General features: G+C 69.5%; 199 protein-coding genes, 6 tRNA genes, 1 other RNA gene and 1 pseudogene (2 of these 207 only partly in view). 85 read left to right on the top strand and 122 right to left on the bottom strand.

Annotated elements, in window-relative coordinates:
• The 5 genes and pseudogenes from ilvC (ACT3UF_RS17265) to ACT3UF_RS17245 all read right to left on the bottom strand — a co-directional run.
• Positions 1-131: pseudogene (ilvC, locus tag ACT3UF_RS17265) on the bottom strand (ketol-acid reductoisomerase) (its annotated part extends 574 nt beyond the left edge of the window); the annotation flags it as partial.
• Positions 132-406: 275 nt separating this feature from the next.
• Entirely contained in the window at positions 407-1,726 is a 1,320-nt protein-coding gene (locus tag ACT3UF_RS17260) for a hypothetical protein (RefSeq protein ID WP_441446346.1), read from the bottom strand.
• Between the two features lie 126 nt (positions 1,727-1,852).
• Entirely contained in the window at positions 1,853-2,884 is a 1,032-nt protein-coding gene (ilvC, locus tag ACT3UF_RS17255; RefSeq protein ID WP_444599814.1) for a ketol-acid reductoisomerase, read from the bottom strand.
• Positions 2,885-3,045: 161 nt separating this feature from the next.
• Positions 3,046-3,561, bottom strand: coding sequence for an acetolactate synthase small subunit (gene ilvN, locus ACT3UF_RS17250; protein ID WP_345080766.1), 516 nt, complete (start codon positions 3,559-3,561; stop codon positions 3,046-3,048).
• A gap of 77 nt (positions 3,562-3,638) precedes the next feature.
• On the bottom strand, positions 3,639-5,429 hold the full coding sequence (locus ACT3UF_RS17245; protein WP_444502628.1) for an acetolactate synthase large subunit: 1,791 nt from the start codon (positions 5,427-5,429) through the stop codon (positions 3,639-3,641).
• Between the two features lie 351 nt (positions 5,430-5,780).
• Between ACT3UF_RS17245 and nirB the strand changes: the two genes are divergently transcribed.
• Genes nirB through cobA form a run of 3 tightly spaced genes read left to right on the top strand, consistent with a single transcriptional unit; the run spans position 5,781 to position 10,488 of the window.
• Entirely contained in the window at positions 5,781-8,465 is a 2,685-nt protein-coding gene (nirB, locus tag ACT3UF_RS17240; RefSeq protein ID WP_441444810.1) for a nitrite reductase large subunit NirB, read from the top strand.
• Positions 8,465-8,881, top strand: coding sequence for a nitrite reductase small subunit NirD (gene nirD / locus ACT3UF_RS17235; RefSeq protein WP_441444809.1), 417 nt, complete (start codon positions 8,465-8,467; stop codon positions 8,879-8,881). The genes nirB and nirD overlap by 1 nt, the downstream gene beginning before the upstream one ends.
• Entirely contained in the window at positions 8,878-10,488 is a 1,611-nt protein-coding gene (gene cobA / locus ACT3UF_RS17230) for a uroporphyrinogen-III C-methyltransferase (RefSeq protein WP_441444808.1), read from the top strand. Before nirD ends, cobA begins: the two co-directional genes overlap by 4 nt.
• Positions 10,489-10,746: 258 nt before the next feature.
• Here cobA and ilvD read toward each other — a convergent pair whose 3' ends face one another.
• The 7 genes from ilvD to ACT3UF_RS17195 form a co-directional block, all read right to left on the bottom strand.
• Complete coding sequence (ilvD, locus tag ACT3UF_RS17225; RefSeq protein ID WP_441444807.1) at positions 10,747-12,579, bottom strand: dihydroxy-acid dehydratase; 1,833 nt, start codon at positions 12,577-12,579, stop codon at positions 10,747-10,749.
• Between the two features lie 73 nt (positions 12,580-12,652).
• Positions 12,653-13,516, bottom strand: coding sequence for a hypothetical protein (locus ACT3UF_RS17220; protein WP_444608448.1), 864 nt, complete (start codon positions 13,514-13,516; stop codon positions 12,653-12,655).
• A 139-nt stretch (positions 13,517-13,655) separates the two neighbouring features.
• Complete coding sequence (locus ACT3UF_RS17215; protein ID WP_444608447.1) at positions 13,656-15,377, bottom strand: alanine/glycine:cation symporter family protein; 1,722 nt, start codon at positions 15,375-15,377, stop codon at positions 13,656-13,658.
• Positions 15,378-15,807: 430 nt separating this feature from the next.
• Positions 15,808-17,322 (bottom strand): Asp-tRNA(Asn)/Glu-tRNA(Gln) amidotransferase subunit GatB, encoded by a 1,515-nt coding sequence (gatB, locus tag ACT3UF_RS17210; RefSeq protein WP_444608446.1) that lies wholly within the window; start codon positions 17,320-17,322, stop codon positions 15,808-15,810.
• Positions 17,322-18,842 (bottom strand): Asp-tRNA(Asn)/Glu-tRNA(Gln) amidotransferase subunit GatA, encoded by a 1,521-nt coding sequence (gene gatA, locus ACT3UF_RS17205; RefSeq protein ID WP_444608445.1) that lies wholly within the window; start codon positions 18,840-18,842, stop codon positions 17,322-17,324. Before gatA ends, gatB begins: the two co-directional genes overlap by 1 nt.
• 8 nt (positions 18,843-18,850) lie before the next feature.
• Positions 18,851-19,147 carry an Asp-tRNA(Asn)/Glu-tRNA(Gln) amidotransferase subunit GatC gene (gatC, locus tag ACT3UF_RS17200; protein WP_193116046.1) on the bottom strand — a complete coding sequence of 99 codons (297 nt, stop codon included), beginning with the start codon at positions 19,145-19,147 and terminating at the stop codon, positions 18,851-18,853.
• Positions 19,148-19,345: 198 nt separating this feature from the next.
• On the bottom strand, positions 19,346-20,185 hold the full coding sequence (locus ACT3UF_RS17195) for a GNAT family N-acetyltransferase (RefSeq protein ID WP_442332475.1): 840 nt from the start codon (positions 20,183-20,185) through the stop codon (positions 19,346-19,348).
• 110 nt (positions 20,186-20,295) lie between these two features.
• Between ACT3UF_RS17195 and ACT3UF_RS17190 the strand changes: the two genes are divergently transcribed.
• Positions 20,296-20,514, top strand: coding sequence for a hypothetical protein (locus ACT3UF_RS17190; protein WP_441444801.1), 219 nt, complete (start codon positions 20,296-20,298; stop codon positions 20,512-20,514).
• Between the two features lie 71 nt (positions 20,515-20,585).
• Entirely contained in the window at positions 20,586-22,823 is a 2,238-nt protein-coding gene (locus ACT3UF_RS17185) for a RecQ family ATP-dependent DNA helicase (protein WP_442332476.1), read from the top strand.
• 33 nt (positions 22,824-22,856) lie between these two features.
• Here the strand turns inward: ACT3UF_RS17185 and ACT3UF_RS17180 are convergent, their stop codons facing one another.
• The 10 genes from ACT3UF_RS17180 to ACT3UF_RS17135 form a co-directional block, all read right to left on the bottom strand.
• Positions 22,857-25,406: an NAD-dependent DNA ligase LigA gene (locus ACT3UF_RS17180; RefSeq protein WP_444502632.1), complete on the bottom strand. Its 2,550-nt coding sequence runs from the start codon at positions 25,404-25,406 to the stop codon at positions 22,857-22,859.
• Between the two features lie 35 nt (positions 25,407-25,441).
• A complete protein-coding gene (locus tag ACT3UF_RS17175) occupies positions 25,442-26,566 on the bottom strand; it encodes a hypothetical protein (protein ID WP_444502633.1) in 1,125 nt (374 codons plus the stop codon).
• Positions 26,563-27,648, bottom strand: a complete 1,086-nt coding sequence (mnmA, locus tag ACT3UF_RS17170; RefSeq protein WP_441444797.1) for a tRNA 2-thiouridine(34) synthase MnmA — start codon at positions 27,646-27,648, stop codon at positions 26,563-26,565. Before mnmA ends, ACT3UF_RS17175 begins: the two co-directional genes overlap by 4 nt.
• A 189-nt stretch (positions 27,649-27,837) precedes the next feature.
• Positions 27,838-29,028 carry a cysteine desulfurase family protein gene (locus tag ACT3UF_RS17165; protein ID WP_441444796.1) on the bottom strand — a complete coding sequence of 397 codons (1,191 nt, stop codon included), beginning with the start codon at positions 29,026-29,028 and terminating at the stop codon, positions 27,838-27,840.
• Complete coding sequence (locus ACT3UF_RS17160) at positions 29,022-29,963, bottom strand: hypothetical protein (protein ID WP_441444795.1); 942 nt, start codon at positions 29,961-29,963, stop codon at positions 29,022-29,024. Before ACT3UF_RS17160 ends, ACT3UF_RS17165 begins: the two co-directional genes overlap by 7 nt.
• Positions 29,960-30,955, bottom strand: coding sequence for a vWA domain-containing protein (locus ACT3UF_RS17155; protein ID WP_444502634.1), 996 nt, complete (start codon positions 30,953-30,955; stop codon positions 29,960-29,962). The genes ACT3UF_RS17160 and ACT3UF_RS17155 overlap by 4 nt, the downstream gene beginning before the upstream one ends.
• Positions 30,955-31,977, bottom strand: a complete 1,023-nt coding sequence (locus ACT3UF_RS17150; protein WP_444502635.1) for a vWA domain-containing protein — start codon at positions 31,975-31,977, stop codon at positions 30,955-30,957. The genes ACT3UF_RS17155 and ACT3UF_RS17150 overlap by 1 nt, the downstream gene beginning before the upstream one ends.
• Positions 31,968-32,474 (bottom strand): hypothetical protein, encoded by a 507-nt coding sequence (locus ACT3UF_RS17145; RefSeq protein ID WP_442332479.1) that lies wholly within the window; start codon positions 32,472-32,474, stop codon positions 31,968-31,970. The genes ACT3UF_RS17150 and ACT3UF_RS17145 overlap by 10 nt, the downstream gene beginning before the upstream one ends.
• Positions 32,461-33,357 carry a DUF58 domain-containing protein gene (locus tag ACT3UF_RS17140; RefSeq protein WP_444502636.1) on the bottom strand — a complete coding sequence of 299 codons (897 nt, stop codon included), beginning with the start codon at positions 33,355-33,357 and terminating at the stop codon, positions 32,461-32,463. Before ACT3UF_RS17140 ends, ACT3UF_RS17145 begins: the two co-directional genes overlap by 14 nt.
• A 35-nt stretch (positions 33,358-33,392) precedes the next feature.
• Positions 33,393-34,529, bottom strand: a complete 1,137-nt coding sequence (locus ACT3UF_RS17135) for an AAA family ATPase (RefSeq protein WP_444502637.1) — start codon at positions 34,527-34,529, stop codon at positions 33,393-33,395.
• Positions 34,530-34,771: 242 nt separating this feature from the next.
• Between ACT3UF_RS17135 and glgX the strand changes: the two genes are divergently transcribed.
• The 3 genes from glgX to glgB all read left to right on the top strand — a co-directional run bounded on the left by glgX (position 34,772) and on the right by glgB (position 41,399).
• Complete coding sequence (gene glgX, locus ACT3UF_RS17130) at positions 34,772-37,015, top strand: glycogen debranching protein GlgX (protein ID WP_444608444.1); 2,244 nt, start codon at positions 34,772-34,774, stop codon at positions 37,013-37,015.
• A gap of 63 nt (positions 37,016-37,078) precedes the next feature.
• The gene (locus tag ACT3UF_RS17125; RefSeq protein ID WP_444502106.1) at positions 37,079-39,106 is read left to right on the top strand and encodes a maltotransferase domain-containing protein; all 2,028 of its coding nucleotides are present in this window, start codon (positions 37,079-37,081) and stop codon (positions 39,104-39,106) included.
• A 1-nt stretch (position 39,107) separates the two neighbouring features.
• On the top strand, positions 39,108-41,399 hold the full coding sequence (gene glgB, locus ACT3UF_RS17120) for a 1,4-alpha-glucan branching protein GlgB (RefSeq protein ID WP_444502105.1): 2,292 nt from the start codon (positions 39,108-39,110) through the stop codon (positions 41,397-41,399).
• A gap of 166 nt (positions 41,400-41,565) precedes the next feature.
• Here glgB and ACT3UF_RS17115 read toward each other — a convergent pair whose 3' ends face one another.
• The 3 genes from ACT3UF_RS17115 to ACT3UF_RS17105 all read right to left on the bottom strand — a co-directional run bounded on the left by ACT3UF_RS17115 (position 41,566) and on the right by ACT3UF_RS17105 (position 44,645).
• On the bottom strand, positions 41,566-42,471 hold the full coding sequence (locus ACT3UF_RS17115; protein ID WP_441444788.1) for a tetratricopeptide repeat protein: 906 nt from the start codon (positions 42,469-42,471) through the stop codon (positions 41,566-41,568).
• A gap of 75 nt (positions 42,472-42,546) precedes the next feature.
• Positions 42,547-43,638 carry a hypothetical protein gene (locus ACT3UF_RS17110; protein WP_441444787.1) on the bottom strand — a complete coding sequence of 364 codons (1,092 nt, stop codon included), beginning with the start codon at positions 43,636-43,638 and terminating at the stop codon, positions 42,547-42,549.
• Positions 43,635-44,645 carry a hypothetical protein gene (locus ACT3UF_RS17105; protein ID WP_441444786.1) on the bottom strand — a complete coding sequence of 337 codons (1,011 nt, stop codon included), beginning with the start codon at positions 44,643-44,645 and terminating at the stop codon, positions 43,635-43,637. The genes ACT3UF_RS17110 and ACT3UF_RS17105 overlap by 4 nt, the downstream gene beginning before the upstream one ends.
• Before the next feature lie 196 nt (positions 44,646-44,841).
• Between ACT3UF_RS17105 and nucS the strand changes: the two genes are divergently transcribed.
• Both nucS and ACT3UF_RS17095 read left to right on the top strand, forming a co-directional pair.
• Complete coding sequence (gene nucS / locus ACT3UF_RS17100) at positions 44,842-45,549, top strand: endonuclease NucS (protein WP_441444785.1); 708 nt, start codon at positions 44,842-44,844, stop codon at positions 45,547-45,549.
• A gap of 146 nt (positions 45,550-45,695) precedes the next feature.
• Positions 45,696-46,925: an N-acetylglucosamine-6-phosphate deacetylase gene (locus ACT3UF_RS17095; protein ID WP_442332091.1), complete on the top strand. Its 1,230-nt coding sequence runs from the start codon at positions 45,696-45,698 to the stop codon at positions 46,923-46,925.
• Between the two features lie 126 nt (positions 46,926-47,051).
• Here ACT3UF_RS17095 and ACT3UF_RS17090 read toward each other — a convergent pair whose 3' ends face one another.
• The 22 genes from ACT3UF_RS17090 to lysA all read right to left on the bottom strand — a co-directional run bounded on the left by ACT3UF_RS17090 (position 47,052) and on the right by lysA (position 70,366).
• Complete coding sequence (locus ACT3UF_RS17090; RefSeq protein ID WP_441444783.1) at positions 47,052-47,492, bottom strand: DUF2550 family protein; 441 nt, start codon at positions 47,490-47,492, stop codon at positions 47,052-47,054.
• A gap of 16 nt (positions 47,493-47,508) precedes the next feature.
• A complete protein-coding gene (locus tag ACT3UF_RS17085) occupies positions 47,509-47,790 on the bottom strand; it encodes a F0F1 ATP synthase subunit epsilon (RefSeq protein ID WP_441444782.1) in 282 nt (93 codons plus the stop codon).
• Complete coding sequence (gene atpD, locus ACT3UF_RS17080) at positions 47,787-49,244, bottom strand: F0F1 ATP synthase subunit beta (RefSeq protein ID WP_441444781.1); 1,458 nt, start codon at positions 49,242-49,244, stop codon at positions 47,787-47,789. Before atpD ends, ACT3UF_RS17085 begins: the two co-directional genes overlap by 4 nt.
• Before the next feature lie 51 nt (positions 49,245-49,295).
• On the bottom strand, positions 49,296-50,210 hold the full coding sequence (locus ACT3UF_RS17075; RefSeq protein WP_442332092.1) for a F0F1 ATP synthase subunit gamma: 915 nt from the start codon (positions 50,208-50,210) through the stop codon (positions 49,296-49,298).
• Positions 50,211-50,280: 70 nt separating this feature from the next.
• A complete protein-coding gene (gene atpA, locus ACT3UF_RS17070; protein WP_442332093.1) occupies positions 50,281-51,906 on the bottom strand; it encodes a F0F1 ATP synthase subunit alpha in 1,626 nt (541 codons plus the stop codon).
• Positions 51,907-51,992: 86 nt separating this feature from the next.
• Complete coding sequence (locus tag ACT3UF_RS17065) at positions 51,993-52,808, bottom strand: F0F1 ATP synthase subunit delta (protein ID WP_444502104.1); 816 nt, start codon at positions 52,806-52,808, stop codon at positions 51,993-51,995.
• 9 nt (positions 52,809-52,817) lie between these two features.
• Complete coding sequence (locus ACT3UF_RS17060; protein WP_442332094.1) at positions 52,818-53,363, bottom strand: F0F1 ATP synthase subunit B; 546 nt, start codon at positions 53,361-53,363, stop codon at positions 52,818-52,820.
• Between the two features lie 10 nt (positions 53,364-53,373).
• Positions 53,374-53,601 (bottom strand): ATP synthase F0 subunit C, encoded by a 228-nt coding sequence (gene atpE / locus ACT3UF_RS17055; RefSeq protein ID WP_087485484.1) that lies wholly within the window; start codon positions 53,599-53,601, stop codon positions 53,374-53,376.
• Positions 53,602-53,709: 108 nt separating this feature from the next.
• Complete coding sequence (gene atpB, locus ACT3UF_RS17050; protein WP_441444813.1) at positions 53,710-54,453, bottom strand: F0F1 ATP synthase subunit A; 744 nt, start codon at positions 54,451-54,453, stop codon at positions 53,710-53,712.
• Positions 54,454-54,712: 259 nt separating this feature from the next.
• Entirely contained in the window at positions 54,713-55,222 is a 510-nt protein-coding gene (locus ACT3UF_RS17045) for a hypothetical protein (protein ID WP_441444776.1), read from the bottom strand.
• The gene (locus ACT3UF_RS17040) at positions 55,206-56,330 is read right to left on the bottom strand and encodes an MraY family glycosyltransferase (protein ID WP_441444775.1); all 1,125 of its coding nucleotides are present in this window, start codon (positions 56,328-56,330) and stop codon (positions 55,206-55,208) included. The genes ACT3UF_RS17045 and ACT3UF_RS17040 overlap by 17 nt, the downstream gene beginning before the upstream one ends.
• Positions 56,327-57,325, bottom strand: coding sequence for an L-threonylcarbamoyladenylate synthase (locus ACT3UF_RS17035; RefSeq protein ID WP_444502103.1), 999 nt, complete (start codon positions 57,323-57,325; stop codon positions 56,327-56,329). The genes ACT3UF_RS17040 and ACT3UF_RS17035 overlap by 4 nt, the downstream gene beginning before the upstream one ends.
• Positions 57,322-58,227, bottom strand: a complete 906-nt coding sequence (locus ACT3UF_RS17030; protein WP_442332096.1) for a N5-glutamine methyltransferase family protein — start codon at positions 58,225-58,227, stop codon at positions 57,322-57,324. Before ACT3UF_RS17030 ends, ACT3UF_RS17035 begins: the two co-directional genes overlap by 4 nt.
• Positions 58,227-59,363: a peptide chain release factor 1 gene (gene prfA / locus ACT3UF_RS17025; RefSeq protein WP_441444772.1), complete on the bottom strand. Its 1,137-nt coding sequence runs from the start codon at positions 59,361-59,363 to the stop codon at positions 58,227-58,229. The genes ACT3UF_RS17030 and prfA overlap by 1 nt, the downstream gene beginning before the upstream one ends.
• Before the next feature lie 94 nt (positions 59,364-59,457).
• Positions 59,458-59,667: a 50S ribosomal protein L31 gene (rpmE, locus tag ACT3UF_RS17020; RefSeq protein ID WP_345079107.1), complete on the bottom strand. Its 210-nt coding sequence runs from the start codon at positions 59,665-59,667 to the stop codon at positions 59,458-59,460.
• A 131-nt stretch (positions 59,668-59,798) separates the two neighbouring features.
• Complete coding sequence (locus tag ACT3UF_RS17015; protein WP_441444771.1) at positions 59,799-60,773, bottom strand: LacI family DNA-binding transcriptional regulator; 975 nt, start codon at positions 60,771-60,773, stop codon at positions 59,799-59,801.
• A gap of 5 nt (positions 60,774-60,778) precedes the next feature.
• Positions 60,779-62,794, bottom strand: coding sequence for an aldo/keto reductase (locus ACT3UF_RS17010; RefSeq protein ID WP_444502102.1), 2,016 nt, complete (start codon positions 62,792-62,794; stop codon positions 60,779-60,781).
• A 206-nt stretch (positions 62,795-63,000) separates the two neighbouring features.
• Complete coding sequence (rho, locus tag ACT3UF_RS17005) at positions 63,001-65,181, bottom strand: transcription termination factor Rho (protein WP_444502101.1); 2,181 nt, start codon at positions 65,179-65,181, stop codon at positions 63,001-63,003.
• A 330-nt stretch (positions 65,182-65,511) separates the two neighbouring features.
• Positions 65,512-66,426, bottom strand: a complete 915-nt coding sequence (gene thrB / locus ACT3UF_RS17000) for a homoserine kinase (protein WP_441446076.1) — start codon at positions 66,424-66,426, stop codon at positions 65,512-65,514.
• On the bottom strand, positions 66,423-67,481 hold the full coding sequence (thrC, locus tag ACT3UF_RS16995; protein WP_441446077.1) for a threonine synthase: 1,059 nt from the start codon (positions 67,479-67,481) through the stop codon (positions 66,423-66,425). The genes thrB and thrC overlap by 4 nt, the downstream gene beginning before the upstream one ends.
• Before the next feature lie 4 nt (positions 67,482-67,485).
• A complete protein-coding gene (locus ACT3UF_RS16990; protein ID WP_441446078.1) occupies positions 67,486-68,835 on the bottom strand; it encodes a homoserine dehydrogenase in 1,350 nt (449 codons plus the stop codon).
• Positions 68,836-68,953: 118 nt separating this feature from the next.
• Complete coding sequence (gene lysA / locus ACT3UF_RS16985) at positions 68,954-70,366, bottom strand: diaminopimelate decarboxylase (protein WP_441446079.1); 1,413 nt, start codon at positions 70,364-70,366, stop codon at positions 68,954-68,956.
• Between the two features lie 354 nt (positions 70,367-70,720).
• Here lysA and ACT3UF_RS16980 point away from each other — a divergent pair, with 354 nt between their 5' ends.
• The gene (locus ACT3UF_RS16980; protein WP_441446080.1) at positions 70,721-72,997 is read left to right on the top strand and encodes a bifunctional alpha,alpha-trehalose-phosphate synthase (UDP-forming)/trehalose-phosphatase; all 2,277 of its coding nucleotides are present in this window, start codon (positions 70,721-70,723) and stop codon (positions 72,995-72,997) included.
• A gap of 62 nt (positions 72,998-73,059) precedes the next feature.
• Here the strand turns inward: ACT3UF_RS16980 and ACT3UF_RS16975 are convergent.
• From ACT3UF_RS16975 to ACT3UF_RS16965, 3 genes are all read right to left on the bottom strand, one after another.
• A tRNA-Arg gene (locus tag ACT3UF_RS16975) sits at positions 73,060-73,135 on the bottom strand.
• 78 nt (positions 73,136-73,213) lie between these two features.
• Positions 73,214-74,272, bottom strand: coding sequence for a tRNA (adenosine(37)-N6)-threonylcarbamoyltransferase complex transferase subunit TsaD (gene tsaD / locus ACT3UF_RS16970; RefSeq protein ID WP_441446081.1), 1,059 nt, complete (start codon positions 74,270-74,272; stop codon positions 73,214-73,216).
• Positions 74,269-75,141, bottom strand: coding sequence for a M23 family metallopeptidase (locus ACT3UF_RS16965; protein ID WP_441446082.1), 873 nt, complete (start codon positions 75,139-75,141; stop codon positions 74,269-74,271). Before ACT3UF_RS16965 ends, tsaD begins: the two co-directional genes overlap by 4 nt.
• 396 nt (positions 75,142-75,537) lie before the next feature.
• Here ACT3UF_RS16965 and ACT3UF_RS16960 point away from each other — a divergent pair, with 396 nt between their 5' ends.
• The 5 genes from ACT3UF_RS16960 (at position 75,538) to ACT3UF_RS16940 (ending at position 82,454) form a co-directional block, all read left to right on the top strand.
• On the top strand, positions 75,538-76,362 hold the full coding sequence (locus tag ACT3UF_RS16960; protein WP_441446083.1) for a response regulator transcription factor: 825 nt from the start codon (positions 75,538-75,540) through the stop codon (positions 76,360-76,362).
• Entirely contained in the window at positions 76,359-77,456 is a 1,098-nt protein-coding gene (locus tag ACT3UF_RS16955) for an ATP-binding protein (RefSeq protein WP_441446084.1), read from the top strand. Before ACT3UF_RS16960 ends, ACT3UF_RS16955 begins: the two co-directional genes overlap by 4 nt.
• Before the next feature lie 150 nt (positions 77,457-77,606).
• The gene (locus ACT3UF_RS16950; RefSeq protein WP_444502100.1) at positions 77,607-81,503 is read left to right on the top strand and encodes a multifunctional oxoglutarate decarboxylase/oxoglutarate dehydrogenase thiamine pyrophosphate-binding subunit/dihydrolipoyllysine-residue succinyltransferase subunit; all 3,897 of its coding nucleotides are present in this window, start codon (positions 77,607-77,609) and stop codon (positions 81,501-81,503) included.
• 94 nt (positions 81,504-81,597) lie between these two features.
• Positions 81,598-82,242 carry a GDSL-type esterase/lipase family protein gene (locus ACT3UF_RS16945; protein ID WP_441446017.1) on the top strand — a complete coding sequence of 215 codons (645 nt, stop codon included), beginning with the start codon at positions 81,598-81,600 and terminating at the stop codon, positions 82,240-82,242.
• A gap of 137 nt (positions 82,243-82,379) precedes the next feature.
• A complete protein-coding gene (locus ACT3UF_RS16940) occupies positions 82,380-82,454 on the top strand; it encodes a 50S ribosomal protein bL37 (protein ID WP_395963762.1) in 75 nt (24 codons plus the stop codon).
• A 130-nt stretch (positions 82,455-82,584) separates the two neighbouring features.
• Here ACT3UF_RS16940 and ACT3UF_RS16935 read toward each other — a convergent pair whose 3' ends face one another.
• Together ACT3UF_RS16935 and ACT3UF_RS16930 are read right to left on the bottom strand one after the other, a co-directional pair.
• A complete protein-coding gene (locus tag ACT3UF_RS16935; RefSeq protein ID WP_441446016.1) occupies positions 82,585-82,956 on the bottom strand; it encodes an anti-sigma factor in 372 nt (123 codons plus the stop codon).
• Positions 82,953-83,750 (bottom strand): sigma-70 family RNA polymerase sigma factor, encoded by a 798-nt coding sequence (locus tag ACT3UF_RS16930; protein ID WP_441446015.1) that lies wholly within the window; start codon positions 83,748-83,750, stop codon positions 82,953-82,955. Before ACT3UF_RS16930 ends, ACT3UF_RS16935 begins: the two co-directional genes overlap by 4 nt.
• A 256-nt stretch (positions 83,751-84,006) precedes the next feature.
• Here ACT3UF_RS16930 and ACT3UF_RS16925 point away from each other — a divergent pair, with 256 nt between their 5' ends.
• From ACT3UF_RS16925 to ACT3UF_RS16900, 6 genes are all read left to right on the top strand, one after another.
• Complete coding sequence (locus ACT3UF_RS16925) at positions 84,007-84,573, top strand: hypothetical protein (RefSeq protein ID WP_441446014.1); 567 nt, start codon at positions 84,007-84,009, stop codon at positions 84,571-84,573.
• A gap of 5 nt (positions 84,574-84,578) precedes the next feature.
• A complete protein-coding gene (gene aroA, locus ACT3UF_RS16920; protein ID WP_442332462.1) occupies positions 84,579-85,904 on the top strand; it encodes a 3-phosphoshikimate 1-carboxyvinyltransferase in 1,326 nt (441 codons plus the stop codon).
• Positions 85,901-86,977 (top strand): ribosome small subunit-dependent GTPase A, encoded by a 1,077-nt coding sequence (gene rsgA, locus ACT3UF_RS16915; RefSeq protein ID WP_441446012.1) that lies wholly within the window; start codon positions 85,901-85,903, stop codon positions 86,975-86,977. The genes aroA and rsgA overlap by 4 nt, the downstream gene beginning before the upstream one ends.
• A gap of 98 nt (positions 86,978-87,075) precedes the next feature.
• On the top strand, positions 87,076-87,870 hold the full coding sequence (gene hisN, locus ACT3UF_RS16910) for a histidinol-phosphatase (protein ID WP_441446011.1): 795 nt from the start codon (positions 87,076-87,078) through the stop codon (positions 87,868-87,870).
• 179 nt (positions 87,871-88,049) lie between these two features.
• Positions 88,050-89,270 (top strand): pyrophosphate--fructose-6-phosphate 1-phosphotransferase, encoded by a 1,221-nt coding sequence (locus ACT3UF_RS16905; RefSeq protein ID WP_441446010.1) that lies wholly within the window; start codon positions 88,050-88,052, stop codon positions 89,268-89,270.
• Positions 89,271-89,301: 31 nt separating this feature from the next.
• Positions 89,302-90,132, top strand: a complete 831-nt coding sequence (locus tag ACT3UF_RS16900) for a C2 family cysteine protease (RefSeq protein WP_441446009.1) — start codon at positions 89,302-89,304, stop codon at positions 90,130-90,132.
• An 81-nt stretch (positions 90,133-90,213) separates the two neighbouring features.
• Here ACT3UF_RS16900 and ACT3UF_RS16895 read toward each other — a convergent pair whose 3' ends face one another.
• Positions 90,214-90,843: an SGNH/GDSL hydrolase family protein gene (locus ACT3UF_RS16895; protein ID WP_441446008.1), complete on the bottom strand. Its 630-nt coding sequence runs from the start codon at positions 90,841-90,843 to the stop codon at positions 90,214-90,216.
• On the opposite strand from ACT3UF_RS16895, the gene ACT3UF_RS16890 reads away from it, so the two are divergent.
• Together ACT3UF_RS16890 and ACT3UF_RS16885 are read left to right on the top strand one after the other, a co-directional pair.
• Entirely contained in the window at positions 90,842-91,144 is a 303-nt protein-coding gene (locus ACT3UF_RS16890; RefSeq protein WP_441446007.1) for a hypothetical protein, read from the top strand. The genes ACT3UF_RS16895 and ACT3UF_RS16890 overlap by 2 nt on opposite strands.
• 37 nt (positions 91,145-91,181) lie before the next feature.
• Positions 91,182-91,784, top strand: coding sequence for a DUF1349 domain-containing protein (locus ACT3UF_RS16885; RefSeq protein ID WP_444502099.1), 603 nt, complete (start codon positions 91,182-91,184; stop codon positions 91,782-91,784).
• A gap of 410 nt (positions 91,785-92,194) precedes the next feature.
• On the opposite strand, the gene ACT3UF_RS16880 is transcribed toward ACT3UF_RS16885, so the two are convergent.
• Positions 92,195-92,268 (bottom strand) — tRNA-Met (locus ACT3UF_RS16880).
• A 172-nt stretch (positions 92,269-92,440) separates the two neighbouring features.
• The gene (locus ACT3UF_RS16875; protein ID WP_441446005.1) at positions 92,441-95,545 is read right to left on the bottom strand and encodes a UPF0182 family membrane protein; all 3,105 of its coding nucleotides are present in this window, start codon (positions 95,543-95,545) and stop codon (positions 92,441-92,443) included.
• Positions 95,546-95,701: 156 nt separating this feature from the next.
• Here ACT3UF_RS16875 and ACT3UF_RS16870 point away from each other — a divergent pair, with 156 nt between their 5' ends.
• Positions 95,702-96,235: a PPA1309 family protein gene (locus tag ACT3UF_RS16870; protein ID WP_441446004.1), complete on the top strand. Its 534-nt coding sequence runs from the start codon at positions 95,702-95,704 to the stop codon at positions 96,233-96,235.
• A gap of 19 nt (positions 96,236-96,254) precedes the next feature.
• Here ACT3UF_RS16870 and ACT3UF_RS16865 read toward each other — a convergent pair whose 3' ends face one another.
• Positions 96,255-96,764, bottom strand: coding sequence for a single-stranded DNA-binding protein (locus ACT3UF_RS16865; protein ID WP_441446003.1), 510 nt, complete (start codon positions 96,762-96,764; stop codon positions 96,255-96,257).
• 326 nt (positions 96,765-97,090) lie between these two features.
• Positions 97,091-97,720 (bottom strand): superoxide dismutase, encoded by a 630-nt coding sequence (locus ACT3UF_RS16860; protein ID WP_444502098.1) that lies wholly within the window; start codon positions 97,718-97,720, stop codon positions 97,091-97,093.
• 176 nt (positions 97,721-97,896) lie between these two features.
• Between ACT3UF_RS16860 and ACT3UF_RS16855 the strand changes: the two genes are divergently transcribed.
• Both ACT3UF_RS16855 and ACT3UF_RS16850 read left to right on the top strand, forming a co-directional pair.
• Positions 97,897-102,585, top strand: a complete 4,689-nt coding sequence (locus ACT3UF_RS16855; protein ID WP_441446208.1) for an ATP-dependent helicase — start codon at positions 97,897-97,899, stop codon at positions 102,583-102,585.
• Between the two features lie 55 nt (positions 102,586-102,640).
• Complete coding sequence (locus ACT3UF_RS16850; RefSeq protein WP_441446209.1) at positions 102,641-103,597, top strand: DNA-formamidopyrimidine glycosylase family protein; 957 nt, start codon at positions 102,641-102,643, stop codon at positions 103,595-103,597.
• A gap of 31 nt (positions 103,598-103,628) precedes the next feature.
• Here ACT3UF_RS16850 and ACT3UF_RS16845 read toward each other — a convergent pair whose 3' ends face one another.
• Positions 103,629-104,069 carry a hypothetical protein gene (locus ACT3UF_RS16845; protein ID WP_441446210.1) on the bottom strand — a complete coding sequence of 147 codons (441 nt, stop codon included), beginning with the start codon at positions 104,067-104,069 and terminating at the stop codon, positions 103,629-103,631.
• A gap of 88 nt (positions 104,070-104,157) precedes the next feature.
• Between ACT3UF_RS16845 and ACT3UF_RS16840 the strand changes: the two genes are divergently transcribed.
• Together ACT3UF_RS16840 and ACT3UF_RS16835 are read left to right on the top strand one after the other, a co-directional pair.
• Positions 104,158-104,230: transfer RNA gene (locus ACT3UF_RS16840), tRNA-Arg, on the top strand.
• Positions 104,231-104,261: 31 nt separating this feature from the next.
• A complete protein-coding gene (locus tag ACT3UF_RS16835; RefSeq protein ID WP_442331741.1) occupies positions 104,262-104,555 on the top strand; it encodes a hypothetical protein in 294 nt (97 codons plus the stop codon).
• Between the two features lie 23 nt (positions 104,556-104,578).
• Here ACT3UF_RS16835 and ACT3UF_RS16830 read toward each other — a convergent pair whose 3' ends face one another.
• Positions 104,579-105,106 (bottom strand): acyl-CoA thioesterase, encoded by a 528-nt coding sequence (locus ACT3UF_RS16830; RefSeq protein ID WP_442331742.1) that lies wholly within the window; start codon positions 105,104-105,106, stop codon positions 104,579-104,581.
• A 148-nt stretch (positions 105,107-105,254) separates the two neighbouring features.
• Between ACT3UF_RS16830 and orn the strand changes: the two genes are divergently transcribed.
• Both orn and ACT3UF_RS16820 read left to right on the top strand, forming a co-directional pair.
• Positions 105,255-107,162 (top strand): oligoribonuclease, encoded by a 1,908-nt coding sequence (gene orn / locus ACT3UF_RS16825; RefSeq protein ID WP_441445988.1) that lies wholly within the window; start codon positions 105,255-105,257, stop codon positions 107,160-107,162.
• A 92-nt stretch (positions 107,163-107,254) separates the two neighbouring features.
• A complete protein-coding gene (locus ACT3UF_RS16820) occupies positions 107,255-108,550 on the top strand; it encodes an MFS transporter (RefSeq protein WP_441445989.1) in 1,296 nt (431 codons plus the stop codon).
• A 46-nt stretch (positions 108,551-108,596) separates the two neighbouring features.
• Here the strand turns inward: ACT3UF_RS16820 and ACT3UF_RS16815 are convergent, their stop codons facing one another.
• Positions 108,597-108,944, bottom strand: coding sequence for a thiamine-binding protein (locus tag ACT3UF_RS16815; RefSeq protein ID WP_441445990.1), 348 nt, complete (start codon positions 108,942-108,944; stop codon positions 108,597-108,599).
• A 234-nt stretch (positions 108,945-109,178) separates the two neighbouring features.
• Between ACT3UF_RS16815 and ACT3UF_RS16810 the strand changes: the two genes are divergently transcribed.
• Positions 109,179-110,162, top strand: a complete 984-nt coding sequence (locus ACT3UF_RS16810; RefSeq protein WP_441445991.1) for a diaminopimelate dehydrogenase — start codon at positions 109,179-109,181, stop codon at positions 110,160-110,162.
• A gap of 22 nt (positions 110,163-110,184) precedes the next feature.
• Here ACT3UF_RS16810 and ACT3UF_RS16805 read toward each other — a convergent pair whose 3' ends face one another.
• Entirely contained in the window at positions 110,185-111,849 is a 1,665-nt protein-coding gene (locus ACT3UF_RS16805; RefSeq protein WP_444608443.1) for a hypothetical protein, read from the bottom strand.
• Between the two features lie 309 nt (positions 111,850-112,158).
• On the opposite strand from ACT3UF_RS16805, the gene ACT3UF_RS16800 reads away from it, so the two are divergent.
• From ACT3UF_RS16800 to ACT3UF_RS16790, 3 genes are all read left to right on the top strand, one after another.
• Positions 112,159-112,234: transfer RNA gene (locus ACT3UF_RS16800), tRNA-His, on the top strand.
• A 213-nt stretch (positions 112,235-112,447) separates the two neighbouring features.
• Positions 112,448-113,671 carry an alpha/beta hydrolase gene (locus ACT3UF_RS16795; protein ID WP_441445993.1) on the top strand — a complete coding sequence of 408 codons (1,224 nt, stop codon included), beginning with the start codon at positions 112,448-112,450 and terminating at the stop codon, positions 113,669-113,671.
• Positions 113,672-113,839: 168 nt separating this feature from the next.
• Positions 113,840-116,362, top strand: coding sequence for a GcvT family protein (locus ACT3UF_RS16790; protein WP_441445994.1), 2,523 nt, complete (start codon positions 113,840-113,842; stop codon positions 116,360-116,362).
• A 26-nt stretch (positions 116,363-116,388) separates the two neighbouring features.
• Here the strand turns inward: ACT3UF_RS16790 and ACT3UF_RS16785 are convergent, their stop codons facing one another.
• Positions 116,389-117,219, bottom strand: coding sequence for an IclR family transcriptional regulator (locus ACT3UF_RS16785; protein WP_442331745.1), 831 nt, complete (start codon positions 117,217-117,219; stop codon positions 116,389-116,391).
• 95 nt (positions 117,220-117,314) lie between these two features.
• On the opposite strand from ACT3UF_RS16785, the gene ACT3UF_RS16780 reads away from it, so the two are divergent.
• The 6 genes from ACT3UF_RS16780 to ACT3UF_RS16755 all read left to right on the top strand — a co-directional run bounded on the left by ACT3UF_RS16780 (position 117,315) and on the right by ACT3UF_RS16755 (position 122,946).
• Entirely contained in the window at positions 117,315-118,562 is a 1,248-nt protein-coding gene (locus ACT3UF_RS16780) for a glycine cleavage T C-terminal barrel domain-containing protein (protein ID WP_444606611.1), read from the top strand.
• A gap of 1 nt (position 118,563) precedes the next feature.
• The gene (locus tag ACT3UF_RS16775) at positions 118,564-119,388 is read left to right on the top strand and encodes a methylenetetrahydrofolate reductase (protein WP_441445997.1); all 825 of its coding nucleotides are present in this window, start codon (positions 118,564-118,566) and stop codon (positions 119,386-119,388) included.
• 127 nt (positions 119,389-119,515) lie between these two features.
• Positions 119,516-120,277, top strand: a complete 762-nt coding sequence (locus ACT3UF_RS16770; RefSeq protein WP_444608442.1) for a GTP pyrophosphokinase — start codon at positions 119,516-119,518, stop codon at positions 120,275-120,277.
• 56 nt (positions 120,278-120,333) lie between these two features.
• The gene (locus ACT3UF_RS16765; protein WP_442331746.1) at positions 120,334-121,125 is read left to right on the top strand and encodes an NAD-dependent epimerase/dehydratase family protein; all 792 of its coding nucleotides are present in this window, start codon (positions 120,334-120,336) and stop codon (positions 121,123-121,125) included.
• Positions 121,122-121,757 carry a Pr6Pr family membrane protein gene (locus tag ACT3UF_RS16760; RefSeq protein ID WP_444591985.1) on the top strand — a complete coding sequence of 212 codons (636 nt, stop codon included), beginning with the start codon at positions 121,122-121,124 and terminating at the stop codon, positions 121,755-121,757. Before ACT3UF_RS16765 ends, ACT3UF_RS16760 begins: the two co-directional genes overlap by 4 nt.
• Before the next feature lie 4 nt (positions 121,758-121,761).
• Entirely contained in the window at positions 121,762-122,946 is a 1,185-nt protein-coding gene (locus ACT3UF_RS16755; RefSeq protein WP_442331747.1) for a cytochrome P450, read from the top strand.
• Between the two features lie 106 nt (positions 122,947-123,052).
• Here the strand turns inward: ACT3UF_RS16755 and ACT3UF_RS16750 are convergent, their stop codons facing one another.
• A complete protein-coding gene (locus tag ACT3UF_RS16750) occupies positions 123,053-123,895 on the bottom strand; it encodes a maleylpyruvate isomerase family mycothiol-dependent enzyme (protein WP_441443205.1) in 843 nt (280 codons plus the stop codon).
• Positions 123,896-124,031: 136 nt separating this feature from the next.
• On the opposite strand from ACT3UF_RS16750, the gene ACT3UF_RS16745 reads away from it, so the two are divergent.
• The 5 genes from ACT3UF_RS16745 (at position 124,032) to ACT3UF_RS16725 (ending at position 128,234) form a co-directional block, all read left to right on the top strand.
• Entirely contained in the window at positions 124,032-124,247 is a 216-nt protein-coding gene (locus tag ACT3UF_RS16745) for a heavy-metal-associated domain-containing protein (RefSeq protein ID WP_299304866.1), read from the top strand.
• The gene (locus ACT3UF_RS16740) at positions 124,247-124,384 is read left to right on the top strand and encodes a hypothetical protein (protein ID WP_345078976.1); all 138 of its coding nucleotides are present in this window, start codon (positions 124,247-124,249) and stop codon (positions 124,382-124,384) included. Before ACT3UF_RS16745 ends, ACT3UF_RS16740 begins: the two co-directional genes overlap by 1 nt.
• 85 nt (positions 124,385-124,469) lie before the next feature.
• A complete protein-coding gene (locus ACT3UF_RS16735) occupies positions 124,470-126,848 on the top strand; it encodes a heavy metal translocating P-type ATPase (protein ID WP_442331748.1) in 2,379 nt (792 codons plus the stop codon).
• Between the two features lie 71 nt (positions 126,849-126,919).
• Complete coding sequence (locus tag ACT3UF_RS16730) at positions 126,920-127,258, top strand: metal-sensitive transcriptional regulator (RefSeq protein WP_441443207.1); 339 nt, start codon at positions 126,920-126,922, stop codon at positions 127,256-127,258.
• Between the two features lie 202 nt (positions 127,259-127,460).
• Positions 127,461-128,234 carry a TetR/AcrR family transcriptional regulator gene (locus ACT3UF_RS16725; protein ID WP_444502096.1) on the top strand — a complete coding sequence of 258 codons (774 nt, stop codon included), beginning with the start codon at positions 127,461-127,463 and terminating at the stop codon, positions 128,232-128,234.
• Positions 128,235-128,296: 62 nt separating this feature from the next.
• On the opposite strand, the gene ACT3UF_RS16720 is transcribed toward ACT3UF_RS16725, so the two are convergent.
• From ACT3UF_RS16720 to ACT3UF_RS16700, 5 genes are all read right to left on the bottom strand, one after another.
• The gene (locus ACT3UF_RS16720; protein WP_442331750.1) at positions 128,297-128,860 is read right to left on the bottom strand and encodes a cysteine hydrolase family protein; all 564 of its coding nucleotides are present in this window, start codon (positions 128,858-128,860) and stop codon (positions 128,297-128,299) included.
• Positions 128,857-129,750: an SDR family oxidoreductase gene (locus ACT3UF_RS16715; RefSeq protein ID WP_444502095.1), complete on the bottom strand. Its 894-nt coding sequence runs from the start codon at positions 129,748-129,750 to the stop codon at positions 128,857-128,859. Before ACT3UF_RS16715 ends, ACT3UF_RS16720 begins: the two co-directional genes overlap by 4 nt.
• 120 nt (positions 129,751-129,870) lie before the next feature.
• A complete protein-coding gene (locus ACT3UF_RS16710; protein WP_441443211.1) occupies positions 129,871-131,076 on the bottom strand; it encodes a zinc-dependent alcohol dehydrogenase in 1,206 nt (401 codons plus the stop codon).
• Between the two features lie 57 nt (positions 131,077-131,133).
• Complete coding sequence (locus ACT3UF_RS16705; protein WP_441443212.1) at positions 131,134-132,147, bottom strand: cation diffusion facilitator family transporter; 1,014 nt, start codon at positions 132,145-132,147, stop codon at positions 131,134-131,136.
• The gene (locus tag ACT3UF_RS16700) at positions 132,144-132,638 is read right to left on the bottom strand and encodes a transporter substrate-binding domain-containing protein (protein ID WP_444608441.1); all 495 of its coding nucleotides are present in this window, start codon (positions 132,636-132,638) and stop codon (positions 132,144-132,146) included. The genes ACT3UF_RS16705 and ACT3UF_RS16700 overlap by 4 nt, the downstream gene beginning before the upstream one ends.
• Positions 132,639-132,878: 240 nt before the next feature.
• Between ACT3UF_RS16700 and ACT3UF_RS16695 the strand changes: the two genes are divergently transcribed.
• From ACT3UF_RS16695 to ACT3UF_RS16680, 4 genes are all read left to right on the top strand, one after another.
• The gene (locus tag ACT3UF_RS16695) at positions 132,879-133,115 is read left to right on the top strand and encodes a hypothetical protein (protein ID WP_444599405.1); all 237 of its coding nucleotides are present in this window, start codon (positions 132,879-132,881) and stop codon (positions 133,113-133,115) included.
• 120 nt (positions 133,116-133,235) lie between these two features.
• Complete coding sequence (locus tag ACT3UF_RS16690) at positions 133,236-133,997, top strand: ANTAR domain-containing protein (RefSeq protein ID WP_444608440.1); 762 nt, start codon at positions 133,236-133,238, stop codon at positions 133,995-133,997.
• A gap of 86 nt (positions 133,998-134,083) precedes the next feature.
• A complete protein-coding gene (locus ACT3UF_RS16685; protein ID WP_444599403.1) occupies positions 134,084-135,124 on the top strand; it encodes a TetR/AcrR family transcriptional regulator in 1,041 nt (346 codons plus the stop codon).
• Between the two features lie 101 nt (positions 135,125-135,225).
• Positions 135,226-135,999 carry an ABC transporter ATP-binding protein gene (locus ACT3UF_RS16680; RefSeq protein ID WP_444599402.1) on the top strand — a complete coding sequence of 258 codons (774 nt, stop codon included), beginning with the start codon at positions 135,226-135,228 and terminating at the stop codon, positions 135,997-135,999.
• A 315-nt stretch (positions 136,000-136,314) separates the two neighbouring features.
• On the opposite strand, the gene ACT3UF_RS16675 is transcribed toward ACT3UF_RS16680, so the two are convergent.
• Positions 136,315-136,391 (bottom strand) — tRNA-Lys (locus ACT3UF_RS16675).
• 221 nt (positions 136,392-136,612) lie between these two features.
• Between ACT3UF_RS16675 and ACT3UF_RS16670 the strand changes: the two genes are divergently transcribed.
• Positions 136,613-137,509, top strand: coding sequence for an NAD-dependent epimerase/dehydratase family protein (locus ACT3UF_RS16670; protein ID WP_444607168.1), 897 nt, complete (start codon positions 136,613-136,615; stop codon positions 137,507-137,509).
• Positions 137,510-137,588: 79 nt separating this feature from the next.
• On the opposite strand, the gene ACT3UF_RS16665 is transcribed toward ACT3UF_RS16670, so the two are convergent.
• Together ACT3UF_RS16665 and ACT3UF_RS16660 are read right to left on the bottom strand one after the other, a co-directional pair.
• Complete coding sequence (locus ACT3UF_RS16665; RefSeq protein WP_299304789.1) at positions 137,589-138,173, bottom strand: sugar O-acetyltransferase; 585 nt, start codon at positions 138,171-138,173, stop codon at positions 137,589-137,591.
• Between the two features lie 76 nt (positions 138,174-138,249).
• Positions 138,250-138,714: a GNAT family N-acetyltransferase gene (locus ACT3UF_RS16660; protein ID WP_444608439.1), complete on the bottom strand. Its 465-nt coding sequence runs from the start codon at positions 138,712-138,714 to the stop codon at positions 138,250-138,252.
• Positions 138,715-138,762: 48 nt separating this feature from the next.
• Here ACT3UF_RS16660 and ACT3UF_RS16655 point away from each other — a divergent pair, with 48 nt between their 5' ends.
• Complete coding sequence (locus ACT3UF_RS16655; protein WP_299304784.1) at positions 138,763-139,179, top strand: YchJ family protein; 417 nt, start codon at positions 138,763-138,765, stop codon at positions 139,177-139,179.
• A gap of 171 nt (positions 139,180-139,350) precedes the next feature.
• Here the strand turns inward: ACT3UF_RS16655 and ACT3UF_RS16650 are convergent, their stop codons facing one another.
• Both ACT3UF_RS16650 and ACT3UF_RS16645 read right to left on the bottom strand, forming a co-directional pair.
• Positions 139,351-139,746, bottom strand: coding sequence for a hypothetical protein (locus tag ACT3UF_RS16650; protein WP_299304780.1), 396 nt, complete (start codon positions 139,744-139,746; stop codon positions 139,351-139,353).
• A 67-nt stretch (positions 139,747-139,813) separates the two neighbouring features.
• A complete protein-coding gene (locus ACT3UF_RS16645) occupies positions 139,814-140,569 on the bottom strand; it encodes an SDR family oxidoreductase (RefSeq protein ID WP_299304777.1) in 756 nt (251 codons plus the stop codon).
• An 81-nt stretch (positions 140,570-140,650) separates the two neighbouring features.
• On the opposite strand from ACT3UF_RS16645, the gene ACT3UF_RS16640 reads away from it, so the two are divergent.
• From ACT3UF_RS16640 to ACT3UF_RS16630, 3 genes are all read left to right on the top strand, one after another.
• Positions 140,651-140,732 (top strand) — tRNA-Leu (locus ACT3UF_RS16640).
• Between the two features lie 31 nt (positions 140,733-140,763).
• Complete coding sequence (locus ACT3UF_RS16635; RefSeq protein WP_444599511.1) at positions 140,764-141,444, top strand: histidine phosphatase family protein; 681 nt, start codon at positions 140,764-140,766, stop codon at positions 141,442-141,444.
• Positions 141,441-141,983, top strand: a complete 543-nt coding sequence (locus ACT3UF_RS16630) for an NUDIX hydrolase family protein (RefSeq protein ID WP_444599510.1) — start codon at positions 141,441-141,443, stop codon at positions 141,981-141,983. The genes ACT3UF_RS16635 and ACT3UF_RS16630 overlap by 4 nt, the downstream gene beginning before the upstream one ends.
• 81 nt (positions 141,984-142,064) lie before the next feature.
• Here ACT3UF_RS16630 and rdgB read toward each other — a convergent pair whose 3' ends face one another.
• From rdgB to clpS, 6 genes are all read right to left on the bottom strand, one after another.
• On the bottom strand, positions 142,065-142,703 hold the full coding sequence (gene rdgB / locus ACT3UF_RS16625) for an RdgB/HAM1 family non-canonical purine NTP pyrophosphatase (RefSeq protein WP_441443226.1): 639 nt from the start codon (positions 142,701-142,703) through the stop codon (positions 142,065-142,067).
• The gene (gene rph, locus ACT3UF_RS16620; RefSeq protein ID WP_444608438.1) at positions 142,700-143,458 is read right to left on the bottom strand and encodes a ribonuclease PH; all 759 of its coding nucleotides are present in this window, start codon (positions 143,456-143,458) and stop codon (positions 142,700-142,702) included. Before rph ends, rdgB begins: the two co-directional genes overlap by 4 nt.
• Positions 143,459-143,540: 82 nt before the next feature.
• Entirely contained in the window at positions 143,541-144,323 is a 783-nt protein-coding gene (locus ACT3UF_RS16615) for an MBL fold metallo-hydrolase (RefSeq protein WP_441443228.1), read from the bottom strand.
• Positions 144,320-145,132 carry a glutamate racemase gene (gene murI, locus ACT3UF_RS16610; RefSeq protein ID WP_441443229.1) on the bottom strand — a complete coding sequence of 271 codons (813 nt, stop codon included), beginning with the start codon at positions 145,130-145,132 and terminating at the stop codon, positions 144,320-144,322. Before murI ends, ACT3UF_RS16615 begins: the two co-directional genes overlap by 4 nt.
• A gap of 102 nt (positions 145,133-145,234) precedes the next feature.
• Positions 145,235-145,870, bottom strand: coding sequence for a DUF2017 domain-containing protein (locus ACT3UF_RS16605; RefSeq protein WP_441443230.1), 636 nt, complete (start codon positions 145,868-145,870; stop codon positions 145,235-145,237).
• On the bottom strand, positions 145,870-146,193 hold the full coding sequence (gene clpS, locus ACT3UF_RS16600; RefSeq protein ID WP_441443231.1) for an ATP-dependent Clp protease adapter ClpS: 324 nt from the start codon (positions 146,191-146,193) through the stop codon (positions 145,870-145,872). The genes ACT3UF_RS16605 and clpS overlap by 1 nt, the downstream gene beginning before the upstream one ends.
• A 110-nt stretch (positions 146,194-146,303) precedes the next feature.
• Here clpS and ACT3UF_RS16595 point away from each other — a divergent pair, with 110 nt between their 5' ends.
• A complete protein-coding gene (locus ACT3UF_RS16595) occupies positions 146,304-147,683 on the top strand; it encodes a nicotinate phosphoribosyltransferase (protein WP_441443232.1) in 1,380 nt (459 codons plus the stop codon).
• 46 nt (positions 147,684-147,729) lie between these two features.
• Here the strand turns inward: ACT3UF_RS16595 and ACT3UF_RS16590 are convergent, their stop codons facing one another.
• Positions 147,730-149,547: a DEAD/DEAH box helicase gene (locus ACT3UF_RS16590; protein WP_441443233.1), complete on the bottom strand. Its 1,818-nt coding sequence runs from the start codon at positions 149,545-149,547 to the stop codon at positions 147,730-147,732.
• A 103-nt stretch (positions 149,548-149,650) separates the two neighbouring features.
• Positions 149,651-150,019: a DUF3039 domain-containing protein gene (locus tag ACT3UF_RS16585; protein WP_441443234.1), complete on the bottom strand. Its 369-nt coding sequence runs from the start codon at positions 150,017-150,019 to the stop codon at positions 149,651-149,653.
• A gap of 170 nt (positions 150,020-150,189) precedes the next feature.
• Between ACT3UF_RS16585 and ACT3UF_RS16580 the strand changes: the two genes are divergently transcribed.
• Positions 150,190-150,663 carry a VanZ family protein gene (locus ACT3UF_RS16580; protein WP_441443235.1) on the top strand — a complete coding sequence of 158 codons (474 nt, stop codon included), beginning with the start codon at positions 150,190-150,192 and terminating at the stop codon, positions 150,661-150,663.
• Between the two features lie 185 nt (positions 150,664-150,848).
• Here ACT3UF_RS16580 and ACT3UF_RS16575 read toward each other — a convergent pair whose 3' ends face one another.
• Positions 150,849-152,306 (bottom strand): NAD-dependent malic enzyme, encoded by a 1,458-nt coding sequence (locus ACT3UF_RS16575; protein ID WP_441443236.1) that lies wholly within the window; start codon positions 152,304-152,306, stop codon positions 150,849-150,851.
• 182 nt (positions 152,307-152,488) lie between these two features.
• On the opposite strand from ACT3UF_RS16575, the gene ACT3UF_RS16570 reads away from it, so the two are divergent.
• Genes ACT3UF_RS16570 through ACT3UF_RS16560 form a run of 3 tightly spaced genes read left to right on the top strand, consistent with a single transcriptional unit; the run spans position 152,489 to position 154,437 of the window.
• Positions 152,489-153,598, top strand: coding sequence for a C2 family cysteine protease (locus ACT3UF_RS16570; RefSeq protein ID WP_444608437.1), 1,110 nt, complete (start codon positions 152,489-152,491; stop codon positions 153,596-153,598).
• Positions 153,599-153,602: 4 nt separating this feature from the next.
• Positions 153,603-153,926, top strand: coding sequence for a hypothetical protein (locus tag ACT3UF_RS16565; protein ID WP_442331753.1), 324 nt, complete (start codon positions 153,603-153,605; stop codon positions 153,924-153,926).
• Positions 153,919-154,437: a hypothetical protein gene (locus ACT3UF_RS16560; protein ID WP_441443239.1), complete on the top strand. Its 519-nt coding sequence runs from the start codon at positions 153,919-153,921 to the stop codon at positions 154,435-154,437. Before ACT3UF_RS16565 ends, ACT3UF_RS16560 begins: the two co-directional genes overlap by 8 nt.
• Before the next feature lie 107 nt (positions 154,438-154,544).
• Here the strand turns inward: ACT3UF_RS16560 and ACT3UF_RS16555 are convergent, their stop codons facing one another.
• Together ACT3UF_RS16555 and hrpA are read right to left on the bottom strand one after the other, a co-directional pair.
• Positions 154,545-155,186 (bottom strand): hypothetical protein, encoded by a 642-nt coding sequence (locus tag ACT3UF_RS16555; protein ID WP_441443240.1) that lies wholly within the window; start codon positions 155,184-155,186, stop codon positions 154,545-154,547.
• Between the two features lie 460 nt (positions 155,187-155,646).
• On the bottom strand, positions 155,647-159,570 hold the full coding sequence (gene hrpA, locus ACT3UF_RS16550; RefSeq protein ID WP_444591991.1) for an ATP-dependent RNA helicase HrpA: 3,924 nt from the start codon (positions 159,568-159,570) through the stop codon (positions 155,647-155,649).
• A gap of 168 nt (positions 159,571-159,738) precedes the next feature.
• Here hrpA and ACT3UF_RS16545 point away from each other — a divergent pair, with 168 nt between their 5' ends.
• Together ACT3UF_RS16545 and ACT3UF_RS16540 are read left to right on the top strand one after the other, a co-directional pair.
• Positions 159,739-161,142 carry a hypothetical protein gene (locus tag ACT3UF_RS16545; RefSeq protein ID WP_441443242.1) on the top strand — a complete coding sequence of 468 codons (1,404 nt, stop codon included), beginning with the start codon at positions 159,739-159,741 and terminating at the stop codon, positions 161,140-161,142.
• A 467-nt stretch (positions 161,143-161,609) separates the two neighbouring features.
• On the top strand, positions 161,610-162,107 hold the full coding sequence (locus tag ACT3UF_RS16540) for a hypothetical protein (RefSeq protein ID WP_444608436.1): 498 nt from the start codon (positions 161,610-161,612) through the stop codon (positions 162,105-162,107).
• A 51-nt stretch (positions 162,108-162,158) separates the two neighbouring features.
• Here the strand turns inward: ACT3UF_RS16540 and ACT3UF_RS16535 are convergent, their stop codons facing one another.
• A complete protein-coding gene (locus tag ACT3UF_RS16535; protein WP_441443244.1) occupies positions 162,159-163,106 on the bottom strand; it encodes a phosphotransferase in 948 nt (315 codons plus the stop codon).
• Between the two features lie 190 nt (positions 163,107-163,296).
• On the opposite strand from ACT3UF_RS16535, the gene ACT3UF_RS16530 reads away from it, so the two are divergent.
• Positions 163,297-164,178 (top strand): sugar phosphate isomerase/epimerase family protein, encoded by an 882-nt coding sequence (locus ACT3UF_RS16530; RefSeq protein WP_441443245.1) that lies wholly within the window; start codon positions 163,297-163,299, stop codon positions 164,176-164,178.
• The gene (locus tag ACT3UF_RS16525; protein WP_441443246.1) at positions 164,175-166,202 is read left to right on the top strand and encodes a glycoside hydrolase family 3 N-terminal domain-containing protein; all 2,028 of its coding nucleotides are present in this window, start codon (positions 164,175-164,177) and stop codon (positions 166,200-166,202) included. The genes ACT3UF_RS16530 and ACT3UF_RS16525 overlap by 4 nt, the downstream gene beginning before the upstream one ends.
• Positions 166,203-166,449: 247 nt before the next feature.
• Here the strand turns inward: ACT3UF_RS16525 and ssrA are convergent.
• Positions 166,450-166,820: a transfer-messenger RNA gene (ssrA, locus tag ACT3UF_RS16520) on the bottom strand.
• Positions 166,821-167,033: 213 nt separating this feature from the next.
• Here ssrA and ACT3UF_RS16515 point away from each other — a divergent pair.
• Positions 167,034-167,606 carry a hypothetical protein gene (locus ACT3UF_RS16515; protein WP_441443247.1) on the top strand — a complete coding sequence of 191 codons (573 nt, stop codon included), beginning with the start codon at positions 167,034-167,036 and terminating at the stop codon, positions 167,604-167,606.
• A 90-nt stretch (positions 167,607-167,696) separates the two neighbouring features.
• Here ACT3UF_RS16515 and smpB read toward each other — a convergent pair whose 3' ends face one another.
• The 13 genes from smpB to ACT3UF_RS16450 all read right to left on the bottom strand — a co-directional run bounded on the left by smpB (position 167,697) and on the right by ACT3UF_RS16450 (position 179,122).
• On the bottom strand, positions 167,697-168,203 hold the full coding sequence (gene smpB / locus ACT3UF_RS16510) for an SsrA-binding protein SmpB (RefSeq protein ID WP_299306216.1): 507 nt from the start codon (positions 168,201-168,203) through the stop codon (positions 167,697-167,699).
• A gap of 190 nt (positions 168,204-168,393) precedes the next feature.
• Positions 168,394-169,728: a peptidoglycan DD-metalloendopeptidase family protein gene (locus tag ACT3UF_RS16505; RefSeq protein WP_441443248.1), complete on the bottom strand. Its 1,335-nt coding sequence runs from the start codon at positions 169,726-169,728 to the stop codon at positions 168,394-168,396.
• 2 nt (positions 169,729-169,730) lie between these two features.
• Entirely contained in the window at positions 169,731-170,648 is a 918-nt protein-coding gene (gene ftsX, locus ACT3UF_RS16500) for a permease-like cell division protein FtsX (RefSeq protein WP_441443249.1), read from the bottom strand.
• On the bottom strand, positions 170,645-171,595 hold the full coding sequence (ftsE, locus tag ACT3UF_RS16495) for a cell division ATP-binding protein FtsE (RefSeq protein ID WP_441443250.1): 951 nt from the start codon (positions 171,593-171,595) through the stop codon (positions 170,645-170,647). The genes ftsX and ftsE overlap by 4 nt, the downstream gene beginning before the upstream one ends.
• Before the next feature lie 282 nt (positions 171,596-171,877).
• Positions 171,878-172,993 (bottom strand): peptide chain release factor 2, encoded by a 1,116-nt coding sequence (prfB, locus tag ACT3UF_RS16490; RefSeq protein ID WP_441443251.1) that lies wholly within the window; start codon positions 172,991-172,993, stop codon positions 171,878-171,880.
• 93 nt (positions 172,994-173,086) lie between these two features.
• Positions 173,087-174,238: a glycerate kinase gene (locus ACT3UF_RS16485; protein ID WP_441443252.1), complete on the bottom strand. Its 1,152-nt coding sequence runs from the start codon at positions 174,236-174,238 to the stop codon at positions 173,087-173,089.
• A complete protein-coding gene (locus tag ACT3UF_RS16480; RefSeq protein WP_441443253.1) occupies positions 174,235-174,642 on the bottom strand; it encodes a pilus assembly protein TadG-related protein in 408 nt (135 codons plus the stop codon). Before ACT3UF_RS16480 ends, ACT3UF_RS16485 begins: the two co-directional genes overlap by 4 nt.
• A 53-nt stretch (positions 174,643-174,695) precedes the next feature.
• The gene (locus tag ACT3UF_RS16475) at positions 174,696-175,187 is read right to left on the bottom strand and encodes a hypothetical protein (RefSeq protein ID WP_444591992.1); all 492 of its coding nucleotides are present in this window, start codon (positions 175,185-175,187) and stop codon (positions 174,696-174,698) included.
• A complete protein-coding gene (locus ACT3UF_RS16470; protein ID WP_441443255.1) occupies positions 175,184-175,654 on the bottom strand; it encodes a TadE/TadG family type IV pilus assembly protein in 471 nt (156 codons plus the stop codon). The genes ACT3UF_RS16475 and ACT3UF_RS16470 overlap by 4 nt, the downstream gene beginning before the upstream one ends.
• Positions 175,655-175,682: 28 nt before the next feature.
• A complete protein-coding gene (locus tag ACT3UF_RS16465; RefSeq protein ID WP_441443256.1) occupies positions 175,683-175,943 on the bottom strand; it encodes a hypothetical protein in 261 nt (86 codons plus the stop codon).
• Between the two features lie 142 nt (positions 175,944-176,085).
• Complete coding sequence (locus ACT3UF_RS16460) at positions 176,086-177,030, bottom strand: type II secretion system F family protein (protein ID WP_441443257.1); 945 nt, start codon at positions 177,028-177,030, stop codon at positions 176,086-176,088.
• Complete coding sequence (locus tag ACT3UF_RS16455) at positions 177,027-177,899, bottom strand: type II secretion system F family protein (RefSeq protein ID WP_441443258.1); 873 nt, start codon at positions 177,897-177,899, stop codon at positions 177,027-177,029. Before ACT3UF_RS16455 ends, ACT3UF_RS16460 begins: the two co-directional genes overlap by 4 nt.
• Positions 177,896-179,122 (bottom strand): CpaF family protein, encoded by a 1,227-nt coding sequence (locus ACT3UF_RS16450; RefSeq protein WP_441443259.1) that lies wholly within the window; start codon positions 179,120-179,122, stop codon positions 177,896-177,898. Before ACT3UF_RS16450 ends, ACT3UF_RS16455 begins: the two co-directional genes overlap by 4 nt.
• 193 nt (positions 179,123-179,315) lie before the next feature.
• Here ACT3UF_RS16450 and ACT3UF_RS16445 point away from each other — a divergent pair, with 193 nt between their 5' ends.
• The 6 genes from ACT3UF_RS16445 to ACT3UF_RS16420 all read left to right on the top strand — a co-directional run bounded on the left by ACT3UF_RS16445 (position 179,316) and on the right by ACT3UF_RS16420 (position 186,940).
• Entirely contained in the window at positions 179,316-180,476 is a 1,161-nt protein-coding gene (locus tag ACT3UF_RS16445; protein ID WP_441443260.1) for a YihY/virulence factor BrkB family protein, read from the top strand.
• Between the two features lies 1 nt (position 180,477).
• Positions 180,478-181,224 (top strand): SOS response-associated peptidase, encoded by a 747-nt coding sequence (locus tag ACT3UF_RS16440; protein WP_444502082.1) that lies wholly within the window; start codon positions 180,478-180,480, stop codon positions 181,222-181,224.
• A gap of 228 nt (positions 181,225-181,452) precedes the next feature.
• The gene (locus tag ACT3UF_RS16435) at positions 181,453-182,715 is read left to right on the top strand and encodes a sensor histidine kinase (RefSeq protein WP_444502081.1); all 1,263 of its coding nucleotides are present in this window, start codon (positions 181,453-181,455) and stop codon (positions 182,713-182,715) included.
• Between the two features lie 78 nt (positions 182,716-182,793).
• Positions 182,794-183,483: a response regulator gene (locus ACT3UF_RS16430; protein ID WP_442332734.1), complete on the top strand. Its 690-nt coding sequence runs from the start codon at positions 182,794-182,796 to the stop codon at positions 183,481-183,483.
• 194 nt (positions 183,484-183,677) lie between these two features.
• Positions 183,678-184,427 carry an ABC transporter ATP-binding protein gene (locus ACT3UF_RS16425; protein WP_442332733.1) on the top strand — a complete coding sequence of 250 codons (750 nt, stop codon included), beginning with the start codon at positions 183,678-183,680 and terminating at the stop codon, positions 184,425-184,427.
• Positions 184,427-186,940: an ABC transporter permease gene (locus ACT3UF_RS16420; RefSeq protein ID WP_444502080.1), complete on the top strand. Its 2,514-nt coding sequence runs from the start codon at positions 184,427-184,429 to the stop codon at positions 186,938-186,940. Before ACT3UF_RS16425 ends, ACT3UF_RS16420 begins: the two co-directional genes overlap by 1 nt.
• A gap of 247 nt (positions 186,941-187,187) precedes the next feature.
• On the opposite strand, the gene ACT3UF_RS16415 is transcribed toward ACT3UF_RS16420, so the two are convergent.
• Positions 187,188-187,640, bottom strand: a complete 453-nt coding sequence (locus tag ACT3UF_RS16415; RefSeq protein ID WP_442332731.1) for a hypothetical protein — start codon at positions 187,638-187,640, stop codon at positions 187,188-187,190.
• Between the two features lie 386 nt (positions 187,641-188,026).
• Here ACT3UF_RS16415 and ACT3UF_RS16410 point away from each other — a divergent pair, with 386 nt between their 5' ends.
• Positions 188,027-188,275 (top strand): WhiB family transcriptional regulator, encoded by a 249-nt coding sequence (locus ACT3UF_RS16410; protein ID WP_299304496.1) that lies wholly within the window; start codon positions 188,027-188,029, stop codon positions 188,273-188,275.
• A gap of 116 nt (positions 188,276-188,391) precedes the next feature.
• Here ACT3UF_RS16410 and ACT3UF_RS16405 read toward each other — a convergent pair whose 3' ends face one another.
• Positions 188,392-189,885, bottom strand: coding sequence for a sensor histidine kinase (locus ACT3UF_RS16405; RefSeq protein ID WP_441443267.1), 1,494 nt, complete (start codon positions 189,883-189,885; stop codon positions 188,392-188,394).
• Positions 189,886-189,993: 108 nt separating this feature from the next.
• Between ACT3UF_RS16405 and ACT3UF_RS16400 the strand changes: the two genes are divergently transcribed.
• The gene (locus ACT3UF_RS16400; RefSeq protein ID WP_442332846.1) at positions 189,994-190,500 is read left to right on the top strand and encodes a DUF2505 domain-containing protein; all 507 of its coding nucleotides are present in this window, start codon (positions 189,994-189,996) and stop codon (positions 190,498-190,500) included.
• Between the two features lie 19 nt (positions 190,501-190,519).
• On the opposite strand, the gene ACT3UF_RS16395 is transcribed toward ACT3UF_RS16400, so the two are convergent.
• The 3 genes from ACT3UF_RS16395 to ACT3UF_RS16385 are packed head-to-tail and all read right to left on the bottom strand — an operon-like array spanning position 190,520 to position 192,862.
• The gene (locus ACT3UF_RS16395) at positions 190,520-191,005 is read right to left on the bottom strand and encodes a DUF6912 family protein (RefSeq protein WP_441443269.1); all 486 of its coding nucleotides are present in this window, start codon (positions 191,003-191,005) and stop codon (positions 190,520-190,522) included.
• 16 nt (positions 191,006-191,021) lie between these two features.
• Positions 191,022-192,224, bottom strand: a complete 1,203-nt coding sequence (locus ACT3UF_RS16390) for an AAA family ATPase (RefSeq protein WP_441443270.1) — start codon at positions 192,222-192,224, stop codon at positions 191,022-191,024.
• Positions 192,221-192,862 (bottom strand): SAF domain-containing protein, encoded by a 642-nt coding sequence (locus ACT3UF_RS16385; RefSeq protein WP_441443271.1) that lies wholly within the window; start codon positions 192,860-192,862, stop codon positions 192,221-192,223. Before ACT3UF_RS16385 ends, ACT3UF_RS16390 begins: the two co-directional genes overlap by 4 nt.
• 219 nt (positions 192,863-193,081) lie before the next feature.
• Here ACT3UF_RS16385 and ACT3UF_RS16380 point away from each other — a divergent pair, with 219 nt between their 5' ends.
• Positions 193,082-193,321 (top strand): helix-turn-helix domain-containing protein, encoded by a 240-nt coding sequence (locus tag ACT3UF_RS16380; protein ID WP_441443272.1) that lies wholly within the window; start codon positions 193,082-193,084, stop codon positions 193,319-193,321.
• Between the two features lie 41 nt (positions 193,322-193,362).
• Here the strand turns inward: ACT3UF_RS16380 and ACT3UF_RS16375 are convergent, their stop codons facing one another.
• Entirely contained in the window at positions 193,363-193,908 is a 546-nt protein-coding gene (locus ACT3UF_RS16375) for a hypothetical protein (RefSeq protein WP_441443273.1), read from the bottom strand.
• 259 nt (positions 193,909-194,167) lie between these two features.
• Here ACT3UF_RS16375 and ACT3UF_RS16370 point away from each other — a divergent pair, with 259 nt between their 5' ends.
• Positions 194,168-195,061: a LysM peptidoglycan-binding domain-containing protein gene (locus ACT3UF_RS16370; protein ID WP_444502079.1), complete on the top strand. Its 894-nt coding sequence runs from the start codon at positions 194,168-194,170 to the stop codon at positions 195,059-195,061.
• Complete coding sequence (locus tag ACT3UF_RS16365) at positions 195,058-195,459, top strand: Rv3235 family protein (RefSeq protein ID WP_441443275.1); 402 nt, start codon at positions 195,058-195,060, stop codon at positions 195,457-195,459. Before ACT3UF_RS16370 ends, ACT3UF_RS16365 begins: the two co-directional genes overlap by 4 nt.
• Before the next feature lies 1 nt (position 195,460).
• On the opposite strand, the gene secA is transcribed toward ACT3UF_RS16365, so the two are convergent.
• From secA to mtrA, 7 genes are all read right to left on the bottom strand, one after another.
• Positions 195,461-198,478, bottom strand: a complete 3,018-nt coding sequence (secA, locus tag ACT3UF_RS16360; RefSeq protein WP_444502078.1) for a preprotein translocase subunit SecA — start codon at positions 198,476-198,478, stop codon at positions 195,461-195,463.
• Positions 198,479-198,591: 113 nt separating this feature from the next.
• Positions 198,592-199,854 carry a winged helix-turn-helix domain-containing protein gene (locus ACT3UF_RS16355; RefSeq protein ID WP_441443277.1) on the bottom strand — a complete coding sequence of 421 codons (1,263 nt, stop codon included), beginning with the start codon at positions 199,852-199,854 and terminating at the stop codon, positions 198,592-198,594.
• A gap of 85 nt (positions 199,855-199,939) precedes the next feature.
• Complete coding sequence (gene hpf / locus ACT3UF_RS16350) at positions 199,940-200,599, bottom strand: ribosome hibernation-promoting factor, HPF/YfiA family (RefSeq protein ID WP_441443278.1); 660 nt, start codon at positions 200,597-200,599, stop codon at positions 199,940-199,942.
• 165 nt (positions 200,600-200,764) lie between these two features.
• Positions 200,765-201,559: a ComF family protein gene (locus tag ACT3UF_RS16345; protein WP_444502076.1), complete on the bottom strand. Its 795-nt coding sequence runs from the start codon at positions 201,557-201,559 to the stop codon at positions 200,765-200,767.
• A gap of 100 nt (positions 201,560-201,659) precedes the next feature.
• Complete coding sequence (locus ACT3UF_RS16340) at positions 201,660-203,363, bottom strand: LpqB family beta-propeller domain-containing protein (RefSeq protein WP_442332195.1); 1,704 nt, start codon at positions 203,361-203,363, stop codon at positions 201,660-201,662.
• Positions 203,360-205,081 (bottom strand): MtrAB system histidine kinase MtrB, encoded by a 1,722-nt coding sequence (gene mtrB, locus ACT3UF_RS16335; RefSeq protein WP_444608435.1) that lies wholly within the window; start codon positions 205,079-205,081, stop codon positions 203,360-203,362. The genes ACT3UF_RS16340 and mtrB overlap by 4 nt, the downstream gene beginning before the upstream one ends.
• 10 nt (positions 205,082-205,091) lie before the next feature.
• Positions 205,092-205,787 (bottom strand): MtrAB system response regulator MtrA, encoded by a 696-nt coding sequence (gene mtrA, locus ACT3UF_RS16330; RefSeq protein ID WP_441443282.1) that lies wholly within the window; start codon positions 205,785-205,787, stop codon positions 205,092-205,094.
• Positions 205,788-205,977: 190 nt separating this feature from the next.
• Here mtrA and ACT3UF_RS16325 point away from each other — a divergent pair, with 190 nt between their 5' ends.
• The 5 genes from ACT3UF_RS16325 (at position 205,978) to ACT3UF_RS16305 (ending at position 211,414) form a co-directional block, all read left to right on the top strand.
• Positions 205,978-207,126, top strand: a complete 1,149-nt coding sequence (locus tag ACT3UF_RS16325) for a glycerophosphoryl diester phosphodiesterase membrane domain-containing protein (protein WP_441443283.1) — start codon at positions 205,978-205,980, stop codon at positions 207,124-207,126.
• Entirely contained in the window at positions 207,123-207,797 is a 675-nt protein-coding gene (locus tag ACT3UF_RS16320; protein WP_441443284.1) for a DUF4129 domain-containing protein, read from the top strand. The genes ACT3UF_RS16325 and ACT3UF_RS16320 overlap by 4 nt, the downstream gene beginning before the upstream one ends.
• A gap of 188 nt (positions 207,798-207,985) precedes the next feature.
• Positions 207,986-209,080: a DUF4350 domain-containing protein gene (locus ACT3UF_RS16315; RefSeq protein ID WP_441443344.1), complete on the top strand. Its 1,095-nt coding sequence runs from the start codon at positions 207,986-207,988 to the stop codon at positions 209,078-209,080.
• Positions 209,077-210,105: an AAA family ATPase gene (locus tag ACT3UF_RS16310; RefSeq protein WP_441443285.1), complete on the top strand. Its 1,029-nt coding sequence runs from the start codon at positions 209,077-209,079 to the stop codon at positions 210,103-210,105. Before ACT3UF_RS16315 ends, ACT3UF_RS16310 begins: the two co-directional genes overlap by 4 nt.
• A gap of 10 nt (positions 210,106-210,115) precedes the next feature.
• Entirely contained in the window at positions 210,116-211,414 is a 1,299-nt protein-coding gene (locus tag ACT3UF_RS16305; protein ID WP_442332194.1) for a DUF58 domain-containing protein, read from the top strand.
• A gap of 47 nt (positions 211,415-211,461) precedes the next feature.
• Here the strand turns inward: ACT3UF_RS16305 and ACT3UF_RS16300 are convergent, their stop codons facing one another.
• Positions 211,462-212,115, bottom strand: coding sequence for a class I SAM-dependent methyltransferase (locus tag ACT3UF_RS16300; protein ID WP_441443287.1), 654 nt, complete (start codon positions 212,113-212,115; stop codon positions 211,462-211,464).
• Positions 212,116-212,156: 41 nt separating this feature from the next.
• A complete protein-coding gene (locus tag ACT3UF_RS16295; protein ID WP_441443288.1) occupies positions 212,157-213,152 on the bottom strand; it encodes a stage II sporulation protein M in 996 nt (331 codons plus the stop codon).
• Positions 213,153-213,268: 116 nt separating this feature from the next.
• Between ACT3UF_RS16295 and ACT3UF_RS16290 the strand changes: the two genes are divergently transcribed.
• Positions 213,269-214,117 (top strand): RDD family protein, encoded by an 849-nt coding sequence (locus tag ACT3UF_RS16290; RefSeq protein ID WP_441443289.1) that lies wholly within the window; start codon positions 213,269-213,271, stop codon positions 214,115-214,117.
• A gap of 80 nt (positions 214,118-214,197) precedes the next feature.
• Here the strand turns inward: ACT3UF_RS16290 and ACT3UF_RS16285 are convergent, their stop codons facing one another.
• Both ACT3UF_RS16285 and ACT3UF_RS16280 read right to left on the bottom strand, forming a co-directional pair.
• Positions 214,198-216,000, bottom strand: a complete 1,803-nt coding sequence (locus ACT3UF_RS16285; RefSeq protein WP_442332193.1) for a phosphomannomutase/phosphoglucomutase — start codon at positions 215,998-216,000, stop codon at positions 214,198-214,200.
• Positions 215,993-216,310: a DUF3499 family protein gene (locus tag ACT3UF_RS16280; protein ID WP_442332192.1), complete on the bottom strand. Its 318-nt coding sequence runs from the start codon at positions 216,308-216,310 to the stop codon at positions 215,993-215,995. The genes ACT3UF_RS16285 and ACT3UF_RS16280 overlap by 8 nt, the downstream gene beginning before the upstream one ends.
• Positions 216,311-216,469: 159 nt before the next feature.
• On the opposite strand from ACT3UF_RS16280, the gene ACT3UF_RS16275 reads away from it, so the two are divergent.
• The gene (locus ACT3UF_RS16275) at positions 216,470-216,925 is read left to right on the top strand and encodes a metallopeptidase family protein (RefSeq protein ID WP_442332191.1); all 456 of its coding nucleotides are present in this window, start codon (positions 216,470-216,472) and stop codon (positions 216,923-216,925) included.
• A gap of 106 nt (positions 216,926-217,031) precedes the next feature.
• Here ACT3UF_RS16275 and ACT3UF_RS16270 read toward each other — a convergent pair whose 3' ends face one another.
• From ACT3UF_RS16270 to ACT3UF_RS16260, 3 genes are read right to left on the bottom strand one after another with little or no spacing between them, the layout of a single operon-like run.
• Entirely contained in the window at positions 217,032-218,681 is a 1,650-nt protein-coding gene (locus ACT3UF_RS16270) for a DUF5719 family protein (RefSeq protein WP_444608434.1), read from the bottom strand.
• The gene (locus tag ACT3UF_RS16265) at positions 218,674-222,174 is read right to left on the bottom strand and encodes a hypothetical protein (protein ID WP_442332189.1); all 3,501 of its coding nucleotides are present in this window, start codon (positions 222,172-222,174) and stop codon (positions 218,674-218,676) included. Before ACT3UF_RS16265 ends, ACT3UF_RS16270 begins: the two co-directional genes overlap by 8 nt.
• Positions 222,175-222,186: 12 nt before the next feature.
• Positions 222,187-222,486, bottom strand: coding sequence for a WhiB family transcriptional regulator (locus ACT3UF_RS16260; protein WP_299304560.1), 300 nt, complete (start codon positions 222,484-222,486; stop codon positions 222,187-222,189).
• 141 nt (positions 222,487-222,627) lie between these two features.
• Here ACT3UF_RS16260 and cofE point away from each other — a divergent pair, with 141 nt between their 5' ends.
• Together cofE and ACT3UF_RS16250 are read left to right on the top strand one after the other, a co-directional pair.
• Positions 222,628-223,731 carry a coenzyme F420-0:L-glutamate ligase gene (gene cofE / locus ACT3UF_RS16255; protein ID WP_441443295.1) on the top strand — a complete coding sequence of 368 codons (1,104 nt, stop codon included), beginning with the start codon at positions 222,628-222,630 and terminating at the stop codon, positions 223,729-223,731.
• The gene (locus ACT3UF_RS16250) at positions 223,728-224,474 is read left to right on the top strand and encodes a TIGR03089 family protein (protein ID WP_441443296.1); all 747 of its coding nucleotides are present in this window, start codon (positions 223,728-223,730) and stop codon (positions 224,472-224,474) included. Before cofE ends, ACT3UF_RS16250 begins: the two co-directional genes overlap by 4 nt.
• 101 nt (positions 224,475-224,575) lie before the next feature.
• Here ACT3UF_RS16250 and ACT3UF_RS16245 read toward each other — a convergent pair whose 3' ends face one another.
• The 3 genes in view from ACT3UF_RS16245 to ACT3UF_RS16235 are tightly spaced (at most 13 nt apart) and all read right to left on the bottom strand, a layout consistent with a single transcriptional unit that may run on beyond the window.
• Positions 224,576-225,346 (bottom strand): ABC transporter ATP-binding protein, encoded by a 771-nt coding sequence (locus ACT3UF_RS16245; protein ID WP_441443297.1) that lies wholly within the window; start codon positions 225,344-225,346, stop codon positions 224,576-224,578.
• 13 nt (positions 225,347-225,359) lie between these two features.
• On the bottom strand, positions 225,360-226,286 hold the full coding sequence (locus ACT3UF_RS16240) for an ABC transporter permease (protein ID WP_441443298.1): 927 nt from the start codon (positions 226,284-226,286) through the stop codon (positions 225,360-225,362).
• A protein-coding gene (locus ACT3UF_RS16235; protein ID WP_444502303.1) for a glycosyltransferase crosses the window boundary here: on the bottom strand, positions 226,283-227,882 show its 3' portion. It continues 506 nt past the right edge of the window; 1,600 of the gene's 2,106 nt are visible here — the last part of the coding sequence; the start codon falls outside the window, past its right edge — the gene reads right to left on this strand; the stop codon is at positions 226,283-226,285. The genes ACT3UF_RS16240 and ACT3UF_RS16235 overlap by 4 nt, the downstream gene beginning before the upstream one ends.

The following is a 227,882-nucleotide window of genomic DNA, read 5'->3' as shown; positions in this document are numbered from 1 at the left end:
ACCGCGACGATGTCCGGGATGCCGCGACCGGCGACGTACTCGCGGCGCACGGTGTGGCCGGGGGCCTTCGGAGCGATCAGCAGCACGTCGACGCCCTCGGGGACCTCGATGTAGCCGAAGCGGATGTTGAAAGGGCATCCGCGTCCTTCACCGCTGCCAGCAGGGCGGGGCGGTCGGTGCCGTCCACATTCCTGACCTCGATCTCGGACCCCAGGACCTCGACGGTCGCAGGTGACAGCTCTTCGGCGATGAGCACGACGGGACGCGTCACGGGAACTCCTCCGTTAAGGATGGTTGTCGTCGCACGCATCCTCGGGGGCGACGGGTACGGAGACAGCTTGAACCGCTGTCCGCCATACGGTCACACCATTCAGGATGCGAGACGCCGTCCGGGGACGAGGCGCGCTCAGGATTCGAGGCGGAGTCCGGCCAGCAGCTGGTGGGCGACGGTCGGGGCCTCCTCCTCGGTGAGGTCGTGGATCTGCACGCTGAAGTACTCCTGCTCGCGGTGGATGAGCACCTGGACGGAGAGCGTGGAATCCAGCCCCGGGCCCACCGCGACCACGGCGAGGTCGGCGCCGGGCACTTCGACCTGCGCGACGTGGTCCCGGGCCGCCAGCGGGTACGGGGACGGGACGGGGAACCCGGCGCGCATGACCGAGCCGCGGCGCCGTCCTCCCTGGAAGACGATCCCCACCTCGGTGACAGCGGGCTCACCGAGGTCGGGCGGCAGCTGGAGGGTCAGGCTCCGCACGGTGTGCTCGCGCCAGTCCTCCCCCGCTGCCGTGCCCTGGACCACGGGCAGCGAGCTCGGATCCTCGATGTGCACGCTGGGCGCGGAGTTCACCGAGTACACCATCAGCACATGGCCGCCGTCCTCGGAGAACCCGAGGCCATAGCTCACGGCCCGCACGAGCGGCCGCTCCTCCCCCGACGCCCGCACCGGGAGGGCTCCGCGCACGGAGGCCAGGAAGAGGATGCCGGAGAACTCGGCGCTGTCGAGGCGCTCGACCTCGGTGACGGCCTCGAGGATGCGCATCCGAGGGCCGTCCTCCGGGTACTCCAGGGGCTCGAGGTCATACATCTCCGGCACCCCGGTGTCCGGTCCCGAGGCGCCGGAGACCGGCACCGCTGCGAAGAGCTCGTCGAAGGCGGACTCGTCATAGCCCTCGAGGCCGAAGGCTTTCACGAGGGCGGCCCCGACTTCGTCGGAGCGGGAGTTGTCGGCCTCGAGCAGCAGGGGCGTGTCGAAGATCTCGAGGATCGCCTGCACGAGCACTCCCGTGGCGGCGCCGACCACCTGCTCATGCCCGCCGAACGCCTCCTCGGCGCGTTCATCGATGCTCCGCGGCAAGGCGGTGAAGATCGGCGAGTCCTCGGGGAATCCGGGCGACCACCAGGTGCCGTAGCGGTCCTCGCGCTCGAGAGAGCCCTTCTCGGTGCCGAACTCGGCGTCGGCCGCGGCGGTGTCGAGCTCGACGAGGTCGAGGTCCTCCTCGCTCGCCCAGCCATCGAAGGTGGTGCCGGGCTCCGCAGGCGGCTCCTCGGCGGGCTCGCCGCCGCCGTCGCTCGCTCCCCCGTCGCCTTCGGCGCTCGGCGACGTCTCCGCCTCCTCGTCACCGCCGCCGAGGCCGGGCAGCAGCGAGCAGGCGCTCGCCGTGGTCACCAGACCCAGGGCCCCCAGGCCCGCCAGCGCCGTGCGTCGCGTGGTCCTGCGCTGTGACATGCCGTGCTCCCTCTGCCCCGTGCGGGCGTGTTCCTGTACATCTGTCTGTCGGCGTTCATGATGCATGAAGAGCAGCGGCGGGCGCACCTCGAGAGGTGCGCCCGCCGTCGCGGCAGAAGAGGTCGATCAGCGCGCGGCGCTGCCCTCGACGTAGTCGGTGTCGACTGCCTGTGCGCTCCAGGAGAACATCTTGCGCAGGTCCTTTCCGACGACCTCGATCTGGTGCTTCGCCTCGGTCTCGCGCAGCTCCTTGAACTCCGGCGCGCCGGCGTCCTGGTCCTCGATGAAGCGCTTGGCGAAGGCGCCGCTCTGGATGTCCGCGAGGACGTCCTTCATGGCCTTCTTGGTGTCGGCGGTGATGATGCGCGGGCCGGAGACGTAGTCGCCGTACTCGGCGGTGTCGGAGATCGACCAGCGCTGCTTGGCGATGCCGCCCTCGAACATGAGGTCGACGATCAGCTTGAGCTCGTGGAGCACCTCGAAGTAGGCGATCTCCGGCTGGTAGCCCGCCTCGGCGAGGGTCTCGAAGCCGGCCTGGACCAGGTGGCTCATGCCGCCGCAGAGCACAGCCTGCTCACCGAAGAGGTCGGTCTCGGTCTCTTCGGTGAAGGTGGTCTTGATGACGCCGGCGCGGGTGCCGCCGATGCCCTTGGCGTAGGAGAGCGCGAGGTCCCAGGCACCGCCGGTGGCGTCCTGCTCGACCGCGACGATGTCCGGGATGCCGCGACCGGCGACGTACTCGCGGCGCACGGTGTGGCCGGGGGCCTTCGGAGCGATCAGCAGCACGTCGACGCCCTCGGGGACCTCGATGTAGCCGAAGCGGATGTTGAAGCCGTGGGCGAAGGCGAGCGCCTTGCCCTCACCGAGGTGCGGCTGGATCGACTCGGCGTAGACCTTCCGCTGATCCTGGTCCGGGGTGAGGATCATGATCAGATCCGCCCACTCGGAGACCTCGGCGACGGTGCCCACGCCCAGGCCCTGCTCCTCAGCCTTCGCACGGGACTTCGAGCCCTCGCGCAGGCCCACCCGGACCTCGACGCCGCTGTCGCGCAGGTTCAGCGCGTGGGCATGGCCCTGGGAGCCGAAGCCGACGATCGCGACCTTCTTGCCCTGGATGATGGACAGGTCGGCGTTGTCGTCGTAGAAGATCTCAGCCACGTTGTGCTCCTTCGTGTTCGGGGTGCGGGCGACAGGTCGATCCTATCGCCGAGTGTCTTACGTTGTGAGAGGCCGTCTCAGTCCTGGAGACTCAGGTCCGGAGTTCCAGCCCTGGAGGTTCAGCCCTGGAGTTTCAGCCCTAGAGGTTCAGCCCGGGCGTTTCAGCCCAAGAGGCTGCGGTCGGTGATCGCGCGTCCACCGCGACCGATCGCGACCTCGCCGGACTTCACGATCTCGCGGATGCCGAAGGACTCGAGCATCCCCAGCAGCGCGCTGAGCTTGTCCTGGGTGCCGGTGGCCTCGACGGTCACCGAGTCGGCGGCCGCATCGACCACCTTGGCCCGGAACATCTGCACGATCTCCAGCACCGAGGTGCGGGTCGAGTTGTCCGCAGTCACCTTGATCAGGATGAGTTCGCGCTGGACCGTGGACCGGGCGTCGAGCTGGACGATCTTGAGCACGTTCACCAGCTTGTTCAGCTGCTTGGTGATCTGCTCGAGACGCCGCTGATCGACGTCGACCACCACGGTGATGCGGGAGATCTCCGGGTGCTCGGTTGGTCCGACCGCGAGCGAGGAGATGTTGTACCCGCGGCGCGAGAAGAGCGCGGTGACGCGGGTGAGCGCACCGGGCTTGTTCTCCACCAGGACCGAGAGGGTCTGGTTCTCGGGGGTCATGACGTAATCGGACGTGCTCGTCGGGTTTCCTGCGCCCGCAGAGCTTCCGGCGTTCATTGCACTCATGGCGTTCATGATCAGATGTCCCTCTCCCACTCGGGGCTCATGCCCTGCGCGATCTGGATCTCGTCGTTGGAGACGCCGGACGGCACCATCGGCCAGACCATCGCGTCGGCGCTGACGGTGAAGTCCACGATCACCGGGCGATCGTTGATCTCCATCGCCTGCTGGATGGTCGCGTCGATGTCCTCGTCCCGCTCGCAGCGCAGTCCGGCGCAGCCATAGGCGTCGGCGAGCTTGACGAAGTCGGGGATCCGGCGGGAGCCGTGCCCGGTGTTCAGGTCGGTGTTGGAGTAGCGCTTGTCGTAGAACAGGTTCTGCCACTGGCGCACCATGCCGAGGCTCGAGTTGTTGATGATCGCGACCTTGATCGGGATGTTGTTGATGACGCACGTCGCGAGCTCCTGGTTGGTCATCTGGAAGCAGCCGTCGCCGTCGATGGACCACACCACCTTGTCCGGCTGACCCACCTTGGCACCCATCGCCGCCGGCACCGAGTAGCCCATGGTGCCCAGGCCCCCCGAGTTCAGCCAGGTGTAGGGGTTCTCGTACTTGATGAACTGGCTGGACCACATCTGGTGCTGGCCCACCCCTGCGACATAGATGGAGTCCGGTCCGGAGATCGCTCCGATGCGCGAGATCACCTTCTGGGGTGCGGTGAAGCCGTCCTCGGTCTCGGTCCAGCCCAGCGGGTAGTTGTCCCGGAGCATGTCCAGGGTGTTCCACCAGGTCTCGTAGTCACGGGTGTCGTCGGCCGCGATGCGATCCCGCAGCTCGGCGGTCAGAGCGCGGGCGATCTCGGCGGCCTGGCCGACGATCGGCACATCTGCCTCACGGTTCTTCGAGATCTCCGCCGGGTCGATGTCGGCGTGGACGACCTTCGCGCCGGGGGCGAAGGACTCGAGGACACCGGTGACGCGGTCATCGAAGCGAGCACCGATGTTCACGATCAGATCGGAGCGCTGCAGGGCCGAGACCGCGGAGACGGTGCCGTGCATGCCCGGCATGCCCAGGTGGCTGGGGTGGGAGTCGGGCAGTGCGCCGCGGGCCATCAGCGTGGTGACGAAGGGGGCGCCGGAGACATCGATCAGCTCGCCGACCTCCTCGGTCGCACGGCCGCGCAGCACACCGCCGCCGAGCAGGAAGACGGGGCGCTTGGCTGCCATCAGCAACGAGACCGCCTCACGGATCTGCTTGCTGTGCGGGCGCGGGTCGGGGCGATAGCCGGGCAGATCGAGCGCTTCGGGCCACTCGAAGGTGGTCATCGCCTGCTGGGCGTCCTTGGTGACGTCCACCAGCACCACGCCGGGTCGACCGGTCGATGCGATGTGGAAGGCCTGCTTGATCACCTTGGGGATGTCCTCCGCCTTGGAGACCAGGAAGTTGTGCTTGGTGACCGGCATCGTCATACCGACGATGTCCGCCTCCTGGAAGGCATCGGTGCCGATGAACATGGAGCCGACCTGGCCCGTGATCGCCACCATCGGGATCGAGTCCATCTGGGCATCGGCGATCGCCGTGATGAGGTTGGTCGCGCCGGGACCGGAGGTCGCCAGGCACACACCGACCTTGCCCGTGGCGTGGGCATAGCCGCTGGCCGCATGCCCGGCACCCTGCTCATGGCGAACCAGCACATGACGGAGGCCTTCGGCGTCCATCAGCGGGTCGTAGGTCGGCAGGATCGCACCGCCGGGAAGGCCGAAGACGACCTCTGCCCCGGCAAGCTTGAGGGACTCGACCAGCGCCTTGGCACCGGTCATCTGCTGTCCGTTCATCGGAACTCCTTCGTCGTCTCGGACGGTGGGCATGGCGGTGAACTGCTGCGTGGACCTCCTCGTCCCTCCGCCGTGCTGTCGCCGACGCACGAAAAAGCCCCTCCGCCAGGGGCTCGGGAGGGGCGCGGATGACAGCTCGTAGTGACGAGGGGCGTCAGCCGCGCTCGGTAACTACGAGAAGGATCTTCTGCATGCCGACACATTAGGCCTTTTCACAGCGCAGAGGCCACCTGTCCGGATTGCGAGACCGGGCGGACAGCAGGGGTCGTGCCGCGCCACCTGCGGCGCCCTGCCGGACCGACGAAGGTCCTGCGGAGAGCGCATTTCGTCGTCTACCTTATGAGCGACGCCACCCGGCCCCCGAGAGGTTCGAGAACAGCAGCCATGAGCACCCCAGGACACTCCCCACTCATCGCCCCCGCGGAGCACGCGCCGCTGGCCGATCAGCGCATCGTCGTGATCGGTGGCGGCATGACCGGTCATCGCTTCGCCGCGCGCCTTCGCGCGCAGGACCCCGAGGGGCGGTGGACGCTCACCGTCATCGGCGAGGAGCCACAGCAGCCCTACGACCGGGTGCACCTGTCGAACTGGTTCGCCTCCCGCAACGCCGACCTGCTCTCCCTGGACGTCTCCGTCTGGGAGGACCCGCGCATCAGCCTGCTCACCGGGGACAAGGCCGAGACGATCGACCGGGTCGCCGCTCACGTGACCACGACGTCCGGCACCACCATTCCCTACGACCGGCTGATCCTCGCCACCGGCTCCTGGGCCTGGGCGCCGCGTGCCGACGGAAGCGAGCTGCCGGGGATCTTCTCCTATCGCACCGTGGGCGACGTCGAGCAGATCGCCGAATGGGTGGCGCTCCGCGAGAAGACGCTGGGACGCCAGGTCCGCGGCGTTGTGGTCGGCGGCGGCGTGCTGGGCCTCGAGGCCGCGGCCGCGCTGCAGGATCTCGGTGCCGCCTCGACCGTGGTCGAGTTCGCCGACCGGGTGATGGCGGTCCAGCTCGACCAGGGCGGCGGGGAGATGCTGCGCCTGCTGATCCAGGACAAGGGCATCGACGTGCGCACCGGGGTCGGCGCCTCCCGCTTCCAGCCCGCCGGGGACGGACAGGTCGGCACCGCAGTGCTCTCCGACGACTCCACCCTCGACGCGGACGTGGTCATCTTCTCCACCGGCATCCGCCCCCGGGACCGGCTCGCCCGCGAGGCGGGGCTCGCGATCGGCGAGCGCGGCGGCGTGGTCGTCGGCGATTCCTGCCAGACCTCCGACCCCGCGATCTGGGCGATCGGCGAATGCGCCTCCTTCCAGGAGGCCTGCGCCGGGCTCATCGCCCCGGGCAACGACATGGCCGATGTGGTCGTGGACCGCTTCCTGGGCGGCACCCGCACCCATCAGCGCAAGGACGACGGCACCAAGCTCAAGGGAGTGGGGGTGGACGCCGCCGCCTTCGGCGACGTCAACGCCGTCACCGCCGGAGCCCTCGAGGTCGCCTTCGTTGACCCCGTGAACCGCAAGTACCGCAAGCTGGTGATGTCCGATGATGCGAAGGTGCTGCTGGGCGGCGTGTTCGTGGGAGACATCGAGCTGTTCTCCCAGCTGCGCCCTCTGATAGGCCGCGCCCTGGGCGCGGACCCGTCGGCCGTGATCGCCCCCGAGGGCGGGGACGCGATGGCCGATGCCGAGCTGCCCGACGATGCGGTGGTCTGCTCCTGCAACAACGTCTCCGCAGGCACCATCCGCGCCTCGGTGACCGAGCATGGCTGCACCACGCTCGGCGAGGTCAAGGAGTGCACGACCGCGGGCACGGTGTGCGGCTCGTGCGTGCCCACCCTGACGAAGCTGCTGAACAAGGAGCTCGAGCGCTCTGGCATCGCGGTCTCCACCGCGATGTGCGAGCACTTCGCCCATTCCCGCGCCGAGCTGTACCAGCTGGTCAAGGAGGGCGGTCAGCAGACCTTCACCGAGATCGTCACCGCCTTCGGCCGGGGCCGCGGCTGCGCGGTGTGCAAGCCGGTCGTCGCCTCGCTGCTGTCGAGCCTCGGCACCACCTCCGGGCGCCTGCACTCGCCGGTCGGCGAGCAGCTGGGATCGCTCCAGGACACCAACGACCACGTGATGGCGAACATCCAGAAGAACGGCACCTATTCGGTGATCCCCCGGATGCCCGCCGGAGAGGTCACGCCCGAGCAGCTGCTGGTCCTCGCCCAGGTCGCCATCGACTACGGCCTGTACCTCAAGCTCAACGGCGCCCAGCGGATCGGCATGTTCGGGGCGCGGCTGGATCAGCTGCCCGAGATCTGGCGGCGCCTGGTCGATGCTGGCTTCGAATCCGGCCACGCCTACGGGAAGTCGCTGCGGATGGTGAAGTCCTGTGTGGGCTCCACCTGGTGCCGCTACGGCGTGCAGGACTCCACCTCGATGGCCGTCGCGCTCGAGCGGCGATACCGCGGCCTGCGCTCCCCGCACAAGCTCAAGGTCGGGGTCTCCGGCTGTGCACGCGAGTGTGCCGAGGCCCGCGCGAAGGACGTCGGCGTGATCGCGACGACCAAGGGCTGGAACCTGTACGTCGGCGGCAACGGCGGCGCCCAGCCTGCCCACGCCCAGCTGCTCATCGAGGACCTCGATGACGAGACCCTCGTCAAGTGCATAGACCGCTTCCTGATGCTGTACATCCAAGAGGCCGACAAGGTCCAGCGCACCGCGCGCTGGGTCGAGGACCGCGCGGGCGGGATCGAGGAGCTGCGCCGGGTGATCGTCGAGGACTCCCTCGGCATCGGCGAGGAGCTCGAGGCGCAGATGGCCAACCACGTCGCGACCTATGAGGATGAGTGGACCGCCACCCTCGACGACCCGCAGCGCATGGCCAAGTTCGTCTCCTTCATCAACGCCCCCGGAGTGGCCGATCCGGATCTCGCCTGGGTGCCCGAGCGCGGTCAGATGCGACCGGCGAACGAGATGGACCAGCACACCGCGCCCGACCCTGTCCGGGCACGGGCACTGGCCTCACTCAGCCTGGGGGCGACCAGCCCGCTGGGCGATTCCGTCGACGGCGAGGAGATCCGCTGATGACCACCCAGGACCAGACCATGATCGATGTCTGCGCACTCAGCGACCTCTCGGTCGAGCGCGGTGCCGCGGCGCTGCTCGGAGACGACCAGGTGGCGGTGTTCCGCCTGGTCGACGACTCTGTACGCGCCTGCCAGCAACGCGACCCGTACTCCGGGACCAACGTGCTCTCACGCGGGCTGATCGGCTCGCATGAGGTCAGCAGTGACGGTGAGGAGCCCGGGGAACTGGTGCCCACGATCGCCTCACCGATGTACAAGCAGGCCTGGAACCTCGACACCGGTGAGGTGCTCGACGCCGGCGGCGGCGAAAAGCTCCCGATCGCAGTGCACGAGGCGCAGGTGCGGGACGGCCGGGTGCTGGTCTCCGCCACGCCCCGACCTCTCGCAGCCGGCGCCACCGGGATCGCCCCATGACCGCCGCCCTCCCCTCATTCGACGGGGTGCTGGGCGACGCGACGCTCTCCCCCGGTGCCGTGGCGCTGGTGGGCGGCGGGCCCGGCGCCCTCGACCTGATCACCGTGCGCGGGCTGCACCTGCTGCAGCAGGCGGACGTGGTGGTCGTGGACCGGCTGGGACCGCGCGGCCTCACCGAGCGGCTGGGCACGGAGGTGACGCTGATCGACGTGGGCAAGACCCCCGGGCATCCCTCCCGCGCTCAGGAGCAGATCGGGGCGCTGCTGGTCGAGCACGCCCGGGCCGGCCGTCGCGTGGTGCGGCTCAAGGGCGGGGACCCGTTCCTGCTGGGCCGCGGCGGCGAGGAGGTCCTGGCCTGCCGCGCCGCCGGCATCGAGGTGCAGGTGGTGCCCGGCGTGACCTCCGCCATCGCCGGCCCCGCGGCCGGGGATGTCCCGGTCACCCATCGCGGTGCCGCGGTCGCTCTGCACGTGGTCAACGCCCACGGAGATCTCGGTCCCGCGGATCTCGCGGCGCTCCGGGATCCCGGCACCACCACCGTGCTGATGATGGGCGTGGGGTGGCTGCCCCGGCTGGTCTCCCAAGCGCTGCTGAACGGCGTCGCCCCCGAGACCCCGGTCGCGGTGATCCAGAGCGCGACCCTGCCCGAGCAGCGGAGCGTGCGCGGCACCCTGGCCACGATCGAGAAGACGGTGCGGGAGGCCGGCATCGGCTACCCCGCGGTGATCACGGTGGGCCGCACCTCGGCCGAGGGGTTCCTGGGGGCTCACTCCCCCGGCTCCCCCGGATCCCCCGACTTCCCTGCCGCTCCCGGCGCCACCGACTCCCCTGCCGCTCCGGTACGCGGGGCGGGGCGGGAGGCGCTGCCTGCGACCGAGCTGGCGGACCGCGCCGCGGTGCCCGTGCTCATCGGCTGCGCGCACGGCACCCGGCTGCGCGAGGGCCGTGACGTGATCCGGGCGATCCTGCGCCGGATCGCCGAGCAGCTCCCCTCCGTCGCCGTGCGGGAGGCGTACGTGGATGTGCAGAGCCCGGAGGTCGCCGAGGTCGTGACCCAACTGGCGCCGGCGAGCACCACCGTGCGCACCCGCGAGGAGGACACCCCGCCGGCCGCGGTGGTGGTGCCGCTGCTGCTATCCACCGGTTTCCACGTGGGCGAGGACATCGCCGGCGCTGTCGCCGGTCACGAAGCGCTGGCCGCAGCGCCTCTCGGCCCTGATCCCCGGCTCGCCGAGGTGATGGCCCAGCGACTTCAGGAGGCAGGGGCCCAGCCTGATGACGCAGTGGTGATGGCGGTCGCCGGCACCCGCGACCGGGCGGGGCAGGAGATGGCCGCGCAGATGGGCGCGCTGCTCTCCGCACGGCTCCAGCGCGAGGTGACCGTCGGCTTCATCGCCGCGGCGCAGCCCACGGTCGCCGATGCCGTGACCCAGGCTCGGAAGCGCACCGGAGCCCGGGTGGTGGTCGCCACCTATCTGCTGGCTCCCGGCTACTTCCATGCCCAGCTGCGGCAGGTCGGCGCGGATCTGGTGGCGGCGCCGCTGGGAGACCACCCGTTGATCGCCGAGATCGCGGTGGACCGCTACCGCTCCGTGCTGGGCGCCTGAGGGATGGGATAGCGGGCAGGAGCTGGCGTCCCGCAACGCCGTAGCCCACGCCGTCCACGCTGCCCGCGCCGCAGCACACGCAACTCACGCAACTCACGCAACTCACGCAACTCACGCAACTCACGCAACTCACGCAACTCACGCAACTCACGCAACTCACGAGCATCCCCTCTGAGCTGTCGCCACGGCATATGCCAAGCGACAGCTCAGAGGGGATGGAGACCTGCTCGGCTCAGTCCAGAGCCTCAGTCCAGAGCCTCAGTCCAGGTGCCGGCGGGTGGCGCCGTAGGTCGCCGAGCGCACCAGGTGGGCGTAGACCTTGAGCGCCTGGGAGACCTTGCGGTCGCGGTTCTCAGGGCGCCACGGCAGCGGGCCCTTCGCCGCGCGGCGGCGCTCGAGCTCGTCCTCGGGCACATCCAGCTCGAGCAGGCGCTTGTCGACATCCATGATGATCTTGTCGCCGTCCTCGATCAGACCGATCAGCCCGCCCTCGGCCGCCTCCGGCGAGATGTGGCCGATGGAGACGCCGCTGGTGCCGCCGGAGAAGCGGCCGTCGGTGATCAGGGCACAGGTCTTACCCAGGCCCCGCCCCTTGAGGAACGAGGTCGGGTAGAGCATCTCCTGCATGCCGGGACCGCCCTGCGGACCCTCGTAGCGGATCACCACGACGTCGCCGGCCTTGACCGTCTTGTCGAGGATCTTCTGGACGGCCACCTCCTGGGAGTCGCAGACCACCGCGGTGCCCTCGAAGTGGAAGAGATCCTCGGTGATGCCGGCGGTCTTGAACACCGCACCGTCCCGCGCGAGGTTGCCCTTGAGCACGGCGAGGCCGCCGTCCTTGGTGTAGGCGTGCGGGACGGAGCGGACCACGCCGTTCTCCCCGTCGGTGTCCAACTCGTCCCAGGTGTTCGTGGTCGAGAAGGCCTGGGTGGTGCGCACTCCGCCGGGGGCGGCGTGGAAGAGCGCCTCGGCCTTCTTCGAGGCGGTGCCGCCGCGGATATCCCACTCCGCGAGCCAGCTGGCGAGGTCCGGGGAGTGGACGGTGTGGATGGAGTGGTCCAGCAGTCCGGCCCGGTCCAACTCGCCGAGGATCGCGGGGATCCCCCCGGCGCGGTGGACGTCCTCCACGTGCGCGGTGCCGTTCGGGGCGACCTTGGACAGGGTGGGCACCAGGCGCGAGATGCGGTCGATGTCGTCCAGGCCGAAGTCGACGCCGCCCTCGATCGCGACGGCGAGGATGTGCAGGATGGTGTTTGTCGAGCCGCCCATCGCCACGTCCATCGCCATGGCGTTCCCGAACGCGGCCTTGGTCGCGATCGAGCGCGGCAGCACCGACTCGTCGCCGTCCTCGTAGTAGCGCTTGGAGAGCTCGACGATCTTCCGCCCGGCCTCGAGGAAGAGCTCCTTGCGGAAGGCGTGCGTGGCGAGCGTGGTGCCGTTGCCCGGCAGGGAGAGGCCGAGCACCTCGGTGAGGCAGTTCATCGAGTTCGCGGTGAACATGCCGGAGCAGGAGCCGCAGGTGGGGCAGGCGTTCTCCTCCACCTCCGCCAGCTGTGCGTCGGTGATGGAGTCATCGGCCGACAGCGACATCGCATCGACCAGGTCGATGCGGTGCTCGGTGACGCCCTCGATCGGCTTGCCGGACTCCGAGGGGCCGCCAGAGACGAACACGACGGGGATGTTCAGCCGCATCGCGGCCATCATGTGGCCCGGGGTGATCTTGTCGCAGTTGGAGATGCACACCAGCGCGTCCGCGGTGTGGGCGTTGACCATGTACTCGATGGAGTCAGCGATGATGTCGCGGCTGGGCAGCGAGTAGAGCATGCCGCCGTGGCCCATGGCGATGCCGTCATCCACGGCGATGGTGTTGAACTCCTTGGAGACACCGCCGGCCTCCTCGATCGCCCCGGCGACCAGGTCCCCCATGTTCTTGAGGTGGACGTGGCCCGGCACGAACTGGGTGTAGGAGTTCGCGATCGCGATGATCGGTTTGCCGAAGTCGCCGCTCTTCATGCCGGTGGCGCGCCACAGGGCGCGAGCGCCGGCCATATTGCGGCCGTGGGTCGAGGTGCGGGAACGGAGCTGAACCATGCAGGCATGCTACGCCGCCATGCGAGATGCCGGTGTCACCATCCGGACAGCGGACGGTGAGGTCTCTGGTCGTCTAACGTCCCGTCTGCTCCACGAAGAGGTAGACCGCCGAGTCCTCGATGAAGCTGTCGTGGCCGATCCCGAACCAGGTGCCCGCGGCGTCGGCGGGTCGCTCGCCCTCGACCTCGCAGACCATCGAGCGCTCGAACTCCTCGCCCTCGTCGCAGGCTGCGGTGATCTCCACATCGGAGGGCCCGTCGCTGACCTGGGTCGCGCGGAAGCCCTCCTCGGTCGCGGCGGCGATCGTCTCGGGGGTCTCGTCCTGGCCCACCAGATAGGCGAAGTGGAAAGTCTGGTCTGCCTGCAGCCGGAGCTCCCCGGCGTCCTCGGCGGCGGCGCGCACGATCAGGGCGGTGTTCCCGTTGGTGGTTCGCACCAGGGCCACATCCCAGGTTTCGGAGACATCCTCGAGGGCGTCTCCTTCGATGCTGCCGCCGGTGCACCTGATCTGCTCCCCGAGGAGAACGTCACCGGGACAGTCCGGGTTGCTCACCGTGGCCTCCAGGAAGGTGCTGACCTGGCTGCCGACCTCCTCGGCGGAGACCTTCTCGGCGCCGTCGAGGAGGGGCAGGAAGAGGTAGTGGCTGCCGGGGTCGGTGGGATCGGCGGTGTGTGCTCCTCCCCCGTCGCTCGCCGCAGGGTCAGCGCCCTCCGCGCCGGGCTCGGTCTCCTCGGACTCGGACGGGGCCGGAGTCGTCGCGCCGGGCTGCTGCGTGGTCGTCGGACTCGGCGCGGACGGCTGCGTCGGCTCATCGCCGCCGCGCGTGCAGCCCGCCAGCGTGAGAGCTGCGACAGCGACCAGCGCAGCCCCCCGGGTGGTGCTCCGGCGCAGACTGCGCGCAGCTCTGCGCACGCCCCTGGTCCCCTGCATGCTCATGACGGCCGTTCCCCCAGTGCAACGCTGCCGGCCCGTGCTCGTCCCGGACGGTTCCGGGTGGACCTCCGGATGACGGTAATCGGCGTCGCTCGGCGGGTCCACCCGGCAGGGGCGGGCTCAGCACCTCCCCTGCCCGAGGTCACCTCACGGCCGGGTCCTTCGCGAGAGCATCGCCGTCGAGGTCCGGCGCTGCGTCGAGGTCCTGCGCTGCGTCGGAATCGATCGCCAGGCCCCACCCCTCCGGTGCGCCCATCGGAGAGGTGAGCTCTTCGTCGTGGTGATCCGCACGAACCGGGAAGTCCGGGTCCTCGGCGAGCTGTCGATGCAGATCCGACAGCCGCAGCTCCTCGGTCAGGGTCCGCACGCGCTCAGCCGCAACCTGCTCGGGGGTGGGCTCATGGTCGCCCATGCCCACCTGGAGCGCGGGTTCGACCTCTTCCAACGCGCCGATGCTCACGCGGTACTTGTGACGCAGGATCTCCAGCCGCAGCACGCGGGCGAGGAAGTAGATGCCGAGCAGGTTCGGGAGGGCCATGAGGAAGAACATGGCGTCGGAGAAGGCGATCACCGAGTCCAGCGAGATCGCTGCACCGACCACGATGGCCAGCACCCAGATGATGCGGAACCCGGTCTTCACGCCGTTGCTGCTGCCGAAGAGGAACATCGCGTTCAGCTCGCCGTAGAAGGCGTAGGCGAGGATCGTCGAGAAGCCGAACAGCGTCACCGCGATGGTGAGCAGGATGGGGAACCAGCCGGTCACCGTCGCGAAGGCGCTCGCGGTGAGGGCCACTCCGTCGGCGTCTCCGGTGGTGTACACGCCGGTGACCACGATCGCGAGGGCGGTGAGCATGCAGATGCCGATCGAGTCGACCAGCGGCTCCCACATCGCGGTGAAGCCCTCGGTGGCGGGCTCCTTGGTCTTCGAGGCGCTGTGCGCCATCCCGGCGGATCCGACACCCGCCGCGTTGGAGAACAGGGCTCGCTGGATGCCGATCACGGCGACGCCGATGATGCCGCCGGTGACTCCGTCCGCCGTGAAGGCACCGGTGAAGATCTGACCGAAGGCCTGCGGGACGGCGGTGATGTTGACAGCCAGGATGATCAGGATGCAGGCGGTGTAGAGCACGGCCATGGCAGGTGTGAGTGCGGAGGTCCAGCGCGCGATCGACTTCACGCCGCCGAGCACCACGGCGCCGGCGAGCACCGCGAGCACCACCCCGATGACCCAGCTGTTCCCCTGCAGGAAGCCGCTGCCCGTCGCGCCGGAGATGATGGCTGCGACCTGATTGGCCTGGAAGAGGTTTCCGGCACCGAACACACCGACCAGGGCGAAGACCGCATACAGGACCGCCAGCACGCCGCCCAGGCGCTTGCGGCCGATCGAGGCGAGGCCATCCCGCAGGTAGTACATGGGGCCGCCCTCGGTGGTCCCGTCCTCGTTGACCTTGCGGAACAGCACTCCAAGGGTGGCTTCGGCCATCTTCACGCTCATCGCGAAGAAGCCGAAGATCGCGATCCACAGCGCCGCACCCGGCCCTCCCGCGCTGATCGCCACCGCGACGCCGGCGATGTTGCCCAGCCCCACCGTGCCCGAGAGCTCGGTGGCCAGCGCCTGGTAGCTCGAGACCTCCCCCGGATCGGTCTTGGCGGTGTATCGCCCGCGGATCACCCGGATCGAGTGCTTGAGCCCGGTGATCGGCTGGAAGCGCAGCCAGACCGTGAGGAACACCGCGGCGGCCATCAGCCAGACCACGATGACGGGCACTCCGCCGAAGACCGGGACCTCGAAGAACACGACGGCGCTGAGCCAGTCCGCGATCGGGCCGAAGTATCGTTCCACGGCTGCGTCTATGCCTGTCATCGGGCGCGTTCTCCTCCGGCGGGATGGTCCGCCTGTGGTGTCGGTGTCATGGCGCCGCTGCCGTCACCCGACGATCCGGGGAGGCGCTGGCGCACGGGCATAGACGACTGTACAGACGCTGAGATACCGGTGAGTCAGTGCTGTGGGCGGCGCAGGAGAGGTGGGTTCTCGCTGGCCACATGGCCGAAGCGTGGCCGGAGGCTCCCCTTTGTCGGACAATCTGGCACCGAGACAATTTGCCAAGTCTTGACCTTTGGTATGCGGTCGTTCACAACGACGCCGCCCGTCGGCGGTGCCGGTGCCCGCCACCGCCCCAGAGCCCGAGCCCGAGCCCGAGCAGAGCCCGCACCTGTACCCGGGCCTGGACCCGGAACGGCGGACGGCCCGGCCCCGCCTGAGGCGGGGTCGGGCCGTCCACAGATCACGGACCTCAGCTCACGCCGAGCTTCTCCATGATGATCTCGCGCACGCGGCCGGCGTCGGCCTGGCCGCGGGTGGCCTTCATGATCGGGCCGATGAGGGCGCCGATGGCCTGGACCTTGCCGCTGCGGATCTTCGCGACCACATCGGGGTTGTCGGCGATCGCCTGATCCACGGCGCCGGTGAGCACCGAGTCGTCGGAGACCACTGCGAGGCCCTCGGCCTCGACGATCGCGGTCGGGTCGCCCTGGCCCTCGAGCACCTTGGTGAGGACCTGCTTGGCGATCTTGTCGTTGATCTTCTTCCCGTCGACCAGGCTCTGCAGCTCGGCGACCTGGGTGGGGGTGACGTCGAGCGCAGTGAAATCGAGATCGCGGTCCTTCGCGATGCGGGCCAGCTCACCCATCCACCACTTGCGGGCGCTCTGCGCACTCGCACCGGCGGCGACGGTCGCCTCGATGAGATCGAGGGCGTCGGCATTGATGACGTCCCGCATCTCGAGGTCGCTGAAGCCCCATTCGCCTCGCAGACGACGCCGACGCGCGGCGGGCAGCTCGGGCAGGCTCGTGCGAATCTCCTCGACCCACTCCCGGCTCGGCGCGACCGGCACGAGGTCCGGCTCGGGGAAGTAGCGGTAGTCCTCCGCATCGGACTTCGGGCGGCCCGAGGAGGTGCCGCCGGTGTCCTCGTGGAAGTGGCGCGTCTCCTGGATGACCTTCTGGCCTGCGTCGAGCACGCCTGCCTGGCGGGAGATCTCGTAGCGGACCGTGCGCTCGATCGAGCGGAAGGAGTTCACGTTCTTCGTCTCGGTGCGGGTGCCCAGCTCCGCCTCGGGGTTGTCCCGCAGGGAGACGTTGATGTCGGCGCGCACGTTGCCGCGCTCCATCTTCGCCTCGGAGACGTCCAGCGCCCGGAAGATGTCGCGCAGGGTGCGCACGTAGGCCGCGGCGACCTCGGGGGCGCGCCCCTTGGTGTTCGGGATCGGCTTGGTGACGATCTCGACCAGCGGCACACCGGCGCGGTTGTAATCGACCTGCGAGTGAGTCGCTCCGTGGATGCGCCCGGTGGAGCCCCCGACGTGGGTGTTCTTCCCGGCGTCCTCCTCCATGTGGGCGCGCTCGATCTCCACCCGGATGATCTCGCCATCCTCCAGCTCGATGTCGACCCAGCCCTCATAGGCGATGGGCTCGTCGTACTGCGAGGTCTGGAAGTTCTTCGTGAGGTCGGGGTAGAAGTACTGCTTGCGCGAGAAGCGGCAGGTCTCGGCGATCGAGCAGTTGAGCGCCAGACCGATCTTGATCGCGTACTCGACGGCCTTGTGGTTCACGACCGGCAGCGCGCCGGGCAGGCCGAGCGAGGTGGGGGTGATCGCCGTGTTCGGCTCGGCCGCGAAGATGTTCGGCGCGCCGTCGAACATCTTGGTGGCGGTGCCCAGCTCGACGTGGACCTCGATGCCGAGCACGGGGTCGAAGCGCGAGATGGCCTCGTCGTAGTCGACGAGTTCGATATCGGATGCAGTGCTCATCAGTTCGCTCCTCCGGTGAGCTCGGGGGCCTTGGCCAGCAGGGGTCCGCCCCAGGAGTCTTCGAGCAGTGCCTCCAGGGCGCCGCCCACGCGGTACAGGCGCTCGTCGGCGCGGGCCGGGGCGAGGAACTGGATGCCGGCGGGCAGGCCGTCCTCGGCGAGGCCGCTGGGCAGCGAGATGCCCGGCACGCCGGCGAGGTTGGCGGGGATGGTGGCGATGTCGTTCATGTACATCGCGGTGGGATCGTCGACCTTCTCGCCGAGGCGGAAGGCGACCGTCGGGGCGGTCGGCGAGGCGAGCACGTCGACCTGTTCGAAGGCGGCGGCGAAGTCGCGCTGGACGAGCGTGCGCACCTTCTGGGCGCTGCCGTAGTAGGCGTCGAAGTAGCCGGCCGACAGGGCGTAGGTGCCCAGCAGGATGCGGCGCTTGACCTCGTCGCCGAAGCCGGCGCCGCGCGTCGCCTTCATGACGTTCTCGGCGGTGGGGTGGTCCTCGGGGACCACGCGCAGGCCGAAGCGCATGCCATCGAACTTCGCGAGGTTGCTCGACGCCTCCGAGGGCATGATCAGGTAGTAGGCGCCCAGCGCGTAGCGGAAGTTCGGGCACGAGACGCGCACGATCTCCGCTCCGGCGCGCTCGAGCTGCTCGAGCGACTCGGCGAAGCGGGCGCTGACCTCGGGGGCGAAGCCCTCGCCCTCGAGCTCCTCGATGACACCCACGCGCAGGCCCTTGACGTCCTTGCTGCGGGCGGCCGCGGCGAAGGGGCCGACGGGATCGGTGAGGGAGGTCGAGTCATGCGGGTCGTGCCCGGCGATCAGCTCATGCAGCAGCGCCGAATCCTCGACGGTGCGGGTCACGGGGCCGGCCTGGTCCAGCGAGCTGGCCATGGCGATCAGCCCGTAGCGGGAGACGGAGCCGTAGGTGGGCTTGACGCCCACGGTGCCGGTGACGGCGCCAGGCTGACGGATCGAGCCGCCGGTGTCGGTGCCGATCGCGAGCGGGGCCTCGTAGGCGCCCACTGCCGCGGCGGAGCCGCCGCCGGAGCCGCCGGGGATCCGGTCGCGGTCCCAAGGGTTGCGGGTGGGGCCGTAGGCGCTGGTCTCGGTGGACGAGCCCATCGCGAACTCGTCCATGTTGGTCTTGCCGAGGATCGGCAGACCGGCCTCGCGCAGGGCCGTGACCAGGGTCGCGTCGTAGGGAGGGATCCACCCCTCGAGGATCTTGGAGCCCGCGGTGGTGGGCTGGCCCTCGGTGACCACGACGTCCTTGACGGCGATGGGGACGCCGGCCAGACCGTGCAGCTGCTCGCCGGCTGCGCGGCGGGTGTCGACCTCGCGGGCGGCGTCGAGGGCCCCGTCGGTGTTGACGTGGAGGAAAGCGTTCAGATCGCCGTCGACGGCGGCGATGCGGTCCAGGTGGGCGCGGGTGAGCTCCTCGGAGGAGATCTCACCGGCGGTCAGCGCGGCGGCCTGGGCGGCGGCGCTGCGGCGGATGATGTCGGTCTGGTTCTGGGGGGTCATCTGTGGGGTCACTCCTCGCCCAGGATCTGCGGGACGGCGAAGCGGCCGTCCTGCGCCTCAGGAGCGCCGGCGAGCGCCTGCTCCTGGGTCAAGGTGGTCTCGACGACGTCCTCACGGAAGACGTTCGTCATGGCAATGGGGTGGGACGTCGCGGGAACATCCTCGGTGGCGACCTCGGACACGGAGGCGACAGCATCCATGATGGAGTCGAACTCGCCGGCGAAGCGGTCGATCTCCTCATCGGTGAGCTGGATCCGTGCGAGGTCGGCGAGGCGTGCGACGTCATCTCGTCCGATCGAAGGCATGTGGGTCATTCTAGGTCGACGCAGTGACCTCGCGGGCCGACGGGCCCCGGCGCACGGGAAGGGAGAGCGGGATCATGGCCCCCGATCCCACCGCGATCCCACCGCCCGGCGCATCCGGCGTGGCGCCGCTGAGCGCCGCTGAGCGCCACGGAGCAGCTGCGACCTGCCACAGAGCTCCGTGAACGAGCCTTCACCCGTTCACTCGCTGAGCGGCGCCCCCGGAACGGCTGCCGCTGCCGGCACGCGGTAGTGATAGCCGCCGATCCGGCGGAAGCCGAGGTCCCGGTACAGGGTGCGGGCAGGGGTGTTGTCCGACTCGACCTCGAGCAGGACCCGCTGTGCTCCCTGGACCGCGGCGAGGGCGAGGAGCGTGCCGGACAGGGCGCGGCCCAGGCCCCGGCGTCGTTGCGCGGGGTCGACCGCGACCATGTTGAGCACCGCGACGGTCTCCTTCCCCACCTCGACCAGGGCGGCGCGGCCCACGGCGGCGTCCGGCGTCTGCCCGGCGGGAAGGCGCACCTGGACCGCGGGAGTGCCGGCGAGGATGTCGTGCATCGTGCGGCGGGAGTCCTCTCCTTCGCGCGGAGCGAGCCGCCAGGCGGCCGCGAACCAGTCCTCGTCGAGTCCGCCGGTGGCGATCACTGCCGAGGGGTGCGGGCGGGGCAGAGCGCCGGACAGCGCCAGCTCCAGGATCTCGCTGCCGCCGACGCTGCGGTCCCCGCGGGCGGCGAGCAGCTCATCCAGCTCCTCCGGGGTGACGCCCTCGATGATCCGGTGGACAGGATGCTCTCCCGCCATCGTGACCAGTGACTCCACCCGGTCCAGCGCTGCGGCGAGCGCTTCGGGGGAGGTCGGGGGGTCGAGCGCGATGATGCTGTGTGCACGCTTGGTGACGCCGCGCGAGCGCAGCAGCGCGAAGCCGTCGACGTCGAGCCGCTGCAACGGCCGCCAGCCGGCGATGAGCGCCTCGCCGAGTCGGGAGCCCGTGAGCGGGCGGGGGGCCGAGGAACGGGAGCTGGAGCGGGTACGTCGGGTCACCGGGCAGAGCCTACCTATCCTGCCGCGGAGCCGCCGGGCTCCCCGCGCGGTGCCGCCCCGTCGCTTCGGTAGACTCCTGCTTCCCCCACCGACCATGAAGGGACCTCGACATGTCCGTCGACCCGAACATCGATTACCACGCCCACGACCCTGAGGACGGCGAGCAGCGGTCGGATGATCCCGTGCTCCGTGAGGCTCAGGAGCTCGAGGCACGGATGCGCCGCGCGCTGGCCACCAAGGAGGATCCGCTGCGCGATGGCGAGTCGACCTCGGAGCGTCTGCGTCGCCTCGAGCAGGAGCAGGCCGCCCAGAGCCCCTCGGAGGACTGACTGCGCGGTGCCGCAGCTCCTCAGCGGAGCGCCGCGACTCATCCGTCGTGCGGACTTGTCACACTGAGGGCATGACTGCCGGCATCGACTCCTCCACCTCCCCTGCACTCTCCCTCCGCGAGGAGGCCCGCGAGGCGCTCGAAGCGCTGACCGGTCACGTGGGGGCAGACTTCCACGACGGGCAGTTCGAGGCGATCTCCGCGCTGGTCCAGGACCTGCGTCGGGTGCTGGTGGTCCAGCGCACCGGCTGGGGCAAGTCCGCGGTGTACTTCCTGGCCGCGCTTCTGCAGCGCCGTCGGGGTGCTGGTCCGGCCCTGATCGTCTCGCCGCTGATCGCCCTCATGCGCGACCAGGTCGCCGCCGCCCGCCGCGCCGGGGTGCGGGCGGAGGCGATCAGCTCCGCGAACCCCACCGAGTGGTCCGATATCGAGCAGGCTCTGGCCGCGGACCAGATCGATGTGCTGCTGGTCTCCCCCGAGCGGCTGGTCAATCCCCGCTTCCGGGAGGAGCAGCTGCCTCGCCTGGTGGAGCGCTGCGGCCTGCTGGTGATCGATGAGGCCCACTGCATCTCCGACTGGGGCCATGACTTCCGGCCCGACTACCGCCGGCTGCGGGATCTGGTCGCCGAGCTCGGCCCGGACGTGCCGGTGCTCGCGACCACCGCAACCGCGAACTCGCGGGTGGTCGCGGATGTCGCCGAGCAGCTGGGCGTCCAGGCACCGCAGGGCACCGACGCCGAGAGCGAGGTGCTCACCCTGCGCGGCCCGCTGACCCGCGCGTCGCTGCGCCTGGGGTCGCTCTCGCTCGATGACGATCGGGCCCGCCTGTCCTATCTGGTGGAGCATCTGGACCAGCTGCCGGGCTCGGGCATCATCTACACCCTCACGGTTTCCGCGGCGGAGGACCTCGCTGAGCTGCTGGACCGCCCGGACCGCCGGGTGCGCGCCTACACCGGCCGCACCGATCCGGAGGAGCGAGCCGAGCTGGAACGGGCGCTGAAGGACAACGAGGTCAAAGCGCTCGCGGCCACCAGCGCGCTGGGCATGGGGTTCGACAAGCCGGATCTGGGGTTCGTGGTCCACCTCGGCGCACCGAGCTCGCCCGTCGCCTACTACCAGCAGGTGGGCCGTGCCGGTCGTGCCACCGAGACCGCGGACGTGCTGCTGCTGCCCGGCCGGGAGGATCGCGCGATCTGGGAGTACTTCGCGACTGCATCGATGCCCTCCCAGGAGAACGCGAGCGCGGTGCTCAGCGCCCTGGCCTCCTCGGAGCGACCGCTGTCCACCCCGGCGCTCGAAGCACGAGTGGACGTGCGCCGCACCGCACTCGAGCTGCTGCTGAAGGTGCTCGCGGTCGACGGAGCGGTGCAGAACGTCAAGGGCGGCTGGATCGCGACCGGAACGCCCTGGACCTACGACGGGCCGCGCTACGAGAACGTCGCCCGAGCACGCCGCGAGGAGCAGCAGGCGATGCTCGAGTACGAGCGGCTGCGCAGCGGGGATCCGCAGCAGTGCCGGATGCTGTTCCTCGCCCGGCAGCTCGATGATGACACCGCGACCCCCTGCGGTCGCTGCGATATCTGCGCGGGCCCCTGGTACCCGGGGCCGGGCACGGGATCAGCGCTGCCCTCCCCGGAGCAGGGCAGCGCTGCGGAGCAGGTCTCCGCGCTGCTGGAGCGGGTCGGGGTGCCGGTGGCTCCGCGCGCGCAGTGGCCCCAGGGGCTGGACCGCCTGGGCGTGGTCGACGAGAACGGGCGCACCCCGCGCGGGAACATCCCGGCGGGACTGCGCGCCGAGGAGGGACGGGCGCTGGCGCGTTCCTCCGACCTCGGCTGGGCTGCTCTGCTGCGTCAGGTGCTGCGCACCGACGAGGAGGGCCGTCCGGTGGACTCCGAGGTGCCGGAGGCGCTGGGACGTCGCATCGTCGAGGTGCTCGCCGCCTGGGACTGGGAGCAGCGCCCGGCGGCCGTGGTCGCGGTCCCGTCGCTGACCCGTCCGCATCTGGTGAGCTCCCTCGCCGCTGGCATCGCGTCCGTGGGCCGGCTCGCCGACCTCGGGCAGCTCGGGCTCGCCCCGGGCGCCGCGCCCCTGCGCGCGGGCGGGAACAGTGCCTTCCGGCTGGCAGACCTCTGGGACCGCTTCGTGGTCAACGAGGAGCTGCAGCAGCAGCTCGAGGCGCAGGAGGGGGCTCCGCTGCTGCTGGTGGACGACACCATCTCCTCGCGCTGGACGATGACCGTCGCCGCCCGCGCGCTGCGACGTGCCGGGTCCGGACCGGTGCTGCCCCTCGCCCTCGCTCTGGAGGCGTGAGCCGCCGGGCGGCGACCCCGTCCGACGGCGCGATCACTCCCCCGGAGTCTCCTCCGCCGCAGAATCATGGAGCTGCTCGGGCTCGAGGGCGACCGCCTCGGCGCCGCCGGCGAGTAGGGCCACAAATCCGGCCTCGTCGAGGATCCGCAGCCCGAGGTCCCGAGCCTTGGTCTCCTTCGTCCCGGCGTTCTCCCCGACCACCACGAAGTCGGTCTTCTTCGAGACCGAGCCGGAGGCCTTCCCGCCCCGGGAGATGATCGCCTCCTTCGCCCCGTCGCGCGTGAATCCCTCGAGGCCGCCGGTGACCACCACGGTCAGGCCCTCGAGGGTCCTCACGAATCCCTCGGCGACCTCATCGGCCATCCGCACGCCCGAGTTCGCCCAGCCGTCGACCAGCTCGCGATGCCAGTCCACGGCGAACCATTCGACGACTGCCTCGGCGATGATCCCGCCGACCCCGTCGGTGTCCGAGAGCTGCTCGACGCTCGCCGCCCGGATCGCCTCCATCGAGCCGTAGGCCGTGGCGAGGGACCGCGCGGCCGCAGGTCCCACATGGCGGATCGAGAGCGCGACCAGCACCCGCCACAGCGGCTGCTCCTTCGCCTTCTCGAGCTCGTTCATCAGCGTCTCGGTGGACTTCAGCACTGCCGGCTGCTTCTGCTGCTTCCAGAGCGCCTCGCGCTTGTAATGGCGGAACTGGGGGCGGGACCAGAAGGCGGGCTGGATCCTCCAATCGCCGGTCGGCTCCCCGTCCCGGCGCTCCGGCTGCCAGACGTACACGTCCTGCAGGGCTGCGGGGGTGAGGTCGAAGAGGTCGGAGCCGGTGGTGATCACGGGCTGCTGGAGGGCGGGCAGCAGCGGATCGTCGACCGCGGTGATCCGCAGCAGCGGCACTCCGTCGGTGCCGTCGGTGACCTCACCGTTCTTGATCACCACGAAGTTGTGCTGCTCGGTGTCCGCGGCATCGCGGATCGGCAGGTGGACGGCATGCCCTGCGGCGAGCGCGGCGAGTGCCTCACCACGGCGCTTGTCGGGATCGGTCAGCGCGATCGCGCTCTCCTCGCCGAGCGACTCGATGTCGAAGGCCCCGCGGGAGCCTGCGTGCTCGACCCTGCCGGCGACCTGGGCGGGGCAGTCCTTCTGATTGGGGCAGCGCCAGTCCTTGTCCCCCTCCTTCTCGGGGCGGATCTCGGTGCCGCAGGCCGGGCAGTGGGTGGGCATCACGAAGAGGCGCTCGCTGCCATCTCGCAGTGACTCGACCGGGCCGAGGATCTCGGGGATCACGTCTCCTGCCTTGCGCAGGATGATGGTGTCGCCGATCAGCACCCCCTTGCGCTCGACGTCGAACTGGTTGTGCAGCGTCGCCTTCTCGACGGTCGATCCCGCCACGGTGACCGGCTCCATCACGCCGAACGGCGTCACCCTGCCGGTACGGCCCACCTGCACCTGGATGTCCAGCAGCTTGGTGGTGACCTCCTCGGGCGGGTACTTGAAAGCCGTCGCCCAGCGCGGGGCACGGGAGGTGGAGCCCAGTGCGCGCTGCTGGGCGAAGGTATCGATCTTGACGACGATCCCGTCGATCTCGTGCTCGACGTCGTGGCGGTGCTCGCCGTGGTGCTCGACGTAGCTGACCACCTCATCGATCGACTCGGTGACGGCCATGTAGCGGCTGGTGGGCAGCCCCCACGAGGCGAGCAGCTCGTACATCTCGCTCTGAGAGGCCACCGGCGGGTCCGGCCAGGCCCCGAGCCCGTGCACCGTGAGCCTCAGCGCGGCCAGCCTGGCCTCCCCGGCCTCTCGCTCCAGGCCGTCCTTCTTCTCCAGCTGCTGGCGCAGTCCGCCGGCAGCCGTGTTCCGCGGATTGGCGAAGCTGGGGAACCGCCGGGTGGCGGCGAGCAGCTCGCGCTGCTCATCGAAGGGCCGACGGCCGCTGGCCTGCCGGGATTCCCAGCGGGTGCGGGACTCCTCGACGGCGCGCTCGCGCAGCTCGAGCTGGAACTCGTTCAGGCGCGTGAAGTCCTCCGTGGGCATGAACACCTCGCCGCGCACCTCGACCAGCGCCGGATGGCCGGTGCCCTCGAGCCGCTGCGGGATCTGGACGATGCGCAGAGCATTTGCGGTGACGTCTTCGCCGGTGCGCCCGTCGCCGCGGGTCGCCGCGGTGATCAGCTCGCCGTGCTCGTAGCGGAGGTTGATGGCGAGTCCGTCGATCTTGAGCTCGGTGAGATAACGGGCCTGTCCACCGAGCTCCGCGGCGGCGTGCGTGCACCACTCCCGCAGCTCGTCGATCGAGAACACGTTGTCCAGGCTCTGCATCCGCTCGGCATGGTCGATCGTGGGCAGGCCCGCGGCGGCGGCCCCGCCGACGGTGCGGGTGGGAGAATCCTCGGCCGCCAGCTGCGGATTCGCCTCCTCGAGCGAGCGCAGCTCCTGCTCGAGCCGGTCGTACTCGGCATCGGCCATGGTGGGCGAATCATGCTCGTAGTAGTCCGCGCGCGCCTGCTCGATCTGCGCGGTGAGAGAGGCGATGCGCTGCTGCGCGGTCTCATCGGCGGTGCAGGGTCCTTGCTCGTTCGTGGTCACCAGAACATTGTGACGCACGGGTGCGACTGTCAGGCTCAGGCGGCCAGGCGCTCCGCCCAGGACGGTGCGACCCGCAGCAACGCCTCGAGAGCCGGTTCGTCGAGCAGGGTCGATGCCTCCGGCTGTGCAGAGGGGTCGACCAGACCGCTGTGCATCGCATGGGAGGCTCCCGTATGGGCGATCACGGCGACCCCCGCGGCATCGGCGTCGCTGTGTCCCAGGCGTCGCCAGGTCTCGAACATCATCTCCAGCTCGGGGCCGAGCAGCCCGCCGGGCCGAGGGTCGACGACCAGTTCGAAGGCGCAGCCGTCATCGCAGGCTTCCGCGATGCCCTCCCAGAGGGCGCGGCCCTCGGGGGTGGTCAGTGCGGGAAGTCGGCGCGGGGCGATCGCCATCCGGCGTGCACCGGCGTCGCGGGCGGCGCGCAGCAGCGAGATGTCAGCGCCGACCCCGAGGGTGACGGAGCTCGCGTCCAGACCGTATTCCTCGAGCGCGACGAACAAGCAGCGCCAGAGCACCCCGATCTCCGGGGCCGGGATCGGCGCGTAGCGACGTCGGCCGGAGGGGGTCGGGATCCGGCCCTGATGAACCGCCGCCACAGCATCCTCGCGCAGCAGCACGTGCAGCTGCGCGCCGGGGACCCGGTCGTGCAGCGAGGTCAGATGGTCGACCAGCCCTTCGGCCAGCAGCATCGGCAGGTCACGCACGGCCCCGGGGTCGCCCAGGGTCCGCTCCCCCGACTGCAGGAAGGTGGCGCCGGAGAGGGTGGCCGGGCCCAGCGCGGTCGTCATCAGCGGACCCTCATAGCCCAGCAGCGCGATGCGTGCCGCATCGAGCATCCGCTCTCTCAGCTCGCGAGCATGCTGCCAGGCTCGTCCGGTGCCGGAGCCCAGGCGCCAGCCGTAGCTGACGAGATCGCCGGTGGTCTCGGCGAGCAGGGCCAGGCTTGCCGGCAGCAGGTGGTCGGTCTCGTCACGGCCGAGGGCCGAGGGCAGGTAGAGCCGGGTCGCGATCTGCTCCTCGAGGTCATCACCGAGCAGGGCGCGCAGGCGCATCAGCGCCGCGAGCGGCGGGTCGGCCGGAAGTTCGAGCCGATCAGCCTGCTCGGCGGTGGGAGCACGGTAGGTGCCGTCTCCGGTGAGGGTGACCAGGGGCTTCATCGGCGGCGCTCCAGGGTGGCGGCGGCGAGGACTCGGTCCCCGTCATAGAGGACGAGGGTCTGTCCGGGGGCGACGCCGCGGATCGGGGTGCTGAGCCGCACCCGCAGGCCGGTGCCCGTCGCAGGGGTCTCGAGGACCTCGGCGGGGGTCGCCTCGCCGTGGGCACGGATCTGGGCATGGACCTGGCGTCCCACCTCGAGCGGCTCGAAGGAGACCACGTCGGTCGCGAGCAGCTCTCGCGTGGACAGCAGCTCGCCGGCTCCGATCACCACCTGGCGGGAGGCGGGGTCGATGTCCACTACGTAGCGGGGAGCGCCGTCGGGTGCGGGCTGCTGGATCCCCAGACCCTTGCGCTGTCCGATCGTGAAGCCGTGGGTGCCGCGGTGGGCGCCGAGCACCTTCCCCTGATCATCGAGGACCTCACCGGGTGCCTCTCCCAGATGGCGCTCGAGGAAGCCGCGGGTGTCCCCGTCGGCGACGAAGCAGATGTCGTAGCTGTCGGGCTTGGTGGAGACGCCGAGCCCGCGGGCTCGGGCCTCTGCTCGCACCTCGGCCTTGGTCTCGTACTCGCCGAGGGGGAACAGGGAGCGGCCCACGGCCTCCGGTCCCATCACCGCCAACACATAGGACTGGTCTTTCGCCATATTGCGCGAGCGGTGCAGGGACGGCGCACCGTCCGGGCCGTCGGTGCGGATCGAGGCGTAGTGGCCCGTGCACACGGCATCGAAGCCCAGCAGGGTGGCGCGCTCCATGAGTGAAGCGAACTTGATCCGCTCGTTGCAGCGCACGCAGGGGTTCGGGGTGCGGCCTGCCGCGTATTCGGACAGGAAATCCTCGACCACCAGGTCGTGGAAGTCATCGGAGAGGTCCCAGACGTAGTACGGGATGCCGATGCGATCGGCGGCACGGCGGGCGTCCGAGGCATCCTCCACCGTGCAGCAGCCGCGGGAGCCGGTGCGGGTCTGGTCGCGGTTCTTCGACAGCGCCATGTGCACGCCGACCACCTCGTGCCCGGCCTCGGCGGCGCGCGCCGCGGCGACCGCGGAATCCACCCCGCCGCTCATCGCTGCCAGCACCTTCACCCCGTCCACCTTCCCTCGTCCGATTCTCCAGTCTACGGAGACGAGGCTGTTCGGCCGAGGGGTGGGGAACGTGATGTTCGCCCCGGATCGCGCGTCGGAGATGGCGTCGGAAGCAACGCCGGAGGCGGCGTCGCAGGCAGCGTCGGGGGCAACGCCGGAACCAGACCGTGCCGGCAGCGGCTGGTGCCCTCAGCCCATCAGCGCGCCGACGGCGCGGGCCCTGGTGAGAGCTTCGGGAAGCGCTGCCAGCAGGATCTCGATATCTCGCTCAGTGCTGGTCCAGCCCAAGGAGAGGCGCAGCGCACCGCGCGCCTGCTGATCGGTGACGCCCATCGCAGCGAGCACCGGGCTGGCCTGGGTCACCCCGGCGGAGCAGGCGGAGCCCGCCGCTGAGTCCACGCCGCGCTCATCGAGCAGGAACAGCAGGGAGTCCGAGTCCGCGCCGGGGAACACCACATGCACGATGTGGCCCGACTGCGGGGTGCCGTCGGCGAGGGTGAAGCGGGCCTGCGGATCGATCGCGCGGATTCCTGCCCGCAGCGTTCCCGCCAGCGCCCGCAGCCGCGCGGACTGCTCCTCGCGCTCGGTGAGGGCCTCTCCCAGAGCTGCCGCGAAGGCGGCGGTGTGAGCCGCGTCCAGCGTTCCCGAGCGCACGCCCCGCTGCTGCCCGCCGCCGGTGCTGAACGCAGCGAAGGGCACTCCCGGCCTGGCCACCAGCACCCCCACCCCCACGGGGGCGCCGAGCTTGTGCCCGGACAGGGACATCAGATCCACGTCGTCCCAGCTCGGCAGCGGGACGTGTCCTGCTGCCTGCACCGCATCGGTGTGCACCAGGGTGCCGTGCTCCCGGGCGGCCGCGGCGAGTGCGGCGAGGTCCTGCAGCGCGCCGGTCTCATTGTTGACCAGGGCTGCGCTGACCACGCCCACAGCACCATCGGCCAGCGCCTCGGCGACGCCCTGGGCACGCAGAGCACCCTGGTGGTCCACCGGGAGCTCGCGCACCTCGATCCCGGGATCGCCGGCGGTCAGGGAGCGTGCCGTGGCCAGCACGGCGGGATGGTCGGTCGCGGCGACGGCGACCGCGGTACGTGCCGGATCCTTCTGCTGGGCGCCGAGGCCGACGGAGCGGATCGCGAGATTGTCCGCCTCGGTGCCGCCGGAGGTCATGATCAGCCAGCTGCGAGGCACGTCGAGTAGCGCGGCGATCCGGGCCAGGGACTCGTCGAGCACACCGCGCGCCCGTCGGCCCGAGGCGTGCACGGAGGAGGGGTTGCCCCGCACCGCGGAGGCCTCGAGGAAGGCGTCCCGGGCTGCGGGGCGCAGCACCGTGGTCGCGGCGTGGTCGAGGTAGGCGCGCTCCTCCGTCCCGAGGGTCACCATGGCTTCACCGGATCGTCCTGCGAGCCGCCGGGCTCTTCCTCGCCGTCCCCGCCCTGCGCATCGCGATTGCGTTCCTCGAGCTCGTCGTCCTTCTGGTCCTCCTCCGAGTTGCCGCTGGTGGGCGCCTCCTCCTCGGGGCCGTCCCCTTCGGGGTCCTCACGGGAGGGATCGCCGGGATCCGTCTGTCCCGGCGACCCGCGCTGCTCCTCGCCGCGTGCGTCGGGGTCGTTGCCGGCCTCTTCATCGGCCTCGCGCCGCTTCTCCTCGACGCGTTCGCCGTTGCCCTCAGTGGTCTCGGAGTCCTCGTTCCCGGCTCCTCCGCCGCCCTGGCCCTCGCCCTCGCCCTCGCCGCCCCCGCCTCCGCCGGCGCAGGGAGCGAGCAGCTCCTCAGCCTCGAAAAGTCGATCAGCGCGCTGCTGCGGGTCCTCGAGCAGATCGGCCTGGCGCTCGATCGAGATCGCGAGGTTGTTGAGGATCTTGCACTGGGCGTGCATCGGCGAGTTCAGGTCGCTGTGACCATTCCATTCCTCCAGGGCCTGGCGCAGCTCCTCCTCGGCGGCGGCGTCCTCGCCCTGCTGCAGCAGGGCGGTGCCCTGGGACAGATGAGGCAGATACGGCTCGAACCAGTTGGCGAACTCCACCGGTCCCAGGCGCTCGATGGCCGCGGGATAGTCCCCGTCCTCGTAGGCGCTCAGAGAGGTCGCCTGGGTGATCGGCATGGAGACGAACTTGACCGTCAACAGGGCCAGCGCCAGGATCAGCGGGGAGAGGATCGCGAACACGATGATGCGGGTCAGGCGCAGCCGCTTCACGTTCAGACCGAAGTCCTTGGGGCTGCCGCTCTGGTCCTGCGCGAGCGTGGTCCCGGGACCCCCGGTGGCTGCCGTGCCCGCAGCCTCCGCGCTGCGGGGATGCTCTGCCAGTGGTGTGCTCATCGCTGCGCTCCTGAGATGTCGTAGCGGTCGAGCCGGCGGGGCAGCCGGTAGGTCATCTCGCCGAGCTCCCAGATCAGCAGGGCGGCCAGTGGGATCGCGGCCACCCAGTACCAGTCCTCGAAGCTCGCGACCCCCCGTGTGGACTCGATCGGGATCGGCCGGAGGGTGATCCCCTCCATCGTGCCCTCGATCGGTGCTGCCGGGTCCGTGCGGTGCAGGTACGGCACTCCGATCTCTCCGGCGATCGTCTGCAGCTGCTGCTCGTCGATGCTCGAGATGCCCTGCTGGCCATTCGGTCCGGTGATGTATTCGCCGTGGTCCTGGCCGCCTTCGGCCTTCATGGGCCCGCCCTCGGGGGTGCCATAGCCGAGCACCGCCCCGCCGTCCACGAAGCCCGCGGCCTGGCTGAAGGACTCGGAGTCGCGTTCGTCGGTGTTCTCCCCGTCGGAGAGGAAGTACACCAGCACGCTCGAGTCGGGATCCTCGGACCGGGCCTCGGAGATCTCCACCAGCAGCGGGGTCAGCGCACGGTCGACGTTCGACCCCGTCGAATAGGAGGTGGGCTCGGTGGTCAGGGTGTCGATCCACGCGCGGGCGGCACCGGCATCCGTGGTCAGCGGCAGCTGCTGGGTGGCCGTGGAGTCGAAGGCGATGATCGAGTACCTCGCGCCCTCGGTGAGGCCCATGATCTGCTCCATATCCGCTTTCACCCCCTCCAGCCGCGGCTGCTCGCCCGCATAGTCCTCGGCGTTCATCGAGCCGGTGCGGTCCACCACGAAGAACACGTTCGCGTTCATCCGCTGGGTCTGCTCACCCTCGATCGGGGTGACCGGGCGCAGTGCGACCACCAGCAGCAGCAGGACCATCAGCAGGCGGCGCAGCCAGGCGGTGCGCTGGCGCGGCCGCCGCACCAGCAGCACTGTGCACAGGACCAGCATCACGCCGAACAGGGGGATCGTCGCCCACAGCGGCATCAGGTGCTCGAAATACATCAGCGGGCCCTCCATCCCAGGATCAGGATCCCGACGAGCGAGAGGAAGGTGAGGATGAAGCCGAGCGAGGGATGGTCCGTGCGGACCACGGTCGGGGTCGCCCCCAGCACCTCCGCCTGCGTCTTCTGGATCTGGTTGATGATCGAGGGGATGGCCTCCGGGTCCGAGGACTCGTACAGCTCGCCGTCCTGGTCCTCGGTGGCCGTCTCCAGCTCCTCGAAGCACTGGGGACCGCACTCGTAGGCCCCGGGGTAGAAGGTGTAGAGATCGATGTCACGTGAGGCGACCCTCTCTGTCGCCTCGTCGAGGGTGAAGATCGGCTCGCCGTTGACCTCGTTGTCGGTCGCGAAGATGATCGAGCGCGATCGATCCTGCTCCGCCTGGTCGAAGACCTGCGCGCAGGAGGCGAGGCCGTCCGGGACGATCGACGCCTCATCGGCGATCCCTCGGGTGCCGTCGACGAAGTCCACGTACTGACGCACCTTGTCGTCGGAGTAGTCCTGAGTGCCCAGGCGGTAGCCGAACTCGTCGAAGTCGATCGCCTCGGACCCGGCCTCGAGCTCCCGCTTGATCAGGTCGTAGTCATTGGTCAGCGGGAACACGGTGCGACTGGTCGAGTTGAAGATCGACAGCGCCACCCGCTCCCCCTCGAAGCCGTCCACCATCTCGGCGAAGGTCGAGAGGATCTCGGTGTCGTACTCATACATCGACCCCGAGACGTCCAGGCACAGCACGATGTCCCGCGAGGAGAACTCCGGGGTCTCGATCCGTTCGCTCGCGATCCGCCCGGACAGCAGCGATGCCGCGATCACGGCGAACACCGCGATCCCCACCTGGAGCACGCGCACCACCCGGGCCGTGCGCTGCGCCCGCACGAAGCTCGGGATCCGGTCCATGTACTGCGAGTTCGCCACCAGCACCGGGGAACGACGCATGGCGCGCCGGTTCCAGAAAGTAATCGCCCAGACAGCGATCGCTGCCAGCAGCAGCAGCGCGGTGACCCACCAGAAGATCATGACCATGAGCGGATCACCTCCCGCGCGCGACGCACGGATTCGCGCAGGTCGCGGTCCGAGGACATCGCGAAGTCCGGCTCGTACAGGTCGGCGATGAGCTCGCCGACCGCGCGGGTGCGCTGATCGGCCAGCAGGGTCGCCAGGTCCTGGCTGGTGACGTCGTGCCCAGTCGTGCGCCGCACGAAGCGGCGCATCACACCGGTGAGCTCGTGATGGCCGTCCCGCGCCTCGAGCTGGCCCGCCTCATGGCGATCGGCGATGTCGTTCACGGCGCGCAGGAACTCCGCCTTCAGGGTCTCGACGTCGCTGGGGCGGCGACGGTAGGCGATGCGCTTCTCGATCGCCCGCGTGATCTTCAGGGTGCCCACGATCAGCGCCGTGATCACCAGGACGCACAGCACCGCGAGGATCACCCAGGCGATCGAGTACTGCGGAGGGGCGATGATCTCCGGGGGCGCGGGTTCGGCCAGCAGCACGCCGGCGACCAGCTCAGGAACGGCCATGGCGATACTCCCTCGACCGCAGCAGCGAGACCATGTCGTCCACCACGGTGCTCTCCCCCTGCGTGAGCATGTGGCTGATGTGCAGTCGGTCCAGCATCTCCTCGATGCCCTCGCGACGCGCCTGCCGGTACGCCGCGACGTCATGGGCGACCCGTTTCGAGGTGCGTGCCATGGAGCCGATCTCGCGGGGCGAGTCCACGTCGATCACATCGTGGTCCAGCGCGGCGCCCTGCAGCGGGTCCGCATCGGCGATGCGGATCACGATCAGATCGTGGCGCGTCTTCAGTCGCCGCAGCAGCGTGAAGTCCTCGACGGTGGGGTGGGCCTCGTCGGTGATGATCGTCATCAGGGTCGAGCGCGTGGTGACCCGGAAGGCGCGCTCGAGCAACCAGGACGTGTTCGCGGCGCCGGCCGCCGTGGTGGTCGCCTGCTGCGCGGTGCGCAGCAGCAGCTCGAGGTGCCCATCGCTCGAGCGGGACGGCAGCTGGATCGGACGGTTCTCCTGACCCGCCACCATCCCCACCAGATCGCCGTTCTTCTGCGCGAGGAAGCAGACCATCCCGGCGGCCAGGATCATCGCGTCGCGCTTGGAGCTGCCGTCGGCGGCGGTGGCCGCCATCGCAGCGGACGTGTCCACGACGATCGAGAGGTGGCGCACCCGCTCCTCGTTGAACTGCCGGATCAGCGGTTCTCCCGAGCGGGCGGTGGCCTTCCAGTCGATGTCGGAGATCTTGTCGCCGGGCTGGTAGTACTTCAGATCATCGAAGTCCTCGCCGCTGCCCTTGAACAGCGACCGCCCCCGGCCCTGGATGAGTCCGCGCGCCCGGTTCGAGGTGTGCAGATCCACCCGTGCCTTGACACGGGTCAGCAGCGACGTGGCCATCGAGTCGTCCAGTCCTCCTCAGTCGTCGATGCCGCTCAGGGCATCGGCACGGCGTGGAACACCGCGTCGATGATCTGTTCCGGCGTGATCCCGCTGGCCAGTGCGTCGAACGTGAGGACGAGGCGATGTCGCAGCACCCCGTGCCGCATCGCCCGCACGTCATCAGGGGTGACGTAGTCACGCCCGTTCAGCAGCGCGTGCGCCTGTCCCACACGCATCAGGGCGAGGGAGCCACGGGGGCTCGCCCCCACCCGCACGGACTGGGTGAGGTTCGGGACCGGGCGCGGGCCGGAACCGCGGGTGGTGAAGATCAGATCGATGATGTACCGCTTGACCGCGGGATCGACGTACACCTGATCCACCATCTCCTGGAGGAAGCGGACGTCGTCGAGCGTCACGGTGCCCACCGCCTGGCGGGGGCCGGTGAGGCTGCCGGCCGTCGAGCGGTCCAGGATCTCGTGCTCCTCGGCCGGTCGCGGGTAGGTGAGGATCTCCTTCATCAGGAACCGGTCCATCTGCGCCTCGGGGAGGACGTAGGTGCCCTCCTCCTCGATCGGGTTCTGGGTCGCGAGCACCATGAACGGCTCCGGCAGGCGGTACACCTCGCCGCCGATGGAGGTCTGCCGTTCCTGCATCGCCTCGAGCATCGCGGACTGCGTCTTGGCACTCGAGCGGTTGACCTCGTCCAGCAGCACCACGTTCGCGTGCACGGGGCCCAGCTGGGTGGTGAAGGTGCCCGAGCCGTAGTTGAAGATCTGGGTGCCGATGATGTCGTTGGGCATCAGATCAGGGGTGCACTGGATGCGGGCGAAGGACCCGGTGATCGACGACGCGAGGGCGCTCGCGGCGGTGGTCTTGGCCAGACCCGGCACGGACTCCAGCAGTACATGACCGCCCGCCGCCAGCGCGGTGATCAGTGTCATGCGGAGGTTCTCCTGGCCCACCACACGGGACTGGAAGACCCCGGAGATGGTGGAGATGATCGCGCCGGTGCGCTCGAGGTCGCCCGGCGCGATGGCGGCGCTCGAGGGCGCGAATCCGCCGGGCCGCTGCGAGCTGCCCTGCCCAGGGTGGCCGGGCCCCGAGACGGAGGACGCCGACGGTCCGGGCGGCGGTCCCGGCACCATCGGGCGCGCCTGATTCCCGGCGTGCTGGCTGGGTGGATTGCTCATGCGCTGCGGTTCCCCCGTCATGCGTTCGACTCGTGCGACTGATGCTGCTCGTGCTCGGTGGCACGACGCCGATGCCCTGCTCCTCCCCCGAGGAGGCCGGAGGCCGGACCGGTCGTGGCCGTGCTGATGACCCGTCGGCCGCGAGAAGCGGATCACGGATCACCTCGCCGATCCTAGCGGCACCGGTCGCCCAGCATGCGAGCCGGTCACGGCGCGCGCGGCGGTGATGGGAGAATGCCCTGGTGCTAGCAGACCATTTCGACCGCGCGACTCCCCCTGTCGCCCCCACCTCACCGGGGCTGATGGTGGACGCGCAGGGCCGGGGCACCTTCGCCGTCGCAGCGCCCCGTGCGGAGTCGATCGACCTCTGCATCCGCCAGGGCTCCACCGAGCACCGTCAGCGGCTGCGGCACTTCGACGGAGGTCTGCGCTGGGACCGGGTCAGCGGGATGACGCCCGGCACCCGCTACGGGCTCCGCGTCGATGGGCCCTGGGATCCCGGCGCCGGGCTGCTGTGCAACCCTCGAAAGCTCCTGTTGGACCCCTGGGCCCGCGGGGTCTCGCACTCCTCGTCGCTGCTGAGCTCGTTCTTCCCCTTCGAGGTCGATGCGATGCTCGACCGGGTGGGCGACCGCCCGATCCGCAGCGAGGTCGACAGCGGCGACAACGCCATCTGGTCCGTGGTCGTCGCCGATGCCTTCGACTGGCAGAACGACCTGCGCCCGATGGTGGACTGGGACTCCACTGTGCTCTACGAGCTCCACGTCAAGGGGTTCACCCAGCTGCATCCCGAGCTCCCACCCGAGCAGCGCGGCACCTACGCCGGGCTGGGCCATCCCGCAGTGACCAGCTACCTCCGCAGCCTCGGAGTGACCACCGTGGAGCTGCTCCCCATCCACGCGGCGATGGATGAGCCCCACCTGACCCGGCTGGGTCTGACCAACTACTGGGGCTACTCGACCCTGTCGTACTTCTCCCCGGACCCCGCCCTCGCCACCCCGGCGGCGCAGCACGCGGGTGCCCAGGCGGTGCTCGACGAGGTCAAGACCATGGTGCGGAACCTGCATGCGGCGGGATTCGAGGTCGTCCTCGACGTGGTCTACAACCACACCGCCGAAGGCGGCGCCGACGGGCCGGCACTCTCGCTGCGCGGACTGGACAACCTCGAGTACTACTGGATAGACCACGGCACCTTCTTCGACGTCACCGGCACCGGCGGAACCCTGGACCCCCGGTCACGGCACGTGATGGACCTGATCCTCGCCTCCCTGCGCTACTGGGTGCAGGAGGTCCACGTGGACGGCTTCCGCTTCGATCTTGCCGCCACGCTGGGCAGGGACGATCGCGGCTTCAGCCCCGATCATCCGCTGCTGCGCGCGATCCTCACCGATCCCGTGCTGCGCGGCGTCAAGCTCATCGCCGAGCCCTGGGACGTGGGCACCGGCGGCTGGCAGACCGGGAACTTCCCGGCCCCCTTCACCGAGTGGAACGACGCCTTCCGCGACGACGTGCGCGCCTTCTGGCTCTCCGACCGGGCGATGCGTGAACGCTCGGGCAACGAGGCGATCGGCGGCATCCGCGATCTCGCCACCCGCATGGCCGGCTCTTCCGACCTGCTCACCGGGCAGGATCCGCTCGAGCTCCCCGCCGGGCGCAGTCTCCGCTCCCCTTGGGCGTCGATCAACTACGTCACCGCTCATGACGGCTTCACGCTGCGGGACCTCACCGTGTACGAGACCAAGCGCAACGAGGCCAACGGCGAGGACAACCGCGACGGCACCTCCGACAACCGCTCCTTCCATCACGGGCATGAAGGGGAGGTCGAGGCGAGCCTCGAAGGCACGGCGGCGGTCGAGGACGCGCGACGTCGTACCGCCCGCAGCATCCTGGCCACCCTGCTGCTGGCCTCGGGCACCCCGATGCTCACCGCCGGGGACGAGTGCTTCCGCACCCAGCAGGGGAACAACAACGCCTACTGCCAGGACAACGAGATCTCCTGGATGAACTGGAGCCGCAGCCGCCGCGGCGATCAGCTGCGCGAGACCGTCACCCGGCTGCTGCAGCTGCGCGGCGAGCATCCGCAGCTGCGGACGCCGCACTTCCTGCGCTCCGCCGATCCGGCCGCGCTCGATGCCGGGCAGGTCGCCTGGTTCAGCGCCGAGGGCCTGCCCATCGCCCACGAGGAGTGGATGGACCCCTCCCAGCACCTGCTGGCCATGCTGCGGCCGGCGATCCCGGGCCGTGAAGGCTCCGAGCACCTGCTCGTGGTCCTCTCCACCGAGGCCGAGAGAGTCCGCCTGCAGCTCCCCAGGGCTCCCTGGCCGCAGGGCACCGCACGGATCCTCCTGGACACCGCCCTGGAGACCCCCGAGGGTCTTCCGCTCACACCGCTGGTGGAGCGGAGCGTCATGGTGGAGCCCGGCAGCGTGGTGGTCATCGGGATCAGCCCCGACGGCGCAGAGGGGACGCCCGAGCGGCTATCGTGAGGACCGTCACCGCGACCGTCGCAGAGCACCTCGTCAAGGACGAGAGCTCAGGCAGGAGAGGCCATGTCCGAGACCACTGACCGCACGGGGCTGGACGCCGGCATCGGCCGTATCCCGATCATGGCGGTGCAACCCGTCGTCGACGGCGGGAGGTACCCGGCACGCTGCGTCGAGGGCGAGACCGTCACGGTCAGCGCCAACACGTTCCGCGAGGGGCACGATGCGATGGGCGTGCAGCTGGTGCTGGTCTCCCCCGACGGTGAGGAGCAGCGGCGCGCGCTCGATCCCGTCGAGCCCGGGCTGGACCTCTGGGAGACCACCATCCGCCCCGATCAGACCGGCCGCTGGAACTTCCGGATCGAGTCGTTCTCCGCGCCGTACAGCACCTGGGCGCACATCGCCGAGGTGAAGATCCCCGCGGAGATGGACGTCGACCTGGTCTGCGCCGAGGGCGCGCTGGTGCTGAAGCGGGTGCTCGCCGAGATCGACGGCGGGATCCGGCCGGCCGCCGACGGCCCGCTGCTCCGCGCCGCCCTCGAGAGCCTGCGCTCCCCCGGTCTGCCGGCCTCCGCGCGAGTCGCCCCGGCGCTCGCCGCAGATCTGCGCGGCATCCTCACGGAGCGTCCGCTGCGCGAGGGGGTGACCGTCGCGGGACCGTTCCCGCTCGAGGTCCAGCGCCGTCGGGCCCTGTACGGCTCCTGGTACGAGTTCTTCCCCCGCTCGGAGGGAGCCCGCTTCGACCCCGAGCACGGCTGGACCTCCGGCACCTTCCGCACCGCGGCCGAGTCCCTGGACCGGATCGCCGAGATGGGCTTCGACGTCGCCTACCTGACGCCGATCCACCCGATCGGCTCGACCTTCCGCAAGGGCCGCAACAACACCCTCGACCCGCTGCCCGGAGACCCGGGCTCCCCCTACGCGATCGGTGCTGCGGAGGGCGGGCATGATGCGCTCCACCCTGAGCTGGGCACCATGGAGGACTTCGACGCCTTCGTCTCCCGGGCGAAGGAGCTCGACCTCGAGGTCGCGATGGACATCGCACTGCAGTGCTCCCCGGATCATCCCTGGGTGAAGGAGCATCCTGAGTGGTTCACGGTGCAGGCGGACGGCACGATCGCCTATGCCGAGAACCCGCCGAAGAAGTACCAGGACATCTACCCGCTCAGCTTCGACACCGACTACGAGGGTCTCTACGCCGCGATCCGCGACATGCTCGAGCTGTGGGTGGCGCACGGGGTGACGCTGTTCCGGGTCGACAACCCCCACACCAAACCGGTGCGCTTCTGGGAAGAGCTCCTGGCCGAGTTCGCCCAGACGCATCCCGAGGTCATCTTCCTGGCTGAGGCCTTCACCCGGCCGACCATGATGCACACCCTGGGCAAGGTCGGCTTCCATCAGAGCTACACCTACTACACCTGGCGCGAGAGCGCCGAAGAGCTGCGCGAGTACCTCGAGGAGCTGGTCGAGACCGCCCCCTTCATGCGGCCGAGCTTCTGGCCCACCACGCATGACATCCTCACCCCGTTCATGAGCGAGGGCGGTCGGCGGGCCTTCGTGCTGCGCGCCATCCTGGCCGCGACGCTGGTCCCGACCTGGGGCATCTACAGCGGCTATGAGCTCGTGGAGGACGTCCCCCGGCCCGGCGCCCAGGAGCAGATCGACAACGAGAAGTACGAGTTCAAGCCGCGCGACTACGCCGGCGCGCTGGCCCGGGGCGAGAGCCTCGAGCCGCTGCTGGGGACCCTGAACCGGATCCGCCGCGAGCACCCCTCGCTGCAGACCCTCACCACGATCCGCTTCCATGAGGCCGACGACGAACAGGTGCTGGTCTTTTCCAAGCACCTCGACGCCGCAGGCAGCGGGACCGGTGCCCCGGACACAGTGCTGGTGGTCTCGCTGACCGCGCACGACCGCGATGCCTGGACCACTCTGAGCCTGGATCTCGATGCGCTCGGGGTGGGCGAGAGCTTCGAGGTCGAAGATCTGCTGACCGGTGAACGGTTCCGCTGGGGACGCGATCCCTACGTGATCCTGAGCGCCGAAGACCGTCCCGCGCACGTCCTGCGGATCATCCACCCCGAGGAGAGCTGACATGTCCGACACTCCCGCCCGCGCTGACACTCCCGCCCGCGCTGCGACGCCGACGCCCCCTGATGCGGGAGCGGCGTCCCTCCCCACTCAGGGTTCCCGCTCCACGCCGGTGATGCCGCTGGGTGAGCATGAGCTGGGCGCCACCGCGACCGGCAGCTACCACGAGCCCCACTCGGTGCTCGGTGCCCACGAGTACGAGGGGGCGACCACTGTGCGCACCCTCAAGCCGCTCGCGCACGAGGTCTCGGTGCTGCTCCCGGACGGCGCCGTCCACGCCATGGAGCACGAGTACGACGGCATCTGGGTGGCGACCCTGCCGCTGCCCGAGCTGCCCTCCTACCGGATCCGGGTGACCTGGTCCGAGGGCACCGCCGCGGTGGACGTCGAGGAGCCGTATCGCTTCCTGCCGACCATCGGCGAACTGGATCTGCACCTCATCCAGGAGGGTCGCCACGAGGAGCTGTGGCGCGCGCTGGGCTCGCATGTGCGCACCGTCGAGGAGGGCCCGGACACGATCGCGGGAACCTCCTTCACCGTCTGGGCCCCGAACGCGCGCGCCGTGCAGGTGGTGGGCTCGTTCAACGGCTGGGATGGTCGGATGCACGCGATGCGTTCGCTGGGCTCGGCCGGGGTGTGGGAGATCTTCATCCCCGGTGCCGGCGACGGCGAGACGTACAAGTATCGGATCCTCGGCGCCGACGGGACCTGGCGCGACAAGGCGGACCCGATGGCCCGCTTCGCGGAGGTGCCACCGGCCACCGGCTCCGTGATCACCACCAGCAGCTTCGAGTGGACCGACGAGCACTGGCTGGCCGAGCGCGCCGCCCATGATGCGGTCGCCTCGCGGATGTCCATCTACGAGGTGCATCTGGCCAGCTGGAGGCCGGGCCTGGGCTATCGGGAGCTGGCCGTCGAGCTGACCGACTATGTGCGCGACATGGGCTTCACCCATGTCGAGTTCATGCCGGTGGCCGAGCATCCCTTCGGAGGCTCCTGGGGATACCAGGTGACCGGGTACTACGCCCCCACCTCACGGCTGGGCACGCCTGATGAGCTGCGCCATCTGATCGACACCCTCCATGGAGCCGGCATCGGCGTGATCCTGGACTGGGTCCCGGCGCACTTCCCGAAGGACGAGTGGGCGCTGGGCCGTTTCGACGGCACACCGCTGTACGAGCATGCCGATCCACGTCGCGGGGAGCATCCGGACTGGGGCACCTACGTGTTCGACACCGGCCGCAATGAGGTGCGCAACTTCCTGGTCGCCAATGCGTGCTACTGGCTCGAGGAGTTCCATGTCGACGGCCTGCGGGTCGATGCCGTCGCCTCGATGCTGTACCGGGACTACTCCCGTGAGGAAGGGCAGTGGCTGCCCAACCACCACGGCGGCCGTGAGGATCTCGAGAACATCGCCTTCCTCCAGGAGACCACCGCCACCGCCTACAAGCGGGCCCCGGGCATCATGATGATCGCCGAGGAGTCCACCTCCTTCCCCGGTGTCACCCGCCCCACCGACACCGGCGGGCTCGGCTTCGGGTTCAAGTGGAACATGGGCTGGATGCACGACACCCTCGAGTACCTCGGGCAGGATCCCGTGCATCGCCAGTACCACCACGGCGAGCTGACCTTCTCGATGGTCTACCAGTACTCCGAGAACTTCGTGCTCCCGCTGAGCCATGACGAGGTCGTGCATGGCAAGGGGTCGCTGCTGCGCAAGGCCCCGGGCGATGACTGGCAGCAGGCGGCGAACCTGCGCGCCTATCTTGCCTTCCAGTGGTCGCATCCGGGCAAGCAGCTGGTGTTCATGGGCATCGAGTTCGCCCAGGGCACCGAGTGGTCGGAGCAGGCCGGACTGCCCTGGTGGCTGTTGGAGTACCCGTTGCACCGGGGTGTCCAGCAGCTGGTGAAGGATCTCAACGCCCTCCAGGCGGAGTTCCCCGCCTTCTACGAGCGCGACCAGGACCCGGGCGGCTTCGAATGGCTGATCGGTGACGATGCGAGCCACAACTCGCTGTCCTTCGTGCGTCGCGATCAGGCCGGCGATCCGGTGGTGGTGGTCCTGAACCTCTCGGCGGAGCCCTGGCACGAGTACCGGATCCCGTTGCCCGAGGGCGGGAGCTGGCTCGAGGTGCTGAACACCGACGCTCCGGTCTACGGCGGCGGCGGCGTGGGGAACCTCGGCCGGGTGCACGCGGAGCCGCTGCCGCAGCATGGCCGCGACTACTCGGTGCGGCTGTCGGTGCCGCCGCTGGGCGCGGTGGTGCTGGTCCCCGAACGGCTGCGGGCGGGCTGACCGCGCACCGCCGGGTCACACCGCCGGATCACTCCGCCAGGTCCGCCCCGGCTGACTGCAGATGGACGATGCGCGGCCCGCTCCCCCGAGGGAACGGGCCGCGCATCGCGTGGGGCCGGGCATGTCAGAACAGACCTGTCAGAAGAGACCTGTCAGAAGGGACCTGTCAGAACAGCAGGTTCGCCATGCGCTTGCGTGCCGGCGCCACCCGCGGGTCCTCTGCACCCGCCACCTCGAACAGCTCCAGCAGACGTGTCCGCACGATGTCCTTGGTCTCCTGATCGGCGCCGCGCAACAGGTCCAGCAGACGCGCGAAGGCGTCCTCCACATGACCACCGAGCATGTCGAGATCCGCGGTCAGCAGCTGGGCTCCCAGATCGGTGGGGCGCTGCGCAGATGCTTCCCGGGCTGCGGCGAGCTCGGTGCCCTGAGTGCGCCGCATCAGGTTCACCATCGCCAGGCCGGCCTTCGCCTCAGCATCTGCCGGCGCTTCCTGCAGCTGCTTCTGGTAAGCGGCCACGGCCGCGTCGAGATCGCCACGCTCGATCGCCGCATAGGCCTCGGCGATCAGCGGCGGCAGCGGCTCTTCGGCGGGAGCCTCTTGCGCGCCGTCGCCGGCGGGGATATCCATGCCCTGCTGGCGGGCCACTTCGAGCACCTGGGCGAGGAGATTGTCGATCTCTGCATCCGGGAGCACGGCCTGCACGATCGGCTGGATCTGGCCCATGATCAGCAGCAGCAGGGTGGGAAGCTGCTCGACGCGCAGCGCGGTGGCGACCCGCTGCTGGGTGTCGGCGTCGACGAGCGCGAGCCTGATCGCCCCGCCCCGCCCGTCGACCGAACGGCGCAGAGAGGCGAGGAACTGCTCTCCCTCGGGGACCCGCGAGCTGGTCACCAGCAGCAGGGTGGGCACCTGCTGGGAGTCCGTGATCAGCTGTTCGAGACCCTGCTCGGTGACAGCGACCTCGTGCGCCGACGGGGTGCCGGCACCGGGTGCTGCGCCGGCGGAGGCGGCGCCTCCGGCGGGCTGCTTCAGCGCTGCCAGATCGATGATTCCGTACGGATCGGTCACAGGTGTACTCCTTCGACGACTGCAGGACGGACCCAGTCTAGGGAGTCGTGCCGGGCATGCGCTGAGCCTGCCCGGTCACTTCCCGCTGGCATTCAGCGCGGTCTGCGTGGCGCCGATCGGCTGGACCTGTCCACCTGCGTCCTGAGACGGGATGTAGAGCGCGACATGGGTGCCGTACTCGCGGATGTACTCGGAGGTGAACTCCTTCTTCCCGATCACCTTGGTGTACTTGTTGTCCTCGGCGTAGCGCATCGTGGCGCCGTCCTTGATGGTGACCTTCCGGGTGGACATCAGCGTGCCCATCACGATCGCCCCGCCGTCATCGGTGCGCAGCCCGAGCAGCTCGCCGTCCTTGACGGTGTAGCTCTCCCGCACGGTCGCAGCCTCGTCCCACTCGACCCCGGCGTTGAGCTCGGAGCGCTCGGTCTGGATGCGCTCATGGGTGCCGGCCTGGAAAGGGTTGGGAGCGAGCAGGTCCTCGGCGTCGTCGGCATCGCCGCCGGTGAGCACCTTGGCGTAGAGCGCGAGCGCCTCGGCCGGAGTCATCACCAGGCCTTCGGTGTCCGCGGTGACCTGCTCCGCACCGATCAGCTCGTTGGCGACCACGGGCATCTCGATCCCCACGGCCTGCTGAGCCCAGCCCCAGGAGCTGTAGGGCGATTTCGCATCGGCCTGCTGCAGCGCCATGAAGTACGGGACCCCGTCCTCCGCCACCGAGTCCTGGACCAGCGCGATCGCGACCCGGGGGAACTCTGCGGTCACGGAGGTCATCGGGACGATCAGTTCGGTGCCGGGGACCTTGAGGTCCTCGGCCCACTCCTCTGCCTTGGCGATCATGGCGTAGGCGGCAGTGCGAAACTCGGCGGCGGATCCGGAGACACGCGGGGCGAGCAGCGCCGCGTCCCGCGCCTCATCGGCGGCGACCACTGCGGCATTGACCTCGGGCACGATGGTCGCGAACTGCTCCGTGGTCTGGACCGGAGCGGGCTCCTCTCGCGGCTCGCCGGTGGGCGGGGCCTCCGGCGGTGCGAGCTCGGCCGTGCAGGCGGCGAGGAGTCCGCTCGCCATGAGGGTTCCGGCACCGAGGAAGAGGCCGCGGCGACCGACGGATCGGCTGTTCATGGTGGTGTCCTTCGATGCAGGGTAGGGCAGGTCGTGGCGGCTCATCGGCGCTCCTCGTCATCGCCGAAGAGCCGGACCGGTCCGGCAGGATCCGAGTCGTCGTCCTCGGTGCCGGGCGTGCCGGGCGTTCCGAGCGACCAGACGCTCTCCTCCGGCACCGGATCCGTACCGGCGGTCTCGGTGCCTGCAGCCACGTCGTCAGCGGGTGCGGCGCCAGCGGCCGCGCCATCAGCAGGTGCGGCGTCAGCAGGTGCGGCGTCAGCGGAGGTGAGGTCCGCGGAATCGACGTCGGGCTCGTCGGCGTCGGACTCATCGACGGTCGCAACAGCTTCGCTCCCGCCGGCTGCGGCACCGGCCAGGGCCGGAGCGGCCTGGTCCGCGACGCCGGGCTCCCCGTCCTCGACGCTCCAGTCCTCGTCCTCATCGCGTCGGCGGCCGCCGATCGAGACCACCAGCAGCACCAGTCCGATCACGGCGATCGCGGCGCCACCGGCGTAGGCGAAGGGCACCCATTCGTTCTCGGCGTCGACGGGCCAGGTGATGGAGACCTTGTCCGCGCCGGGGGCGGTGCCGTCGGTGACGATCAGCAGTGGCCGATAGGCCTGCGCGTTCTCTCCGTTCTCGCCCGCCCAGAAGTCCGCGACATCGATCGTGTAGGGACTCGGCTTCGTCTCCACGGACCGCCAGAGGTCAGACGTGGTGGGATCGGTCAGCTCCGCGGCACCCTCGGGGTTGACCTCCAGGGTGCTCAGGGTGGTCCAGTCGTCGGCGCCGGTGATCCGGGTGTAGCGGACGTCTTCGAGGTAGGCATCGATGTCGCCGTTCGCGGCGGTGATCACCGAGACGTCAGAGGCGCCTTCGATGACGACCTTCCCCTCCTCGCCGCCCACATAGAGCACACCCGGGTCGATCACCACGGCAGAGCCGGGATCGTCCAGGGCGACCGTCGCGGTGGTCTCGGTCTCGGGCGCCCAGGTGGTCTCCCCCAGGCGGCCCAGCACGAGTCCGATGATTCCGATGAGGATCAACAGGACTGCCAGGGGTCGTTGCACGGTAGGAAGCTCCTTCGGGGTGGCCCGGGATCGGGACCGGTGCGGGGACCTGTTCACGATACGAGCGGCGCGGATCCCAGACCAGGCCCTAGTGAGCATCTGCACCTGGGTAAAGCCCTTCTCATGAACGTCTCATCGAACTCTCATCCTCCGGCCCGGGACCAGACCGCCACGGCCGGTGACGTACCCTGGATGGGTGCGTCTCGTCGTTGCCCGTTGCTCTGTCGACTACACCGGTCGGCTCACCGCCCATCTCCCGCTGGCCCCTCGGCTGCTGATCATCAAAGCCGATGGCAGCGTCCTCATCCATTCCGATGGGGGAAGCTACAAGCCCCTGAACTGGATGAGCCCTCCCTGCACGCTGTCGACCACGCGTCGCAGCGACGAGGAGGCTGCCGACGATCCCGAGGGCGGCTGGTTCGAGCAGTGGGACGTGGTCCACGGGAAGACGGGCGACCGGTTGCGGGTGCGGCTCCACGAGGTCTTCGAGGACTCCTCCCATGAGCTCGGCGTGGATCCCGGCCTGCAGAAGGACGGGGTCGAAGCCCATCTCCAGGCTCTGCTGGCGGACAACATCGAGACCCTGGGCACGGGCTGGTCCCTGGTGCGCCGCGAGTACTTCACCGCGATCGGCCCGGTGGACATCCTCGCCCGCGACCAGGACGGCGGCTCTGTCGCGATCGAGATCAAGCGACGGGGCGAGATCGACGGCGTCGAGCAGCTCACTCGCTATCTCGAGCTGCTCAATCGTGACCCGCTGCTGGCTCCCGTGCGCGGCATCTTCGCCGCCCAGGCGATCAAGCCGCAGGCCCGGGTGCTCGCCGGTGACCGCGGCATCGACTGCGTGACCCTCGACTATGACGCGCTGCGCGGCATCGACGACGCCGAATCCCGTCTGTTCTGACTGCCTCTGTTCTGGCAGTCTCTGTTCTGACCGTCGCTGTTTCGACCGTCGCTGTTTCGACCGTCGCTGTTTCGACCGTCACTGTTCTGACCGTCGCGCCTGATCCGATGGCGCCGTCGGCATCCACCGCCTGACCAGGAGCGACCATGAGCACGTCCGAGCCTGAGCGGTCCCCCGCACTCACCGCCGATCTGGTCCTGCGCGGAACTGCCGTGCTCGAGCAGGGGCTGGTGCCGGACGCGCTGGTGCTGATCGGAGGAGGCGACATCCTCTGGGCCGGGCCCGCCGCACTGGCTCCGTGGCATGGGGCGACGAAGGTCCTCTCCCACGACGGCATCATCCTTCCCGGGCTGGTGGACCTGCACTGCCACGGCGGTGGCGGGGCGTCGTTCCCCGATGCGAGTGATCCTCGCGAGCTGCTCACTGCGGTGCACGAGCATCGTCGACATGGCACGACCAGCCTGGTCGCCTCTCTGGTGACCGCCGATGCGCAGACGCTGCGCTCTCGCGTCGCGGATCTCGCCCAGCTCGCCGCCGACGGCGAGATCGCGGCGATCCATCTCGAGGGCCCGTTCATCTCCGTCGCCCGGCGCGGGGCCCAGAATCCCGAGCACATCACCGGCGGCGATGCCGATCTGGTCCGCGAGCTCGCCCAGATCGCCGGCGGCGCTCTCGTCACCATGACGGTGGCCCCGGAAGCAGAAGACGCCGACGCGGTGATCGAGGCGCTGGCCGAGGTCGGGGCACTCCCCTCGCTCGGTCACACCGACGGCAGCAGCGCCCAGATGACACGGGCGATCGAACTCTCCCGCACCGAGCTGCGGCGGGAGCACGGTCGTTCCGCGCTGCCCACCGCGACCCATCTGTTCAACGGAATGCGTCCGATCCATCATCGGGATCCCGGCCCCGCACTCGCCGCTCTGGATGCCGCCGCGCGCGGGGAGCTGGTGGTCGAGGTGATCGCGGATGGCGTCCACCTCGATGCCCGCACCGTGGCCCACGTCTTCACGATCGCTCACGAGGACAGCGTGGCATTGGTGACCGACGCGATGGCGGCGGCCGGGATGCCGGACGGCCAGTACCGGCTCGGCGCGCTCGACGTCACGGTCGATGCGGGGGTGGCGACCCTCACCGGCGGCACGTCGATCGCCGGTGGCACTGCGCATCTGCTCGACGTGGTCCGCTTCGCGGTCACCGAAGCCGGGGTGGACCTGGTCCGCGCCGTGCGTGCGGCCTCCACAGTGCCGGCCACGGTGCTCGGCATGCAGGATCGGATCGGGATGCTGGCCGCAGGCCGCCGTGCCGATGTGGTGCTGGCAGATGCGCAGCTGAGGCCCATGACCGTGCTGCGTAGCGGCGAGACCGTGAGCGTCTGAGGCTCTGAGCGTCTGAGGCTCTGAACCTCTGCTCTGAGGCTCTGGGCCTCTGGGCCTCTGGCGAGCCTTAGGGAGCTCGCGTGCTAAGGCCTTGGGGCTCCAGAGCCGCATGATGGGGTGAGGGTCTCAGTCGGCGTCGCCGAGGACCATCCCCGTCGGCGCGGCCTCGAGCCAGGAGTTCAGCGCCGCCCCGGAGACCAGGTCCACGATCGCGCTGACCTCACGCCCGCCGCGCAGGTCGAACTCGAGGAGATAGGAGTCCTCCCCGCCCTCGATCGGGGACGGGAGGCGACGCCGCGAGACGTCCAGGATGTCGATCCGGCGGATCACCACCTCGGGGCGCACCCGCAGCGAGAAGGCCCGGAACCAGCGCAGCCGGTCGTTGCCGAAGCGCATCAGGCCGTGCTGCCAGCTGGTGCCGCCCACCAGCCCCCGGCGCCGCAGCGTGCACTCGAAGGCACCTCGGCGGCGAGAGACCAGCACCTGGCGCAGCACCACGAGCAACGCGGCCACGACGACGAGCATCCCGACCCCCAGCAGGAGGATCGGGATGCTCAGCTCTGTCATGGTCGGAGGGCGCGGATCAGAACCGGGAGTCCTGCGACGGAACGCTCGTCGCGTCGTCCACGCCGATGGTCACGACATCGGAGTCGACCGAGACGAAGCCGCCGTCCACGGCAAGCTGCTCGACGTGGCCGTCCTGGTCGATGATCCGCACCGTGCCGGTGCCGAGGATCGCCAGGGTGGGCTGCATCTGGGGCAGGATGCCCATCGAGCCGTCCACGGCAGGCACGACGACCTGCGCGGCCTCTCCGGTCCAGACGGTCCGGTCCGCGGTGACGAAGGTGACGTCGAGCGCACTCACGCGCCGAGCTCCTTGTCGATGCGGTGCTGGTTCTCGAGCACCATGTCGATCCCGCCGACGTTGAAGAAGGCGGACTCGGTGATGTGGTCGAACTCGCCGTCGCAGATGCCGCGGAAACCCTCGATGGTGTCGCGCAGCGGGACGTCCGAGCCGTCGACGCCGGTGAACTGCTTCGCGAGGTGCGTGTTCTGGGAGAGGAACTGCTGGATGCGGCGCGCACGCGAGACGATGACCTTGTCCTCCTCGGACAGCTCATCGACGCCGAGCATAGCGATGATGTCCTGCAGCTCCTTGTTGCGCTGGAGGATCTGCTTCACGCGCACCGCGGTGTCGTAGTGGTCCTGGCCCACGTAGCGCGGGTCGAGGATCCGCGAGGTCGAGGTCAGCGGATCGATCGCCGGGTAGAGGCCGCGCGAGGCGATCTCACGCGAGAGCTCGGTGGTGGCGTCGAGGTGGGCGAAGGTGGTCGCCGGAGCCGGGTCGGTGTAGTCGTCGGCCGGGACGTAGATCGCCTGCATCGAGGTGATCGAGTGGCCGCGGGTCGAGGTGATGCGCTCCTGGAGCACACCCATCTCGTCGGCCAGGTTGGGCTGGTAGCCCACTGCAGAGGGCATACGGCCCAGCAGGGTCGAGACCTCGGAGCCCGCCTGGGTGAAGCGGAAGATGTTGTCGATGAACAGCAGCACGTCCTGGCTCTGCACATCGCGGAAGTACTCCGCCATGGTCAGTGCCGAGAGCGCGACGCGCAGGCGGGTGCCCGGCGGCTCGTCCATCTGGCCGAAGACGAGGGCCGTCTTCTCGATGACGCCGGATTCGGTCATCTCCTCGATGAGGTCCCAGCCCTCACGGGTGCGCTCGCCCACGCCGGCGAAGACGGAGACGCCGTCGTGGTTGTTCGCCACGCGGTAGATCATCTCCTGGATGAGGACCGTCTTGCCGACGCCCGCGCCGCCGAACAGGCCGATCTTTCCGCCCTGCACGTAGGGGGTGAGCAGGTCGATCGACTTGATGCCGGTCTCGAACATCGTGGTCGCCGATTCGAGCTGGTCGAAGTTCGGTGCCTTGCGGTGGATCGGCCAGCGCTCGGAGATCTCGAGCTCGGAAGCCGGCTTGTTCAGCGGGTTCCCGACCACGTCGAAGACCGTACCGAGCGTCGCATCGCCCACGGGCACGGAGATCGGGGCGCCGGTGTCGGTCACGGCCTGACCGCGCACGAGGCCATCGGTCGGCTTCAGAGCGATCGCACGGATCATGCCGTCGCCCAGGTGCTGGGCGGTCTCGAGCGTCAGGGTCGAGGCCTCGAGGCCCGAGCCTTCCGCCGAGATCTCGATGGTCAGCGCGTTGTAGAGGTTCGGGATGTTCCCCGGGGGGAACTCGATGTCGACGACGGCGCCGGTGACGCGGGCGACGCGCCCGGTGGCGGTCGCGGTCGGAACGGGGGCGGTGGTGGTCATGTGCGTTCTCTCCATGTCGGGCCGACGCGCGGGGCGCTGTCGGCCAGGGTCTCAGCGTTCGGTGCGGCCAGATCCCGAGAGGGCGTCGGCGCCGCCGACGATCTCCGTGATCTCCTGGGTGATCTCCGCCTGACGGGCGGAGTTCGCCAGTCGGGTGAACTTTCGGATCTGGGTCTCCGCGTTGTCGGTAGCGGACTTCATGGCGCGCTGCGTGGAAGCGTGCTCCGAAGCCATCGCCTGCAGCAGGATGTTGATGATCCTCGACTCGACGTATCGCGGCATCAGCTCCGCGACGACGGTGTCGGCGTCGGGAGCGAACTCGTACAGCGGGAACGCCGGTCGAGACTCGACTGCCCCGGGCGCCACAAGACCCATCGGCACCATCCGGATGGACTTGGTGTCCTGGACGAACCGGGTCTTGAACTGGGTGCCCACGACATACAGCTCGTCGAGGTGCACGGCCGGGTCCTCGCTGAGGAGATCCCCGGTGAGGACTCCCGCGATCTCCCGACCGAGATTCGGCAGCTCGTTCTCCTTGTACGGAGTCCACGCGCGATGCGGGCGACGATTTCGGAAGCGGTAGTACGACTCGCCCTTGCGGCCGACGACGTACATCACCGGTTCCTTGCCCTCGTCGCGGAGCGTGTTCGCGAGCTGCTCCGCCGCCCGGATCACGTTGTGCGAGTACGGACCGGTCATGCCGCGGTCCGCCGTGATCATCAGGATTCCCGCACGGCCCGTCTGCTGGCGCTCGCTGTCCAGGAACGGGTGCGTGATCTCATCGGAGTGGGTGGCCACCGAGCCGATGGCGCGCGTGAGCGCATCGGCGTACGGCGTCGTCGCCAACACCCGGGCGTGGGCCTTGGCGATGCGCGACGCGGCGACCATCTCCTTGGCCTTGAAGATCTTCTTCATCCCTTGGGCTGAACGGATCTTCTGCTTGTAAACCCTCTGCTGGGCTCCCATGTCTCTCCTCGTGCGGGGTGGATGCGTCCGGCGGATGCCGCCGCCTCCTCAGAGGCGGCGGCAGCTCGCATCAGCCGCGGACGATCTTCTCCTGCTCGATCTGATCGGCTGCGAGTCGGCCGCTCTCGTCGTTGCGCACCGCACCGTCGCCCTTGCCGGCGAGGTAGTCCTGCTTGACCTGGTCGAGAATGCTCGAGAGCTCCTCTTCGGTGGCGGACTCGAACTTGCCGGTGCTGCGGATCGCCTCGAGCACGCCGCCGTTGTGGCGGAGATGCTCGAGCAGCTGACCCTCGAACTCGCGCACGTCCTCGACCTCGAGGTCGTCGAACTTGCCCTTGGTGCCGGCCCAGATCGAGACGACCTGCTCCTCCATCGGGAACGGCGAGTACTGGGACTGCTTGAGCAGCTCCATGAGACGGGCGCCGCGGCTCAGCTGCTGCTTCGAGGCGGCGTCGAGATCCGAGGCGAACATCGCGAAAGCCTCGAGGTCCCGGTACTGGGCGAGGTCGATCTTCAGCGTGCCCGAGACCGACTTCATGGCCTTGGTCTGGGCGGAGCCGCCGACGCGGGACACCGAGATGCCGACGTCGACCGCAGGGCGCTGGTTCGAGTTGAACAGGTCCGACTGCAGGAAGCACTGGCCGTCGGTGATCGAGATGACGTTGGTCGGGATGTACGCCGAGACGTCATTCGCCTTGGTCTCGATGATCGGCAGGCCGGTCATCGAGCCGCCGCCCATCTCGTCCGAGAGCTTCGCACAGCGCTCGAGCAGGCGCGAGTGCAGGTAGAAGACGTCACCCGGGTAAGCCTCACGGCCCGGCGGGCGGCGCAGCAGCAGCGACACAGCGCGGTACGCCTCGGCCTGCTTCGAGAGGTCATCGAAGATGATGAGGACGTGCTTGCCCTCGTACATCCAGTGCTGGCCGATGGCCGAACCGGTGTAGGGAGCGATGTACTTGAAGCCCGCGGGGTCGGAGGCCGGGGCGGCGACGATGGTGGTGTACTCCATCGCGCCGTTCTCCTCGAGCGTCGCGCGCACCGAGGCGATGGTCGAGCCCTTCTGGCCGATGGCGACGTAGATGCAGCGCACCTGCTTGTCCGGATCGCCCGACTCCCAGTTCGCCTTCTGGTTCAGGATCGTGTCGATCCCGATGGCGGTCTTGCCGGTCTGCCGGTCACCGATGATCAGCTGACGCTGGCCACGGCCGATCGGGGTCATCGCATCGATCGCCTTGAGGCCCGTCTGCATGGGCTCCTTGACGGCCTTGCGCTGCATGACGCCGGGAGCCTGGAGCTCGAGGGCGCGACGGCCCACGGTCTCGATCTCGCCGAGGCCGTCGATCGGGGTGCCGACCGGGTCGACCACGCGGCCGAGGTAGCCGTCACCGACGGGCACGGAGAGGACCTGGCCGGTGCGACGCACCTGCTGGCCCTCCTCGATGCCGGTGAACTCGCCGAGCACGACGACACCGATCTCGCGCAGCTCGAGGTTCAGCGCGAGGCCGAGGGTGCCGTCCTCGAAGCGGACGAGCTCGTTCGCCATGACGTTCGGCAGGCCCTCGACACGCGCGATGCCATCGGCGGCTTCGCTGACGCGGCCGATCTCCTCGCGCTCGGTGGCGCCTGCCTGATAGGTGGACACCGCAGTGTCCAGGGCGTTCCGGATCTCCTCCGGGCTGATCGTGAGCTCCGCCATCTGGTGCTTCGCTTCCTCTCGGTCTCCCCGCTGGGGGGGGGATGGTCTTCACAAAGTGCTGGGGACGCCGGGGCGTCGGGACTAAGTCAGGCCACCAGCTGCGACCGGGCTCGGGAGAGCCGGGCCAGCACGGTGGCGTCGTAGAGGTCGTCGCCGACCTGGATCCGGAGACCGCCCACGACATCAGGGTCGACCTGGAGGTTCATCTGAACCCCGCGGCCGTAGATCCCGGCGAGGACCGCGCCGAGTCGGGACTGCTGTGCCTCGTTCAGGGGCACCGCGCTCGATACTGCAGCGAAGACGCGCCGACGACGATCGGAGGCGAAGCGTGCGAACTCCTCGACCCGCCGGGCCGGCTTGGTCGCGGTGCGACGTCCGACAGCTCTGGCCGCGAGGGCGAGAGCGAGCCGGTGGGTGCGACCCTCCAGCAGCGAGCGCAGGATGGTGGCGCGCTGCGCGGGATCCTCCCGAGAGCCGTCGAGCGCCGCAGTGAGATCACCGCTGTCGTCGATCAGCCGGGAGATCTCGAACAGCTCTCCTTCGACCTGCTCGAGCACGCCCTCGGACTGCGCCTGGGCAAGCAGCGCCGAGACGCCGAGCAGCTCGAGAGCGTCGAGGATGTCCTCCTGCTCGGACCAGCGCCGCTGCACGATCTCGAGCGTCAGCTCGAGGCTCTGCGGGCTGACCCGGCTGTTCAGCAGCGCACGCACGGTGGCCTCCTTGACCGCGGCCGGTCGGCCGGGGTCGGAGAGCGTGCGCACGAGCTGGTTGCTGGAGTCGATGGCATCTGCCACCGAGAACAGCTCCTGGGCTTCGGACTCCAGTGCACCGTTGCCGCCTGCGAAAGCGGCTTCGGCCTGCCGGAGCACCTCGGCGAAGGAGGTGGAGGAGGTTCCTCGCATCACGGTTCCTTATCGGGTGGTGGTCTGGCTCGACTCGAGGTCGTCCAGGAACCGGTCGATCACACGGCGGGAGCGCTCATCGTCGGTGAGTGACTCGCCGACGATCTTGGACGCCAGATCGCTTGCGAGCGATCCGACCTCCCCGCGCAGCTCGGTCGAGGCGGCGATCCGCTCGGCACTCAGCTGCTGACGGCCGTTGGCGAGCACGCGCTCGTTCTCGGCGTCGGCACGGGTACGGGCCTCGTCGACGATCTTCTGACCGTCGGCGCGGGCCTTCTCGCGGATCGAAGCGGCCTCCTGCCGAGCGGCAGCGAGCTCCTGCTCCTGATCGCTCTTGAGCTGGTCGACCTGCTCCTGGACCTTCTCCGCGTTGCGGATGCCGCCCTCGATTTTCTCCGAGCGTTCGTCCAGCACGGCGTTCATGCGCGGGAGCACGAACTTCATGAAGACGAGCACGAAGATCAGCAGGAAGATCGCCGACCAGGCGATCTCCTGCGGGAGCGGGATGAGCAGCCGCCAGCCGGGGACTCCTCCCCCTGCTTCTGCCAGAATCATCTGCTCCGCCTCAGAAGATCAGGCCGGTGACGATCGCCAGCAGCGCGAGGATCTCGGTGAAGGCGACGCCGATCAGCATCGTGGTCTGCAGCTGCGAGCGCATCTCGGGCTGACGAGCCTGAGCCTCAGCGGTCTTGCCGACCAGGATGCCGAGGCCGATGCCCGGGCCGATGGCGGCGAGGCCGTAGCCGATGGTCGCAATGTTGCCGGACACCTCAGCGAGGATCGTGGGCTCCATGGGGGTTTCCTTTCGTTGTGCCGCGTGGGGGCGACGATCAGGTTCTTGGGGGTCAGGCGGGAAAGCACCGCTCGGCGGTGGCCGCGAGGCCGCCCGCCGTGGCGGGGGTCAGTGCTCGTCGGAGGTCGCGAGCTGGATGTACACGGCGGTCAGCATCGTGAAGATGAAGGCCTGCAGTGCGCCGACGAAGATCTCGAAGCCGTAGATGCCGATGGCCATCGCTCCGGCGAAGGGGCTGATCGCGATCAGCCAGTCTCCCGAGAACAGCAGCGCGTGGGTCATGCCGATGAACACGACGATCATCATGTGTCCGGCGACCATGTTCGCGAGCAGTCGGATGGTGAGCGATGCCCAGCGGATCACGACGACCTGCAGCAGCTCGATCGGGATCAGCAGGATGTAGATCGGCCACGGGATGCCGGGGGGCATGGTCTCGGACTTCAGGTAGCCCAGGAAGCCATGCTTCTTGATGCCGGCGCCGACGTAGGTGACGAAGGTCCACAGGGCCAGCAGCAGAGGCAGCCCGATCACCGAGGTGCCGGCGAGGTTCAGGCCGGGGATCACACCGGCCAGGTTCATCGAGAGGATGAAGAAGAACATCGTGATCAGCATCGGGGCGAAACGCTTGCCATCCTTGAGGCCCAGCGTGTTCGCGATGATGTTGTTGTTCACGAAGTCGATCACGAGCTCGACGACGCTCTGGACGCGTCCGGGAACGAGCTTGGCCCGCGAGGCGATGATGCACATGGCGATCAGCACGACGGCGAGGACGATGAGCCGCACCAGCTGGACGCGGTTGAACTCGAACCAGGTCCCCTCGAAGAGGAGCGCCTCCGGGAAGAACTCCCCCAGCGTGGGGATATGGAAGAAGGAGTCCTCTGCATAGAGTGCGGGACTGAGGTCTGCGGTGTTCAGCTCGATCTCCCAGATTCGTTCGACCGTCGAGGACGGCCTGGATGGTCATGCCAGATCGAGTCCACTCGCGGTGCGGCCACCGTGCGTACGGCGATGGACGACGCCATGGCGGCCCGGGTGGTCGATCAGCTCTCGTCTGGTTCACAGTTCTATGCCGTGATCAGCGGTCGAGCGCCTCCGGAAGCATAACAGAGACTCATACTCCGGCAGTGGCCTCGGGCTCCTCCTCGGCGCCCTGATGGGGCTCCACATCCAGGGGCTGGCGGGTGCGGGCCAGCAGCACGGCCTCGACGAGCACCGCCGAGACCGCGCCGACCAGCAGTGCGAGCCCGATCCACGGCGTGGACACACTCGCCAGGTCCTTCACGGCGATCAGGACGAGGATCACAATGAACATCTTGACGGCCCAGCTGCCGAGCACGGTCGCGGCCATCGAGATCGGGGTGAGCCGTTTTCCGAGGAAGGTGATGCCCACTGTCGGCAGCACCATCACGAGGGTGAGCGCCGAGCCGACGAGCGCACCCCAGAGGGCTGCGGGGTCCGGGCGCGTGGCGGCGATGACGACCACGACCGCTGCCAGGAGGACACCCACGGCGAGTGCGATCAGCGTGGCGCGCTGCATGGCCCGGTCGCCAGCGGTGCGGGGCGGCGAGGTCCTGCGGCTGGCCTGCTCGGGAGCGTCGGGGGTCTCAGGGTGAGGGGACATCGGATTCCTTCCGGTGACGGCCGGAGCGCCATCTGAGGGGGTCGAAGGTGAGTAGGACGGCGAACAGCAGACCGATCACCCAGAAGATGACGACCGTGCGCATCGGGAGCACCAGTGGGAGCAGCAGCCCCACCGAGATGACCACGGTCCAGGTGTACATGATCAGCACAGCGGTGCGCTTGCTGTGCCCGAGGCTGAGCAGGCGGTGGTGCAGATGCGCCTTGTCCGCGTGGAAGGGCGACTTGCCGGAGCCGATCCGTCGCACGACCGCGAGGGCGAAGTCCAGGAACGGGACCACCATCACCCCGATCGGGAGCAGGATCGGCAGGAACTGGCCGAAGAAGTCCGCGCCCGAGAGTCTGCCGGGGTCGACCTGGCCGGTCACCGCGATGGTGCTCGCCGCGAGCAGCAGGCCCAGCAGCATCGACCCCGAGTCCCCCATGAAGATGCGGGCGCGGGTGAGGTTATGGGGCAGGAAGCCGAGGCACGCCCCGATCATCACTGCGGTCAGCAGCGCGGCCAGCGAGGAGTAGTCCGTGGCCGAGGAGCTGCGGGTGAGCGTGTAGGCGTAGACGAAGAAGGCGGAGCCGCCGATCGCCATCACTCCGGCGGCAAGGCCGTCGAGGCCGTCCACGAAGTTGACCGCATTCATGCTCACCACCACCACCAGCACGGTGAGGATCAGAGCAGTTCGCCCCGAGAGGACGGTGACGCCGTTGATCGGCAGGGTCACCAGGCTCACGCCCTGCCAGGCCAGCAGCAGCGCCGCCAGCACCTGGCCGGCGAGCTTGGTCACCCAGTCCAGATCCCATTTGTCGTCAGCGGCGCCGAGCAGGCACACGAGGCCTGCTGCGGCGAGGATCGCCCAGGGCTGCCGAGAATCGCGGAAGAGCCCTTCGAGGAAGGGCACGTTGCTCGCGACCAGCATCGCGCAGACCACGGCCACAAGCATCGCGAGGCCGCCGAGCCGGGGCGTGACGGCATCATGCACGTCACGGTCCCGCACCGCTGTCATCGCCCCTGCGCGCCGAGCCAGCAGCCTCACAGCAGGGGTTACCAGGTAGGCGACCGCCGCTGCGAGCAGCAGGAGGAAGAGATAGATCCTCACCCGGGCGTGTTCTCCGCGGGACCGTCCTCCGCGCCGCTGTCCCCGGGTGCGGCAGGGGCCTCACCGATCCCGTCCAGCGGAGTCTCGGCGAGCGGCAGCTCGGCACTGGCCGCGGACTGCTCCGGCTCGGAGGGGAGGTCCAGGACGGAGTCGTCCGACGACGCCGGGGGGTTGGGCGGGGTGTTGGGCGGGGTATTGCCGGCCTCGTCTGCATCGCCCGGGGTGATGCCGGCCGACCCCTCATCGGTGGCCTCCAGCCCCCCCGCCGCTGCGGCGTCGGTCGCTGCGGCCTCCTCCCCGGGCTGCTCGGCATCCTCGGGATCCGTCTCCGGCTCCGCCTCGGGCTCGGGCTCGGGGGCGGTGAAGATGTCCCCGACCGCCTCGATGATCCGCTCCTTGCTGATGGCGCCTTCGCGGACGATCTCCGCAGGGGTCACGGTGGTGTCCAGGATGGTGGAGCTCGAGCCGATCCGGGCCGGTCCCCCATCGAGGTAGATCGCCACCGAATCACCGAGCTGGGTCGCCGCGTCCAGGACGCTCTTCGCAGCGGGCTTGCCGTGGCGGTTGGCGCTCGAGACGGCGAGCGGGCCGGTGCGACGCAGCAGCTCGAGCGCCACCTCGTCCTCAGGCATCCGCAACGCCACGGTGCCGCGCGTTTCGCCCAGGTCCCAGGTGAGCGAGGGCTGGGCGGTGAGGATCAGGGTCAGCGCACCGGGCCACAGCTCCTCGGCGAGCTCCTCGACATAGCCGGGGAGGTCCGCGGCCAGTGCCAGCAGCACGGCGTGGTCGCCGATCAGCACCGGCGGCGGGGTGTCCCGGCCGCGGCCCTTGGCCTCGAGCAGCGCTTCGACCGCCTCCGGCGTGAAGGCGTCCGCGCCGATGCCGTAGACGGTGTCCGTCGGCAGGACGATCAGCTCACCTCCGCGCACGGCGTCGACGGCAGCGGCGAGGGCTTCCTCGCGGTTCTCTGGGTTCTGTGTGTCGTGCACGCTCACCGGGACAGTGTCTCACTTCCGAGGTTCGGTGCCCCCTGGGAGCGGCGCGCGATGAGGAAACGGTCGCGGCCGGTCAGGTCGGGGGCGGTGGTCAGCAGGTCGAAGCCGTCGAGCTCGGCGGCGAGGGCGCGGGTCGCTGCGCCCTGGACGTCCGCGTGCTCCATGATCAGCACTCCGCCGGGTCGCAGCAGGCGTCCGGCCCAAGCGATGACCGCTCGCGGCACCTCCAGGCCGTCGTCCCCGCCGCCGAAGAGTGCGCGGTGCGGGTCATGGTCGATGACCTCCACGTCACGGGGCACGGCGTCGGGCGGGATATAGGGAGGGTTGGAGAGGATCGCGTCGAAGGGTGCAGCGGCGACCAGTTCCGGGATCGCCGCTCTGAGGTCCGCCTGCACCACCCGACCACGGCCGGGTCCCGCCAGCTCGAGGTTCTCGGTGCTCAGCGCCGCCGCAGCGGCATCGACCTCGATGGCCAGCACGGCGGCGCCGGGGATCTCGTCGAGCACCGCAGCGCCCAGCGCACCGGAGCCCGAGCAGAGGTCCGCCACCTGGGTGGGAGCATCCGGGAGGTGCTCGCGCAGGAGGTCGAGGGCCAGCTCGGTCTCCGGCCTCGGGATGAAGATTCCGGGACGCACCGTGAGCATCAGTCGGCGGAAAGGCGCGCGCCCGAGGATCAGCTGCAGCGGCTCCCGCCGCTCGCGGCGGAGGGTGAGCCGCTCGAGGTCTGCGGAGAAGTCCGCCGGGAGCTCATCGAGCATCACCAGCGGCTGCTCGGTCCGCGCCGCATGGGCGATCAGTGCCCGGGCATCGACGCTCGGGGAAGGCACCCCGGCCGCTCCGAGCCGCTGGGTGGTCTCGGCCAGTGCAGTGCGCAGCCGGGCGCGCAGGTCTCGGGCGTCCATCAGAGCCGTTCCTCGGGGGTGCCCGCGCGGGCATCGGCCAGGCGGGCGTCCCGCTCGGCGGTCCGGGAAGAGGCGATCAGGTCGTCGAGGTCCCCGGCGAGGACCTGGGAGAGGTTGCCGGCCTTGTACCCGGTGCGGTGATCCGCGACCCGGGATTCGGGGAAGTTGTAGGTGCGGATGCGCTCGCTGCGGTCAACGCTGCGGACCTGCAGGCGGCGGGTCGCCGAGGACTGCGCCTCCTGCTCGGCGCGGCGGGCGTCCAGCAGGCGGGTGCGGAGGATCCGCAGCGCCTGATCGCGGTTCTGCAGCTGGCTCTTCTGGTCCTGGCAGGAGACCACCACTCCGGTGGGCAGGTGGGTGATCCGCACTGCGGAGTCGGTGGTGTTGACGCTCTGCCCGCCCGGGCCGCTCGAGCGGAAGACATCGATGCGGAGGTTCGCGGGGGCCATCGCCTCGGCCAGCAGCTCCGATTCATCGGCCTCGTCCGCTTCGGGCAGCACCAGCACGCCGACGGCGGAGGTATGGATCCGCCCCTGGGACTCCGTGACCGGAACCCGCTGGACGCGGTGCACGCCCGCCTCATGCTTGAGATGCGCGTAGACGCCGTCACCCGGCCCGGTCGCCGTGCGAGCCGTGATCGCGACGGTGACGTCCTTGAGGCCTCCAAGGTCGGACTCCGCGGAGGTCAGCACCTCCAGGCGCCATCCCTTGGACTCGGCATAGGCGCGGTACATGCGCAGCATCTCGGTGGCGAACAGAGCGGACTCCTCGCCGCCCGCTCCTGCCTTGATCTCGAGGATCACGTCGCGTGCGTCGTCGGGATCGCGAGGGGCGAGCAGGTCGTCGAGATGCTCGTGCTCGTGCTCGAGGCGGGCGGCGAGCTGCTCGGCCTCTGCGATCAGCTCCTCGTCCCCGTCCTCCAGGGCGATGAGCTCGCGGGCGGTCGCGAGATCCGCGGCAGTGCTCTCCATCCGCGCGGAGGCGGCGAGCACGCTCTCCAGCTCCGCATAGCGCCGACCGACTCGTCGGGCACGGGCCGGGTCATCATGCAGGGCGGGATCGGCCATCGACTCCTGGAGTCGGGCATGCTCGAGGCGCAGCGGAGCGAGGCGATCTGCAGCGTCTTGCTCGCTCATCGGTGCATCTTCCTCTGCGGCCCGGGCTCCGAACCCTCACATGCGACGACGCCGGTGCACGCCCGCAGGCGCGCACCGGCGTCGGAGACGTCGATCAGTTCTTCTTGCCGTAGCGGGCCTGGAAGCGAGCGACGCGGCCGCCGGTGTCCAGGATCTTCTGCTTGCCGGTGTAGAACGGGTGGCACTCGGAGCAGACCTCGGTGCTGATGGCACCGTTGCTCTTGGTGCTGCGGGTGGTGAACGAGTTACCGCAGGTGCAGGTCACCGTGGTCTCGCCGTAAGCGGGGTGGATATCAGCCTTCATGACTCTCCTTGCTCGGGGTCGCTGGGTCGGCGCCCGGCGGGCACCGTGAACCAGAACCGACGTCACAGTCTGCCACGACCAGCCCCTCCCGGGCGAGGGCTGTGGGTGCGGCGTGCGCAACATCGCGTTGCTCAGGTGGAGGCACGCACCTCCAGGCGGTACGGCACCACCCGGTGGGCGCCCTCCCCCTGCAGCGGGACGGAGCCGTCGAGCATCCCGGCGACGAGCGAGACCGTCTCCCGGGCCACCGCCTCGATGTCGATGCTCAAGGTGGTCAGCTCGGGGGTGACCAGCGAGCCGATCTCGAGGCCGTCGATGCCCACCAGGCGCACCTGGTCCGGCACGGTGATCCCGAGCTCGCGCAGGGCCCGCAGCAGACGGACGGCGAGTTCGTCGTTGAAGGCGACGAGCGTATCGACCCCGTCGGCGAGGACCTCCTCGAGGAGCTCCCTGTGTCCCTCCCTCGCATCCACCTCGCGCACCGGCACCTCGCCCTCTGGGACCAGCGGCGAGAGTGCGGCGGCGAGCGCGAGGCAGCGTGAGCGGCCGAGCCCGCCGGTGAGGTCGAGCACCAGGGGTCGGCGAGCACCGGACCGGCCCAGGTGCTCGGCAAGCTCCGCCATGGCGGTGCCCTGCGCCAGCTCGACCACCCCACCCTCATCGAGATGGGAGCGATGAGAATCCAGCTGGACCACCGGCATCCCGCCCCGGCCACGGATGTCGTCGGTGAGCACCCCGTAGCCGACGAGCGCGTCGACCCGTCGCGCCAGGTCCCCTGCCACCTGCTGAGGGTTCGGGGCGTTCATCGCCTCGGCGAGCACCACGTTCCAGCCATGGGGTGCGCAGGCGCGGACCACTGCGGCGCCGAGCTCTGCGAAGTACGAGTTCGAGAGATCCTCCACCACCAGGCCGAGAGTGATCGGGCCCTGCTCGACGAGTCCGCGGCCGAACCGCGAGGGCCGGTAGCTCAGCTCCTTCGCGGCCGCGAGCACCCGCTCCCGGGTCCCCGCGCTGATGCCGGGCAGATCGTTCATCGCGCGCGAGACGGTCTGCCGGGAGACCCCGGCCCGCTCGGCGACGTCGACGATCGTGGCCCGGCGTGGCATGCCGCTCATCGTACCGGCGACTTGAGATCCAACCAGGCCATCTCCTCCGTGGTCAGCTCGACGCCCAGTCCCAGGGTGGACGAGCGCATCTCGGCGATGCTGCGGGGGCCGAACAGGGCGAAGGTCGGGAACTTCTGGTGCAGCACGAAGGCCAGCGCGATCGCCGTGGCCGGAACCCCCCGCTCGGCGCCGAGCTGCTCTGCGCGGGCGAGGCGTTCGAAGTTCTCGTCGCTGTAATAGCAGCGCACCAGCTCTGCATCCGAGCGGTCCTCCGGATGGGCGCGGCCGGTGAAGAAGCCGCGTGCCTGCGAGGACCACGGCAGCAGGGCGATGCCGCGCTCCTCGAACCAGGCCTTGGACTCGGGGTCGGTGGCGTGGACGCAGCCTGCCCACGGCACGTCCAGCGCCTCGGCGAGGCCGAAGTGGTTGGAGACGCCGACGAACCCGGTGCGTCCGTTGGCACGGGCGTACTCGTTGGCCTCGTCCACGCGGGCCGGGGTCCAGTTGGATCCGCCGTAGGCGCGGATCCGGCCGGCGCGCAGGTGCTCGTCCATCGCGTCCACGAACTCCCCGACGGGGATCTCGGGATTGTCGCGGTGCATCATGTAGAGGTCCGCATAGTCCGTGCCCTGACGCTCGAGGGACTCCTCGAGCTGGCGCGTGATCGACTCCGGGTCGCAGTGAGGGGTGTGCGCTCCCTTCGTGATCACGACGACGTCCTCGCGGACCCCGCGGTTGCGCACCCACTGGCCGAAGAGCTTCTCGATGTATCCGCCGCCGTAGATGTAGGCGGTGTCGAAGGTCGTTCCGCCGATCTCGTAGAAGGCGTCGAACATCGCCGATGCCTGGGGCAGGGTCATCTGGTTGTCACAGCCCATCACCAGGCGGGAGATCTGCTTCTCGATCCCCGGGATTCTGCCGTAGGTCATGGCCGGGCCCGTCTGGGCCGAGCCGTGCTCGATCGGGCGTCCGGTGAGGGTCGGGATATCCGCGTCCTCCGCTTCGAAGGGGTACTGCAGCCCGATCTGCTCGCGCCAGGAGTCCAGCGCCCGTGCCTGGCCTAGCGAGTTATCCGCGGTGAGCTCGGGAACCTCTCCTGCTCCGCGTGCTGCCGCGGCGAGCGCATCGGCCTCGAGGGCATATGGAGCGGCGGCCGGCACCTCGATCCGCTGCGGCTGCTCCCCGACCACGTCGAGCTCGATCACCGTCGGCTCCTGCCCGAGAGCCCAGGGATCGGACAGCCGGATCACGCCGCGGGAGCCCGTGATGGTCGCGGACTGCGGATCGGCCAGACGCACCCCGGTGCGCAGGCTCGCGGTGATGTCGCCGGGCAGGGTGAGCTCGGCGGTGGCCCATTCGTCCACCCCCGTCTGGCCGATGGTCCCGCGGCCGGTGACGGTGAGCGGATCGGCGAAGGCTCGGCCCTGTGCGGCTCCGGCGACGAAACGGGCCAGGGACATCGGGTAGCAGCCCACGTCGAGGATGCCGCCTCCGGCGATGGCCGGGTCGAACAGGCGCCCGCTGCGGCCGCCGGTGTCGAAGGCGAAGGACGCATCGACATGGGCGACATCGCCGATCGCGCCCTCGGCGACGAGGTCGAGCACGCGCTGGGTCTGGGGGTGGAAGCGGTACATGTATGCCTCCAGCAGCACCCGGCCGGTGCGTGCGGCCAGATCGAGGAGGGCCATCGAGGTGGCGGCGTTCGGGGTGAGCGGCTTCTCGCACAGCACGTGCTTGCCCGCTTCCAGGGCCATCGCGGCCAGCCGGGCGTGACCGGTATGCACGGTCGAGATGTACACGGCATCGACCTGTTCGGAGGCGAGCACCTCGGCGTAGTCACCGATCAGCGCGGGCTCCGCGAGGGGGAACTCGTCGGCGAAGCTCTGCGCCCGCTCCTTGGAGCTGCTGCCGACGGCGACCAGGACACCGTCCTGGGAGGCGGGCAGCTGGGAGGCGAAGCGACGAGCGATCGAGCCGGGGCCGAGAACAGCCCAGCGGAAAGGGGAGGAATCGCGATGCATGGAGGGGTTCATCCTTCTGAAGGGGTCCGACACTGGACGTGAACGTTCACGAGGGATCACGCTATCCCCTCTTCCCCGTCCTCACAAGCGTTGCCGGGAAGCAGGCCCGGAAGCTCCCGGCCGCAGACGCCGCAGGGCCTGCCCACCATGGTCGGTGGGCAGGCCCTGCGGCGTCTGCGACCTGCGCAGTGACGGGTGACGCCGGGTCAGTCGCCGCTGCGCCCGTTCACGCTCGGGGTGTTCTTCTGGACCGTCACGAGGAACTCGGTGTTCGACTGAGTCTTCTTGACCCGCTCCATGAGTATCTCGAGCGCCTGCTGCTGCTCGAGCGAGCCCAGGACACGACGGAGCTTCCACATGATGGCCAGCTCCTCCTTGCCCATCAGCGCCTCCTCGCGGCGGGTGCCGGAGGCGTTGACATCCACTGCCGGGAAGATGCGCTTGTCCGCCAGATGGCGGGACAGTCGCAGCTCCATGTTGCCGGTGCCCTTGAACTCCTCGAAGATGACCTCGTCCATCTTGGAGCCGGTCTCCACCAGGGCCGAGGCCAGGATGGTCAGCGAGCCGCCGTGCTCGATGTTCCGCGCCGCGCCGAAGAATCGCTTCGGCGGGTACAGCGCCGAGGCGTCCACACCACCGGAGAGGATGCGGCCGGAGGCCGGGGCGGCGAGGTTGTACGCGCGGGACAGGCGGGTGAGCGAGTCCAGCAGCACGACCACGTCGCGGCCCATCTCCACCAGGCGCTTGGCGCGCTCGATGGCGAGCTCGGCCACGATCGTATGATCCGAGGCAGGGCGGTCGAAGGTGGAGGCGATGACCTCCCCCTTGACGGTGCGCTGCATGTCGGTGACCTCTTCGGGACGCTCGTCGACGAGCACAACCATGAGGTGGACCTCAGGGTTGTTGGTCGTGATGGCGTTCGCGATCTGCTGCATGATGATCGTCTTGCCGGCCTTCGGGGGCGCGACGATGAGTCCACGCTGGCCCTTGCCGACGGGCGAGACCAGATCGATCAGCCGGGGAGCGACGCTCTTGGGATCGGTCTCCAGTCGCAGCCGCTCGTCCGGGTACAGCGGAGTGAGCTTGCTGAAGTCCACCCTCTGGCGCGCACGCTCAGGAGGCATCCCGTTGATGGTGTCGACCTGCACCAGCGCCGCGTACTTGCTCTGGTTCCCGCCACCGCCGCCGCTCTTGCCGCGGCGGTTCCGGCCACCGCCATGGTGCTGCTGCGGCTGCTCGACATAGTGGTCCTCGCCGTCGCGCGGCGCCTTGACCTGCCCGGTGATCGCATCGCCCTTGCGCAGACCTGCGCGCTTGACCTGATTCATCGTCACGTACACGTCGCTCGCACCGGGCAGGTAGCCGGTGGTGCGCACGTAGGCGTTGTTGTCGCGGATGTCCAGGATGCCGGCGATCGACATCAGCTCATCGCCGTCGCGGGAGTCACCGCCGTCCTGCTGGCCGCCCTGGGTCGACGAGCCGCCCTGGCTCCGCTGGCCGCCCTGGTGGTGCTGGCCCTGCTGACCGCCCTGGCCACCCTGACCACCCTGGCTGCCCTGACCGTCCTGCTCGTTCGCAGCGCCACGGCCGCGACGCTTTCGGTCGCGGGAACGGTTCCGGCTGCGGGACCGACCGCGACGGTCGTCGTCGTAGTCATCCCCGCCCTGGCGATCGTCATCCTGCTCGCCGGAGCGATCCGGCAGCTCGATGTCTTCGAGCCGGCGGCGCTGGTTGCCACCCTGCTGGTTGCCACCCTGCTGGCCGCCGCTCTGCTGAGTGCTGTCCTGCTGGCCACCGCTCTGCTGGCCGCCGCCCTGCTGGTTGCCGCTGCGCGAACCGCGCTGCTGGTCGCGTCCACCACGCTGCTGACCGCCGCTTTCGCGGCCGTCGTCCTGCTGGCTGCGATCCTGCTGGCCGCGGTCCTGCTGGCTGCGGTCCTCGTGACGTTCTGCAGCGTCCTCTGCACGCTCGTCCTGCTGCCCGCGCGAGGCGGAGCTGCTCGGCAGCTCGATGCCCAGTGCAGGGGCGCCCTCGTCCTGTCGTGCGGCAGCCTGGCTGCCGCGACGGGAACGGGACCGGCTGCGGGTGCCCTGTTCGGCCCGGTCATCGCCGGACTCGCCCAGCGGGTTCTGCTGAGCCTGTTCGGCGGGAGCCTCGCTCCGCGCCGGAGCTGCCTGCTGGGCGGGGGCCTCTGCGGCAGGGGCGGCAGCGGCGGGCGCTGCGGCGGAAGCGGGTGCTGCTGAGGTCGATCCACCCCCGCGGATCGCGTCGATCAATTCGCTCTTGCGCAGCCGACGAGCGCCCTTGATGCCGCGCTCGGCGGCCATGGCCTGCAGTTCGGGAAGCTTCTTCGCCGCAAGGTCTGCGCCGGAAGTGGTGTCGTTCACCCGGGTTCCTTCCTGTCGAGCCGTTCTCGCCGGCTCTGTTCTGGTCTGGATGCCGCGCAACGCCGGGAGCTCTCGGGCTCCGGGTGCTGCAGCGACTGGTCCGAGCAGGGTTGTTCCCCCAGGATGCAAGGCATCTGTGGTCGGCCTGCCGGTGTGGTTCTGGGTGCGTCAGCGGAGGTGCACGGACCTGCGGGGCACATCATGAAGGGTGCGCGAGGACCGTGCGAAGCACTGATCAGGGGACACATCGAGGCGCGGAGTTCTGCGCACAGCATCCACCGGGGATCTGCTGCAGGGTTCAGCGCCGTGCGATATCGCCTGGACGCAGGCTCAACCTACCACAGGGGCGGAAGGGATCTCTCGCAGCCGCACCTCAGCGATCCGCCAGGCTTCGGGGTCCGTGACGAAGCGACGCACCAAGGGGGCGAGCTCTCTGCGATGTCCCGACAGCACCAGCACCGAAGGGCCCGCGCCGGAGACCACTGCAGGGTGGCCCTCACGGCGCAGCACCTTCATCAGCTCAATGCTCTCGGGCATACCTGCGGAGCGCTGCTCCTGGTGGAGGCGGTCCTCCGTCGCGTCCAGCAGCAGCTCGGGAGCGCCGCTGAGCGCGTGCACGAGCAGCGCGGCACGGGAGGCGTTGTGGACGGCATCCTGGTGAGGGACGTGCTCGGGGAGCAGACCGCGGGCCTGATCGGTGGAGAGCGTCGTGCGCGGCAGCAGCACCACAGGGTGCAGCACTCCTTCAGCACAGGCCAGGGACACTGCCCGGGCCGTGTCGCCGTGCATCCAGGAGAGCACCACGCCACCCAGGAGCGCCGGGGCGGCATTGTCGGGATGCCCCTCGAACTCAGTGGCCAGCTGCAGGACAGCCTGGTCATCCAGAGCCCGCGGATCAGAGATCATCCCCCGCGCGAGCAGCAGGCCGGCGATCGTCGCCGCGGCGCTCGAGCCCAGGCCACGGCCATGCGGGATCCGGTTCAGCGCGCGCAACCGCAGTCCGGTCTGGGGAGCACCGGCATGATCCAGACCGCGGCGCAGAGCACGCACGACCAGATGGTCCTCCCCTGCGGGGACCGCACCGGCGCCCTCTCCCTCGACCTCGATCTCGATCGAACCGGTGGTCGCCTCGACCGTCAGCTCGTCACAGAGGTCCAGCGCGAGCCCCAGGGTGTCGAAACCGGGCCCGAGGTTCGCGGAGGTCGCGGGGACCTGCACGGACACTCGCGTGTTCTGGATCCTCACAGGCCGATGGCCTCCGCTGCGGCGGCGATGTCGACCGGCACGACGGTCGGCGTCAGGTCGTGCTGGGTCAGGGCGGTGTCGGTGTCCTTGAGTCCGTTGCCGGTGACCGTGATCGCGATCGTCGCCCCGGCCGGGACCAGCCCTCGCTCGGCCTGCTGCAGCAGGCCGGCGACGCCGGCCGCAGAAGCTGGCTCGACGAAGATACCGACCTCGCCGGCGAGGAGCTTCTGCGCATCGAGGATCTGCTGGTCGGTGACGGCATCGATGAGACCACCGGAATCGTCGCGCGCGGTCACGGCGAGGTCCCACGAGGCCGGCGCGCCGATCCGGATCGCGGTGGCGATCGTCTCGGGGTCGCTGATCGGGTGGCCCGCCACGAACGGTGCGGAGCCGGCGGCCTGGAAACCCCACATCTGCGGCAGCGACTGCGTGATGCCTGCCTCGCGGTACTCGCGATAGCCCATCCAGTAGGCGGAGATGTTCCCCGCGTTGCCGACCGGGAGGATGTGGATGTCCGGAGCCCTGCCCAGGGCATCGCCGACCTCGAAAGCGGCGGTCTTCTGGCCCTGGAGCCGATAGGGGTTCACGGAGTTCACGAGCTCGATCGGATGCTCTGCGTCCAGCTTGCGGGCGATCTCGAGGCAGTCGTCGAAGTTGCCGTCGACCTGGATGAGCTTGGCACCGTGGACCACTGCCTGGGCCAGCTTGCCAGCAGCGATCTTGCCCTGCGGCAGGAGCACCGCACAGGTCAGGCCCGCGGCGGTGGCGTAGGCGGCGGCCGACGCGCTGGTGTTCCCGGTGGAGGCGCACACGACAGCGGTCGCACCGTCGTTCAGCGCCTTCGTCATCGCGGAGACCATTCCCCGGTCTTTGAAGGAGCCCGTCGGGTTCATCCCCTCGACCTTGATGTGCACGTCCGCGCCCACGGTCTTCGACAGGGTGGGCGCGTGCAGCAGCGGGGTGCCTCCCTCCCCGAGGGTCAGCAGGGTGTCGTTCGCGGTGAACGGGAGGTGCTCGAGATATTCGGCGAGGACGCCGCGCCACTGGTGTGCCATTGGGTCATTCTCCTTCGATGCGCAGGACGGAATCGATGCTGAGCACCGTGGCAGTGGAGGAGAACACATCCAGAGAGGCGGTCATCGCGGACTCGAGCGCACGATGGGTGCTGATGCCGATGTGGGCACGGGCCTGCTCCCCCTCCTCTCCGCGTTCGTCCAGCAGCTCCTGGTGGATGGTCGAGATCGAGATCCCGTAGCCCGAGAGGGTGCCGGCGATCTCAGCGAGCACACCGGGGCGGTCCTGCACGGTCAGGGAGACGTAGAACGCACTGCGCAACTCCTCGAGCGGGATCGACTCGAGCTCGGCGTAGCGGGACTCCCGCGGTCCCACTCCCCCATGGACCCGGGCGCGGGCAGCGGAGACGACGTCGCCGAGAATCGCGGAGGCGGTCGGTGCACCGCCTGCACCCTGTCCGTAGAACATCAGGGAGCCGGCGGCCTCTGCCTCGATGAACACCGCGTTGTACGCCTCGGAGACCGAGGCCAGGGGGTGGTGGTCGGGGATCAGTGCCGGGTAGACACGGGCTGAGATCCGCTCGCCGCCCTCCTCCTCGATCCGCTCGACGATCGAGAGCAGCTTGATGGTGCGTCCCATGCGGGCGGCTGCGGTGATGTCCTGCGCGGAGACGGCGGTGATGCCCTCGCAGTGCACGTCCGCGAGCCGGACCCGGCTGTGGAAGGCGAGCGAGGCGAGGATGGACGCCTTCGCCGCCGCGTCGTGGCCCTCGACGTCCGCCGTCGGATCAGCTTCCGCATAGCCGAGCTCCTGGGCGTCGGCCAGGGCGTCCTCGAAGCTCGCCCCGGTGCGCGTCATGGCGTCGAGGATGAAGTTGGTGGTGCCGTTGACGATCCCGAGCACGCGCTGGATGCGGTCCCCCGCGAGGGACTCGCGCACCGGGCGCACCAGCGGGATCGCGCCGGCGACCGCTGCTTCGAAGTAGAGGTCCACGCCATGGGCGTCGGCCGCTTCGTAGAGCGAGGCACCGTCCTGGGCCAGCAGCGCCTTGTTGGCGGTCACCACGCTGGCTCCGTGGATCATCGCGTCCAGCAGCAGCGTGCGGGCCGGCTCGATGCCGCCCATCACCTCGACCACCAGATCCGCCTCCCGCACCAAGCGGGTCGCGTCGTCGGTGAGGAGGGCCGCGGGCACGTGCTCTCCGCGGTCCCGGCCGAGATCGCGCACGGCGACGCCGATCACCTCGAGCCGAGCCCCGATCCGGTGGGTGAACTCGCTGCCCTGCTGGGAGAGCAGGCGCAGCACCTCAGAGCCGACGGTCCCGGCGCCGAGGACGGCGACTCGGAGCGTCGGCAGATCCGGGGACACCGGGCTGCCTGAATGGTGCAATGACATCTGCGAGGTGGTCCTTCCACGGGGTCCGACGGATCGGCGGAGGCGGGCCCCCGCACTGTATCCGAGGGGGAGGGCGCTCCGTGACCCTGCATGAACGATTGCGACAGCCGCCGGAAGCTCAGCCGACGTCGAGGCCCAGCAGGTCCTCCTCCGTCTCGCGACGGATGAGGGTGCGGATCTCACCATCACGGACCGCGACCACCGGCGGTCGCGGGACATGGTTGTAGTTCGAGGCCAGTGAATAGCAGTAGGCACCGGTGACGGGGACCGAGATCAGGTCGCCGCGGCGGACGTCGCCGGGCAGGTACTCGTCCTTGACCACGATGTCGCCGCTCTCGCAGTGCTTGCCGACCACGCGGACCACCTCGGGGGTGACGTCGGAGACCCGACCGGTGAGCAGGCACGAGTAGTCGGCGTCGTAGAGGGCGGTGCGCACGTTGTCGCTCATACCACCGTCGACCGAGACGTAGAGGCGGTGATGAGGGCCGCCGAGGCGCACGTCCTTGATGGTGCCCACGGAGTAGAGCGTCTGTGTGGAGGGGCCGGCGATCGCGCGGCCGGGTTCGAAGGACACGTGGGGCACGTCGAGCTCGAGCTCGAGGCACTGCTTCTCGACGATCCGGGCGATGCCGTTCGCGAGCGCTTCCGGCGTGGCCGGCGTGTGCTGGGTGTTGTACATGACGCCGAAGCCGCCGCCGAGGTCGAGGTTCTTGATGGTGTGACCGAGCTCGTCCCGGACCTCGGCGACCAGCCCGAGCACGCGGCGTGCGGCGACCTCGAAGCCGCCGGTGTCGAAGATCTGGGAACCGATGTGGGAGTGCAGGCCGATCAGGTCCAGCTGGGGTGCCTCGAGCACGCGACGCACCGATTCCAGGGCGGCGCCTCCGGAGAGGGAGAGACCGAACTTCTGGTCCTCGTGCGCGGTGGCGATGAACTCGTGGGTGTGCGCCTCCACACCGGTGGTCACCCGCAGCATGACGGCAGTGCGCACGCCGAGCTGCTCGGCGAGCGCGTTGACGAGCTCGATCTCTTCGAGCGAGTCGATGACGATACGGCCTACCCCTGCCTCGAGGGCGCGGCGGATCTCGCCCTCGGACTTGTTGTTGCCGTGCAGCGCGATACGGGCAGCGGGGAATCCAGCACGCAGCGCCACGGCGAGCTCGCCGCCGGTGCAGACATCGAGGCCCAGCCCGTCCTCCTGGACCCAGCGGGCCACCGCCCCGCACAGGAAGGCCTTGCCCGCGTAGTAGACATCGGCCCCGGCATGCGCGTGGAACGCCTCGGCGAAGGCATCGCGGAAGGCCCGGGCCCGGTGGCGGAAGTCCTCCTCGTCGAGCACGAACGCAGGGGTGCCCACCTCTTCGGCGATGCGGTGGACGTCGACCCCGCCCACCTCGACCGCGCCCTGTGCATTCCTGGAGGTGTTGCGCGACCACAGCCCATCGATCAGGGTGTTGACATCGGTCGGATAGGGCAGCCAGGTGGGGGCGGCATCGTTGCCATGAAGGGCTCCGGCTTCGTGGGCGCGCATATCTGCTCCTGGTCTCGCACTCTCCCGCCCCGGCGGACGTGCCGAAGGGTCGCGCCATCGGCGCCCTGCCGAGGGTAGGCGCGCCACCGCGCACGGCGCAGGCGCGTCCGGTCCGCGAACGCCCCTCCGGGCTGTGCCCGTCCAGCCGGCTCAGAGCTGTGCCCATCCAGCCGGCCGGGATCCTCCACGCCGGTCAGAACCCCAGCTCACCGGCAGGCTCAGGGCCTTCCGGCGCGACGGGGTGAGTGAGCGCACTTGATAGTGTCGAGATATCGGCGCGGGAGCCCTGTCCGTCGCTCTCGGGCGACGACAGCCCCCTCGCCTCCTCACCCGACTCGACGCGAAGGAGACCCGATGCCCTCAGCATCCTCGACTCAGGGCGGGCACCACCAGCTGGTGGTGGTCGCCAACCGGCTGCCGGTGGATTCACGCACGCTTCCCGATGGTGCCACCGAGTGGGTGACCAGCCCCGGCGGCCTGGTCACGGCCATGGAGTCGGTGATGCGCAACGTCGACTCGGGGGCCTGGGTGGGATGGGGCGGCTCCCCGGGAGACGCTCCGGACCCGTTCGACGCGGATGGGATGAGCCTGTACCCCGTACGGCTGGACCAGCAGGACATCGAGCGGTACTACGAGGGGTTCTCCAATGGCACCCTCTGGCCGCTCTATCACGACGTCATCGTCGAGCCGGAGTTCCATCGCGGCTGGTGGGACACCTATCTCTCGGCGAACCGGCGCTTCGCGCAGACCGCGGCCCAGGTGGCGGCCGAGGGCGGGATGATCTGGGTGCACGACTACCAGCTCCAGCTCGTGCCGCAGATGATCCGGGCCTCGCGCAGCGACGTGCGGATCGGATTCTTCAACCACATCCCCTTCCCCGCCGTGGAGCTGTTCTCCCAGCTGCCCAAGCGGAACTCGGTGCTGCGCGGGCTGCTGGGCGCCGACCTGCTGGGCTTCCAGCGCGAGAGCGATTCGCTGAACTTCGTGGCGGCGGTGCGCAAGCTCCTGGGCTACCACGTCGAGGGGAAGACGATCTTCGTGCCCGGCCTCGGCGCCGCTCCTGTGCGCGAGGTACAGGTGCAGACCTTCCCGATCTCGATCGACTCCGCCGCCGTCTCCGCCCTCACCGAGGACCCGGAGATCCGGGAGCGTGCCGCGCAGCTGCGCCGAGACCTCGGCGAGCCCGAGAAGATCGTGCTGGGAGTGGACCGCCTCGACTACACCAAGGGCATCCGCCACCGCCTCAAGGCCTACGGCGAGCTGCTCGATGACGGGTCTATCGATCCGCACGAGACGGTCATGATCCAGGTCGCCACTCCGTCCCGGGAACGGGTGGAGGCTTACCGCCAGCTGCGCGACGAGATCGAGCTGATCGTGGGCAGGATCAACGGCGAGCATGCCCCCATCGGCCGCCCCGCCGTCTCCTATCAGCACCACTCCTTCGATCGCCGCGACATGACCGCGCTGTTCATGGCTGCGGACGTGGTGCTGGTGACGGCGTTGCGCGACGGCATGAACCTGGTGGCCAAGGAGTACGTCGCCTCCCGGCCCGACCTCCAGGGGGTGCTGGTGCTCAGCGAGTTCGCCGGCGCCGCCGACGAGCTGCGTGCCGCGGTGCTGGTGAACCCGCATGACATCGACGAGCTGAAGGCGGCGACGCTGCGGGCGCTGGCGATGCCGCCCGAGGAGCAGGAGGAGGCGATGCGCTCCCTGCGCCATCAGGTGATGGAGCAGGATGTGCAGGCCTGGGCGCACAGCTTCCTGCAGCAGCTCGAAGAGTCCCGGACCCCGGAGCAGAAGACCACCCCGGTGGTGCACCTGAGAGGGGACAAGACCAGCGCGGACGCAGAGATCGAGACGGCGCTGAAGGACTTCACCGAGGTGCCGCGGCTGCTGATCGCCTCGGACTTCGATGGGGTGCTCGCACCGATCGTCGCCGATCGCGATGCGGTCCAGCCCGACTTCCCTTCGCTCACCGCGCTGCGCGAGCTCTCGGAGCTGCCCGGCGTCGCGGTCGCCCTGGTCTCGGGGCGGGCGCTGGCCGACCTGGACGCGCTCACCAACATGCCCAGCTCGGTGGTGCTGGTGGGATCCCACGGTGCGGAGGTGGGGGCGCTGCCGCCGTGGATGCAGGCTGAGGTGGTCGACAAGACGGCGCTGGCGATGACTCCGGAGAAGGAGGACCTGCTCGCATCGATCACGGCAACCCTGCGCAGGATCGCCCGTGCCCATCCGGGCACGGAGGTCGAGACCAAGCCGACGGCTGCGGTGCTGCACACCCGCAATGCCAAGGGCCGCGGCGCGATCAACGCCACGGAGTCCGCGCTCGAATACGCGACGACCCTGCCGGATGTCACCGTGACGCCGGGCAAGGAGGTGGTGGAGTTCGCCGTCGTCCACACCTCGAAGGGGGTGGCCATCGATGCCCTGGCCCGGGCGAGCGCCGCCGACGCGTGGCTCTACCTGGGTGACGACGTCACCGACGAATCCGTCTTCGCCCAGCTCGGCGCCCATGATGTGGGGCTCAAGGTGGGCGGCGGAGACACCGCGGCCACGTTGCGGATCTCGGACACCGAGGCGGTGCGGGGCGTGCTGCAGCGGCTGCTCGCGCTGCGGGGCGAGCAGAGCTGATCCTCAGCGGAACAGAGAAGAGCCGGGACGCCGTCTGCTGACGACGTCCCGGCTCTTCATTCTGGTGCCCGCGACAGGATTCGAACCTACGACCTTCTGCTCCGGAGGCAGACGCTCTATCCACTGAGCTACGCGGGCCGACCACGGAAGTCTAGCAACACCTCTCGCCCGGGGTCGTCCTCGGACACTCCGCAGACGGTCGGTGTGAGCGGGACCTCACCGCAGCAGCGGCAGCTGGGCCCCGTGCAGAACGGCGGAGGGATCCGCGGCGATGCGCAGCCCGCTCGGAGCGGCGCCGGAGCGTACCAGGAGGTCGCCGACAGCGGCGATCATCGCCCCGTTGTCGGTGCACAGCGCCGGCGGTGGGATCCGCAGCTCGATGCCCGCCGCGTCGCACTTCTCCTGCGCCACGGCGCGCAGCCGAGCATTCGCGGCGACGCCGCCGACGATGATCAGGGTGTCCAGATTCCGTTCCTTCACGGCCCGGAGCGCCTTCTTGACCAGCACGTCGACCACGGCCTGTTCGAAGGAGGCTGCGATGTCTGCGACCGGCACCGGCTCTCCCGCCCGTTCGAGGGTCTCGACGGTCCGAGCCACCGCAGTCTTCAGCCCGGAGAAGGAGAAGGTGAACGGCGCGTCCTTCGGCCGCAGCATCGCGCGGGGGAAGGAGAACGCGGTGGGGTCCCCCTCGACCGCGGCACGGGAGATCGCCGGGCCACCGGGATAGCCGAGTCCCAGCAGACGCGAGACCTTGTCGAAGGCCTCGCCGGCAGCGTCGTCGAGGGTGTCGCCGAGGTGCTCGATGGGATCGCGCACCAGATCCCCGACGGCGAGGATCGAGGTGTGACCACCGGAGACGATCAGCACGATGCTGCGCTCGGGCAGCGGGCCGTGCTCGAGGGTGTCGGCGGCGGCGTGTCCGGCCAGGTGGTGGACGCCGTACAGGGGCTTGCCGAGCGACCATGCGATCGACTTCGCGGCGGCGAGGCCCACATGAACTGCAGTGGCGAGGCCCGGACCGGAGGTCACAGCGACGTGGGTGATGTCCGACAGCTGGATGCCGGCGTCCTCGACGGCGATTCGCAGGGTGGGGACCACCGCCTCGACGTGGGCACGGGCGGCGATCTCGGGGACCACTCCCCCGAAGTCAGCATGCTGGGCGGCGCTCGAGGCGAGACCCTGCCCCAGGAGGACTCCGTCGGAGACGAGGCCGAACCCGGTCTCGTCGCACGAGGACTCGATCCCGAGGACGATCGGGGACCCGGAGGTCGTCACCGCAGGATCGACATCGGGTTGGAGTAGTTGCCCGCCTCGTCCATCTTCGCGAAGTGCAGGTGGCAGCCGGTGGAGCGGCCGGTCGAGCCGACGTAGCCGATGGTGTCGCCTGCGCCTACGGTCGCACCCACCGAGGTGTTGAACCCCTGCAGGTGGTAGTAGCCGGTGACGACCCCGTTGCCGTGGTCGATCTTGACCCGGTTGCCGGAGGCGTGGTGGTACTCGACCGCGACGACGGTGCCGGACTTGGCCGCGTGCACCGGGGTACCGCAGGAGGCACCGAAGTCGACGCCGTCATGGCCCTTGTAATAGCCGAGAACGGGGTGGACGCGGCCGCCGTAGCCGGAGGTGATCGTGCCGTTGACGGGACGGACGTAGCCGGAGCCGCCGATGGGAGCCGCCGCGCCGGAGCCGTCGACCTCGACCGCCTCGGGTTCGGGTTCGGGCTCAGGGAGGGAGACCTCGATGCCGGTGCCCTGCTCTGCAGGCTCCTCGGCGGCGGCCTCGTCGGACGCGGGAGCGGTGCGCTCCTCGGAGCGGCTGGCGCCGTCCTCCTCGGTGCGGGTCTCGACCGCAGCATCGACGGTCGCGGCGGCCTCGGCGGCGGGCAGCGCCACCGGGGCGATGGCGGCAGCGGGCTGCGCGGCGACGGCAGCGGGCTGAGCCTGCGCCACGGTCTCGCCCTGCGGGGCGGCCTCATCGATCCCGGCCGCGGCGGCAGCCAGCGGAGCGGCGATGGTGGCGGTGGCCAGGACTCCCAGGACACCCGCCTTCAAGGCACCCGAAGAGAGTGCAGAATCGCGATGGGTCCCTCCGACTGCGCGGTGCTTGCGCACTGCTGCGCGTCCGTCGGCGCGATGATTCGCCACGTGTTGACCTCTTCCATTGCGACTGCGTAGTTCCCGTTCAAGCCTCTGTCCGAACGCGACGCCGGACAGGGGAAGTACGCGTCGCCGAACAACCTCGACCAAACTACGTGCCGCTCGGGGCGCCCGACGAGCAGGTCAACCGGGTCATTGCCAAGTTTTTGCCGAGATGCCATAAAGGTTGCCCGATCTTGACGCGAGGGCGCCCAGCCAGGGGTTCGCATCACGTCCGGAGGCTCGGGAGTGCCCCGTGCGTCACATTCCGGCGCGGCACCCGTCGCTGCGGTTCCTGCCGCTGCGATACCCGCCGTCACGCGCCGGGTGCCGGGCCGGTCGCAGGTCCCCACCTGCCCGGCCGTTACCCGGAGGGATCCAGGCAGCGCCGTCTAGAGTGTCCCCATGCCGACCCCGGACAAGACAGCAGCCACCGGAAACGCCCCCGTGCGCGTGGTGGTGATCGAGGACGAGCCCACGATCACCCGTGCGATCGCCGACCGGCTCACCGCCGAAGGGTGGGAGGTCTCCACCGCCCTGGACGGTCCGTCCGGAGTGCGGACGGTGGCCGAGGTGCGACCCGATGTGGTGGTGCTGGATGTGATGCTCCCGGGCTTCGACGGGCTCGAGGTGTGCCGCCGGATCCAGGCCGACGAGCCGGTCCCGGTGCTCATGCTCACCGCGCGCGACGACGAGACCGACATGCTGGTGGGCCTCGGCGTGGGCGCGGATGACTACATGACCAAGCCCTTCTCGATGCGCGAGCTCGTCGCCCGCCTCAAGGCGCTGCTGCGACGGGTGAGGCGCGCCGGTGCACCGGCCCCCACCGAGGCGGAGAAGCAGGAGGCTCTTGAGTTCGGGGACCTGGTCATCGACCGGGCCGGCCGCAGGGTGATGCGCGCTGGGGCCCCCGCCCATCTGACGCCCACCGAGTTCGATCTGCTGCTGTGCCTGGCTGGAGCGCCCGGCACCGTCCTGACTCGCGAGCAGCTGCTGGCGGATGTCTGGGACTGGGTGGACGCGACCGGAACCCGCACCGTGGACTCCCACGTCAAGGCGCTGCGCCGCAAGCTCGGCGCCGACCTGGTGCGCACGGTCCACGGAGTCGGCTACGCCCTGGAGATCCCCGAGGACCCGGAGGCGGGCGCGGAGGCTCCGGGCACGAGTGCAGGGACCACACCGGACCTCTCCTCGATGGCGACCCCCAACCTTCCCACCGACGGCTCGTGAGCTCCCCCCGGGGCGGGGTGCCCGGCTCTTCTCGGCGCCGCGTCCCCGAGCGGCTCGACGTGCGCCCCCTGGATCGTTTCCGCTCCTTCAAGGTCAAGCTCGGCATCCTGGTCGCGGCGAGCGTGAGCGTCGCAGCGCTGCTCACGCAGGTGAGCATCCGTGCCGGCATCGAACCGCTGCTCGCGCTGCCCCTGGTGGTGATCGCCGCGCTGGTCTTCACCCAGCTGCTGGCCCGCGGCATGACCTCGCCGCTGCGCGAGATGACCGGCGCCGCCCAGGCCATGGCCCGCGGCGACTACAGCCGAGAGGTGCGCACCAGCAGCCGCGACGAGGTGGGTCAGCTGGCCGCAGCGTTCTCCACGATGGCCTCTGAGCTCGAGCAGACCGACCGGATGCGCCGGGACCTGGTCGCCAACGTCTCCCATGAGCTGCGCACCCCGGTCGCCGGGCTGCGCGCGCAGCTGGAGAATCTCGTGGACGGGGTCACCGAGCCCGACCCCGCCGCTCTCGAGGTGGCGCTGAACGAGACCGAGCGGCTCTCCCAGCTGGTGGGCCACCTGCTGGATCTCTCCCGTCTGGATGCCGGGGTGGTCGAGCTGGATCTCGAGGCCGTCGAGCTCACTCCGTTCCTCCACGAGGTGGTGGACGCCGCGTCCCTGGCCTCGGGCGGCCGCGACGTGAGGTGGATCGTCGAGGTCGATCCTCCCGACCTGTCGGTCGCGGCGGATGCGGCCCGCTTGCATCAGGTCATCCACAACCTGCTCGAGAACGCCGCCCGGCACTCCCCCGTCGGCGGTCGGATACATATCTCCGCGGTGCGCACGGGAACGGACCGAGGGGTGCGGATCGACGTGCACGATGAGGGCCCGGGCATCGCGCGCGAGGACCGCTCCCGCGTGTTCGAACGATTCCAGCGAGGGGGCTACGCCGACTCCTCGGGAGGCACCGGCCTGGGCCTGGCGATCGCCCGATGGGCGGTGGGCCTGCATGGCGGCACGATCGAGGTGCTCGACGACCCCCGCAGCCGGGACGACCAGGACGGCCGCTCCTCGCTGATCCGAGTTGTGCTCCCGGGGGACGCGCCCCTGGTCTGACAGGGTGATCCTGGCCTGACAGGGTGATGTCAGGCACCTCACCCCCTCTGTTCCTGCCGAGGAGGCGGCGTCCGCGCACGTCGGGCACCGTCTGCCGTTAGGCTGAGCCCATCCGTATCTCTCGACCGTGAGAAGGCTGGCGATCTCAGAGTGTCACAGCAGACACAGGACTCCGATTCTGCGGAGTTCGGCCCGAATCAGTGGCTCGTGGACGCGCTCCGCGAGCAGTGGCGTGAGGATCCCTCGAGCGTCGACCCGAGCTGGGCGGAGTACTTCTCCACCCACACGGTGAACGCCGAGCCCTCGGCCCCTCCCGAGTCCTCCTCGAGTACCGACTCCCCCTCGAGCTCCTCCGAGACGTCGACGACGACGCCTCCGAAGAGCTCCGAGAGCTCGCCCGTCGCCCAGGAGCAGGACGCTTCTGCCGCGAAGGCATCCGCCGCTAAGGCCGATCCCCCGCCGGCGCAGCCCGCCGAGGCGGCGTCTGCAGCGGCCTCCCCTGCCCAGTCCTCCCCGTCCTCCCCGTCCTCCTCGTCGGCCGCAGCTCCAGCGTCCGCCTCCCAGCCCGCGAAGGAATCCCCTGCCGTGAACGACCATCCCGCGAAGTCAGCCTCCAAGGCACCGGCGGTCTCCACCACCTCGGACCGTCCCGCGAAGGTCCCCACCACCACGTCGCAGATCCCTGCCGTCGAGCTGCGCGAGCCCGAGGTCGTCAAGCTGCGCGGCCCTGCCGCGGCGATCGTGCGCAACATGGCCGAGTCCCTCGAGGTGCCCACGGCCACCTCGGTGCGTGACGTGCCGGTGAAGCTGCTGTTCGACAACCGCATCGTCATCAACAACCATCTCAAGCGCCACCGCGCCGGCAAGGTCTCCTTCACCCACCTCATCGGCTGGGCGATGATCGAGGCGATCACCGAGATCAACGACATGAACAACGGCTTCGATGTCGACGAGAAGGGCAAGCCGCTCCTCCTCAAGCGGGAAGACATCAACTTCGGCCTCGCCATCGACATGCCACGGCCCGACGGCTCGCGCGGCCTGGTGGTGCCGAGCATCAAGGCAGCCCAGCGCTTCGACTTCCGCGGCTTCTGGAAGGCCTATGAGGAGGTCGTCAAGAAGGCCCGCGCCGGCAAGCTCACCATGGACGATTTCGCGCACACCACGGTGTCGCTCACCAACCCGGGAGGCATCGGCACCGTCCATTCGATCCCGCGGCTCATGCAGGGCCAGGGCGTGATCGTGGGCGTCGGGGCGATGGACTACCCCGCCCAGTTCCAGGGCGCGAACCCCGCCACCCTCGCGGAGCTCGCGATCTCGAAGGTCATGACGCTGACCTCGACCTACGACCACCGCATCATCCAGGGCGCCGCCTCGGGCGAGTTCCTCAAGCGGATGGGCGACAAGCTGCTGGGCAAGGACGGCTTCTACGACCGTGTCTTCGTCTCGCTGCGGCTTCCGTACCAGCCGGTGCGCTGGGTGCCGGACAACCCCTTCAAGCACACCACCTCGGAGCGCCTGGCCCGGGTGATGGACATGATCCATGCCTACCGCGTGCGCGGGCACCTGATGGCGGACACCGATCCCCTCCAGTACAAGGTGCGCACCCACCCGGATCTCGATGTCGAGACCTATGGCCTGACCCTGTGGGACCTGGACCGCACCTTCCCCACCCGTGGGCTGGGCGGCAAGGACGAGATGTCGCTGCGGGACATCCTCGGGGTACTGCGCAATGCGTACTGCCGCACCATCGGTGTGGAGTACATGCACATCTCCGACCCGGAGGAGCGTGACTGGATCCAGCAGCAGATGGAGACTCCGCGCAAGCCCTTCGACAAGACCGAGCTGACCCACATCATGGATCGGCTCAATGCGGCGGAGGCCTTCGAGACCTTCCTGCAGACCAAGTTCGTGGGCCAGAAGCGCTTCTCGCTGGAGGGCGGCGAAGCCGTCATCCCGATGCTGGATGCCGTCCTGCATGGCGCCGCGCACAACGGTCTCGAAGAGGTCTGCATCGGCATGTCCCACCGAGGCCGCCTCAACGTGCTCTCGAACCTCGCCGGGAAGAGCTACGGTCAGATCTTCCAGGAGTTCGAGGGCAACTACGGCAAGAAGCTCGGCTCCGGCGACGTCAAGTACCACCTGGGCACCGAGGGTACCTACACCTCGCATGACGGCGAGTCCACCAAGGTGTACCTCGCAGCGAACCCCTCTCACCTGGAGGCCGTGAACCCGGTCCTCGAGGGCATCGTCCGCGCCAAGCAGGACCGTCTCGAGCGGCCCGAGGAGTTCCCGGTGCTCCCGGTCCTCGTGCACGGTGATGCGTCGTTCGCTGGCCAGGGAGTGGTCACCGAGACCCTCAACCTCTCGGAGCTGCGCGGTTACCGCACGGGCGGCACCATCCACGTGATCATCAACAACCAGATCGGTTTCACCACGCTGCCGGACTCCTCGCGCTCCTCGTACTACTCCACGGATGTCGCCAAGTCCACGCAGCTGCCGATCTTCCACGTCAACGGCGACGATCCGGAGGCCTGCGTGCGGGTCGCCGAGATCGCCTTCGAGTTCCGTCAGAAGTTCCAGCGCGATGTCGTCATCGACATGGTCTGCTACCGCCGCCGCGGGCACAACGAGGGGGACGATCCCTCGATGACCCAGCCCGAGATGTACAAGCTGATCTCGGAGAAGCCCTCCACGCGCAAGCTGTACATGGAGGCGCTGATCGAGCGCGGAGACCTCACCGAAGAGGAGACCGAAGGGCTGGTTCGCAACTTCCAGGATCACCTGGATGAGGCGTTCGCCTCCACGCGCGGGGGCGCTGCGAGCTCTTCGGACACGGACACGGTCAATGGCCTGGAGCTGCCGGACGCTCAGCAGGACGCTGCGGAGCCCGAGGAGGTGCGCACCGCCCTCGATCCCGCCGTGCTCGAGCAGATCGGCAAGGCGCACACCGACATCCCGGGTTCGTTCACCGTCCACCCCAAGCTGATGACGGTGCTCCAGCGCCGCACGCAGATGTCCACCTCCGGCAAGATCGACTGGGCCTTCGGCGAGCTGATCGCCTTCGGCTCGCTGCTGCTCCAGGGGCATCGGGTGCGACTGGCGGGCCAGGACTCCCGACGCGGCACCTTCGTGCAGCGCCACAGCGTGCTCATCGACCATGAGAACGGTGACACCTGGACCCCGCTGTCCTACCTCTCTGACGACCAGGCTCGCTTCAATGTCTACGACTCCTCGCTCTCGGAGTTCGCGGCACTGGGCTTCGAGTACGGCTACTCGGTCGAGAGCCCGAACTCCCTGGTGCTGTGGGAAGCGCAGTTCGGCGACTTCGTCAACGGCGCGCAGACCATCATCGACGAGTTCATCTCCGCCTCCGAGCAGAAGTGGGGCCAGAACTCGAGCGTGGTGATGCTGCTCCCGCACGGCTACGAGGGCCAGGGACCGGACCACTCCTCCGCCCGCATCGAGCGCTTCCTGCAGCTGTGCGCGGAGGAGAACATGCGGGTGGCGGCCCCGTCGACCCCTGCGAGCTACTTCCACCTGCTGCGCAAGCAGGCGCTCGCAGAGCCCAAGAAGCCGCTGGTGGTCTTCACCCCGAAGTCGATGCTGCGCAACAAGGCAGCGGTGAGCGGCGTGGAGGACTTCACGACCGGGACCTTCGAGCCTGTCCTGCCGGACACCACCGTGGACCCGGCCGGGGTGCGTCGCGTGCTGATCGCCTCCGGCAAGGTCTACTGGGACCTGGCCGCCCGCCGCGAAAAGATGGGCACTACCGACACTGCGATCGTCCGCGTCGAGCAGCTCTACCCGCTGCCCAGCGAGCAGCTGAAGAAGGCGCTGGACGGCTACCCCGACGCCCACCTGGTGTGGGTCCAGGAGGAGCCGCAGAACCAGGGCGCCTGGAGCTTCATGGCGATGAACTTCGCGGTCGAGGTCGGTCGCACGCTGCGGGTCGTCGCCCGAGCGGCCTCCGCCTCCCCCGCCACCGGCTCGAACGCGACCCACAAGGTCGAGCAGGAGGATCTGCTCGATCGGGCCTTCGACGCCTGATTCCTCGCGGGTCACGGGTTCGCCCGTGGCCCGCGACGCGGTTAGTGTTGACGCCGTTAGTGTTGAGGTCCCCGTCCCCGTCCAGGAGGTCCCGGTGCCCACCGTGCCCATGACGCTCGCCCCGCATCCGGAACCCCGGATCCGCATCATCGCGCTCGGAGACGAGCTCCTCGCCGGGGTCGGTGACGCCCGCGCACTGGGCTGGCTCGGACGAGCGGTGGCCAGCGAGCAGGGTGCGGACAGCCGCATCGACGTCTTCACCGCGGCACTGCCCGCGCAGAGCTCCGCGGACCTGGCCGAGCGCTGGGACGAAGAGGTGCAGCGTCGCTTCTCGACCCAGGGGCAGGCCGACGGATCGATCGATCATCGGGTGGTGGTGGCCATGGGACGCGGCGACGTCGAGGCGGGGATCTCCCTGGCCCGCTCGCGCCTGAACCTCGCCAAGATCCTCGACGGGCTGGAGCGTCTGCGGATCCCCGCGTTCGTGGTCGGCCCGCCGCCCAGCCGCGACCCGGGGACCACGAGCTCCGTCCGTGAGCTCTCCGCAGCCTTCGAGGACGTCTGCTCCCGTCGTCGGATCCCCTTCGTCGACACCGTCGGCGGTCTGACGGGTCACGACCAGTGGGAGAGCGACCTGTCCCGCTCACCGGGCGACCATCCGGGGCAGACCGGCTACGGGCTGATGGCCTGGCTGGTGCTGCACGCCGGCTTCGGCTCCTGGCTGGGCACCTCATCCTGACTCACCCGCCCCTGAGCAGGGACGAGGCCGAGTGACCTCGGACTCAGCAAAGTTCATGCGCCCCCTCCGGGAGACTCCAGGGGCGGCGTGATGTGGCACAATCGTCGGGTTCCCCCGGGCGAAGAAAGGAGATCGTGATGAGCAAGCGAGGACGCAAGCGCAAGGCTCGCCGCAAGAGCGGCGCGAATCACGGCAAGCGCCCCAACAGCTGACCGTGACGTCGCCACGAGCGACATGACGAAGGGCCCCTCCCATCGCGGGAGGGGCCCTTCGTCATGCCTGCGCTCGTCATGCCTGCGTCGGCGCCCGAAGGCAGTCTCTTCGCGGCGGCGCCACTCTCCGTCAGTCGGAGTCGGGATACGTGCGACGGGTGGTGGTCGAGCTGGTGGTGATGCGCACTGTGCTGCCGTCGACCTCGGTGCGGGTCACCGAGACGGTCCGGCACTGCACGGCGATGCGCTCGCGGAGCTCGGAGGGTGCGCGATCCGCACAGCTGCGGCGCACCAGCTCCTTCACCCGGCGCACCTGCTCCCACTCATCGGCGCATTCCGGGCAGTCCACGGTGTGGCGCTGCATCTTCTCCACCATCTCCCGGGGAAGCTCACCGTCGAGCGCCTCTTCGAGCCCGTAGCGAAGATCCCGTCGCGGCCGCTGCCCGGCATCCTCACGCCCTGCGTCGTCGCTGTCACGCCCTGCGTAGTCGCTGTCGCTCATCGTTCCTCCTCCCGATCGTCCGACGAGGTGATCGTCTGGTCCCGCACATCCGTCTCGGCTTCCGTCGTGGCGCCCGGCCCGGAACCTGCCCCTGTATCCGACCCGGTGCTCGACCTTGTGTCCGACCCGGTCTCCGTGGGGTCCTCTCGCAGGAAGCCGCTGCGGTAGGCATAGTCGGAGAGCTGCTCGCGCAGCTGTCGGCGCCCGCGGTGCAGGCGCGACATGACCGTGCCGATCGGGGTGTCCATGATCTCGGCGATCTCCTTGTACGCGAAGCCCTCCACGTCGGCGAGATAGACGGCGATGCGGTAGTCCTCCCGCAGCTCGCCCAGCGCATCTTTGACCGCCGAGTCGGGGAGGCTGTCGAGCACCTCGGTCTCCGCCGAGCGGAGACCGCTGCTGGTGTGGCCCGCGACCTCCGCCAGCTGCCAATCCTCGACCGTGTCGGTCCAGGCCTCCTTCGGCCTGCGCTGCTTCTTGCGGTAGATCGAGATGTAGCCGTTGGTCATGATCCGGTACAGCCAGGCGCGCATGTTGGTGCCCGGGGTGAACCGATCACGAGCACGGAAGGCCTTGACGAAGGTGTCCTGGACCAGATCCTCCGCGTCATGCGGGTTGCGAGTCATCCGCAAGGCGCCGCCATAAAGGGAGTCCAGGTGCGACAGCGCCTCGGTCTCGAAGTCGAAATCCTGCACGTCGTCAGGGGCTGGGATCGTCGGCGCCCGGTCAGCCTCAGGGGGGCCTGCCTCGGGCGGGCCGGCCTCAGGGCTCGGGGTGGCATCAGTCTGGATCATCGTCCTCCAACCTACGCCACGGGGCCGGGTCGGAGCGTGCTCGAGCACAGTCACGGACATACATCGTCTCCTCTCCCGGCATCCGCCGGAGTCTCGCGGGATCGTCAGGGGCGGCCAAGTCCGTCCCCTCCATGCACCCGGTGCAACGCAAGAGGCCCGGCGGATGTTCCCTCCGCTGTAGTCTGGACGCCGGTGAGCTGCCCGACACGGCCGGCTCACCGGACCTGCTGACACCCGTCAAGAACGTGAGGACACCATGGCCCTGGTCCGCCGCATCGCACGACCGCTGCTCGCCGCTCCCTTCATCTTCGAAGGTGTGCGCACCGCACTCCACCCCGAGCGGGAGATCGATGTCTACCCGCAGGCCTTCGACGCGGTCGATTCTGCGATCGCCAAGAGCTCAGCGCCCGGCTTCGTCGATGCGCGCACCGTGATCCGCGCTGCCGGCGCGGTCGCGGCCGGCGCCGGCGTCCTGTACGCCACCAACCGTTACCCGCGCGCCGCGGCGGCGACGCTGCTGTTGACCACCTCGATCGGCTGGGCCGGACGCAAGAAGGTCTGGGAGCTGCGGGGCGAGGAGCTGACCCATGAGGTCCAGTCGATCCTCACCGACGCCGGGCTGCTCGGCGGCGTGCTGCTGGCAGTGGTGGATCACGATGGTCGTCCTTCGCTGGGCTACCGCGCGAACAAGTTCGTCGAGCGCAGCCAGAAGAAGGCCGCTGCGACGCAGCGTGAGCTCGAGAAGAAGGCCGACAAGCTGGAGAAGAAGGCGAAGGGCGCAGTGCAGACAGCACAGAAGCAGCTCTCCGTCCAGCAGGGTTGACCTTGATGGCTTCCGAGGTGCTGTGGAACGCACCTGTTGCTGACGAACCCGTCGACGCGCTGGTGCGGGTCCCGGGATCGAAGTCCCTGACCGCGCGCTGGATGCTGCTGGCGGCCGCCGCGGACGAACCCTCGACGCTGCGTGGCGCCCTGGTCTCCCGCGACACCCGGCTGATGCGCGATGCGCTCGAGCGACTCGGCGCGGTGCTGGTGGTGCAGGACGGCTCCCTGCAGGTGACACCGCTTCCGCCCCCTGCCGAGCATCCTGCCGACCCGATCGAGATCCACACGGGTCTGGCGGGGACGGTGATGCGGTTCGTGCCGATGCTCGCAGCCCTCCATCACGGAGACGTCCGCTTCACCGGGGACGACGCCGCGCTGCAGCGTCCGATGGATGCGGTCATCGACGCCCTGCGGCAGCAGGGCGTCGAGATCACCGAGCACGGACAGCCCGGGCATCTGCCTCTGACCGTGCACGGCACCGGGCGCCTGCGCGGCGGCCGGATCGAGGTCGACGCCTCTGCCTCCAGCCAGTTCGTCTCCAACGTGCTGCTGGTCGCCGCGCGTGCCGAGACGGATGTGGAGCTGGTGCACGTGGGCCAGGTGCTGCCCTCGCTGCCGCACATCGAGATGACGCTGGAGACGATGCGTCAGGCCGGGATCCAGGCCTCTCATCGCATCGACGACCAGGGTCGGCACAGCTGGAGCGTGAGCGCCGGGCCTATCCGACCGGTGCAGGTCTCCATCGAGCCGGACCTGTCGAACTCCGGCCCCTTCCTGGCCGCGGCGATGGTCACCGGCGGCACGATCGCGGTTGACGACTGGCCCGAGACCACGACCCAGCCGGGGGATGCCTACCGGGAGCTGCTGAGCCGGATGGGCGGTGAGATCTGGCGTGAGGACGAGACGCTCTGCGTGAAGGGCACCGGGAAGATCCGTGGCATCGACGCGGATATGTCCGCGGTCGGCGAGCTGGTGCCCACCATGGCGGCGCTCTGCGCTCTCGCGGACTCTCCGTCCCGGCTGACCGGAGTCGCGCATCTGCGCGGCCACGAGACCGATCGGTTGAAGGCCCTGGCCACTGAGCTGTCGAAGATCGGGGCACGCACCGTCGAGCTGGAGGACGGGCTGGAGATCCACCCGGGGCCGCTGCATGGCGAGGTGTTCGAGAGCTACGAGGATCACCGCATGGCCACTGCCGGCGCGATCATCGGGCTCAGGGTTCCGGACCTGCGGGTGGTCAACATCGGCACCACCCAGAAGACCCTCCCCGACTTCGTCGGGATGTGGCTGGCGATGCTCCACCCGGAACCGGCGGTGGACGACGCGTGAGCCGCTCGGCCCGCGAGTACGACGAGAGCGATATCCGCGTCCGCCCCAGCAGGCGCGGCTCGCGGCCTCGTACCAAGGACCGGCCCAAGCATGAGGACGCCGTCACCGCCCGCGTGGTCTCCGTGGACCGCGGGCGGTGGCGGACGATCGTCGAGGAGGGCACCGGAGCGGAGCGCGCGGTCACCGCGATGCGTGCCCGTGAGCTCGGCCGCTCCCCCATCGTTCCCGGCGACCTGGTCGGCCTGGTCGGGGACATCTCTGGGCGTGATGGGTCGCTGGCCCGCATCGTGCGCATCCAGGAGCGCAGCTCCTTCCTGCGCCGCAGCGCCGATGACGACGACCCGACCGAGCGCCCGCTGGTCGCGAACGTCGATCTGATGGTGATGGTGACCGCTGTCGCCGATCCCGAACCGCGCGGCGGCATGGTCGACCGCTGCCTGGTCGCGGCTTATGTCGCCGGCGTCGATGCCCTGCTGGTGCTCACCAAGACCGATCTGCGCTCCCCCGACTCGTTCCTCACCGCCTATGCGCCGCTGGGGCTCGATCATGTGCGGACGCGACGGGAGTTGCCCGAGGAGGCGGCCGAATCCGGGCGTCCCGGGCAACCCGGGATCGTGGGCCTGGAGGAGCTGCGCGAGCGGCTCTCCGGGCGGGTCAGCGTGCTGATCGGGCACTCGGGCGTGGGCAAGTCGACGCTACTGAATGCCCTGGTCCCCGGTACCGACCGGGCGATCGGAGTGGTCAACGACGTCACCGGCCGGGGCCGCCACACCTCCTCCTCAGCGCTCGCGATGGCGCTGCCGGAGGACGACGGCTGGGTGATCGACACTCCCGGCGTGCGCTCCTTCGGGCTGGGCCATGTGGACCCCGAAGAGCTGCTGGAAGCCTTCACAGACCTCGCGGAGCTCGCCGAATGCTGCCCCCGTGGCTGCACCCATCTCGAGGACGCGCCGGACTGTGCTCTGGATGCGCTGGTCGAAGGCGGCAAGGCGGGAACCGCCGGTCCTGCCCGTCTGCTCTCCTACCGGCGCCTGGCCACCGCGCTGCGCAAGAACGATCCCTGGGAGCTGTGAACGCAGCGCGGAGAAGCCGCCGCTGCGCCGCGCAGGTGGCTTCCCGAGGGTCCGCGTCGCTGCGGGAAGCAGGCGGGCACGGGTCGTAGTGTGGGCGCATGTCGAGTCGATTCGCCGATGACCTGCGCCTGGCCCATGTGCTCGCCGATGCCGTGGACCAGCTGACCATGTCCCGCTTCAAGGCACAGGACCTCGAGGTCTCCACCAAGCCGGACCTCACCGAGGTCACCGATGCCGACCGCGCCGCCGAGCAGCTGGTGCGCTCTCAGCTCTCGCGCTCACGCTCCCGGGATCAGGTGATCGGTGAGGAGTTCGGCTCCACCGGTGCGTCGCCGCGTCAGTGGGTCATCGACCCCATCGACGGGACCAGCAACTTCGTGCGCGGCGTGCCCGTCTGGGGCACGCTGATTGGCCTCATCGAGGATGGCCGCCCCGTGGTGGGCCTGGTCTCTGCGCCAGCGTTGAACCGGCGCTGGTGGGGCGGCGAGGGCGCAGGGGCGTGGACGGGCTCGCGGATCAACAGCGCCTCTCGCCTTCAGGTCTCCTCCGTCGACTCGATCGAAGAGGCCTCGCTGTCCTACTCCTCCCTGCACGGCTGGGCGGATCAGGACCGGCTCCCGCAGATGCTGAACCTCATGCAGCGCTTCTGGCGCACGCGCGCCTATGGTGATTTCTGGTCCTACATGCTCGTGGCGGAGGGCGCGGTGGATGCGGCCTGCGAACCGCAGCTCGCCCTGCACGACATGGTCGCGCTGGTCCCGATCCTCACCGAGGCCGGCGGCCGCTTCACCTCGCTCGAGGGTGAGGACGGCCCCTTCGGCGGCAGTGCGGTGGCGACCAACGGTCGCCTGCATGAGGAGATCCTCGAGGCGCTCGCGGCCCGCGACTCCTGAGGACGCGAATACTGAGTTTTCCGCTCCTGGTCCGGGCGGGAGATCCGAACGGGCGCCCACGGAGTCAACCTCGTCGCGGCGACCGCGGCGTCCACGCGGGGACCTTCGTCATCGGGCCCCAGGCCGTCTCGGTAGACTCGGGGCACTGTGCCCCCGAACTGTGAAGGGAATCCTTCTCCATGACCGTCAAGCGCGTCGCCCTCCTGACCGCAGGTGGCTATGCCCCCTGCCTGTCCTCCGCCGTCGGCGGTCTCATCGAGCGGTACACCGAGCTCGTGCCCGACGTCGAGATCATCGCCTACAAGCACGGCTACTGGGGCCTGCTCTCCGGCGAGAAGATCGTGGTGGACGACGAGGTGCGTGCGAAGGCCGGCCTGCTGCACAACTACGGCGGCTCCCCCATCGGCAACTCCCGCGTGAAGCTCACCAACACCGCGGATCTGGTCAAGCGCGGCCTGATCCAGGAGGGCGAGAACGCCCTCGAGGTCGCGGCGAACAAGCTCAAGGCCGACGGCGTGGACGTGCTCCACACCATCGGCGGCGACGACACCAACACCACGGCCGCGGATCTCGCGAAGTTCCTGCACGAGAACGGTCACGAGATGCAGGTCGTGGGCCTGCCCAAGACCATCGACAACGACATCGTGCCGATCAAGCAGTCGCTCGGTGCGAAGTCCGCCGCAGAGCAGTCGAGCATCTTCGCGCAGAACATCATCGCCGAGCACGGCTCGAACCCGAAGATGCTGATCATCCATGAGGTCATGGGCCGTGCCTGCGGCTACCTCACCGCACAGGCGGCCGAGTACTACCAGACCTGGCACTCCCAGCAGGAGTGGCTGCCCGGGATCGGGCACCGCGCCGAGCGCTGGGACGTGCACGCCGTGTTCCTGCCCGAGCTGAAGCTCGACATCGAGGCCGAGGCCGAGCGCCTCAAGGTGGTCATGGACGAGGCCGGCTGCGTGAACATCTTCCTCTCCGAGGGTGCGGGCATCCCCGAGATCGTCGCCGAGATGCAGGCGCGCGGCGAGGAGCCCGAGAAGGACCCCTTCGGCCACGTCAAGATCGACACCATCAACCCCGGCCAGTGGTTCGCGAAGCAGTTCGCCGAGAAGCTCGGCGCCGAGAAGGTCATGGTCCAGAAGTCCGGCTACTTCTCCCGCTCCGCGAAGGCGAACCCCGAGGACATCCGCCTGATCAAGTCGATGACCGACTACGCGGTCCAGGTCGCTCTCGAGGGTGGCTCGGGACTGATCGGGCACGATGAGGAGCGCGGGGATGTGCTGCGCGCCGTCGAGTTCGAGCGGGTCGCCGGGCACAAGGCCTTCGACATCTCCCAGCCCTGGTTCCATGAGGTCATGGAGCGCACCGGCCAGAAGATCGTCGCGGCTGAGAAGCACTGAGCCTCTCCATGATGTCCGGGCGGAGATCCTCATGAGCAGCTCCCGCCCGCGCGTGCGCACCTGGCGCCGCACCCTTCGCGCGCTCGCCCTGACCGGGCGGGCGCGCGATGCGCGTCTCGGGGCCACTGAACCCGCCTGGTCCGGTCCGGAGACGGGCTCCCCCGACCCGACTGTCCATCACCTCGGGCCCGGACCGGGCGCCACCGCGCTCAAGGCGGACCACGGCCCGCTCGCCCCACCGCAGCTGCTGAGGCCCAGTCAGGGGCGGCTCGGCGACTGCTGGGTGATGGCCTCGATGCTCGCGATCCATGAGACGGCTCCGGAGCGTCTGCGTGCTCTCCTCTCTGCCGAGGAGGAGGGCATCGTCACGGTGCGGCTGCCCGCGGTGTCGGTCCCGATCCGCGTGGATCGGATGCTGCCGGTCGATGAGCAGGGGATCTTCCAGTACGGCCGACGGGACGGCGCGAACCCGGGCTGGGTGGGCGTGCTCGAGAAGGCGATCGCCGCCCATGTGGCCGGGGACTACCGCTTCCTGCAGCGCGGCTTCGCCCGTTTCGGCTTCGAGCTGCTGCTGGGCGAGCGGGTCCACTCCCAGCTGCGGATGCCGAGCGCCGCGCAGATCATCACCTGGCGCGACGAGGGGCGGGCGATCGCCGCCTCCACCCATCCGCTCAGCTCGCGTGTTCCCACCGCCGCCGGCCCGTTGCCCCGCAACCATGTGTTCGCGGTGGTCGGCGCGGATGCGCGCAGCGGTCATGTGCACCTGCGGAATCCCTGGCGCCCTGATCAGCTGCTGGTGCTCGATGCCCGCAGCTTCCGCCGCGGGTTCCTCTCGGTGGATGTGACCGCGCCGCTGCGGTGAGGCTCCACGGGGTGCCGGAATCGGACGGATGACCGGCGGGATCTGAACCCGTCACCTCCACGGCGCAGCGTGAGGAGCCGTTCAGCGTCCTGCTGCGTCGAGCCAGGCGTCGGCGATCAGGCGGTGCCCCGGCGGGGTGGGGTGCACGCCGTCCTCGGCGATGCTCTGCGGGGTGTGACCTGCCGCGAGGGCCGTGGCGAGCACCTGCTCGAGATCCACGATGCGGTGGCCGTGCTCCTGCGCGAGCCGGCGGATGATCGCCACCTTGCCGTCGAGGTCGCTGTGGATCCGCGTGCGCTCCTCGTCGATATCCGCGACGAACGGGATGATCATCAGCACCGGTGCCTCCGGCACCGAGGCGGCGAGCTGCGCGAGGAGGTGGCGGTAGCCCTGCTCGAACGATTCCTCGGTAACATGCTCACCCCGGGTGAAGCGGTGCCAGGAGTCGTTGACGCCCACGTAGATCGTCACCAGGTCGGGGGTGAGGTCCAGGCAGTCGGGGCCGAATCGAGCCTCGAGGTCGGCGACCTTGTCCCCGCCGATCCCGCGGTTGATCACCGTGGAGGTGGGCTCGTGGGCCGCGAAGTGCTCCGCGAGCAGACGGACGTAGCCGTGGCCGAGCTCCTCGGGGTCTTCTCGACGGCCGGCATCGGTGATCGAATCGCCGATGAAGAGCAGGGTGCGGGATGCGGGGGCGGTGGGCGCGGTCATGGCGGACATCGTGCCAGAAATGCGATTCGGATGCTCGAATGATCTGCGACCACTCGCCGCGACACGTCCAGCACTGTGCGGGTCGCGCAGTGCAACGGCTGGTGCTATCGCGACGTCGATACCCGGATCGGTGGCGTTCGGGGTCTTCAGCGACGGCTCTGACGAGGGCGATAACGATGCCGAAGGCGATGCCGATGCCGATGCCGATAGCGATGCCGCCGAACACCCCACCGTAGACTCGCCTTCGACCGCTTGCGCGTCCGATGCCGATCCCGGCTCACGACTGTTCCGCCCCGGATGACTCGTAGGAGTCCCGGACGACTCGTAGGAGTTCTGTGATGTCTGCCCTCACCCTGCCCGCGCTCCCGTTCCCGCTCGAACCGTCGCGGGTGCCATGGGAAGTTGTCGGAGAGGACGAGCTGCGGGCCACCTCCGAGGCCAGAACCGACATCTTCATCGCGCCGTTCCCCGGCGCGGAGCCCACGCTCGATGCGGGGACGCTGTTCGGTACAGCGCCGGAGGGCGACTTCCAGCTCAGCGCACGGGTCACGGTCGGCTTCCACTCGAAGTTCGATGCCGGGGTGCTGATGCTCTGGCACGACGAGGAGCACTGGGCGAAGCTGTGCTTCGAGGCCGCCCCGGACGGCAGCACGACCGTGGTGTCGGTGGTCAACCGCAAGGTCTCCGATGACGCGAACGCGATGATCGTCGAGGGCGAGCAGGTGTGGTTGCGGATCAGCCGGATCGATGGCATCTACGCGTTCCACAGCTCGTTCGACGGTCTGCGGTGGGACATGGTGCGTCTCTTCGCCCTCGACTCCCCCGCTTCTCTGCAGATCGGCTTCGAAGTGCAGTCGCCGACCGGCGAGGGCTGCGACGTCGTCTTCGACCAGATCTCTTTCACCGCAACGCGCCTGGAGGATCAGCGCGACGGCTCCTGAGCGCGCCCGGCAACATGCAGCCAGGTCTCTGAGCCGGCCGGGGCTTGCTGAGGCCCGCTGCAGCGTCCTCAGCGCGACGGGCCCCGGGCTCCGCACCTCCTGCGTCTATCGAGCCGCAGAGCATCGCCCAGCCTCTGCCTGGGGGTGGCCGTGACGAGGTGCTGATCGGCGAGGTGCGAAGGGTCCAAGTCCTCGTGCCGAACGGACTCTGCCAGGCCGAGCTGCGTCTGCAGAGCCGAACCCATCTGCTCTCACCGCACTTGGCCGCTCGTCGCCCCGGTCGACACCGAGAGCCTGGCCTGGGTCAGCCGGTGGACAGGAAGGTCAGACCGTGCGAAGGCGGTCCCCGCGATCGAGCATAAAACTAGGGCCCCTGATCAGCATTTCTGCTGGCCAGGGGCCCTATCTCGTAGCGGGGGCAGGATTTGAACCTACGACCTCCGGGTTATGAGCCCGGCGAGCTACCGAACTGCTCCACCCCGCGTCGACATGTGTAACTCTACGACCCCCTCGCCCCCACGTCCAACCGAGAGTGGTCGAACGTGTGCCATGACACGTTCATAGGCCGTTCACCTGCCTGGACGCCGGAACGCCCGGCCGGATCCGGCGTGGGCCGGCGCCGGTCGGGCGTCCTGGGAGGGATGGTCAGCGACGGATCAGCCGCCCCCGCCATCGGAGGGCTGGGCCGGCACTCCGGTGCCGCCGAGCTCCTTGTTCGCCTCGATCGCACGGTTCAGCGCATCACTGAGACGTGTCTGCGCGTCGCCATAGGCGGCCCAGTTCCCACTGGCCATCGCAGTCTCGGCATCCGTGACCGCGGTGTCCATATCCGTGAGGGCTTGGTCCAGGCGCTCCTGAGCGGTCCCGGCAGCGGGCGGCGGGGCCTGCTGCCCTTCCTCACCCTCGGCCGGAGCCTGCTCGCCCTCATCGACAGTGCCGTCACCCGTCTCGGTGTCAGCAGTGCCGGAGGGTGCGTCAGGGTCGACGACCTCGGCATCACCGGCGTCGGCGCCCGAGTCACCGCCGAAGACGAGGTCCAGCGCCTCGTCGAGCGTCGGCGCGAAGCCGATCTTCTCGCCGAAGGAGACCAGCACCATCTGCAGCAACGGGTACTGGGTACCGCCGCCGGTCTGCGAGGACTGCAGATAGACGGGCTGCACGTAGAGCAGGCCGCCGCCCACCGGGAGGGTGAGCAGGTTGCCGTTGATGACCTCGGAGTTTCCGGACTTCAGCAGGTTCAGCGCCTGGGAGACGTTCGGCTCCGCGTTGAAGGTGGCCTGCACCTGGCCAGGGCCGTTGACCGGGTTCGAGGCCGGCAGCACGAGCAGCGTCATGTCACCGAAGCTGTCGGCGGGGTTCCCTTCGGCGTTCCCGGTCTCCGAGTCCACGGCGAGATAGCCCGTGAGCACGTTCTGGCCGTCGGAGGGGATGAAGCTCGAGGAGAGCATGAACCGCGGGTTCTCCGCGTCAGGCATCTGCATCGTGAGGTACATCGGCGGCTGCGGGGCCTGCTGGCCCGTGGTGCCATCGGTGTTGGTCGGCGCCGGGACGGTGGGATCCGGCGGCACCTGCCAGAAGTCCTGCTGGGTGAAGAAGTCATCCGCGTCGGTGACGTGGTACGTCGACAGGATCTCGCGCTGGGACTTGAAGTAGTCCGCGGGATAGCGCAGGTGCGACATCAGATCGCCGCTGATCTCGGAGGCCGGGCGCAGCGCCTCCGGGAACACCTCAGCCCAGGCCTTCAGGATCGGGTCCTCGGTGTCCCACGTGTAGAGGGTCACCGAGCCGTCGAAGGCGTTCACGACCGCCTTGACGGAGTTGCGCATGTAATTCGCCGAGCGTTCACGGTTGGCGGCCGTGTTGTTCGGATTGGTCTGGGAGTCGTTGACCGTCTGGTCCAGATCCACAGACTGGGCGTACGGATATTCCGTGGTGGTGGTGTAGCCGTCGACCACCCACACCAGCTGATCATCGACCACGGCCGGATACATCTCGGAGTCCAGCGAGAGGAACGGTGCGACCTCACGGACCCGATGCTGAGGGTCGCGGTCATAGAGGATCTGTGACTCCTCGTTGAGGTAGTTGGAGATCAGAATGTTGGGATCGCGGAACTTGATCGCGTACAGCAGCTGGTTGAAGAAGCTGCCCACCGCGGGCCCACCATCACCCTGGAAGGTGTTGTAGACCTGGTCCCCGCCCTCCTCGTCATCGGTGCTGCCACGCTGGTAGTCGAACTCCTCGGGCTCGCTGCCCTCAGGAGCGCCGACGACCGAATAGTCCGGGGAATGGCGACCGAAGTAGACGCGCTCCTCGTGCTCGCTGAACGCGCCGCTGCCCGGCACGCCGGACTGCAGGAAGCTCGGCTCGCCATCGGCGTTGCGACGGTTGCCGTAGGCGGCGGCGGTGCCGTAGCCGTGGGTGTAGATGACGTGCTGATCCACCCAGGAACGATCGGCGAGACCGAACTTGTCCGGCCGCAGCTCACGAACGCCGATCACGGTGTCCTGCAGCTCGCCGTCGATCTCGTAACGGTCCACGCTGAGCACCTCGTCGAAGCCCCAGTACTGGCGGTTCGCCTCACGCTGCTCGAAGGTCGGCGAGATGATGTTGGGATCCATCAGTCGGATCTGCGCGGTGGTCGAAGCATCCTCACGCAGCGCCCCCGGCTCAGCATCGGTAGTGGCCGTGTACGGGACCTCGTTGACATCGTCGAGGTTGAACGCGGTGCGAGTGGCGTCGATGTTGTTCTGGATGTAGGGCTGCTCGAGCGCACGCTCGTTGGGCTGGACCTGGAACTGTTGGATGGCCCACGGGTAGAGGTTCCCGACCACCAAGGTGGAGAGGATCATCAGGCCCGCGCCGATCGCGGGGATGCGCCAGTCGGAGCGGAAGATCCACACCACGAACATCGCCGCCACCACGATCGAGGCGATCGCGAGGATGGTCTGCGCGGGCAGGATGGCGTTGTGGTCCGCGTAGGAGGCGCCTTCGAAGCGTGTATGGACGGCAGTGAGCAGGTCATAGCGCTGGAACCAGTGGCCAGCGCCGAGCAGCAGCACATAGATCGTGGCCAGCACTCCGAGATGCCGCCGTGCGGACCGGGTGACCTCGAGCCCGCTGTCCTGACCCCAGCTGACGCCGCCATAGATGAAGTGACCGATCACGGCGCCGACGATCGAGACCAGCAGCACGAACTGCCCGAAGGAGATCAGCATGTCGATGAGTGGCAAGGTGAAGACGTAGAACGAGATGTCATTCTCGAAGATCGGATCGACCTGGCCGAAGTCCTGGGGGTGCAGGAAAAGCTGCACGTCCTTCCAGCCCCGTGACAGAGCCAGCCCGCCGAAGGCACCGATCACGACCGGAGCACCGTAGGTGAGCCCACGGCGCAGCGGATCCACGGCGGCGCGGAACTGCTCGAGCGCCTCCTGCTCACGAGTGACCGGCGGGTACACGGGACGCCTGGTGTAGGCCATGCGCAGGCTGAGGAACAGCGGGACTGCGAACACGATGAAGCCGACCAGGAACAGGAGCGCCTGGGTGATCCAGCGGGTCATGAGCACATCGGTGAACTCGAGCTGGTCCATCCAGAGGTACTTGGTCCAGATCTCGGAGGCGAGGACCAGCAGGACGATCAGCAGCGCGAGGATGCCGATGGTGATCGCCAGCGGCGAGATCCGCCGGGGACCGCCAGAGCTCGCGTCAGGGGCCGGTCGTGGGCGCGGCCGTGGCATGTCGCCGAACGGGGCGGAGAAACTCACAGATAACCTCAGGTGCCTCGGTGCCGGAGCCCGTGATCACATCGCCTGCTGGGCAGGGGACGAGACTCCGGTATCCGGGTACAGTGTGGTGCCGCCGCGAGACGCGACGGTCCACCCATTCTGTCAGGCCGAACCTGTGAGGGACCTCTCGATCCGATGACGACTCCGGCCCCGGACCCACTCGACGCCTCCACCGCCGCGCTTGCCGCTGCGGTTCTCGAGGTCGCCCGCCATGTGGAGGGCAGCGTTCTGCCCGCACCACGCCTGTTCGCCCTGGCCCGCAGCGCGGAGCTGATGGCAGCCTCCCCGTCGCTCGCCGCGCTGCTCGGCGCGGCAGACGGCGAAGCCGGCGCCCCCGACGATCTCCATCTCACGCCGATCGATCTCGACGACGGCTCCCCCACCGCGGCTGATCCGCTCGCCGTGCTCGAGTCGGCGCAGTGGCCGGAGCTGGCTGCGGGCGGGGCGATCGTCTGCGACCTCGCACCGTCCGCGTGGAGCGCCCGCGATGACGAGAAGGACCAGAAGCTGCCCAGCGGCAGCTCCTTGCGAGTGGTCGTGGCTGCGCTGGCCGACGGCACCACCTGGTCTGCGGTGCAGCGCAGCGACAAGGACGACTACGTCCTCGGCGCCGCGCTGCTGCCGGAGATCTCCCAGGCTCTCGTCCAGACCCTGCAGGCCGCCGACTGAGACCGGTGGTGAGTCGAGCTCAGAAGACCGACGCATAGGAGTCGTCGTTCGACCCCTCCTCCACGGTCGTCGCCTCGTCGTCTCCGGTCGATGTGTCAGCCTCGACTGCCGTTCCCGCGGGCAGGACCTCCCCGGTGTTCGGATCCATATCGGGCACATCCACCGACCGCAGAGGGCGGGCGAAGCTGGTGCTGCCGAAGGTGAGGTCGTGGCCGATTGCCTCTGCCTGGATGTTCAGAGAGTGGCGGGCGGTGTTGTCCTCACCGGTCCACTCGGAGGTGTTCAGCCGGCCGGTGACGATGAGCGGCTGACCCTTGCGCACCGAGGCGAGCAGGTTGCGCGCCAGCTGTTTCCGAGCGAACACGGTGACGAATTCGGTCTTGCGGTCGGTGAAGTCCTGCGCGGACGAGTTGTAGTAACGCCCGGTGACCGCGACCCGCACCTTGGCGGTGACGGATCCGTCGTCCTGCGGATGTGAGGTGGGGTCGGCGGTGGCGTTGCCCATGATGGTGGTCTGGATATCCCGCATGGCGGTGTCCTTCCTCAGGTACCGGGACTTTCCCGGCCTCGGCTCCCTGCCGATGCCCTCAGCGTCGCGGTCGCGCCCCGTCGCTTCCAGTGCAGAGCGATTCCTGTGGACGAAGCGGCTCTGTGGAGGAACGGTCGGGCGGGAGTGAGGTGCGGACAGCGCAGCGGCCGGCCCCTCCGTGGAGGGACCGGCCGCTGTCATCCCGGACACGGGCCGGTGACGGCCCGCGCAACGAGGTGGATCAGACGCTGAATCGGATCCGGCACTGAGTCGGATCCGACGCCGAGCCGGATCAGGCGCTGGTGCTGATCATGCGCCGGAGCAGGTCAGGCCTTGGGGATGACCAGGCCGGAGGCGTTGCTCGTCGCGTTCTCGAACCGCGCCTGAACATCGGCCCAGTTCACGATGTTCCAGACCGCCTTGACGTAGTCAGCCTTCACGTTCTGGTAGTCCAGGTAGAAGGCGTGCTCCCACATATCGAGCTGGAACAGCGGGATCGTTGCGACCGGCACACCGTTCTGCTGATCGTAGAACTGCTCGATCACGAGGTTCCCGCCGAGCGGCTCGTATGCCAGCACAGCCCACCCCGAGCCCTGGATGCCCAGCGCCGCCGCGGTGAAGTGCGCACGGAACGCATCGAACGAGCCGAAGAACTCATCGATCGCCTGCGCGAGCTCACCGGTGGGCTTGTCGCCACCCTCGGGCGAGAGGTTCTTCCAGAAGATCGAGTGGTTCGTGTGACCACCGAGGTTGAACGCGAGGTCCTTCGAGAACTGGTTCACGGTCCCGAAATCATTCGCCTCGCGAGCCGCGGCAAGCTTCTCCAGCGCCGTGTTCGCGCCCTTGACGTAGGTCGCGTGGTGCTTGGAGTGGTGCAGCTCCATGATCCTGCCCGAAATCGAGGGATCCAGCGCGCCGTAGTCGTAATCGAGATCAGGAAGCGTGTACTCCGCCATGTGGATCATCCCTTCGTCGTGTGGTGCGCGGGGCCAGCTGGTGCGGGACCCGCCGTGCCATCCATCCTGCCACGATGGACTGCGAGTTGGCAGGGTCGCCAGCATCCGCCTCTTCCCCAGCACGGAGTACGGCCGACGCGCGGCGGCGTGTGGGCCCTGCGGGCCACAATGGGTCAATGGCCCTGTCTCGCCGCGCTCTCCCCTCGTTCTTCTCTGCTGCCACCGCGACGTGGTTCGCCGAGTCGTTCGAGTCGCCCACCCCAGCGCAGTCGGCTGCGTGGGAGGCGATCGAGCGCGGTGATGACACGCTGGTCGTCGCACCGACCGGCTCGGGCAAGACTCTCGCCGCCTTCCTCACCGCGATCGATCGCCTGGCGACGTCACGCGCCGAACGGCAGCCGACCATTGCTGCGAATACCGGATCCGGGCGCGGCCTCACCCGGGTCCTGTACCTCTCCCCCTTGAAGGCCCTCGGCGTCGATGTCGAGCGGAACCTGACCTCGCCCCTGGTGGGCACGGCACGGGCGGCGGAGCGGCTGGGAACGCCCCGCTCCGCGATCAACGTGGGCGTGCGCACCGGGGACACGCCGGCCGCCGAGCGTCGGCGGCTGATCTCCCATCCCCCGGAGATCCTGATCACCACTCCCGAGTCACTGTTCCTGATGCTCACCTCCCAGGCGCGCGAGACGCTCCGCGGGGTGGACACGGTGATCCTCGACGAGGTGCATGCGGTCGCGGGGACGAAGCGGGGCGTGCACCTCGCACTGTCGCTGGCCCGGCTCGATGCGCTGCTCGAGGCGCCTGCCCAGCGCATCGGGCTCTCCGCCACCGTCGAACCGGTCCAGGAGGTCGCCGATTTCCTCACCGGCTCCGGCCGTGTCCGCGAGGTGACCGTGGTGAGACCGGAGTCGACCAAGCGCTGGGACATCACCGTGACGCTCCCGGTGCGCGATCTGCAGGCGATCGAGCCTCCCGCCGATGCGGTCGACGACGAGGACGTGTCCGGCACCATCTGGCCGCATGTCGAACGTGCCGTGCTCGAGGAGGTCCTCGCACATCGTTCGACCATCGTCTTCACGAACTCCCGCAGCCAGGCTGAGCGCCTGACCGGCAAGCTCAACCGCCTGCACGCGCGGCGGTCCGCCGCCGATGGAGCCCCGGAGCCTGCTGGAGATGAGCTCGAGGACATCGCCCGCGCCCATCACGGCTCGATGTCCAAGGAGGTGCGCGCTGGGATCGAGGAGCAGCTGAAGTCCGGGACGCTGCGCTGCGTGGTCGCGACCTCGTCGCTCGAGCTCGGGATCGACATGGGCGCGGTGGACCTGGTCCTGCAGGTCGCCGCGCCGATGTCCGTCTCGAGCCTGCTGCAGCGGGTGGGTCGCGCGGGACATGACGTCGGTGCGGTCTCCCACGGTTCCCTGCATCCGTTGCACGCCGCAGATGTGCTGCGCTCCGCCGTCGCGGTGCAGGAGGCGGTCGCGGGCAGGATCGAGCCGCTCTCCGTGCCGCGCAACGCTCTGGACGTGCTCGCCCAGCACACCGTCTCGGCCGCCGCGATGGATGATCTGCAGGTCGAGGACTGGTTCGACCTGATCCGCACCGCGCATCCCTACCGGGCGCTGCCCCGCTCCGCCTTCGACCAGACCATCGATCTGCTGGCCGGCCGCTATCCCTCCACCGACTTCTCCGAGCTCCGGCCGCGGCTCGTGCACGACCACGAGACCGGGACCCTGTCGGGCCGTCCCGGCGCCCAGCGCCTCGCGGTCACCAGCGGCGGCACGATCCCCGACCGCGGCCTGTACCCGGTGCATCTGGTCGCGAGCGAGGACGATTCGCAGCCGCGGCGGGTGGGCGAGCTGGACGAGGAGATGGTCTACGAGTCCCGTCGCGGGGATGTGATCACGCTGGGCACCACGAGCTGGCGGATCGAGGAGATCACCGCTTCGCGCGTCACCGTCTCCCCCGCCTTCGGCATGAGCGGGCGGATCCCCTTCTGGCATGGCGACGGCGACGGGCGCCCGGCGAGCCTCGGCCGAGCGATCGCGACGGCGCAGGCGGAGCTCGCCGGAGCCGACCGCACCGACGCCGCTGCCCGCCTGGCCGCGCTCGGCCTCGATGAGAACGCCCGCACCGTGCTGCTGGACCACCTGGCCGAGCAGCAGCAGGTCACCGGCGTGGTTCCCGGGCCGCAGCAGCTCGTCGTCGAGCGGTTCCTCGACGAGCTCGGCGACTGGCGGGTGGTGCTGCACTGCGCCTACGGGCAGCGGATCACCGGTCCCTGGGCGCTCGCGGTCGGTGCCCGGGTGGAGGAGCGGTACGGCCTGGACGGCCAGGTGATGGCGGCCGATGACGGGATCGTGCTGCGCATTCCCCACGGTGAGGAGCCGCCCGGCGCGGACCTGTTCGTGTTCACTCCGGAGGAGATCGAGGAGGAGGTGCGCCGTCTGGTGGGCTCCTCCGCCCTGTTCGCGGCCCGGTTCCGCGAGTGCGCGGCCCGTGCCCTGCTGTTGCCGCGGCGGGATCCGAACCAGCGCGCGCCGCTGTGGCAGCAGCGGCAGCGCTCCGCCCACCTGCTCGAGGTGGCGCGGCCGCACCCGGACTTCCCGATTATGCTCGAGGCGGCGCGCGAGTGCCTGCAGGACGTCTACGACCTGCCCGCCCTGGTGGAGCTCATGGGGCAGATCGGCGGGCGCCGGGTGGAGGTGCGCGAGGTCGAGACCCCCTCCCCCTCGCCCTTCGCGCGCTCGCTCCTGTTCGGCTATCTCGCCCAGTTCATCTACGACGCCGACGCACCGCTGGCCGAGCGCCGCACCGCCGCACTCGCCCTGGACCAGTCGCTGCTCGCGGAGCTGCTGGGCACGGTGAGCCTGCGCGAGCTGCTGGATGCCGAGGTGATCGCCGAGGTGGAGCAGCGCCTGCAGGGCCTCACCGCCGAGCGTGCCCTCCATGGCACCGAGCAGATCGCCGACACGCTGCGGCGCCTCGGCCCGCTCACCCGCACCCAGCTCGCCGAGCGCAGCGCCGAGGGCCTCGATCTGGGGGCCGCGCTCGACGAGCTGCGGGATGCCCGGCGGATCATCACGGTGCGCCTGGCCGGGGCGGAGCATCTCGCCGCGGTCGAGGACGCAGGGCTGCTGCGTGACGCGCTCGGCACCGCGCTGCCGCCTGGCATTCCGCAGGCCCATCTCGCCCCCGTGGATCGGGCCGTCGCGCAGCTGCTCTCCCGCTGGGCGCGCGGCCGCGGGCCGTTCCTCGCCGGCGAGCCGGTTGACGTCTTCGGCCTGGCTCCTGGTGTCGCGCGCAGCGCCCTCGAGCAGCTCGCCTCCGAACGGGCGCTGCAGCAGGGCGAGTTCACGCCTGGCCGCGAGGGCGAGGAATGGGTCGATGCGGAGGTGCTGCGGCGCATCCGTCGGGCGAGCCTCGCCGCCTCGCGGCGCGAGATCGCGCCGGTGCCCGGTCCCGTCTACGCACAGTTCCTCGGGCAGTGGCAGCACCTGGCGGGTCGACGGCCCGACGGCCGACGGGAGAGTGCGCACTGGCGCGGCCGGGACGGCCTGCTCTCGGTGATCGACCAGCTCACCGGGGTGTCCCTGCCGCTGTCGGCCTGGGAGTCCCAGGTGCTGCCGGCGCGGCTGCCGGAGATCACCCCCGCGATGCTCGACGCGGCCTTCGCCTCCGGAGAGCTGGTGTGGACCGGGCACGGCCGACTCGGCGGGGACGACGCCTGGATCCGGCTCCATCTCGCTGACGCTCTGCCGCTGGGCCTGGACGCGACCGCGCTCGAGGAGGCCGCGGCGGATCTCGCAGACGGCTCCCCCGCAGCCCGGATCCTCGCGCTGCTGCGCGGCACACCCGGGGCGCTGCGGCACGGGGAGATCCTCACCGCGCTCGCGGACCAGGGCCAGGCGCTCGAGCCCGCCGCGGTGCACGAAGCGCTGTGGGACCTGGCCTTCCGTGCCCTGATCACCAACGATTCCTTCGAGGCGCTGCGCAGCTATGGCCGCGGCTCGGCCCCGAAGTCCGCGGCGCGCGGCGCGGGACGCTCCCGTCCGCTCACCCGGCGCGGGGCGGCACGGCTGTCGGCCGCGATGCTGCGTCAGGGCGCTAGCTCGGTCTCCGAGCTCGTGGCCGGTCCCGTCGGCGCGGGGCGCTGGTCCGCCGTGCGGGTCGAGGGCGTGGACCCCTCAGCTCGGGCCGCGGCGATCGCGACGCTGCTGCTGGACCGGCACGGGGTGGTCACCCGCGGGGCGATGGACGTCGAGGACGTCCCCGGCGGTTTCGCCGCGGTGTACCGCGTGCTCGGAGCGCTCGAGGAGAACGGTGCCTGCCGCCGCGGCTACTTCATCGACGGGCTCGGCGCCTCGCAGTTCGCGCCTGTCGAGGCGGTGGACCGTCTGCGCGACCGGGACCGAGAGGCGGAGACGGGACGAGGCGGCGAGGAAGGAGAGAGCGGCCCGTCGGCCGACGCCCTCTGCGTCGCACTCGCCGCGACCGACCCCGCGAACCCCTACGGTGCGGCGCTCCCCTGGCCTCCGCTCACGATCCCGCCGCCCGATGGCGCGACCGCCCGCCCCGCCCGTCGCGCCGGGGCGCTCGTGCTGCTGGCCGACGGGCAGGTAGCAGCCTTCGTCGACAAGGGCGGCAAGCACCTGCTGTGGTGGGCCGACGACTCGGCGACCCAGGGGCTCGCCGCACAGCTGGTGCGGGCGATCGCCGAGGACTCCCGCCTGCCGCAGCTGCGGCTCGAACGGATCAACGGCCACCCGATCGACGCCGCCGCGGTCACCTCGATCGGTGAGGCGCTCGTGGCGGGCGGCAGCTACCGCTCGCCGCGCTCGATCCGGCTCAGGGCGGGCGATCGCTGATGCCGGGAAGTCTGCTGATGGTAGGACATCTGCTGATGCCTGAGAGGGACTGCTGATGCCCGAAGGTGACACCGTCGCCCGGCAGTGCCGGATTCTGCATGACGCCCTCGCCGGGGCGGTCCTGACCACATGTGATCTCCGGGTCCCGCGCTCCGCGACCGCCGACCTCGTCGGCTGGCGTGTGCACGAGGTGCGGCCACGTGGCAAGCACCTGCTGATGCGGCTGCTGCCACCGGTCCCGGGACCGGCGCCGCTGACCCTGCACACCCACCTCATGATGGACGGGATCTGGCACGTGAACGGGAAAGCCCTGCGCTCGAGCGACACCAGTGCCGGGCCCCGACCTGCGGACACGATCCGCGTGCTGCTCACCGCCCAGCACGAGGACGGCCGCGAGGCCCGTGCGATCGCCTACGACGTCAAGCAGGTGCGCCTGGTGCGCACCGCCGACGAGGATTCGCTCGTGGGCCATCTCGGCCCGGATCTCCTGGATCCCACGTGGGACGAGGACGCAGGGCTGCGCGACCGCGCCATCGTGAACCTGGCTGCGGACCCCGAACGCCCGATCGGGCTCGGGCTGCTCGATCAGCGCAACCTCGCCGGCATCGGCAACATCTACCGCAGCGAGCTTTGCTTCCTGCGCCGTGTCCACCCCGCCGCCCCGACCGGTGCCGCGGGCGACCTCGGCGAGTTCGTTGATCTCGCACGTCGGCTCCTGGTGCTGAACCAGGCCCGTTCGGTGCGGGTCACCACCGGCGGGATGCTGGGCCGGGACGGGGACCTGTGGGTCTACGGACGCGGCGGGAAGCAGTGCCGCCGCTGCCGCGCCCGGATCGAGCGAGGGGACCTCGCTGACCCGAGGCTGGAGGGGGCGGAGGCGCGGGTGCTGTGGTTCTGCCCGCGGTGCCAGGCCGGTCCCGGCGCTCCGCTACCGGGAGGGCGTCTACCGGGAGGGCGGCGGCAGGACACCGGCGCTCGGGGCGGTCGGCGCCGGTGGGCGGGTAGCGAGTAGCGAGTAGCGAGTAGCAGGTAGCCCTCGCCGCTCAGGAGAGGATCCGCCGAGGCTGCCCCGCCCCGTCCGTCCCGAGCCAGCCGCGCAGGATCAGCACCAGCGCCGCACCCGAGAGAATCCCATCGTCGATCCCCGGGGGCAGCAGGAAGACCATCAGCACCAAGGTGACCAGGCACATCATGAGTGACAGAGCGAGGCCCCAAAGCCGGTTCCGCCACAGCGCTACCGCGCCGAGGATCCGCAGCACCGCGAACACGCCGCTGAGCAGCATCATCGGGTAGAGATTCTCCTGGAGGTAGCCGAGGGCGAAGATCTCAGTACGCTCGGTGATCACCTCCGGGGGGATGTCGAGTGCGAGCAGGCACAGGACTCCGAGGAACACCGTGGCCTCCATGAGGATGCCCTGCATCAGGATCAGGACCGCAGCGGCGCGCAGCTGACGATGACGGGAACGGGCGGAGTCAGGAACCATGGACTCAGAGAAGCATCACCTCCATCGGTGCCGGGGGCCGGTCCGCACGATGGGAGGGCCGGATCCTCGGTAGACTCATCCGCCGTCAGCCTCCATAGCTCAATGGATAGAGCAACGGCCTTCTAATCCGTAGGTTGCAGGTTCGAGTCCTGCTGGGGGCACTGTCACGTGTCAACGCTCTAGGAGCCTCCGATGATCCTGAAGATCCTCACCTTCGGGGCGATCGCCCTGCTGCTCCTGCTGCGCCTGGCCCGCACCCGATTCGGGGCCCGGCTGCTCGGCGTGCCGCAGAGGGTGCTGGAGATCGTGTTCCTGGTCGCGCTGCTGCTCGCCGGGGTTCTCGCGGTGGTGTTCGAGCAGTGGATCCTGCTGGTCGTGGTCGTGATATTGCTGGTGCTCAGCGCGATCGAGGAGCTGAGGCGTCGTACGGCGAAGCGCCCGAATCCTACGTCCCGTCGCTCAGCCACCGGTTCCCTGCGGCGCTGACCTCGGGCAGCCAGCCGATGGCCTCAGAGTTCGCGGCCGTGCTGCGAGGCGCCCTCGTTCCACTGTGTGACCCAGGTCGGGACGTCGAGGTGATCGGGCAGCGGCTTCACCAGGTCGAGCACCTCGCCCATCGGCACCGAGCCGCCGGTCCTGCGCAGGAAGCGGGCGCGCACGATCGCGTCGGCGATCACCTTTCCGTCGCGACGGAAGACCTGCTCCATATAGATCCAGCGGCCATCGTGGCCGATCACCCGGGAGGCGAGATCGAACTGCTCCCACAGCATCAGGGACTTGCGATAGGTGATGGTCTGCCCGGCCACCACCGGATACCAGCCCTGGTCGGAGATGCGCTTCCAGAATCCTGAGCGGACCATGAGATCCATGCGCCCCAGATCCATCAGCGTGAGATACCGACCGTTGTTCATGTGTCGTTGCACGTCGAGATCCGCAGGATTCACCCTGAACTTCACGTGGGAGGTGTCCCACATGCTGAGGCTGCTGCGGAAGCGCACGCGGAGCATGAACAGCAGCAGGCGGAAGTACAGGTTCACAGAGAATCCTCCAAGGGCTCGCAAACGGCTCGTCGATGAGCGCAGCTGACCACACAGTAACTGTCTGACGTGACGGTCCGACGTTCGGTCCTCCATCGACCCATCGACCCATCGAGCTCGTGAGGCGTGCCCACGCTACTGTGGTGCGGTGACTTCCAGCTCCTCCCGTGCCATCAATGACCGCATCATCTGGGTCGATTGCGAGATGACCGGCCTCGACAAGCAGCGCGATGCGCTCGTCGAGATCGCCGTCCTCGTGACCGACGCCGATCTGAACATCCTCGGGGAAGGTGTCGACGTCGTCATCAAGCCCCCGGCCGAGTCGCTGACGGGCATGGATCCCTTCGTGGTGAACATGCACACCGTCTCCGGCCTGCTCGAGGAGCTCGACGGCGGGATGACGCTCGAGGAGGCGCAGGCGCAGTGCCTGGAGTATGTGCGCCAGTACTGCCCCGAGCCCGGCAAGGCGCCGCTGGCAGGCAACAGCGTCGGCACCGACCGCGTGTTCCTGGACCGCGACGTGCCCGAGTTCGCCCAGTGGCTCTCCTACCGCACGATCGACGTCTCCAGTCTCAAGGAGCTCGCCAAGCGCTGGTTCCCCCGCGTCTACTACAACATCCCCGCCAAGCACGGCGGCCATCGAGCGCTCGCCGACATCCGCGAGTCGATCCAGGAGCTGAAGTACTACCGCGAGGTGCTGCTGGTGGATGAGCCGGGGCCCACCACCGCCCAGGCCCAGGCCATCTCCCGCACCTTCGAGCTGCGGGAAGGGAGCGACACCGTCCCTGCCCTCCCGGCTCCTGCTCCGCACGTGCCCTGGCTGGACCGCGCCTCTCACCGCAGCTGGCTCGAGGGCGAGAGCGATGAGCTGCTGGTGTTCGGCTCGGAGTCGGTGCGTGAGGACGGCGGCTTCGCCTGGCTCGACGAGCAGGGCGCTCCGGATCTCTCCCGCCCCTCGGAGCTGTGGCTCACCTGCCGGATGACGCACAGCTTCGCCCTCGGGCACCTGCTGGGACGCCCGGACTTCGGCCGCTTCGCCGACCATGGGCTGGCCTCCCTGCGCGGAGTCTTCCATGACGACGAGCACGGCGGCTGGTACTCCTCCGTGGCTGGCGGCAAGGCGGTCGACGACTCGAAGCAGGCCTACGCCCACGCCTTCGTGGTGCTCGCGGCCTCCTCGGCGCTCGCCGCCGGTCGCCCCGGCGCGAAGGAGCTGCTGGACGAAGCACTCTCGGTGCTCGATGAGAAGTTCTTCGACGAGACCGCAGGCATGAGCGTGGATACCTTCGACCGCACCTTCGCCGATTGCGAGGAATACCGCGGGATCAACGCGAACATGCACACCGTCGAGGCGCTGCTGGCCGCGGCCGACGTCACCGGCGAGCGCCGCTGGCTCGATCGCGCCGTCGCCATCGCCACCCGCGCGATCGACGAGTTCGCGCGGCTGAACGACTGGGCGCTGCCCGAGCACTTCGACGTCGACTGGAACCCGCTGCTGGACTACAACCAGGATCAGCCCGCGCATCCCTTCCGCCCCTACGGCGCGACGATCGGCCACTGGATCGAATGGTCGCGTCTGGTGCTGCACGCACGCGCCGCGCTGATCGCGGCCGACGGCGAGGCACCGGAGTGGATGCTCGAGGCCGCGACCGCCCTGATGGAGAAGTCCGCCGCGGCCTTCGGGGCCGACGGGGCGCCGGGCTGGGTGTACACCGTGGACTGGGACGGCTCCCCGGTTGCCGGCGAGCGCATGCACTGGGTCGCCGCCGAGGCCGTCGGCGCCGCCGCGGTGCTGTACCAGGTCACCGGGGACCGAGTGTGGGCCGAACGCTACGAGCAGTGGTGGGAGTACATCTCGACCTACCTGCTCGACGCCGAGAACGGCTCCTGGTTCCACGAGCTGGATGCGGACAACGAGCCGCAGGGGAAGACCTGGCCGGGCAAGCCGGACATCTACCACGCCCTCCAGGCCACTCTCATCCCCCGCCTGCCGGTGACTCCCACGCTCGCCGCCGCCCTGCGCGACGGACAGCTGGACCACGACCTGCGCAGCTGAGAGATCCGCGCCGACGGCGCATCTCCACCGGAGCCCCGGCCCGACCTCGCGATGAGGCAGGGCCGGGGCTCCGCGCGGCTTATGCTCCTCGGGTGCCCCGCTCCGCAGACTCCGCATTCCTCGACCTGCGGCCGTTCCGGGCCAGCGGCGCCTTCACGAAATTGTGGATCGGCTCGACCCTCGCAGGTCTCGGTGGGCAGCTCACGATCGTCACGGTGATGCTGCACGTGTTCACTCTGACCGGCAGCACCTTCGCGGTCTCGATGGTCGCGGTGGCCGGCCTGGTGCCGATGATCATCGCCGGGCTCTACGGCGGGATGCTCGCTGACGCCTTCGACCGCCGTCGCGTCGCGCTCGCCGCCGCGGTCATCACGTTCCTCTCCACCGCGCTGCTGGCCGCCCTGACCTGGGCCGGCCTGGAGAGCATCGGCTGGCTATACCTGCTCAGCGTGCTCAACGCGGCCGCGAACTCGGTGGGCATGGCCACGCGCACCGCGATCGTGCCGCGACTGCTGCCCACGGAGCTGCTGGCCGCCGCCTCGGCTCTCAACGGCATCACCATCGGCGTGATGGTGATGGCGGGCCCGGCGCTCGCGGGCGTGCTCGTGGCGCTGACCGGGTACGGGCTCACCTACAGCATCGACGTCGTGCTCATGCTGGCGATGTTCCTGGGCCTGTGGAGCCTGCCCCCGCTGCGACCCGAGGGCGAGATCGTGCGACCTGGCCTCGCTTCCCTCGTGGACGGCTGGCGATACCTGCGCCGCTCGGCGAACATCCGCACCCAGTACCTCATGGACATCATCGCGATGACTTTCGGGAATCCGCTGACGCTGTTCCCGGCGCTGGGCACAGTGCTGCTGGGCGGCGGGGCGATCACCACCGGCGCGCTGACGGCCGCCGTCGCCGCGGGCACCTTCCTCTCGAGCCTGTTCTCCGGGCGGGCGGCGCGGTATCGCTGGCACGGGCGTGGGATCGCGCGTGCGATCCAGGTGTACGGGGCGGCGATCTTGCTCTTCGGCGCGGTGCTGCTGGTGGCGGTGCTCTTCCCGGGTGCCGATGAGCAGAACCCGCACCTGGCGCTGATCGTGGCGGCCTGCCTGGCGCTCGCCGTCTCCGGCGGGGCGGACAACATCTCCTCGATCTATCGCAACACGATGATGCAGTCCGCGGTGCCCGATGCGATGCGCGGCCGGCTCCAGGGCATCTTCATCGTGGTGGTCGCGGGCGGGCCCCGGCTCGGTGCGCTCTACGCGGGCGCCCTCGCCTCTGTGACCGCGCTGTGGCTCCCGCCGCTGCTGGGCGGGATCGTGGTGATCGTGCTGATCACGCTGCTGCTGCGCCGCGTCCCACGATTCCGCGAGTATGACGCGATGGCGCCGACGGCATGAGGTCCTCACACACGCCCGCGCGCAACCTGCTCGACGCAGGCGGGAGTCAGCTGTCGAGCTCGCCCAGAGACTGCTCCATGCGGGTGATCTTTCCCTCGAGCTCGCCCTCATGGCCGGGGCGGATGTCGGCCTTCAGCACGAGGGAGACCCGGGAGCCATAGCGCCCGGCTTCCGCCGTGGCGCGGCGGACCACGTCCATCACCTCTTCCCAGTCGCCCTCGATCTCGGTGAACATCGAGCTGGTGCGGGTGGGTAGGCCCGAGGCCCGCACGATGCGGACCGCAGCGGCAACTGCGTCGTGCACGCTCGCGCCATCGGCGCCCTCCCCGAGATGGCGGGTGAGAGACGAGTCTGAGGGCTCACCGGTGGGCTGGACGGAGAAGGCAACGATCATGCCGCCAGTCTCCCCCTGTGTCACGGACGGTGCAATGCGAAGGGCGCACGGGGCGCACAGGCACCAGCACCGGCACGGTCAGGGGTGCGGGGCACGGGGCGCGGGTCGCGGGTTGCGGGGTGCGAAGCGACGGTGACCTCGGCGAGCGCGCGTGGCCCCGGCGAGGTCCTTCGATAGGATCGGTCACGGCGTCCCTGGTCGGGGCCGTGCTCTCCATCAAGAAGAACGAGGACCATGACTGCGCTCCGCATCGGCATCGTCGGCTACGGGAACCTGGGACGAGGCGTCGAGATCGCCGTCTCCCTCCAGGAGGACATGGAGCTGGTGGGCGTGTTCACACGCCGCGAGCCGGCCGCCGTCAGCACCGTTCACGAGCAGACTCCCGTGCTGTCGATGGAGGCGCTCGAGGCGATGCAGGGCGAGGTCGATGTACTCGTGCTCTGCGGCGGATCGAAGTCCGATCTCCCCGAGCAGACCCCGCTGCTCGCCGAGCGGTTCACCGTCGTGGACAGCTTCGACACGCATGCCAGGATCCCCGAGCACTTCGCGAACGTCGATGCCGTCGCGCGTGAGGCCGGCACCACGGCGATCATCTCCACCGGGTGGGACCCGGGCCTGTTCTCGATCAACCGGGTGTACGGGGAAGCCATCCTCCCCGTCGGCTCCACCTATACCTTCTGGGGCCGCGGGCTGTCCCAGGGCCACTCCGATGCGCTGCGCCGCATCGACGGGGTCGCTGGCGCCGTCCAGTACACGATCCCGTCGGAGGACGCGATCGCCCGGGTGCGCGCCGGTGAGCGGCCCGAGCTGAGCAACCGGGAGAAGCACACTCGCGAGTGCTTCGTGGTGCTCGAGGAGGGCGCCGACGCCGAAGCCGTGCGCCATGAGATCGTGACGATGCCGCATTACTTCGAGCCCTACGAGACGGCGGTGACCTTCCTCAGCGCCGAGGAGCTCGCCCGCGACCACCGCAGCATGCCCCATGGCGGCTTCGTGATCCGTTCCGCGGAGTCCTCCCCCGGCACCACACAGACCATCGAGTACCGCCTGCAGGAGGACTCGAACCCGGAGTTCACCGCGAGTGTGCTGGTCGCCTATGCCCGCGCCGCAGGCCGGATGGCCACCGCCGGGGAGCATGGGGCGAAGACCCCCTTCGATGTGGCACCGGGTCTCCTGTCCCCGAAGACTCCCGAGCAGCTGCGCGCTGAGCTGCTGTGAGCGTGCGGGGCGCTCGCCCCGCTCAGCTCCACGGAGTGCTCTGCTCGATCCCGACGCCGTGGAGCCACGCAGTCCACGAGCTCCCCTTTCCTTGCCCGAAGCTCGCGCTGTAGTGCAGCTGGGCGAGGGAGGGCACCTCCCATGACCGCAGCTCATGCAGGAACGCCTCGCGCGCGGCGGCGCAGCCCTCGGCATCGACTGGGAATCCCTCCCCTGCCTCTGCACCGGGGCCCCTCCCTCTCACCCGGATCCGCTCGTCGCCCTCGGCGACGCTGACTGTCCAGTTGATGAGCTGGCGCAGCTCCCACCGCTCGAACCGCGGGAAGAGTCGCAGCGCGGGATCGTCATGCCAGATCGTCAGGGCGAAGGACTCGACGAGTTCGCTCGGCGCGGCCAGGAGCGTGGTGTGGACTTCTTCGAGCATCTCGCCCAGCCACTGCTCGAGCTGCCCGGCGTCCTCCGCGAGGTGATGGCGCGGCCGGAATGCCCCGCTCGAGAGGTTCTGCGGTGAGTAAGCGACCCAGCGGTCGGGGAGTTCATCGCGGGCCGGGTTCTGGAACGCGCGCTCCTCTGCATCGGCGGCCTCGTGAGCGTCCTGCATGCAGAGCCACCCCGCACCGTCATAGTCGCGTCGAAGGGTGATCCACTCCGGTCCACCCATCCATCGCACCCAGGGACCATTGCCGAGCACGTGGGGTACGCCGTGGGCCTCTCGCAGCTCTGTGAGGACCTCCGCGAACGGACCGAGCTGGACACCCTCCGGCTCCGGGGCGGGATCCGGGGCGCGCTCCGAGGCGGGCTGCTGTACCGCCGCTGCGGGCTCCAGAGCCAGCTCATGAGCCGCTTCCGGCAGTGTCGGCGAGACTTCCCGGACCACCACTTGCGGCACGATCGTCGATGTCGATGTCGATATCGATGTCGACGAGACTCCGTGAGCGGCTAGCTCCTGCCCCTGCTCCTCAGGCGCCTCCGAGTCCGGCAGTCCATAGAGCCGCATGGACTCATCGACGAGGTCCCACTTGTCCTCGGTGAGGATGATCTCGACGCCGGAGTGATGGGCGGCGAAGAGAGCCGCCGCGAGGGTGCGCCGGACCTCGTCGGATGCCACCAGGGCCTCGAGTGGGATGCGCACCCCGCCGTCATTCTTGACCAGCTCGAAGAGGGGCCTCGTCCACCGCGGTGCGGCATCGCGGAGGGCGCGCGCATCCCGCACTCCGATCAACAGCTCCGCCCGCTGGATGCCGCTGAGGCGCGCGAGGGTGACTACGCCCAGCTTCGCTGTCTGAGGGGTGTTTCGCTCGTCCCATCCCAGCCCCATGGTCACCTCGGCCCAGGGGATCTGGGGCATCCCGAGGATCGTGATCCCCTGGGACGTGATGACCACCGAATGTTCGGGGGATCGCAGGCCTATGAGTGCTCGTCGCCGGGACAACGCGATCCGTACGGCGCCCAACGAGGTGAGGACCATCAGGAACACCATCATCAGGAGCACCATCCACGGCAGGTCCTGCTCAAGGAGGAGATAGAACAGCCCCACGCCGACCCCTACGAAAGCCAGCAGGAAGCCCGCGAGCACCGCCGCGCTGGTGTACCGCAGGCGAGCGACAGCTGCGCGATCGATCGGCGCTCGATAGGCGTTGCCTGCGAGGAAGTAGCCCTGCCAGTCCCGCACCTCTTCGTCGGACAACCCCAGGTAGAGCCTCGCGGACCGCGGCCCAAAATCAGCGGAAGAGAAGCCCTCGCTGAATCCTGCGGGAACCTGGGAGGACCCACCCCTGGATGGAGTGGAGCTCATGCGCCAGTCCCGGCCCACACGGCGCCCGGAAGCGTAGGCACACCGAGACGAGAGGGCGTGCAGGGGAGGGTCATGGCCGTATCTTCACCTGATGCCTGTCTCGATGCAATGCGAGTCACACTCCTGCCAGCCCTTCTGGGGCGCGAAGCCCTCGGGAAGACGGTATGGTTGTCACTCGTTGCGGGTTCTACATCGCACATGGTGGTCGTAGCTCAGTTGGTAGAGCTCCTGGTTGTGGTCCAGGCGGTCGCGGGTTCAAATCCCGTCGATCACCCCAAGAAACGCCCTGGTGACAGGGCGTTTCTTTATTTCTGCTCACGCCTGGGGCCGACATTGCGCCTGCGGGACCGGGAGAATTCTCTGGCTTCCACTGGGGGCGGTCGATAGGGTCGGAGCATGACGGCGGTCATCGTCTGCAGCGGATCCCTGCTCCGGATCCTGCGTGAGAACGACCTCCCCCGCTCCGTGCCGGATCCGGGGTGAGCCCGCAATGCCGTACGGATATGTCGCCACGCTCCTGGTCTGGGCTCTCGTCACCGCGGCGATGCTCCGCCCACCGCATCGCCCGATGCTGCTCGCCCGCGTCGTCTACTTCCTCAGCGTCGCCGCGAACGAGCTGCCCCTGCTCGTGCTGCTCCTGCTGGGGCTGAGCACTGTGAGCACGCTCAGCTCGCGGAGTCCGAGGGCCGATGTCTCCGGCCTGCTCGCCCTGGTGCTGGGCACATTCGTCGCGGCAGGTCTGCTCGTGCTGCAACGACGGGTGGGCCGGGCCCGCGGCATCATCGCGCGGGAGGTGGGCCTGCCCCTCGACTCGCACGCCGTGCGGTGGGCGTGGCTGCTGCCCCTCCCACTCCGCCCGCGCGGCGTCGAGCGGCTCGCGAACCTCCGCTACGGTCGCGGCGGGACCGAGCACCTCCTGGATCTCTACCGCCCGCGTGACCAGGCCGCGCAGCACCGCCCCGGCGACGGCCGCTCCGAGGGCAGCGGCTCCGAGGGCAGACGCTCCGAGGGCAGACGCTCCGAGGGCAGCGGGCCCGGGAACCGCAGCCCCGCGCCGGTGCTCATCTACTTCCACGGCGGCGGATACCGCAGCGGCGGTAAGCACTTCGAGTCCGCCCATCTGAGGCACCGGATGGCCCAGCGTGGCTGGGTGGTGCTGAGCGCGAACTACGGCCTGCGCCCGCGGGCCACCTGGCCTGAGCACCTCATCGATGCGAAGCGCGTGATCGCCTGGGTCCACGAGAACGCCGCTCAGCACGGGATGGATCCCCGCCGGATCGTCATGTCCGGCAGCTCCGCGGGAGCTCATCTGTCGATCCACTGCGCCCTGACGGCGAACGACCCCGCACTGCAGCCCGGCTTCGAGACGACCGACACCCGCCTCGCCGCGGCCGTGCTGCTCTACGGGTACTTCGGCGGGTACTACGGCCGAGATGCGCACGAACAGCCCACCTCCCATCCCCTGGATCTGCCCGTCGGCGCCGCCCCGCCGATCGTGGCTTTCCACGGGGACCAGGACAACCGGGTCCCGGTTCAGCAGGCCCGCGACCTGGTCTCCCATCTGCGCTCCAGATCACCGTGCGCTGTCGCCTATGCCGAGCTCCCCGGGGCGCAGCACGGCTTCGACGTGTTCGCCTCCCCACGGTGCCGGGCCGTGGTGGACGGCATCGAGCACTTCCTCACCGAGCAGGTGGCCCGGCCCGCCCCCGACTGACCATCCCCGAGCTCCGCTCCGAGCAGTTCCGCCCCCGGGCAGTCACACCACCGTGCTGTTCGGCCACAGTGCTGGTCCGCCACCGCGTAGAGGGGAGCTGCCCGCCCCTGGGCAAACCGCCACCGCAGGGCTACCGTAAGGGGGCCACAGGCAGGTCGGGAGGTCGCCATGGCACAGCTGCCAGATCGTGCAGACATCGTCGTCATCGGAGCCGGGGTGGTGGGCAACGCCGCCGTCGCCCATCTCGCGGACCATGGCTGGCGCCGCATCGTCCAGATCGACAAGGGCCCCCTGCCCGATCCGGGCGGATCCACAGGTCACGCGTCGAACTTCGTGTTCCCCGTCGACCACTCCAAGGAGATCACCGATCTCACCGTGGACTCGCTGCGCCAGTACGGCGAGCTCGGGGTGCTGACCCGCTGCGGCGGCATCGAGGCCGCCCGCAGCGCCGAGCGCATGCAGGAGCTCACCCGGCGCATGACCTCGGCCCGGGCCTGGGGCGTCGAGGCCCAACTGCTCTCCCCTGCCGAGATCCAGGAGCTCGTGCCGCACTGCGACTCGAGCCTGCTGATCGGCGGCTTCTACACCCCCACCGGCGCGATCGTCGATCCGTTGCGCGCCGGGGAGCTCTTCCGCGAACGGGCCGAGGCCGCCGGCGCTCTCACCACCGTCGCCGAGACCGAGGTGACCGGCATCGACGTCACCTCCGGGCGGGTGCGCCGCGTGCTCACCGACCGAGGCGAGATCGAGACCGAGCTCGTGCTCATCGCCTGCGGTGTCTGGAGCCCACAGGTCGCGGCGCTCGCCGGGGCCGCGATCCCGCTCACCCCGGCGGTGCACCAGATGCTCGACGTGGGCCCGATCCCCGCGCTCGCCGAGACCGACGAGTGGGTGAGCTTCCCGCTGCTGCGCGACATGGACAACCTGATGTACGAGCGCCAGCGCGGCGCGGACCTCGAGATCGGCTCCTACGCGCACCGCCCGCTGCTGCACGATCCGAGCGAGATCCCGCCGGTCGGGGACCACCCCGGGCAGGCGAGCCCCACCAGCTTCCCCTTCACCGAGGAGGACTTCACCGCGCAGCTGGCCCATGCCCGCGAGCTCTTCCCGAGCCTGCTCACGGATCCGGAGCCGCCGCGGAAGGCGGCGATCAACGGGCTGCTCTCCCTCACCCCCGACGGGGGCGCCCTGGTGGGTGAGACGCCCGAGGTGGCCGGGCTGTGGTCCGCTGCCGCGGTGTGGATCAAGGAGGCCGCCGGGGTGGGGCGCATGGTCGCCGAGCTGCTCACCGAGGGCAGCAGCGAGATCGACGCGCACGGCTCCGACATCGCGCGCTTCCATCCCTCCCAGCGCACCCGGGAGCACGTGCGGGCGCGCGCGGCCGAGGGCTTCCCCAAGGTGTACGGGATCAGCCATCCGCGCGAGCAGTGGCTCTCGAACCGGCCGCTGCGGACCAGTCCCCTGCACGTCCGCACCGAAGCGCTCGGGGCGGAGTTCTACGAGGCGGCAGGCTGGGAGCGGCCCCAGTGGTACTCCGCGAACCGGCCTCTGCTCGAGAAATTCGCGGACGGCGTGGACCGCCGCACCCACGAGTGGGATGCCCGTTGGTGGTCGCCGCTCATCGAGGCCGAGCACCTCGCGATGCGCGAGCGCGTAGCACTGGTGGACCTTGCCGCCTTCGCGATCCTCGACGTCTCCGGCCCCGGCGCGCTGGAGTTCCTCGAGCACCTCGCGGTGGCGCGCATCGACGTGCCCGTCGGCCGGGTCGTGTACACCCCGCTGCTCACCCCGGCCGGCACCTTCCGCAGCGACCTCACGATCGTCCGCCGCGGCGAGACCGAGTTCCGCGTGATCACCGGCGGCGCCGAGGGCGGCCGGGACCTCGCGTGGCTGCGAACCCACCTGCCGGCCGACGGTTCGGTGCAGCTGACGGACTCGTCCTCAGCGGTGACCACGATCGGGGTATGGGGCCCACGAGCCCGCGACCTCGTCCAGCCGCTCACCGCGGAGGATCTCTCCGATGCCGCCTTCACCTTCGGCACCGCCCGCAACGCGGTGATCGGCGGAGTGCCGGTGTCGATGCTGCGGATCAGCTACGTAGGTGAGCTGGGCTGGGAGCTGCACGTCGCGGCCGAGCTCGCGCCACGCCTGTGGGACCGGCTGTGGGAGGCCGGGCAGGGGCACGGCGCGATCGCGGCCGGGATCGGCGTGTACGGCACCACGGGCCGGCTCGAGAAGGGCTACCGGCTGATGGGTGCCGAGCTCACCGGCGAGTACAACCCCATCGAGGCGGATCTCGCCCTGCCCAAGGTCAAGCGCGCGGACTTCGTGGGCAAGCCCGCCTACCTCGCCTCCCGCGAGCAGGGCCCGGCGGCGATGCTGTGCACGCTCGCGCTCACAGATCCCCCGTCGAACCCGGAGATCGCACGGTGTCCGACAGGCGGTGAGCCGGTGCTCTCCACGGACGGCGAGGTCCTCGTCGATGCTCGCGGCCGGCGTTCCTTCGTGACCTCCGCGGGGCCCGCCCCGTCTCTGGGTCGCTACCTGCTGCTGGCCTACCTTCCCCTCGCACAGGCGGTGGAGGGCACCGCGCTGCAGGTCGAGCACCTCGGGGCGCGGCTGCCGGCTAAGGTGCTCACCGTCGGCCGCACCCCGGCGTTCGACCCGGAGGATGCCCGGATGAAGGGCTGAGCCGGGCCGCTGCCGGGCGCCCCGGCTCAGCCGGTCATCTCGGGACGGTGCCCCAGGCGTCGGGAGATCTCCGCGGCCGCCTGCTGCACCTGCTCTGCGACCTCGGGGAGCCTGCCTCGACCGAGACGGTAGGCCGGCCCTGCTGCGGACAGGGCCGCGATGACGCTCCCCTCCGGCCCATAGATCGCCGCGGCCACCGCGTTCAGGCCCTCCTCGAACTCCTCCTCGGCGACCGCCCAGCCGCGTACGGCCGCCTCCTGCAGCTGTGCGCGCAGAACATCGGCCTCGACGATCGTCTGGGCGGTGAACCGCTCGAGATCGCCGGCGAGAACCGCCTCGCTCTGCGCGAGCGGGAGATGCGCCAGCAGCACCTTCCCGCTCGAGGTCGCGTGCAGGACGGTCGCATCCCCCACCCAGTTGTGCAGGGCGACGGTGCGGGCACCCTGGGCCTGGTACAGGTTCACCGCCGCGCCGGAGCGGTAGACAGCGAGGTTCACCGTCTCCCCGAGCTGCTCGGCGAGCGCGTCGCAGACCGTGCCGCCCACAGCGGTGAGATCCTGCCGGGAACGGGTGGCGGCGGCGAGCCGGAGGATGCCGACCCCGAGCTGCACCGGCCCTCCCTCGACCCGCCGCTCGACGAGGTCATGGGCCTGGAGAGCGGCGACCAGGCGGGAGACCGTGGACTGGTGGACCCCCAGCTCCTTCGCGATCCGGCCCACCCCGGAGCGCCCGTCCCGGGCGAGGATCTCCATCACCTGCGCCGCACGGTCCACAGACTGCACGCCGCCCGCCCGGGTGACCGCATGCTGCGGCTGCTCTGCTCCGATGCCCGAGCTGCGTCCGGCCGTCATCCTCATGACTCCCCCTCACCACTATGCGCAGTGCGCATGCCATTGCGCAGAGCGCACCTTGATGCCACAGTAAGGGACGGACACGATTCCTGGAGGCCACGATGACCGTGAACCCGAATCCCCAAGTGCTGCTGTACCCGCGCATCCGCAAGTCCCCGTTCTTCTACGCCTCGCGGCGTCACGGGGTCGAGATGTACAGCGTGTACAACCGCACCTACCACCCCCGGCACTACGGCGACCCCGTCGCCGAGTACTGGGCGCTGCTGGAGGGCGTCACCCTCTGGGACGTCGGCGTCGAGCGGCAGATCGAGATCTCCGGCCCGGACGCCTTCGACTTCACGAACCTGCTCGTCACCCGTGATCTTTCGAAATGTGCGGTCGGCCAGTGCAAGTACGTGTTCCTCACCGACCAGCACGGAGGGATCCTCAACGACCCGATCCTGCTGCGCCTCGAGGAGAACCGCTTCTGGCTGTCCCTGGCCGATTCCGACATCCTGCTGTGGGCCCGCGGCGTCGCCACCCACGCCGGGATGGACGTGCGCATCGAGGAGATCGATGTGGGCCCCGTGCAGGTGCAGGGCCCGAAGTCCTTCGCCCTGATGCGTGATCTGCTGGGCGACTCCGTGGCGGACATCCGCTACTACTACCTGCACGATTACACCATCGACGGGATCGAGGTGACCGTCTCGCGCACCGGATACACCGGGGAGATCGGCTATGAGATCTACGTCCACCACGCCTCGCGGGACGCCGAGCGCCTGTGGGAGCTGGTGCTCGAGGCCGGGAAACCCCACGACCTGCGAGTCATAGGCCCCTGCCACATCCGCCGCATCGAGGGCGGCATGCTCGCCCACGGCGCCGACATCACGGTGGACACCAATCCCTTCGAGGTCGGCATGGGCTACGACTGGATGGTCGACCTCGAGCAGGAGGCCGACTTCATCGGCAAGGATGCCCTGCGCCGGATCAAGCAGGAGGGCCCGGCCCGGAAGCTGGTGGGCCTGGAGCTCGGCGGAGAACCCCTCGGGAGCTACAACGACGGCTCCATGATCGACGCCTTCCCCGTGCACCACGAGGGCGAGGTGGTCGGCCGGGTCACCTCTGCCTGCTACTCGCCGAGGCTCGAGAAGAACATCGGCCTCGCCCTGGTCCCGGCCGCACTGTCCGACATCGGGACCCGGTTCCTGGTCGACACCGGGGAGCGCCCCGGCGCGCAGGAGCCCTCCGGAAAGGAGCTCGTGAAGGCGGAAGTCGTGCCCAAGCCGTTCATCGATCCCTCGAAGGAGCAGCCCAAGAGCGACGTCACCTCCCTTGGAACGGACCCCGCGAGCAGCGGCACCGGGACCTGAGATGGCCCCTCCCCCGCCTGTCGCCGAGGCGCTGGGCCCGGAACCGCAGTACGAGGTGATCCCGCTGCGCGGCATCGCCCATGAGGTCGCCGCGCAGCTGCCGCCCGGCTCGCGGGTGACGGTCACCGCATCCCCGGGCCAGGGACTGCCGGCGACGATCGGAACGGCATGCGAGCTGGCCCAGCAGGGATTCCGTGCGATCCCCCACCTCGCCGCCCGCATGCTCCGCTGCCGCGACGAGGTGGCGGAGCTGCTGGAGCGCCTCGCCGACGCGGGGGTGGCCGAGGTGTTCGTCATCGCCGGCGACGCGTCACCGCAGGCAGGCGACTTCCCCGGCGCCCTGGAGCTGCTCGAGGCCATCTCCTCCGCCGGATCAGCGATGACGGTGGGCGTCGGCGCCCACCCCGAGGGCCACCCCCATCTCGCGGACGCCGAGGCGACGCAATTGCTGGGAAGGAAGGCGGTGTACGCCTCCTATGCGGTCACCCAGATGTGCTTCGCGGCCGCGCCGCTGCTGGAGTGGACCCGACGGCTCCGGGATGCCGGCATCACCCTGCCGGTGCGCCCCGGAGTCGCCGCCGCCGTGGGCACCGCCCGGCTGCTGCGGATCGGCACCCGGATCGGCGTGGGCCGTTCCCTGCGCTTGCTCGGCGGGGAGGACCCCGGGATGCGCCGGTTGCTCTCCCCCGGTCGGTGGGAGCCCGGCCCCCTGCTCGAGGAGCTCAGCACGGCGACCGCGGAGGAACCGGGCCTCGCGCTGCTGGGGCCCCACGTGTACACCTTCAATGATCTCCGCGCCGCCCGAAGGGTCACTGCACGCCGCTGATCAGGTGCTCCTCGACTGATCTGGTGCTCCTCGACATGTCCGCTCCCGTTCGTCGCGGTTCCACCACCTGCCCAGGCAGGTCTGGCATCGTCGGGGTACCGATCCGTCCCGGAAGGAACCCTGCACCATGGACGACACAGCTCCGAGTGACACCGAGGTCTCTGCTGAGGTGGGTGCGCTGGTCGCCGCCCAGCAGGAGCTCCTGCTGCGCTCCGACGCGGATTCCGAACAGATCGCAGCGAGGCTGCGCCAGGTGCACGCAGAGCTCACCACTCTGCGGATGCATTACCAGTTCGGGATCGACGAGGTGCAGACGAAGGTGAACATCCTGCGCCAGGAGTTCGAGCAGATCCACGAGTACAGCCCCATCGAGCACGTCCGCTCGCGGCTCAAGTCCACCGAGAGCCTGATCGAGAAAGCCGTGCGCACCGGGGGCGAGATGTCGATCCCCGCCATCCGCGCACGGGTGATGGACATCGCCGGGATCAGGATCACCTGCAGCTTCGTGTCGGACGTCTACTGGATCGCGGACATGCTCAGCCGCCATCAGGATCTCGAGGTGCTCGCGGTGAAGGATTACATCGCCGCCCCGAAGCCCAATGGGTACCGCTCGCTGCACCTGATCGTGCAGGTGCCCGTCTACCTCTCCGAGCACACCGAACTGGTGCCGGTCGAGCTGCAGCTGCGCACCATTGCGATGGACTTCTGGGCCAGCACCGAGCACAAGCTGTCCTACAAGTACCGCAAGAACCTCCCCGCCCGTCTGCAGGCCGAGCTCGATGACGCGGCCAGAGTCGCCACCGACCTCGATCAGCGCATGGAGAGCCTCCGCGCCGAGATCCGACCACGGCCCGCGGGCGCCCCCACCACCGACGGCTTCCCCTCATGACCGGTCGTCCCGCCGACGCCGTGACTCCAGGCACAGCGCGGCCCATAATGGCGGGCATGACGGATTCGACGCGAACCAGACGTGTGCTGATCACCGGAGCGACCGGGGGCGTCGGCTCCCATCTGGCCACCACCTTGGCTGATCACTACGACCTCGTCCTCCACGGCCGCAGCCAGGACAAGGCCCCGGAAGGGATCACGCTCAAGCTCGCCGAGCTCAGCGAGTACGACGAAGTGCTATCCCTGATGGAGGGGATCGACACCGTCGTGCACATGGCCGGCGCCGCCTCGCCGGAGTCCAGCTGGGAGGCCGTGCTCGAGGCGAACCTCATCGGGGTCCGCAACGTGCTGGAGGCCGCGCGTGAGGCGGGCGTGCGCCGCGTGGTGCTCGCCTCCTCCAACCATGCGATGGGCATGTACGACCGCCACGAGGAATGGCCCGTCTACCCGCACCAGCTGCCCCGCGGTGACTCGCTCTACGGCGTCTCGAAGATCTTCGGCGAATCGCTCGGACGGTTCTACCACGATGAGCACGGGCTGGATGTGATCAACCTTCGCATCGGCTGGTTCTCCGAGGACCCGCTCGCCGCGAAGGAGGACATCCTGCGCGCGATGTGGCTCAGCCCGGCGGACTGCACGCAGGTGGTCCGCTGCGCGATCGAGGCCGAGGTGGCCTTCGGCCTCTACTACGCGATCTCCGACAACCCCAACCGGCGCTGGGCGCTCACCAATACCCAGCTCGAGCTCGGCTATCGGCCGCAGGACTCCTGGACGAGCCTCCCCGGAGCCGTGGAGCACGTCGTCGAGGGCGGCGCCGAGGTGCGGGACAACTGGCCCCGCGGCTCATGACCGCAGCCGCCCGGGCGGCGCGGCTGCTGGTCGCGCTGCTGATCCTCGCCGCCCTGCTCACCAATGCAGTGGGCGCGGCCCAGGACGGTCTGCTCGCACAGAACGTCTCCTACTTCACCAACCAGTCGAACCTGTTCTTCGTGGCGCTGATCCTCGCCGGGATGACGCTGGGCGCGCGCCGGCCTCCGTGGTTCGACGAGGTGCGCGGGGCGGTCGCGTTCTACCTGGTGATGACCGGGATCATCTATGCCCTGCTGGTCGCGCCGCTGGACGAGCTGCTGCGGTGGGATATCGGATGGACGGGGACCGTGCTGCACCGTCTGGCCCCGGTCGCAGCGCTGGTGGACTGGCTGCTGACGGCGCGCCGCCGCGCACCGTCGGCACGTCGCATCCTGTGGTGGCAGCTGTTCCCGGTGGTGTTCCTGGCGGGCACCTGGGTGCGCGGCGGACTGACGGGCTGGTACCCCTACGAGTTCCTGGATCCCACGGCGAGCTCGTGGAGCCAGGTGCTGGCCACCACAGCAGTGGTGCTGGCGGCGTTCTTCGCGGTCGCCACCGCGGTGCATCTGCTCGAGGGACGACTGCGAACTGCCAGAGTCCCAGCCCGGGAGGCCGAACTCGCAGTACGGTGATCAGATGAGCGCTCACACCTTCGATCCGACGGGACTCGAACCCCTCACCGCCACCGACGAGCAGCGCTCCGAGGCACCGCTCGCACGCACCCCCGACGGCACCTGGGTGGTGCTCGGGCATCCGGAGGCCGTCGCTGTCGCCACCGATCACGAGACCTTCTCCTCCGCCGTCTCCCGCTTCCTGCAGGTGCCCAACGGAATGGACGGCGAGGAGCATGCCGCATTCCGGGAGGCGACCGATCCGTTCTTCGCTCCCGAGCTAATGGAGGCCCTAGAGCCGACGGTCCGCGCTGTCGCGGCAGAGCTGGTCGAGGAGCTGATGGCGGATGTCGACGCGACCGGTACCGAGATCGATGCCGTCGCGGCGCTCGGCGCGGTGTTCGCGGTGCGCGCCCAGACCGCCTGGCTCGGCTGGCCCACCGCGCTGGAGCCCGAGCTGCTGCAATGGATGAGCGACAACCATGAAGCCTCCCGCTCCCGAGAACTCTCCCGCACCACAGAGGTCGCCGAACGCTTCGACACCCTGATCCGCTCCGTCGTGGCACCGCGGAGGGCGCTCGGCGCGGACGCCCCGGAAGACCTGACCACGGAGCTGATGCGGGTGCAGGTGAAGCTGCCGGATCCTGAGATCCCAGGGTCGACGCAGCGCGCGCTGCGCGAGGAGGAGATCGTCTCGATCCTGCGCAACTGGACCGGAGGCGACCTCGGCTCGATCGCCCTGTGCACGGGGGTGCTGCTGACCGCGCTTGCGGACGCTCCCGCGCTCACCGAGCGCCTGCGCCACGGGACCTTCACCGAGGCGGCGGCGATCGTCGACGAACTGCTGCGGATCGATGACCCCTTCGTCTCCAATCGCCGCGTGACCACCTGCCCGGTCTCGCTCGCCGGGCACCAGATCGGGGCGGGTGAGCGGGTGCTGATCCACTGGACCTCCGCGAACCGCGACGAGCGGGTCTTCGCGGACCCGAACCGCTTCGATGAGCAGGCGCATGGCGCGCAGAACCTGGTCTACGGCATCGGCACGCACGTCTGTCCGGGTCGTCCGCTGGCCACGCTCGAGCTGGTGGTCGTGCTCCAGGAGCTGCTCGCGGTGGCCGATGTGCACGCCGCAGAGACTGTGGGAGAGCGCGAGGTCGCTCCGGTGGGCGGCTGGGCGCATGCCCCGGTGGTTCTCACCCCACGCAGCTGACCCCGGCGCAGGGGAACCGCGGCGCTCCTGCACCGCGGGGGTGGAGTGCCACTGCCGTGGGGGCTCAGTCGTGGGGGCTCAGTCGTGGGGGCTCAGTCGTGAGGGCTCAGTCGTGCCCCTCGGCGATCAGCGCCTCGAGCTGCCTGATGGCCTCGGGGTCCCCGTGGATCTCGACGGCGTCCGGGCCGTCCGCGAGGTGGTCGAGCGCCTGGGCGCGTCCCCAGGCCCAGAGGTTCGCGCTGATCGCGCTGCCGGAGACGGTGGCCCGCGGGAGGCCCTCGGCGTCAGCGGGCTCCTCGAGCAGCCGGCCGACGGGCGCGTCGAACTCCTGCCCATCCCGTGGTCTCGTGCCGGACCAGCGGCTGATGCCCAGCAGCTGGGGTGCGCCACCGTCGGGACGGATCTCGATCGCGGCGACCGGCGTCGTGCTCGCCCAGTCGGGGATCCATTCATGGCCGGCCGGCCACATCACGCGCAGGACATGGTCCAGTCCTGCCGCAGCCACCTCGGGACTGATCGAGGTGACCGGGCGACCGGCGGTGAGCTCGGCATCCACCCGGTGGATGGTCGCCTCGTGGGTCTGCATCCGGCGGGTGACGCCGACGGTCTGCTCCTGGGAGAACCAGAACCAGGCGGCCTCCTCGTCGCTGCGCGCAGTGAGCTGGGCGAGGAGGGACTTCGTCGCGGCCTCGCGGCGGGCACTCAGCACGTCCTGCTCAGCGGGGCGCGGGGCCTTCGCCTCCTCGATCGCCATCACCTCCTGCTCGGTGGTGGCTCGGGAGGCGAGGATCGCCGCCCAGAACTCATGGACCTCGGTGAGATGCCACAGGAGGTCCGCTGCGGTCCAGTCGGGGCAGGTGGGGACCCGCTGTGCGGGATCGGTGGCCGCGAGGACGGTGGCCAGTCGGTCCGCTTCCTGCTGGATGATGGTCAGGGAGTCGATGCTCATGACCCCATCGAAGCACCTGGGAGTGACGGGCGACACCCCCGCGAGAATCGATCATCCTTGCCCCTCATACCCCTTGGGGGTATAAATAGGAGGAGCCGATACCCCGCCGGGGTATCCCGAGAGCAAGGAGAACCCCATGAGCGCAACCACCACCCAGTTCCAGGTGACCGGCATGACCTGCGGCCACTGCGAGATGTCCGTGCGCGAAGAGGTCAGCGAGCTGGCCGGGGTCCAGGGCGTCGAGGTCAGCCACGAGACCGGTCTGCTGAGCGTCTCCTCCGAGCAGCCCGTGGATGAGGCCGCGGTGCTCGCAGCTGTCACCGAGGCCGGCTATTCAGCGGTGCGCGCCTGATGAAGGCCGGCACCACCGTCGCACTGTACGGCCTGCTGCTGGTGGCGCTGTTCTTCGCGTCGTACCTGCTGGCCGGGGTGCTGGTCCCCTCGGAGTGGGTGGACAGCTGGTCGAATTCCGGTGGCTCCGGCCACTGACCGGCTGCTCCCCTCCGCCGAGCTCTGCCACTCCAGTCCCGTCCGTGCGCGATTCCTCGGATTCGCGAGAGAGAAAAGGCCCATCATGACCACTCCCCCGTCCCCGCTGCAGGTGATCACCACCGATATCGAACTCGAGATCGGTGGGATGACCTGCGCCTCGTGCGCGAATCGGATCGAGCGGAAGCTGAACAAGCTCGACGGGGTCACCGCTGCGGTCAACTACGCGACGGAGAAGGCGCGGGTCACCGTGCCCGAGGACTATGACCCGCGGGATCTGGTCACGGTGGTCGAGCAGACCGGCTACACCGCCGCCCTCCCCACCCCGCCCGAGGCGGAGCAGGAGACGTCAGGAGCGCACGAGCGTGAGGACCCGGAGCTGACCTCGCTCCGCCACCGCCTGATCGGCTCGGTGCTGCTGTCGGTTCCGGTGATCCTGATCTCGATGATCCCGGCGCTGCAGTTCACCTACTGGCAGTGGGCGGTCCTCACGCTCACCGCTCCCGTGATCGTCTGGGCCGCCTGGCCCTTCCATCGTGCGGCGGCCGTCAACCTGCGCCATGGCGGGGCCACGATGGACACCCTGATCTCGGTGGGCACCATCGCCGCCTTCCTGTGGTCGCTGTACGCCCTGTTCCTGGGCACGGCCGGCGTGCCCGGCATGACGCATGAGTTCTCGCTGACCATCGGACCGTCTGACGGGGCGGCGAACATCTATCTCGAGGTCGCGGCCGGGGTGACCATGTTCATCCTGCTGGGCCGCTACTTCGAGAAGCGCTCGAAGCGACAGGCCGGAGCCGCGCTGCGCGCCCTGCTGGACATGGGCGCGAAGGACGTCGCCGTGATGCGCGACGGGGTCGAGACCCGTCTCGCGGTGGCTGACCTCGCCGTCGGCGACACCTTCGTGGTGAGGCCCGGCGAGAAGATCGCGACCGACGGCGTGGTCGCCTCCGGCACCTCGGCGGTGGACGCCTCGATGCTGACCGGCGAGTCCGTCCCGGTCGAGGTCGGGGTGGGCGACGCAGTCACCGGCGCGACCGTCAACGCGGGCGGCCGCCTCCTGGTGCGGGCGACCCGCGTGGGCGGCGACACCCAGCTCGCCCAGATGGCGAAGATGGTCGAGGACGCCCAGTCGGGCAAGGCCGAGATCCAGCGCCTCGCTGATCGGGTCTCAGGGATCTTCGTACCGATCGTGATCGCCTTCGCAGTGGTGGTGCTCGGCGCCTGGATCGGTGCCGGGTTCCCGCTCGAGGCGGCATTCACAGCGGCGGTCGCGGTGCTGATCATCGCCTGCCCGTGCGCGCTGGGGCTCGCGACTCCCACGGCGCTGCTGGTCGGCACCGGCCGCGGTGCTCAGCTGGGCATCCTCATCAAGGGACCCGAGGTGCTCGAGTCCACCCGGAAGATCGACACCGTGGTGCTCGACAAGACCGGCACCGTCACCACCGGAAAGATGACGCTGGCCGACGTGGTCACAGCCGAGGGTGTGGAGCGCAGCGAGCTGCTGCGTCTCGCGGGCGCGGTCGAGGATGCCTCCGAGCATCCGATCGCTCAGGCGATCGCGAAGGGCGTCACCGAGGAGATCGGTGCCCTGCCCGGCGTCGACGAGTTCGAGAACCTCGAAGGTCGGGGCGTGCGCGGCACGGTCGAGGGGCGCTCAGTCCTCGTCGGCCGCACGACGCTGGTCCCGGGGCAGGAGCTGCCCCCGCTGCTGGCCGAGGCGAAGGCCGCTGCGGAGTCCCGCGGGCAGACGGCGGTCGTCGTCTTCTGGGACGGCCGGGCCCGCGGCGTGCTGGTCGTCTCCGACACCGTCAAGCCCACCAGCGCCGAGGCGATCGCGCAGCTGAAGGGTCTGGGGCTCAACCCGATCCTGCTGACCGGTGACAACCGTGCCGCCGCCGAGCAGATCGCCTCGGAGGTCGGCATCGACCAGGTCATCGCCGAGGTCCTCCCGCAAGACAAGATCGATGTCGTCCGCCGCCTGCAGGCCGACGGCAAGGTGGTGGCGATGGTCGGTGACGGTGTGAACGACGCCGCCGCGCTCGCCCAGGCCGATCTGGGCCTGGCCATGGGCACCGGCACCGATGTCGCCATCGAGGCATCGGACATCACCCTGGTGCGCGGCGATCTGCGCAGCGTGACCGACGCGATCCGGTTGTCACGCCGTACTCTCGGCACCATCAAGGGCAACCTGTTCTGGGCCTTCGCCTACAACATCGCGGCGATCCCGCTGGCCGCGCTGGGGCTGCTGAACCCGATGCTGGCCGGCGCCGCGATGGCGTTCTCGAGCGTGTTCGTGGTGGGCAACAGCCTGCGGCTGCGTTCGTTCCGCAGCCGTGCGCTCACCGCCCCGGCGGGTGCCCCCGCCCTGGCTGGCTCAGTCCCGGCTGCCTCCACCCCGGTCACCTCCACCACCCCGGTCACCTCCACCGCGCCGGCAGAGCCACCCGCCGCGGGAGCCTGAATGTCCGCCGCCGAAGATCCGTTGCATGCCCGTATAGCAGACCCGCCCCGCTCTCTCCGCTGGAGGACCTCATGACCACCACCGATGCCACGCCCAGTCCCGCTCCCGTCCCGGAGGGGCATGAGCACCATCATGGCTATATCTCCGACCGGGCCCGCTATCTCGCGCGTCTCAAGCGCATCGAAGGACAGGCTCGCGGCCTGCACCGCATGGTCGACGAGGAGAAGTACTGCATCGACATCCTCACCCAGATCAGCGCGCTGAAGAGCGCCCTGGACGGGGTGGCGATGGGGCTGCTGGACGACCACCTTCAGCACTGCGTGCTCGACGCCGCCCGCACCGGTGGCGACGAGGCCGAGCAGAAGCTGAAAGAAGCCTCGGCGGCGATCGCTCGTCTCGTACGCTCGTGACCCGTTGGGTCACACCCGGAGCTCTACCGGCACGCATCATCTGCCGAGGTGGGAGCGCATCTCACCCATGACGATTCCCTCCTGCACGCATTAGAGTCCCAAGTGATCTGTATGACCGGTCAACCAGTCCATCTCGCCGCACGCGCAGTGCGACGGCTCCGACCAGACGCAGGGTGATACGAACGCGGAATCGAGGAGACGGATGACCGACAAGACTGCGCCGCCGCACTCAGAGGCAGAGCACGGAAATGTCGCGGAGGCGCCCTGGCCACAGGGAGTTCCGCGCGCCGAGCCCGCCTTGGATGAGTCCAGGGCCATTCCGAGCCTGCCTCCGGCCGGTCTCTCCAGCGATGCCGGCGAATCCGCTCCCGCGCGCACCGGACGGCGCGAGGAGATCCTCGACGGCGCAGCGGAGATGTTCGCGGAGCACGGGTACCACGGCTCGAGCCTGCGGGACATCTCGAGCCACATCGGCATCTCCCATTCCGGGATGCTGCACCACTTCGGGTCGAAGGACGCTCTGCTCGACGGCGTGATCGACCGGATGGAAGAGCACGCGCAGGCGGCACTGGACCGGATCCATGAGATGGGCGGCGGGCGCGAGGTCCTGCTGCGCGGGCTCGCTGAGGTGTGGCATCCTGCGTCGCTTCCGATCAGGCTCCTGGCCACCCTCGATGCAGAGAGCGTCAGCGAGGACCATCCCGGCCGCTATCGGCTCGCGCGACTGCGGCGCGTCCACGAGCACCTGCTCGAGACGTGTTTCACGACGATGGGCGAGAAGGGCCTGCTGCGCACGGACACCGACCCCGCCTTCGCGGGACGTGCACTGCTGGGGGCGGTGCTGAACCTCGCCGTCCGCGAGAAGACGGTCCGCACGCTCCAGCATCGGGGCTACGGCGATGCCCCGCTGGAAGATCTGGCCAAGCAGGTCGAGGCCTTCCTCGATGCACCGGAGGACTCGACGCCGCAGCGCTGACCGCTCGCCTCGCTCGTCATCGGCGACAGCCGCTGCGGCGAGGTCCGATCCGCTTCGCGGGGTCACCATGCCCACCGCCCCAGGAGTTCGTCGACCGTCACGAGCTCGGCCTGGCGGTCTGCGGCGAGCTGGTCGAGCACCCTCTCCTTGTGGGCGGCTCTCTCGTCAGCCACCGCATCGGTGACGATCACGGCGCGGACATTGTTCGCATAGGCGTCACGGGCGGTCTGGGCGATGCAGGCATGCGTGGAGACCCCGGCCATCACCACCCGTTCCACCTGCAGGTTGCGCATTCGCAGCAGCAGATCGGTGCCGAACCAGGCGCTGTCGCGGGTCTTCTCGATTCGCGTCATCCCGGTGGTGTCGAGCTCGTGGACCACCTCGGTGCCGGGATCCCCGTGGAACAGAAAGCCCTGATCGTCGTCGAGCATGCTCAACGTCCACGTCGAGCGGTCGCGGCTGTGCTCGGTCGTGATCAGGAGGATCGGCACCTCGGCGCGGCGCGCGGCCTCGGCGAGCGTGGTGACCGCACGGATCACCTCGGCGCGGGCCTCCGCCAGCGCAGGCTCCTCGAAGAAGGACTCCTGCAGATCGATCAGCAGCAGCGCACTGCCCTGGCCGCTCACGGAGTGGGGCTCCCCCCGGTGACGGCGAGGGTCTCGCCGAGCACATAGCTCGACTCGGGAGAGGTGAGGAAGACGTACGCCGGAGCGAGCTCGGTGGGTTGGCCGGCCCGGCCGAGCGGCGTGTTCTTCCCGAACTCGGGCAGGGCCTCCTTCGGCTGGCCGTCCGAGACCTGCAGCGGCGTCCAGATCGGGCCTGGAGCCACGGCGTTCACCCGGATGCCACGAGAGGCGACCTGCTGTGCGAGCCCCTTGGTGAAGTTGTTGATCGCCGCCTTGGTCGAGGCGTAGTCCACGAGCGTCGGCGAGGGCTGGTACGCCTGGATCGAGGTGGTGTTCACAATCGTGGAGCCGGCGGGCAGGTGCGGGAGCGCGGCCTGGGTGATGCGGAACATCGCGTGGATGTTCACGGCGAAGGTATCCACCCACTGCTGGTCCTCGATCTCCTCAAGGGTCTCCACCGCGATCTGCCGGCCAGCGTTGTTGACCAGCGCGTCGAGGCCGCCGAGCTCGCGCACCGCATCCGCGACCAGGCTGCGACAGAAGTCCGCGTCGATCAGGTCCCCGGGCAGGAGCACAGCCTTGCGACCCTCCTTGCGGATCACCTCCGCGATGTGCTGGGCATCCTGCTCTTCCTGCGGCAGGTAGTTCAGGGCGACGTCCGCGCCCTCGCGGGCGAAGGCGATCGCCACTGCGGCTCCGATGCCGGAGTCAGCGCCGGTGATGAGCGCCTTCCGCCCCTTCAGCCGGCCGGTGCCGCGATAGGACTCCTCGCCTCGGTCCGTGCCGGGGATCAGCTCCGCATCCAGTCCGGGCTCGGGCTGGTCCTGCTTCGGCGGGGTGATGTCGGGGAAGCGGGTGACGGGATCGGTGAAGGTGAGCTGGTCGGCCATGGGGTTCCTCCTGGGACTGGGCGGTCTCGGTCAACGCTCTCGGGCGGGGCCGGGAGACAGGGCACGTTCAGGGTCAGGGTCGTCGGGGTCACAGGCGCGAGTGGGGCGCCTGCGCCGGGTTCAGGGGATCTGCGTCGGAGCGGGGGCGATCGTGGGATCGAGGACGACCTTGATGCAGCCGTCGTGCTTCTTCTGGAACAGGTCGTAGCCAACGGCAGCTTCCTCGAGGGGCAGCCGGTGGGTGACGAGGTCCCCGACCCCGAGCGGGTCGGCGGGGTCTTCGACCAGCGGCAGGAGGTCGTCGGTCCAGGCGCGCACGTTGCATTGGCCCATCCGCATCTGGAGCTGCTTGTCGAACATCGTCAGCAGCGGCATCGGGCTCGCTGCTCCGCCGTAGACGCCGGACAGCGAGACGGTCCCGCCGCGGCGGACGAGATCGATGGCGGTGTGGAGGGCCGCGAGCCGGTCCACTCCGGCACGCTCCATGAGTGGCCGGGCCACGGCGTCAGGCAGTTTGCCTGCGATGGTCTGGGCGAGGCCCGCGACGGGGCTGCCCTCCGCTTCCATTCCCACCGCGTCGATGACGGCGTCCGGGCCGCGCCCCTGGGTGCGCTCGCGAATCTCACCGACGGTATCCTCCGCGAGGTCGAACACCTCGACGCCGTGGCGTTCAGCCATGGCTCGTCGCTCGGGCACGGGATCGATGCCGAAGACCCTCGCCCCCAGGTGACGACCGATCCTCGCGCACAGCTGGCCCACGGGGCCGAGACCGATCACCGTGAGGGTGCGATGAGCGGGGACCCCGGCGTACTGCACTGCCTGCCAGGCGGTGGGGAGGATGTCGCTGAGGAAGAGGTAGTTCTCATCCGGGAGCTCGGTGCCGACCTTCATCAGCCCGTAGTCCGCATGCGGCACCCTGAGGAACTCGGCCTGACCGCCGGGCACCTGGCCGTACAGCTTCGAATAGCCGAGCAGTGCGGCGCCTGAGCCGTGCTCGGTGACCTGGGTGGTCTCGCACTGCGAGGGCAGTCCCTGGGAGCACATGACGCAGTGGCCGCAGGAGATGGTGAAGGGCACGACGACGCGGTCGCCGGGCCGCACATGGGTGACGCCCGCTCCGACCTCCTCGACGATGCCCATCGGTTCATGGCCGATGATGTCGCCGGCGGTCATGAAGGGGCCGAGCACCTCGTAGAGATGCAGGTCCGAACCGCAGATCGCCGTCGACGTGACGCGGATGATCGCATCAGTGGGGTCTCGGAGTATCGGGTCGGGCACGGTCTCCACGCTCACGCGCTCGGTGCCCTGCCAGGTCACTGCTCTCATCATCCTGCCTTCCGGTGGTGATCGCGATCGTCTCTCCACGCTATGGGCGGTCGCCGCTCATGTCCTCAATGTCGACCGAAAGGTCTGCCTCGGGGGCAGCTCAGGCACTGGGGCCACGACCACGTCATGGACCTTCCAGTCGAGCTCGTGGATCCGGTCTCGCAGATCTGCGACCTGTCGAACCGACGGCTCGATTCCCGGCCGGGGAACGACGAACACCTCTGCGTGGAAGACGTGTCCCTGGTCGCGGACGCGAGCTGCGGCCTCGCCCACCCACGGCTCCTGCCCCGCCCGCACCTCGATCTTGCGGGTCAGCGGGTGGGGCTCGGAATCGTCATAGGTGCGGGCCTCGGCATCGGTGAGACCACCGATGGAGCCGCGCAGATTCTTCAGGCCGTCGCGGAGGATCGAGACGGACACGAGCAGCGCCGCGGTGGCGTCCGCCCACCACAGCCCGAGCCCCACACCGAGCACGCCGGCTATGGTCGCGATCGCGGTGGTCCAGTCGGCCTTGCTCATGTCGGCGTCCGCGAACAGGACCTTGTCGTGCAGCTGCTCGGAGAGTTTGAGCTTCTTCAGCCCCAGGATCACCGGACCGATGCTCGTGACCACCATGACCGCGACCATCAGCCAGCCGGCCCAGATCCCCTGCCCGAACAGCACCGTGAGCCCGATCGGGGGGCGTTCGACCTTGACCAGACCCATCACGGAGTCGAACACCAGATAGCCGCCCATGGTCAGCAGCGCGATCGCGGCGACCAGGTGGGCGACACCGATGGACCGGTGATAGCCGTAGGGGTGGCTGCGATTCGGCGTCTTGCGGATCCGCCGGGTCGCGACGAGGAAGGCGATCGGGGGAAGGAGGGAGAGCATGTCCTCGGCCCAGGCCGCCTGCATCGCCTGCGACTGCCCGGCGACCAGTGCGACCAGCACGACGGTGCCCGTCATCCAACCAAGCGTGATCCATTCCAGCCGGATCGCTCGCTGCAGTGCCTCGCGCTGTGCATCACCGAAGGCGTCGTGCCCCGATCCGGTGTCCTCCTCGCCACCCTCCGACTTGGTGCCGTTCACAGCTCACCACCCCGTTCGGCGAGGTATCGCTCGAGGTCCACCAGCAGCGCGTTCTCTCCCGGCCGCACTCCCATCACGATGTCGACGGGCTTCCCATCCGGACCCTGTGTGGTGGTGTAGGGCCGCGTCAGCGCGATCTCCGACGTCCAGGGGACATCCGAGGCGAGGCCGCCGACCACCAGATCGAGGTTCCCCTCCTTCATCTCGGCAGCCAGCACGTTCTCTCCCCCGGGGACCCAACGGATCTCGGCATCGATCGTCTCGGCGTAGTCGCTCAGCAGATCGACCTCGCTGCCGCTGACCGCACCGTCGGGAGCGACCTCTGTCCAGGGCGGGTTCTCGGCGATCCCGACGCGGAGCTCGCCCCCTGTCACCCGGTCCAGGGTGCCCTGTGTGTCGGCGGGGAAGCTCCCCTGGCAGCCCGCGGCCGCCAGCAGGAGGGCTCCCAGCAGGATCAGGCGCCACACCCGTTCCATGACCCCCATGCGCATCCTCTTCACCGTGCTTTCCACGAGGCGCCGCAACGCCATGATTCTCGTGCTGGCTCACTGTAGGCAGTCTCCGCTGCCAGGTTCCGTCCGATCGGTCGAGGGCCGGGACCTGCAAAGGTTGCAGTCCCTTGTCGACCCCTTCCCATGCAGCGCGTGTGATGACTCCGTGGTCCACACCACAAAGGGAACGACAGCACCCCACGAAGAAGACACGAAGAAGATACGAAGAAGAGGGCGATCATGATGAACGTCGCAGAAGGCGGAGAGGTCACCGGCACCAAGGACAAGAACTATGACCTGATCTGGTTCACCGAGCAGTGCCTGTCCAATGCGCTGCGCATGGAGACCTATCGGTCCGATGCCGAGAGCGCAGGCGACCAGGAACTCGCCGAGCTGTTCAGCAAGGCTCAGCACGAGAGCGCCAAAGGTGCCGAGCTGGCGAAGGGCCTGCTGGCGCGCCGCCTGAACCAGAGCTGAGCGGATCATGGCCCCAGACCCGCGGCGCCCCGGTGGCACCCTGCACCGGTGACACTGGGGCGCTGTCCGTTCGACGACGTCCACACCGCCCCGAGAGCATCGCGTTCGTGAAATAGTCTCGTGAACAGAGGGGGGCCCGACATACTCGATGACGTCGACAACGGAACGCACCAGCACCTGAGCACGATGCAGGCGCTGCTGCTGGAGAGCGAGGACATCGCCTCGTTCCTCCAGGACTTCACGGAGCTCCTCACCGGCCGGCTGACCGTCGCCGACGGGCATCGCTGGTGCGCGATCACGCTGCTCCGTGACCGCAAGGCCGTCACCGCCGTCAGCTCCGGGCCCGCGGCCCGGGAACTCGACGCGCTCCAGAACTCCTTCACCCATGGACCGTGCATGACCGCGATACGTGAGAACACGGTGATCCGGGCCGGAGACCTGCGTACCGATGGACGCTGGCCCCAATACCAGGCAGCTGCTGTGGCCCAGGGCGTACGCTCCGTGCTCGGGATGCCCTTCGACCTGGATGACGACGCCAGAGCAGGACTGAACATCTACTCCGACATCCCGCACGACTTCGACCCCGAGATGATCGCCACCATCGAATTCGAGAAGAATCTCGCTGCCGATGCGCTGCGCCTCGCGGTGCGGATGGCGGGCCAGCGCGAGTCGGAGAGCGACCTGCGGGCGGCGATGGAATCCCGGACCGTGATCGACCTGGCGGTAGGCATCATCATGGGACAGAACCGGTGCAGCCAGGAGGAAGCGGTCTCGATCCTCAAAACGGCGTCCAATCACCGCAATGTCAAGTTGCGAGAGCTCGCGACGGAGCTGGTGGCGTCGGTGAGCTCGATGCCGACGCGCACGGCGTTCGAGAGCTGATTGTGCGCTGGTCGGCGCGCGGGTATTCTCCCGGGGAGGTCTAGCAGGGGGCCTTCTGTTCATGCTGCACGAAATGGCCTCCGCTCATGCCCCACACACTCTCGGTGACCGTGCATGTCGATCTCGACCTGCGGGAGATCCAGCTCGCCGTCGCCGGGTGCCTCACCGCCGACACCTACGTCGCCCTGCTGCCGATAGTCCGCCAGGCGCGCGGGCTCGAACCGGCTCCCCGCCTCACGCTCGATCTCACAGCAGCGGAGCACATCGATCTCGACGGGCTCATTCCACTGCAGCACACGATCGCTCATGAGCCCGTCGACGGCGCCGGCACGGTGGACTATCGCCTCCCCGATCCACTGCCGACATGCCAGCGCACCGTCGTGGCTCCGCGTCTGTCTGGCACCGCCGACGACCTGATCCTCCAGCGCGCGAACCGGGTTCCACCCCTTGCCCTCGTGCGCGAGCGCAAGGGCCCCTCCCCCATGCCTTCGGTGCCGGTAACGGAGCCGGCTCCCGACCGAGCTCGCGCGTCCGGCGCCCGCACGCGACGGGAGGAGATCCTCGAAGGTGCCGCAGAGATGTTCGCCGAATACGGGTACCGCGGCGCGAGTCTGCGCGATATCAGCCGTCATATCGGGATCTCCCACCCGGGACTGATGCACCACTTCCCCTCCAAGGAGATCCTGCTGGACAGTGTCATCGACCTTCTCGAGGCCCATGCACAGAGGATCCTCGACCAGGCCGACGCGATGCGCGCAGACCCCGAGACGATGCAGAGAGCGCTGGCGGTGCACTGGAGCCCCACCGCGCTGCCGACGCAGCTGCTGGCCACCCTCGGCGCGGAGTCCGTCAGCGGGGACCACCCCGGACGGTTCCGGCTCGCGAGACTTCGCCGTGTCCACGAGCACGTCTTCGAGGGCTGCTTCACGGAGTTCGAGAAGCTGGGAATGCTCCGCCAAGGGGTCGATCCCAGCTTCGCGAGCCGTGCGATGCTCGGTCTCGTGCTGAACCTCGCAGTACGCGAGAGGACGGTGCGCACCATGCAGACCGGAACCCATGACGACGCCCCTGTTGAGGAGATGGCACGGTTGGCACGCTCGTTCCTGCGGACGGACACCACGGACTGACATCGACTGACGTCGTGCTCTCCCCGCGCGAGCCATCGGAGGGAGTGCCCAGGCCCCCTGGCTAGAGTGCCTCTGATCCATCCCCCGCGAGGAAGACCCTGATGCCAGCTTCGACCATGCTCACCGCCACCTCTCTGCATGCCGGATATCCCGGTGAGCAGGTGCTCCAGGGCATCGACCTCACCCTCAGCGCCGGAGACCCGCCGCTGGGCCTGCTGGGCCCGTCGGGCGCCGGGAAGACCACCTTGCTCGCCTCGCTGAGCGGAGAGCACATCCCCGACGCCGGCGAGGTCACCTGGAACGGGCGCCGAGTCTCGAAGCTGCGCGGGAAGGACCGCAAGACGTTCCGGGCCGCGGTCCGTTTCGTCTCTCAGTACGCGATGACCATCTCGGATCCCCGCGAGACCGTCCGCTCCCGACTCGAGCTGGCCGCGAAGGTGGCACGCAAGGGTGGCCGCACCCACGCCGTCTCTGCTGCGGAGATGCTCGAGTCCGTCGGCCTCGCCGAGCACTTCCTGCCCCGCACCATGCGCACCCTCTCCGGCGGGGAGATCCAGCGGGTCGCGCTTGCGACAGCCCTCGCCACCCGCCCCGAGCTCCTCGTGCTCGACGAGCCGCTCACCGCAGTGGATCCGAACACCAGGGCCCGGATCGCCACCACCCTCGCCGCCACCATCCAGCGCCTCGGCATCGGCACCCTGATCGCCTCCCACGACGTCGAGCTCCTGCAGCGGCTGTGCCCGCAGATCGTGTTCCTCGGAGACGGGAAGCTGCTGGCCCGCGGCACGCTCTCCGAGGTGCTCGCCCAGACCGAGCACGAGCCGATCCGGGAGCTGGTCGAGGCGAACCCAGTCGCGGTGCAGCGCTTCCGCTGAGGGCAGTCCGGCGAGCGCGCCGGTCCTGCGTCCCGGCCTGACACGGACTCGCAGCGATGAGAAGAGCTGCTCTAACCGGCAGAACGGATAGGCCCCGTCGCGGAAGCAGCTCAGAGCGCAGTTCTGGTCGGCGCGCCATCGCTGGGACCGCCATGCCCGTAGTCCCCGGATTCCCGCTCCGGTGCGGTCCGAAGCGGGAATGTCGAGGGCGTGCACATCGTCCCCGGACTGTTCCGGGATACGGACGGTTCCGGGCCTCGGGCTGTTCCGGGACACGAAGAAGCCCCACCGGATGACCGGTGGGGCTTCGACTGTTGGTGCGCCATCAGGGACTCGAACCCCGGACCTACTGATTAAGAGTCAGCCGCTCTAACCAACTGAGCTAATGGCGCGAACAGAAAAGAACTTTACCCCCATGTCGCCGAGCGTCCAACTCGAGAGGCCACTGTGTGAGCGAGCGAACAGCGACAGGCCCCTGCTCGCCATCAGCGAGCCCCGGTATCCACCAGGACTCCCGGCGGCACGGGGACCTGCCACAATCCCCTAGACTCGATCTCCACAGGAAGCTCGGCGCGCGAGGGCCCCAGCAGGTCGCTCGCCAGAGGAGGTCAGAGTGCGGATCGCGATCACCGGTGCCACAGGTGTGCTCGGCCAGGAGGCCGTGGAGGCGCTGGTCGCCGCCGGTCATGAGGTCACCGGCATCACCCGCCGCGATTCCGGAGTCCCGATCGTCGAGGGCCGTGGCGGCAGCGCCATCGTCGCCGATGTCTTCGATGCCGGAGATCTGACCCGCGCCTTCCGTGGCCATGACGTCGTGATCAACACGCTCGCACATGTCCCGGTCGGCATGTCAGGGCTGCGACCCCTAGCCTGGCGCGAGGATGACCGCCTTCACCTCGAGGCCTCCGTCGCGATCGCGAAGGCCGCAGCGCAGGCCGGAGCACGGCGCCTGATCCAGGAGTCGACGATCTTCCTGTACCCGGACAACGGTGCGGAGTGGATCAGCGAGGACCTCGCGCTCAGCGTCCGGAACCAGGCGTTCCGCCCCCGTGTGAAGGAGATGCGGGCAGCGGTCGATTTCGCGACCTCGGGTCGCAGTGCCGTGATCCTGCGCCTGGGGCAGCTGTTCGGCCGAGACCAGCACACCACCCATGCGCTGAAGGCGACACGCGACGGCAATCCGATCCTGCTCGGCAAGCCGGATCACTACGTCACCCTCCTGCACCATTCCGATGCTGGCCGCGCCTTCGTCGCGGCTCTGCGCGCGAACAGCGGCTTCTACAACGTCGGCGGCGAGCCGATCACCAAGAAGCGCTGGGCGAAGGACCTCTCGACCGAAGCCGGGACCGAGAACCCCGCGAAGTTCTACCCGGAGATCACCCAGGCGATCGTCGGTACGCGGCTCGACGTGCAGCGCCGCTCGCTGCGGGTCTCCTCGGTGCGGTTCATGTCAGAGACCGGGTGGCGGCCCACCGTCGGCCCCTCCACCCCGGGCTGGTCCCGCCGCTGACCCTGCCGGCGCTCATCGCCACAGAGCTGCTCTGCGCCGCTGACTCTGCGTCCGGCGCTCTGACATTCCGGGGCGCCGTTCAGAGCTCGCGGATCACCCGCGCCGGGTTCCCGACCGCCAGGCTGCGCGGGGGCACGTCCTTCGTGACCACGCTGCCCGCGCCGATCACGGCTCCGTCGCCGATGCTCACGCCGGGCAGCACGGTCACTCCCCCACCGATCCAGACGTCATCGCCGATGGTGATCGGCTCTGCGGCCTCCCAGCCCTGACGGCGCGGCTCGAGCTCGAGCGGATGGATCGGGGTGAGCAGCTGGATGTTCGGGCCCAGCTGACAGTTCTTCCCGATCCTGATCTCGACCACATCGAGGGCGGTGAGCTGGAAGTTCACGAACGTTCCCGCACCGATGTGCAGCTGGGTGCCGTAGTCCACCCGCAGCGGGGCCCGCACATGTGCTCCCTCCCCGATGCTGCCCAGCAGCCCGCGCAGGATCTCCTGGGCGGTCTCGGGATCTGCGACGTATTCATCGGCGAAGCGCTCGGTCTCGACCAGTGCGTGGCGGAAGGCCCGCTGGATCTCCGGGTCGTCGGCGATGTACCAGTCTCCCGCGACCATCTTCTCCCAGGACCTGCGGGGATCGTTCTCATCGATGTGGAAGCTCTTCATGGTGACGAGCCTAGGTGGCGTGCCCGGTGGTTCGCACCCCGGGCTCTGGAGTGGACCGCAAGGCAGGACCGCCACGTCACCGCGGCAGCCGCATCCCCAGACTCGGCGCCGAGTCGACGAAGCCCAGGGAGCGATACAGACTCTGCCCGGGCGGATCGGCGAGGAGGGTGATGTAGGGGTGCGGCGGAGCGGCCTGATCGATCCGCGCGATCAGCTGCTCCATCACGACACGTCCCAGCCCGCGGCGCTGATGGGCGGGGGCGGTGGCGATGTCCGCGAGGTGGAAGTACCAGGTGCCGTCCCCGACCACGCGCCCCATCGCGGCGAGGGCGCCGTCCGCGGTGCGGACCGAGACCCAGGCCCAGCTGGCGCTGAGGGCACCGGCGGCCTGCGCCGGGGTGCGGAGGCTCAGGCCGGAGTCGCGGCGCAGCTGCACGTACTCCGCGTTCGTGGGCGGCTCCTCGAGCAGCCGGTAGCCGGCGGGCAGCGACGTCGGGGCGAGACGCTCCTCGGCGCCGGGGGACGAAGGGTTCTCAGGCATGGACCGATCCTGTCATCCCTGCTCGGCGAAGAGCGGGATACTCGAGGGATGAGCACGCCCTCCACTCCCCCGCCCGACAGCTCCCGATGCCCATGCGGGAGCGGCGACACCTTCGGTGACTGCTGCGGACCGGTGCTGAGGCAGGACCGTCGTGCCGGCACCGCGGCCGCGCTGATGCGCTCGCGCTACACCGCCTTCGCGCTGCGCGATCTCGAGCATCTGCTGCGCTCCTGGCATGCGCGCACCCGACCCTCGCGGGAGGAGCTCGCGCAGTCTCTCGACCAGGAGCTGCGCTGGCTGCGGCTGGACGTGCTCGCCACGCACGAGGGCGGGCCGTTCGACGACGTCGGCACCGTGGAGTTCGTGGCGATCTCGAAAGGGCCGCAGGGGCGTCAGGAGCAGCACGAGGTCTCACGCTTCGTGCGGGAGGGTGGCAGCTGGTACTACCTCGACGGCGAGGTCTGAGCCGGCGGTCGCCCGCCAACTCCGCCGCTCTCGCTGCGGCGTGCGCACCGCCGAGCGGTCGCCGGGCGGCGCGGAGCTCCGTCCCACCGACGCGGCAGACGACGCAGTCGGCGCCGGTCGCCTTCGCGACCGGCGCCGATCAGTGCACGGGGCTGAGCGCCCGCGCGAGGGTCAGTCCTTCGCGGCGCGGGCCTTCTCCTTGGCCTTCTGCTTCGCGGCCTTCGCCTTCTCGATCTCGTGATCCTTCCGGGCCTTCTCGCCCGCCTTCTGCGCGGCCTTCGCTGACCTGTCGTCGCCACCGGAGAGCACGATCGCCGCAGCGATGCCTGCACCGATGAGGACCACGCCGATGACGCCGCCTGCGATCGCTACCGGGAGCGTTGCAGGGGACTTCCCGTCACCGGCCGCGGAAAAACCCTTCACCGCACCGGTGATCTCGTTCTTCCAGCGCGTGGCCGCGTTCTTCGGGTTCACGCGATTGATCAGCTCGTCGATGTCGGATGCGAGATTGTCCTGCCGGCGATATGCCTCATCGCGCATCTCGTCCAGGTTCTTCTTCTTGGCCACCACTGCCTCCGGGGTCGTCAGGGTCTGCTGTGCAGATCGTATCGTGGTCGAGACGTCGCAGGCGCCGTCAGCCCCTGGTGCGGGCCAGGAAGTCGTCGGCGCCGCCGACCAGCTCGATGTGCCCGGTCTCGACGTCCGCGCTCGCCATCTTCGCGATCTCCGCGGCGAACTCCTCGACGGAATAGAGCTTCCCGGCCGCCTCGCGGCGCGCCTCGAGAGCTCCAGGACGCGCACGGTCCAGCAGGGTCGCGGTGACGGTGCCCTCGATCATGTCGGCGGAGACGACCACGAAGGAGACGCCCTTCTCGCGCATCTCCGGCAACCGCTCGGTCAGTGCGGTCTCACCCGCCCGCTTGGACTTCGCGACCTGCTCGTATTCGGGCATGGTCTCGACCTCGTCGATGAAGTGCGCCTGGTGGCTGGTCACGAAGACCACCCGGCCTCCCTCGGGAAGGTGCTCGAGCCCGGCGGTGAGCGCGGCGGACTGGGCGTCACGGTTCAGCCGCATCGCGTAGTCCTCGCCGAGGTCCTTCTCCATCCCGCCGGAGGCGTTCAGGACCAGCAGGTCCAAGCCGCCGAAGGTGTCCACAGCGGTCTGCATCAGGGTGCGCAGGCCCTCGGCCTCGGTGAGATCCGCGCCGACGGCGACCGCCTTCCCGCCGGCGGCTTCGATCTCGGCCACCACCTTGTGGGCGCGCGGTGCCTTCTGGCGGTAGTTGATGACGACGTTCGCACCGTCGGCGGCGAGCAGCTTCGCGGTGGCAGCGCCGACTCCTCGTGACGAACCGGTGACGACGGCGGTCTTGCCTGCGAGGGCGCTCATGGATGCTCCTGGGATGTCGAGGTCTGGAAGACCATCCGAGCCTACCGGAGCATCCCCGAGGGACCGTTAGGCTGGGTCCGCGCGCGAGTGGCGGAATTGGCAGACGCGCTGGATTTAGGTTCCAGTGCCCCAGGGCGTGAGGGTTCGAGTCCCTTCTCGCGCACGTATCAGCCCCGTGATGAGGAGACAGCTTCATGACCCTGTTCGGACTCGTCCGCCATGGGCAGACGGACTACAACCTGGAGAACCGGTTCCAGGGATCCTCCGACATCCCCCTGAATGCGACCGGGATCGCGCAGGCGCACGCCGCCTTCGACGAGCTCCCGGCGGTGGACTGGGACGTGGTGATCACCTCACCGCTGCAGCGCGCCGAGCAGACCGGGCGGATCATCGGCGAGGACCATCACATCCCCTTCGGCGGCACCGACGCCCGCCTGGTGGAGATCGACTGGGGCGCCGCCGAGGGCCATCCCGTCGAGGAGATGGAAGCGACCTATCCGGATCGCTCCTTTCCCGGGCGTGAGGACCACCAGGCGGTCGCCGACCGCGGATACGACGCCCTGGAGGCCCTCGAGGAGCGCTACCCGGGCCAGCAGGTGCTGATCGTCGCCCATGGCACGCTGATCCGCTTCCTGCTCTCGGGGATCATCGAGCAGCCGCTGCCCTCGATCCCCAACGCGACGCTCTCCCTGGTCGAGCTCGAGGACACGACCTGGCGGGTGAGGATGATCGCCGGCGCGGAGGTCGATCACGCCGTCAAGGTGGTCTCCCGGGAGCAGAATCCCCGCTTCTTCGTCGAGAAGTCCCAGCTGGCGCCGGCGCAGATCGCCGCTGCCGCATCCCGGAGCACCACCGCAGAAGGAGACCCCGCATGAACAGCCGCACCGCCGTCGATTCCGAGGGGTCCTGGTTCGAGCCCGAGCAGGTGAGCGAGCTGCGTCGCCGCCTGCCGATCCCCTACGTCGACATCATCCCGGTGCGCACCGATGTGGACGGCTCCGTCGAGGAGATCGGCCTGCTGCTGCGTGCCTCCGGCGCCGGGCAGATCGTGCGCGCGATCGTCTCCGGGCGGGTGCTCGTGCACGAGACGATCCGTGAAGCGATCGCCCGACACATCGAGAAGGACCTCGGTCCGATGGCGATGCCGCGGATCCCGGTCTCCCCCGTGCCCTTCACGGTCGCCGAGTACTTCCCCACCCCCGGGGTATCGCCCTTCCATGATCCGCGTCAGCATGCGATCTCGCTGGCCTACGTCGTGCCGATCGATGGGGAGACCGCTCCTCAGGAGGACGCGCTCGAGCTGGCCTGGTTCGGGGTCGACGAGCTGCTCTCGGAGTCCTCGCCGCTGGAGGAGATGAACGGGGGCCGGGATCTGCTGATCCGGCGTGCGCTCGCCCACGTCGGCGCCGCCTGAGCGGGCTGCAAGACGCCGGCGGCCCCGGCTCGGAGGTTCCTCTCCGGGCCGGGGCCGTCGTCATCTCGTCGGCGTGGCTGCTCAGCCCAGCAGCTGGGCGACGTGGCTCGCGAGGGCTCGGAAGGCCTTCCCGCGATGGGAGATCGCGTCCTTCTCCGCCGGGCTCAGCTGCGCCGACGAGCGCGTCTCACCCTCGGGCAGGAACAGCGGGTCGTAGCCGAAGCCGCCCTCGCCATGACGCTGCCCCAGCAGAGTCCCGCGCATCTCGCCGAGCTCGACGCTCTCGGTGCCGTCCGGCGCCACCAGCGCGGCCGCGCAGACGAACCGTGCCCCCCGATGCTGCTCGGGGACATCACCGAGCTGCGCGAGGAGCAGGTCGTTGTTCGCCTCGTCGTCTCCGTGCCGGCCGCTCCAGCGGGCGGAGAAGATGCCGGGGGCTCCGCCGAGCACGTCAACTGCGAGTCCGGAGTCGTCGGCGACCGCGAGCAGCCCGGTGGCCGCCGCTGCGGAGCGGGCCTTCAGCAGAGCGTTGCCCTCGAAGGTCACCGCGTCCTCGACCACATCGGGAAGATCGATGCCGGCCGAGGAGATGATCTGCTCGGGAGCGAGACCGGGTACCGCTGCGGCGAGGATCCGCTGCAGCTCGGCCAGCTTCTTCGCGTTGTGCGAGGCGAGGATGACCCGCGACCCGTCAGGGATCGCAGCGTGCGGTCCGCTCATCGCTGCTCGGCGAGGACGTCGCGCTGGATCTGTGCAAGCTGCGCGCAGCCGTCCGTGGCGAGATCCAGCAGTGCTCCCAGCTCGGTGCGGTCGAAGGGTGCGCCCTCGGCGGTGCCCTGCACCTCCACGAAGGAACCGGAGCCGGTGACCACGACGTTCATGTCGGTCTGCGCGGTGACATCCTCGCGGTACTCGAGGTCCAGCAGCGGTCGTCCCTCGACGATGCCGACGCTGATCGCGCTCACCGAGTCGGTGAGAACCTGCTTCGCCGCCGGCAATGCGGTGTGCTGCTTGCCCCACGTGATCGCATCGGCGAGCGCGACATACGCACCGGTGATCGCGGCAGTGCGGGTGCCGCCGTCGGCCTGGAGCACATCGCAGTCCAGCTGGATGGTGTTCTCCCCCAGGGCGTCGAGGTCGATGATCGCGCGCAGCGAGCGCCCGATCAGGCGGGAGATCTCGTGGGTGCGGCCGCCGATCTTGCCCTTGACGGATTCGCGGGGGGACCTGGTGTTGGTCGCGCGGGGCAGCATCGCGTACTCGGCGGTGACCCAGCCGGATCCGGAGCCCTGCTTCCAGCGCGGCACACCGGCGCTGAAGGAGGCGGTGCACAGCACGCGGGTGCGGCCGAACTCGATCAGGGCGCTGCCCTCGGCCTGGTCCAGCCAGCCGCGGGTGATGCGCACCTCGCGCAGCTGGTCGGGGGTGCGGCCGTCGACACGATCGCCGGCAGGGGTCTGGTTCGTAGAGCTCATGGAGCTCCTTCCTCGAAGTGGGGAGAGAGAATCAGCCTGATCAACAGCCATCGACAGTCGCTCGTCCTTCACAGCACGTCGATCAGGGATGCACCTCGAGGATATCCATCGGACGGACCACCGTGATCGGACCGGAGTGCACCGCGCGCGCCTCCGCGAGCGGGATCTCAGGATCCGTCCACGCGGGGATGTGGGTCAGGGCGAGATGCCGCACCCCCGCTCGAGCCGCGCTCTCCCCGGCGCGACGGCCGGTCAGGTGCACACCGGTGAAGCGGTCATCTCGTCCCTCGATGTACCCGGCCTCGCACAGGAAGAGGTCCGCGCCGTGCGCGAGCTCGTCGAGCGCGTCGCAGGCGTCGGTGTCGCCCGAGTAAACGAGCGTGCTGCCGCCGCCCGTGACCCGGAAGCCGTAGGCCTCGACCGGGTGGAGGACGGCGCGGGTCTCGAACTCCAGCGGGCCGATGGTGAAGCGATGGTGGTCCGTGAGCACATGGTGCTCGAAGGGTGCACAGTCCACGCCGTCGGGGATGTCACCGTCGCGACCCAGCACTGCGGAGATCCGCTCGGGCAGCGGCGCCGGGGCGAAGATCGGCAGCTTCCCCAGGTCGTTCCGCTCGTGATAGGCCCAGAACACCTCGAGGCCGGTGAGGTCGAGATAGTGGTCGGGATGCAGGTGGGAGACGACGACCGCGTCCAGTTCGGCGGGGTCGATGACGCTCTGCAGAGGGCCGAAGGCGCCGGAGCCAAGGTCCATCAGCACCCGCCAGAGACGGCCCTGTGCGTCCTCCTGCTCGATCAGGTAGCTGGACGCCGCCCCGTCGGGCCCGGCGAAGCTGCCGCTGCAGCCGATGATGTGGACCCTCATGCCTGCACCACCGGCAAGGAGGCGGTCACGTCGAAGGTGGGGCCCAGGAACCGGCGCGAGAGGCGGGCGAAGTGGGCGCTGCCGTCCCCCGCTGCCGTCTGGGAGAACACGTGGCGGGGCGCGCGCTCGGTCTCCCGCAGCTGGTCCGAGGCACGCAGCTGCCGGTACACATCCAGCGCGGTCTCCTCCGCGGAGGAGACCAGGGTGACGTCCGGCCCCATGACGTAGCTGATCGGGCCGGCGAGCATCGGATAGTGGGTGCATCCAAGCACCAGGGTGTCCACGCCGGCCTCTCGCACCGGGGCCAGGTACCGCTCGGCGACCTCGATCACCTCTTTGCCGCTGACCACGCCGTTCTCGACGAACTCGACGAAGCGCGGGCAGGCCTGCGCTGTGAGGGTGAGATCGGGGGCGGCCGCGAAGGCGTCCCCGTAGGCACGGGAGGTGACGGTGCCCTGGGTGGCGATCACCCCGACCCGTCGGTTGCGGGTCGCGGCGACGGCGCGGCGCACGGCCGGCTGGATGACCTCGACCACGGGCACGTCGTACCGCTCTCGGGCATCGCGCAGCACGGCGGCGGAGGCGGTGTTGCAGGCGATGACGAGCATCTTCACGCCATGGCCCACGAGCTCGTCCATGATCTCCAGCGCGAGTGACCGGACCTCCGCGATGGGCCGCGGCCCGTACGGGCCGTGCGCGGTGTCGCCGATGTAGACCAGCTCCTCCTGTGGCAGCTGGTCGAGGACGGCGCGGGCGACGGTCAGCCCGCCCACCCCGGAGTCGAAGATCCCGATCGGCGCGTTGTTCATCCGGGCAAGGCTAATCTCGACAGCCGTCCATAGCAGTGACGGCACGCTCACTGCGTGCGGTTTCACAATTCGCGCACTGTCAGCCCAGGGCGCGGAGCGCCGTCAGTCCAGGGCGCGCAGCAGGCTCTCCTGCAGCCAGGAGAGCAGTTCGTAGACGGCGATCACGATGTCGGAGCTGACATGCTCCTCGTCGCCGGAGCGATCCGCCCCCTCGACCCGTTCTCCGATCTGCTGCAGCATCCGTACGGTGTCGAAGTCCCCGTCGCGCTGGAGATCCAGGCGATCGGCGAGGACGATCCTCACGTCGTTCAGGGCGCGCAGCATCGCCATCGCCCCTGCGTCGTCGAGCACGATCTCGCTGTGCCCGCCGCCGGTCGCATCCAGCACCTGCATCACCGTGCGGAGATCCGCGAGCTTCCCGTCGGCGAGGTCCTGCTGCCCCAGTCGGCGGTATTCCGCCGCGAGCTCCGGATCCTCCGAGGCTGCGGGGAACAGCCGCTTGACCGCTGAGTCCGACGGTTCTCGGGCGTCCCGGCCGGCGAACTCCGCTTCGAGCCGGCGCAGCGGGTCCTCGCTCTCGGCGGCTCGGCGCAGCACGTCACGCCCGGTATCGATTCCGAGATCGGCACGGATCAGGTCCGCCGTCTCCTGGGCGACCTGGGTGAGGATCGCCTTCTCCTCGCCGTCGAGCCTGCAGGCCAGACTGCCGTCGGCCCGGCGCCGGAATGCGTGCGCCATCAGTCCTCCCCCGCCTTCTCGAGCGTGGCCCGCAGACCGAAGGAATGCATGGCCTGGACGTCGGTCTCCACCCGCTCCCGGGAGCCGTGCGAGACGACCGCGCGGCCCTCCTCATGGACCTGCATCATCAGCTGCTCCGCCACCAGGCGCGAGTATCCGAAGTAGCGACGGAACACGAAGACCACGTAGCTCATGAGGTTCACGGGATCGTTCCAGACCACGGTGCGCCAGGGGCCATCCGCCTCGCTCATCACCTCCACGCCGGGAGAAAGAGCGGTGCGCGTCCCCGTCGCCGGGTCCGCCCTCGGCATCTCCACCGGCATGCACATTCCTCCTGAGCTCCGTCGTGCCTGCTGAGATCGAGACACAACAGGACGAGTCTACGGGGCGCGCCCCGCCTCTCGCAGACGCGGCACGCATTACCGTGGACACCGTGACTTCTGCCCTGCTCACCGACCTCTACGAGCTGACGATGCTGGAGGCCGCCCGTGAGGCCGGCACCGCCTCGCGGCGCTGCGTCTTCGAGGTGTTCACCCGTTCGCTCCCTGACGGGCGCCGCTACGGCGCGCTCGCGGGCACCGGGCGCGTGCTCGACGCGATCGCCGACTTCCGCTTCGATGATTCCGACCTGCGCTATCTGCGCAAGGCCGGCGTGCTGAAGGAGGAGACGCTCGCACACCTGTCGGACTACCGGTTCACCGGTGATGTCCACGGCTATGAGGAGGGCGAGCTCTACTTTCCTGGCTCGCCCGTGCTGCGCATCGAGGGCAGCTTCGAGAACGCGGTGCTGCTCGAGACCGTGGTGCTCTCGATCCTCAACCATGACAGCGGGGTCGCCTCCGCCGGCTCCCGCATGACCACCGCCGCCCGTGGCCGGCCCTGCATCGAGATGGGCGGGCGCCGAGTGCATGAGGACGGGGCGATCGCCGCGGCCCGCGCCGCGTACGTCGTCGGCTTCGCCTCCACCTCGAACCTCGCCGCAGGCGCCCACTACCGGATCCCCGTCGCCGGCACCGCCGCTCATGCCTTCACACTCCTGTTCGACACCGAGGAGGAGGCGTTCCGTGCCCAGCTCGCCTCCCAGGGCGTGGGGACGACGGTGCTCGTGGACACCTATGACGTGGAGACCGCGGTGCGCACCGCGGTCGAGCTGGCCGGGCCGCAGCTCGGTGCCGTGCGTCTGGATTCCGGCGACCTCGGCGAGCAGGCGGTGCAGGTACGTGCGCTGCTGGATTCCCTCGGCGCGACCGGCACCCGCATCACCGCGACCGGCGATCTCGACGAATACCGGGTCGAGGAGCTGAAGGACGCCCCACTGGACGGCTACGGCATCGGCACCCGCCTGGTCACCGGTGGCGGGCACCCCGCTCCCGGCTTCGTCTACAAGCTGGTCGAACGGGAAGATGCCGAGGGGCAGATGCAGCCCGTCGGGAAGCGATCCAGCGGCAAAGCCACCCTCGGCGCCGGCAAGGCCGCATACCGGATGCTGGTGGGCGAGCGCGCCCACGCCGAGCTGGTCCTGCCCGGTGAGGCGGAGGTCGCCGAGTTCGAACGCGAACTCACTGCGGAGCTGACCTCGGAGTCAGCGAATCCGGACTGGGCCCGCACCTCGCTGCGACCGCTGCAGAAGCCGCTGCTCCTGGGCGGCGAGCCGGTGGACGCCGCGAGGGCGCCCGATCGGGTCCAGGCGGCGCGGGCGCGCCACGCCACCTCCGTCGCCGAGCTCGGATTCTCCGCCGACGACGGGCCCGACGGACCGGTCGCGATCCCGACCCTCACCGATGGCACGGAGTCCGCGCGGATCCTGCGCTGAGCAGATCCAGCGCTGAGCAGATCCAGCGCCGTGCGGGTCGAGCGGCTCAGCGGCGGCCGACGAACCAGCCGCGCACGATCCCGATCCGTTCCTGGATCTGTTCGGCGCTGGCCTGGGCGACGGCTGGCCCGCCGCTGCGGCTGCGCAGCGTGTTGTGGACCGAGCCGTGCGGGGTGCCGGACTTCTTCGCCCAGGCGGAGACCAGGGCGCTGAGCTCCTTGCGCAGCTCCATCAGCTGCCGGTGGTCGACCACGCCGGGAGTGACCGGGGTGTTCGCCGTCCCGTTCTTCTGCCGGCGCGCCTGCTGCTGGGCCTGCTGCTGCTGGAGCACCTCACGCATCTGATCGGCGTCGAGCAGGCCCGGGATGCCCAGGAACTCCTGCTCGTCCTCGGAGCCGATCATGCCGCCGGCACCGTATTCGCCGCCGTCGAACAGCACCCGGTCGAAGGAGGCCTCGGACTCGAGCGCCTCGAAGGTCATCTCCAGCTGATCGCTCGTCTGCTCGGGACGGTTCGCCTGCTCGATGAGGCTCTCGTCGAGGCCGGTCTCCTCATCGCCGCCCTTGGGCCGACGATCGAGGACGTGGTCGCGCTCGGCCTCCATCTCGGCGGCGTGGCCCATCAGGATCGGGACCGTGGGCAGGAAGACGCTGGCCGTCTCGCCACGGGTCCGCGAGCGCACGAAGCGGCCCACGGCCTGGGCGAAGAACATCGGAGTGGAGGTCGAGGTGGCGTAGACGCCCACGGCCAGGCGCGGCACGTCCACGCCTTCGGAGACCATGCGCACCGCGACCATCCACCGGTCCTCGGAGGTGGAGAAGTCCTCGATGCGCTTCCCGGCGCCGACGTCGTCGGAGAGGACCACGGTGGGCGCCTGCCCGGTGATGTCCTGGAGCGTCGCGGCATAGGAGCGCGCGGCCTTCTGGTCAGTGGCGATCACGAGTCCACCGGCGTCGGGCACATGGCGCCGCACCTCGGTGAGGCGGCGATCGGCCGCGGAGAGCACCGACTGGATCCACTCCCCCTTGGGGTCCAGCGCTGTGCGCCAGGCCTGCTGGGTGATGTCCTTGGTCTCGAGCGCGCCGAGCTGGGCGGAGACCTCGTCACCGGTCTTGGTGCGCCAGTGCATCCGCCCCGAATAGGTCATGAACAGCACCGGGCGCACCACATGGTCGCGCAGCGCCTCGCCGTAGCCGTAGGTGTAGTCGGCCTTGGAGCGCAGGAAGCCCTCGCCGTCCTGCTCGTAGGTGACGAAGGGGATCTGTGAATCGTCCGAGCGGAAGGGGGTTCCCGTCAGCGCGAGCCGGCGGGTGGCCGGATCGAACGCATCCCGCACGCCGTCGCCCCAGGTGCGGGCGTCGCCCGCGTGGTGGATCTCGTCGAGGATCACCAGGGTGCGGTCGGCTTCCGTGCGGGCACGATGCAGTGCCGGGTGCATGCCGATCTGCGCATAGGTCACCGCGACGCCCTGGTAGTGGCTGCCGTGGGCGCCCTGGGCGTTGGAGAAGTTCGGGTCCAGCGAGATGCCCACGCGGGCGGCGGCATCAGCCCACTGGGTCTTCAGGTGCTCGGTCGGCGCGACCACCGTGATGCGGCGAACGGTGCCCTCGGCGAGGAGAGCGGCCGCGATCTGCAGTGCGAAGGTGGTCTTGCCGGCGCCGGGTGTCGCGACGGCCAGGAAATCCTTGGGGGCGCGGGCGCGGTACAGCTCGAGCGCCTCGGCCTGCCAGGCACGCAGCTTGGGGACGGTGCCCCAGGCGGCACGTTCGGGGTACGCGACGGGCAGCGATCGCGCGGCCGCCTCGGAGGGCTGGCGGGGATCGCTCGTGGAGAAAAGAGAAGGGGTACTCACAGCGTGGACCACCGTACCGCCGACGGGTGACGACCCGCCGACGGACGCGGTGTGAGGAAGGTCCGGCGCGCCCCCGGGCTCTGAAGAGCGCGCCTGGTCAGCAGCGCCTGGCGGGTCAGCGCCGCCCGCCGAAGAAGCCGCGGAAGCCGCCGCCCTTGCCGGAGCCGCCCTTGCCGTCGCCGCCGTCGTTCGGCTCGCGCATCCCCTCGTAGATCTCCTTGCACTCCGGGCACACCGGGTACTTCTGGGGGTCCCGGCCGGGCACCCACACCTTTCCGCACAGCGCGATCACGGGCGTGCCGCCGAGGGCGGCCTGGGTGACCTTGTCCTTGCGCACATAGTGCGCGAACCGGTCATGATCGCCGTCGTCGGTCTTCTGGTCCTGTTCCTGCAGCTGTCGGTCCAGCACCGCGGTGCTGCCGGGCGCCGCGCCCGGATCGTCGCTGTAGGGGTCCATCCGGGACGGGTCGGAGGTGGAGGACATGACTGCTCCCTGGCTAGGTGACGTGATGCCTCGATCGTACCGGCACCCTTCCCGACGGGCCGGTCCCACTCGGGTCCCCGTTGCCCTCCCGCCGTCCCCTCGATGCTCCGCGACGGCGTGACGGCCTCGCCTCCCCGATCGCTGGCCACGGGGCTGGAAGAATGCTGGCCATGGACGTCGCCGTCGATTTCATCCGCCGCCTGCCCTCGGAGATCCGACGGGTGGGTGGCTCGCTGGTGTGGCGGCTGGGCCTGCTGGCCCTGGCACTGCTGCTGAACATCGGCTTCTATCTGCCCTCGCTCCCGGAGGGAACCCCGGGCACCGACATGCCCGGCCTCGACAAGGCCGTGCATCTGCTGGTGTTCGCGCTGACCGTCTTCGCCGCGGGCCGGGTGCTGGCACCGCGGAAGCGGTTCCCGATGGGCTGGGTGGTGATCGTCGCCCTCGCGCATGCGGTGCTGATCGAGCTCGTGCAGCTGGTGGCGATGCCGGCGCGCAGCGGCGACGCCGCGGACGTCCTGTTCGATGTGGTCGGCATCGCGCTCGGGCTCGCCGTCTGGGTGGGGGAACGGGTGCTGCGACGAGCTGCCGCCCAGCACCAGGTGGACCCAGAGGACGAGCCTGCGGAGCTCAGCACGCGCTGACCCGCAGAGGTCGAACAGCAAGAACGGCGCGCACCGTCCGGTGCGCGCCGTTCTTGCTGCTCAGGTCCTGCTCTCAGCCTCTGTGCTCTTCGCTGAGCTCCTCCCGCTCGCACGCTCGCAGCACGTCGCTCAGCCTCTGTGCCCTTCACTGAGCTCCTCCCGCTCGCATGCTCGCAGCACGTCGCTCAGCCTTCGAGCGTGATCTCGTCGGCGTAGACGGCCGTCATCGCGCCGGTGATGGTGTCGACCGTTCCGGCCTCCTCGCGGGCCACCGTCTCAACGGCGCTCGCCACCGCCTTGGTCACGCCCTCGTGGAAGACGCTGGGCACGATGTAAGTGGGGTTGAGCTCGTCGGCGGAGACGACGTCGGCGAGGGCCTTGGCCGCCGCCAGCAGCATCCGGTCGCTGACCCGGGTGGCATGGGCGTCCAGCAGCCCTCGGAACACGCCGGGGAAGGCGAGGACATTGTTGATCTGGTTCGCGAAGTCGCTGCGACCGGTCGCGACCACCTCGGCGTGCTTGACCGCCTCGGCCGGATCGATCTCGGGGGTCGGATTCGCCATCGCGAACACGATCGAGCGCTCGGCCATGGTGGCGACGTCCTCGGCGGTGAGGATATTCCCGGCACTGACGCCGATGAACACATCCGCGTCGACCACCGCATCCCGGAGGGTGCCGGTGAGCTCTCGCGGGTTGGTGACCTCGGCGATCCAGGGCAGGCGCCCTTCGAGCTGCTCGCGGCCTTCATGGACGATGCCGTCGATGTCGGTGACCACGACGTCACGAGCACCGGCCGCACGCAGGAGGCGAAGGATGGCGGTGCCGGCCGCTCCCGCTCCGGAGAGCACGATGCGGGCCGTGGAGATGTCCTTCTCGACCACGCGCAGCGCGTTGCGCAGCGCGGCGACCACCACGATCGCGGTGCCGTGCTGGTCGTCGTGGAAGACGGGGATGTCGAGCTCGGCGCGCAGCCGATCCTCGATCTCGAAGCAGCGCGGGGCGGAGATGTCCTCGAGGTTGATGCCGGCGAAGACCGGCGCGATCGCCTTCACATGGGAGACGATGTCGTCCACCGAATGGGCGTCCAGGCAGATCGGGAACGCGTCGATGCCGGCGAAGCGCTTGAACAGCGCGGCCTTGCCCTCCATCACCGGCATCGCGGCGAGCGGGCCGAGGTCCCCGAGCCCCAGGATGGCGGAGCCGTCGGTGACCACGGCGACGGTGTTGCGCTTGATGGTCAGGCGCCGTGCATCCTCGGGATTCTCGGCGATCGCCTTGACCACGCGTGCCACACCCGGGGTATAGATCATCGAGAGGTCGTCACGGTGACGGATCGGGAGCTTGGACTCGACGGTGAGCTTCCCGCCGAGATGGGCGAGGAAGGTCCGATCGGAGACCTTGCCGAGCTCGACCCCCTCGATCCCGCGCAGCTCGTCCACGACCTCCATGGCATGGTCATGGCCCGCGGTGAGCACGGTGATGTCCGCGCGCATCCGCTCCGGCCCGGAGGCGGAGACGTCAAGGGCCGTGACGGTCCCGCCGCGTCTCTCGATGCGACTGGTGATGTCGCTGACGGCGGCAGAGCGGGCGGCGAACTCGAGACGGATCGTGATGGAGTAACTCACGGATGGCGACGGTGACATGAGGCACAGCCTAACGAGATCAGCGGCTCCGTAGGGACAGCACGCGGCATCAGAAGAAAGCGGAGCGTCGTGCAGTCGCACGATGGAGCGCCGCGACCCCACAGCCGTCCTGATCAGTACCCGCAGATGACCCGCACTGGCCCTGCGTTGCGTGCGTCACAACATCCGTGGGACCCTCGGGCATGACGTTCTGGGGGGCCGATACGGCAGAACTGGTGGCGCTCGCACGCCGGTTCAGGGATCACGACGGGCAGCTCACGGGGACTGCGGAGGCGCTGCAGAGTGCTGTCGCCGTCGTCGGCTGGGAGGGACCTGACGCCACCGACTTCCGTGAGCGCTGGGAGCAGTGCCGTCAGAAGCTGTCGCTGACGGCAGGCCATCTGGGCAGCGCGGCCGAGCATCTCGCACTCCAGGCAGCGCAGCAGGACGCCGCCTCCGATCCCGAGGGCCGTATCGATGCCGGGGACTACGGCGGGATGCTCGGAGGCGAGTTCCTGGACTGGTCGGACCTGATCAACGCCGGTGAGCGCGTCGGTGACATATGGCGCGACCGCATCGAGGCGGGCGATCCCGAGAGCTCTCTCGGGTCGCGGTACACCGAGGAGAATCCCCAGTGGGATCCTGCCGATGTCGACATCGATCAGAACGGCATCGAATCCTCGCTCGTGAACCAGGGATCCCTCGGCGACTGCTGGTATCTCGCAGCACTGATGGCAGTGCAGCAGACGGACCCGGGCCTCCTGGCCGAGAACATCAGCGGCGTCGGTGAGCCACCGGGTGCCGACGGCTGGGAGGTGCAGCTCTTCCTCGACGGCGAGTGGCAGGACGTCCCCGTCAGCCCCGAGGATCTCGGCGTCAACGGCACCATGGATGATGGAACCGGCGACCCCAGCTGGGCGACCATCTATGAGATGGCGATGATCAACGCGAATGATGGCCGGGCCTCGGCCGTCTCCGCGGACACCCCTGCCGCCGGCCTGGAGATGATCACCGGCGAGTCCGCACGGGAGTCAGACTCCATCGGGCAGCCCTCCTTCGACGAGTACAAGCAGGCGATCGATGAGGGCCGCCCGATCACGGTGATGACCGATCCGATGAAGCCGATCGGGCCGGCCCGCGACGACCTGGTGGCCGCGCACGTCTACCAGGTCTCCGGATACGACGAGGAGACCGGCGAGATCATCCTGACCAACCCTCACGGGCCGAACGGCTCGACCACCTACGAGGTGAGGATCGACCCTGACGATCCGATGTATGCCACCTCGATCTTCATGACCGGGATCGGTGAGTGAGCCGATGTGGACGCAGCATCTCATCCAGCAGTCGGGCCAGCTCACGCTCGGCACGCTCCGGGTAGGGGTCTTCCGCACTCTTGCCGACGAGGACGGGCCGTACGCGGTGCTGCGCCTGTCCGTATCCGGCGCAGAGCACGTCCAGGAGCTGACGATGCGTCCCGGTGACGCGACCGAGCTGGAGGGGATCGGTGATCTGCTGCTGCTGGTGGCCGAGCCCTCGACTCGGGAGCGCCGCGGATCGGTGCGCCTGGCACTGGCGAGCGCCCGCACCGGAACAGAAACCGGAACCAGAACCAGAACCGACGACGGTGCCGCCCATGGGTGAGCAGCGGTCGACATGCAGCCGGCTCCTCCCCCGCCGCGCCACCCTGCTCGCAGCGGTGCTGCTCGTGATCTCGGGATGCGGTGGCGGTGGCGGTGGCGACGCGATGCCTGCGGAGGAGGCGGTGGCGCAGTACGAGGTCGTAGCGGAGGACGTCCTCGAGGCGCTCACCACAGTGCGGCCGCTGGCCTGGGAGCGTGGCTCACAGGAGATCATCGAACCCGGCGCACAGGACTGCCGCTATCGGCCAGGGATATGGAAAGCGGACGACGTCCTCTACCCGGAGCCCGGCCAGGGCCGGGACTGGGACCCCTGGCGTGAGGCGCTCGACCCGGTGCTGGAGGAGCATGGATTCGAGGCCCTCGGGCGCGAGCAGAGCTCCGGCAGCGCCTATTGGCTGGAGAGCCAGGGACCGAACGGGTCGCGGCTGCAGCTCTACATCGACGGAGAGCTGCGCATCACCGATGTCCGGGTCGATGCCGAGCCATGCGAGGACGCCACCCTGGGCCTGTGACCACGGCTGGTGCCCCTGGGCCTGTGACCGAGGCCGGTGAGAACACCGTGTGCCGGTCATCTCCACCTGCGGTGGCGCGGGGCACCGGCGTCTCCACCCGCCGCGCCTCAGGCGGTGAAGGGCGTGACCTCGGAGGCGTAACGCTCCCAGATCTGGCGCGCCGCGGTGACCTGCTCCGCATAGCGCTCAGGGTGCGCGGAGGACTGCACCGTCTGTGCGGCGGCGCCCGGTTCCCAGCGCGTGACGTCAGGGATGACCTGGAGCAGGCCCGGCGCGTCGGTGTCCTCCGCGAGCCCGAGGAAGGCGTCCAGGGCGTGCTGCTTGTGACGCACCTGGTCATAGGTTCCCCAGCCCATCGAGGGACGCTGCTGGAACAGGCCGCCGGAATCCGCGTCCACGGCCGGCTCATAGTTGTACAGCCATGACTCGACGATCGCCGTGATCAGCGCGATGACGGCGACCTCCTCACCCAGTTCGTGACCCTTCACCGCGGCGATGATGAACTTCGCGTTGGCGAGCTGCCAGTCGTCCATCGCGTCCACGAGGAAGCCCTCACGGGTCTCAGGTCGGGTGAGGAACTCCTCGGTCCACTCGTCGGCGCCGATCGCCTTCTCCGCACCGGGCTCGACCGCGGAGGCAGGAGCGAGGACACCGAGGCCTGTCGTGGAGGCGAGGCCGAGGGTGCCGGCGGCGATGAGGCTGCGGCGAGAGAACGGGGCGGCGGTACGGACGGTGGTGGCAGATGCCATGAGGATGGGGGTCCTTCGTTCCGAGACGGTGGGCGATGCCCGGTCATCCCGAGCTGTGCCAAGGTAACGAAGCGATCACGGCGAGGGAAGGAGGCAGGTCACGTCTCCCCTTGCCTCCGGGGACGCGGAGCGTCCCGACTTGTGCGAGCCATGACCGAAGCACGCCCGGGGCCAGAGGTGCGAGCTGCGGGCGTCACCGCCGGTCATCACGCCACGAAAGGGAGCCAGCCTCATTCCGGCGCGCACGCCGTCGGCTCCCGCAGCCGGCGCGGGTAAAAACTTCGTCACGTGACCGCGCAGACACGCTCCGGGTGCCGTGCGCCACGCCAGCCACCGTGCCCGGCAGGCTCTGCTCTTGTCCGGCTCGGCTCTTGACCTGCTCGGCTCTTGACCTGCTCGGCTCTTGACCTGCTCGGCTACCGCCGAGCCGGCGCTATGCCCATGACACCCCTGACCGACCTCAGGAGAGCTCGGCGATCGCCTTGCGGATCCGCTTGTCCGAGACCGTCTGCTTCGTGCCGAGCGTCTGGGCGAACAGGCTCACCCGGAATTCCTCGAGCAGCCAGTCGATCTCGCGGGCGGCGGGTTCGGCGCGGCGGCGGGCGGAGAGCTTCGCCCGCTGCGTCGCCCAGTGCTGCTGGAGATCTCCGATCTGCCAGGCGAGCTGCTCATCGCGTCGTGGGTTGCCGGGCAGCTTGTCCAGCCGGATCGCATCGGCTTCGAGGTACCGGCGCAGGTCCGGGAGGTGCGTGATGCCGGTGCGGGCGATGAACCCGTCACCCAGCAGCGAGGCGGCGTGCTCCCGGATCTGGGTGAGGTGGGAGAGCACAGCCAGCGATGGTGCCCGCGAGAGCTCCTTGTGCAGCTTCCCAGCGGTGGCGAGCGCCGCCGCCGCATCCTTCACCGCCTGGGCGGCGAGGGTGACGTGCTGAGTGCGCACACGATCCAGGAGGGCGTCGTACTCCGCCCGCGTGCGCACCACCGCCGTGCCCGCAAGGTGCACGGTCGCCGCCGTCGAGGCATCCGCGAGCAGCGCGGCGGTGGAGGCGTAGTCCGAGCCCGCGACGGCGAGCTTCGTCGGATTCGGCAGCGCGTTCAGGACCGCGCCGAGGTCGGCCCCGAGATCGCGGTCCAACAGGGCGATGACGCCCTCACGGTGGGCGAGTGCCTGCTCATCAGCGGTGGCGAGCACGGCGAGGTCCACCTGCCGCAGGCGGCCGTCCTCACCGCGGCGCGCCACCAGCGCCGGGTAGCCGGTGACCTTCAGCCCGCCGACGGTGGATTCCCGCAGCGCCGGCACGCCCTCGGCGGGGAAGCTCGGCAGATCCTTCTGGGCCAGGTCATCTGCTTGCGCGGAGACCGAGGCGTCGACGCGCTGCTTGAGCCGCCCCTTGAGCGTCTCGAGGTCGTCGCCGGTGCCGATCTGTCGGCCCTTGTCGTCGACCACGCGGAAATGCATCCGCAGATGCGGGGGCAGCTTCGCGAGGTCGAACTCGGGGCCGTACAGCGGGAGGTCGTCGGGGACCCCCGGCAGGGCGACCAGCTCGTCGGCGACGGCTTCGAGGAAGATCTCTCCGGCGTCCGGATCCTCGTCGTGGAGCGTCACGGCGACCGTCTTGGCTCGTTCCGGGGCGGGGACCAGGTGGCGGCGGATGGGCTTGGGCAGGGAGCGGATCAGCTCGGTGACCAGTTCCTCGCGCATGCCGGGCACGAGCCAGTCGAAGCCGCGCTTCTGAAGGCGGTTCAGCACGGCCAGCGGCACGGTCGCGGTGACGCCGTCGATGCCCTTCGCTCCCACGTCGCCGAAGGAGTAGCTCAGCGGCAGGGTGATGTCTCCCTGCACCCAGGTGTCGGGGAAGTCTGCGGCGATCGCCTCCGCCACGCTCTCGTCGGCCGCGAGCAGATCCTGCTCGGTGAGGGTGAGCAGGTCCGGGGTCTCGTGGCGCTGCGTCTTCCACCAGGTGTCGAAGTGTCGACCGGAGACCACGGTGGCAGGGATTCGCTGGTCGTAGAAGCTGAACAGCTGCTCGTCGGAGATCAGCAGATCGCGGCGACGGGTCTTCGCCTCGAGCTCCTCGAGCTCCTTGATCAGGGACCGGTTGTCGCGGAAGAAGTGGTGGCGGGTGCGCCAGTCCCCTTCGATCAGGGCGTTCTGGAGGAAGATCTCCCGGGCGGCCTCGGGATCGATGCGCCCGTAGCCCACGACGCGGTCGGCCACGATCGGCACCCCGAACAGGGAGACCTTCTCGTGCGCCATCGCGGAGGCCTGCTTCGAGGACCAGTGCGGGGCGGAGTGTGAGCGCTTGACCACATGGGAGCCGGTCTCCTCCGCCCAGGCCGGGTCGATCCGGGCGGCGGTACGGCCCCAGAGCCGGGAGGTCTCCACGAGCTCGGCGACCATCACGTAGTCGGGCCGTTTCTTGGACAGTGCCGAGCCGGGCCAGAGCGCGAAGCGGGCGCCGCGGGCGCCGGCATACTCCCGGGTGCGGTCATCCAGCAGGCCGACGTGGCTGAGGAGCCCGGCGAGCAGCGACTGGTGGATCGCCTGCGGGGAGGCGTCGTTGTCGTTGCGGGAGAGCTCAGCGTCTTTGGCCATGTCCTTGAGCTGGCTGTGCAGGTCCCACCATTCGCGGATCCGCAGGTAGTGCAGGTGCTCGGAGCGCACCTCGCGGCGGAAGGCGGAGTTCGACAAGGACTTGCGCCGTTCCTGGAGGTGGTTCCAGAGGTTGAGGTAGGCGAGGAAGTCGCTGGTCTCGTCCTCGAAGCGCTTGTGCTTCTCCTTGGCCTGCTGCTCCTGGCCCAGCGGTCGCTCACGCGGGTCCTGGATCGACATCGCGGCGACGATGATCAGCACCTCCCGCAGCGCACCAAGACGGTGCGCCTCGATCAGCATGCGCGCCATCCGCGGATCCAGCGGGAAGCGGGCGAGCGTGCGCCCCACGGGCGTGAGTCGGCGGCCGCCGGGCTCGCCCGGGGCGTCCTCGATCGCGCCCAGCTCGTCCAGCAGCCGCACCCCGTCGGTGATCGCGCGGGAGGCGGGCGGTTCGACGAAGGGGAAGGACTCCACGTCCCCGAGCCCCAGCGAGGTCATCAGCAGCACCACGGAGGCGAGCGAGGTGCGCAGGATCTCGGGTTCGGTGAACTCCTCGCGCCCCTCGAAATCCTCCTCGGAGAACAGCCGGATCGCGATGCCCGGGGCGGTGCGGCCCGAGCGGCCGGAGCGCTGGTCGGCGCTGGCCTGGGAGATGGGCTCGATGGGGAGGCGCTGCACCTTGGTGCGCTGGGAGTAGCGGGAGATGCGCGCCAGGCCGGAGTCGATCACATAGGTGATGCCGGGGACTGTCAGCGAGGTCTCGGCGACGTTCGTGGACAGGATGAGGCGGCGGTAGGTGCCGGCCTTCGGCGGGGAGAAGATCCTCTGCTGGTCCTGGGCGGAGAGCCGCCCGAACAGCGGGAGCACCTCGACCGGCAGCGCGGAACGACCCCGGGTGCCGCGATTGAGATGGGCGGTCAACGCCTCGGAGATCTCACGGATCTCGCGCTCGCCGGGGAGGAAGACGAGCATGTCACCGGGGCCCTCGGCCGCGAGCTCGTCGACCGCGTCGGTGATCGCCTGGGTGAGGTCACGTTCGACGGAGTGGATGTCCTCGAGCTCGTCGTCCTCCTCGACCTCCGGCTCGAGCACCAGGGGTCGATAACGGATCTCGACGGGGTAGGTGCGCCCGGAGACCTCGATGATCGGGGCTGGCCGCTTCTCACCCGAGGGCGAGGTGCTCGCGAAATGCTCGGCGAAGCGTTCGGGGTCGATCGTGGCCGAGGTGATGACGACCTTCAGATCCGGCCGCTGGGGCAGGATCTGGCGCAGATAGCCGAGGATCACGTCGATGTTCAGGGACCGCTCGTGGGCCTCATCGATGATGATCGCGTCATAGCGCTTCAGCAGCCGGTCACGGCCGATCTCCGCCAGCAGGATGCCATCGGTCATGAGCTTCAGCCGGGCATTGCGGCTGGTCTCGCGCGTGAAGCGGACCTGGAAGCCGACGGTCCCCTCCCCCAGCTTCTCACCGAGCTCGCTCGCGATGCGCTGGGCGACCGAGCGGGCGGCGATCCGGCGCGGCTGGGTGTGGCCGATGAGCTTCCCGCGCTTGCCGTAGCCGAGCTCGAGCAGCATCTTGGGGATCTGAGTGGTCTTGCCGGAGCCGGTGGCGCCGGCGACCACGACCACCTGGTGCTCGCGCAGCGCGTCCAGGATGTCTTCGCGCTGCTGGGAGACCGGGAGCTCCGCGGGATAGTTCAGGCGCAGCCCGGTGTCGGAGGCAGAGGCTGGCGTGGAGGCGGGCTCAGTGGCAGGCGCGGAGGCAGGCGTCGAAGAAGGCGTGGTCATGGCGGGCCCACTCTACGTGGCTCGGCCGCTGCGGGTCCCGGTGATTTCCCTCGACCGGGCGCCGACCGATATCTCGTGGACCGCTCAAGAGTGGTGATCCTGCGCGCAGGTGGCGGATGTGCCGAGGACTTGGCCCCGGCAGGGCTCCGCGCAAGGTAGACACAGCGCATGTCGATCATCCGTGGACGTCGCTCCGCCCGTGGCCTCGCGCGCGCACTCCTGCTCGTGCTGCTGGTCGTGGCGGTCGTGGTTGCGAGCGTCGTCTTCGGGGCGAGACGAGCTTCCCATGACGCATCTCCCATCACCTCGACCACGCAGTTCAGCGCCACGATGGACCGCATGGTCCCGGTGCTCGGAGAGCTCCTGGGGGCGATGGGCGTGCGCTCCCCCGCACATCTCGCCGCCAAGCTGGGCTCGATCCGTCCGGTTGCCCTCGCCCATCCCGCGTGGCCAGATGCCGACTATGCGCTGTTCTCTCCCGAGGACTCGGAGGGGCCCGAGGAACCGGCGCTCGGAGCGATCGTCTGGTCGTCATCCTCCCCGGCCCAAGACGACGCGGACCGGTCATGGTCCGCGCACTGCGTATTCCTGCAGATCGATCAGCAGGAAGCCCGGATCGCCTGGCAGGAGGTCCAGTGCCCGCAGGAGACCCCCGAACAGCCTCCGTCCGAGAGCTCTCCGGACGACCCCGCCGCCACCCTGGAGCGGCCGGAGCTGCGAACGGGCACAGCGTTCCGCTCCGCCGACAACACTTCTCACGGCTCGAGCAGCGACCCCATCCAGCGCGGTTTTCCGGCCAGCGGGCTCGTGCCGACCGATCGGCCGCCGACGACGGGCGACTGCGGACCGGAGGCCCTGGACGCGGTGCTCGACTCCGCCAGCGGCGCCGGCCCTGAGGACAGCGTCATCCTGCGGATCCAGAACGTCTCACCGAGCTCCTGCACCGTGCCGACGCTCTCCGGACTGAGAGTCGACCGTCAGGGCGAGCCCGTCGTCCCCTTCCTGACCCAGGCTGGGGCACCCCTCGACCTCGCTGCCTGGGAATCTGCCGCCACCTTCCTCTCGTTCCGTCCTCATCAGATCAGCCCCGACGGTGACGCCCTCACCCTCATGCTCGGTGGCAACTGGGTAGCGCTCGCAGATCCGAGTGACCTGACCCTCCGGGTGCGCGACGGCGATGAGATGACAGCCTCGCCCTGGCAGCACGCGGGATACGGGGTGCTCCTGGGGACCGATGAGAACTGGCGTGAGGACCTGGACATCGCACCGCCCTGCGCTCCGGAGCAGCTGGCGGTGACGGCCCGTCCCCGGTCCTCCTCAAGCGGAGACGAGGACGGGCTCCCTGATCCCACGCCGTTCACCGTCCTCAACATCAGCACAGCAGGTTGCAGGATCGAGTCAGGGACGCTCGCAGGGATCCCAGCAGTCCCAAGGCTGACCATCCCGTCTACGGTGCTGCTTCAGAGCGGCCACAGCCTCGATCTGTTCGGGCCTGACAGCGCACCGAACCTCACCGGCCAGTTGATCGTCGACGGCGTCACGCACCCGGTGGCCCCTCTGCAGACTCCCTGATTCGGGGCCGACTCCCTCACAAGATGCGGCCGCGATCCGCGGCCAGGAGAACCACGACGTCCCACCCCCACGATTCAGTCGTGGCTCCCACCCCCACGATTCAGTCGGGGCACAGCTCGGGGCACAGCGTTGTGGAGGAAACGTTCTCCAGGCCGTTGACCAGCAGGATGTGCATGGACAGGACGGCGCTCGCATCGTAAGAGGCATGCTCCGCCCATGAGCGCCACGAGCACAGCCCCTCCCCCGCACGGGCCCTTCTGCCAGGGGCGGGCACCACACCGATCGCGCTGCGGAAGCGACGCGCGATGATCCGCACACTCGTTCTCTGGCCCGGTCCCTCCCCGGCAGACTCTGCCTCCGCGTGCCACGAGTATTCCTCCAAGATGATCAGCCATGGCATCTCCTGGTACCGCCATGGCACCCTTCCGAGCCAGGACCCCGAGGTCTTGGATTTCTGTCGGGCGGCGGTGAAGAGTCTCAGGGCGTCGTCGGCCGGCCGGGAGAGCCCCTGGGAGGTGCCCGGGGAGTACGGGACGCTCTGGGGTGAGGTCCTCACCGTCGAGTTCGATGGTCCGCAGCCGGCGGCTGTCGCCACAGTGGCGCGCCTCGCCCACGAGCACGGGCTGGTCCTCTTCGATCTGCCTGCACACCGGGTGCTGACCACTGCGGATATCACGACCACCTTCGGCGTGCCGATGATCCCCGCCGCTGCGCCCAGGTCCTTCTTCGAGCTGATGATGGAGTGCAGACAGCGCTGGAGGTGCGTCGATGAACTGCGAGTGCTCGGGTCGGAGCTGATGAACTGCACCTTGCCGGTGGATCCCTCCCTGGTGACACCGATCCAGGAGGAGCTCGAAGTCTTCGAGGAGGTCCTGGACCTGCTCGGGTGCTATGACCTGGAGGACCTCAAGGAGCGACTCGAGGAGCTGATCCATGCGACCGCGGAGGACGACGTGTGGCGGTGAGGTGCGCCGAACGCGGGCCAGAAATATTCGGGAAGCTGACGGCGCCCGGCCTCAGCGTGATAGCAAACTGTGCCCGGCGGCGCCCAGGCTGTGCGTCGGCGGATAGGCGCTGACCAGTGCGAGAGCCATCCGGGTCCCCCACGCCCACGCCCTGGACACCAGCGCATCCCAGATCGCATCATCGTCGATCCCGGTCCAGGCGGCCGTCTCGCGGTAATCCTCCAGCACCGTGGTCGACGGCACGTGCAGCAGCAGGCCTCCCAGGTCGCTCGCCGGATCACCGCGGGTGGTATCGCCCCAGTCGATCAGTGAGGCCCGTCCTCCTGTTCCAGGCAGGGGGACGACGACGTTCCCGGGGTGCGGGTCCCCGTGCAGCAGCAGCTCCCGGCCTTCCCAGGGAGCTGCGGCCAGTCCGGTGCTCCACCGAACCTCTGCCCGCTCACGCACGGCGTCCGGCAGGTCTGCACGGTCGAGATCAGCGGCGAACGCCGTGATCCGTTCCGCGAGCGGGACGCCTCGCGCCGGGTTCCGACCGACCTCCGGCGCGGGCCCGGAATGGATCGTGGCGAGCATCCGAGCGAGGTCCTGTGCGACCAGTTCGCGGATCATCTGGGGCGCCTCATCCGCGGTGCTGCCGTCGATCCACAGCGCCAGCACGGCATCGTCGGCAGTGGCCAGGATGATCGGCAGCCCCATCGGCAGCGGGATCCCGAGCCCGCGCAGGCGTCGCAGCACCGTCACCTCGCGGCCCAGCAGCGCCCGAGCGGACTCCCGCCGTGCGACTCTCAGCACCAGCGGACGACCCTCCAGCTGACCCACCGGCCACAGCGCGTTGTCCCAGCCCTCGCCCCGCGGGGCACGCCCGATCGTCCAGTCGATCCGCTCGAGCTGGAACCCCTCTTCGGGGCGCAGCCGCGCGCACAGCAGCTCGACGCGCCGCAGATCCACGGGCAGGTCGGCTGGTGGCAGGAAGGGAGCCGTACGCGGCAGGCTGGTCATCCGGCCACCGTACGGTGGCCAGGCATCGTCGGCAACGATCTCGACCTCTCCGGCGGGGCGCGCCTGCCTCCGGGGCAATCCCAGACAACTGCTGCAGGTCGAACGGTTCGATGGCTACCGTGGGCCTCCTGCGGCCGTTCGGCATCCGCCATCGACCGCCACATCCCTGCAACGACCCGGAGGTCCCCTCGTGGCCCGAATCGGAATCCAGCTGATGATGCTCAAGGACCACGTCCGTGACCAGGGCATCGGCCCGGTCCTGGAGCGTGTGAAGGAGACCGGCTTCGAGGTGGTGGAGGTCTCCCAGATCCCGATGACCGAGGAGAACGTCGCCGGCATGGAAGCCGCGCGGGCGCGCCTGGGCATCGAGGTCGCCGCGATCTCCGCCAAGACCACGGTCCCGTCGGGCAGCGACGAGCTCAGCCTCGCAGAGGATTTCGACCTCCATGTCGAGCATGCCCGGCGCCTGCGCACCACGATGATCCGGATCGGCATGATGCCGATGACGGCGCTGCGCTCGCCGGAGGCGTTCGATGACTTCGCCGCCGAGGTCGACGGCTATGCCCAGCGCCTCGCCGAGCACGGGATCAGCCTCAGCTACCACAACCACCACATCGAGTTCGCGAAGCGTGAGGGCATCACCCTCCTGGACCGGCTGCGCCAGCGCGCTCCCCATCTGCGCTTCGAGATCGACTGTCACTGGGTCCAGCGCGGTGGGCAGGATCCCGAGCGCACCTTGCGGGCTTTCGCCGGGGTGCTGGATCTGGTGCATCTCAAGGACTACCGCATCGCGATGCCGTCGGCGGAGATCCTCGATGCCCGAGAGTCCGGAGACGCCGAGACCTTCTCCCGCTTCTGGCTCGGGGACATCGTGCAGTACGCCGAGGTCGGTGAGGGCACCCTGGACTGGACACCGGTCATCGAGCAGGCCATCGCCTCCGGCGCACAGCATCTGCTCATCGAGCAGGACCAGACCTACGGGCGCGATATCTGGGAGTCACTGGCGATGAGCCGGCGACACCTGGTCTCGCTGGGCTTCGAATCACTCATCACCACAGGAGGACAGCGATGACCGAGCAGGTTCCACTCTCGAGCAGGGTCAAGCAGATCATCGAGGTCGACGGGCTGCAGTTCCGCGACCTCGACGGCGACGGCGCACTCACCCCCTTCGAGGACTGGCGGCTGAGCCCCGCTGAGCGCGCCAAGGACCTCGCGGCGCGGATGTCCCCGGACGAGAAGCTCGGCCTGATGGTCATCACTTCCCGGCCGATGGGCATCTCTCAGCACAACAAGGACTTCACCAGCCACGACGGCGTGCTCGATGAGCAGTACCTGCCGATCAAAGTCGACCCTCACACCAGCGCCGGCATCCCCTTCGAGGGGACCACGCAGATGATCGCGGAGCTGAACATCCGTCACTTCATCATGCGCGAGGAGCCCACCGGATCCCGCATCGCGACCTGGATCAACACCATGAACGAGGTGGCGGAGGAGTCCCGCTGGGGCATCCCGGTGATCGTCGCTGCGAACTCGAAGAACGAGGCCGGCGCCTTCAAGATGGGCGGCACTCCCGAGGACCAGCCGTTCACGGAGTGGCCGGGCACCCTGGGCCTGGCAGCGACCGGCTCGCTCGAGGTGATCGAGTCCTTCGCGGAGCATTCCCGCGCCGAGTGGCGCGCCTCAGGCCTGCGCAAGGGCTATATGTACATGGCCGATGTGTTCACCGACCCGCGCTGGTTCCGCGGCCAGGGCACCCTCGGCGAGGACCCCGAGTTCGTCGGCCAGGCGATCGGGGCGCTGGTGCGTGGATTCCAGGGCAAGGACGGGCTCTCGGCCAATGGGGTGGCGCTGACCACCAAGCACTTCCCCGGCGGCGGCTCTCGCGAGAACGGTACCGATCCGCACTATGCGGAGGGCCGGTTCAACATCTACCCCACGCCCGGGTCGCTCGAGGAATACCACCTGCCGCCGTTCCAGGCGGCGCTCGACGCCGGGACCTCCTCGATCATGCCGTACTACGCGATCCCGTCGGAGGAGAAGTCCTCGACCCCGCAGGGACGGGTCACGGAGTTCGAGCAGGTCGGCTTCGCGTTCAACCACGAGATCCTGAACCTGCTGCGCGAGATGGGTCATCGCGGCTACATCAACTCCGATTCGGGCGTGCTCTCGAAGATGGCCTGGGGCGTCGAGGAGCTCACCACTGCGGAACGGGTGGGCGCCGCCGTCATGGCCGGCACCGATATGTTCGCCGACACCAATGATGTCGCCGCCGTGCGCGGGGCATACGTCAAGGGGCTGTTCACCTCGGAACGGCTCGACGAGGCCGCGGCCCTGCTGCTCGAGGAGCTGTTCGCCCTGGGCCTGTTCGAGAACCCGTACGTGGACCCCGAGGAAGCGGATCGGGTGGTGCAGAATGCCGAGGCCCGCGCCGCGGCCGAGGACGCGCACCGCAGGTCCGTGGTGCTCGCCAAGAACCATGACGGGGCGCTGCCGCTGACCGAGGAGACCCTGGCCGGCAAGCGAGTGTATGTGGAGCTGTTCGCGACCCGCCTGACCGTCAAGGAGCTCGACGCGCTGCGCCGCCGCCTCGCCGCCGCGCATCCCGGGATCTCCTTCACCACCGACTACCACGACGCGGACGTGGCGATCCTGCTGCTGCGCCCGTTCATCGGCTCGTACTTCGAGTTCGTGGGGATCGGCGACCTCGGCATCGATGACCACTCGCATGTGGACATCGAGAAGGTCCGTGACATCCGCAAGCACGTGGACACGATGGTGGTGGGCCTGAACACCCTGTTCCCCTGGCTGCTCGACGGCATCGAGCCGCTCGCCGACGGCCTGCTGATGGGCTTCGAGACCGACTACGGGATCATGGTCGAGGCGATCCTCGGCGGGTTCTCCCCCACCGGGAAGCTGCCGATCACCTTCCCGATCGACGCCGCCGCGATCGCGGTCGACGAGAACGGTCATTGCGCCTCACCGAATGACGTCCCGGGTTTCGCCAAGGAGCAGCACATGGACGGGCGTCCGTATGTGTACGTCGATGCCGACGGCAACCGCTACGAGCTCGGACACGGCCTGACGTACAGCGGCTGAGCAGATGGTGCGCGCTGGCAGGGCCGACGGTGCGCACCATCGCTGGTGGCGCGCACCATGGCCGGTGGCGAGCAGCATGGCCGGTGGCGCACACCATGGCCGGCGGCGCTCCGGTGCGCAGACCGCGCCCCCGGGGGCCGACAGCATGCCCCGGTCGTCGGCCCGCGGTCCGCTCGGACGGCAACAGAAAAAGGCCCCCTCCCCCGCGCTCTCGCGCAGGTGAGGGGGCCTTTCGTAGTGAGTGCAATGGTGGAGCCGGCGGGAATCGAACCCGCGTCCGATAGTGCGGAGCCAGGGCTTCTCCGGGCGCAGTCCGTATTGACGTTTTCTCAGTCCCGACGTTCGCACGGACACGACGTCGACAGACTCAGTCACTCTGAGGTGTTCATCCTTCCCCGATGACGAGGGTCGGCAGCAGTGGCTTCTTAGATGATGGAACGATCCGGGTCAGAAGCACGCCCGGGGTTCCAGACTGCTAACGCTGATCAGGCAGCGAGAGCGAAGTCAGTGCGCTTAGGTTCGGCACTTATTGGTTTCCAGAGAACGTTTACGAGATGACTCTGGCTTCTCGGCCCGCTTCCCCTTGCTGGACAACTACCGTCGAAACCGATCGGCCCCCAGCGTGGGTATGCAGCACAGATATCGACGGCCCCTCAGGGCCGTCCTTGCACTCACTCTTCTGTTGTCAAACACCCACTGACGACGGGTCTCCCCGTGCGTCGTGGTCCCACTCTACCGCGCCCGGCCGTGGTTCTGAAGCGAATATCCCTCAGCTCACGGCGAAGCCCGTCGGCCTGGACCCCGTACGGTCCCGGCCGCGATGATGGGGCGGTGAGCGGTTTCGAGGCAGCAGACGTCCAGGTCCGGATCGATGACGACAGCCTGCGGGAGGTGGTCTCCGATCCGGCGACGCTGGCCGAGTGGTGTGCGGTCCATCCGCGGGATCCTCGTACCGTCGCCTATCTGAGGATGCTCGGACGGCTTGACGAGGCCGCGATCGCCGGCCGCGCAGCCCTCGAGGACAGCGGTCTCTCACCGGTGATGCGGGCCGTGCGCCGGGCGCGCTACGCCCATGTGCTGCAGTGGCAGGGGGCGTTCCTCGCCGCCGAGGAACAGCTGGATCTGGCCGCGGAGGAGACCGGGCTCGAGGATCCCACGTCACCGTCATCCCTGTCGGTGCTGGCCGCCGTCTTCCAGCATCGTGCGAAGTGCCGGTTCGAGCACGCGCTGGCGGAGCATGGCGCCGGACGCACCCAGGCCGCCGCACGGACGTGGGACCTCGCCCTGGAGGATGCACGGCGAGCGCTGTACATGCGCGAGCACCTGGGAGTCGCTGACGAGGGTGTCATCAGCTCGAGCAGGCAGACGGTCGCCCGGCTGGAGCGACGGGACTTGGACAGCTGACAGGATCTGGAGGGCTGACCGCCCAGCCGAGCTGACAGCACCGCCGGCCCGCACCGCTCGAGTCTGGTTGCGGCTCTGCGGCTGCTCGGTTCAGGCGATCTCGCGCTGGCGCATGGCGCGCTGTGCCTCGCGCAGATCCTGCTTCTCCCGCAGGGTCTGGCGCTTGTCCCATTCCTTCTTGCCGCGGCCCAGGCCGATCACGACCTTCGCATGCGAGCCCAGGAAGTACATCTCCATCGGAACGATGGTGAAGCCCTTCTCCCGTGACTTGCTGGCGAGCTTCTCGATCTCCTGCTTGTGGAGCAGGAGCTTGCGCTTGCGGCGGGCGGCATGGTTGGTCCAGGTGCCCTTGACGTAGGGAGCGATGTGGGCGTTGTCCATCCACACCTCACCGCCCTCGATGTAGCAGTAGCCATCGATCAGGGATGCTCCACGATCGCGCAGCGACTTCACCTCGGTACCGGTCAGGACGATGCCTGCTTCCCAGGTCTGGTCGATGTAGTAGTCGTGGGTGGCCCGCTTGTTCGAGGCGATGCGCTTCTTCGGGGGGCCTTCCTCCGCAGCGGCCTTCTTCGCCGCAGCCTTCTTCGCCGCCATCGGGGGGTCCCTCCTGCCATTCGTCGTGGTCTGTGCGTGCTCCGGCCACCCCTGGCGACCGGACACCCCAGCTTACGCGGTGGTCATCGCCGGTCGCGAACGCTTTTCGCAGGCAGCGGACACCGCTGACACCGTCCGTGGCCCTCCCGTGAGCCCGTGAGCCCGTGAGCCCGTGAGCGGGCGCCGGGGCTCAGAGGTACTTGCCGGGGTTGACGGCGTTCCCGTCCTCGTGGATCTCGAAGTGGAGGTGGCAGCCGGTCGAGGAGCCGCTGTTGCCCACATAGCCGACGGTGGTCCCGGCAGAGACCTGCGCACCGACCGGCTGGGCGTAGCCCTGCAGATGGTGGTAGGAGCTGGTGATCAGGCGCCCGTTGTGGATGCCATGGCTGAGGATGATCTTGTTGCCGGCGCCGCTGTTGTAGGTCCTGGCGATGACGCGGCCGGAGTGAGTTGCTCCCACCGGGACTCCGCAGGCCGCCGGGAAGTCGACCCCGGCATGGAGTTTCCGGGTGCCGTAGATCGGGTGCACGCGCCAGCCGAAGTTCGAGTTCAGCCGGGCGTTGACGGGATAGATCCAGCCGCCGCCGGTGTCCGCCGAGCTGCTCGAGGAGCCTCCCCCGCCGCTGCTGCCGCTACCGCTGCTGCTCTGCTTCTCGCGCTCCCGCTGGGCCCGCTCCTCCTTCTCCCGCTCCTGCTGGGCGAGCTTCTCGATCTCCCCGTCCAGGGTGGTGCTGCGGGTCTCCAGGGTGGTGGTGTCACCCTCATACTTCGTCTTCTGCTCCTCGAGGGTGTCCCGCTGGGTCTTCTGCGTCTCATAGAGCGCATCGAGATCGATCTTCGCCTGAGACGCCACTTCCTCGGCGGTCTTGGTCCGTTCGACGGCTTTCTCGGCGTCGATCTTGAGCTGCTTGATCTCCTCGCGCACAGCGGTGAGGCGCTCGGCGGAGTTCTCCGTCACCACCTGATCCGTGCGGAGGGTGTCGAGCCGGGTGCCCTGGGAGGCCATGGTGATCCGGTAGTTCATCGACCGGTCCACGGCATCCTGCGGGGACTGGTTGCCGAGGTAGATCGTGGAGGGGTTCGGTATGCCGCCGCCCTTGTAGGCGGTCAGCGCCACGGTGGCGAGCTCGCCGCCGCTGCGCTCCACCTCCTCTTTCCCTTCCTCGACCTCTCCCGAGAGGCGCTGCTCCTCCTTCTGCGCGGTGGTCAGGCGTTCCCCGATGATGCGGTCATCCTCGCGCGCTTCCTCGAGCTCGGCCTGGGCGAGCTCGAGGTCTTCCTGCGCCTGCGGGATCAGCAGCTCGGTCTCGGCGAGCGCGAGGTAGGTCTCGGCGAGCTCGGTGTTGACATCGTTCAGCTCGATCCGGAGGTCCTCGAGCTTCTGATCGATCACGGAGCGCTCGGCGATCTTGTCTTCCTTGGTGCCCTCGGCCGAGGCTGGGGAGACCGGCATCATCAGCATCGGCAGCACCATCAGGGCTGCGGCGAGCATGCAGAGGGGGCGGCGCAGGATGCTCTGGGACATGCTCACACCTTCAGATAGCGATTGAGGGAGACCACCGAGGAGGCGATCGAGAGCGCGGCTCCCAGCACGATCAGGAGAGGCGCGGCCCAGACCAGATCGGCGGGGCCGACGGTGATGAGCTGCTCGCCGAGGGTGGGTGCGAGCCAGCCCTGGACGATGTAGTGCAATCCCAACCAGAGCATGCCGGAGGCGATGACGCCACCGATGATCGCCGCGACCGCGCCTTCGAGCAGGAATGGGAGGCGGATGAAGAGGTTCGAGGCACCGACCAGGCGCATGATCGCGATCTCTCGACGGCGGCCCGCGACGGACATCCGGATCGTGGTCGCGACCAGCAGCAGGGCCGCGATCAGCATCAGCACGGCGAGGCCAAGGGCGAACATCGTGGACTGGTTCAGCACGTCGATGAAGGGCGCGAAGGCCCCGAGCAGATCCGTGACCTCGTCCACCCCGTCCCGGCCTTGGAAGAACTCGACCACGGCCGCGGAGTCGTCGGCGTTCTCGAGGGTGATGTGGAAGGAGACCGGCATGTCCGCGGCGGTGAAGTTCGAGACGAAGCTCTCCCCGGCGAACTGCTCCTGGTAGATCGCGAGGGCTTCGTCCTGGGAGCGCTCGGTATAGGAGGCGACATACGGGGAGAGCACATCGCCCTCGAGCGCCTCGCGCACGGAGTCGATCTGGGCATCGGTCGCCGCACCGCCGGCACAGGAGGCAGCAGTGGAATGGGGGGAGCATAGGAAGATCGTCACCTGGGACTGCTCGACCAGGGTCGACTTCATGTCCATGATCTGCTTCTGCATCAGCGCGCCGGTGCCGACGAAGGTCAGCGAGACCGCGGTGACGATCACGACGGAGATGACCATGGCGATGTTCCGCCACAGACCGGTGAGGATCTCCCCGAGGATGTACCGCGCCCTCATCGGAGGTCCTCCTCGTCGTCCTCGGCGAAGGGGTCCTCGTCCTGGGCCCGCAGTGCTTCGCGCTCGTCGATCAGCTCCTCCTCGAGGATGTCCTCGGCAGGGGTCTGCGTCTCGGGGGTGTCACTCTCCGCGACGGTCTGAGTCGCAGGAGTCTGTTCCGGGGCCCCGTCCCAGTCGGCCACCAGGTCGGCGTCCTCCAGCGGATGCTCCTCGCGGTAGGACGAGTCGTCGGGAAGATTCCCCGAGATGACGCTCACCGGCGCCGGGGTCTCGTACCCTCCGCCTTCCTCGTCACGCACTACCTGGCCGCCGACCATCTCGACCACTCGGCGCTGCATCCGGTCCACGGCTGTCCGGTCGTGGGTGGCCATCACCACTGTGGTGCCGCGCTCGTTGATCTCGGCCAGGAGGTCCAGGATCCCCTCGGCGGTGGAGGGGTCGAGGTTGCCGGTGGGTTCGTCGGCCAGCAGGATCGAGGGCCGGTTGACGTAGGCCCGCGCGATCGCGACGCGCTGCTGCTCACCGCCGGAGAGCTCATGAGGCAGTCGCCTGCCCTTGTCCTCCAGGCCCACCATCTCGAGCATCTCGGGCACCAGGCGGCGCACCACCTTGCGGGGCGTGCCGATCACGGCGAGCGCGAACTCGATGTTCTGGTAGGCCGTCTTGGAGGGCAGCAGGCGGAAGTCCTGGAACACCATGCCGATGTCGCGGCGCAGCGAGGGGACCTTCCACGATGGGATGCGGGAGAGGTCCTTGCCCGCCACGTAGACCGTGCCGCGGGTCGGTGCGACCTCTTTGAGCACCATGCGCATCAGAGTGGATTTCCCGGAGCCGGAAGCTCCCACGAGGAACACGAATTCCCCGCGGGTGAATTCGATGTCGAGATTCTCCACGGCGGGGTGCTGTCCACGCATGTACGTCTTGGTGACGTCGTCGAAGCGGATCACTGGTGCCTGTCACATCTGGGGGAAGTCGTGCTCCTCCAGCGTAGGGGCGCAGGGACCGGAATCGACGAAGGTGCGGACAGCATCCTGGTCAAAACCTGGTCAAGTGTGGGTGCCTCTGGTCACGCTCGGGCATTCGATCATTCCGGTGCTTGATCGCTCAGGGACTCGATCGCCCCTGTGCCCGAGCACTCAGGCGCTCAATCGTCCCGGTGCCGGAGCACTCAGGCGCAGGCGCTCGATCGTCCCGGCGCCGGAGCGCGTGGCATCCGTTCGCTCAGGCGCTCAGCTGTGGGACTTGTTCTGCTCGGCACGCCAGCGGATGCCGGCATCGATGAACTCATCGATCTCGCCGTCGAACACGGAGGAGGGGTTGCCCTCCTGGTATTCGGTGCGAAGGTCCTTGACCATCTGATACGGGTTCAGCACGTAGGAGCGCATCTGGTCGCCCCAGCTCGCCTTCACATCGCCCGCGAGCTCCTTGCGCTCGGCGGCCTCCTCGGCCTTCTTGAGCAGCAGGAGGCGGGACTGCATGACGCGCAGCGCCGCAGCTCGGTTCTGGATCTGCGACTTCTCGTCCTGCATGGAGACCACGGTGCCGGTGGGCAGGTGGGTCATGCGCACAGCGGAGTCCGTGGTGTTCACGGACTGGCCGCCGGGGCCGGAGGAGCGGAACACGTCGACCTTGAGGTCGTTCTCAGGGATCTCGATCGCGTCGGTGGACTCGATCAGCGGGATCACCTCGACCGCGGCGAAGGAGGTCTGGCGGCGGCCCTGGTTGTCGAAGGGGCTGATGCGCACCAGGCGGTGGGTGCCGCCCTCGACCGAGAGGGTGCCATAGGCGTAGGGCGCGGAGATCTGGAAGGTGACCGACTTCAGCCCGGCCTCCTCCGCGTAGGAGGTGTCCATGACCTTGGAGGCATGGCCGTGGCGCTCTGCCCAGCGCAGGTACATGCGCATGAGCATCTCGGCGAAGTCCGCGGCGTCGACACCGCCGGCGCCGGCGCGGATGGTGACCACCGCGTCCCGCTCGTCGTACTCGCCGGCGAGCAGCGTGCGGACCTCGAGCTCGTCGAGGGTCTTGTGAATGCTGACCAGCTCGTTCTCCGCCTCGTGGAGGGTGTCGGCGTCGTCCTCCTCAGCGGCGAGCTCCACCATCACCTCGAGGTCCTCGATGCGGGAGGAGAGCTCGCTGATGCGGCGCCGCTCGGACTGCGCGTGCGAGAGCGCGGAGCTGACCTTCTGGGCATTGTCGACGTCGTCCCACAGGTCCTGCGCGGACGCCTGCTGCTCGAGGTCGACGATCTTCGCGTCGAGCGCGTCGATGTCCGTCACCTGCTCGATGGAGGACAGGGTCGAGCGGAGCTGGGGGATCTCTACGGAGAAGTCGATGGAAGCCACGACGTCGGAGTCTACGGCAGGGGGCTGGACATGCTGCCCGATGTGCGGCAGATGGTGCTTGCTATATGGCGGCGGCCCGGCGCCTGGGGACGCTCAGTCGCGGGACGACGAGGTTCGCTCCCCCGCCCCTGCCAGCCAGATGCCGAGGTCGCGCCCCACCTCGGCAAGCAGCTCTTCACCGTCCTCGAGAGCACGCTGGAGCGAGCCGGCCCGCGACGTGAGATCCCACGCCTCGAGGATTCCGGCGTCGCGGAGCTGCTCCGGGCTGAGGGTGATCGCGCCGGCCACCGCGGCGACGTCGAGGCCGCGCTCCCGGGCACGGCGGGCGACCTCGGCCGGGCCCTTGCCGTGCAGCGTCTGGGCATCGAGCTTCCCCTCGCCGGTGACCACCACGTCCGCCTGGTCGAGCAGTGCGTCGACGCCGACCAGCTCGAAGACGGCATCGGCTCCTGAGCGCTGGACGGCGCCCAGCAGGAACAGGGCGAAGCCGGTCCCGCCGGCGGCTCCGGCCCCGGGCTGATCGCGGTGGATACGGGCCGGGTCGAGGATCTGGGCTGCGGCGGTGAGCGTCGCGTCCGCCCGGCCGACGTCCTCGGGGTCGAGACCTTTCTGGGGGCCGTAGACGGCAGCCGCTCCGTCGGGACCGAGCAGCGGGTTGGTGACGTCGTTCGCGGCGACGAGGGTCACGCCCTCGAGGGCTTCGAGTGCCGGGGCGAGATCCGCAGAGGCGAGGGTTCTCACGCCGGCGAGTCCGGCACCGATGTCGGTGCCGTCCGCCTGGAGGAGATGAGCACCCAGGCCCTGCAGCAGACCGGCACCGCCGTCGGTGGAGGAGCTTCCGCCCAGGCCGACCAGGATGGTGCGGGCGCCTGCGGTGATCGCGGCACGGATCAGCTCGCCGAGGCCTCGGGTGGAGGCGGTGTGCGGTGCGAGCTCACCGTCAGGGAGCGCCTGCAGGCCGACGGTCTCGGCGAGCTCGAGCACCGCGACGTCGTCCTGGAGGGCCCAGCGGGTGATGCGGGGCCGTCTCGTGGGGCCGGTGATGGAGGTGGTGTGCTCGGTGGCTCCGGCGGCGAGCGCGGCATCGACGGTGCCGTCGCCGCCGTCGGCGATGGGGCAGGAGAGCACGCGGAGCTGCGGGGCTGTCTCGGTGATGCCGCGGCGCAGCGCGACCACCACCTGAGCGGCGCTGAGAGTGCCCTTGAACTTGTCCGGGGCGAGCAGCACGGTGCGGGTGGTGGTCATCGGGCGCGAGCCTCTCCTTCGACGGTCAGTGGGATGGCGGTGCCGGTCCCTCGCGTGAACCATCCTGCCAGGGGCGGGTGGGTGCGGGCGGAGATGACCACGTGGACGGTGCCATCTGCGTCCACGGAGACCTCCGCAAGCTGGATGCTCTCGGTGCTGGCGGTCTCGTGCGGGTAGTCGCGCAGGTGCGCCTCGGCGGCGGCGCGCGCGGTGCTGCGATGGATCGCGGCCCCGTCACCGGCGACGTAGAGGCGTGCGGGGTCGACGGCCTGGGCTGCGGCGAGCGCTGCGCTGTCTGCAGCGTGCTGGAGCCCGTTGCGCTCGAGCTGCACGCCGGTGATCGCGGTGCCGACGGCGATCACCATGAGCACCACGACCAGCACTCCGGTCGTCAGGATCGTCATCGATCCGCGGGCATCCCGCAGGCGATCCCGGAGGACGTCGAACTGATGGCGCATCAGCTGCCTGCCCGGTGCTGATCGACCGGCACCGCATGCGAGGCCCCGACGGCGACCGGCCCGGTCTCGCCGAGGATCGGACCGAGCCCGGGGACCGGGACCGGGATACGCACTCGCACGCTCACCGTTCCTCCCGGGGAGGCGCAGGGATCCTCGCTGCAGCTGATCGTCGCCACCTCCGTCGCGGGCAGGCCATGATCCTCGAGGATCATCTCGGTATGGCGGGCGGCGCGCTGGGCTGCTCGCTCGGGATCGGTGTCGGTCGCGTGGATCCGTGCCACGTCACGGGAGATCGTGTCCGCCGCGAAGACAGCGGCTTGGACATTGCCGAGGGTGAGCACGAGATAGAGGGTCGGGATCAGCAGAGCTGCCGAGAGCACGACGAATTCCACCAGTGCATTGCCTTCCTCCTGGCCGAGCGCATCGCGGATCGGAGCTCGGCCCGGAGCTCGGCGCGGAGCTCGGCCCGGAGCTCGGCGCGGGATCGTCATATCGAGTCCTCATCCAGGGCCCGTCCTTCGACGGACAGCATCCCTCCGGGACCGAACAGCCCGACCAGTGGCAGAGTTGCCGAGACGTGGACGTGGATGGTTCCGTCGGGTTCCTGGCTCGCGGTCGCCGCGGCATCGAGCCCGTCGCCGAAGCGCTCTGCGATCAGCCGTTCAGCACGGTCGGCCCCGTCCTGCGGCGTCGAACCCACCAGGGCTGCGTGGTGAGCGCCCTGGACTGCAGCATCGACCAGAGTGTTCCGGGTGTGGACGATCAGCGCCGCCTGGATGATCAACAGCCCGATCACCACGATCAGCACGGCGACCATGGGGAACTCCGCCACTGCGGCCCCATCGTCTGCTCGCAGCTTGCGCTCGAGGTGGCGCAGGCCACCCGGGCGGTGCTTCGGTCGGCGGCGTGCTGTGTACTCCGCTCCCGATGCTCGGGGACCCTCTCTGATGCTCCTCATGAGGATGACTCTCGAAGTGCTGGTCGGATCAGAGGCTGCCGCCGAGGAACGGCGCCATCGCATTCTCGAAGATCTGCACGATCTGGTCTGAGGCGACGGCCCAGAGTGCGACGACGATCCCGGCGGTCATCAAGGTGATCAGCACCCACCCGGGGACGTCGCCCCGGTCGGAGCCGAGGCGCGCCATCAGCCGCTGGCGGAGAGACCGCCGAGGCGCCTGTTCCGGCATCTGGGCACCAGTTCGCGAGGCGCGGCGGGTGCGATGGAGTGTGGTGCGGTGGACAGTCATATCGGCCTCCTCGGCAGATGGTGCGGAGCGAACTCCGGCGTGCAGGTCTGGTCGGGTCTGGTCGGGTCGGGTCGGGTCTGGTCGGGTCTGGTCGGGTCGCGTCGAGCCCGACCGGGAACGACGGAATGGGCGGGTGGACTGGTCAGAGGCTGATCTCCAGGACGGCGAGGCCGGGGAAGATGGCGAAGATGATGACCAGCGGCAGCACGAAGAAGACGACCGGAACGAGCATCATGATCTCGCGCTGTCCGGCCGTCTCCATGAGGTCTCGCTTCGATCCTTCGCGGGCATCCTGGGCCTGTGCACGCAGCACCTCGGCGAGCGGAGTGCCGCGCTCGATGGCGATCGAGACCCCTTCGCCGAAGCGGCTCAGGGAGTCCAGAGGTGTGCGAGAGCCCAGGGAAGCGAGCGCCTGGGAGACGCTGGTGCCGGCACGGATGTCGGCGACGGTCGCTGCGAATTCATCGGGCAGCGCTCCCGAAGAGGTACGGGCCACGCGCTCCATGGCGGTGATCGGGCTCTCGCCCGCGGCAACCGCCAGGGCCAGCAGATCCGCGACGGTCGGGAACTCGCGCGCCATCCGAGCTGCCCGATGCTTGATCTCCACCCCCAGCAGGTAATCGCGCAGCAGCACTCCGAGCAGCGTGCCGAGAACCACGATCGTGAAGCCGAGCAGCGGGCTCGTGCCACGCAGCCCGATCGCCAGGACGGCCAGGACGACACCGATCACCATTCCGGCGGCACCGAAGATCACCTGTTCGATGCGGAAGGAATCTGCCGAGGTGCGCCGACCTGCGAGACGCAGGCGACGCTCGAGCTGCTCGGGACCACCGGTGAGCCGTTCGAGCACGCTCAACCCTTGAACCGCGACTGGTCCCATCAATCTTTCCAGCACGATTCGTGCCTGGCTGGTCGCTCGCGGCGCGGCGAACAGCGATGCCGACCGGGAACGACGGAGATATGGATCGACCCGTGCGGCGAGGTCCCGCGAGCGTAGCCATGGCAGCTGCCAGGCGAGGAGGGTGATCCCCACCCCGAACAGGAGGCCGAGCACGATTCCCGAGATCGCGGTGACGGAGCCGTTCATCGCAGCACTCGCTCGTCCTGAGGAAGCCTGGCGATCAGCAGCATGATGCGATACGCGACCAGGGAGACGGCCGCTCCGACCATGATCACGATGAGTCCCGTCCCCGAGTCGTAGGCCTGGGCCGCCTCGGGACGCGTCGCCATCAGACCCAGCACTATCCAGGGCGCGCCGAGCGCAAGCCGCGCCGCATTGACGGTCCAGGACTGCCTGGCCTCCAGCTCCGCGCGGGTTCGGGAGTCTTCACGGAGGAACGCGGACAGCGTGCGGAGCAGGCCGCCGAGATCTGTGCCGCCGACATCCCGGGTGATCCGCAGCGCCTCGACGATCCGGTCCCCCACGGGATCCGCAAGGCGAATCTTGAGCCGATCGAGGCAGGATGCGAAATCACCGCTGGCCTGGTAGTCGAGGGCGAACTCCGCGAAAGCTGGTTGCAGCTCCTCAGGCCCCTTACGGCTGAGCTGGACGAGAGCTTCCGGGAGCGACAGTCCGGCACGGACCGCTGAGTTGATGTGGTCGACTGCCTCCGGCCAGACCTCGCGCATGGCGGTGGTGCGACGGCGCGCCGCCGAGCGCAGCACGAGCACCGGAAGCGCGGAGACGACCACTCCGATCGTCAGCGACGGGACTACCGCGCTGGAGATCGCCCAGAGGACTGCCGCCACCACCACTCCCAGACCGGCACTGAGTGCCGGCACCGAGGCGGGCGGAACCGTATCGAGCCCGACCTTGATCAGATCATCGCGAAGTCGATCCATCGCCCGGGCGACGACCCCTCGGCGGCTCGTGCTGCCCTCCTGTTCCCACATCGACCACCAGATCGCAAGCAGGCCGAGTCCCGCGATCAGTCCCAGGAAAGCTCCATCACTCATGCCGCCAGCGCCTGCCCCAGCAGTGCCGTCAGGTCGAATCCGGCACGGGCGAAACGCTCTGGATGAGGCGGATGACCGTCACCCCGCACCAGCCGATCCCCGCGCTGCGAGAAGACATCGGAGATCTCGATCGTCTCGTCCTCCACCCGACCGCTGAGCCCGACGATCTCCCGCACCCGGCGACGACCATCCGCGAAGATGTCGAGGTGGACCACCAGGTCGATGGCGCTCGCCACCGTGGGGACCACGAACCTGCTCGACACGTTCTCCCCGGCGAGCAAAGGCAGCGTGCACAGCTTCGTGACGGCATCGCGTGCCGAGTTCGCGTGGATCGAGGCGAGGCCGGGCAACCCGCTGTTCAACGCGATCAACATGTCGAGGCTCTCCGCCTCACGGACCTCACCGACGATGATCCGGCTGGGGCGCATGCGGAGCGCTTCCTTCACGAGCCTTCGCATCGAGATCTCCCCGGTGCCTTCGAGGTTCGCCTGACGGGTCTGCATCGCCACCACATCCCGCAACGCGAGGTTCAGCTCGAAGACCTCCTCGATCGTCACCACTCGCTCCCGAGCACCGACGGATTGTGCCAAGCAGCGCAGGAAGGTGGTTTTTCCGGCGCCTGTCGCCCCTGACGCGATCACGTTGAGCCCGGAGGCGATCGCGGCGTCGAGGAAATCCGCAGCCTGCTGCGGAAGGGAGCCGAGGGCCACCAGACCCTGCAGGTCATATGCCTTCGCCACGAACTTTCGGATGTTGATCGCCCAATGGGCCCGAGTCACGCTGGGGATCACGACATGCAATCGCGACCCGTCGGGCAGCAGCGCATCCACGAAGGGTGTGCTCATGTCGAGCCGGCGGCCGCTGCTGACCAGCATCCGCTCGACGATGCCGCGCACCTCGGTATCGCTCAGCACGACGGTGGTCAGCTCGCTGCGCCCGTTCCGCGCGACGAAGACCTGCGAGGGCGAGTTCAACCAGATTTCCTCGATGCCCGGGTCGTCGAGCATCTCCTGCAGCGGGCCGAAGCCGCCGATCCGGGCAGCGATCGTCGCGACCATCGTGTCGTCGTCGCGCAGCACCGGGACCTCACCCGACGAAGCGCGGCGATCGTAGTCAGCGACCACCTCACGAATGAAGGGCTCCAGCTGATCAGCATGCACATCGAGCCCGCGGCGGCGTATCAGCTCGCGCGATTCGCTCTCGATGATGGTGGCGGCGTCCATCCATTCCCCTCCCGGCTCCGACCGACCGGTTGCCTCACGAATGTGAGGTGACGCACGTCGCGTCGTCTCCGCCACTGTAGGGGGAACCAGCCGCCACCGCTCGTGACTCTCAGCGATTGTGGACAACTCTCCCTGCTCGCGCTCATGGCAGGATGACAGCTGTCCGCGAGTCAACCGATCCCAGGAGCTCCCCATGGCCGACTCCGCAGCCAAGGGCGATGGCGCCCCATCGATGTCCGGCACCACCGTGAAATACATGGCCAAGCGCGTGCTCTCAGAGTTCACCCGCGATGGCGGCACCGACCAGGCCGCGAAGCTCACCTACTTCATGGTGCTCTCGATAGCGCCCACGCTCCTGGCGCTGTTCTCCCTGGCCACACTGCTGCTCTCCGGGATCAAGGACCAGATCGCGCAGCTCATCAAGGATGCGATCTCTTCGGGGGCAGGCGGCAGCGGGATGGAGGTCGGCGGCGCCGTCGACTCCACGCTCGACTCGTTGCTGGGCTCCTCGACCGGCGGCACGGTCGCCCTGATCATCGGTATCGCCACGGCGCTGTGGTCCGCCTCGGCGTACATCAAGGCCTACGGCCGGGTCGCGAACCACATCTATGAGGTGCCCGAGGGTCGCGGTCCGGTCCGCATGAACGGCACCATGCTGCTGCTCACGATCGCGATGATCCTCGGCATCCTGCTGGTGATGATCTCCTTGCTCCTGAACGAGGCGATCGTGCAGAGCCTGCTGGGCCCGATCGCCTCCAGCATCGGGGCGGAGGGCGTGCTGACCTTCCTCTTGGGCTCGTTCCTGCCGATCTGGGCGTGGGCCAAGTGGCCGGTGATCCTGGTGATCGCCTTCGCCCTGATCTCGCTCCTGTACTGGGCAGCGCCCAACATCAAGAAGCCCTTCCGCTTCATCTCCCCCGGCGGGGTCTTCGCGATCCTCGGCATCGCCGTCGCCGCGGTGGCGCTGTCGATCTATATGAGCACCGTCGCCGGCTACTCCAGCTACGGCGCCATCGGCGGCATCATGGCGGTGCTGTTCGCGCTGTGGGTCATCAACATCGTGATCATCATGGGGGCGGAGGTCGACGCCGAGTACGAGCGCGCGCGCGAGCTAGCGGCCGGCAAGCCCGCCGAGGACTCCCTGGCCCTGCCGATGCGCGAGACCGCCGGCGCGGAGAAGGCAGAGGCCAAGCACGAGAAGATCGTCGACGAGGGCCGCGACATCCGTTTGCAGAACCTCCACCACGACTCCGAGGCGTACACCGGTGAGGATGCCCGCCTCACCCCGCGCCACGGCGTGCCCGCCGTCGATCCCGAGACCGACAGCGCCGGTGCCCCCTCGAAGGACTCCTGAGATGTGCGGTCGCTTCGCCTTCTTCCAGGAGATCGAGCCGCTGGTGGCTGACCTCGGCGCCGTGGACCTCACCGATCCGCACCTGCGCAGCCGCTGGAACATCCCTCCCACCGCGCCGATCCATGTGGTCACCGAGTCGGTGGACCAGGAGACCGGCCACGTGCTGCGGGCCCTGCGGGTGGCGCGCTGGGGGCTGCTGCCCCCGTTCGCGAAGGAGGCGTCGTTCTCCTCCCGCACCTTCAACGCCCGTCGCGAGACCCTGGCGGAGAAGCCGAGCTTCCGCGGGAGTCTGGGGCGATACCGCGCGATCGTCCCGATGGACGGCTACTACGAATGGGTGCGCGGGGAGAAGGGCACCCGGAAGCAGCCGTACTTCATCGCCCCGGCGGATGGCTCCGCGCTGTACATGGCAGCCCTGATCTCCTGGTGGAAGGGTCCGGGATCTCACGAAGGCCCCGCCGCGAGCGAGGACGGCCGCTTCCTGCTCAGCGCCACGATCATCACCCGGGAGGCGACCGGGGAGCTCGCCGAGATCCACGACCGCACCCCGGTGATGCTGCGACGTGATCAGCTCGATCCCTGGCTCGACACGGCGATGGACGACCGCCACGCCGCCCAGGAATGGATCCTGGACGACACTCACCTGCTGGTCGACGCCACTCTCGCCGTCCGCGAGGTGGATCCAGGCATCGGCAAGGTCGGCAATGAGGGCCCCGAACTGCTGGATCCGCCGCAGACCCTGCTCTGAGCAGCGTCTCGACTCACACTTCACCACCGCGCAACGCACCGCGCCGCTCCGTTCCGCTCCGCTCCGCTCTGCACTGCACTGCACTGCACTGCACTGGGCTGTTTCTGCACGGTTTCCGCACGGCTCCGACCATGGCCTCACATCACCACCCCTGGTGCGACGACCACCGGCGCAGATCCGACCGCGGTCTGACGCGCCGGGCACCGCAGCGCCCGTACCCTCAAGGCCATGACCAACGGTTCCGAGCATCGGACGGACGCACCCGGCGGGCGCGTCCGCTTCCGCGACCCGTTCCGCTGGATCATCGAGAATCCCGGCACCGTCGACCTGATCGGCTTCGGCGGCGCCTCATTCCTGGCCCTGCTCTTCTCACTGTGGACCGGATCCATCGGCTGGTGGACCCTGTTCACCGTGCCGATGATCGCCGCCGGAGCGCTGTGCCGGGTGCGGCCGCTGCTCGGCGTGCTGCTGATCGGCGGGCTCGCAGTGCTCCATCTGCTGGTGAACGTCCCGGTGGTCATGGGCGACATCATGACCTTCTACGCGATGTTCTGCGCCGTCGCCTACGGCAGGCCCGTCGTGCACGGCGTCGGCGTGGCCGCAGGCATGCTCGGCGTCTTCGCACAGGCCACGTTCTGGGCGATCGACGCCCTGCGCAGCGAGTACGGCGGGCCGATCGAGGCACTGATCAGCTTCTTCGGCCTCGGCCTCGTCGGCACCATCACCATCGTCGCGGTCTGGGCGCTGGCCAACCTGCAGCGGGCTCGGGTGCGACAGCTCGCCCTCACCCGTGACCGGGCCGAGCAGGCCCTCCGCGAGCGAGAGCAGCGCACCGCCCTCGCGGTGGCCGCCGAGCGCGCCCGCATCGCCCGTGAGATGCACGATGTGGTCGCCCACTCCCTCTCGGTGATCATCGCGCAGGCGGACGGCGGCCGTTTCGTCGCCGCACAGAAGCCGGAGAAGGCCGCCGAGGTGCTGGCCACCATCGGGGAGACCGGTCGAGCGGCGCTGGCCGACATGCGCTCCCTGCTCGGCGTGCTGCGCCAAGAAGATGAGACCAGCTTCGGCCCGCAGCCGGGCACGGAGATGCTGGGCGACCTGACGGACCGGGTGATCGCGGCGGGGCTTCCCGTCGCTCTGGAGATCAACGGATCGCTGGACGGCCTTCCCCATGCGCTCGGCGTGTCCGTGTTCCGTCTGGTCCAGGAATCGCTGACCAACGTCCTCAAACACGCAGGCCCCGGCGCCAGCGCCGCCGTGCGGATCACCCGCGCCCCTCAGCAGCTCATCATCGAGGTGCTCGACGACGGCCAGGGCACCGACCCATCCTCCGACGGCCAAGGGCACGGCCTGACCGGGATGCGGGAGAGGATGTCGGTGTTCGGGGGCACCCTGCAGGCCGGTCCGCTCCCCTCTCGCGGCTACCGGGTCCGTGCCACCGTGCCGCTGGCCGGATCCTTGGAGCCGCTGGCCGCCCGCACCGCCTGGTGACCGCGTCGGTCCCCGTCCCTTCACCATGTCCTCCCTCAACCCCGCCCGTCCCCTCTGCGAGTTCCCAGGAGAGCCCCGATGAATGATCCCCTCGACCGACCGCTGCGCATCGCCCTGGTCGATGACCAGCCGCTGGTACGCGCCGGCTTCACGATGGTGATCGACTCGCAGGACGACATGGAGGTCGTCGCCCAGGCCTCCGACGGGGTCGACGCCGTCGAGGCGCTGCGCGGCCGCACCGTCGACGTGGTCCTCATGGATGTGCGCATGCCGCGGATGGACGGCATCGAGGCCACTGCCCAAATCCTCGAGCAGGCTCCGGCGGACCGCTCCCCGAAGATCATCGTGCTGACCACCTTCGATCTCGACGAGTACGTCGTCTCTGCGATCCGGGCCGGTGCCAGCGGCTTCCTGCTCAAGGACGCCCAGCCCGAGGACCTCCTGGGAGCGATCCGCACCGTCCACCGCGGGGACGCCGTGATCGCCCCGTCGGCAACTCGCCGCCTGCTGGAGCGCGTGGTCCGCGCTCCCGATCCGCAGGAGAAGGACACGGCGGTCCTGGAGCCGCTCACCGAGCGGGAGCGAGAGGTGCTCACCCTGATGGGTCGAGGCTTCTCCAACCGCGAGATCGGGGCGGAGCTCTTCGTCGCCGAGGCGACCGTGAAGACCCACGTGGGCCGCGTTCTCGCCAAGCTCGGCGCCCGGGACCGGGTCCAGGCCGTGATCATCGCCTTCGAGACCGGGCTGGTCGCCCCCGGCGCCAGCTGACCCCGCCCCTCCCACCGCCGCCGCTCCAACCGTCGGTATCAGCCCGCTGCGTCGCGGCATCAGACCCCGGTATGACGGCATCAGCGCTCCAGGTCGTTCCAGACCTTCGACAGCGCGACCACAGGCTGACGCGGCAGCATCCCCCGCCACGGGATCATCGATCACGACCGCTTACCTCCTCGTGAAGGACTCCGATGACTTCCCAGCCACTCGCCGTGCCCTCCTCCGGCGGCACCGCCGCTGCGGCCCCTGCACCGCCCGCCATCACCGCCCGCGCCGTCACCCGCACCTACGGCACCGGGGCCGGGATCGTGACCGCTCTGGATGCCGTGGACCTCGAAATAGCCCGCGCGGAGTTCACCGCCATCATGGGCCCCTCCGGGTCTGGGAAGTCCACGCTGCTGCACACCCTGGCGGGACTCGACGACGTCGACCACGGATCCATCAGCATCGATGGCACCGAGATCACCGCGCTCGGCGATGACGCCCTCACCAAGCTCCGCCGGGAACGCATCGGCTTCGTGTTCCAGTCCTTCAACCTGCTTCCGATGCTCACCGCCGAGCAGAACATCCTGCTGCCCCTGGAGCTGGCCGGGAAGCGCGTGGACCGCACCTGGTTGGAAACCATTACCTCCGCCTTCGGGATCACCGACCGGCTCTCCCATCTGCCCTCGCAGCTCTCCGGCGGTCAGGTGCAGCGCGTCGCCATCGCCCGCGCCCTGGTCACCTCCCCCGCCGTGGTCTTCGCCGATGAGCCCACCGGCAACCTCGACTCCCGCACCACCGAGGAGGTCCTGGAGTTCCTGCGGCTCTCGGTGGACCAGTTCGGCCAGACGGTCGTCATGGTCACCCATGAGCGGGACGCCGCCGAGCGCGCGGACCGCATCATCACGCTGGCCGACGGCCGGATCGCCCGTGACGAGGATCTGCGGGGCGAGCGCTGATGGCCCTGCGCACTCCGGTGAAGCTCACTCCGCTGCGAAGGCACCTCGCGGCCGTCGTCACCATCGCCCTGTCCTGTGCTTTCGTCGCCGTGATGGTGCTGGCCGGGAACCTCATGCAGGCCTCGTTGCGCTCACAGGCCTCCCAGCAGTACGAGGGCGCGGACCTCGAGATCGTTCGCCCGCTGACCGATGAGCAGTGGATGACCGAGGCGCCGCTCGAGGCACCGCAGGTCGAGGGAGCCGACGCCGTGTGGCCCCAGCTGCAGGAGTACCTCGAGCTCACCTCCGCGGAGGGTGACAGCAGTTTCCTCTCGCTCTCCCTGCTGCCGCCGGGGCAGCCGGAGGCAGACTCCATGCAGGAGGGCGTCCTGCCCGCCTCGAGCACCGAGATCGTGCTCGACACCGCCGCGGTGGAACAGCTCGGCGTCGACCTCGGGGACACCGTCACGGTGCCGGCCGAGTGGACTCCGAGCAACCAGGAGCTCCCGCTGACGGTCGTCGGCATCGCCTCCGCCCCGCAGGGTGCCGTCTTCGGCGGCACGCCACGGGTGCTGATCTCCGAGGCCACTGCTGTCGACCTGCTCGGGCCGAATGCCGGCACCATCACCGAGACCTGGCTCGCCACCGTGGCCGAGGGCACGGACCCTGCCGCTGTCGCATCCGCGGCGACGACGGACGACCAGAGCGTGCGCACCGTCGAGGAGGCCGAGGACGCGGCCGCCGGGCAGTTCCTGGGCGACTTCGCGGCCCTGGGGATGGTGCTCGCCGTCTTCGTGGTGATCGCCCTGTTCACCAGCGCCGTGGTCATCGCGAACACCTTCGCCGTGACCATCGCCCAGCGCACCAGGAGCCTGGCGCTGCTGCGCACCCTCGGGGCGACGCGCTCGCAGGTGCGCGGCGTCGTGCTGCGGGAGTCGCTGAGCGTCGGCCTGATCGGTGCCGCGGCGGGCATGATCGGCGGGCATCTCCTGGTGCAGCTCGCACTGGCGATATCCGCCGGCGTCGGCTGGCTGGACGGCGTGATGCTGGTGCCCTTCAGCCTCTGGTCCCTCCTGCTGCCGTTGCTCGCCGGCGTGGCGATCACGCTGCTCGCGAGCCTCGCCCCCATGCGGTCGGCCACCAGGGTGGCACCCCTGCAGGCGCTGCGCCCGGTCCCTCCCGCGATACATCACGGCATCGGCCTGCGAGGTGCCCTCGGCCTGGGCGCCGTCATCCTCGGCATCGCCGTCATGGCCGGAGGCACCGCCCTGGCCATGAACGGCAACGCCACGATCGGCATCCTGCTGGCGATGCTCGGCGGCGTGGTCAGCTTCACCGGGATCCTGCTCTCGCTGGTCGTCCTCACCCGGCCCCTCTCGGCCCTCGTCGGCCGCATCATGGGCAGGGTCGGCGGACTCCCGGCGCGGATCGCGAGCGCGAACGTCGCCCGCAATCCGCGGCGCAGCGCAGCCACGATCGCCGCTCTCCTGATCGGCACCACGCTCATGACGATGATGGCCGTCGGAGCCCGCACCGCCGAAGCGACGCTCATCTCGGAGCTCGATTCACGGCGCCCGATCGACATGGTCATCTCCGCCGAGGAGGTGCCCGATGATGCCTTGGAGCAGGTCCTCGCCCTGGATGGCATCGACACCGCCCATGAGGGGAGCCGCGGGGACATCCAGGTGGGCGTCCCCGAGCCGATGACCCTCTATGGCATCTCCCCCGATGCGGTGCGGGAGACCTCGCACCGACCGGGCATGGCCGATGAGCTCGTGGACGGCGTGGTGCTGCTGGGTCAGGAGCGCTCCGAGCGCTTCGGCGTCACCGATGGTCAGATTCTTCAGGTCGAGGGCGCCGACGGCGCTGTGCACGAGCTGCGGGTCCAGATCGATGCCAACCTGCAGCTGTCCTTCGTGAGCCCGGCGACGTTCGAGGAGATCGTGGGGGACGAGGCCACGACGGCGATCTTCGGCGACTTCGCCGATCCCGGCACGCCCGAGCGGGAGGGCGTGGAGGCTCTCGACCTGGTGGGAGCTGTCGACGAGGTGCTGATGGGCGAGGGCTTCTCGGAGGCCTCCGCCGACTTCGGCGGGATGGAACGGGAGGCCTACGGCAAGATCCTCACCATCCTGCTGGGGATCACCGTCGGCCTGCTCGCAGTCGCCGTGCTCGTGGCCCTGGTGGGTGTCGCCAACACGCTGAGCCTCGGCGTCATCGAGCGCACCGGGGAGAACGCCCTGCTGCGAGCGCTGGGCACCACTCGCGGCCAGATGCGCGCGATGCTCGGCTGGGAGGGTGTGCTGCTGGCGCTGGTCGGTGCGGTGCTGGGCATCGTGATCGGCAGCGCCTACGGGATCCTGGGTATCAACGCCCTGCTGGGGTCCGCGTATCCCGTCACGATGACGATCCCGTGGGGGCAGGTCGGCCTGGTGCTGCTGCTGGCCATCATCGCCGGTGCTCTCGCCTCGGTTCTCCCCGGGCGCACCGCCGCCCGGACGGCACCCGCCGCGGCCCTCGCGGACAACGAATGAGCCGCTGAGGGGGCTGCAGAGGTCCCTACGCTGAGGTCCCTGCACAGTCCAGGCCCTGCTCCGGAGTGCTCCGGGGCAGGGCCTGGGCTGTGTCTGGGCTGTGCCCCTCTGTTCTCTCACCGCGGGTCGTCGTTCGCCGCGGGTCGCCGTTCACCGCGCGTCGTCGTTCTCTCCTCGAGGGTCGGCCGCTGCTCGCTTCGGAGGCTCGCCGCCACCGCTCACGGCTGCGCGGCGCAGCGGCCAGTCCTCAGTCGCCGCGGTGCGGCAGGGGTGTGGAGTGGACCAGTCGAGTCAGCAGCACGAACAGCGTGATCGCGAGGATCAGTGCGAGGGTGCCCTGCCAGTACATGGAGGCGTTGAGCATGCTCGCCCCCACCAGGGCCTGGAAGAGCTGCCAGGTGATGCCCCATCCGAGTCCGAAGCGGCCCCTGAGGAGGATCGAGCGCGCGGCCAGTGCGAGCAGCAGCGCGAACAGGAGCAGGAAGACCCCGAGGCCTATCCCGAGGCGGGTGTGCAGGCCGCCGCCGGCGACCACGACGAGGCAGTAGGTGGCGGCCGATGCGAGCAGCAGCGCCTCGATGCCCAGCAGCAGGGCGACGATCGGGCGGCTGCGAGGGCTCGGATCCGGGCCGTCCTCAGATCCGCGAGCGCGGTCGTCTCGAGAGCCTCCGCGCGTGGAGGTATGGGATTCGGTGGGCATGAGGGCACTGTAATCTCCGCGCCTGTGCCGGGACGTCACCTCCCCGGCCTCGTCATTCCTCGAGCCCGCCGACGCCCGCACAGGCAGCTTCTGAAGCACCTTCCGCACCCGGATGCAACGCCTTCGTGCCCGGCATCACGCCTGCTGCGGCCCGGACTCAGACGGTGTGGGAAGTGCCACCAGGCTTGCCCATCCTGGCCCTTGTCGAGTTCCCGACCGCCCCAGAGAATGGAGATCGGCTCGTCGGGCTGATGGACATCGCGGGAGCATCCGCTCCCCGTCCTGCCCCGAAGAGCCAGAGACCCGAGAACGCCCCGTTGAGGGTGACCCTCGCCGCGCCACGCCCCACGGGGCGGGGCGGGGCGTCCTGGAAAGAGAGAGTGACGATGGACTGGCGCCACCGTGCCGAGTGCCTCAAGCATGATCCCGAGCTGTTCTTCCCGATCGGGAACACCGGACCGGCGATCACCCAGATCCAGGAAGCGAAGGCGGTGTGCCAGGGCTGTGACGTCATGACAGCCTGCCTCAAGTTCGCGCTCGAGACCGGCCAGGATTCTGGCGTCTGGGGCGGACTCTCCGAGGATGAGCGCCGTTCCCTGAAGCGCCGGAACGCCCGCGCCCGACGCGCAAGCTGATTTCTCCGTCCTGCGGCGCCCCCCTCTGAGCGTGGCGCCGCAGGACCCAGTTGCGCTTCCTGACCGACGCCCCCGGCTGGCTCCTGCCCGCTCCTCGGCTCGTGAGCGGTCCCCGCTCAGATCGTGAGCGGATCCAGGTAGACCTCGACCATCGCCCTGGTCCCGCCTTCCGGGCGGTCCTCCCAGGTGAGCGTCCCGCCGAGCTGGCCCTGCACCAGGGTCAGGGCGATGTTCGTGCCCAGCCCCGTCGGCTTCGCAGCCCCCATGCCCATACCGTCATCCTCGATGGAGATGACGAGATGGGATCCGGTGCGATCGCTGCGGATGGTGAGCGTCCCCCCGGTCTCGGAGAGCCCATGCTCGACCGCATTGGTCGCAAGCTCGGTGACCACCAGAGCCAACGGCGTCGCCTCCTCCGCCCGGATGGACCCCACCCGGCCGATCTTCTGCGTGCGCACCTCGACCTGGCTGTCGGTCAGCTGCGGGGTCCCCGCGCGATGGACGGATGCGCTCGCTGCATCCACTGCCAGCCGCAGGCAGCGGTCGATGACCTCGTCGAAGTGGACGGCCTCCTGAGATCCCTGGAGCAGGGACTCATGGACCAGGGCGATGGTCGAGACTCGGCGCATCGCTTCGGCCAGCGCCTCCCGCGCCTCATCCGTCTTCATACGTCGTGACTGCATCCGCAGCAGCGCAGCCACCGTCTGCAGATTGTTCTTCACCCGGTGGTGCACCTCGCGGATGGTCGCGTCCTTGGTGATCAGCTCACGCTCGCGGCGACGCAGCTCGGTCACGTCCCGCACCAGGATCACCGCACCGGTGCGGCGGCCCTGCTCGGTCAGCGGCACTGCTCGCAGGGAGAGGGTCCCCCCGCGCGCTTCCATGTCGGAGCGCCAGGCGGCGCGACCCATCAGCACCAGCGGCAGGGATTCATCGACCGGGGAACGGGACTGGAGCATCTCGGTGGACAGTTCGGCGAGCGTGATGCCCTCCATGTCCCCTGCGATGCCGAAACGATGGAAGGCCGAGCGTGCATTCGGTGAGGTCCACTGGACGATCCCGGACTCATCGAGCTCGACCACCCCGTCCCCGACCCGGGGCGCACCGCGCCGGGGCGGGATCGGTGCACCCGCGATCGGGAAGGCACCGTTCTCGAGCATCCGCAGCAGGCGGTGGCCCAGCGCACGCTGGTGGATCTCGTTGTCGGACGGCTGATGGTCCGCCTCGGGGACCTCGGCGGCCAGCGCGGCGAGGGTGCGGCCGTTCTTGCGCACCGGGACCAGGGTCCCCATCGCCCGACGCCCTTCTCGTTCGATCTCGGTGGTGACACGGAGCGGGTCCCCTCCGGCCAGCAGCCGCGCGATCTCGGTGCCCTGTTCACCGCCGTCGCTCGTGGTGCCGACGGGATCCTCGTAGTAGACGGTCGGACCGGTGGCAGGACGGCAGTGCGCGACAGCCAGCGGACCGTCATCCTCCTGGATCCACAGCACGAGGTCGGCACGCAGAAGGTCGGACAGCAGGTTCCAGTCACCGACCAGGTGCTGCAACCAGTCCGCTTCCTTCTCGGAGAGACCACGGTTGTCGGCGAGGAACTTGGACAGGCTCGGCATGGGAACAGGATAGGCGTCCGCGTCACCTGGCCGGTGACCGTCCCACCGGCGAGCGGCTCCTCCGCACTGTTCTAGGCTGGGCCCGAACCGTTCCGAGGAAGGACCAGGATGAAGCTTCGCGAGACTTTGAACCTCCCGCTGTCCGCACGCGCCGCTGCGGAGATGTACGCCGATCCGGAGTACACCGAGATCCGCCGGCGCACGCTCGGCGCCGCACAGGCGGAATCCACCCTGGAGGGGGACCCTACCGGTTCCTTCACCGTGCGCACCGAGCTGTCGATGCCGACCGACCGGGTGCCGGACATGGTGCGGCCCTTCGTCGGCTCCTCGGTCACCATTCGTGAGGAGCAGTCCTGGTCCGCGCCCGAGCAGGACGGCAGCCGCCGAGGCACCATGCACCTAGACGTCGTCGGCACTCCCGCCGGACTCACCGCGACGCTGCGCCTCACCCCCACCGGAGAATCGACCAGCACGGTCGAAATCGACGGCGATCTGGTCGCGAAGGTCCCGCTGCTGGGGCCGCGCCTGGAGAAGGCGGCGATCCCCTACGTCTCTACAGTGCTCCGCGCCGAAGAGCGCTCAGCGTCGACCTATCTCGAGTCGACGACCCGCTGAACGACCCCTCCAAGGACGGTCAGCTCTTCGTTGCGGCGTCTGTAGCTGCGACGTCCGAGGCGGCGGCGTCCAGATAGTCCAGGGCGTCGGTCGCCTCGCTGGTGTCGAACCACAGCAGGGCGGGATCCGTGTCGTCAGCATGCGCAGCCGCCGCATCCTGCTCGGTGACATGAAGGCTCGCGATCCTGGCAGAGGTCGCTTCCCTCAGGACGACTCCGAAGACTCCACTGTCCTCGGCTCCGGGCGACAATGCGCCGTCGGGCACATCTGCGGCGATCACGAGCGCCCTCGCGCTGCTCCGTCCCGTGCTGAAGGCGACATGGACCGCGTCCTGGAGAGCGTCGTACTCGAGGTCCTCCTCGTCCTCGCCGGAGCGGTCTGCACGCGCTTCGACGGTGACCGCCCAGGCGGTGCGGCCCGCCTCGAGATCGAGTCGGGCGCCTGCGCCCTCGAGCGTGCGTCGGTCCTGGTCGGTCAGCGGCAGGTAGATCCTCATGGAGGTCATCTTCTCACCGGCTCCCTCAGCCTCGTGCCGGAACACCCTGGCCGCGCAGAACAGGAGAGGCCGCGATATCCCGCAGCCCCTTGCGCAGCGCCGAACGTGGAGCAATCTCGGCGAGCAGAGCCCCGTCCCAGCCCGCGGTCCGGCAGGCGATCGGATCATCGGGCAGCAGGTTCAGGGAGGCGACCGGGATCCGCGAGGCGATCAGGTCCCGCACCCGGTCACCCGGAACCGGCGCCCCCACCCGGTTGACCACGACATGGAGCTCTCTCACCCCCAGCTCCTCCAGCCTGGTGTGCTCGCGGAGCAATCGGGTGATGCTGATGGGATCGGCGGTGACCACCGCGATCACCGCGTCGGCCGCCTCGATCGCGCTGATCGCCGCGGCGTTGCGCTGCGGTGCGGCGGTGTCGTAGCTGAGCTCCTCGTCCTCCTCCAGCACCGGACCGATATCGGCGAGCACGAGCCCGCCTCGTCTCGCCAGCGCTCCCCAGACGCCTTCCATCGAGGTTCGGCGCAGCTCTGCCCAGCGGCCGGGGACCCCGATCCCGCTGAGCAGGTGCAGGTGGGGCTGGACCAGCGGCAGCAAGGACTCCAGGGTCTCCTCGTCCAGGGTGTCGCGGTCATGGGCACGTGCCGCGGCCACCAGACCGGGCGCCTCATCCAGCACTCCGAGCAGCTGGCTCTGCGAGGGGCCATAGGTGTCTGCGTCGACCAGGACCGTGTCCTCCCCGCTCGCTGCAGCCTCGGCGGCCAGGTTGACCGCGATCAGGGATCGGCCGGGGGACCCCGTCGGCCCCCACACCGCCACCAGCCGACCTGTCGGCACATCCTCGAGGTCCGACGCCTCCTGCACCCAGGAGTCCGCCTGCTCCTGCTCCCCCGAGACTGCCGCGGAGACCGCGGCCAGGATCTCGTCGATCGAGGAATGGGCGGGGAGCACATGACGCAGTCCGAGCCCGGTCTTCTCCGCAGCCTCCTCGGATTGCAGTCCCACCACCGTGGCGTCCCGCATCATCGCAGCGATCGCATCGCGTCCCAAACCGCGGACCGACACGTCGATGAGCACCACGTCACCGATCCCCGCTGCAGTCACCGCGAGGGTCTCGGCGAGATCCGCGCATCGGCGCACCACCCGGGCCGTGCGGTCACGGTCCACCGCCAGGTCGTGCACGATGCGTACCTCATCGCTGCCCGAGGCGCAGAGCACGATGTCGATCATGGCGCGAGTCCATGGGCGCCGGGGACGCCGATCACGTCCAGCCGTTCATCTTTCGAGAGCACCTCGAGCACCGCTCCGACGCTGCCACTGGGCACCAGCACCTCGACGGCCATCGACCGCATGCCCAGCGAGCTGCCCTCATCGATGCGGCGGACCACGGCGTCGGGAACCAGCAGCACTGCCTGTGCGTCCTCGGAGTCAGCACTCGTGGGAGCGGTATGCCAGAGCTCCACGGTCGCACCGGGGACGACGGACTCTGCCACGGTCGCGTCGACCGGGATCACCACGGGTCTCAGCGTCACGTCAGCTGCCTGCCCGATCGCCGACATCGGGAGCAATTCCCCCTCATGCACGGTGCGGGTGGCGACCGCGCCGGCGGGGATCGACTCCACGTTCCCGGCGTAGAGAGCCGTCTGGTCCCCGAGCCTCATCTCCACGACCACCAGGTCCGCGGAGTCGATCGGGTCCCCGGGCACGATCGGAGAGCGGGTGACCAGGACCGGCGTCGTCTCGGAGAGTCGAGAGACCAGCAGGGCTCCCATCAGCACGCTGGCGACGACCAGGACGATCCCTACGATCAGACGCGGATCCTTCCATCGTGGTCGGCGCAGCCTCATCATCGGTGCGGTAGCCCCCACTGCCCTCTCCTGCCCCCTCGCTGGGATCCCGGGGTACCGGGACCTCCCGGGAGGTTACGACAGCAGGGGCTCCGATGGGGCCGATGCGGGAGCTTTGTGGATATCCGGGCCGCCGAGGCAGATGGATGGCGGCTGTCCACAGCGGGGAGGGCGGTCAGTGCCGAGGATGAGAGAATGGCCGGGCCTCACCTCCAGGTGCTCCGCTCGGAAGGATCGTCGATGTCGCCACGTTTCGTCCCGCTGTCTGATGTCGCGGAGATGCTCTCCATCTCCGCGTCGCAGGCGTACGCTCTGGTGCGCTCCGGGGAACTGCGGGCGATCAAGGTCGGCGGGCGGGGTCAGTGGCGGGTCGAGGTCACGGAGATCGAGTCATACATCCAGCGCAGCTACGAGGCGACCGCGAGCATCCTCGAGGAGGAGCGCCAGCGGGAGCAGCTGAAGGCTGGCGGGAAGAGCTGACCGCACAGCTCCTTGCAGGTCGGTCCTGCGACGCACGGAGTTCAGCGCGGCAGCACGGCCTGCAGCGCGGCGATCGCCACGGTGAGCCGTTCTGATCCGGGGACCAGCACCGATTCCCCGGTAGGCAGCGCATGGAGATCCAGCGTGTCAGCACCCACCGCCGCGATCCGACCGATCACTCCGCCGGCAGTGGTCTCCAGCCGCACGATGCTGCGATCCCTTGCGATCTCTCGCAGGACGGAGCCCAGACCGAGCGGCGATCGTAGCGACTCCTCGGGCAGCCGCGCCCTTGTGGGCAGCCCGTGCACGAGCGCGATCGCTCCGAGCGGGACCAGGATGCGCTGACCGCCCGCGCTGTCACGCAGTGCAACCCAGTCCGACCCCACCCCTTCGACGGTGCCATCGAGACGCAGCCCGGTACCGACGTGGAGCGTCAGCCGCTGCGTCCCCGCTCCCCGCAGCCGGTCGGCCAGTGTGAGCTGGGCACGCTCAGCCCGGGCCAGGTCCTCTGAGACTGCACGCATCTCCTGCTGCTCATGGTGGGCGAACCGTCCCTCGAGGTCTTCGAAGATCCGCTCGAATCGCATGGCGCCACTCTAGGCCCTGCCCGGTTCCGCACCCTGGCCCGAAGCTTCTCTGCGCCGACCCTGGGTCTCTCAGCGGCCGCCGGGGATCGTTCCTCCCCAGCTGCCGATCTTCCACATCTCACGGCGACGCCATTGCGTCCTGCATCACAACACGATAAATTGCTCCCAAGAAGCACTAGATGCATCAAACTGCACCAAACGACACCAACGGGACGGCGTCGCTCCCTGCAGCGACGGCCCATCACAGCCAGGGGCTTCCATGAAGGACGACACCACGGCGACGACGCCGGGACACACAGGGACCACGTTCCTGTGCATGCTGCTCGCGGCGAGCGGTACCGCCGGTATGACAGCCGCAACCGACTCGCTGCGCAGAACAGCAGAGACCTCCCACGCGGACCAGGCACTGATCGGCTGGGTGCTGGTCGTGCTCGCCGCACTGGGCGCTCTGCTCTGCCTCTATCTCACGGTCGTCTGGGGGCTCGCCACTGCCGTGCTCCTGGCTGGGCCCGCTACCCGCATCGGCACCGCCTCACTGGCTGCGCTGCGACTGCTCGCACCACGGCTCGCCCAGCGAGTGGCCACCGGGGCCGCAGTCGCGACGACGGCGACCGCCCTCGTGCTCGCCCCTGCGACGGCGAGCGAAGGACATCCCGCCTCCTCGGCTCTGAGCGAGCGGGCTCCCGCCCAGACCGCCCAGCTGCTGCCCACAGACGGCCCGCTTGCGGCTCCCTCACCGGAGCCCGCGGCATCAGGCTCTGCTGCCGGAAGTGACGCCGCCGAGAGCAGAGCGCTGCTGCCCCCGCTGGACTGGGCCGAGGAGCCCTCCGCCACCCAGCCGGCTCCCGACGGGTCAGCCTCGACCGTCTCCCCGGCCTCTGCGGCACCCACAGCGGCACCCGCAGAGGACGAGACGACGGACGAGACGACAATGTCCAGCCCGCACATCGTGATCGTGCGCAGCGGAGACAGCCTGTGGAGCATCACGGACGACCTGCTCTCTCCCAGAGCGACCGCTGCCGCGGAGATCTCCGCCTCATGGCCGCTGCTGCATGAGGCCAACTACGAGGTGATCGGGGCAGACCCGGATCACCTGGTCCCCGGGATGGAACTCACCGTCCCCCACGCACTGACCACCAAGGACATGCCATGAGTGCCACAGATCAGCGCCCCGCCGCCCAGGCCGCCAATGCCGAGACCTACGCCCCTGACGATCCGCGGGCGATAGAGCATCTGGTCGTGCCGGTGGCTCGGCGCGCTGTCGAGATCGTGCGCGACATGCGGCCGGAGAACTCACTGACCCGCCTGGTCACCCCTGAGATCAGCCAGCAGCTCGCGCGGCGCGCCGCACTGACCCGTCGGCTCCGGGCCACCACCGGCTTCGCGCCTGCACGACAGCTGATGGTGACCGGGGTGCGGATCTGCGTGGTCAACGATCACACCGTCGAAGCCAGCTGCGTGCTCAGAGAGCCCGACCGCGCACGATTCATGGCCATGCGCTGGGAGCTGCGGCACACGGGGTGGCGCGTGACGGTGCTGGAGATCGGCTGAGTCAGCGGCGGCGACGCCTCATCCTCCGCTGAGCCCGGTTCTGGCCCTCTCCCTGCGGCGCGCCCTCGGGCTTGTCCTGCACCTTGTCGCTCGCGACGGGGCTCGCCTCGCCGTTCTGGGCCTGGCGCGCCTGCCTGCGGCGCTGCGCCCGAGAAAGAGTCGAGGAGTCTTGGACGCCACTGCCCTCGGCAGAGGTGTATCGCAGCTGGCGCTCTCCCGGGCCATCATCCAGGCCCTTGGCACGCAGCACGACGCGACCTTCCTGCGCCAGCTTCTCCTCAGCGGGTGCGTCGCTCCCGCTGTCGTCGCTGTCAGTCTCGGCGTCGTCGGCCCCCTCCGAGCTCGACGACTCCGCCGGCTCTGCAGCAGCCTCCTCGGACTTCACAGACTTCACGGCCGGGGCGCGCTCGCTGCCGGCACCGGCACTCGCCGCCGCGCCGGTCGCGGCAGCTGCAGCAGCGACCTTCGAGGCACTGCGCAGCAGGTCGCTGACAGCCTTGGGCACCACGGGCTCGACCTTCTCGACCTGGACCTCGAGGTTGTAGACGTAGCCGACCACGTCCTCCTTCACGCCAGCCATCATGTCGTTGAACATGAGGTGGCCCTCGCGCTCGTACTCGATGAGCGGATCACGCTGGGCCATCGCCCGCAGGCCGATGCCCTCCTTGAGGTAGTCCATCTCGTAGAGGTGCTCACGCCAGCGTCGATCCATCACGGACAGCAGCACGCGGCGCTGCAGCTGCCGCAGTCCCTCGGCGCCCAGCTCGTCCTCGCGCTTCTCGTAGGCGACACGGGCATCGGCCAGGATCTCCTCCTTCAGCACCTTCGCCTCGAGGTTCTCCTTCCCGCCCACCTCCTCGATGAGCTCCTCGGCCGTGAGGGAGACCGGATATGCGGGTCGCAGGGCGCCCCACAGCTCCTCCAGATCGACATCCTCCGCAGGCTTGCCGCGGGTGTGGGCGTCGACGGTGCCTCCGATGACCTCTTCGATGAAGCGTTCGACGTGCTCGTCGAGGTCTTCACCCTCGAGGATCCGCGAACGCTCCTCGTAGAACTTCTTGCGCTGCTTGGTCAGCACATCGTCGTACTTCAGGACGTTCTTGCGGATCTCGGCGTTGCGCGACTCGATCGAGTTCTGCGCGCGCTGGATCGCGCCGGAGACCATGCGTCCGGTCAGCGGGATCGATTCGTCGACACCGCCGCGGGCCAGCAGGGACTCTGCCGCTCCGGAGTTGAACAGCCGCATCAGGTCGTCCTGGAGGGAGAGGTAGAAGCGGGACTCCCCCGGGTCTCCCTGTCGGCCGGAGCGGCCGCGCAGCTGATTGTCGATGCGGCGGGACTCGTGCCGTTCGGTGCCCAGCACGTACAGGCCACCGATCTCGACGACCTCGTCGTGCTGCTCGGCGACGGCCGCCTTGGCCCGCTCGAGCTCCTCGTCCCAGGCCTTCTCGTACGCGTCCCGGTCCTCCTCCGGATCCATGCCGCGCTTCTCGAGCTCGGCGTGGGCCATGAACTCGACGTTGCCACCGAGCATGATGTCGGTGCCGCGACCTGCCATGTTGGTGGCCACGGTGACGGAGCCCTTGGCGCCGGCCATGGCGACGATCGCGGCTTCTCCCGCGTGGTTCTTCGCGTTGAGCACCTCATGCTCGACGCCCTGGGCGGTGAGCAGCTTGGAGAGGTACTCAGACTTCTCGACGCTGGTGGTGCCCACGAGCACTGGCTGGCCCTTGTCGTGGCGCTCGACGATGTCCTCGACGACCGCTTCGAACTTCGCCTTCTCGGTGCGGTAGATGCGATCGGCTTCGTCCGCACGCTGCATCGGACGGTGCGTGGGGATCGGCACCACACCCAGGTTGTAGGTGTTCATGAACTCGGCGGCCTCGGTCTCGGCCGTGCCGGTCATGCCCGCAAGCTTCTCGTAGAGCTTGAAGTAGTTCTGGAGGGTGATCGTGGCGAGAGTCTGATTCTCCGCCTTGATCTTCACGCCCTCTTTCGCCTCGATCGCCTGATGCATGCCCTCGTTGTAGCGGCGACCGGCGAGGATGCGACCGGTGTGCTCATCGACGATCATCACCTCGCCGTTGAGGACCACATAGTCCTTGTCCTTCTTGAACAGCTCCTTGGCCTTGATGGCGTTGTTGAGGAAGCCGATCAGCGGGGTGTTCAGCGATTCGTAGAGGTTGTCGATCCCGAGATGGTCCTCGACCTTGTCGATCCCGGCCTCGAGCACGCCGACGGTGCGCTTCTTCTCGTCGACCTCGTAGTCACGATCCTGGCGCAGCAGCTTGACGACCTTCGCGAATTCGCTGAACCACTTGTTCGCGTCCCCGGAGCCGGGCCCGGAGATGATCAGCGGGGTGCGCGCCTCATCGATCAGGATCGAGTCGACCTCATCGACGATCGCGAAGCTGTGCCCTCGCTGGACCCTGTCCTCGGGCTTGAGGGACATGTTGTCGCGCAGGTAGTCGAAGCCGAACTCGTTGTTCGTGCCGTAGGTGATGTCGGCGTTGTACTGCTCGCGACGCACGGCAGGGGTCATCCCGGATTTGATCACCCCGGTGGTCAGTCCCAGCGCGCGGAACACGCGGCCCATCAGGTCGCTCTGGTAGCCGGCGAGGTAGTCGTTCACGGTGATCACGTGCACGCCCTTGCCGGAGAGCGCGTTGAGGTACGCGGGGAGCGTCGCCACGAGAGTCTTGCCCTCACCGGTCTTCATCTCGGCGATGCGGCCCCGGTGCAGGGCCGCGCCACCCATGATCTGCACGTCGTACGGACGCTGGCCGAGCGTGCGGTGAGCCGCTTCGCGCACCGCGGCGAACGCCTCGACCATCACATCGTCTAGGGTCTCGCCGTCCTCGAGCCGTTCCTTGAAGTGGTCGGTCTCGGCACGGAGCTCGTCATCGCTGAGCTCGCTGAAGACGTCCCCCGCCTCTCCCACTCGCTGGGCGATGGCTTCGAGCCTGCGCACTTCCCGGCCTTCGCCGGCGCGCAGGATCTTGTCGAAGAGGTTGACCACTCGTGCTCCCGTAGATCTCGTGTACACCCCGTGGGGCGGCTGATGCCTGCCCCATCGTATGCGTCACCGCCCAGGAAGGTGACCACCTGCGCGCATCATCACCCGAAGCCGGTTCACCCGTGGACGGCCGCCGCGAGCTCGGGCGAGAGCTCCCCGGTCCCGGGCCCGGTGAGGACCTCGATCGTCTCAAGGCCCTGCCAGCGGGCGGCGCGCCGGAGCTCCTCGGCGAGCGCCGCGACGATCAGGTGGTCCTCCGGCCGCTGCCCGGTGGGCAGGTTGGGCAGCGGTTCACGGTAGGTGCCCCGCACCTCGAGCACGTCCCGGGCGCGATCCGCCCGCAGATCCACGCGCGCCGGGATGACGTCATCGAGCAGGAAGAGCAGCGAGTAGTAGCCGGTGGTGCGCCGTGCGGCAGGGGTGTAGATCCCGATGCGGTACTCCACATCGAAGAGATGCGCGAGTCGTGGGCGATGGAACACGATCGGGTCGAACGGGCTGACCAGTGCGGCGACGCGCAACGGGGCGGGGGCCGGGGCATCCCGGTGCAGCAGCATCCTCCGGCTGCCGGCGGGGTGGGAGACCTCGACCTCCTGCAGCTCGCCCTGGACGATCAGACGCTCGACGGCGGGAATGACTTCCCGCGTGCGAAGGCGGAAGTAGTCCGCCAGCGAGCCGACCTCGGCGATGCCCAGCGAGCAGGCCGCTCTCGAGGTGAGCTCTTCGATCGATGCTGTGTCCTCCCCTAGCTCCTCCTGAGGCGGTGGGGAGTCCTCCCCTGCGAGGGAGTACAGCCGCTCGAACTGCGACGAGCGGCCCACGCAGTCGAGGTCTCCGGTGCGGAACAGATACTCCACCGCCCATTGGGTGGCGGTGCGGCGCCACCCCCAGCCCTCTCCGCGCTCGGTGTCGCCCAGGTGCTTCGAGACGGTGGCCGCGCTGGCGGGCCCGATCTCCTCCAGCACCTCCCGGATCTGCGGGAACAGATGGGGTGAGGTCACAGCGATGTCCCGCAGCACTCCCCAGTCCTTCTCGGAGGTGGCCCGGCGACGGAAGGCCAGCAGGCGGTGAATCTCGGGAGAGGTGTAGGTGGCCTCATGCGCCAGGCTCTCCCGCAGAGTGCGTCGCGGCCCGGGACGGACGGAGTCCTCGAGCACGGAGGGGTCCCAGGGCCCGCTGCGGGTGAAGACGGGGAGGTGATGGGCGCGCGCGAACACGCTCACCGAATCGATCTGGAGCAGGTGGGTCCGCTCGAGGGTGCGTGCGAGCGCACGTCGGCTGGTCGCCATGGCCGGCATATCGTTGCGGCGGGCTCGCCCCATGCCTTGTGCCCGCAGGGCGATCCGGCGTGCACGGGTCCACGTGAGGGTCGAGCTCATCAGCGGGGTGCTCCTGCATGGTCGGCACGACAAGGGGCGGGAGGAAGCTGTGCAGCTCCTCCCGCCCGGCCGTCGTGAAGAGAGGTCAGGCTGTCAGCTCTGCGTCGAGCTCGATGACACCGTAGTTCCAGCCCTTGCGGCGGTAGACCACTTTCGGGTGGCCGGTCTCGGCGTCGACGAAGAGGAAGAAGTCATGGCCCACGAGCTCCATCCGATAGAGCGCGTCATCAATGCTCATGGGTGTTGCGGAGTGCTTCTTCTCGCGGATGACCACCGGTGAACCGGCCTCGGCGAGGTCGTGCTCGTCCGTGGCCGTGACCGACTCCGTCTCGTCCTCGCTCGCGGCTGCGTCGTCCAGCAGAGGTGGGGGCATCTCCTGGTCAGCAGGCATGGTGCGGAGGCTCGCTCCGGCGCCCTGATGGGAGCGGTCTCGGCCACGACGGTGGTCCTTACGGCGGTCGCGGGACCGACGGAGGCGTTCGAGGAGCTTGCCGTAGGCGACGTCGAGCGCTCCGTAGAGATCGTCCGCCCGGGCCTCCGAGCGGATCACCGCGCCATTTTCATGGACGGTCAGCTCCACACGATCGCTGAGCTCAGTCTGCCTGGGGTTCTTCTCCTGTGAGATCTCGACGTCCACGCGGAGAGCCGCGGGGGCGAGCTGGGTGACCTTGTCGAGCTTGTCGGCGAGATGGCGACGGAATCGGTCCGGGACGTCCATATGGCGTCCGACGACATTGATCTCCATGAGTGGGTTCTCCTCCTATCCGGGTGCGGCCGCTCTGAGCCCGGCCGCGGTGGCTCTTCGGCTGGGTGTCGCACCTCCTGGTGAAGGGGGTCCCGCCGTCGTGTGGCGGGTATCACCAGCATGCCATGTTTTGCGCAGGGTTTCCTGAATGTTCGTGCCGAAAGTTCATCCTGTTCGCTCGCTGGCCGCGCTCTGCGCAGGGACTCGGGCGGAAGCGACCACCGCCGCCCCCAGCACCCGCATGCCGGCGGAGGTGAGCGCCTGATGCATCCCGCGCAGGGTGGAGCCGGTGGTGACCACGTCGTCGACGATCACCACCGGAGCACCCTGCCGTCCCGCTTCGCGGGCGGCGCGCCCTCGAAGGAGTATCTGACGGGTGCGGCGCTGTCGTGCGCCCTGTCCCTCCTGGGCGGTGGTGGGCCGCGCGCGCAGCAGCAGAGCGTGCCCGGCACCGCTGCGTTCCATGGCACGCACCAGCTCCGCGGTGTGGTCCTCACCTCGACGAAGCCGTGCGCTGCGCTGCGAGGGCACCGGGACCAGGAAGGGCGGGGCGGGGTCAGCTCCCTCGACGAGCCGGGCGACCGCAGGGGCCAGCGCAGGGGCGATTCGTGCGCCGAGGTGGAGCATGCCTCCGTTCTTCCATGCCAGGATCAACCGCTGCAGGTCCCCGCCGTACTCTCCGAGCGCGAGCACAGGCAGCAACGGTGTGTGGTCGACTCCGGCGGGCAGCAAGAGATCGCCGAGCTCCACGTCTCGCACCCGTGCAGCGCTCAGCTCCTGCAGCGCGTCACAGCACGACTCCACTCGGCATGGCGCCGTCTCCAGCAGCTTCGTGCATCGCTGGCAGAGCCATGTGCCCTCCTGCCCGCAGGGGCAGTGCCGGGGCGCGACCAGTGCGCAGGTCTGGGCTGCCACCCCGCGCAGCATCCCCCACAGGGTCGGGTGGCCGGTATCCGTCATACCTCCATTTCACGCCAGCTCGGCCGGGCGATCCATCCCTGGGCCCCGTTGGTGGATGAAACTGCTCTGTGGAGGAACGATGGCCCGCGAGGCGGGCTGCTCAGTAGAACGACGGATCCCGGCCCTCGATGTCGACCGTGGCCCACCCTTCTCCGCTGCTGCGCAGCAGAACGCCCTCCGTGGTGCCGGCCCACACCGTCTCCGCCACCACCGAGCCGGCGATCCGATCGGTGCCGGGAGCGAGCGGGGGCAATGCCTCCCTGCCGCTGGCGAAGTCGACGATCTGCGCCCGCCGCTCCCCCGACGCGGGGTCGGTCCCCAGCACCAGCACCGCGATCTCGTCATACCAGCCGGCCTCGGTGATGTCCTGGAGATAGGTGCGCACGGCAACGGGCTCGGTGAGCGAGGTCGGGCTCCCCTCCCCATCCCGCACCACCGCGCACAGATCCAGCCGGCTGCCCCCGGAATCCGCGGACAGCACCAGCATCCTGGTGGCGTCGGCTGCGATGTCCAGGGCACGAATCTCGCGGGAGGTCAGCCAGGGGGCATCGACCTTCGCATCGAGCTCCGCCCCCTGGCCGGACAGCGCCAGCAGAGCGCCCGCGCTCGACCGGGTGGCGGTCCAGACGAATCCCGCGTCATCGAGGCACGGTGCGACGAATGCGCCACCGGTCGCGGCCTCCCGCACCGGGACGGAACCGTCCGTCGAGGCGAGCAGCACGATGCTCCCCTCCGGGTTGCGGGCTGCTGCGAGCACTCCGTCCTGCGCGATCACCGGGGAGGAGAGCTCAGCATCTTCGAGTGCAGGCACCAGCTGTGCGGCGGGTGCTCCCCCGCCCGGTTCGGCCAGCGAGATGATCCCGGTCGCTCCGGCGGCGATCGGGCGATGTCCGGGCAGCGCGCGCTCGGTCCGCACCTCCTCGTCGAGCACCAGCTCCTCGCCGTCCTGCACCATCCGGACTCCGGACAGGGTGCGCAACGAGCGCAGAGAGGCCTCCAGCTGGGACAGCGCCAGCATCCTCGGGCCGGTGGGAAGGCTGGCGATCGCGGTGGGCACCGCAACCTGCGTGCCGCCGTCGGCGCCGGTGGTGATGACGGCATCGGAGATCCCGGAGGTGCGGGGGATCTCGCTGCTGACAGCCCCTTGGAGGAAGATGGCGGGACCGGCGACGAGCGCTTCGAGCACGCTGGCGGCGCCCCGGCGCAGCGGGAACCAGCGATGATCGGGGACCAGGTGACGCTCCCGCACATCCAGGAAGTAGAGCCGGGCAGGGCCATAGAGCGTCTCGAACGCCGCCTCCGAGAGGAAGATCCCGTCGGGCACCTCGCTGAGCCGCCATTGGTCATCGACCTGCTCGATCGCCACCTGGACTTCCCGGGGCACCGCTCCGGCCAGCACCGTGCGCACCCCGCTGCCGTCCACCAGGGCGACCACCTGGAGGACCAGTGCGAGCCTGCCGTCATCGAGCGTCTCAACCTGCAGCTCCTGGCTGCCGGAGTACACGGTGATCCCGGCGGCCGGGTTCCACAGTTCGCTGGCCGGGTCGGTGAGATATGCGCGAGCCACCGCGAAGTCGTCCTCGGAACCGACCCCGGCCTGCACGAATCCGGCAGCGACCTCCGAGGCGTCGGCGTCGGGCGGGGGCGGCAGCGCCCTCACATAAGGGGCCCCCGGCTGGGACCGTCCGGTCAATGCGCGGCTGTCGATCGGGGAGTCCGTGGGAATACGGGCACAGGCCGCGCCCACTCCCAACACCGCCGCGGCACCCGCAGCGCGCAGCACATGACGACGTGCCGGTCTCATCGCACACCTCCGCTCTCGTCGGGCTCCGGGAATGAATCGCTCCCTGGATCCTCCAGATCCGGGAGCAGGCCGGGTCCGATCCGGAGCTCCCCGGTCGGGGTCGGGGAGACCGCGGCGTCGGCCCCCCACCGATCCAGCGATCGCTCGAGCCGCAGCGGGGAACGTGTCAACGGGGTTCCCGGGCGCCGCGGGAGAGTGAGCCGGAATACTGCGCCCCTGCCCTCCTGTCCCCAGGCCTGGAGCCAGCCGTCATGCAGTCTCGCGTCCTCGGCGGAGATCGACAGCCCCAGGCCGGTCCCCCCGAGGGTCCGCGCCCGGGAGGGATCGGCACGCCAGAAACGGTCGAACACGTGCGCCGCATCCTCAGGGGAGATGCCATGGCCCTGGTCCTGGACCACCACCGCCACCGCGTCATCGTCCGCGGCGGTCTGGATCAGCACCGGATGCCCCGCACCATGCTCGATCGCATTGGTCAACAGATTGCGCAGCACCCGGTCGATGCGACGTGCGTCGACCACCGCATGCACGTCCCCGCCCGCCAGCCGCACGTCCAGCAGGCAGCCGCGGGCCCCTGCCAGCGGGCGGAGGTCCTCGAGCGCCCGCTCGACGAGCGCGTCGACGTTCTCGCGGTGCGCCTCGAGCTCAGCGGCGCCCGCATCGAAGCGGGAGATCTCCAGCAGGTCCGTGAGCAGCACCTCGAAGCGCTGGACCTGCGCGGAGAGCAGCTCAGTGGTCCGCTGCAGCTCACCGGGCAGATCGGAGCGTCGAGCATCGAGCACCGAGGAGGCCATGCGGATCGTGGTCAGCGGCGTACGAAGCTCATGGGAGACGTCGGAGACGAACCGCTGCTGGACGTACGAGAGCTCGGTGAGATCGTCGACCTTCTGCTCGAGGCTGCGGGCCATATCGTTGAAGGACTCCCCCACCCGGGCCAGCTCGTCACCACCGGAGACCTCGACGCGGCTGGTCAGATCCCCTGCGGCCATCCGCTCCGCCGCGTATGCGGCGCGTTTCAGAGGAGTGGTCACCATCCGCGCCACGACGATCGCGATGCCGACGATGAGAGCCATCAGCACCCCGCCGCCACCCAGGATCACCCGCTGCACGAAGGCGAGCGTGTCCTGTTCCTCCTGCATGGAGTAGACGAGATAGAGATCGTTGGAGCGGGAGCCGGGGACGATCACCCGGGTCCCCACCAGCAGTGCCGGGGCTGTGTCCCCCCAGCTGTCCTCGCGTCCGATCGAGCGCCAGGAGATCGTCTCCGGCTGCTCCGCGACCGCTGCGGCGAATTCGTCGTCGACCTCGTCGAAGAGGGTCCGTTCGGTTGAGGCGACGGGGAAGACCGTGCCTGTCGTCTCCACCGGCACCAGCGCGACCTCGCGGCGGTCACCACCTCCCTGCCCGCCCGAAGTCTGGACGAAGGCGCTCACAGCGTCCTGCTGCTGGGTGCTGGTGGCTCCTGAGACCTGCGTGAGGCTCTCGGTGAGATCACCCCTGACCTCGAGCGTCTCTTCGAGCACCCGGTCCCGGCGCTGCTCGTAGAGCCCGTCGGCGATCACCGAGGAGAGATAGGCGCCGACCACGAGCAACGCCACGACGGACAGCAGGGTGGTCACCAGCACGACCCGGAGGGCGAGCGGCCAGCTGCGCGGATCGACGTCGATCATCGACCGTCTCACCGGAGACGGGCCGCTGCCCTCGAGAGTGCTCACGACCATGCCGGTGCTCTCAGGATCCGCCCCCGGCGCGATATCCGACCCCGCGCACGGTCACCACGATCGCGGGGTTCTCCGGATCGTGCTCGATCTTCGAGCGCAGCCGCTGCACATGGACGTTGACCAGACGGGTGTCCGCGCTGTGGCGGTATCCCCAGACGTCGCGCAGCAGCACGTCACGGGTGAACACCTGCCACGGCTTGCGGGCGAGCTGGGTGAGCAGGTCGAACTCGAGCGGAGTCAGCGAGATCAGCTCGTCACCGCGGCGCACCTCATGACCGTCCACGTCGATGGTGAGATCACCGATCGCAAGCTGCTCGGTGGTGGGGGCCTCGACCCGCCGCACCCGGGCCTTGATCCGGGCGACCAGCTCCTCGGGTTCGAAGGGCTTGGTGAGATAGTCATCGGCCCCCGCCTCGAGGCCCTCGACCACATCTGCGGTGTCGGTGCGGGCGGTGAGCATGATGATCGGCACCCCGGATTCCCGGCGCAGCCGGCGGCACACCTCGATCCCGTCCATTCCGGGCAGCATGAGGTCGAGCAGGACCAGGTCAGGTCGCAGGCGTGGGAAGGTCTCCAGCGCGGAGGCTCCATCTGGTGAGGTCGCAACCTCGTAGCCCTTGCCGCGCAAGACGATGCCGACCATTTCGGCGATCGCTTGATCGTCATCGACCACGAGGATCCGTGAAGGCGTCGTCATGGGGATCATTGTGCCACCGCCGAGGGTCAGGAGCTGGGAGGCGGGGGCCAGGGGTGTCCGGAAGACGCGAGGTCTTCGACGTTCGTCGGATCAGCTGCGGTGCCCGCACTCCGTAGTGTCGGTCCTGGAGATCCGCTCCCACCCCGTCCGGACATGGCAACCGGCCGCACAGCACCCGCCAGCAGCAGCAGGAGGACCGATGAGCACGCAGTGGACCGCCCCGGGAGCACAGGGGTCCGGCGAGCCCTCCCCGCCGTCGTCCGCTGACGGCGGGCCGTTCGGGCCGCAGCCCACCGACGGCGCACCGGGCCAGCACTCCGCGCCGCCCCCGGGCGGGCCCCGTCGCGAGCTGGTCCAGGCGATGCCGCTGTTCCCGCTGCGGCCGCTGGGACTGGGCGAGGTGCTCGGAGCGGCGGTACGGATCTATCGGCTGCGCGCTCGCTCGGTGCTCGGCGTCGCCGCAGCCGTCTACGGCGTCGCCTTCGTGATCATGACCTTCGCGACCGGCGCGAGCATGGTCCCCATGATCGGTGACATGCAGGCCGTGTTCGAGGATCCCGAGACCACCACCACCGGGCTGGGATCGCTGCGCGACGTGGTGCTGATGGTCGTCTCGAGCGTGGTGACCATGATCGTCTCGCTCCTCTCCTCGGCGCTGGTGACCGTGGCGCTGACCCGCGTCGCGCTCGGAGAGGCCGTCGGCGATCACGTCTCGACCGCCGATATGTGGGCCACGATGCGCCGCCGCGGGCTGCCCGCCGTCGCGGTGGTCCTGCTGATCGGCCTGCTCAGCACGGTCGCCTTCGTGGTGCTGCTGGGCCTGGGGATGCTCCCGCTGATCCTGCTCCAGGAGGCGACGGCAGTGACCATCACGCTGCTGGTGATCGGCCTCGTCGCCGCGGTGCTGGCCTCGCTCTGGGTCTGGGCCCGCACGGTGCTCGCCATCCCCGCGCTCGTACTGGAGGAGGCCGGGGTGCTCGGCTCGCTCCGGCGCAGCTTCGCGATGACCCGCGGCCGTCGGCTCTGGCGAGTGCTGGGCACCACGCTCCTGCTGTACCTGCTCTACATGATCGCGGTGCAGGTCATCGTGGGCGTGTTCAGCACCATCGCCATGCTCGCCTACGTCGCCATCCTGCTGATCAGCTCGTTCGAGGCGATGCTGCTGGGCATGACCGTGCTGACGATCCTCTCGATGGTGGGCAGCTATGCGGCGACGTTCCTGCTGGCCCCGTTCCTCTCCGCCGGCTACGTGGCCGTCTATGCGGACAACCGGATGCGTCATGAGGCCTGGGACGTCGAGCTGACGCGCCGCGCCCGTGCGCACTGGGACGGGACAGGGATCCGGTGAACCCCGCCGCTCCCCCGCCCCTGGATCCCGACGAGGCACGCACCCGCGTCCTGGAAGAGCTCTCGAAGCCGGAGTACGACGACTCCCCCGGGTTCGTGGCCTGGGTGCTCAGCGCCCTCGAGAACTGGCTGATGAAGGTTCTCGACGGCATCGACGGCTCCTCGGCCACACAGGCGGGGATCGCCGTGCTGATCGTGGTGGCGCTGGTCGTGCTGGTGGTCCTCGTGCTGCGCCGCACCGGGCTGATCCGCCGCAGCCATGCCCTCTCCGTCGCGGCCGAGCTCGATGCGGAACCGGTGCTCAGCGGCGCCGAGCTGCGCGACGCGGCCAGGGCGGCGATCGGTGCGGGTCGCATCGACGACGGCACCGTGCTCGCGCTGCGCGGGCTGGTGCGCGATCTCGAGGAGCGCACCCTGCTGGATGTGTCCGCCGGGATGACCGCGCACGAAGCTGCCGCCCACGCCGCCGCCCCGTTCCCTGAGCTGCGGGGGCGCCTGCAGCGCGGCGCAGATGCCTTCGACACCGCCGCCTATTCCCACCGCACCGTCGCCGTCAAGCAGGCGGATGATCTGCTGCGCCTGGCCGAGTACATCGCCGAGTCCGTGCCGGATCTGTCCGCCGTCGGCGACGAGGAGCCGGTCCGTGCACCGGTGACGGGAACGAGCACATGAGCCTCGGTCCCGCCCCCGCCCCGTCGGCACCTGCTGGCCCGTCGGCACCCGCCGACCCGTCGGCGCCCTCGGGAGCATCGCAACCGTCGAGAGCAACAGACCGGACAGGAGGCTCAGACCGTGCGGAGGGCCGACAGGCACGGCCCTCCCGCCGGCGCCCCTGGCTGACCGTCCTCATCGTGCTCGCGATGCTCGCCGCGATCCTGGCCTCGATCGCCCGCGGGTATTACCGGGACGGGCCGCTCGAGCCTGATGCTCCCACCGGTCAGGGCTCGAAGGCAGTGGTCCAGGTGCTCGGGAATCTCGGCGTCGACGTGGACGTGGACCGCCACACGGCCGACGCCGCAGAGGCGCTGCGCAACGGCCGCACCGTGCTGGTCACCGCCCCGCGGAGCCTCAGCGCCGACCAGCTGATGACCCTCGCCGAGGCCCATGAGGACGGGGACGGACGCCTGGTGCTGGTCGCCCCCGATCTGGTGACCCTCTCCTTCGTCTCTCCGGAGATCATGCCTTCGGGCGCGGTGCGGACCGAGACCCTGATCGAAGCCGGCCCCGGCTGCGGCGATCTCCAGCATCAGGCCGAAGCGGTCCTGGTCCCCGCGGCCGAGGAGGCGATCCGAGGTGCCGCGTCCCTGTACCGGGTCGCGGGCGACAGCGAGGGCAGCTCCTGCTTCAGCACCGAGCAGGGCTCGCTCGTGGCCGAGCATGAGGGGGTGGTCGTGCTGGGCAGCGCGGATCTGCTCACCAACGACACCCTGGGCCGGGCGGACAACTCCGCCCTGGTGCTGAACCTCCTCGGGGCCGAAGGCGAGCTGAGCTGGTACGTCCCCTCTGCGACCGATCCGATGGGCTCGACCTCGCAGACCCTGCTCGGCTATCTGCCGGACTGGGCGGGCCCGCTCCTGCTGTGGCTGCTGCTGATCGCGACCGTCGCGCTGGTGGCTCTCAGCCGACGCTTCGGACCGGTCGTGGTCGAGCCGCTGCCAGTCACCGTCCGCCCCCAGGAGCTGGTCCTGGGCAGGGCCCGGCTGCTCCAGCAGTCCGGCAGCCGGCAGGCCGCCGCGACAGCGCTGCGATCGGCGACGGCGACCCGGCTCGCGAATCGTCTCGGGCTGCGCCGTGAATCCGCCCTCGACGGTCTGCTGGCGGCGCTCGCACCGCATGTGGACCGCTCCCCCGAGCAGCTGCGCACGCTGCTCGGACCCGCCCCCGTCACCAGCGACCAGGACCTCGTGCGCCTCGCACACGACCTCGACCATCTCGAGAAGGAGATCGACCGATGACTGACCCCACCCCGGGCGCCGTCCCGCCCGCCGCACCCACCACCACCGAGGTGCCCGGCGCCGGTCCTGATGTCGACCAGGACACCCGCGCCCAGCTCCAGCGCCTCTCCACCGAGATCCACAAGGGGGTGGTGGGGCAGGACGCGGCCGTGACCAGCCTGGTCGTGGCGCTGCTGTGCCGCGGGCACGTGCTGCTCGAGGGCGTGCCGGGCGTCGCCAAGACGCTGCTGGTCCGCTCGCTGGCCGCAGCGCTCGATGTGCGGATGCGGCGCGTGCAGTTCACCCCTGACATGATGCCCGGCGACATCACCGGATCGCTCATCTACGACACCGCCACCAGCGATCTCGTCTTCCGCGAGGGCCCCGTCTTCACCAATCTGCTGCTGGCCGACGAGATCAACCGCACCCCGCCCAAGACGCAGTCCGCGCTGCTGGAGGCGATGGAGGAGCGGCAGGTGACCGTCGACGGGGCGAGCCGGCCGCTGCCTGACCCCTTCGTGGTGATCGCCACCCAGAACCCGATCGAGTTCGACGGCACCTACACCCTGCCCGAGGCCCAGCTGGACCGCTTCCTGCTCAAGGCCGTCATGCCGTTGCCGGAGCGGGAGGTCGAGGTGGACGTGCTGCGTCGCCACGCCGATGGCTTCGACACCACGGACCTCGCGGCGATGGGTCTGCGGGCAGTGGTGGACATCCCCTCCCTGCATCGCGCCCAGCGCGATGTCGCCGCGGTGGTGGCCGAGGATCCCGTGGTGCAGTACATCGTGGACGTGTGCCGGGCCACCCGTCGCTCCCCCAGCCTCACCCTCGGGGTCTCACCGCGCGGCGCGATCTCGCTCCTGCGCACCTCCCGGGCCTGGGCCTATCTCTCCGGGCGCGATTTCATCACGCCGGATGACGTCAAGACCATGGCCCTGTCCACGCTCTCCCACCGGGTGCGCCTGACGACCGAGGCCGAGCTCGAGGGCACCCAGGTCGAGGCCGTGCTCGCCGCGACCCTCGCCTCCGTGCCGGTACCCCGCTGAGGAAGGGCTGATGAGGATCTCGCTGACCCCGCGCGCGGCCCTGGTCGCGCTGCTCGCGCTGCCCGTGATCGTGCTCTGGCCCCAGTGGTGGGTGGTGCTGATCCTGGTGGCGCTGTGGGCGCTGGTGATCCTCGCCGATGCGTTCACGGCCCCGGACCCGCGCCGGATCCGGGTACGCCGCGAGGCGCCGACGCAGGTGCGGCTCGGCAACACCGTCCGCGGCCGACTGCTGCTGACGAATCCCACCTCACGCACCGCTCGGCTCGAGGTGCGCGATGCCTGGAACCCCACCGCCGGGCTCGACGCCCAGCGCTGCGCGCTCGACGTCCCCGCACAGGAACGACGGGCCGTCGCGCAGAGCTTCACCCCCACCCGCCGCGGAGAGCACAGCTCGCGCACGCTGCTGGTCGCTTCACGCGGCCCGCTGGGGCTGGCCCGGCGCACCACCGCGGTCGACACCCCGGGGCGGTTGCTGGCCCTGCATCCCTTCGGGTCACGCCGGCATCTGCCGTCGCGGGTCCAGCGGCTGCGCGAGCTCGAGGGGCTGGCGGCGATCCATCAGCGTGGGCAGGGGACCGAGTTCGACTCCCTGCGCGACTTCGTGGACGGGGACGATGTGCGCTCGATCGACTGGCGCGCCACCGCCCGTCGGCGCAGCGTGGTGGTGCGCACCTGGCGACCCGAACGGGATCGTCATGTGCTGATCGTGGTGGACACCTCGCGCACCTCGGCCGGCCGGCTCGGTGAGTCGACCCGGCTGGATGCGGCCTTCGACGCCGCGCTGCTGCTGACCGCGCTCGCGGGGCAGGCCGGTGACCGGGTGGATCTGATCTGCGTGGACCGCATCCCCCACCTGTCGGTGCTCGGCTCGACCCGCACCAAGGTCCTCCACGACATGGTCACCGCGACCGCTGCGGTGGATCCGGCGCTCGTGGAGACCGACTGGGAGCTCGCCGCGAGCACCATCGCAGAGCGCGCCCGTCGGGGCTCCCTGGTGGTGCTGCTGACCCCGGTCGAGCCCTCTGTGGTCCACACCGGGCTGCTGCCGGTGGCGGCCCGTCTGGCCAGGGACCATCCACTCGTGGTCGCCTCGGTCTCCGATCCGGCGCTCGAGGAGCTCGCCGCGGGCCGCGGCGATCTGGAGTCCGTGTATCTCGCGGCGGCGGCAGAGCAGGCCCGCGCCGAGCGATCGGGCGTCTCTCACGCCCTCGAGCGGGTCGGCGCGCATGTGGTCGATGCCCCGCCGGATCGGGCCCCCCAGGCTCTCGCGGATGCCTATCTCGCCCTGAAGGCCGCTGGAAAGCTCTGAGCCGTGCGCCGTCCCCCTCCGGGCATCACCGGAGGGGGCGCCGCGGCTCAGGGCCGACGGGCGAGGACGCGGTAGGTGTGCCAGTGCTTCGGGCCGCTGAACGAGCGTCCATCGCGTTCCTCCTCGACCAGCTCGAGCACCTCGAGCCCGTCCAGCAGGGCCTCGACCTCCGGCCGGGTCAGGAAGGTGCCGTCCGTCCCTGCCCAGTCGTCACGTTCTCCGAAGAGGTCCACGGCCAGGATCCCCCGCGCTCGCAGCCCGGCCCTCATGACGTCCCACAGCGTGTCGAAGGACCCGCGCGGCAGGAAGGGCAGGGAGGCGCAGGCCAGGATCAGATCGGCCCCGGGCAGTTCACGGAGCTGCGAGAGGTCGAGGATCTCGGCGTGCACCGGCAGCTCGGCGGCGAGCTCCTCGAGGGCGCCGCTCACGCTCGGGTCCACGTCATAGGCGTGGACCGTGAATCCGTTCTCGGCGAGGAATCGTGCTTCGATGCCGCGACCGCATCCGAGCTCGACAGCGACCGGTCGATCTCTCCCGGCGGTGGGATCGTTCCCCGAGGTGGGCTCATTCCCGCCGGGGAGCTCCTCCGCCGCGTCGCTATGGGCGAGGGCGACGGCCCGCTGAGCGAGCGGGCGCACCGCTCGCTCGGCCTGGGCCGCGTTGTACTCGGAGAAGTCACGGTCGGAGTGGCTGCGTTGCACGGCACTGAGCGTAGCGGATCCCCGCAGCCGGATGTCTCCGTTCAGCCGGCGGTCGCGAGGTGGTCGCCGACCAGCTCCGCGGAGAGATCCCCGGTGATGCCGGCGCGATGCACCTGGCGGCCACGGCCCAGCATGAACACCATGAAGGCCAGCCAGGCCGCCGCGCCGATGCCGATCCGCACCGCGGGCGGCAGGGTGCTCGGGGTCACGAAGGCTTCGATGAATCCTGAGACCAGCAGCACGGGCACCAGCCCGATCGCGACGGTCACCAAGGCGCGCGCGGATCGTGAGAGCGCCCAGAGCCGCGGCACCGGGCCCGGCCGTACCCAGGCCCAGAAGGTGCGCAGTCCGGCACCGGCGCCGACCAGCACCGAGGTGATCTCGAGCAGTCCGTGCGGAAGGATATAGATGAAGAAGGTGTCCAGCCCCCCGTAGGCACCCATCACCCCTGCGGACAGGCCGACGTTCAGCCCGTTCTGCACCAGCATGATCACCGGCCAGAATCCGGTGACGCCGAAGACCACCGCCTGGACCGTGATCCAGGCATTGTTCGTCCACACCTGGGCGGCGAATCCCGAGGCCTCGCCCTGGAAGTAGTAGCTGACGAATTCATGCTGTGCGAGGGAGCGCTGCGCCGCCTCGGGCACCACCAGCCCTCTCGCCGTGGCGTCGAATCCGAAGTAGAAGCCCGTCACCAGGGCCGAGACCAGGAAGAGCCCGGCCGCCAGGGCCACCGTCCACCGCGCCTCGTAGAGCGCCGCGGGCAGGTCCTCCCAGAAGAAGGTGCGGGCGTGCTTCCACAGCGGGATGCGGGCGCCGGTGATCCGCAGTCTCGCGCGGTGCACCAGCAGGGAGAGACGGGAGATCAATGCCGGGTCGGGGTTGGTGGAGCGGACGGTCGACAGGTGGGTGGAGGTCTCCTGATAGAGGGAGAGCAGCTCGTCGATTCCGGCCGCGTCGAGGTGCCGGCTCCGGGAGAGCTCCTGGAGCCGGTCCCACTGCTGTCGGTGCACGGCGATGAAGGCGTCGGTGTCCACGCTCTCAGGGTAGGGTCCCGCGGGGCTCGGGACCGCCGACGAAAGTCGGAGGCCAGGGCGTCGTAAGCCGACGGTCGGCGCTGACCTCCACGCCGCTGCGGTGTCAGGATGGGGCCATGGCAACCATGGGAACCACAGCGACGGTCTCCCCCGTCGATCGCGATGCCCTGATCACCGGAGACGCTGTGCTGCTGGACCTGCGCACGGCATCCTTCGCGACCCGCATGCTCTCCGCCGTGATCGACGGGGTGCTCCAGCTCGCGATCCTGGTCGGGGGCACCATCGCGATGGCCTGGCTCGCAGCCCGTGCCGAGCTCGATGACGGCATGGTCGTCGCCGCGGTGCTGGTGATGTCGGTGCTCGCGTACGTCGGCTACCCGGTGCTGTGCGAGCTGCTGCTGCGGGGCCGTTCGGTGGGCCGCCTGGCCATGGGGACCAGGGTGGTGCGTGATGACGGCGGGCCCGTCCACGTGCGCCAATCGCTGATCCGCGCGGTGATGGCGATGCTCGAGATCTGGTCGACCTCCGGGGCGATCGCACTGACCTGCTCGGTCATCGACCGCCGGTCACGGCGGGTGGGCGATCTGCTGGCCGGCACCATGGTGATCCAGGAGCGGATGCGTGACCGCACTCCCCAGCGCGTCGAGGTGCCCGCCTCGCTGCAGGACTGGGTGCAGGGGGCGGACGTCGGGCGCCTGCCGGTCACGCTGATGCAGGATGTCCGCTCGTTCCTGCCCAGGGCGTCCACCATCAACCCGGAGTCCCGCCGTCAGCTCTCCCGGGATCTGCTGCGGCGGACTCTGCCGCACGTCGCCCCGGCGCCACCGCCGGGCACCGACCCGGAGTCATTCCTCACCGCGGTGCTCGCCGAACGGTCCCGCCGTGACGAGCAGCGCCTGCGACGCAACCAGGAGTGGCAGCGCGAGCTGTCCGCCGAGGTCCGCGCCGTGCCGTTCAGCGCCTGAACGACACCGATCCGGAACCGGGCCGCGGACCGTGCCGCTCGCGTCGCCGCTGCGGGGCAGTGGCGCCGTCGCTGCTCAGCTCAGCTGCGCGCAGGCTCCTGTGCCGTCGGCACCTGCTGGCGCCCGGCGATGAGCACCGGGATCCCGCCCTCGACCGGGTGGACCCGTGTGCAGCTGCTGCACTGCATCGCCCGCTCCACATCACGCAGCTCACCGCCGCAGTCCGGGCAGCGCAGGATCGCGCGCACCCAGCTGGGCACATCCGCGCCGCTCGCTCCCGCTGCAAGGACCATGGAGCCCGCTCCCTCTCGATCTGATGCCTCCGACGTCCCGTCGCTGCCGGTACCGTCGGAGCTCGACGCCGCAGACCCGTCGACCAGGCCTCGAGCCGTGCCTGAGACCGTGCCGGGGGTCGCGCCCTCGACGAGGTCGTCCTCGTGCACGAGCGCGAGGATCTCGTCCCGGATCCGGATCATGGTGATCTCCCGCTCTGCCTCGACGTTCAACCGCAGCAGTGCCTCGGTGTGGGAGGAGCGCAGGGAGAACCACCAGCGATCCTCGACTGCCAGCTCCTGGTCCCAGTGCTCGACGGTGAGTCCATCGAGATCATCGATGCGCGCGCCGGGCAGCGCGGTCATATGGTCGCGCACCCGATCACGAGCCGCTGCGGCGTCGTCGACCCGGCGATTGATCTCGCCGCTCGCGGCGTAGGGGTCGTGCGCCGCGACCACTGCGGAGAAGGGCGCGTCGGATTCCGAGAGGGCGGCCAGCACATGAAGTGCGGCGAGCATCCCGGAATCAGCGAAGAAGAAGTCCCGGAAGTAGTAGTGAGCGGAGTGCTCACCGCCGAACACCGCATTGCGCTCGGCCATGATCGCCTTGATCAGCGCATGGCCGACGGGCGTGCGGACGGGCTCTCCCCCGGCCTCACGGACGGCCTCTGCCACGTGGCGAGAGGAGACCAGGTTCGCGACCACCGCCGGGTGCTCCTCGCCGGCGGCACGGGCACGGGCGATCTCGCGCTGGGCGATCAGGGCGGTGATCGCCGAGGGCGGCACCGGCACCCCGTTCTCGTCCAGCACCACGCAGCGATCGGCATCGCCGTCGAAGGCGAGGCCGAGGTCCGCACCCTCACGGAGCACCGCGTTCTGCAGGTCAACCAGATTCTCCGGACGCAGCGGATCGGCGGGGTGGTGGGGGAAGCTGCCGTCGAGCTCGAAATGGAGCTCGATCAGTTCGATCTGGGGAAGCACTCCGAGCACCGCGGGTGCGGTGTGTCCGGCCATTGCGGAGGCCGCATCGACCACCACCCGCAGCCGACGGGTCCCGGTCAGGGGCACCAGCTCGTGGAGGGTGGCGGCGTAGTCGGCGAGGGTGTCGATGCCCTCGGAGCGGCCTTCTCCGTGCGTCGGGATCTCGCCCGCCTCGAGGTAGGCCTCGGCGCCGCGGCGGATCTCGTCGAGACCGGTGTCCCGTCCCACCGGACGGGCGCCGGGGAGGCACAGCTTCATTCCGTTGTCTGCCGCCGGGTTGTGGGAGGCCGTGATCATCACGCCGGCCGCACGATGCAGTCCTGAGGCGCAGTAGAGCTGATCGGTCGAGGACAGGCCCGCATCGGCGACGATCGCGCCTCGGCGCACTGCGCCCTCGATCACGGCGCGGGAGAGCTCCGGAGAGCTCAGGCGCATGTCGTGGGCGACGATCAGCTCGGGGTCGTCCAGGAAGTCTGCGAAGGCGGCACCGAAGGCGCGTGCGATCTCGACCGTGAACTCCTCGCCCGCCACGCCGCGCACATCATTGGTCTTGACGATGCCGGCGAGGTCATGGACGGCGGCTGAGGACGGGGTTCGACGGCTGTTCGGCTCAGTCATCGGCTCAGTCATTCGTGCTCCTGACCACATGCAGGTGGCGGGCGGGAGCCGCACCACGGGACGGCGTGTCACGGGAGCTGCGGGCGGTCCCGCGCGACGAGGTCGGGGCCGGCTCGGAGCTCGCCTGCTGGGGACGCACGGCGTCGGCCAGCGCGACCAGGTCGTCGCTGACCACTTCGGCGCCAGGCACCCTCAGCAGCTCCCAGCCGCGGGGCGCGGTCATCCGGGTCGCATGCTCGCGGCAGAGGTCGTAGGCGTGGGGCTCGCTGGTCCTGGACAGGGGGCCGAGCACCGCCGTCGAGTCCTCGTATACGAAGGTCAACGAACTGACGGCTGGCCTGGAGCAGGCGGTCCGGGAGCATTCACGAGCAGGCACATCCAGCAGTGTACGCAGGTGGCTCGACTGCCGGTGGAGGGCGCGCCCTGATACCGCGGCGCGGGCCGCCCATCCTCGGGCAGGACGGGAACTAGAGTGCGATCCATGGATGTCGAGCCGCTTCTCCCCGGACCTCCGGCCCCTCGTCAGGGTCCGCGCCGCCGCGATCGCCGCGGCCGCGGGAGGCGCTGGGACCTGATCCCGCCCCACCTGCCCGGCTACCGCACCCGCCGGGATCGTTTCGACGATCTCGTCACCGACGCCGGGGCGATGCTCGCCGAGCGGTTCCCGCGCCGCTTGGCGCATATGCAGGTGCTGGTCGAGGAGGTGCCACCGGCCGATCCTGCCCCCTGGGAGGAGGCGACGGTGCTGCTCGGAAGGGTGATCCCGCCCTCACGCAGCAACCCTGCCCGGGTCATCGTCTACCGACGACCGCTGCAGACCCGCTGCGCCGACGAGGCTGAGCTGGAGATGCTGGTGCGTCAGGTGCTGTCCGAGCAGATCGGCTCGCTGCTGAACATCCCGCCCGAGGATGTGGATCCCGAGGCCTGGAGCGCGTGATCCGGGAGCCATGTTCAGTGCACAGTGCTCAGTGCTCAGTGCTCAGTGCACAGTGCTCAGTGCTCAGTGCTCTGTGCTCCGCACTCCGTGAGCTGACCAGCTCGGGTCATTCCGCCAGGCGCACCACGACCGGCTCCCCGCCGCCCTGGTCGGAGAGCACCGGGACGGAGGACAGCAGCACGCCCCCGGCACCGTCGTCAGCTCGTTGCATCCAGCTCGCATGCACTGCTCCGGGCACCTCCGGGACCACGCTGAGCGCGGCGGCCGAGCCGCCGCCGATCTGCAGCTGCTCCGCGGTGACCGTCGTGGTCGAGCCGGTGCTCACGGAGACGTCCACGGGGGCGCCGGCGGATCCGTCGGCCGCGATCGGCACCACGGTGACCGCGGAGTCCGCGGTGCCGATCAGAGTGAGCTCGCCGGCACCGGCCTGGATCGGTAGGGCGCTCATGCCGTGGGAGCGCAGCGCGGGAGCAGGGGCCACCAGTGTGAAGTCGACCGGGGCGCCGACGGTGTCCCCGGGCAAGTCCTTCCCCGTGCGGACGCTGCGGGTGACCGCGGCGATGGGGTCTGCGGCGCGGACGCTCACGGCATAGGTGCCGTCGGGCAGTCCGTCCAGCGTGGTGCGCAGCACAGTGCCGGCAGGAATCTCGATCTTCTCGAGGGCAGGGATCTCGAGTGCGCCCTCGGCACCGTGCACCTCGACCGTAGCCGTGGTGTCCACGCCCTGGGGGTTTGCGAGCACCAGCGTGGGCGGTGTCCCGGCGACGTCCACCCCAGGCATCTGCAGCTCGGTCGATGCGGCGGGCAGGGGCGAGAGGATCTCGGCGCCGCCGGGGGTGAGCCCGTCACGCTCGGTGGTCTGGACGTGCATCGCCAGCGGTGAGCCGAGCACGGAGACGTCCACCCCGACAGCGGCCTGACCGGCGGCGATGGATTCGAGCAGCACTCGTTCTTCCGCCCCCGGGGCCACGACGACCTGGCTGCGTCCCTCCATCGCGGCGGGCCCCTCCTCGGTCCACAGCTGCACCGAAGCGGTGACGGGACGCTCGGTCGGGTTGTGGAGCACCAGCACGGAGCTGTCCCCGGTGTCGGTCGACATCCCGAGGAACCTCGCCTCGGTCGCAGGCTCGGCGCAGCGGGAGACCGCGAGCGAGCGGTAGTCCCCGCTGGAGGTGATCGTGGATTGGAGGGTGTCCGTCACCGGTCGCCCGTCCTCGGAGGTCGCCGAGGTGACGTGGGGGGTCCCCTCGGCCGCCGGCAGGTCCAGCACGGAGACCCCGATGTCCTGGGAGACGGGCTGGTCCCCCAGATCGGTGCCGTCGGCGCCGCGGGCGGTGATCGAGGGGGCGCGGACGGATCCGTCGTCCTCCTGCTGCGTGGTGGAACCGCTGACGGTGCCGAACAGGACCGATGAGCCGGGTTCGACGGACGTCGTGCGCAGGGAGATCGCGGTGCTGGGAGGGGTCACGGCGAGCTCGCTGTCCGGTCCGCTGTCCAGGAGCTCTTCGGGCAGCAGCAGCGGTCCCTGGCACCAGCGGGTGCTGGCGCCGGGTTCCGACTCGACCGTCGCGCGCTGCACGGACGGGACGTCCTCGGAGGGAGCGGTGGCCAGCGCGCCGGCGGCCAGGGCGAGCGGCACCACGGCGGCCAGGGACAGCAGGACCCTGGCCGCGCTCCGGCGCGGGTGCTCCGGCACCGGCTGCTCCCCGTGCTCGTCCAGCAGGGCGCGCTCGTCGAGCGTCGGGTGCTCAGCCATACATCTCCTCAGCCGTGCGGGTGCGGACCCGCCAGGGGATCGCCAGCAGTGCGGTGAGCGCGGTCGCGCCGTAGAGCAGGAGCCGCCAGAGCAGCAGCAGCGGCTGCTCCCGGTGCACATCGATCTCGCCCTCGGTCCCTGCGGGCACCACGAACCCCTGCGCCCAGCCGTCGATCTCGACGGGGACGAGTTCGTCACCGTCGAGGGTCGCCCGCCAGTCGGTGTCGAAGCGCTCGGAGAGGACCACGGTGCGCTCGACGTCCTCGGCGGGGATCGTCCCCGACGCCTCGATCACCTCGCTGGCCAGGGGCAGCGGGGCCGCGCCGCCCGCGACCAGTGCCCGCGGCGCGGCATCGACCACTCGCCACAGACCGCCCCGTGAGCTCTCGGTGACCTTCTCGAGCTGGGTGGAGCTGTCCAGGGTGCGCATCAGCTCCTGCTGCTGGGCCGGATCGCCCGGGACCACGACATAGGCGATGGCGAGATGGGCGACGGCCTGGTCCTCGGCGTCCATGCTTGCCTGACTCCCGCCACCGGAGAGCATCCCGGCGACCGTCTCGCGCAGCGCTGCGGAGGCGGGATCGTCATCGACGGCCCTGCCTGCCTGCACGGTGGCGACGTCCCGGGCGTCGGCGATCACGGCGTGCTGGATGACGGTGTCCCCGCCGTGCACAACCAGCTCGGCGCGGACGGCGCCGTCGTCCTCCCCGGTGAGGACCAGCACGCGGGCGCGGGCGTCGGTGCGGCCCTGGTCCGCAGCTGCGGCCGGAACCTGCCCTCGTGCGGTCCGCTCCAGCTGCAGCTGGCCGGGCAGCACCAGCGTCCAGCCGATGACGGTCGCGAGGCAGGCGAGGGCCACGACTGTGCCGATGAGTCCGGTGGCCGCGCGCCGAAGGCGGGAATCATGCGCCTCCCTGCGCGCGAGGCCGTCGAAGGTGGCAGCCGCGCCGATCGCCAGGGCCAGCAGGATGACGCTGAGCAGTGCGTGCAGCGGTGGCGTGACCAGGTGCCCGGCTGCTGCACCGGTCCAGGTGCTTCGAGCCAGGAGCACCGTCAGCAGGCCGAGTGCGGCCAGCAGCACGCTGAAGCGTCCGGCACGTCCAGCGGCGCCGGCCAGCAGCGGGGCGCAGAGTGCGGCGAGCGCGACCGGGGCGACGGGCAGCAGCGGAAGCAGCAGCGCCGCGGTCTCCCCCACCAACGGGATCAACACTCCCTGGACCTGGGGAGCGACCGGCCAGAGCCCCGCCAGATCGAGGGTCGAAGCGGTCCCTCCCATGGGCGGGACCCCCGCCACCGCCAGCAGCGTTCGGGGATCGCCGAGATAGCTCGGGAGGTAGGGGGCGTGCAGGGCGAGGGACGGCAGCAGCACCCAGAGCAGACGGCGCCGCCGGCCGGGGACGGCGATCGCGATCAGCGCCAGTGCTGCCGCGGCGAGCAGCACCAGCACGGGCTGGACCGCTCCGATCACCAGCAGCAGCAGCCCGCCCGCAGCGGCGGCGGACGTGCTGGCCTGCGAGACCTTGTGCGGCAGTCCGATGGCGCGGCCGAGGGCCAGAGCGAGCAGCGGGAGCAGCATGTGCACCAGCAGCAGCGGCCAGGCCCCGACCGCGAGCGCGGTCAGGAGGGACGGTGCCAGGGCCCACACGGTGGTGATCACCAGGCGGGCGCCGACAGCGCGGGTGATGGCGCCGGAGGCCCACCACGCCAGCAGGGCGCTGATCGGTACTGCGGCGAGGACCAGGACCTCGATCAGCAGCCCCCCGCCGAGAGGGAGATGCCCCAGCAGCCTGATGAGGGTGTCACCAGGCCCACGCTCTCCGAGCCCGCCGGGGATCCAGCTCGACCAGGCCGCGGCCCAGAGGGCATCCCAGCTCTCGGGCAGCGGGCGCAGCCCGGGGCCGGCGAGCTCCCCGCGGCCGAAGAGGCCTCGCAGGGCGAACAGCCCGAGGACCGCCGCCGCGAGACCGACCACGCCGGTCCACACGATGTGACGGCCGTAGTCGGCATCCTCGAGTCCGTGCCGGGTCCCAGCGATCCCCCAGGTGGTGTACCGGATCCGTCGGCGCCGGTCGTCGTCTGCGAACAGCCGGCTCCAGGTGTCGTCGACCCACCGCCGCATTCCCTCGCCGCGCGGCAGGTAGAGCGGGGCCAGGCGCCCGCGCGGCACCCGCGACCGGCGCCGGTCCTTCCGCCCGCGGGCGAGAACACGGCGCACCCGCGGCAGGACCGCCAGCGCGGCACGCAGCTCCATCAGCGCGAGGCGCGGAGCGGACGCGGCGACCGCGCCGAGCATCCGCAGCAGCGTCTCCAGAGGCAGCAGCACCAGGGTGAGCAGGGCGTGGACCAGCCGACGCTGCTTGAGCAGCGTGAGCACCTGCCCGGTGCGCTGCTCCTGGAGGCGCTCGAGCAGGGGGCGGGTGGGAGAGGGGTGCAGCACCCGGGCGGAGGCCTGGACCGCGACCCGCTCGCCGGACCGCCAGATGCGCCGGCACAGGTCGATCTCGGCCCAGGGCGCGGGCAGATCAGGGTCGAGGCCGCCCACCTCCCGCAGGGTCAGCTCACGGACCAGCATGCCCGGCAGCGGGACCGCGAGGACGTCCTGGCGCCAGTCGGCCTGTCCCTGATCGATCTCGCCGGGGTCGACCCCGGTGATGATCCGGCCTCCATGGGTGAGGGTCAGGCCGACGTCCACGAGGGCATCCGCGCTCTCGGCGGTCAGGGGCAGCTCGTCCCCGTTCTCCACCTGGCGTACGCGCTTCGCGCCGATCGCCGCAGTGTTCGGCGAGCGCTCGACCACTTCCAGCTGATGCTCGAGGGCGTCGAGGCTTGGCGTCGCGCCATCGACCACGAACCAGAGCCAGGACTCGCTGGCCGCGCCCTCAGCGGCCGCGACGCGACGGCCTGTCCGGGAGGTCTCCTCGCGGAGGCGCAGAGGAACCCGGGCGAGGTCCTCGGCCTGCTGGGTGCGTTCACGCTCGACGGCGGCGCTGTCGACCGCGCGGGCGCGGCGTCTGCTGGGCCGCGCTGCCTTCTCGCTGCTCTCGGGGATTCCTCGGGGCTCTGCGTCACTTCCGGGTGCCGCGTCGCGGTGGGAGAGGTCGTCGTTGCTGTGGGAATCGTCGCCGCTGTGGGAGTGGTCGCCGCTGTGGGAGTCGCCGCCGCGGGGGTCTGTGCGGTCGCGGGAGTCTGTGCGGTCGCGGGAGTCTGTGCGGTCGCTGGAATCGGTGTCGCGGGCGAGGAGCGCGAGGGTCTCACGGACCGTCCCGGCGCGGTTGAGCGCGCCAGAGACGGGCAGGATCTCATCGATCGTGCCGTCACCGAGGTCCCTCGCGACAGCGTCGCCGACCTCCTCGGCAAGATCCGACGGGGCGACCACCACGATCCGATCGGCCTGACGGGACTGCGCCGTCAGCGCGGTGCGCAGCGCGTCATGGGTGCGCGGGGTCGTCGTCCCGCTCAGCAGGACGACCGCGGTGATGTGACGGTCGCTCACCAGGGAAGGATGTCAGACCACCCGGCGCTTGAGCTTGCGACGCTCACGCTCGGACAGTCCGCCCCAGATCCCGAAGCGCTCATCGTTCTCGAGGGCATACTCGAGGCACTCGGCACGCACCTCGCAGGAGACGCAGACCTTCTTGGCCTCGCGGGTGGAGCCGCCCTTCTCGGGGAAGAACGCCTCCGGGTCGGTCTGCGCGCACAGGGCACGCTCCTGCCAGGTCAGCTCGACGTCGTCGGAGTCCTGCCCGGCGAAATCGAGCAGGGACAGCTCGGCACGCGCGTCGTCTTCGACTCGTTCCGCATCCATGGCCACCACTCCTTCCACTGCTGTGTCGACCACCGAAGGCCCGTTGGAGCCCTAAAGTACACCGGTGTAGTTATGGTCCGTCAAGCGGCGTCGGCGCGTCGCCTTGCATATCGCATCCGAATCACATTCCCGGGAGGCCCCGTGTCCATCGCTTCACCGCCTGCACAGGCAGCATCGCGCACGCCTGATCCGGCCCCCTCGCCGGTCACCGTACTGCCCGTCACCGGGCTCGGCGAGATCCGCGAGGGCGACGACCTCGGCGCCCTGCTCACCGCGGCCCTGGCCCCGCTGTCCCCGGCCGACGGCGACGTGCTGTGCATCTCCACGAAGGTCGTCTCCAAGGCGCTGGGACTGCGCGTGGCCCCCGAGGATCGTGACGAAGCGATCCGTGCCGCGGCGGTGCGCACCGTCGCCCGCCGTCTGCACACGCGGGTGGTCACCTCCGTGGTGCAGATTGCGTCCGGCCCGGTGATGGCGGCCGCCGGGGTCGATTCGTCCAACGCTCCCGAGGGACCGCTGCTGCTGCCCGAGGATCCCGATGCCTGCGCGCGGGAGCTCCGCGCCCACCTGGTCGAGTCGCTGGGCGTGGATCTGGGCGTCCTGCTGACCGACACCTCCTCCCGCGTCTGGCGAGTGGGGGTCGGGGACATCGCGCTCGGCGCCGCGGGTGTCAGTGCGCTGCAGGACTTGCGCGGAGGGACCGACGCCGATGGTCGGCCGCTGCATGTCACGGTGCGGAACCTCGCCGATGAGCTCGCCGCCGCCGCCGATCTGGTCAAGGGCAAGGCCAGCGGGGTGCCGGCCGCTCTGGTGCGGGGAGTCGCCTCCGCGACCGCGGATGATGTGCCGGCTCGGGAGCTCTCCCGTACCGGGGGCGATGACTGGTTCCGTCGGCCCAGCCTCGAATCGGTCTGGGTCTCCCTAGGGCTGACTCCGGAGCAGGAGCCCATCGCCCGGATGTCTCCTGAGCCTGATGGGGAGCGGATCGCCCGGGCACTCGCTGTCGCGTCCCTGCCCCGGGCCGGGCAGCTGCCCGGCACCGCAGCGGCCCACCTGAGAGCGGGTGCACAGGATCGTCCGCATATCGTGGTGGAGGCCGCGGACGATTCGACCGCCGCGCTGATCCACGCTGCGACGCTCGCAGAACGGATCCGCACCGCGCTGGGTGCCGAATCCCTCGCCGCCGCCCTGCCGGAGATCTCCCTCGAGATCTCCGTCCCCGATCCTCTGGAGGACCTGACATGAGCGAGCACCGCACGCCGAGCATGGACACCGGTGCCCAGCTGCTGCGCGCCCTGGAACAGACCGGTCCGAACCCGGTGCTCGCCTGGTACGGCGAAGCGTCTCGGATCGAGCTGTCCGGCCACGTGCTCGCCAACTGGGTGATCAAGGCGATCGGGCATCTTCACGACGAGATCGCGCTCGCCCCGGGCGACCAGATGGTCCTGGATCTCCCTCCCCATTGGAAGCGCCTGGTGCTGGCCCTGGCGGCCTGGTCCCTCGGCGCGGAGGTGACCTGGTACGACCGTGAGGGCTCCGCAGGTGACGCAGCGGGCACTGGAGATGCAGTGCTTCCGGTCCCGTCGCCGCAGGTGGTCGCCACCGACCGACCCGACTCGGAGCTGGCCGAGAGCGCGGATGAGGTGCTCGCCCTCCAGGCGGTCTCGCTCGCACCGCGCTACGACGGGGAGCTGCCTGCGCTGGTCCACGACTGGCTCAGCGAGGTGCGAGGGAGCTCCGACCGGCTCGGGGTGGCTCTGCCCCGCTGGAGCGGCCCCGCGCCGCTCGAGCCGGCTGTCCCGCAGCGGCCGAGCACGGCGCACGGCACGCCCCTCCCCCGGGTGCTGGTGGAGGACGACGGGCTGCCCGCGGCCGCGCAGCTGCTCGGGGCACTCCTGGCCGGTGGCGGGATCGTGGGGCCCGCGAGCGCGGTGGGCGAGCACCAGGAGCGCGAGGAGGGCGTGACCGAGCAGCTCCGCCCTCGCTGACAGCCCGAGACGGGTGCTGCTCGGACCGCTCAGATGGCCCGGCGGAAGCTGTTCGGACGGCTCGGACGGCTCGGGCAGCCCTGAGAGCTGAGAGAGGCGGCTCAGCCCGCGCGGAGCGTCGCGACGGCCTCGGTGGGGTCACCGTCGAAGATGGCCTGCCCCTTACGGAGCACCACGATGCGGGTGCACAGCTTCTCGAGCATCTCGAGCTCATGGGAGACGACCACCATGGTGCGGCCGGCCTCCTGCAGCTCACGGATCCGTTCGAGGCACTTGCGCTGGAACGGCTCGTCGCCGACGGAGAGGATCTCGTCGACCAGGAAGATGTCCGGCTCGGTGTGCACCGCCACGGAGAAGGCCAGGCGCAGGAACATCCCTGAGCTGTAGTACTTCACATCGGTGTCGATGAACTCCTCGATCTCGCTGAAGGCAACGATCTCCTCGAACTTCTCATCGATCTGCTCGCGGCTCATCCCGAGGATGGCGCCGTTGAGGTAGACGTTCTCGCGCCCGGAGAGGTCGGGGTGGAAGCCGGCGCCCACCTCGATCAGGCCCGCCACCCGGCCCCGCAGGAGCACCCGTCCGTGGTCCGGGTAGAGCACTCCGGAGATGGTCTTGAGAAGGGTGGACTTCCCAGAGCCGTTGAAGCCGATCAGCCCCACCGTCTCCCCCGCGTGCACCGTGAGGTCCACGTCGTCCAGGGCCAGGAAGGAGTCGGCCAGCTTCTTGCGCTTCAGCGCCGAGAACACGAGCTCCTTGAGGGAGTGGTCGTGGCGCAGGGAGAACTGCTTGGTGACGTGCTCGATGCGCACCATCTCGCGGTCGGTGGGGACCGCGGCGGAGGCGGGCACGGAGTCGATGTTCGGGCTCATCCGGGCGCTCCTGTCACAGTTCCTGGGCGAAGCGCCGCTTCGAGCGCTCGAAGAGGACGTTGCCGGCCACGAAGGTCACCGCCGCGATCAGCAGCCCGGCCCACCACAGCCCGAAGGGCTCGCCCGCGGCGGTGAGCGAGGGATCCGCGGCGACGGCCTCGACCACGGAGGGTGAATAGCGCCAGAAGGCGACGTGGAACAGCTCGACCACGATGGTCAGCGGGTTCAGCTGATACAGCCACCACCACACGGTCCCCCCGATCGCGTCCTCGACCATCGAGATCCGGTAGAGGACCGGCGAGAGCCAGGTCGCGACCATGACGATCAGATCCACGAAGTTCTCGACATCGCGGAAGGCGGCGTTGAGCGCCGCGGTGATCATGCCGAGCCCCATGGTGAACACCACCAGGATCACGATCCCGAGCACGAAGGCGATCGCTGCGGTGAACGAGGGCAACCACCCGAACAGCAGGGCGCCGACCACCAGCACCGCGAGCTGGGGCAGGAAGTGCACGAGCGCCACGATCATGCTCGCCCAGGGGAACAGCTCGCTGGGCAGATAGATCTTCGAGACCAACGCCTGGTTGCCCGTGATCGAACGGGTGGCGTTGCCGAACACCTCACCGAAGAGGTTAACCACCACGATCCCGCTGAAGAGGTACACCGCGTAGGCGGGGGTGTCGCGCTGGAGCTGCAGGAAGACACCCAGCGCGATGTAGAAGACGATGAACTGCACGGCGGGCTTGACGTAGCTCCACAGCATGCCCAGGGCGCTGCCGCGGTAACGCACCCGCAGCTCCTTGCGCACGAGCAGGCGCAGCAGGAAGCGCTCGCGGATCGGGTTCAGCCAACCTGCGTCCTGCCCCGGGGCCCGCCAGCCCTCGGCCTGCTCCGCGCGCGACGGAAGCCGCGCAGTTCTGCCGGTTCCGGTCGCGGTCACGCCGCAGAGCCTCCGGTGCCGCCGCCGAGCTCAGAGCCCTCTTCGCGGTCCCGCTCCCGCACCGGTGCCGGGTTGTCCGCGAAGGTCTGCTCCCAGGCGTCGAAGGAGGTGATCCGTGAGGCGGATTCGCGGTAGCTGTCACGCAGCTCGTTCCAGCGGCGGTGCAGCTCGAGGTGGGCGGTGATCGCTTCGGTGAGCATCTCGCGCACCTGCTGCGGGTTGCGCTTGTACCAGGCGACCTGGGTGCCCTCGGCGTTGGAGACCAGTGCGCTGTCGTAGGCGGACAGCCGCCACCACTTCGCGTCGAGGTGCGGGATCACCGTCTGCGGGTTCTCCGCGGACCGGGGCTGCGTGGGCTTCAGCAGCTGCTTGGCGAGGGTCTTCGCCGTCCATACCGGGAGCATCAGCCGATGCGGCTGAGTGAAGGGACGTCCCTTCCGGGGCGGCTTGTCGATGTGGACCGGCGGGTACAGGTCCTGGTCCTTCTTGGCGACCGCGTCGTCGAAGTCCGCGGCCATCCCCCGGATCTGGGGAAGCTTGGTCCCGATCGAGGGGTGCAGGGCGTCGGGGCCCTCGAGCACGTCCCGCTGGGCCATGAGCCGGCCCGCCTCCGTGTAGTACTGCATGGAGATCAGGTGCTTGACATCCATGAACTGCGATTCCTTGACCACCCGGCCGCCGCGGGCGTACGGGGAGTGCAGCAGCGCGGTGATGATGCGGTTGCGCTCATGGAAGTAGGCCTGCCAGCCCACCAGGTCGTCCTTGTCCACCCAGCTCATGTGCCAGACCCCCGCGCCGGGCAGGGAGACCGTGGGATAGCCGGCCTTCTTCGCCCGCAGCCCGTACTCGGCGTCGTCCCATTTGATGAACACCGGCAGGCTGAGACCGATCGCGCGCACCGTCTCGGTGGGGATCAGGCAGCTCCACCAGCCGTTGTAGTCCACGTCCGCGCGGCGATGCAGCCAGGGGGTCGAGCGCAGCGGATCCAGCGCGAAGTCGTGGCCCATCTCGCCGCCGTCGTTCGCCAGCGCCGGCTGGATGCGCCAGGGATCGACGACCTCGCCGAAGGTGTGCAGCACCGAACGATTGTTGAGGTCGAACATGTGGGCGCCGACCAGGGTGGGGCGGGTGGCGAAGTCCGCGAAGGTCACCATCCGGATCAGCGACTCCGGCTCGAGCACGATGTCGTCGTCGCAGTTGATGACATAGGTGGAGGCACCGGCGGTCGACGCCTCATACATCCCGCGCGAGAAGCCGCCCGACCCACCGATATTCCCCTGCTCGATGACCCGCAGCTTCGAGCCCAGCGACTCCTGCAGCGGTGCGAGCTCCTCAGCATGGTCGTTCAACCGATCGGAGCCCTGGTCGATGACATACATGACGTCCAGCAGCGCACGCAGATCGTCATCCTCGGCAAGGGTGCGGATGTTCTCCAGGCAGTACTCGACCTTGTTCATCGTGGTCATGGAGATCGAGAAGCTGCCTTCGGTGCGGGCGAGGTCCGCGTCGGCGGTCCACTCAGCGCCCAGGATCGTCAGATCCTCCGCCCCGGCATAGGCGTCGAACCAGTACCAGCCGCCATCGCCGAAGGCCGTC

This window comes from Brachybacterium sp. AOP24-D1-21 (genome assembly GCF_052378665.1).
Taxonomy (GTDB): Bacteria; Actinomycetota; Actinomycetes; order Actinomycetales; family Dermabacteraceae; genus Brachybacterium.
The sequence above is the reverse complement of the archived record's forward strand: the minus strand, read 5'-3'. Positions and strand labels throughout refer to the sequence as shown.

Coding starts and splice junctions, on each gene's coding strand:
- ACT3UF_RS17260 (WP_441446346.1), bottom strand. CDS start 1,726: ATGTCACAGCGCAGGACCACGCGACGCACGGCGCTGGCGGGCCTGGGG.
- ilvN (WP_345080766.1), bottom strand. CDS start 3,561: ATGACCCCCGAGAACCAGACCCTCTCGGTCCTGGTGGAGAACAAGCCC.
- ACT3UF_RS17245 (WP_444502628.1), bottom strand. CDS start 5,429: ATGCCCACCGTCCGAGACGACGAAGGAGTTCCGATGAACGGACAGCAG.
- nirB (WP_441444810.1), top strand. CDS start 5,781: ATGAGCACCCCAGGACACTCCCCACTCATCGCCCCCGCGGAGCACGCG.
- nirD (WP_441444809.1), top strand. CDS start 8,465: ATGACCACCCAGGACCAGACCATGATCGATGTCTGCGCACTCAGCGAC.
- cobA (WP_441444808.1), top strand. CDS start 8,878: ATGACCGCCGCCCTCCCCTCATTCGACGGGGTGCTGGGCGACGCGACG.
- ilvD (WP_441444807.1), bottom strand. CDS start 12,579: ATGGTTCAGCTCCGTTCCCGCACCTCGACCCACGGCCGCAATATGGCC.
- ACT3UF_RS17220 (WP_444608448.1), bottom strand. CDS start 13,516: ATGAGCATGCAGGGGACCAGGGGCGTGCGCAGAGCTGCGCGCAGTCTG.
- ACT3UF_RS17215 (WP_444608447.1), bottom strand. CDS start 15,377: ATGACAGGCATAGACGCAGCCGTGGAACGATACTTCGGCCCGATCGCG.
- gatB (WP_444608446.1), bottom strand. CDS start 17,322: ATGAGCACTGCATCCGATATCGAACTCGTCGACTACGACGAGGCCATC.
- gatA (WP_444608445.1), bottom strand. CDS start 18,842: ATGACCCCCCAGAACCAGACCGACATCATCCGCCGCAGCGCCGCCGCC.
- gatC (WP_193116046.1), bottom strand. CDS start 19,147: ATGCCTTCGATCGGACGAGATGACGTCGCACGCCTCGCCGACCTCGCA.
- ACT3UF_RS17190 (WP_441444801.1), top strand. CDS start 20,296: ATGTCCGTCGACCCGAACATCGATTACCACGCCCACGACCCTGAGGAC.
- ACT3UF_RS17185 (WP_442332476.1), top strand. CDS start 20,586: ATGACTGCCGGCATCGACTCCTCCACCTCCCCTGCACTCTCCCTCCGC.
- ACT3UF_RS17175 (WP_444502633.1), bottom strand. CDS start 26,566: ATGAAGCCCCTGGTCACCCTCACCGGAGACGGCACCTACCGTGCTCCC.
- ACT3UF_RS17165 (WP_441444796.1), bottom strand. CDS start 29,028: ATGGTGACCCTCGGGACGGAGGAGCGCGCCTACCTCGACCACGCCGCG.
- ACT3UF_RS17160 (WP_441444795.1), bottom strand. CDS start 29,963: ATGAGCACACCACTGGCAGAGCATCCCCGCAGCGCGGAGGCTGCGGGC.
- ACT3UF_RS17155 (WP_444502634.1), bottom strand. CDS start 30,955: ATGTATTTCGAGCACCTGATGCCGCTGTGGGCGACGATCCCCCTGTTC.
- ACT3UF_RS17150 (WP_444502635.1), bottom strand. CDS start 31,977: ATGGTCATGATCTTCTGGTGGGTCACCGCGCTGCTGCTGCTGGCAGCG.
- ACT3UF_RS17145 (WP_442332479.1), bottom strand. CDS start 32,474: ATGGCCGTTCCTGAGCTGGTCGCCGGCGTGCTGCTGGCCGAACCCGCG.
- ACT3UF_RS17140 (WP_444502636.1), bottom strand. CDS start 33,357: ATGGCCACGTCGCTGCTGACCCGTGTCAAGGCACGGGTGGATCTGCAC.
- ACT3UF_RS17135 (WP_444502637.1), bottom strand. CDS start 34,529: ATGAGCAATCCACCCAGCCAGCACGCCGGGAATCAGGCGCGCCCGATG.
- ACT3UF_RS17125 (WP_444502106.1), top strand. CDS start 37,079: ATGTCCGAGACCACTGACCGCACGGGGCTGGACGCCGGCATCGGCCGT.
- glgB (WP_444502105.1), top strand. CDS start 39,108: ATGTCCGACACTCCCGCCCGCGCTGACACTCCCGCCCGCGCTGCGACG.
- ACT3UF_RS17110 (WP_441444787.1), bottom strand. CDS start 43,638: ATGAGCCGCCACGACCTGCCCTACCCTGCATCGAAGGACACCACCATG.
- ACT3UF_RS17095 (WP_442332091.1), top strand. CDS start 45,696: ATGAGCACGTCCGAGCCTGAGCGGTCCCCCGCACTCACCGCCGATCTG.
- ACT3UF_RS17090 (WP_441444783.1), bottom strand. CDS start 47,492: ATGACAGAGCTGAGCATCCCGATCCTCCTGCTGGGGGTCGGGATGCTC.
- atpD (WP_441444781.1), bottom strand. CDS start 49,244: ATGACCACCACCGCCCCCGTTCCGACCGCGACCGCCACCGGGCGCGTC.
- ACT3UF_RS17075 (WP_442332092.1), bottom strand. CDS start 50,210: ATGGGAGCCCAGCAGAGGGTTTACAAGCAGAAGATCCGTTCAGCCCAA.
- atpA (WP_442332093.1), bottom strand. CDS start 51,906: ATGGCGGAGCTCACGATCAGCCCGGAGGAGATCCGGAACGCCCTGGAC.
- ACT3UF_RS17065 (WP_444502104.1), bottom strand. CDS start 52,808: ATGCGAGGAACCTCCTCCACCTCCTTCGCCGAGGTGCTCCGGCAGGCC.
- ACT3UF_RS17060 (WP_442332094.1), bottom strand. CDS start 53,363: ATGATTCTGGCAGAAGCAGGGGGAGGAGTCCCCGGCTGGCGGCTGCTC.
- atpE (WP_087485484.1), bottom strand. CDS start 53,601: ATGGAGCCCACGATCCTCGCTGAGGTGTCCGGCAACATTGCGACCATC.
- ACT3UF_RS17045 (WP_441444776.1), bottom strand. CDS start 55,222: ATGTCCCCTCACCCTGAGACCCCCGACGCTCCCGAGCAGGCCAGCCGC.
- ACT3UF_RS17030 (WP_442332096.1), bottom strand. CDS start 58,227: ATGGACGCCCGAGACCTGCGCGCCCGGCTGCGCACTGCACTGGCCGAG.
- prfA (WP_441444772.1), bottom strand. CDS start 59,363: ATGAGCGAGCAAGACGCTGCAGATCGCCTCGCTCCGCTGCGCCTCGAG.
- rpmE (WP_345079107.1), bottom strand. CDS start 59,667: ATGAAGGCTGATATCCACCCCGCTTACGGCGAGACCACGGTGACCTGC.
- ACT3UF_RS17015 (WP_441444771.1), bottom strand. CDS start 60,773: ATGCCACGCCGGGCCACGATCGTCGACGTCGCCGAGCGGGCCGGGGTC.
- ACT3UF_RS17010 (WP_444502102.1), bottom strand. CDS start 62,794: ATGCATCGCGATTCCTCCCCTTTCCGCTGGGCTGTTCTCGGCCCCGGC.
- thrC (WP_441446077.1), bottom strand. CDS start 67,481: ATGGCACACCAGTGGCGCGGCGTCCTCGCCGAATATCTCGAGCACCTC.
- ACT3UF_RS16990 (WP_441446078.1), bottom strand. CDS start 68,835: ATGTCATTGCACCATTCAGGCAGCCCGGTGTCCCCGGATCTGCCGACG.
- lysA (WP_441446079.1), bottom strand. CDS start 70,366: ATGCGCGCCCACGAAGCCGGAGCCCTTCATGGCAACGATGCCGCCCCC.
- ACT3UF_RS16980 (WP_441446080.1), top strand. CDS start 70,721: ATGCCCTCAGCATCCTCGACTCAGGGCGGGCACCACCAGCTGGTGGTG.
- ACT3UF_RS16960 (WP_441446083.1), top strand. CDS start 75,538: ATGCCGACCCCGGACAAGACAGCAGCCACCGGAAACGCCCCCGTGCGC.
- ACT3UF_RS16935 (WP_441446016.1), bottom strand. CDS start 82,956: ATGAGCGACAGCGACTACGCAGGGCGTGACAGCGACGACGCAGGGCGT.
- ACT3UF_RS16930 (WP_441446015.1), bottom strand. CDS start 83,750: ATGATCCAGACTGATGCCACCCCGAGCCCTGAGGCCGGCCCGCCCGAG.
- ACT3UF_RS16925 (WP_441446014.1), top strand. CDS start 84,007: ATGGCCCTGGTCCGCCGCATCGCACGACCGCTGCTCGCCGCTCCCTTC.
- aroA (WP_442332462.1), top strand. CDS start 84,579: ATGGCTTCCGAGGTGCTGTGGAACGCACCTGTTGCTGACGAACCCGTC.
- hisN (WP_441446011.1), top strand. CDS start 87,076: ATGTCGAGTCGATTCGCCGATGACCTGCGCCTGGCCCATGTGCTCGCC.
- ACT3UF_RS16905 (WP_441446010.1), top strand. CDS start 88,050: ATGACCGTCAAGCGCGTCGCCCTCCTGACCGCAGGTGGCTATGCCCCC.
- ACT3UF_RS16900 (WP_441446009.1), top strand. CDS start 89,302: ATGAGCAGCTCCCGCCCGCGCGTGCGCACCTGGCGCCGCACCCTTCGC.
- ACT3UF_RS16890 (WP_441446007.1), top strand. CDS start 90,842: ATGGCGGACATCGTGCCAGAAATGCGATTCGGATGCTCGAATGATCTG.
- ACT3UF_RS16895 (WP_441446008.1), bottom strand. CDS start 90,843: ATGACCGCGCCCACCGCCCCCGCATCCCGCACCCTGCTCTTCATCGGC.
- ACT3UF_RS16885 (WP_444502099.1), top strand. CDS start 91,182: ATGTCTGCCCTCACCCTGCCCGCGCTCCCGTTCCCGCTCGAACCGTCG.
- ACT3UF_RS16870 (WP_441446004.1), top strand. CDS start 95,702: ATGACGACTCCGGCCCCGGACCCACTCGACGCCTCCACCGCCGCGCTT.
- ACT3UF_RS16865 (WP_441446003.1), bottom strand. CDS start 96,764: ATGCGGGATATCCAGACCACCATCATGGGCAACGCCACCGCCGACCCC.
- ACT3UF_RS16860 (WP_444502098.1), bottom strand. CDS start 97,720: ATGGCGGAGTACACGCTTCCTGATCTCGATTACGACTACGGCGCGCTG.
- ACT3UF_RS16855 (WP_441446208.1), top strand. CDS start 97,897: ATGGCCCTGTCTCGCCGCGCTCTCCCCTCGTTCTTCTCTGCTGCCACC.
- ACT3UF_RS16850 (WP_441446209.1), top strand. CDS start 102,641: ATGCCCGAAGGTGACACCGTCGCCCGGCAGTGCCGGATTCTGCATGAC.
- ACT3UF_RS16845 (WP_441446210.1), bottom strand. CDS start 104,069: ATGGTTCCTGACTCCGCCCGTTCCCGTCATCGTCAGCTGCGCGCCGCT.
- ACT3UF_RS16835 (WP_442331741.1), top strand. CDS start 104,262: ATGATCCTGAAGATCCTCACCTTCGGGGCGATCGCCCTGCTGCTCCTG.
- ACT3UF_RS16815 (WP_441445990.1), bottom strand. CDS start 108,944: ATGATCGTTGCCTTCTCCGTCCAGCCCACCGGTGAGCCCTCAGACTCG.
- ACT3UF_RS16810 (WP_441445991.1), top strand. CDS start 109,179: ATGACTGCGCTCCGCATCGGCATCGTCGGCTACGGGAACCTGGGACGA.
- ACT3UF_RS16795 (WP_441445993.1), top strand. CDS start 112,448: ATGCCGTACGGATATGTCGCCACGCTCCTGGTCTGGGCTCTCGTCACC.
- ACT3UF_RS16790 (WP_441445994.1), top strand. CDS start 113,840: ATGGCACAGCTGCCAGATCGTGCAGACATCGTCGTCATCGGAGCCGGG.
- ACT3UF_RS16785 (WP_442331745.1), bottom strand. CDS start 117,219: ATGAGGATGACGGCCGGACGCAGCTCGGGCATCGGAGCAGAGCAGCCG.
- ACT3UF_RS16780 (WP_444606611.1), top strand. CDS start 117,315: ATGACCGTGAACCCGAATCCCCAAGTGCTGCTGTACCCGCGCATCCGC.
- ACT3UF_RS16775 (WP_441445997.1), top strand. CDS start 118,564: ATGGCCCCTCCCCCGCCTGTCGCCGAGGCGCTGGGCCCGGAACCGCAG.
- ACT3UF_RS16770 (WP_444608442.1), top strand. CDS start 119,516: ATGGACGACACAGCTCCGAGTGACACCGAGGTCTCTGCTGAGGTGGGT.
- ACT3UF_RS16765 (WP_442331746.1), top strand. CDS start 120,334: ATGACGGATTCGACGCGAACCAGACGTGTGCTGATCACCGGAGCGACC.
- ACT3UF_RS16760 (WP_444591985.1), top strand. CDS start 121,122: ATGACCGCAGCCGCCCGGGCGGCGCGGCTGCTGGTCGCGCTGCTGATC.
- ACT3UF_RS16755 (WP_442331747.1), top strand. CDS start 121,762: ATGAGCGCTCACACCTTCGATCCGACGGGACTCGAACCCCTCACCGCC.
- ACT3UF_RS16750 (WP_441443205.1), bottom strand. CDS start 123,895: ATGAGCATCGACTCCCTGACCATCATCCAGCAGGAAGCGGACCGACTG.
- ACT3UF_RS16745 (WP_299304866.1), top strand. CDS start 124,032: ATGAGCGCAACCACCACCCAGTTCCAGGTGACCGGCATGACCTGCGGC.
- ACT3UF_RS16740 (WP_345078976.1), top strand. CDS start 124,247: ATGAAGGCCGGCACCACCGTCGCACTGTACGGCCTGCTGCTGGTGGCG.
- ACT3UF_RS16735 (WP_442331748.1), top strand. CDS start 124,470: ATGACCACTCCCCCGTCCCCGCTGCAGGTGATCACCACCGATATCGAA.
- ACT3UF_RS16730 (WP_441443207.1), top strand. CDS start 126,920: ATGACCACCACCGATGCCACGCCCAGTCCCGCTCCCGTCCCGGAGGGG.
- ACT3UF_RS16725 (WP_444502096.1), top strand. CDS start 127,461: ATGACCGACAAGACTGCGCCGCCGCACTCAGAGGCAGAGCACGGAAAT.
- ACT3UF_RS16715 (WP_444502095.1), bottom strand. CDS start 129,750: ATGGCCGACCAGCTCACCTTCACCGATCCCGTCACCCGCTTCCCCGAC.
- ACT3UF_RS16710 (WP_441443211.1), bottom strand. CDS start 131,076: ATGAGAGCAGTGACCTGGCAGGGCACCGAGCGCGTGAGCGTGGAGACC.
- ACT3UF_RS16700 (WP_444608441.1), bottom strand. CDS start 132,638: ATGCGCATGGGGGTCATGGAACGGGTGTGGCGCCTGATCCTGCTGGGA.
- ACT3UF_RS16695 (WP_444599405.1), top strand. CDS start 132,879: ATGATGAACGTCGCAGAAGGCGGAGAGGTCACCGGCACCAAGGACAAG.
- ACT3UF_RS16685 (WP_444599403.1), top strand. CDS start 134,084: ATGCCCCACACACTCTCGGTGACCGTGCATGTCGATCTCGACCTGCGG.
- ACT3UF_RS16680 (WP_444599402.1), top strand. CDS start 135,226: ATGCCAGCTTCGACCATGCTCACCGCCACCTCTCTGCATGCCGGATAT.
- ACT3UF_RS16665 (WP_299304789.1), bottom strand. CDS start 138,173: ATGAAGAGCTTCCACATCGATGAGAACGATCCCCGCAGGTCCTGGGAG.
- ACT3UF_RS16660 (WP_444608439.1), bottom strand. CDS start 138,714: ATGCCTGAGAACCCTTCGTCCCCCGGCGCCGAGGAGCGTCTCGCCCCG.
- ACT3UF_RS16655 (WP_299304784.1), top strand. CDS start 138,763: ATGAGCACGCCCTCCACTCCCCCGCCCGACAGCTCCCGATGCCCATGC.
- ACT3UF_RS16645 (WP_299304777.1), bottom strand. CDS start 140,569: ATGAGCGCCCTCGCAGGCAAGACCGCCGTCGTCACCGGTTCGTCACGA.
- ACT3UF_RS16635 (WP_444599511.1), top strand. CDS start 140,764: ATGACCCTGTTCGGACTCGTCCGCCATGGGCAGACGGACTACAACCTG.
- ACT3UF_RS16630 (WP_444599510.1), top strand. CDS start 141,441: ATGAACAGCCGCACCGCCGTCGATTCCGAGGGGTCCTGGTTCGAGCCC.
- rdgB (WP_441443226.1), bottom strand. CDS start 142,703: ATGAGCGGACCGCACGCTGCGATCCCTGACGGGTCGCGGGTCATCCTC.
- rph (WP_444608438.1), bottom strand. CDS start 143,458: ATGAGCTCTACGAACCAGACCCCTGCCGGCGATCGTGTCGACGGCCGC.
- ACT3UF_RS16615 (WP_441443228.1), bottom strand. CDS start 144,323: ATGAGGGTCCACATCATCGGCTGCAGCGGCAGCTTCGCCGGGCCCGAC.
- murI (WP_441443229.1), bottom strand. CDS start 145,132: ATGAACAACGCGCCGATCGGGATCTTCGACTCCGGGGTGGGCGGGCTG.
- ACT3UF_RS16605 (WP_441443230.1), bottom strand. CDS start 145,870: ATGGCGCACGCATTCCGGCGCCGGGCCGACGGCAGTCTGGCCTGCAGG.
- clpS (WP_441443231.1), bottom strand. CDS start 146,193: ATGCCGGTGGAGATGCCGAGGGCGGACCCGGCGACGGGGACGCGCACC.
- ACT3UF_RS16585 (WP_441443234.1), bottom strand. CDS start 150,019: ATGTCCTCCACCTCCGACCCGTCCCGGATGGACCCCTACAGCGACGAT.
- ACT3UF_RS16580 (WP_441443235.1), top strand. CDS start 150,190: ATGGACGTCGCCGTCGATTTCATCCGCCGCCTGCCCTCGGAGATCCGA.
- ACT3UF_RS16575 (WP_441443236.1), bottom strand. CDS start 152,306: ATGTCACCGTCGCCATCCGTGAGTTACTCCATCACGATCCGTCTCGAG.
- ACT3UF_RS16570 (WP_444608437.1), top strand. CDS start 152,489: ATGACGTTCTGGGGGGCCGATACGGCAGAACTGGTGGCGCTCGCACGC.
- ACT3UF_RS16565 (WP_442331753.1), top strand. CDS start 153,603: ATGTGGACGCAGCATCTCATCCAGCAGTCGGGCCAGCTCACGCTCGGC.
- ACT3UF_RS16560 (WP_441443239.1), top strand. CDS start 153,919: ATGGGTGAGCAGCGGTCGACATGCAGCCGGCTCCTCCCCCGCCGCGCC.
- ACT3UF_RS16555 (WP_441443240.1), bottom strand. CDS start 155,186: ATGGCATCTGCCACCACCGTCCGTACCGCCGCCCCGTTCTCTCGCCGC.
- hrpA (WP_444591991.1), bottom strand. CDS start 159,570: ATGACCACGCCTTCTTCGACGCCTGCCTCCGCGCCTGCCACTGAGCCC.
- ACT3UF_RS16545 (WP_441443242.1), top strand. CDS start 159,739: ATGTCGATCATCCGTGGACGTCGCTCCGCCCGTGGCCTCGCGCGCGCA.
- ACT3UF_RS16535 (WP_441443244.1), bottom strand. CDS start 163,106: ATGACCAGCCTGCCGCGTACGGCTCCCTTCCTGCCACCAGCCGACCTG.
- ACT3UF_RS16525 (WP_441443246.1), top strand. CDS start 164,175: ATGACCGAGCAGGTTCCACTCTCGAGCAGGGTCAAGCAGATCATCGAG.
- smpB (WP_299306216.1), bottom strand. CDS start 168,203: ATGGCGGCGAAGAAGGCTGCGGCGAAGAAGGCCGCTGCGGAGGAAGGC.
- ACT3UF_RS16505 (WP_441443248.1), bottom strand. CDS start 169,728: ATGTCCCAGAGCATCCTGCGCCGCCCCCTCTGCATGCTCGCCGCAGCC.
- ftsX (WP_441443249.1), bottom strand. CDS start 170,648: ATGAGGGCGCGGTACATCCTCGGGGAGATCCTCACCGGTCTGTGGCGG.
- ACT3UF_RS16485 (WP_441443252.1), bottom strand. CDS start 174,238: ATGACCACCACCCGCACCGTGCTGCTCGCCCCGGACAAGTTCAAGGGC.
- ACT3UF_RS16480 (WP_441443253.1), bottom strand. CDS start 174,642: ATGACGATCCTGACGACCGGAGTGCTGGTCGTGGTGCTCATGGTGATC.
- ACT3UF_RS16475 (WP_444591992.1), bottom strand. CDS start 175,187: ATGACGATCCCGCGCCGAGCTCCGGGCCGAGCTCCGCGCCGAGCTCCG.
- ACT3UF_RS16470 (WP_441443255.1), bottom strand. CDS start 175,654: ATGAGGAGCATCAGAGAGGGTCCCCGAGCATCGGGAGCGGAGTACACA.
- ACT3UF_RS16465 (WP_441443256.1), bottom strand. CDS start 175,943: ATGACTGTCCACCGCACCACACTCCATCGCACCCGCCGCGCCTCGCGA.
- ACT3UF_RS16460 (WP_441443257.1), bottom strand. CDS start 177,030: ATGAACGGCTCCGTCACCGCGATCTCGGGAATCGTGCTCGGCCTCCTG.
- ACT3UF_RS16455 (WP_441443258.1), bottom strand. CDS start 177,899: ATGAGTGATGGAGCTTTCCTGGGACTGATCGCGGGACTCGGCCTGCTT.
- ACT3UF_RS16450 (WP_441443259.1), bottom strand. CDS start 179,122: ATGGACGCCGCCACCATCATCGAGAGCGAATCGCGCGAGCTGATACGC.
- ACT3UF_RS16445 (WP_441443260.1), top strand. CDS start 179,316: ATGGCCGACTCCGCAGCCAAGGGCGATGGCGCCCCATCGATGTCCGGC.
- ACT3UF_RS16440 (WP_444502082.1), top strand. CDS start 180,478: ATGTGCGGTCGCTTCGCCTTCTTCCAGGAGATCGAGCCGCTGGTGGCT.
- ACT3UF_RS16435 (WP_444502081.1), top strand. CDS start 181,453: ATGACCAACGGTTCCGAGCATCGGACGGACGCACCCGGCGGGCGCGTC.
- ACT3UF_RS16430 (WP_442332734.1), top strand. CDS start 182,794: ATGAATGATCCCCTCGACCGACCGCTGCGCATCGCCCTGGTCGATGAC.
- ACT3UF_RS16425 (WP_442332733.1), top strand. CDS start 183,678: ATGACTTCCCAGCCACTCGCCGTGCCCTCCTCCGGCGGCACCGCCGCT.
- ACT3UF_RS16420 (WP_444502080.1), top strand. CDS start 184,427: ATGGCCCTGCGCACTCCGGTGAAGCTCACTCCGCTGCGAAGGCACCTC.
- ACT3UF_RS16415 (WP_442332731.1), bottom strand. CDS start 187,640: ATGCCCACCGAATCCCATACCTCCACGCGCGGAGGCTCTCGAGACGAC.
- ACT3UF_RS16410 (WP_299304496.1), top strand. CDS start 188,027: ATGGACTGGCGCCACCGTGCCGAGTGCCTCAAGCATGATCCCGAGCTG.
- ACT3UF_RS16405 (WP_441443267.1), bottom strand. CDS start 189,885: ATGCCGAGCCTGTCCAAGTTCCTCGCCGACAACCGTGGTCTCTCCGAG.
- ACT3UF_RS16400 (WP_442332846.1), top strand. CDS start 189,994: ATGAAGCTTCGCGAGACTTTGAACCTCCCGCTGTCCGCACGCGCCGCT.
- ACT3UF_RS16395 (WP_441443269.1), bottom strand. CDS start 191,005: ATGACCTCCATGAGGATCTACCTGCCGCTGACCGACCAGGACCGACGC.
- ACT3UF_RS16390 (WP_441443270.1), bottom strand. CDS start 192,224: ATGATCGACATCGTGCTCTGCGCCTCGGGCAGCGATGAGGTACGCATC.
- ACT3UF_RS16380 (WP_441443272.1), top strand. CDS start 193,082: ATGTCGCCACGTTTCGTCCCGCTGTCTGATGTCGCGGAGATGCTCTCC.
- ACT3UF_RS16375 (WP_441443273.1), bottom strand. CDS start 193,908: ATGCGATTCGAGCGGATCTTCGAAGACCTCGAGGGACGGTTCGCCCAC.
- ACT3UF_RS16370 (WP_444502079.1), top strand. CDS start 194,168: ATGAAGGACGACACCACGGCGACGACGCCGGGACACACAGGGACCACG.
- ACT3UF_RS16365 (WP_441443275.1), top strand. CDS start 195,058: ATGAGTGCCACAGATCAGCGCCCCGCCGCCCAGGCCGCCAATGCCGAG.
- ACT3UF_RS16355 (WP_441443277.1), bottom strand. CDS start 199,854: ATGAGCTCGACCCTCACGTGGACCCGTGCACGCCGGATCGCCCTGCGG.
- hpf (WP_441443278.1), bottom strand. CDS start 200,599: ATGGAGATCAATGTCGTCGGACGCCATATGGACGTCCCGGACCGATTC.
- ACT3UF_RS16345 (WP_444502076.1), bottom strand. CDS start 201,559: ATGACGGATACCGGCCACCCGACCCTGTGGGGGATGCTGCGCGGGGTG.
- ACT3UF_RS16340 (WP_442332195.1), bottom strand. CDS start 203,363: ATGAGACCGGCACGTCGTCATGTGCTGCGCGCTGCGGGTGCCGCGGCG.
- mtrB (WP_444608435.1), bottom strand. CDS start 205,081: ATGGTCGTGAGCACTCTCGAGGGCAGCGGCCCGTCTCCGGTGAGACGG.
- mtrA (WP_441443282.1), bottom strand. CDS start 205,787: ATGATCCCCATGACGACGCCTTCACGGATCCTCGTGGTCGATGACGAT.
- ACT3UF_RS16325 (WP_441443283.1), top strand. CDS start 205,978: ATGAGCACGCAGTGGACCGCCCCGGGAGCACAGGGGTCCGGCGAGCCC.
- ACT3UF_RS16315 (WP_441443344.1), top strand. CDS start 207,986: ATGCTCGCCGCGATCCTGGCCTCGATCGCCCGCGGGTATTACCGGGAC.
- ACT3UF_RS16310 (WP_441443285.1), top strand. CDS start 209,077: ATGACTGACCCCACCCCGGGCGCCGTCCCGCCCGCCGCACCCACCACC.
- ACT3UF_RS16305 (WP_442332194.1), top strand. CDS start 210,116: ATGAGGATCTCGCTGACCCCGCGCGCGGCCCTGGTCGCGCTGCTCGCG.
- ACT3UF_RS16290 (WP_441443289.1), top strand. CDS start 213,269: ATGGCAACCATGGGAACCACAGCGACGGTCTCCCCCGTCGATCGCGAT.
- ACT3UF_RS16285 (WP_442332193.1), bottom strand. CDS start 216,000: ATGACTGAGCCGATGACTGAGCCGAACAGCCGTCGAACCCCGTCCTCA.
- ACT3UF_RS16275 (WP_442332191.1), top strand. CDS start 216,470: ATGGATGTCGAGCCGCTTCTCCCCGGACCTCCGGCCCCTCGTCAGGGT.
- ACT3UF_RS16270 (WP_444608434.1), bottom strand. CDS start 218,681: ATGGCTGAGCACCCGACGCTCGACGAGCGCGCCCTGCTGGACGAGCAC.
- ACT3UF_RS16260 (WP_299304560.1), bottom strand. CDS start 222,486: ATGGATGCGGAACGAGTCGAAGACGACGCGCGTGCCGAGCTGTCCCTG.
- ACT3UF_RS16250 (WP_441443296.1), top strand. CDS start 223,728: ATGAGCGAGCACCGCACGCCGAGCATGGACACCGGTGCCCAGCTGCTG.
- ACT3UF_RS16245 (WP_441443297.1), bottom strand. CDS start 225,346: ATGAGCCCGAACATCGACTCCGTGCCCGCCTCCGCCGCGGTCCCCACC.